The 230686-nt window shown below is 60.1% G+C and carries 206 protein-coding genes and 1 pseudogene (1 of these 207 running past the window's edge); 86 read left to right on the forward strand and 121 right to left on the reverse strand.

Annotated elements, in window-relative coordinates; translation table 11 throughout:
- Together AC07N4_RS09185 and AC07N4_RS09190 are read right to left on the reverse strand one after the other, a co-directional pair.
- Positions 1 to 323 (reverse strand): hypothetical protein (locus tag AC07N4_RS09185; RefSeq protein ID WP_493184123.1); only part of this gene is annotated, 323 nt, incomplete at its 3' end.
- Positions 324 to 629: 306 nt separating this feature from the next.
- A complete protein-coding gene (locus AC07N4_RS09190; protein WP_007954750.1) occupies positions 630 to 839 on the reverse strand; it encodes a cold shock domain-containing protein in 210 nt (69 codons plus the stop codon).
- Between the two features lie 237 nt (positions 840 to 1076).
- Here AC07N4_RS09190 and plsB point away from each other — a divergent pair, with 237 nt between their 5' ends.
- From plsB to AC07N4_RS09205, 3 genes are read left to right on the forward strand one after another with little or no spacing between them, the layout of a single operon-like run.
- Positions 1077 to 3581: a glycerol-3-phosphate 1-O-acyltransferase PlsB gene (plsB, locus tag AC07N4_RS09195; protein ID WP_493065352.1), complete on the forward strand. Its 2505-nt coding sequence runs from the start codon at positions 1077 to 1079 to the stop codon at positions 3579 to 3581.
- 51 nt (positions 3582 to 3632) lie between these two features.
- Positions 3633 to 4031 carry a YbaY family lipoprotein gene (locus tag AC07N4_RS09200; protein WP_096819642.1) on the forward strand — a complete coding sequence of 133 codons (399 nt, stop codon included), beginning with the start codon at positions 3633 to 3635 and terminating at the stop codon, positions 4029 to 4031.
- A gap of 23 nt (positions 4032 to 4054) precedes the next feature.
- The gene (locus AC07N4_RS09205; RefSeq protein WP_096819643.1) at positions 4055 to 4744 is read left to right on the forward strand and encodes a DUF4197 domain-containing protein; all 690 of its coding nucleotides are present in this window, start codon (positions 4055 to 4057) and stop codon (positions 4742 to 4744) included.
- On the opposite strand, the gene AC07N4_RS09210 is transcribed toward AC07N4_RS09205, so the two are convergent.
- The 3 genes from AC07N4_RS09210 to AC07N4_RS09220 form a co-directional block, all read right to left on the reverse strand.
- Positions 4741 to 6132: a Fic family protein gene (locus AC07N4_RS09210; RefSeq protein WP_493065351.1), complete on the reverse strand. Its 1392-nt coding sequence runs from the start codon at positions 6130 to 6132 to the stop codon at positions 4741 to 4743. The two genes, AC07N4_RS09205 and AC07N4_RS09210, sit on opposite strands and share 4 nt — an antisense overlap.
- Positions 6133 to 6619: 487 nt before the next feature.
- Positions 6620 to 9688, reverse strand: a complete 3069-nt coding sequence (locus AC07N4_RS09215; protein ID WP_102621436.1) for an efflux RND transporter permease subunit — start codon at positions 9686 to 9688, stop codon at positions 6620 to 6622.
- 6 nt (positions 9689 to 9694) lie between these two features.
- On the reverse strand, positions 9695 to 10795 hold the full coding sequence (locus AC07N4_RS09220) for an efflux RND transporter periplasmic adaptor subunit (RefSeq protein ID WP_096819646.1): 1101 nt from the start codon (positions 10793 to 10795) through the stop codon (positions 9695 to 9697).
- 94 nt (positions 10796 to 10889) lie between these two features.
- On the opposite strand from AC07N4_RS09220, the gene AC07N4_RS09225 reads away from it, so the two are divergent.
- Complete coding sequence (locus tag AC07N4_RS09225; protein WP_085729787.1) at positions 10890 to 11525, forward strand: TetR/AcrR family transcriptional regulator; 636 nt, start codon at positions 10890 to 10892, stop codon at positions 11523 to 11525.
- Positions 11526 to 11570: 45 nt separating this feature from the next.
- Here the strand turns inward: AC07N4_RS09225 and AC07N4_RS09230 are convergent, their stop codons facing one another.
- Entirely contained in the window at positions 11571 to 12353 is a 783-nt protein-coding gene (locus AC07N4_RS09230) for a class I SAM-dependent methyltransferase (protein WP_425220359.1), read from the reverse strand.
- A gap of 93 nt (positions 12354 to 12446) precedes the next feature.
- Between AC07N4_RS09230 and AC07N4_RS09235 the strand changes: the two genes are divergently transcribed.
- The gene (locus tag AC07N4_RS09235) at positions 12447 to 13061 is read left to right on the forward strand and encodes an energy transducer TonB (protein WP_102621439.1); all 615 of its coding nucleotides are present in this window, start codon (positions 12447 to 12449) and stop codon (positions 13059 to 13061) included.
- A gap of 12 nt (positions 13062 to 13073) precedes the next feature.
- Here AC07N4_RS09235 and AC07N4_RS09240 read toward each other — a convergent pair whose 3' ends face one another.
- The 6 genes from AC07N4_RS09240 to ppc all read right to left on the reverse strand — a co-directional run bounded on the left by AC07N4_RS09240 (position 13074) and on the right by ppc (position 19633).
- Positions 13074 to 13910, reverse strand: coding sequence for an isocitrate lyase/PEP mutase family protein (locus AC07N4_RS09240; protein WP_493065350.1), 837 nt, complete (start codon positions 13908 to 13910; stop codon positions 13074 to 13076).
- Positions 13911 to 13943: 33 nt separating this feature from the next.
- Entirely contained in the window at positions 13944 to 14804 is an 861-nt protein-coding gene (locus AC07N4_RS09245) for a DUF72 domain-containing protein (protein ID WP_102621441.1), read from the reverse strand.
- Positions 14804 to 15112 (reverse strand): hypothetical protein, encoded by a 309-nt coding sequence (locus tag AC07N4_RS09250; RefSeq protein ID WP_102621442.1) that lies wholly within the window; start codon positions 15110 to 15112, stop codon positions 14804 to 14806. The genes AC07N4_RS09245 and AC07N4_RS09250 overlap by 1 nt, the downstream gene beginning before the upstream one ends.
- Before the next feature lie 173 nt (positions 15113 to 15285).
- Positions 15286 to 15960 carry a tRNA (adenosine(37)-N6)-threonylcarbamoyltransferase complex dimerization subunit type 1 TsaB gene (gene tsaB / locus AC07N4_RS09255; RefSeq protein ID WP_096819652.1) on the reverse strand — a complete coding sequence of 225 codons (675 nt, stop codon included), beginning with the start codon at positions 15958 to 15960 and terminating at the stop codon, positions 15286 to 15288.
- A 94-nt stretch (positions 15961 to 16054) separates the two neighbouring features.
- Positions 16055 to 16702 carry an adenylate kinase gene (gene adk / locus AC07N4_RS09260; protein WP_096819653.1) on the reverse strand — a complete coding sequence of 216 codons (648 nt, stop codon included), beginning with the start codon at positions 16700 to 16702 and terminating at the stop codon, positions 16055 to 16057.
- Positions 16703 to 17002: 300 nt separating this feature from the next.
- Complete coding sequence (ppc, locus tag AC07N4_RS09265; protein WP_493065349.1) at positions 17003 to 19633, reverse strand: phosphoenolpyruvate carboxylase; 2631 nt, start codon at positions 19631 to 19633, stop codon at positions 17003 to 17005.
- 214 nt (positions 19634 to 19847) lie between these two features.
- On the opposite strand from ppc, the gene AC07N4_RS09270 reads away from it, so the two are divergent.
- The 3 genes from AC07N4_RS09270 (at position 19848) to lptF (AC07N4_RS09280) (ending at position 21715) form a co-directional block, all read left to right on the forward strand.
- The gene (locus AC07N4_RS09270; protein WP_096819655.1) at positions 19848 to 20192 is read left to right on the forward strand and encodes a pilin assembly protein; all 345 of its coding nucleotides are present in this window, start codon (positions 19848 to 19850) and stop codon (positions 20190 to 20192) included.
- Between the two features lie 274 nt (positions 20193 to 20466).
- Positions 20467 to 20871: a DUF4398 domain-containing protein gene (locus tag AC07N4_RS09275; RefSeq protein WP_493065348.1), complete on the forward strand. Its 405-nt coding sequence runs from the start codon at positions 20467 to 20469 to the stop codon at positions 20869 to 20871.
- Positions 20872 to 20926: 55 nt separating this feature from the next.
- Positions 20927 to 21715 (forward strand): lipotoxin F family OmpA-related lipoprotein LptF, encoded by a 789-nt coding sequence (lptF, locus tag AC07N4_RS09280; RefSeq protein ID WP_096819657.1) that lies wholly within the window; start codon positions 20927 to 20929, stop codon positions 21713 to 21715.
- Positions 21716 to 21779: 64 nt separating this feature from the next.
- Here the strand turns inward: lptF (AC07N4_RS09280) and AC07N4_RS09285 are convergent, their stop codons facing one another.
- The 14 genes from AC07N4_RS09285 to AC07N4_RS09350 all read right to left on the reverse strand — a co-directional run bounded on the left by AC07N4_RS09285 (position 21780) and on the right by AC07N4_RS09350 (position 37048).
- A complete protein-coding gene (locus tag AC07N4_RS09285; RefSeq protein ID WP_493065347.1) occupies positions 21780 to 22109 on the reverse strand; it encodes a PA3694 family proteiin in 330 nt (109 codons plus the stop codon).
- Positions 22106 to 23020 (reverse strand): alpha/beta hydrolase, encoded by a 915-nt coding sequence (locus AC07N4_RS09290; protein WP_493065346.1) that lies wholly within the window; start codon positions 23018 to 23020, stop codon positions 22106 to 22108. Before AC07N4_RS09290 ends, AC07N4_RS09285 begins: the two co-directional genes overlap by 4 nt.
- Before the next feature lie 58 nt (positions 23021 to 23078).
- A complete protein-coding gene (locus AC07N4_RS09295; protein ID WP_102621445.1) occupies positions 23079 to 24356 on the reverse strand; it encodes a flavohemoglobin expression-modulating QEGLA motif protein in 1278 nt (425 codons plus the stop codon).
- Positions 24357 to 24389: 33 nt separating this feature from the next.
- Positions 24390 to 24944 carry a hypothetical protein gene (locus tag AC07N4_RS09300; protein ID WP_102621446.1) on the reverse strand — a complete coding sequence of 185 codons (555 nt, stop codon included), beginning with the start codon at positions 24942 to 24944 and terminating at the stop codon, positions 24390 to 24392.
- A 46-nt stretch (positions 24945 to 24990) separates the two neighbouring features.
- Complete coding sequence (locus tag AC07N4_RS09305) at positions 24991 to 25695, reverse strand: TetR/AcrR family transcriptional regulator (RefSeq protein WP_096819676.1); 705 nt, start codon at positions 25693 to 25695, stop codon at positions 24991 to 24993.
- 118 nt (positions 25696 to 25813) lie between these two features.
- A complete protein-coding gene (lysS, locus tag AC07N4_RS09310) occupies positions 25814 to 27316 on the reverse strand; it encodes a lysine--tRNA ligase (RefSeq protein WP_096819662.1) in 1503 nt (500 codons plus the stop codon).
- A gap of 69 nt (positions 27317 to 27385) precedes the next feature.
- Positions 27386 to 28481, reverse strand: a protein-coding gene (prfB, locus tag AC07N4_RS09315) for a peptide chain release factor 2 (RefSeq protein ID WP_102621447.1) whose coding sequence is annotated in 2 segments (ribosomal slippage) — positions 27386 to 28408 and positions 28410 to 28481 — 1095 coding nt in all. Because the reading frame shifts where the segments join, the coding sequence is not laid out codon by codon here.
- 106 nt (positions 28482 to 28587) lie between these two features.
- Complete coding sequence (locus AC07N4_RS09320) at positions 28588 to 29589, reverse strand: response regulator (RefSeq protein WP_096819664.1); 1002 nt, start codon at positions 29587 to 29589, stop codon at positions 28588 to 28590.
- 48 nt (positions 29590 to 29637) lie between these two features.
- Entirely contained in the window at positions 29638 to 30648 is a 1011-nt protein-coding gene (locus AC07N4_RS09325; protein ID WP_096819665.1) for a chemotaxis response regulator protein-glutamate methylesterase, read from the reverse strand.
- Complete coding sequence (locus AC07N4_RS09330) at positions 30645 to 32939, reverse strand: hybrid sensor histidine kinase/response regulator (protein WP_493065345.1); 2295 nt, start codon at positions 32937 to 32939, stop codon at positions 30645 to 30647. Before AC07N4_RS09330 ends, AC07N4_RS09325 begins: the two co-directional genes overlap by 4 nt.
- The gene (locus AC07N4_RS09335) at positions 32936 to 33619 is read right to left on the reverse strand and encodes a chemotaxis protein CheW (RefSeq protein ID WP_096819677.1); all 684 of its coding nucleotides are present in this window, start codon (positions 33617 to 33619) and stop codon (positions 32936 to 32938) included. The genes AC07N4_RS09330 and AC07N4_RS09335 overlap by 4 nt, the downstream gene beginning before the upstream one ends.
- Entirely contained in the window at positions 33619 to 34893 is a 1275-nt protein-coding gene (locus AC07N4_RS09340; protein WP_493065344.1) for a CheR family methyltransferase, read from the reverse strand. Before AC07N4_RS09340 ends, AC07N4_RS09335 begins: the two co-directional genes overlap by 1 nt.
- Entirely contained in the window at positions 34890 to 35426 is a 537-nt protein-coding gene (locus tag AC07N4_RS09345; RefSeq protein WP_273539128.1) for a chemotaxis protein CheW, read from the reverse strand. Before AC07N4_RS09345 ends, AC07N4_RS09340 begins: the two co-directional genes overlap by 4 nt.
- Complete coding sequence (locus AC07N4_RS09350; RefSeq protein ID WP_096819669.1) at positions 35426 to 37048, reverse strand: methyl-accepting chemotaxis protein; 1623 nt, start codon at positions 37046 to 37048, stop codon at positions 35426 to 35428. Before AC07N4_RS09350 ends, AC07N4_RS09345 begins: the two co-directional genes overlap by 1 nt.
- Positions 37049 to 37575: 527 nt before the next feature.
- On the opposite strand from AC07N4_RS09350, the gene AC07N4_RS09355 reads away from it, so the two are divergent.
- The 7 genes from AC07N4_RS09355 to AC07N4_RS09385 all read left to right on the forward strand — a co-directional run bounded on the left by AC07N4_RS09355 (position 37576) and on the right by AC07N4_RS09385 (position 48150).
- Positions 37576 to 38091 (forward strand): Hcp family type VI secretion system effector, encoded by a 516-nt coding sequence (locus AC07N4_RS09355; protein WP_007918282.1) that lies wholly within the window; start codon positions 37576 to 37578, stop codon positions 38089 to 38091.
- 130 nt (positions 38092 to 38221) lie between these two features.
- Positions 38222 to 40273, forward strand: coding sequence for a type VI secretion system Vgr family protein (locus AC07N4_RS09360; RefSeq protein ID WP_493065343.1), 2052 nt, complete (start codon positions 38222 to 38224; stop codon positions 40271 to 40273).
- Positions 40270 to 41148, forward strand: coding sequence for a DUF4123 domain-containing protein (locus AC07N4_RS09365; RefSeq protein WP_102619563.1), 879 nt, complete (start codon positions 40270 to 40272; stop codon positions 41146 to 41148). The genes AC07N4_RS09360 and AC07N4_RS09365 overlap by 4 nt, the downstream gene beginning before the upstream one ends.
- Entirely contained in the window at positions 41148 to 44636 is a 3489-nt protein-coding gene (locus AC07N4_RS09370) for a T6SS effector BTH_I2691 family protein (protein WP_493065342.1), read from the forward strand. The genes AC07N4_RS09365 and AC07N4_RS09370 overlap by 1 nt, the downstream gene beginning before the upstream one ends.
- Complete coding sequence (locus AC07N4_RS09375; protein WP_493065341.1) at positions 44633 to 45379, forward strand: hypothetical protein; 747 nt, start codon at positions 44633 to 44635, stop codon at positions 45377 to 45379. Before AC07N4_RS09370 ends, AC07N4_RS09375 begins: the two co-directional genes overlap by 4 nt.
- A 561-nt stretch (positions 45380 to 45940) precedes the next feature.
- Positions 45941 to 46690, forward strand: a complete 750-nt coding sequence (locus AC07N4_RS09380; RefSeq protein ID WP_493065535.1) for a hypothetical protein — start codon at positions 45941 to 45943, stop codon at positions 46688 to 46690.
- Positions 46691 to 47019: 329 nt separating this feature from the next.
- On the forward strand, positions 47020 to 48150 hold the full coding sequence (locus AC07N4_RS09385) for a hypothetical protein (protein ID WP_493065340.1): 1131 nt from the start codon (positions 47020 to 47022) through the stop codon (positions 48148 to 48150).
- Positions 48151 to 48202: 52 nt separating this feature from the next.
- On the opposite strand, the gene AC07N4_RS09390 is transcribed toward AC07N4_RS09385, so the two are convergent.
- The gene (locus AC07N4_RS09390) at positions 48203 to 48925 is read right to left on the reverse strand and encodes a tellurite resistance TerB family protein (protein ID WP_493065339.1); all 723 of its coding nucleotides are present in this window, start codon (positions 48923 to 48925) and stop codon (positions 48203 to 48205) included.
- A gap of 176 nt (positions 48926 to 49101) precedes the next feature.
- On the opposite strand from AC07N4_RS09390, the gene AC07N4_RS09395 reads away from it, so the two are divergent.
- The 10 genes from AC07N4_RS09395 (at position 49102) to AC07N4_RS09440 (ending at position 61572) form a co-directional block, all read left to right on the forward strand.
- Entirely contained in the window at positions 49102 to 50016 is a 915-nt protein-coding gene (locus AC07N4_RS09395) for a LysR family transcriptional regulator (protein ID WP_007954670.1), read from the forward strand.
- 99 nt (positions 50017 to 50115) lie between these two features.
- Positions 50116 to 51603 (forward strand): gamma-aminobutyraldehyde dehydrogenase, encoded by a 1488-nt coding sequence (locus AC07N4_RS09400; RefSeq protein WP_096819316.1) that lies wholly within the window; start codon positions 50116 to 50118, stop codon positions 51601 to 51603.
- Between the two features lie 82 nt (positions 51604 to 51685).
- A complete protein-coding gene (ydcS, locus tag AC07N4_RS09405; RefSeq protein WP_273538119.1) occupies positions 51686 to 52837 on the forward strand; it encodes a putative ABC transporter substrate-binding protein YdcS in 1152 nt (383 codons plus the stop codon).
- Between the two features lie 213 nt (positions 52838 to 53050).
- Positions 53051 to 54088, forward strand: a complete 1038-nt coding sequence (locus tag AC07N4_RS09410) for an ABC transporter ATP-binding protein (protein ID WP_096819314.1) — start codon at positions 53051 to 53053, stop codon at positions 54086 to 54088.
- A gap of 1 nt (position 54089) precedes the next feature.
- Complete coding sequence (locus tag AC07N4_RS09415; RefSeq protein ID WP_493065338.1) at positions 54090 to 55025, forward strand: ABC transporter permease; 936 nt, start codon at positions 54090 to 54092, stop codon at positions 55023 to 55025.
- Positions 55015 to 55824: an ABC transporter permease gene (locus AC07N4_RS09420; RefSeq protein ID WP_085647770.1), complete on the forward strand. Its 810-nt coding sequence runs from the start codon at positions 55015 to 55017 to the stop codon at positions 55822 to 55824. Before AC07N4_RS09415 ends, AC07N4_RS09420 begins: the two co-directional genes overlap by 11 nt.
- Positions 55825 to 55874: 50 nt before the next feature.
- A complete protein-coding gene (locus AC07N4_RS09425) occupies positions 55875 to 57299 on the forward strand; it encodes a gamma-aminobutyraldehyde dehydrogenase (RefSeq protein ID WP_493065337.1) in 1425 nt (474 codons plus the stop codon).
- A gap of 145 nt (positions 57300 to 57444) precedes the next feature.
- Positions 57445 to 58923 carry an APC family permease gene (locus AC07N4_RS09430; RefSeq protein ID WP_493065336.1) on the forward strand — a complete coding sequence of 493 codons (1479 nt, stop codon included), beginning with the start codon at positions 57445 to 57447 and terminating at the stop codon, positions 58921 to 58923.
- Between the two features lie 74 nt (positions 58924 to 58997).
- Positions 58998 to 60242, forward strand: coding sequence for a VWA domain-containing protein (locus tag AC07N4_RS09435; RefSeq protein ID WP_102619553.1), 1245 nt, complete (start codon positions 58998 to 59000; stop codon positions 60240 to 60242).
- A 76-nt stretch (positions 60243 to 60318) separates the two neighbouring features.
- A complete protein-coding gene (locus AC07N4_RS09440) occupies positions 60319 to 61572 on the forward strand; it encodes a TerD family protein (protein WP_493065335.1) in 1254 nt (417 codons plus the stop codon).
- A 51-nt stretch (positions 61573 to 61623) separates the two neighbouring features.
- Here the strand turns inward: AC07N4_RS09440 and AC07N4_RS09445 are convergent, their stop codons facing one another.
- The 17 genes from AC07N4_RS09445 to AC07N4_RS09525 form a co-directional block, all read right to left on the reverse strand.
- On the reverse strand, positions 61624 to 62817 hold the full coding sequence (locus AC07N4_RS09445; RefSeq protein WP_493065334.1) for a DUF4236 domain-containing protein: 1194 nt from the start codon (positions 62815 to 62817) through the stop codon (positions 61624 to 61626).
- Between the two features lie 57 nt (positions 62818 to 62874).
- Positions 62875 to 63813 (reverse strand): lysozyme inhibitor LprI family protein, encoded by a 939-nt coding sequence (locus AC07N4_RS09450; RefSeq protein ID WP_493065333.1) that lies wholly within the window; start codon positions 63811 to 63813, stop codon positions 62875 to 62877.
- An 82-nt stretch (positions 63814 to 63895) separates the two neighbouring features.
- The gene (locus AC07N4_RS09455) at positions 63896 to 64822 is read right to left on the reverse strand and encodes a hypothetical protein (RefSeq protein WP_493065332.1); all 927 of its coding nucleotides are present in this window, start codon (positions 64820 to 64822) and stop codon (positions 63896 to 63898) included.
- A 177-nt stretch (positions 64823 to 64999) separates the two neighbouring features.
- The gene (locus AC07N4_RS09460) at positions 65000 to 65578 is read right to left on the reverse strand and encodes a TerD family protein (protein ID WP_192559876.1); all 579 of its coding nucleotides are present in this window, start codon (positions 65576 to 65578) and stop codon (positions 65000 to 65002) included.
- Positions 65579 to 65655: 77 nt separating this feature from the next.
- A complete protein-coding gene (locus tag AC07N4_RS09465) occupies positions 65656 to 66231 on the reverse strand; it encodes a TerD family protein (RefSeq protein ID WP_096819294.1) in 576 nt (191 codons plus the stop codon).
- A 31-nt stretch (positions 66232 to 66262) separates the two neighbouring features.
- Positions 66263 to 67261 carry a TerC/Alx family metal homeostasis membrane protein gene (locus AC07N4_RS09470; protein ID WP_096819328.1) on the reverse strand — a complete coding sequence of 333 codons (999 nt, stop codon included), beginning with the start codon at positions 67259 to 67261 and terminating at the stop codon, positions 66263 to 66265.
- Positions 67262 to 67306: 45 nt separating this feature from the next.
- Entirely contained in the window at positions 67307 to 67756 is a 450-nt protein-coding gene (locus AC07N4_RS09475; RefSeq protein ID WP_273539525.1) for a tellurite resistance TerB family protein, read from the reverse strand.
- A 46-nt stretch (positions 67757 to 67802) separates the two neighbouring features.
- Complete coding sequence (locus AC07N4_RS09480; RefSeq protein ID WP_096819290.1) at positions 67803 to 68981, reverse strand: TerD family protein; 1179 nt, start codon at positions 68979 to 68981, stop codon at positions 67803 to 67805.
- Entirely contained in the window at positions 68981 to 69565 is a 585-nt protein-coding gene (locus tag AC07N4_RS09485) for a TerD family protein (protein ID WP_493065331.1), read from the reverse strand. The genes AC07N4_RS09480 and AC07N4_RS09485 overlap by 1 nt, the downstream gene beginning before the upstream one ends.
- Before the next feature lie 2 nt (positions 69566 to 69567).
- Positions 69568 to 70281: an HAD family hydrolase gene (locus AC07N4_RS09490; RefSeq protein ID WP_102619546.1), complete on the reverse strand. Its 714-nt coding sequence runs from the start codon at positions 70279 to 70281 to the stop codon at positions 69568 to 69570.
- Positions 70278 to 71228, reverse strand: coding sequence for an HpcH/HpaI aldolase/citrate lyase family protein (locus AC07N4_RS09495; protein WP_102619545.1), 951 nt, complete (start codon positions 71226 to 71228; stop codon positions 70278 to 70280). The genes AC07N4_RS09490 and AC07N4_RS09495 overlap by 4 nt, the downstream gene beginning before the upstream one ends.
- Positions 71228 to 72322: a cysteine protease StiP family protein gene (locus AC07N4_RS09500; RefSeq protein WP_102619544.1), complete on the reverse strand. Its 1095-nt coding sequence runs from the start codon at positions 72320 to 72322 to the stop codon at positions 71228 to 71230. Before AC07N4_RS09500 ends, AC07N4_RS09495 begins: the two co-directional genes overlap by 1 nt.
- Positions 72315 to 73073, reverse strand: coding sequence for an HAD family hydrolase (locus AC07N4_RS09505; protein WP_102619543.1), 759 nt, complete (start codon positions 73071 to 73073; stop codon positions 72315 to 72317). Before AC07N4_RS09505 ends, AC07N4_RS09500 begins: the two co-directional genes overlap by 8 nt.
- On the reverse strand, positions 73063 to 74190 hold the full coding sequence (locus AC07N4_RS09510) for a phosphoribosyltransferase domain-containing protein (RefSeq protein WP_102619542.1): 1128 nt from the start codon (positions 74188 to 74190) through the stop codon (positions 73063 to 73065). Before AC07N4_RS09510 ends, AC07N4_RS09505 begins: the two co-directional genes overlap by 11 nt.
- A 71-nt stretch (positions 74191 to 74261) precedes the next feature.
- Positions 74262 to 75395: a trypsin-like peptidase domain-containing protein gene (locus tag AC07N4_RS09515; protein WP_102619541.1), complete on the reverse strand. Its 1134-nt coding sequence runs from the start codon at positions 75393 to 75395 to the stop codon at positions 74262 to 74264.
- Positions 75396 to 75480: 85 nt separating this feature from the next.
- Positions 75481 to 76476 carry an ATP-grasp domain-containing protein gene (locus AC07N4_RS09520; RefSeq protein WP_192559872.1) on the reverse strand — a complete coding sequence of 332 codons (996 nt, stop codon included), beginning with the start codon at positions 76474 to 76476 and terminating at the stop codon, positions 75481 to 75483.
- A gap of 319 nt (positions 76477 to 76795) precedes the next feature.
- On the reverse strand, positions 76796 to 76978 hold the full coding sequence (locus AC07N4_RS09525) for a hypothetical protein (RefSeq protein ID WP_096819275.1): 183 nt from the start codon (positions 76976 to 76978) through the stop codon (positions 76796 to 76798).
- A gap of 403 nt (positions 76979 to 77381) precedes the next feature.
- Between AC07N4_RS09525 and AC07N4_RS09530 the strand changes: the two genes are divergently transcribed.
- Complete coding sequence (locus AC07N4_RS09530; RefSeq protein WP_096819273.1) at positions 77382 to 79010, forward strand: glucan biosynthesis protein D; 1629 nt, start codon at positions 77382 to 77384, stop codon at positions 79008 to 79010.
- 12 nt (positions 79011 to 79022) lie between these two features.
- On the opposite strand, the gene AC07N4_RS09535 is transcribed toward AC07N4_RS09530, so the two are convergent.
- The 4 genes from AC07N4_RS09535 to AC07N4_RS09550 form a co-directional block, all read right to left on the reverse strand.
- Positions 79023 to 79556: a GNAT family N-acetyltransferase gene (locus AC07N4_RS09535; protein ID WP_493065330.1), complete on the reverse strand. Its 534-nt coding sequence runs from the start codon at positions 79554 to 79556 to the stop codon at positions 79023 to 79025.
- A gap of 91 nt (positions 79557 to 79647) precedes the next feature.
- Complete coding sequence (locus AC07N4_RS09540) at positions 79648 to 80754, reverse strand: NADH:flavin oxidoreductase/NADH oxidase (RefSeq protein WP_102619537.1); 1107 nt, start codon at positions 80752 to 80754, stop codon at positions 79648 to 79650.
- Between the two features lie 231 nt (positions 80755 to 80985).
- Complete coding sequence (recJ, locus tag AC07N4_RS09545; protein ID WP_273540214.1) at positions 80986 to 82695, reverse strand: single-stranded-DNA-specific exonuclease RecJ; 1710 nt, start codon at positions 82693 to 82695, stop codon at positions 80986 to 80988.
- Between the two features lie 54 nt (positions 82696 to 82749).
- Positions 82750 to 83292, reverse strand: a complete 543-nt coding sequence (locus tag AC07N4_RS09550) for a YaeQ family protein (protein WP_096819266.1) — start codon at positions 83290 to 83292, stop codon at positions 82750 to 82752.
- Positions 83293 to 83438: 146 nt separating this feature from the next.
- On the opposite strand from AC07N4_RS09550, the gene AC07N4_RS09555 reads away from it, so the two are divergent.
- Together AC07N4_RS09555 and AC07N4_RS09560 are read left to right on the forward strand one after the other, a co-directional pair.
- Positions 83439 to 84638 carry a CaiB/BaiF CoA transferase family protein gene (locus AC07N4_RS09555; protein WP_096819264.1) on the forward strand — a complete coding sequence of 400 codons (1200 nt, stop codon included), beginning with the start codon at positions 83439 to 83441 and terminating at the stop codon, positions 84636 to 84638.
- On the forward strand, positions 84565 to 85545 hold the full coding sequence (locus AC07N4_RS09560) for a TIGR02285 family protein (protein WP_493065329.1): 981 nt from the start codon (positions 84565 to 84567) through the stop codon (positions 85543 to 85545). The genes AC07N4_RS09555 and AC07N4_RS09560 overlap by 74 nt, the downstream gene beginning before the upstream one ends.
- 173 nt (positions 85546 to 85718) lie before the next feature.
- Here the strand turns inward: AC07N4_RS09560 and AC07N4_RS09565 are convergent, their stop codons facing one another.
- The 13 genes from AC07N4_RS09565 to ffh all read right to left on the reverse strand — a co-directional run bounded on the left by AC07N4_RS09565 (position 85719) and on the right by ffh (position 97008).
- On the reverse strand, positions 85719 to 86000 hold the full coding sequence (locus AC07N4_RS09565) for a DUF3509 domain-containing protein (RefSeq protein ID WP_085729753.1): 282 nt from the start codon (positions 85998 to 86000) through the stop codon (positions 85719 to 85721).
- A gap of 164 nt (positions 86001 to 86164) precedes the next feature.
- On the reverse strand, positions 86165 to 86572 hold the full coding sequence (locus tag AC07N4_RS09570) for a response regulator (RefSeq protein ID WP_273540218.1): 408 nt from the start codon (positions 86570 to 86572) through the stop codon (positions 86165 to 86167).
- Between the two features lie 118 nt (positions 86573 to 86690).
- Positions 86691 to 88064 (reverse strand): transporter substrate-binding domain-containing protein, encoded by a 1374-nt coding sequence (locus AC07N4_RS09575; RefSeq protein WP_493065328.1) that lies wholly within the window; start codon positions 88062 to 88064, stop codon positions 86691 to 86693.
- Positions 88065 to 88183: 119 nt separating this feature from the next.
- A complete protein-coding gene (gene thrC / locus AC07N4_RS09580; RefSeq protein WP_096819256.1) occupies positions 88184 to 89593 on the reverse strand; it encodes a threonine synthase in 1410 nt (469 codons plus the stop codon).
- Positions 89594 to 89659: 66 nt separating this feature from the next.
- Positions 89660 to 90964, reverse strand: a complete 1305-nt coding sequence (locus AC07N4_RS09585; protein WP_018926703.1) for a homoserine dehydrogenase — start codon at positions 90962 to 90964, stop codon at positions 89660 to 89662.
- A 132-nt stretch (positions 90965 to 91096) separates the two neighbouring features.
- Entirely contained in the window at positions 91097 to 91828 is a 732-nt protein-coding gene (gene dsbC, locus AC07N4_RS09590) for a bifunctional protein-disulfide isomerase/oxidoreductase DsbC (protein WP_007954633.1), read from the reverse strand.
- Positions 91829 to 91971: 143 nt separating this feature from the next.
- The gene (xerD, locus tag AC07N4_RS09595) at positions 91972 to 92868 is read right to left on the reverse strand and encodes a site-specific tyrosine recombinase XerD (RefSeq protein ID WP_096819254.1); all 897 of its coding nucleotides are present in this window, start codon (positions 92866 to 92868) and stop codon (positions 91972 to 91974) included.
- A gap of 62 nt (positions 92869 to 92930) precedes the next feature.
- Positions 92931 to 93344, reverse strand: a complete 414-nt coding sequence (locus AC07N4_RS09600) for an acyl-CoA thioesterase (RefSeq protein ID WP_114881518.1) — start codon at positions 93342 to 93344, stop codon at positions 92931 to 92933.
- 91 nt (positions 93345 to 93435) lie between these two features.
- Positions 93436 to 93786, reverse strand: coding sequence for a 50S ribosomal protein L19 (gene rplS / locus AC07N4_RS09605; RefSeq protein WP_003175895.1), 351 nt, complete (start codon positions 93784 to 93786; stop codon positions 93436 to 93438).
- Positions 93787 to 93831: 45 nt separating this feature from the next.
- A complete protein-coding gene (gene trmD, locus AC07N4_RS09610) occupies positions 93832 to 94584 on the reverse strand; it encodes a tRNA (guanosine(37)-N1)-methyltransferase TrmD (protein ID WP_096819250.1) in 753 nt (250 codons plus the stop codon).
- Positions 94585 to 94586: 2 nt separating this feature from the next.
- Positions 94587 to 95123 (reverse strand): ribosome maturation factor RimM, encoded by a 537-nt coding sequence (gene rimM / locus AC07N4_RS09615; RefSeq protein WP_085688896.1) that lies wholly within the window; start codon positions 95121 to 95123, stop codon positions 94587 to 94589.
- Between the two features lie 5 nt (positions 95124 to 95128).
- Positions 95129 to 95380, reverse strand: a complete 252-nt coding sequence (gene rpsP / locus AC07N4_RS09620) for a 30S ribosomal protein S16 (RefSeq protein WP_003185073.1) — start codon at positions 95378 to 95380, stop codon at positions 95129 to 95131.
- A gap of 251 nt (positions 95381 to 95631) precedes the next feature.
- Entirely contained in the window at positions 95632 to 97008 is a 1377-nt protein-coding gene (gene ffh / locus AC07N4_RS09625) for a signal recognition particle protein (RefSeq protein WP_096819246.1), read from the reverse strand.
- Positions 97009 to 97217: 209 nt separating this feature from the next.
- On the opposite strand from ffh, the gene AC07N4_RS09630 reads away from it, so the two are divergent.
- The 3 genes from AC07N4_RS09630 to AC07N4_RS09640 all read left to right on the forward strand — a co-directional run bounded on the left by AC07N4_RS09630 (position 97218) and on the right by AC07N4_RS09640 (position 100836).
- Positions 97218 to 98030, forward strand: a complete 813-nt coding sequence (locus tag AC07N4_RS09630) for a cytochrome C assembly family protein (RefSeq protein ID WP_096819244.1) — start codon at positions 97218 to 97220, stop codon at positions 98028 to 98030.
- Between the two features lie 12 nt (positions 98031 to 98042).
- Complete coding sequence (locus AC07N4_RS09635; RefSeq protein ID WP_102619528.1) at positions 98043 to 99284, forward strand: transporter associated domain-containing protein; 1242 nt, start codon at positions 98043 to 98045, stop codon at positions 99282 to 99284.
- 235 nt (positions 99285 to 99519) lie between these two features.
- A complete protein-coding gene (locus AC07N4_RS09640) occupies positions 99520 to 100836 on the forward strand; it encodes an MFS transporter (protein WP_102619526.1) in 1317 nt (438 codons plus the stop codon).
- Positions 100837 to 100882: 46 nt separating this feature from the next.
- Here AC07N4_RS09640 and purT read toward each other — a convergent pair whose 3' ends face one another.
- The 5 genes from purT to AC07N4_RS09665 all read right to left on the reverse strand — a co-directional run bounded on the left by purT (position 100883) and on the right by AC07N4_RS09665 (position 104080).
- A complete protein-coding gene (purT, locus tag AC07N4_RS09645) occupies positions 100883 to 102064 on the reverse strand; it encodes a formate-dependent phosphoribosylglycinamide formyltransferase (protein WP_102619525.1) in 1182 nt (393 codons plus the stop codon).
- Positions 102065 to 102164: 100 nt separating this feature from the next.
- Positions 102165 to 102632, reverse strand: a complete 468-nt coding sequence (locus AC07N4_RS09650) for a preQ0 transporter (RefSeq protein WP_096819236.1) — start codon at positions 102630 to 102632, stop codon at positions 102165 to 102167.
- A gap of 64 nt (positions 102633 to 102696) precedes the next feature.
- The gene (locus tag AC07N4_RS09655) at positions 102697 to 102912 is read right to left on the reverse strand and encodes a DUF1289 domain-containing protein (protein WP_493065327.1); all 216 of its coding nucleotides are present in this window, start codon (positions 102910 to 102912) and stop codon (positions 102697 to 102699) included.
- A complete protein-coding gene (locus tag AC07N4_RS09660; RefSeq protein WP_493065326.1) occupies positions 102909 to 103433 on the reverse strand; it encodes a gamma carbonic anhydrase family protein in 525 nt (174 codons plus the stop codon). The genes AC07N4_RS09655 and AC07N4_RS09660 overlap by 4 nt, the downstream gene beginning before the upstream one ends.
- Positions 103434 to 103480: 47 nt before the next feature.
- A complete protein-coding gene (locus tag AC07N4_RS09665; protein WP_085711654.1) occupies positions 103481 to 104080 on the reverse strand; it encodes a CoA pyrophosphatase in 600 nt (199 codons plus the stop codon).
- 147 nt (positions 104081 to 104227) lie between these two features.
- Between AC07N4_RS09665 and AC07N4_RS09670 the strand changes: the two genes are divergently transcribed.
- The 7 genes from AC07N4_RS09670 (at position 104228) to nagE (ending at position 112887) form a co-directional block, all read left to right on the forward strand.
- Entirely contained in the window at positions 104228 to 104779 is a 552-nt protein-coding gene (locus tag AC07N4_RS09670) for an NUDIX hydrolase (RefSeq protein WP_096819233.1), read from the forward strand.
- Between the two features lie 103 nt (positions 104780 to 104882).
- A complete protein-coding gene (locus AC07N4_RS09675) occupies positions 104883 to 105398 on the forward strand; it encodes a L,D-transpeptidase family protein (protein ID WP_096819231.1) in 516 nt (171 codons plus the stop codon).
- Positions 105399 to 105727: 329 nt separating this feature from the next.
- Complete coding sequence (locus AC07N4_RS09680; protein ID WP_007954613.1) at positions 105728 to 106459, forward strand: GntR family transcriptional regulator; 732 nt, start codon at positions 105728 to 105730, stop codon at positions 106457 to 106459.
- Between the two features lie 30 nt (positions 106460 to 106489).
- Complete coding sequence (gene nagA, locus AC07N4_RS09685) at positions 106490 to 107596, forward strand: N-acetylglucosamine-6-phosphate deacetylase (RefSeq protein WP_493065325.1); 1107 nt, start codon at positions 106490 to 106492, stop codon at positions 107594 to 107596.
- Positions 107577 to 108599 (forward strand): SIS domain-containing protein, encoded by a 1023-nt coding sequence (locus AC07N4_RS09690; RefSeq protein WP_096819227.1) that lies wholly within the window; start codon positions 107577 to 107579, stop codon positions 108597 to 108599. The genes nagA and AC07N4_RS09690 overlap by 20 nt, the downstream gene beginning before the upstream one ends.
- 35 nt (positions 108600 to 108634) lie before the next feature.
- The gene (gene ptsP / locus AC07N4_RS09695) at positions 108635 to 111148 is read left to right on the forward strand and encodes a phosphoenolpyruvate--protein phosphotransferase (protein ID WP_493065324.1); all 2514 of its coding nucleotides are present in this window, start codon (positions 108635 to 108637) and stop codon (positions 111146 to 111148) included.
- A gap of 23 nt (positions 111149 to 111171) precedes the next feature.
- Positions 111172 to 112887: an N-acetylglucosamine-specific PTS transporter subunit IIBC gene (gene nagE, locus AC07N4_RS09700; RefSeq protein ID WP_493065323.1), complete on the forward strand. Its 1716-nt coding sequence runs from the start codon at positions 111172 to 111174 to the stop codon at positions 112885 to 112887.
- 581 nt (positions 112888 to 113468) lie between these two features.
- Here the strand turns inward: nagE and AC07N4_RS09705 are convergent.
- The gene (locus AC07N4_RS09705) at positions 113469 to 113780 is read right to left on the reverse strand and encodes an NGG1p interacting factor NIF3 (RefSeq protein WP_493065322.1); all 312 of its coding nucleotides are present in this window, start codon (positions 113778 to 113780) and stop codon (positions 113469 to 113471) included.
- Positions 113781 to 113785: 5 nt separating this feature from the next.
- Positions 113786 to 117682 (reverse strand): phosphoribosylformylglycinamidine synthase, encoded by a 3897-nt coding sequence (purL, locus tag AC07N4_RS09710; protein ID WP_493065321.1) that lies wholly within the window; start codon positions 117680 to 117682, stop codon positions 113786 to 113788.
- Positions 117683 to 117967: 285 nt separating this feature from the next.
- Between purL and mltF the strand changes: the two genes are divergently transcribed.
- Positions 117968 to 119428 carry a membrane-bound lytic murein transglycosylase MltF gene (mltF, locus tag AC07N4_RS09715; RefSeq protein ID WP_096819217.1) on the forward strand — a complete coding sequence of 487 codons (1461 nt, stop codon included), beginning with the start codon at positions 117968 to 117970 and terminating at the stop codon, positions 119426 to 119428.
- 43 nt (positions 119429 to 119471) lie between these two features.
- On the opposite strand, the gene pdxJ is transcribed toward mltF, so the two are convergent.
- The 8 genes from pdxJ to lptF (AC07N4_RS09755) form a co-directional block, all read right to left on the reverse strand.
- Positions 119472 to 120215 (reverse strand): pyridoxine 5'-phosphate synthase, encoded by a 744-nt coding sequence (gene pdxJ / locus AC07N4_RS09720; RefSeq protein WP_007957371.1) that lies wholly within the window; start codon positions 120213 to 120215, stop codon positions 119472 to 119474.
- A gap of 205 nt (positions 120216 to 120420) precedes the next feature.
- Entirely contained in the window at positions 120421 to 121107 is a 687-nt protein-coding gene (recO, locus tag AC07N4_RS09725) for a DNA repair protein RecO (protein WP_085729730.1), read from the reverse strand.
- Between the two features lie 163 nt (positions 121108 to 121270).
- Complete coding sequence (gene era / locus AC07N4_RS09730) at positions 121271 to 122173, reverse strand: GTPase Era (RefSeq protein ID WP_003221935.1); 903 nt, start codon at positions 122171 to 122173, stop codon at positions 121271 to 121273.
- Positions 122166 to 122855: a ribonuclease III gene (rnc, locus tag AC07N4_RS09735; RefSeq protein WP_096819215.1), complete on the reverse strand. Its 690-nt coding sequence runs from the start codon at positions 122853 to 122855 to the stop codon at positions 122166 to 122168. Before rnc ends, era begins: the two co-directional genes overlap by 8 nt.
- Before the next feature lie 182 nt (positions 122856 to 123037).
- Positions 123038 to 123892 (reverse strand): signal peptidase I, encoded by an 855-nt coding sequence (gene lepB, locus AC07N4_RS09740; RefSeq protein WP_096819213.1) that lies wholly within the window; start codon positions 123890 to 123892, stop codon positions 123038 to 123040.
- A 9-nt stretch (positions 123893 to 123901) separates the two neighbouring features.
- Positions 123902 to 125698, reverse strand: a complete 1797-nt coding sequence (gene lepA / locus AC07N4_RS09745) for a translation elongation factor 4 (RefSeq protein ID WP_085608162.1) — start codon at positions 125696 to 125698, stop codon at positions 123902 to 123904.
- Positions 125699 to 125870: 172 nt separating this feature from the next.
- Positions 125871 to 126932 (reverse strand): LPS export ABC transporter permease LptG, encoded by a 1062-nt coding sequence (gene lptG, locus AC07N4_RS09750; protein WP_096819211.1) that lies wholly within the window; start codon positions 126930 to 126932, stop codon positions 125871 to 125873.
- Positions 126925 to 128046 (reverse strand): LPS export ABC transporter permease LptF, encoded by a 1122-nt coding sequence (lptF, locus tag AC07N4_RS09755; RefSeq protein ID WP_096819209.1) that lies wholly within the window; start codon positions 128044 to 128046, stop codon positions 126925 to 126927. The genes lptG and lptF (AC07N4_RS09755) overlap by 8 nt, the downstream gene beginning before the upstream one ends.
- 308 nt (positions 128047 to 128354) lie before the next feature.
- Here lptF (AC07N4_RS09755) and AC07N4_RS09760 point away from each other — a divergent pair, with 308 nt between their 5' ends.
- The 5 genes from AC07N4_RS09760 to rlmF all read left to right on the forward strand — a co-directional run bounded on the left by AC07N4_RS09760 (position 128355) and on the right by rlmF (position 134873).
- Positions 128355 to 129845 (forward strand): leucyl aminopeptidase, encoded by a 1491-nt coding sequence (locus tag AC07N4_RS09760; protein ID WP_096819207.1) that lies wholly within the window; start codon positions 128355 to 128357, stop codon positions 129843 to 129845.
- Between the two features lie 60 nt (positions 129846 to 129905).
- Positions 129906 to 130334, forward strand: a complete 429-nt coding sequence (locus tag AC07N4_RS09765) for a DNA polymerase III subunit chi (protein ID WP_096819206.1) — start codon at positions 129906 to 129908, stop codon at positions 130332 to 130334.
- A gap of 8 nt (positions 130335 to 130342) precedes the next feature.
- On the forward strand, positions 130343 to 130738 hold the full coding sequence (locus AC07N4_RS09770) for a DNA polymerase III subunit chi (protein ID WP_192559852.1): 396 nt from the start codon (positions 130343 to 130345) through the stop codon (positions 130736 to 130738).
- A gap of 134 nt (positions 130739 to 130872) precedes the next feature.
- The gene (locus AC07N4_RS09775) at positions 130873 to 133719 is read left to right on the forward strand and encodes a valine--tRNA ligase (protein WP_096819202.1); all 2847 of its coding nucleotides are present in this window, start codon (positions 130873 to 130875) and stop codon (positions 133717 to 133719) included.
- 131 nt (positions 133720 to 133850) lie between these two features.
- Positions 133851 to 134873 carry a 23S rRNA (adenine(1618)-N(6))-methyltransferase RlmF gene (gene rlmF, locus AC07N4_RS09780; protein ID WP_102619516.1) on the forward strand — a complete coding sequence of 341 codons (1023 nt, stop codon included), beginning with the start codon at positions 133851 to 133853 and terminating at the stop codon, positions 134871 to 134873.
- A gap of 123 nt (positions 134874 to 134996) precedes the next feature.
- Here the strand turns inward: rlmF and AC07N4_RS09785 are convergent, their stop codons facing one another.
- The gene (locus tag AC07N4_RS09785; protein ID WP_003221909.1) at positions 134997 to 135278 is read right to left on the reverse strand and encodes an HU family DNA-binding protein; all 282 of its coding nucleotides are present in this window, start codon (positions 135276 to 135278) and stop codon (positions 134997 to 134999) included.
- A 396-nt stretch (positions 135279 to 135674) separates the two neighbouring features.
- Between AC07N4_RS09785 and yejK the strand changes: the two genes are divergently transcribed.
- Positions 135675 to 136679 (forward strand): nucleoid-associated protein YejK, encoded by a 1005-nt coding sequence (gene yejK, locus AC07N4_RS09790; protein ID WP_007957356.1) that lies wholly within the window; start codon positions 135675 to 135677, stop codon positions 136677 to 136679.
- Positions 136679 to 137029, forward strand: a complete 351-nt coding sequence (locus AC07N4_RS09795) for a glutaredoxin family protein (RefSeq protein WP_273541209.1) — start codon at positions 136679 to 136681, stop codon at positions 137027 to 137029. Before yejK ends, AC07N4_RS09795 begins: the two co-directional genes overlap by 1 nt.
- Before the next feature lie 31 nt (positions 137030 to 137060).
- Here the strand turns inward: AC07N4_RS09795 and AC07N4_RS09800 are convergent, their stop codons facing one another.
- The 5 genes from AC07N4_RS09800 to AC07N4_RS09820 all read right to left on the reverse strand — a co-directional run bounded on the left by AC07N4_RS09800 (position 137061) and on the right by AC07N4_RS09820 (position 141615).
- A complete protein-coding gene (locus AC07N4_RS09800; RefSeq protein ID WP_493065320.1) occupies positions 137061 to 137996 on the reverse strand; it encodes a glutathione S-transferase family protein in 936 nt (311 codons plus the stop codon).
- A 749-nt stretch (positions 137997 to 138745) separates the two neighbouring features.
- On the reverse strand, positions 138746 to 139048 hold the full coding sequence (locus AC07N4_RS09805; RefSeq protein ID WP_493065319.1) for a GIY-YIG nuclease family protein: 303 nt from the start codon (positions 139046 to 139048) through the stop codon (positions 138746 to 138748).
- A 39-nt stretch (positions 139049 to 139087) separates the two neighbouring features.
- Positions 139088 to 139561, reverse strand: coding sequence for a nuclear transport factor 2 family protein (locus AC07N4_RS09810; RefSeq protein WP_085608154.1), 474 nt, complete (start codon positions 139559 to 139561; stop codon positions 139088 to 139090).
- Positions 139562 to 139661: 100 nt separating this feature from the next.
- On the reverse strand, positions 139662 to 140966 hold the full coding sequence (locus AC07N4_RS09815; protein ID WP_493065318.1) for a CynX/NimT family MFS transporter: 1305 nt from the start codon (positions 140964 to 140966) through the stop codon (positions 139662 to 139664).
- Positions 140956 to 141615, reverse strand: coding sequence for a FadR/GntR family transcriptional regulator (locus AC07N4_RS09820; RefSeq protein ID WP_096819192.1), 660 nt, complete (start codon positions 141613 to 141615; stop codon positions 140956 to 140958). The genes AC07N4_RS09815 and AC07N4_RS09820 overlap by 11 nt, the downstream gene beginning before the upstream one ends.
- Positions 141616 to 141781: 166 nt before the next feature.
- Here AC07N4_RS09820 and AC07N4_RS09825 point away from each other — a divergent pair, with 166 nt between their 5' ends.
- On the forward strand, positions 141782 to 142090 hold the full coding sequence (locus tag AC07N4_RS09825; protein WP_085711681.1) for a type II toxin-antitoxin system MqsR family toxin: 309 nt from the start codon (positions 141782 to 141784) through the stop codon (positions 142088 to 142090).
- On the forward strand, positions 142087 to 142575 hold the full coding sequence (locus AC07N4_RS09830) for a type II toxin-antitoxin system MqsA family antitoxin (protein WP_085711682.1): 489 nt from the start codon (positions 142087 to 142089) through the stop codon (positions 142573 to 142575). The genes AC07N4_RS09825 and AC07N4_RS09830 overlap by 4 nt, the downstream gene beginning before the upstream one ends.
- A 52-nt stretch (positions 142576 to 142627) precedes the next feature.
- Here the strand turns inward: AC07N4_RS09830 and AC07N4_RS09835 are convergent, their stop codons facing one another.
- From AC07N4_RS09835 to AC07N4_RS09850, 4 genes are all read right to left on the reverse strand, one after another.
- A complete protein-coding gene (locus tag AC07N4_RS09835) occupies positions 142628 to 143392 on the reverse strand; it encodes an amino acid ABC transporter ATP-binding protein (protein ID WP_008080191.1) in 765 nt (254 codons plus the stop codon).
- An 11-nt stretch (positions 143393 to 143403) separates the two neighbouring features.
- Positions 143404 to 144501, reverse strand: coding sequence for an amino acid ABC transporter permease (locus tag AC07N4_RS09840; RefSeq protein ID WP_096819186.1), 1098 nt, complete (start codon positions 144499 to 144501; stop codon positions 143404 to 143406).
- 10 nt (positions 144502 to 144511) lie between these two features.
- Positions 144512 to 145693 carry an amino acid ABC transporter permease gene (locus AC07N4_RS09845; protein ID WP_102619510.1) on the reverse strand — a complete coding sequence of 394 codons (1182 nt, stop codon included), beginning with the start codon at positions 145691 to 145693 and terminating at the stop codon, positions 144512 to 144514.
- A gap of 65 nt (positions 145694 to 145758) precedes the next feature.
- Entirely contained in the window at positions 145759 to 146790 is a 1032-nt protein-coding gene (locus AC07N4_RS09850) for an amino acid ABC transporter substrate-binding protein (RefSeq protein ID WP_096819182.1), read from the reverse strand.
- Positions 146791 to 147257: 467 nt separating this feature from the next.
- On the opposite strand from AC07N4_RS09850, the gene AC07N4_RS09855 reads away from it, so the two are divergent.
- From AC07N4_RS09855 to AC07N4_RS09875, 5 genes are all read left to right on the forward strand, one after another.
- Complete coding sequence (locus AC07N4_RS09855; RefSeq protein ID WP_192559848.1) at positions 147258 to 147914, forward strand: alpha/beta hydrolase; 657 nt, start codon at positions 147258 to 147260, stop codon at positions 147912 to 147914.
- Between the two features lie 110 nt (positions 147915 to 148024).
- Positions 148025 to 149503 (forward strand): ATP-dependent RNA helicase RhlB, encoded by a 1479-nt coding sequence (rhlB, locus tag AC07N4_RS09860; RefSeq protein ID WP_096819178.1) that lies wholly within the window; start codon positions 148025 to 148027, stop codon positions 149501 to 149503.
- A gap of 124 nt (positions 149504 to 149627) precedes the next feature.
- Positions 149628 to 150572: an ornithine cyclodeaminase family protein gene (locus tag AC07N4_RS09865; RefSeq protein WP_493065317.1), complete on the forward strand. Its 945-nt coding sequence runs from the start codon at positions 149628 to 149630 to the stop codon at positions 150570 to 150572.
- A 14-nt stretch (positions 150573 to 150586) separates the two neighbouring features.
- Positions 150587 to 151714: an NAD(P)/FAD-dependent oxidoreductase gene (locus AC07N4_RS09870; protein ID WP_493065316.1), complete on the forward strand. Its 1128-nt coding sequence runs from the start codon at positions 150587 to 150589 to the stop codon at positions 151712 to 151714.
- 91 nt (positions 151715 to 151805) lie between these two features.
- Positions 151806 to 152447: a helix-turn-helix transcriptional regulator gene (locus AC07N4_RS09875; protein ID WP_249485390.1), complete on the forward strand. Its 642-nt coding sequence runs from the start codon at positions 151806 to 151808 to the stop codon at positions 152445 to 152447.
- A 37-nt stretch (positions 152448 to 152484) separates the two neighbouring features.
- On the opposite strand, the gene AC07N4_RS09880 is transcribed toward AC07N4_RS09875, so the two are convergent.
- The 6 genes from AC07N4_RS09880 to AC07N4_RS09905 form a co-directional block, all read right to left on the reverse strand.
- Complete coding sequence (locus tag AC07N4_RS09880) at positions 152485 to 153261, reverse strand: ABC transporter substrate-binding protein (RefSeq protein WP_102619505.1); 777 nt, start codon at positions 153259 to 153261, stop codon at positions 152485 to 152487.
- Positions 153262 to 153443: 182 nt separating this feature from the next.
- Positions 153444 to 153896, reverse strand: coding sequence for a molybdopterin synthase catalytic subunit MoaE (gene moaE, locus AC07N4_RS09885; RefSeq protein ID WP_085711692.1), 453 nt, complete (start codon positions 153894 to 153896; stop codon positions 153444 to 153446).
- A gap of 3 nt (positions 153897 to 153899) precedes the next feature.
- Positions 153900 to 154142 carry a molybdopterin converting factor subunit 1 gene (moaD, locus tag AC07N4_RS09890; RefSeq protein WP_096819168.1) on the reverse strand — a complete coding sequence of 81 codons (243 nt, stop codon included), beginning with the start codon at positions 154140 to 154142 and terminating at the stop codon, positions 153900 to 153902.
- Positions 154139 to 154612 (reverse strand): cyclic pyranopterin monophosphate synthase MoaC, encoded by a 474-nt coding sequence (moaC, locus tag AC07N4_RS09895; protein WP_007957321.1) that lies wholly within the window; start codon positions 154610 to 154612, stop codon positions 154139 to 154141. Before moaC ends, moaD begins: the two co-directional genes overlap by 4 nt.
- A gap of 102 nt (positions 154613 to 154714) precedes the next feature.
- On the reverse strand, positions 154715 to 156109 hold the full coding sequence (locus AC07N4_RS09900) for a PhoH family protein (protein ID WP_096819166.1): 1395 nt from the start codon (positions 156107 to 156109) through the stop codon (positions 154715 to 154717).
- Between the two features lie 349 nt (positions 156110 to 156458).
- Positions 156459 to 157583 carry a polysaccharide deacetylase family protein gene (locus tag AC07N4_RS09905; protein WP_493065315.1) on the reverse strand — a complete coding sequence of 375 codons (1125 nt, stop codon included), beginning with the start codon at positions 157581 to 157583 and terminating at the stop codon, positions 156459 to 156461.
- 139 nt (positions 157584 to 157722) lie between these two features.
- Between AC07N4_RS09905 and yaaA the strand changes: the two genes are divergently transcribed.
- From yaaA to AC07N4_RS09980, 15 genes are all read left to right on the forward strand, one after another.
- On the forward strand, positions 157723 to 158502 hold the full coding sequence (gene yaaA / locus AC07N4_RS09910; RefSeq protein ID WP_493065314.1) for a peroxide stress protein YaaA: 780 nt from the start codon (positions 157723 to 157725) through the stop codon (positions 158500 to 158502).
- An 810-nt stretch (positions 158503 to 159312) separates the two neighbouring features.
- A complete protein-coding gene (locus AC07N4_RS09915; protein ID WP_096819160.1) occupies positions 159313 to 160629 on the forward strand; it encodes a nucleotide sugar dehydrogenase in 1317 nt (438 codons plus the stop codon).
- Positions 160630 to 160712: 83 nt separating this feature from the next.
- On the forward strand, positions 160713 to 162194 hold the full coding sequence (gene alg8, locus AC07N4_RS09920; RefSeq protein WP_493065313.1) for a mannuronan synthase: 1482 nt from the start codon (positions 160713 to 160715) through the stop codon (positions 162192 to 162194).
- Between the two features lie 35 nt (positions 162195 to 162229).
- The gene (locus AC07N4_RS09925; protein WP_102619501.1) at positions 162230 to 163399 is read left to right on the forward strand and encodes an alginate biosynthesis protein Alg44; all 1170 of its coding nucleotides are present in this window, start codon (positions 162230 to 162232) and stop codon (positions 163397 to 163399) included.
- Positions 163400 to 163408: 9 nt separating this feature from the next.
- Positions 163409 to 164821 (forward strand): alginate biosynthesis TPR repeat lipoprotein AlgK, encoded by a 1413-nt coding sequence (algK, locus tag AC07N4_RS09930; RefSeq protein WP_273536116.1) that lies wholly within the window; start codon positions 163409 to 163411, stop codon positions 164819 to 164821.
- On the forward strand, positions 164818 to 166299 hold the full coding sequence (locus tag AC07N4_RS09935; protein ID WP_493065312.1) for an alginate export family protein: 1482 nt from the start codon (positions 164818 to 164820) through the stop codon (positions 166297 to 166299). Before algK ends, AC07N4_RS09935 begins: the two co-directional genes overlap by 4 nt.
- A 26-nt stretch (positions 166300 to 166325) precedes the next feature.
- Complete coding sequence (algG, locus tag AC07N4_RS09940) at positions 166326 to 167912, forward strand: mannuronan 5-epimerase AlgG (protein ID WP_192559838.1); 1587 nt, start codon at positions 166326 to 166328, stop codon at positions 167910 to 167912.
- 10 nt (positions 167913 to 167922) lie between these two features.
- Positions 167923 to 169383, forward strand: a complete 1461-nt coding sequence (locus AC07N4_RS09945) for an alginate O-acetyltransferase (RefSeq protein WP_273536120.1) — start codon at positions 167923 to 167925, stop codon at positions 169381 to 169383.
- Positions 169384 to 169391: 8 nt separating this feature from the next.
- Positions 169392 to 170516 carry a mannuronate-specific alginate lyase gene (locus AC07N4_RS09950; protein WP_273536122.1) on the forward strand — a complete coding sequence of 375 codons (1125 nt, stop codon included), beginning with the start codon at positions 169392 to 169394 and terminating at the stop codon, positions 170514 to 170516.
- 87 nt (positions 170517 to 170603) lie between these two features.
- On the forward strand, positions 170604 to 172169 hold the full coding sequence (locus tag AC07N4_RS09955; protein ID WP_493065311.1) for an MBOAT family O-acyltransferase: 1566 nt from the start codon (positions 170604 to 170606) through the stop codon (positions 172167 to 172169).
- 10 nt (positions 172170 to 172179) lie between these two features.
- Complete coding sequence (locus AC07N4_RS09960; protein WP_248738254.1) at positions 172180 to 173355, forward strand: alginate O-acetyltransferase; 1176 nt, start codon at positions 172180 to 172182, stop codon at positions 173353 to 173355.
- A gap of 14 nt (positions 173356 to 173369) precedes the next feature.
- Entirely contained in the window at positions 173370 to 174026 is a 657-nt protein-coding gene (locus AC07N4_RS09965) for an alginate O-acetyltransferase AlgF (protein ID WP_493065310.1), read from the forward strand.
- A 106-nt stretch (positions 174027 to 174132) separates the two neighbouring features.
- A complete protein-coding gene (locus tag AC07N4_RS09970) occupies positions 174133 to 175584 on the forward strand; it encodes a mannose-1-phosphate guanylyltransferase/mannose-6-phosphate isomerase (RefSeq protein ID WP_096819141.1) in 1452 nt (483 codons plus the stop codon).
- Between the two features lie 136 nt (positions 175585 to 175720).
- Complete coding sequence (locus tag AC07N4_RS09975) at positions 175721 to 176185, forward strand: multidrug transporter (protein WP_096819139.1); 465 nt, start codon at positions 175721 to 175723, stop codon at positions 176183 to 176185.
- 35 nt (positions 176186 to 176220) lie between these two features.
- Positions 176221 to 177045 carry an SDR family oxidoreductase gene (locus AC07N4_RS09980; protein WP_493065309.1) on the forward strand — a complete coding sequence of 275 codons (825 nt, stop codon included), beginning with the start codon at positions 176221 to 176223 and terminating at the stop codon, positions 177043 to 177045.
- A 7-nt stretch (positions 177046 to 177052) separates the two neighbouring features.
- Here AC07N4_RS09980 and AC07N4_RS09985 read toward each other — a convergent pair whose 3' ends face one another.
- A complete protein-coding gene (locus AC07N4_RS09985; protein ID WP_493065308.1) occupies positions 177053 to 177934 on the reverse strand; it encodes a LysR family transcriptional regulator in 882 nt (293 codons plus the stop codon).
- A gap of 109 nt (positions 177935 to 178043) precedes the next feature.
- On the opposite strand from AC07N4_RS09985, the gene AC07N4_RS09990 reads away from it, so the two are divergent.
- Together AC07N4_RS09990 and AC07N4_RS09995 are read left to right on the forward strand one after the other, a co-directional pair.
- Positions 178044 to 179414 carry an MFS transporter gene (locus tag AC07N4_RS09990; RefSeq protein ID WP_493065307.1) on the forward strand — a complete coding sequence of 457 codons (1371 nt, stop codon included), beginning with the start codon at positions 178044 to 178046 and terminating at the stop codon, positions 179412 to 179414.
- On the forward strand, positions 179411 to 179809 hold the full coding sequence (locus tag AC07N4_RS09995; RefSeq protein WP_493065306.1) for a DUF4440 domain-containing protein: 399 nt from the start codon (positions 179411 to 179413) through the stop codon (positions 179807 to 179809). The genes AC07N4_RS09990 and AC07N4_RS09995 overlap by 4 nt, the downstream gene beginning before the upstream one ends.
- 45 nt (positions 179810 to 179854) lie before the next feature.
- Here the strand turns inward: AC07N4_RS09995 and AC07N4_RS10000 are convergent, their stop codons facing one another.
- Genes AC07N4_RS10000 through AC07N4_RS10015 form a run of 4 tightly spaced genes read right to left on the reverse strand, consistent with a single transcriptional unit; the run spans position 179855 to position 184640 of the window.
- On the reverse strand, positions 179855 to 180718 hold the full coding sequence (locus AC07N4_RS10000) for an efflux RND transporter periplasmic adaptor subunit (protein ID WP_096819130.1): 864 nt from the start codon (positions 180716 to 180718) through the stop codon (positions 179855 to 179857).
- A 17-nt stretch (positions 180719 to 180735) separates the two neighbouring features.
- A complete protein-coding gene (locus tag AC07N4_RS10005) occupies positions 180736 to 180936 on the reverse strand; it encodes a DUF1656 domain-containing protein (RefSeq protein WP_003221811.1) in 201 nt (66 codons plus the stop codon).
- Positions 180926 to 183118, reverse strand: a complete 2193-nt coding sequence (locus AC07N4_RS10010) for an FUSC family protein (protein WP_096819128.1) — start codon at positions 183116 to 183118, stop codon at positions 180926 to 180928. The genes AC07N4_RS10005 and AC07N4_RS10010 overlap by 11 nt, the downstream gene beginning before the upstream one ends.
- 10 nt (positions 183119 to 183128) lie before the next feature.
- A complete protein-coding gene (locus tag AC07N4_RS10015) occupies positions 183129 to 184640 on the reverse strand; it encodes an efflux transporter outer membrane subunit (RefSeq protein WP_192559828.1) in 1512 nt (503 codons plus the stop codon).
- Between the two features lie 182 nt (positions 184641 to 184822).
- Between AC07N4_RS10015 and AC07N4_RS10020 the strand changes: the two genes are divergently transcribed.
- The 4 genes from AC07N4_RS10020 (at position 184823) to AC07N4_RS10035 (ending at position 188129) form a co-directional block, all read left to right on the forward strand.
- Positions 184823 to 185791 (forward strand): LysR family transcriptional regulator, encoded by a 969-nt coding sequence (locus AC07N4_RS10020; RefSeq protein ID WP_085711718.1) that lies wholly within the window; start codon positions 184823 to 184825, stop codon positions 185789 to 185791.
- Positions 185792 to 185933: 142 nt separating this feature from the next.
- Positions 185934 to 186389, forward strand: coding sequence for a hypothetical protein (locus AC07N4_RS10025; RefSeq protein ID WP_493065305.1), 456 nt, complete (start codon positions 185934 to 185936; stop codon positions 186387 to 186389).
- Between the two features lie 117 nt (positions 186390 to 186506).
- On the forward strand, positions 186507 to 187481 hold the full coding sequence (locus tag AC07N4_RS10030) for a 2-hydroxyacid dehydrogenase (protein ID WP_493065304.1): 975 nt from the start codon (positions 186507 to 186509) through the stop codon (positions 187479 to 187481).
- Positions 187482 to 187619: 138 nt separating this feature from the next.
- On the forward strand, positions 187620 to 188129 hold the full coding sequence (locus AC07N4_RS10035) for a DUF2165 family protein (RefSeq protein WP_102619484.1): 510 nt from the start codon (positions 187620 to 187622) through the stop codon (positions 188127 to 188129).
- Positions 188130 to 188149: 20 nt separating this feature from the next.
- On the opposite strand, the gene AC07N4_RS10040 is transcribed toward AC07N4_RS10035, so the two are convergent.
- Positions 188150 to 189052, reverse strand: a complete 903-nt coding sequence (locus AC07N4_RS10040) for a DMT family transporter (RefSeq protein WP_102619483.1) — start codon at positions 189050 to 189052, stop codon at positions 188150 to 188152.
- Positions 189053 to 189191: 139 nt separating this feature from the next.
- On the opposite strand from AC07N4_RS10040, the gene AC07N4_RS10045 reads away from it, so the two are divergent.
- Positions 189192 to 190067 carry an AraC family transcriptional regulator gene (locus AC07N4_RS10045; protein ID WP_127796967.1) on the forward strand — a complete coding sequence of 292 codons (876 nt, stop codon included), beginning with the start codon at positions 189192 to 189194 and terminating at the stop codon, positions 190065 to 190067.
- Here the strand turns inward: AC07N4_RS10045 and AC07N4_RS10050 are convergent, their stop codons facing one another.
- The 6 genes from AC07N4_RS10050 to AC07N4_RS10075 all read right to left on the reverse strand — a co-directional run bounded on the left by AC07N4_RS10050 (position 190068) and on the right by AC07N4_RS10075 (position 196370).
- Positions 190068 to 192497, reverse strand: coding sequence for a TonB-dependent siderophore receptor (locus AC07N4_RS10050; protein ID WP_493065303.1), 2430 nt, complete (start codon positions 192495 to 192497; stop codon positions 190068 to 190070).
- Between the two features lie 104 nt (positions 192498 to 192601).
- The gene (locus tag AC07N4_RS10055) at positions 192602 to 193591 is read right to left on the reverse strand and encodes a FecR family protein (protein ID WP_493065302.1); all 990 of its coding nucleotides are present in this window, start codon (positions 193589 to 193591) and stop codon (positions 192602 to 192604) included.
- Positions 193588 to 194154, reverse strand: coding sequence for an RNA polymerase sigma factor (locus AC07N4_RS10060; protein WP_096819110.1), 567 nt, complete (start codon positions 194152 to 194154; stop codon positions 193588 to 193590). The genes AC07N4_RS10055 and AC07N4_RS10060 overlap by 4 nt, the downstream gene beginning before the upstream one ends.
- Before the next feature lie 4 nt (positions 194155 to 194158).
- A complete protein-coding gene (locus tag AC07N4_RS10065; protein ID WP_493065301.1) occupies positions 194159 to 194482 on the reverse strand; it encodes a DUF3325 domain-containing protein in 324 nt (107 codons plus the stop codon).
- A complete protein-coding gene (locus tag AC07N4_RS10070; RefSeq protein ID WP_493065300.1) occupies positions 194482 to 196068 on the reverse strand; it encodes a PepSY-associated TM helix domain-containing protein in 1587 nt (528 codons plus the stop codon). The genes AC07N4_RS10065 and AC07N4_RS10070 overlap by 1 nt, the downstream gene beginning before the upstream one ends.
- Positions 196065 to 196370, reverse strand: a complete 306-nt coding sequence (locus AC07N4_RS10075) for a DUF3649 domain-containing protein (protein WP_096819105.1) — start codon at positions 196368 to 196370, stop codon at positions 196065 to 196067. Before AC07N4_RS10075 ends, AC07N4_RS10070 begins: the two co-directional genes overlap by 4 nt.
- Before the next feature lie 175 nt (positions 196371 to 196545).
- On the opposite strand from AC07N4_RS10075, the gene AC07N4_RS10080 reads away from it, so the two are divergent.
- The 3 genes from AC07N4_RS10080 (at position 196546) to fecA (ending at position 200385) form a co-directional block, all read left to right on the forward strand.
- Positions 196546 to 197034 carry a sigma-70 family RNA polymerase sigma factor gene (locus AC07N4_RS10080; protein WP_493065534.1) on the forward strand — a complete coding sequence of 163 codons (489 nt, stop codon included), beginning with the start codon at positions 196546 to 196548 and terminating at the stop codon, positions 197032 to 197034.
- Positions 197031 to 197960 carry a DUF4880 domain-containing protein gene (locus AC07N4_RS10085; protein ID WP_493065299.1) on the forward strand — a complete coding sequence of 310 codons (930 nt, stop codon included), beginning with the start codon at positions 197031 to 197033 and terminating at the stop codon, positions 197958 to 197960. Before AC07N4_RS10080 ends, AC07N4_RS10085 begins: the two co-directional genes overlap by 4 nt.
- A gap of 91 nt (positions 197961 to 198051) precedes the next feature.
- Positions 198052 to 200385 carry a TonB-dependent Fe(3+) dicitrate receptor FecA gene (gene fecA / locus AC07N4_RS10090; protein ID WP_493065298.1) on the forward strand — a complete coding sequence of 778 codons (2334 nt, stop codon included), beginning with the start codon at positions 198052 to 198054 and terminating at the stop codon, positions 200383 to 200385.
- 133 nt (positions 200386 to 200518) lie between these two features.
- Here the strand turns inward: fecA and AC07N4_RS10095 are convergent, their stop codons facing one another.
- Positions 200519 to 200926, reverse strand: coding sequence for an HPF/RaiA family ribosome-associated protein (locus tag AC07N4_RS10095; protein ID WP_096819094.1), 408 nt, complete (start codon positions 200924 to 200926; stop codon positions 200519 to 200521).
- A gap of 200 nt (positions 200927 to 201126) precedes the next feature.
- Positions 201127 to 202074: a LysR substrate-binding domain-containing protein gene (locus AC07N4_RS10100; protein ID WP_102619474.1), complete on the reverse strand. Its 948-nt coding sequence runs from the start codon at positions 202072 to 202074 to the stop codon at positions 201127 to 201129.
- A gap of 135 nt (positions 202075 to 202209) precedes the next feature.
- Between AC07N4_RS10100 and AC07N4_RS10105 the strand changes: the two genes are divergently transcribed.
- The 3 genes from AC07N4_RS10105 to AC07N4_RS10115 all read left to right on the forward strand — a co-directional run bounded on the left by AC07N4_RS10105 (position 202210) and on the right by AC07N4_RS10115 (position 205468).
- Entirely contained in the window at positions 202210 to 203586 is a 1377-nt protein-coding gene (locus AC07N4_RS10105) for an L-serine ammonia-lyase (protein ID WP_493065297.1), read from the forward strand.
- A gap of 63 nt (positions 203587 to 203649) precedes the next feature.
- Complete coding sequence (locus tag AC07N4_RS10110) at positions 203650 to 204951, forward strand: HAAAP family serine/threonine permease (protein ID WP_493065296.1); 1302 nt, start codon at positions 203650 to 203652, stop codon at positions 204949 to 204951.
- A gap of 199 nt (positions 204952 to 205150) precedes the next feature.
- Positions 205151 to 205468, forward strand: coding sequence for a DUF3509 domain-containing protein (locus AC07N4_RS10115; RefSeq protein ID WP_085729667.1), 318 nt, complete (start codon positions 205151 to 205153; stop codon positions 205466 to 205468).
- Here the strand turns inward: AC07N4_RS10115 and AC07N4_RS10120 are convergent.
- Positions 205465 to 205965: a phosphate-starvation-inducible protein PsiE gene (locus AC07N4_RS10120; protein WP_003221775.1), complete on the reverse strand. Its 501-nt coding sequence runs from the start codon at positions 205963 to 205965 to the stop codon at positions 205465 to 205467. The two genes, AC07N4_RS10115 and AC07N4_RS10120, sit on opposite strands and share 4 nt — an antisense overlap.
- A gap of 294 nt (positions 205966 to 206259) precedes the next feature.
- On the opposite strand from AC07N4_RS10120, the pseudogene AC07N4_RS10125 reads away from it, so the two are divergent.
- Positions 206260 to 206514 (forward strand): annotated as a pseudogene (locus AC07N4_RS10125) (YebG family protein); the annotation flags it as partial.
- Positions 206515 to 206684: 170 nt separating this feature from the next.
- On the opposite strand, the gene AC07N4_RS10130 reads toward AC07N4_RS10125, so the two are convergent.
- Positions 206685 to 207704 carry a Glu/Leu/Phe/Val dehydrogenase family protein gene (locus AC07N4_RS10130; protein ID WP_096819082.1) on the reverse strand — a complete coding sequence of 340 codons (1020 nt, stop codon included), beginning with the start codon at positions 207702 to 207704 and terminating at the stop codon, positions 206685 to 206687.
- Positions 207705 to 207888: 184 nt separating this feature from the next.
- Here AC07N4_RS10130 and AC07N4_RS10135 point away from each other — a divergent pair, with 184 nt between their 5' ends.
- Complete coding sequence (locus tag AC07N4_RS10135) at positions 207889 to 208692, forward strand: SirB1 family protein (RefSeq protein ID WP_493065295.1); 804 nt, start codon at positions 207889 to 207891, stop codon at positions 208690 to 208692.
- Here the strand turns inward: AC07N4_RS10135 and AC07N4_RS10140 are convergent.
- From AC07N4_RS10140 to hmgA, 4 genes are all read right to left on the reverse strand, one after another.
- Entirely contained in the window at positions 208616 to 210013 is a 1398-nt protein-coding gene (locus AC07N4_RS10140) for an MFS transporter (RefSeq protein ID WP_493065294.1), read from the reverse strand. The two genes, AC07N4_RS10135 and AC07N4_RS10140, sit on opposite strands and share 77 nt — an antisense overlap.
- Before the next feature lie 80 nt (positions 210014 to 210093).
- Positions 210094 to 210732, reverse strand: a complete 639-nt coding sequence (gene maiA / locus AC07N4_RS10145; protein ID WP_102619468.1) for a maleylacetoacetate isomerase — start codon at positions 210730 to 210732, stop codon at positions 210094 to 210096.
- A 12-nt stretch (positions 210733 to 210744) separates the two neighbouring features.
- Complete coding sequence (fahA, locus tag AC07N4_RS10150) at positions 210745 to 212049, reverse strand: fumarylacetoacetase (RefSeq protein ID WP_493065293.1); 1305 nt, start codon at positions 212047 to 212049, stop codon at positions 210745 to 210747.
- 3 nt (positions 212050 to 212052) lie between these two features.
- The gene (gene hmgA / locus AC07N4_RS10155; protein ID WP_064593461.1) at positions 212053 to 213348 is read right to left on the reverse strand and encodes a homogentisate 1,2-dioxygenase; all 1296 of its coding nucleotides are present in this window, start codon (positions 213346 to 213348) and stop codon (positions 212053 to 212055) included.
- Positions 213349 to 213511: 163 nt separating this feature from the next.
- Here hmgA and AC07N4_RS10160 point away from each other — a divergent pair, with 163 nt between their 5' ends.
- Entirely contained in the window at positions 213512 to 214297 is a 786-nt protein-coding gene (locus tag AC07N4_RS10160; protein ID WP_192563567.1) for an IclR family transcriptional regulator, read from the forward strand.
- Positions 214298 to 214320: 23 nt separating this feature from the next.
- Here the strand turns inward: AC07N4_RS10160 and AC07N4_RS10165 are convergent, their stop codons facing one another.
- The 4 genes from AC07N4_RS10165 to AC07N4_RS10180 form a co-directional block, all read right to left on the reverse strand.
- Positions 214321 to 217752, reverse strand: a complete 3432-nt coding sequence (locus AC07N4_RS10165) for a dermonecrotic toxin domain-containing protein (protein WP_493065292.1) — start codon at positions 217750 to 217752, stop codon at positions 214321 to 214323.
- Positions 217753 to 217893: 141 nt separating this feature from the next.
- A complete protein-coding gene (locus AC07N4_RS10170) occupies positions 217894 to 220446 on the reverse strand; it encodes a helix-turn-helix transcriptional regulator (RefSeq protein ID WP_493065291.1) in 2553 nt (850 codons plus the stop codon).
- Positions 220447 to 220586: 140 nt separating this feature from the next.
- On the reverse strand, positions 220587 to 221954 hold the full coding sequence (locus tag AC07N4_RS10175; protein WP_425220356.1) for a DUF1329 domain-containing protein: 1368 nt from the start codon (positions 221952 to 221954) through the stop codon (positions 220587 to 220589).
- A gap of 23 nt (positions 221955 to 221977) precedes the next feature.
- Positions 221978 to 223771 carry a DUF1302 domain-containing protein gene (locus tag AC07N4_RS10180; protein ID WP_096819067.1) on the reverse strand — a complete coding sequence of 598 codons (1794 nt, stop codon included), beginning with the start codon at positions 223769 to 223771 and terminating at the stop codon, positions 221978 to 221980.
- A gap of 695 nt (positions 223772 to 224466) precedes the next feature.
- Between AC07N4_RS10180 and AC07N4_RS10185 the strand changes: the two genes are divergently transcribed.
- Positions 224467 to 226668: a pyocin-S2/colicin E7-DNase domain-containing protein gene (locus tag AC07N4_RS10185; RefSeq protein WP_493065290.1), complete on the forward strand. Its 2202-nt coding sequence runs from the start codon at positions 224467 to 224469 to the stop codon at positions 226666 to 226668.
- Entirely contained in the window at positions 226652 to 226915 is a 264-nt protein-coding gene (locus AC07N4_RS10190; protein ID WP_041475141.1) for a bacteriocin immunity protein, read from the forward strand. Before AC07N4_RS10185 ends, AC07N4_RS10190 begins: the two co-directional genes overlap by 17 nt.
- Positions 226916 to 226963: 48 nt before the next feature.
- Here AC07N4_RS10190 and AC07N4_RS10195 read toward each other — a convergent pair whose 3' ends face one another.
- The 5 genes from AC07N4_RS10195 to AC07N4_RS10215 all read right to left on the reverse strand — a co-directional run.
- A complete protein-coding gene (locus tag AC07N4_RS10195) occupies positions 226964 to 227875 on the reverse strand; it encodes an SDR family oxidoreductase (RefSeq protein WP_102619459.1) in 912 nt (303 codons plus the stop codon).
- 152 nt (positions 227876 to 228027) lie between these two features.
- A complete protein-coding gene (locus AC07N4_RS10200) occupies positions 228028 to 228930 on the reverse strand; it encodes an alpha/beta fold hydrolase (protein WP_493065289.1) in 903 nt (300 codons plus the stop codon).
- On the reverse strand, positions 228930 to 229712 hold the full coding sequence (locus AC07N4_RS10205) for a class II aldolase/adducin family protein (RefSeq protein ID WP_192559803.1): 783 nt from the start codon (positions 229710 to 229712) through the stop codon (positions 228930 to 228932). Before AC07N4_RS10205 ends, AC07N4_RS10200 begins: the two co-directional genes overlap by 1 nt.
- 131 nt (positions 229713 to 229843) lie before the next feature.
- Entirely contained in the window at positions 229844 to 230530 is a 687-nt protein-coding gene (locus AC07N4_RS10210) for an LrgB family protein (RefSeq protein WP_192559802.1), read from the reverse strand.
- A protein-coding gene (locus AC07N4_RS10215; RefSeq protein WP_273537012.1) for a CidA/LrgA family protein crosses the window boundary here: on the reverse strand, positions 230520 to 230686 show its end. The gene runs 220 nt beyond the window's last position; the window shows 167 of its 387 coding nt (coding positions 221-387); its start codon lies off the right edge, out of view; it ends in the stop codon at positions 230520 to 230522. Before AC07N4_RS10215 ends, AC07N4_RS10210 begins: the two co-directional genes overlap by 11 nt.

Genomic DNA, 230686 nt, shown 5'->3' on the forward strand with positions numbered 1-230686 from the left:
ATCAGACTGCCGACACCGCCAACCTTGTAGGTGTACGTCAGGGTGACTGTGCGCCCCTTGTTTTCGGTGATCCATGCCTTGGACAACTTGAACGTCAGAACACCTACCGTGGAGACCGCCTGAATGGGCGCGTCACGCAATGCCACACCTGTCAGCCGAATGCCGACGGTGTCTTTCACCGCCAGGCTTGGATAGCTGACTTGCACGTTGGCTTCAGCGCCGAGCGTATCGGCGTTCAGCTCGCCGGCCGGTGCTTCGACTACTTGAAACAGTGCTGGCTGAGCAGCCGACACACCTTGGAAACTGTCCGACGGTACGGCCAAGGTATTCATTCGCCCCGAAGATGTGCTGGAACTTTTGTCTGCAGGGGGAGCGTTCGCTGTGCAACCGACAAGGCTCAGCATTAGGGCATATGCAATCGTTTTCAACATGACCGTACCCTCTCCAATGACAGCGATTCCCGGAGCTCAATCGGGCCGGGGCTGATATCAGAGAAGCTAGGGCTGGAGCAAGAAACCGTCTACTGTCATAACTGACAGGTGTTTATTCATCCAGTAGCACTTGTGGCAATTGAAAAAAGACCGTCCGCAGGCTTGAGCAGTGAACGGACGATCTTTCTGTCTTGAAGATCAGAGGCCTACAACATCCTCGGCCTGCAAGCCCTTCTGCCCTTCCACCACCGCGTATTCAACCTGCTGACCCTCGGTCAGCGAACGGTGGCCTTCGCCGCGGATCGCGCGGTAGTGCACGAACACGTCCACCCCGTCTTCGCGCTGAATGAAGCCGTAGCCCTTGGCGTCGTTGAACCACTTCACGTTGCCGGTTTCACGTGTTGCCATCTGTTCATACTCCTTTTTTATTATTGAACAGGCTTTTCGCAGGAAAGCCTTTGCGGAACGTCAGCCTGCGTCCGACGTCCATAAAAGGGCCCCGGCGACAGAGCGCCGAGTATATGACAGGCGACAAAACTCTCAACAGGAGATTACTTCGCCGCTTTTTTGCCGATTTTCGAGTAATCCGGCAAACTGTCGACCGCCCGAGCAAACGCTCGGTTTATCCACTCATGCAGAAGCCGTATGACCCGTTCCCCGTTCCGCCGTCTTGTGTTTGGCACCTTGCGCCGACTGTTGTATCTCTGGGTTCGCTCCGAGACGATCAACCAGTCGTCGTTCACCCTCAACCTCGACCGCAGTCGTCCGGTGTTCTACGTCCTGCAAAACCCATCGCTGACCGATCTGGCGGTGGTCGACACCGAATGCACCAAGGCCGGTTTGCCGCGCCCGGTGCTGCCGGTGTCAGTCGGAAATCTGCTGGAGCCGGCGGCGTTCTTCTACCTGACGCCGGACCCGGACTGGCTCGGCCGCCAGGACAAGCGCGGTGCGCCGCCGACCCTGACCCGACTGGTCAGCGCCCTGAGCCAGAATGCCGCCGAAGACGCGCAGATCATTCCGGTCAGTGTATTTTGGGGCCAGTCGCCGGACAGCGAGAACAGCCCGTGGAAATTGCTGTTCGCCGACAGCTGGGCCGTCACCGGACGTCTGCGTCGCCTGCTGAGCATCATGATTCTGGGCCGCAAGACCCGCGTGCAATTCTCCGCACCGATCCATCTGCGCGAACTGATCGAACACAACAAAGGCCACGAGCGCACCGTGCGCATGGCCCAGCGAATCCTGCGGGTGCACTTTCGCAATCTCAAGGCTGCGGTGATCGGCCCGGACATTTCCCACCGCCGCAACCTCGTCAAAGGCCTGCTCAACCAGCCACTGGTCAAGCAAGCGATCCTCGACGAAGCCGAACGCGAAAACATCTCCCCGGAAAAAGCCAAGGCCCAGGCCCTGCGCTACGGCAACGAGATCGCCTCGGACTACACCTACACCGCGATCCGTTTTCTGGAAGTGGTGCTGAGCTGGTTCTGGAACAAGATCTACGACGGGATCAAGGTCAACCACATCGAAGGCGTACAGAAGGCCGCCCAGGGTCACGAAGTGATCTACGTGCCGTGCCATCGCAGCCACATCGACTATCTGCTGCTGTCGTACTTGCTGTTTCGCAACGGCCTGACCCCGCCGCACATTGCCGCCGGGATCAACCTCAACATGCCGGTGATCGGCAGTCTGCTGCGCCGTGGCGGTGCGTTCTTCATGCGCCGCACGTTCAAGGGCAACCCGCTGTACACCTCGGTGTTCAACGAATACCTGCACACCCTGTTCACCAAAGGTTTCCCGGTCGAATACTTCGTCGAGGGCGGTCGCTCGCGTACCGGGCGCATGCTGCAACCGAAAACCGGGATGCTGGCGATCACCATGCGCAGCTTCCTGCGTTCGTCGCGGATGCCGATCGTGTTCGTGCCGGTGTACATCGGTTACGAGCGTGTACTTGAAGGTCGTACCTACCTCGGCGAACTGCGCGGTGCGAGCAAGAAGAAAGAGTCGATCTTCGACATCTTCAAAGTCATCGGCGCGCTCAAGCAGCGCTTCGGCCAGGTGGCGGTGAACTTCGGCGAACCGATCAAGCTCGCGGAATTCCTCGACAGCGAACAACCGGGCTGGCGTCAGCAGGAACTCGGCCCGCAGTACAAACCCGCGTGGCTCAACGAAACCACCAATCGCCTCGGCGAGAAAGTCGCGCAGCATCTGAACGAAGCGGCGGCGATCAACCCGGTGAATCTGGTGGCGCTGGCGCTGCTGTCGACCACCCGGCTGGCGCTCGACGATCGGGCCATGGCGCGGGTGCTGGATCTGTACCTGGCGCTGCTGCGCAAAGTCCCGTACTCGCCGCATACCACGTTGCCGGAGGGCGATGGCCGGGCGCTGATCGAACACGTGAAGGACATGGACCTGCTGTCCGAGCAGAACGATGCGCTGGGCAAGATTCTGTATCTGGACGAACAGAACGCCGTCCTGATGACTTACTACCGCAACAACGTGCTGCACATCTTCGCCCTGCCGGCGCTGCTGGCGAGCTTCTTCCAGAGTGCATCGCGCATGAGCCGCGAACAGATCCTGCGCTACACCCGCGCGCTGTATCCGTACCTGCAATCGGAGCTGTTCATCCGTTGGACCCTGGACGAACTGGATGCTGTGATCGATCAGTGGCTGGAAGCGTTCGTCGAACAAGGCCTGCTGCGCTTCGAAAAAGACGTGTACCTGCGTCCGGCGCCAAGCTCGCGGCATTTCGTGCTGCTGACCCTGCTGTCGAAGAGCATCGCCCAGACCCTGCAACGCTTCTACATGACCGTGTCGTTGCTGCTCAACGCAGGCCAGAACACCATCAGCGCCGAAGAGCTGGAAGACCTGTGCACGGTCATGGCCCAACGCCTGTCGATCCTGCATGGCCTGAACGCACCGGAGTTCTTCGACAAGAGCCTGTTCCGCCACTTCATCCAGACCATGCTCGACCTCGACGTGTTGCGTCGCGACGAAGCAGGCAAATTGAGCTATCACGAACTGCTCGGCGAACTGGCCGAAGGCGCAGCCAAACGGGTATTGCCGGCGGAGATTCGTTTGTCGATTCGTCAGGTGGCGTTGCATCGCAGTGAAGATGCAGCCGATCAGCCCGCCGCCCCTGCGCAGAGCGACTAAATTCCTACAGGCGCCAGGCTTCTTCTGGCGCCGTCGATACGGAGATTTCCGATGAAAAAACTATCCCTGCTGGCCGCCGCCACTTTGCTCAGCGCCTGCCAATCGACCTCGCCAGCCGGCAAAGCCAGCCTCGACGGCGAAGTGTTCTACCTGCAACGCATCGCCCTGCCACCGAGCGCAACCTTGAGCGTAAGCCTGCAGGACGTCTCGCTGGCCGATGCTCCGGCGGTAGTGCTCGACGAACAGAAAGGCCCGGTCAAAGGCCAGGTGCCACTGCCATTCCACTTGAGCTACGATCCGGCCCAGGTCAAACCCGGCCACCGCTATTCGGTCAGCGCACGCATCGAAGTCAACGGCGAGCTGATGTTCATCACCACCGAAAACCATGCCGTGCAGCTTGATGGCAAGGATCCGCAGCCGCTGAAGATCCGCGTCGACGCCGCCCGCTAATTCTTTTGAACAAGGAAGCTTTCATGCTCCGTCCAACCCTTCGCTTCGCCGGCCTGTGCGCGGGCCTGATGATCTCCGCCAACGCTATGGCCCTGTCACTGAGCGACCTGTCGCAAGGCGACGCCACCGGCGGCCTCAAGGACGCCCTGACCCAAGGTGCGCAACTCGCCGTCAAACAACTCGGCACGCCGGGCGGCTTCAGCAATAACCCGGACGTGAAAATCGAGCTGCCGGGCAAACTCGGCAAAGTCGCCGGCAAGATGAAAGCGTTCGGCATGGGCGCCCAGGTCGATGAACTGGAAACCGCCATGAACAAGGCCGCGGAAACCGCCGTGACCCAGGCCCAGCCGATCCTGGTCGATGCCGTGAAGAAAATGAGCGTAGCCGACGCCAAAGGCATCCTCAGCGGTGGCAACGACTCCGCGACGCAGTACCTGGACAAATCCAGCCGCGAGCAGATCCGCGCCAAGTTCCTGCCGATCGTCAAACAGGCGACCGACAAAGTCGGCGTAGCGCAGAAATACAACGCCTTCGCCGGCCAGGCTGCAACGTTGGGCGTAGTGGATGCAAAAAGCGCCAATGTCGAAAACTACGTCACCGAACAGGCACTGAACGGCCTGTTCGAAATGATCGGCAAACAGGAAGAAACCATTCGCAAGAACCCGGCCGCTGCGGCGACGAGTCTGGCGAAGAAGGTGTTTGGCAGCCTCTAGGCCGACGCTGCACGGGAGCGAGACAACTCGCTCCCGTCCTTTAACTCTCTGGCTGGACTGCGTAAAAAGAACACCCACTCGCTGCCCATTTTCCTTTTCTCGAAGACCTGCAACTCGACCAGCCCATTCAGGGCTGACATCGACGTGCTGCAAGAACAGCCCAAGTGCTCCCCCACGTTGCTCGCCGTAAATTCCTTCGCCACTCCACTCTTGGCCACCTGATACAGCGCCCGCTGCTTTTGCGTCAGCCGCTCGAAAAAACCCGACGCCATCAGCCACCGCTCAAAGTCTTCCGTGTACGCCAGGCTTTTGCGGTAGACATCCGTGAAGCGACTGACTGCACGCTGAATCACCGAACACTGAAACTCGATGAAATACGTCAGATCCAGTTCGTCGGCCTCGCTGTGCAAATACGACCGCCCGTACTTCACCGGTGCGTTGCGCAGCAAAGGACTGATCGCAATGTAGCGAAATGCCGAAAACTCGTGCTTGAACATGAACCAGTAGAACAGCGCCCTCGCGACCCGTCCGTTGCCATCGCGAAACGGATGTTCGTAGCCCAGAGAAAAATGCAGCGTGATCGCCTTGATCAACGGGTGCAGGTAGTCCCTTTCTTGAGGTGAACCGAGTGGCTGATTGATCCAGCGTACAAGCCTCTGCAAACGCATCACCAGCCCGACAGCCGGCGGCGGTGTATGCACCGTGTTGCCCTCGCCATCCTGTACCACCACTTCATCGTTCGTCCTGAAAAAACCGGGACTGTATTGCGCGTCATCGATCCCCTCGACGCCCACCCGATGCATTGCCGCGATCAAGTCGACGCTCAAGGGTTGGTAACGGTTTTCCCAGGCGAAATTCATCATCCTGTAATTGCCCATGACCATGCGCTCATCCGGTGTGCGCGGCTGCCGTTGATACTTGAGCATGTCCTTGGCAACTCGCGTGGTCGTGGCCGCACCTTCCAACTGGCTGCTGGCGATCACTTCGTCTTCGATCAGATCATTGAGCAAATAACTGAAATGCGACCGTTCGCCGATCTGCCCGGTCATGCACTCCAGCGAAGCGGAAGTCATCTGCAGATCGACGGCCGAAAGGGTTTTCCGTGCCGAGGGTGTCAGCAAATACTTGCCCCACTGCGGCGGCTCGCCCAACGGCAGGAGATTGACGTACTGCGCAGCCCTCGCCCTCTTCACCAACGCCCAACACAAACGAGCATCCAGCCCCGGCGCCCAGCGATAGCGCAAATCCTCAAAAGGCAAATAACGCCCCCGATCATCAAGAGGCTTGAGCAGCGCCAGATAATCCACCAGATGCTGCTTGTGAGGCGCCCGCGCCAACAAATCGAATACCGGATCGGACCGTCCTTTCAATACCGGCGGCTTCTTCACAAAAAACCTCTCGATCACTCATAAAAACAGAGGATCGAGTACAACACCCCAGACCGGACGGCCTCAATATCAGAGAATTCTGAAAAAACTGTAGGAGACCCCACCGCATGCGGCGCAGCCGCCCCACTCAACACAATGAGCGTTAGCTCGAGTACCGCTTTTGACGTGCCGGCCCCATCGGCAGGCTGAGTGGAGGGGTTTATCCGGGGGGAGGCGCGAAGCGCCGTTCGACGAAGTCGAATACATCGAGAGGAGGTGCAGCGAAGCAAACCGGAGGCGATGCCCCCGGATGAATCCCGGAACGAAGGAACACCGAGCCAAAGCGAGGTGCCGAACGCCGGGGCCCAGCCTTTTGCTTACTTTTTGGCGTTTGAAAAAGTGAGCCGCTGTAAGAGCGGAACCGCCAGCGGCAGCACCCGAAGAAACGGATATTCACAAAGAACACCCAGAGCATGGCCGGCCCAAAGGCCGCCAAGCTCAAACAAAATCAAACCTCCTTACGCACCCGGAACCAAGCCGCATACAACGCCGGCAAAAACAAAAGCGTCAGAGCCGTCGCCACAATCAACCCCCCCATGATCGCCACCGCCATCGGCCCGAAAAACACACTGCGCGACAACGGAATCATCGCCAGCACCGCCGCCAGCGCCGTCAACACAATCGGCCGAAACCGGCGCACCGTGGCCTCGATAATCGCCTGCCAAGGCCTGAGCCCCGCCGCGATATCCTGCTCGATCTGATCCACCAGAATCACCGAGTTGCGCATGATCATCCCCGACAACGCAATCGTCCCGAGCATCGCCACAAACCCGAACGGCTGACGGAACACCAACAGAAACAGCGTCACCCCGATCAACCCCAGCGGCGCCGTCAGAAACACCATCGCCGTACGCGAGAAACTGCGCAGTTGCACCATCAGCAACGTCAGCACCACGACAATGAACATCGGCACACCGGCATTCACCGACTTCTGCCCGCGCTCGGAATCCTCCACGGTGCCGCCGACATCCAGCAAATAACCGTCAGGCAATTCAGCGCGAATCGGATCGAGGGTCGGCATGATCTGTTTGACCAGCGACGCCGGCTGCTCCTTGCCGTAAATGTCCGCACGCACGGTCACGGTCGGCAGCCGGTTGCGGTGCCAGATGATGCCTTCCTCGAAGCCATATTCCAGCGTGGCAATCTGCGACAGCGCAACGCTGCGACCGTTGTCGGTCGGCACTGCCAGACTCGGCAGCAGCGACAGTTCGGTGCGCTCGTGCACGGTGCCGCGCAGGAGGATTTCAATCAATTCGTTGTCTTCGCGGTACTGGCTGACGCTGGAACCGGTCAGCGAACTCTGGAGGAATTTCGCCAGATTCGCCGTGCTCACACCCAGTGCCCGGGCGCGATCCTGATCAATGTTCAGGTACACGACCTTACTCGGCTCTTCCCAGTCCAGATGCACGTTCACCACATGCGGATTCTCGCGAACCTTGGCCGCGACTTTCCGGGCCAGGGCCCGGACTTCTTCGATGTGCTCGCCGGTGACACGGAACTGCACCGGATAACCGACCGGCGGGCCGTTTTCCAGCCGCGTGACCCGCGAGCGCAGGGCCGGGAATTGCTCGTTCAAGGTATCGATCAGCCACGTACGCAGCGCCTCACGCTCCTCGATGGTTTTCGCCAGCACGACGAACTGGGCGAAGCTCGCCGCTGGCAGTTGTTGATCCAGCGGCAGGTAGAAACGCGGCGATCCGGTGCCGACGTAGGCCACGTAATTGTCGATGCCGGCGTGATCCTTGAGCATCGCTTCCAGTCGCTTGACCTCGGCGGTGGTGTTGGCCAGCGAAGCGCCTTCGGCCAGTTTCAGATCAACCATTAGCTCCAGCCGGTTGGAGGCCGGGAAGAACTGCTGCGGGACGAACTTGAACAGCATCACCGAGGCGACGAACAGCCCCACCGTCAGCACGATCACCGTTTTGCGCCGACGCACGCACCATTCCACCAGCCGTCGTACCCGCTGGTAAAACGGTGTGGCATAAGGGTCCGGATGTCCGTCCCCCGAACCGTGTTTGGCGGCGTGAATTTTCGCCAGATCCGGCAGGAGTTTTTCCCCGAGGTACGGCACAAACATCACCGCCGCCACCCATGAAGCGAGCAACGCGATGGTGACAACCTGGAAGATCGAGCGGGTGTATTCACCGGTGCCGGACTGCGCGGTGGCAATCGGCAGGAAGCCTGCGGCGGTGATCAGCGTACCGGTGAGCATCGGGAATGCAGTGCTGGTCCAGGCGTAACTGGCCGCCTTGATCCGGTCGAAGCCCTGCTCCATTTTGATTGCCATCATTTCCACGGCAATGATCGCGTCGTCCACCAGCAAGCCCAGCGCCAGCACCAGCGCGCCGAGGGAAATCTTGTGCAGGCCGATACCGAGGTAATACATGCAGGCGAACGTCATCGCCAGCACCAGCGGAATGGTCAGCGCCACCACCATGCCGGTGCGCACGCCGAGGGAGAAGAAGCTCACCAGCAACACGATGGCCAGCGCTTCAACCAACACCTGGACGAACTCACCGACGCCACTTTTCACCGCCGCCGGCTGATCGGACACCTTGCGCAACTGCATGCCGGCCGGCAGGTTTTTCTGGATGCGGGAGAATTCGACTTCCAGGGCCTTGCCCAGCACCAGAATGTCGCCGCCGTCCTTCATCGCCACCGCAAGCCCGATCGCGTCTTCGCCCATGAAGCGCATGCGCGGTGCCGGCGGATCGTTGAAACCGCGCCGCACATCGGCGACATCGGAGATACGGAACGTACGATCACCGACGCGGATCGGGAAGTTTCTGATCTCGTCGACTGTCTGAAAATTCCCCGAAACCCGAAGCTGCAACCGCTCGCTGCCGGTCTCGAAGAACCCGGCGGTGGACACTGCGTTCTGCTCTTCAAGCGCCTGCTGAACGGCTGCCAGCGGCAGGCCGAGCGTGGCGAGTTTGACGTTGGACAGCTCGACCCAGATCTTCTCGTCCTGCAGCCCGAGCAGATCGACCTTGCCCACATCCTTGACCCGCTGCAGCTGGATCTGGATGCGGTCTGCATAATCCTTGAGCACGGCGTAGTCGAAACCGTCGCCGGTCAGCGCATAGATATTGCCGAACGTGGTGCCGAACTCATCGTTGAAAAAGGGGCCCTGAATCCCCGGCGGGAGGGTCTGGCGGATGTCGCTGACCTTCTTGCGCACCTGATACCAGAGGTCCGGAATTTCCACCGAATGCATCGAGTCGCGGGCAATGAACGTGACCTGGGATTCGCCGGGACGGGAGAACGAGACAATGCGTTCGTACTCGCCGGTTTCCATCAGTTTCTTTTCGATGCGCTCGGTGACCTGACGCGAGACTTCCTGTGCCGTGGCGCCCGGCCAGCGGGTCTGGATGACCATGGCCTTGAAGGTGAACGGCGGGTCTTCGCTCTGCCCCAGCTTGGTGTAGGACAAGGCGCCGACGATGGCCAGCAGAAGCATCAGGAACAGTACGATCTGGCGATTACGCAGCGCCCATTCGGAAAGGTTGAAGCGCATCGGGCCTTACTCCTTGTCCGCCAGATTGACCACACGGTTGGAGCGATCCACGGGACGCACCTGCTGCCCTTCCAGCAGCACATGCACGCCGGCGGCCACTACCCAGTCGCTGGCGTTGAGGCCTTCGAGCACCGGCACGGTTTTCTCACCGAACGGACCGATGCGCACGGGCGTCTTTTTCAAGGTGTTGTTGGCGCTGACGACCCAGACATAGGTCGCGCCGTTTTCGGCGGTCAGGGCCGATAGCGGCACCGACAGCGGGATTACGTCGGCGGTCTGCACGAATACCCGGGCGCTCTGGCCGAGTTCTGCCGGGACTTTGCCGGCGGTGAATGAAATGCGCGCGGCGAAGGTGCGGGATTTCGGATCGGCGGCCGGTGACAGCTCGCGGATCTGCCCGGCGAAGCGCTGGTTCTGTTGAGTCCACAGCTCCACCGACACTGGCTGGCCGACCTTGAAGCGACCGAAGCTCTGTTCCGGCAGGCTGATCAGTACTTCACGCTCACCATCGGTGGCGAGGGTGAAAACGGTCTGCCCGGCGGCGACCACTTGTCCGACTTCTACCGAGCGTTTAGCGACCACGCCATCCTGTGGCGCACGCAGCACGGCGTAACTGGCCTGATTGGTCGAGACGTTGAATTCGGCTTTGATCTGTTTGAGGCGGGCTTCGCCGGAGCGGTAGAGGTTTTCGGCATTGTCGTAGGCCGAGCGGCTGACCATCTGCCGTTCCATCAGAGTCTTGTAGCGGTCACGCTCGGCGCGCACCAGATTCAGATTGGCTTCGGCGGCGGTGACCTGGGCGCGGGTGGCTTCCAGTTGCAGGCGCACGTCCTGCGGATCGAGTTCAGCCAGCGGCTGATCGGCCTTCACGCGCTGGCCTTCCTCGACCAGTCGTCGGCTGACTTTGCCGCCGATACGGAACGCCAGATCCGGTTCATACCGGGCACGAACCTCGCCCGGATAACTTTCCATCGCCTGCGCCGAAGGCTCTGGCTGCACCACCATGGCCGGTCGCACGCTGACTTGCGTCACCTCTTCCTTGCCACATGCCGACAATAAGAACGCCAGAGTGACTGGCACCGCAAAGGACAACGCATGGCGGAACATGGTGAAGGACCTTTCGCTAAGGAGGCTTGGAATAATTATACTGACCGGTATGTTATTAATAGCAAACTCACCAGTCCAGTATTAAAAGCGAAGAATGTCGAACAATCTTTCAGCTCCAAATGGCCCCGGCCGCCCGAAGGATCCGGCCAAGCGCCAGGCGATTCTCGAAGCGGCGAAAATCCTGTTCCTGAGTCACGGCTATGCCAACACCAGCATGGACGCGGTGGCCGCCGAGGCTGGCGTGTCGAAGCTGACGGTCTACAGCCATTTCAATGACAAGGAAACGCTGTTTTCTGCCGCCGTCGTCGCCAAATGCGAGGAGCAATTACCGCCGCTGTTCTTCGAATTGCCGGACGGCATCGCGGTGGAAAATGTGTTGCTGAACATTGCCAGAGGCTTTCATCACCTAATCAACAGCGACGAGTCGGTGAACCTGCATCGCCTGATCATGGCGCTGGGCAGTCAGGATCCGAAGCTGTCGCTGATCTTCTTCGAGGCCGGTCCCCAGCGCATGGTGCAAGGCATGGAGCGCTTACTGCGGCGGATTCATGAAACCGGCGTGCTGAGCATCGACAACCCGCACAACGCCGCCGAGCACTTCTTCTGCCTGATCAAGGGCGCGGGGAATTTCCGGCTGCTGTACGGCTGCGGTGAACCACTGACGGGCGAGGCGGCGGAAAGCCATGTACAGGAAGTGGTCGAGCTGTTCATGCGGGCCTATCGACCCTGAAAACAAAAATCCCACGCCATGCGTGGGATTTTTTTATGCGGCGACTCAGGCCTTGAGCGCTTTCTTCGGGTAGATGTCGTAGCGACTGGACTTGCCGTCCAGCGCATGACTCGGCTTCGGCCCTTCGATGCACGGCGCCTTGCGCGGGCGCTTGACCACTACCCGGTGTGTGGCCAGCGCCAACGCCGCTTCCAGCAGGGCCGGTGCATCCGGATCATCGCCCACCAGCGGGCGGAACAGGCGCATTTCCTTCTTCACCAGTGCGGTTTTCTCACGGTGCGGGAACATCGGGTCAAGGTAGATCACCTGCGGCGGCTCGCCCTCCCAGTTGCGCATCACGTCGATGGAGTTGCCCTTGAGCAGCGTCATCCGCGCCACGATCGGCGCCACGTCGAAATCTTCCGCCGCGCGGGCCAGGCCATCCTCCAGCAAGGCGCCGATCAGCGGCTGGCGCTCGATCAGGCTCATCTCGCAGCCCAGGCTCGCCAGCACGAACGCATCTTTCCCGAGCCCCGCCGTGGCATCCAGCACCCGCGGACGCACACCCTGGGCGATGCCGACCGCCTTGGCGATCATCTGACCGCTGCCGCCGCCGTACAACCGACGATGGGCCGCGCCACCCTCGACGAAGTCGACCCGCACCGGCCCCGGCGCATCCGGCCCCAGCTGTTGCAGTTGCAAACCCTGCTCGCCGACCTGCAAGGCGAACTCGCCGTCAGCCACCTGCAACGGCAGGTTCAGGCGCTCGGCCCACTGCTCGGCCTGCGCTTCGAACGTCGGGCCGAGGGCTTCGACATGGATGCGGCAGGCCGCGGGTTGCTCAATCATGGAAAACACGCTCAAAAAAGTTAAGGATCGGCAAAAACCGCCGATAACCCAATCAACGCGCATTTTGCCAGAGCTGAGCGTCAACCGAAAAAAATGTCAGGCATTCTTCCCACATCGATTGGCTACATCTCGCCCCATGGCGATTTCAGCCGTCAAAACACTCAAGCACTGAGCGGCGTCAGTCACCTGTGGCAGGATTTCTTTGCCCAGGCGATGGCCGAGCAGTCGAGTGATGTGGTGCCCGCCTGCGGCACATTCCCACCGGTTGATCTCGATAGCCCTGAAGAACCAACCGTCGGCAGTGAACTGCACGCCCACATCATCGACCAGCGCGAATGCAACGTGGTGGAAACCCCGGTTCGCCCGCCTGAGCCGCTGTTCCTGCCGATTGCCGAAATCGACATGACACTGGCCGAGCCGTACCCTCCGTTCCCGCCAGAAGCCATCAAGACTCAGCAAAAGCAGCAGGATTTCGACAGCAGCTGGGTTCGTCCGGTCGTGATCAACAACGGCCAGCCGATTCCGGAACCGGGCCCTGCCCCGCAGAAAAAGCCGTTGTACCTGCCGATTGCCGAGTTCGATCTGGATCTGCTGCAGCCTTACCCGCCGTTCCCGCCGGAAGAAATCGTCGAACAGCAGAAAGCCCTGGACTTCGATAACGGCTGGGTGCGCCCGATCGTTCAGCAGAACCTGCGCATCGCCGCCTGATCCCGCCCCGCCTCAACCCTTGAAGAATTGATTGGCCTTGGCGTACGGCATCGAACGCGAAGTGAAGCCGAACGTGCCCGATTGCTGGATTTCCTCGGCAGCCCGGAAGAACTCGCCAAACGCCGCCAGAGCCAGCGCCGAGCCGGTGCTGATCCGCTTCACACCCATTTCTTCCAGCTGCTGCACGGTCAGTTTCAGGCCACCGGACATCAACACGTTGACCGGTTTCGGCGCGACTGCGCGCACCACCGCCAGGACCTCTTCAGCCGTCCTCAGACCCGGAGCGTAGAGCACGTCGGCGCCAGCCTCGGCAAAGGCCTGCAAACGGCGAATGGTGTCGTTGATGTCCGGATTGCCGTGCAGGTAGTTTTCCGCGCGGGCCGTCAGGGTGAAGGGAAACGGCAGCGTGCGCACCGCTGCGACGGCGGCTTCTATCCGCGCCACCGCGTGTTCGAAGCAGTAGATCGGAGCATCCGGACGGCCAGTGGCATCCTCGATCGAGCCACCCACTGCACCCGCTTCGGCTGCGCGCAACAGGCTTTGCGCGGACTCGGCTGGAGCGTCAGCGAAACCGTTTTCCAGGTCCACCGCCACCGGCAGATCCGTGGCTGCGGCAATTGCCCGAACATTGTCCAGAGTCTGTTCGAGCCCCAAAGCGCCATCGGGTTTGCCCTGGGAAAACGCATAACCGGCACTGGTGGTCGCCAACGCCTGGTAGCCCAGACTGGCCAGCATCTTCGTCGAACCTGCGTCCCACGGATTGGGAATCACGAAAATCCCGGGACGTTCATGCAGGGCTTTGAAGGCTTCGGCTTTACGGGCTTGTTCTTTGCGGGCTTGGGCGTCCATCGGCAGGCTCCTGGGCAGGAAAAAGAATCCGCCTCAGAGCAGGCCAAGTTGCTCGGCAGCGGGCTCTCTGTATAGCTCAGGCAGGGACGGCAGGCCAGGCAAACGTTGCATCAGTTGTGCATGGAAACGTTGCGCTAGCTTCGCCGCCAGAAGGTTGTCGGCGGTGTGCAGGAAGATATACGGCGTGCGCCCTTCTTCGATCCATTCGGCGATTTTCGCCACCCACGGCACCAGGAACGGATCATTGGCTTCAAGCTCGGGATGGCCGATGAAGCGCACCTGCGGAAACTGGGTGAACGCTGCCGGACGGGTTGGCACCCGGGGCTTTTTCGATTGGGCGTGGATCACCGAAGACTCGGTGGACAGACAACTGAACAACGCGCGCGGATCGAGGCAGATGCGCTCCACACCGCGATCCAGCAGCAGACGATTGAGCAGGCGTTCGCTTTCGCCCTTGGCGAAGAACTGTTCGTGCCGCACTTCCACCGCCAATGGCCGATCAAACGCGTCGATGAAGGCTGCGAGCTCTGGCAGACGTTGCGGAGTGAAGCTCTTCGACAGTTGCAGCCACAGCGGCGACACACGCTCGCCGAGAGGGCTGAGTAACTGGATAAAGGTTTCGGCGGCGGTCAGTTGATCGCGCAGATCGCCGCTATGGCTGATGTCGCCGGGGAATTTTGCGGTGAAGCGAAAGTGCTCGGGCATGACCTCCACCCAACGCTGCACGGTAGCCGGCGAGGGGCTGGCATAGAAGGTCGTGTTGCCTTCCACGGCGTTGAACACTTGCGAATAGAGACCGAGGAAATCAGAGGTCTTGGCGTCTACCGGATACAGATACTCGCGCCAGGCGTTTTCACTCCAGGACGGGCAACCGAGGTAGTAAGGCAGATCCATCAGATGTACAGGTCGAGGCCCAGCACGTCTGCGTCCCAATCGACAAAACCGGCGGTGCTCAGGTAGCTGGCCAAGGCCATGGCCACGCTTTTCTTCATCGCACGGTGATAAATCATGTCTTGTTGGCGGGCGGGCAGATTGCTCAGGCGTTGCGCAGCGTTTTTGGCAGCACGGGCGGCCAGTTGCGCCTCGGTGGGGAATTCCAGCTCGCCGTCGATATCCTCGACGGACTCATCCAGCGCCGGATTGCCTTTGCGAGGCTTGCGCTTGATGGGGTAGGACTGAGTGGAAACGCCGTCTATACGCATAAAGTCATGCTCGGTATCGATGATGGCAATTTAGCGGCACCTGACCGACTTAGCAAATCGCCGAGTGATAACTAGAACACATAAAAGACAAAAGGTTTAAAGCGGGGCGTTGGAAACTGACGATTGGCAGGAACTGGCGGGACCCTGTGGCGGATGCCACAGGGTGATTGTCTTCAGCGGGCTTTCGGGGTGGCCACTTTATCGCGCAGGTAAACCGGCTGGGCGTCGTCTGCCGGGATCGACTCACCGCGCGCCCAGGCGAAGCGGGCCAGCGTCAGCAGGTCTTCGGCATGGGGCAGCATGCCCGCGTCGGAACCGCTCAGATTGACCGCGATGCGCTCGCCGTAGCCCCAACCGGTGCCGGCACCGAACCAGTCGCCAGTCGCATCGTCCGGCAGCGCGGCGACTTCCGGCGGCAACACCGCTTCGGTGCCGACCAGACGCATCTCCCCGGCCGTCTCGCGATAGCAGCCCCAATACACTTCATCCATGCGCGCATCGATGGCCGCCGCGACCTGGCTCACGCCGTGTTCGCGATAAGCACGTTGCGCCAGCACCGCCAGATTCGACACCGGCAACACAGGGCGATCCAGGGCAAAGGCCAGGCCTTGCACCACGCCGATGGCGATGCGCACACCAGTGAAAGCGCCCGGGCCACGACCGAAGGCGATAGCGTCCACGGCTTGCAGCGTGGTGCCAGCGTCGGCCAGCAGTTGCTGGATCATCGGCAGCAGTTTCTGCGCGTGCAGGCGCGGGATCACCTCGTAATGGCTCGTGACCTTGCCGTCATGCAGCAAGGCAACGGAGCAAGCTTCAGTCGCGGTGTCCAGGGCCAGCAAGGTGCTCATCGATGTGTCCGTAAATCAGGTGGGGAAAAAGTGCGCCAGTATAAACAACTACGGCCCGCAAGCGGGCCGTGGATGATGCAGCGGATCAGGTTTTTCAGCTCAGCGCTTCAAGAACCTTGGCGGTGATCGCTTCAACCGAACCGACACCCGGGATGTGGCTGTACTTTGGCTTGCCGTTGGCAGCCGACAGCTTCTGGTAGAAATCCACCAGCGGCTTGGTCTGCGAGTGGTAGACCGACAGGCGATGACGCACGGTTTCTTCGGTGTCGTCCTTGCGCTGCACCAGCTCTTCACCGGTGATGTCGTCTTTACCGGCAATTTTCGGCGGGTTGTAGACGATGTGGTACACGCGACCGCTGGCCTCGTGAACGCGACGGCCAGCGATACGCTGAACGATTTCTTCGTCTTCAACAGCGATTTCAACCACGGCATCCAGCTCGACACCGGCAGTCACCAGCGCTTCAGCCTGAGGAATGGTGCGCGGGAAACCGTCGAACAGGAAACCGTTGGCGCAGTCAGCCTGAGCGATGCGGTCCTTGACCAGTGCGATGATCAGGTCATCCGACACCAGGCCGCCGGCATCCATGATGCTCTTGGCTTGAACGCCCAGCGGAGTGCCGGCCTTGACCGCAGCACGCAGCATGTCGCCGGTGGAGATTTGCGGGATGCCGAATTTCTCGGTGATGAACTTAGCCTGAGTACCTTTACCGGCCCCGGGAGCTCCCAGCAGAATGACGCGCATTAGATGTGCTCCTCAATTTTTTTATAAAAAGCTTTTGCAAAACAACGGATTCGCCTCATGGGGCGAAATCCTGGAAATAGGGTCGTGACCGCCCAAACGGCCAGAGGCTGACCAAGATACACAGCAGGCTGCGCCCACACAAGACGCCAAAAGTCGGAGAAACCGGCGCCTGCCGCGACCTTGCGACGCGGTTCCCCAAGTCGCAACCCCATCATTAACTGTCGCCTGACCGCATTTTCCCCACGATCGATAAACGGCACCCGACGCTTGCCCCGGGTGCCCCGCCCCACGCAGAAAACCTTAGCCGGTATTTCGCAAACCGGCGGCAATCCCCGCCACAGACACCAGCAACGCCTGTTCCACCGGGCTGCCCTGCTCGACATTCTGCTGCCGCGAACGCGCCAGCAGTTCGGCCTGCAACAGATGCAGCGGGTCGAGATAGGTGTTGCGCAGCCGGATGAATTCGAGGGTGTCCGGGCTATGTGCCAGCAGTTGCGACTGACCGGTCAGGCCGAGGACCACGGAACATGCCTGCGACAATAGGTCGCGTAAGTGCACACCCAAAGGTAACAAGTCCGACTCAACCAGTCGCTCGTCGTAGGACAGCGCAATGTCGGCGTCAGCCTTGGCCAGCACCATCTCCAGCATGTCGATGCGGGTGCGGAAAAACGGCCACTGCTCGCGCATCTGCCCCAGCAATTCGCCTTCGCCACGCGCCAGCGCCTTGCTCAACGCGGTTTCCCAGCCGAGCCAGGCCGGCAGCATCAGGCGGGTCTGGGTCCAGCCGAAGATCCACGGAATCGCCCGCAGGCTTTCAATGCCACCGGCGCGGCGCTTGGCCGGACGGCTACCCAAAGGCAAACGGCCCAATTCCTGTTCAGGCGTGGACTGACGGAAGTACTCGACGAACTGCGGATTTTCCCGCACCACAGCACGATAGGCGCTGACACCGTCGGCGGCCAATTCATCCATCAGATGACGCCACTCCGGCGTCGGAGGCGGTGGTGGCAGCAGGGTCGCTTCGAGCACGGCAGCCAGATAGAGATTGAGGTTTTGTTCGGCGATGTCAGGCAGGCCGAATTTGAATCGAATCATTTCCCCCTGCTCGGTGGTGCGGAAACGCCCGGCCACCGAACCCGGCGGCTGCGACAGGATCGCCGCGTGAGCCGGACCGCCGCCACGGCCCACGGTGCCACCGCGACCGTGGAACAGCAGCAGTTCGACTTGCTGCTCGCGGCAGATTTCCACCAGCCGTTCCTGCGCCCGATATTGCGCCCAGGCCGCCGCGGTGGTGCCGGCATCCTTGGCCGAGTCGGAATAGCCGATCATCACTTCCTGCGGGCCTTGCAGGCGCGCGCGATAACCCGGCAGCAGCAACAGGCGCTCGATCACCGGGCCGGCGTTGTCGAGGTCGGCGAGGGTTTCGAACAGCGGCACCACGCGCATTGGCCGCAGTACGCCAGACTCTTTGAGCAGCAGTTGCACCGCCAATACATCGGAGGCAGCGCCGGCCATGGAGATCACGTAGGAGCCCAGCGAAGCGCCCGGCGCGGCAGCGATTTCCTTGCAGGTGGCGAGCACTTCGGCAGTGTCCGCCGAGGGTTTGAAATGCGCCGGCAGCAACGGCCGACGATTTTGCAGTTCGCGGGTCAGGAAGCTGATGCGTTGTTCTTCGTCCCAGTCTTCATAGCGACCGAGGCCGAGGTAATCGGTGATTTCGGTCATGGCCGCGCTGTGTCGCGACGAATCCTGACGCACATCGAGGCGCACCAGGAACAGGCCGAAGGTCACGGCCCTGCGCAAACAATCGAGCAACGGCCCGTCGGCGATCACACCCATGCCGCACTCGTGCAGCGAGTGGTAGCACAGCTCCAGCGGATCGAGCAGGTCGCGGTTGTTGTGCAGCACATCCGCCGGGGCCGGAGTGTTCGCCGCCAGCGATGCATGAGCCCAGTTGCGCGTGGCGCGCAGGCGTTCACGCAATTGCTTGAGCACGGCGCGATAGGGTTCGGCGCTGTCGCCGGCCTTGGCCTTGAGCGATTCGCTGGCCTGTTGCATCGACAGTTCAGCCGCCAGGTGATCGACATCGCGCAAATACAAATCTGCTGCCATCCAGCGCGCCAGCAACAGTACTTCGCGGGTCACGGCAGCGGTCACGTTCGGGTTGCCGTCACGGTCGCCGCCCATCCACGAAGCGAAGCGGATCGGCGCAGCCTCCAGCGGCAAACGCAGGCCCGTGGCGGCGAACAGTGCCTGATCGGCCTTGCGCATATGGTTGGGAATCGCCTGCCACAGCGAGTGCTCGATCACTGCAAAACCCCATTTGGCCTCGTCCACCGGGGTCGGCCGGGTGCGGCGGATTTCTTCGGTGTGCCAGGCTTCGGCGATCAAACGTTGCAGGGTGTTCTGGATCTGCTCGCGTTCGGCGCTGGTCAGGTCGCGGTGATCCTGGGCCGCCAGTTGCGCGGCGATCGCGTCGTACTTCTGGATCAGCGTGCGCCGGGCCACTTCGGTCGGGTGCGCGGTCAGCACCAGTTCGATTTCCAGTCGCGACAACTGTCGGGCAAGGGAGTCGGCGCTGTGCCCTTCTTCAAGTAAACGGGCGAGCAATTCCGGCAGCACGCGGGACTCGAACGGTGCGGCCTGCGACTCTTCGCGGCGATGGATGAGCTGGTACTGCTCGGCGATGTTCGCCAGGTTGAGAAACTGGTTGAACGCCCGCGCCACCGGGAGCAATTCGTCTTCGCTCAACTGATTGAGGCTGGCGCTGAGCTCCGCATCCATCGAGCCGCGTCGGTCAGCCTTGGCGCCCTTGCGAATCTGCTCGATCTTGTCGAGAAACGCCTCGCCGTACTGGTCACGAATGGTGTTGCCCAACAGCTCACCGAGCAGGTGAACGTCTTCGCGCAAGCGTGCATCAATATCGGTCATCAGCATCTCTCCAGCAGTAATCGGTGACGGATCGCAAGTGAGTGGATGAACAGAGAGTGCCGCTCTGGGACGCTTCTTACAAGCAGACGACGAAGGGACTTTAAACCTTGAGGCTTGAAGCTAGTCTCAACAGTAAGCCCCACAACGGCTTGCCGCCGGCTGACGGCGGACACTCACCCAGACCTGCCACGAGCAGGTGCGACATGAGGTCATTATGAAAATCCGTGAACTCGCCCAGCATTGGGAAGAAACCGCCAAGGGTCGTCTGACCGAGACCGGCTACACGATTCATCTGGATGTGGAAGCGGCCGCACGGCTGGCCGCGATCGCCGAGATGTACCCCAAACGCCACGCCGAAGAACTGCTCGGCGAGCTGATCGGCGCCGCCCTCGAAGAGTTCGAAGCGAGCCTGCCGTATGTGAAAGGTTCGACCGTGGTCGCGACCGATGAGGAAGGTGATCCGCTGTATGAAGACGTCGGCCCGACGCCGCGTTTTCTCGCGTTGTCGCGGCGTCATCTGCACGATTTATCGGCCGCCGTCGGTAAGCAGAAACACTGATTTTTCCTGCCTCTCCTCTCCCTTGAACAGCCCTGTCCCCGAGCCTGAAAAGGCCCGGGGATACCGCTGCGCACGTCCAAAGTTCCCGGTTTAGAGCCTTGTCCATTCGGTCAGAATATTTTTTGGCGATGAGCCATCTTTTCTGAACTTTTAAAAAAAGCCTTCGGTCGGAACAGGTAACCACGCCTGGAACGAGCGTTTCAAAACGCACTTGCACATGACGGTTGCGGCTCCGCTACCAGGATGGATTTCGAAGCTTTCAAGGAGTTAACCAATGGAGTTGAAGACCATGAAGACCCAAACCTCGTTCTCCCACCTGCGCGGTCTGAAACTGGCCGCTCTCGCCATCGGCACCAGCTTCGTGCTGGCCGGTTGCGCCGGCAATCCACCGACCGAGCAGTACGCCGTCACCCAATCGGCGGTCAACAGCGCGGTCAGTGCCGGTGGTACCGAATTCGCCGCCGTGGAAATGAAGCAGGCACAGGACAAGCTCAAACAAGCCGAAATCGCCATGCACGACAAGAAGTATGACGAGGCTCGCAAGCTGTCCGAGCAAGCCGAGTGGGACGCTCGCGTAGCAGAACGCAAAGCTCAGGCGGCGAAAGCTGAACTCGCTGTGAAGGATGCCCAGAAAGGTGTTCAGGAACTGCGTCAGGAAAGTCAGCGCACCGTGCAATAAGCGCGCATCCCGACTGCAAGGCTGAATCTCTTACCGATAGAAAGGACGAACGATTATGCGTAAACAACTGATGATCCCCGCTCTGCTGGCCGCAAGTGTTGCCCTGGCTGCCTGCTCGACGCCGCCGAACCCGAACCTGGAACAGGCGCGCACCAACTACGCCGGTCTGCAGGCCAACCCGCAGGCGAGCAAAGTGGCCGCACTGGAAACCAAGGACGCCAGCGATTACCTGGACAAGGCTGACAAGGCCTATCTGGACAAGGAAAACGCGGCCAAGGTTGACCAACTGGCCTACCTGACCAACCAGCGCGTGGAAGTGGCCAAGCAGACCATCGCCCTGCGCACCGCTGAAAACAACCTGAAGAACGCCTCCGCCCAACGTGCCCAGGCACGTCTGGATGCCCGCGATCAACAGATCAAGCAGTTGCAGGACAGCCTCAACGCCAAGCAGACCGATCGCGGTACGCTGGTGACCTTCGGTGACGTGCTGTTCGCCACCAACAAGGCTGACCTGAAATCCAGCGGCCTGGTGAACATCAACAAACTGGCGCAATTCCTTCAGGAAAACCCTGATCGCAAAGTGATCGTCGAGGGCTACACCGACAGCACTGGCGCGGCGAACTACAACCAGTCGCTGTCCGAGCGTCGTGCGACTTCGGTGCAGGTGGCGCTGATCAAAATGGGCGTCGATCCGTCGCGCATCGTGGTGCAGGGTTATGGCAAGGAATACCCGGTGGCGGATAACGGCAGCGTCTCGGGCCGTGCGATGAACCGTCGGGTGGAAGTGACCATTTCCAACGACAACCAGCCGGTGATTCCGCGTTCGGCTGTCAGCTCGAACTAAGCGTCAAGCGGTAACGAAAAAGCCCCGCCTGAATGATCAGGCGGGGCTTTTGTTTGCCGCAGGCTTACTCTTCCAGCTCCTGCGGGGTCTCCTGGCCCATGCAGCGCACAGCCTTTTTCTGGCCGTTGATCAGCACCCCGGTCAGGCCTTTCTGTTCGGTGTCGAACAGCACCAGCACGCCATCGATGCATTGCGCCACTTGCGGCGCCGGGTCCAGGGAGACTTTGTAGTCTTCGCCGGGAATGGTCTTGAGCATGGTGAATTCGTTGAGCAGCAACGCATCCTCGGGTTTGGCGAAGTGCAGGTAGCCGTAGTACCACAGGGCACCAACAGTGCCGAGGATGCTGCAGATACCGGTGATGATCAGCGGGATGGCGTTACGTTCTTCACTCATTGCGGACTCTCTGGTGGTTCAGCTTCAGAATTCTGGGGAGGCGGATAATTCGGGACTTCGCCGAGGCGGCGCAGGCCGTTGAAGTGCTCGGGATCGTCGAGGTAGCGCAGCATCACCTGGCGCCACACCGGGTCGCCGAAGGTCTGCACATGGCCACCTCGGGTCAGTTGCAGCACGCGAGGCGGCGGCGCAGCTTGATACAGACGGATGCCGTTGGAAAGGGGCACCAGCGGATCGTCAAGGCTGTGGAAGATCAGTTTCGGCACGCCGTTGAGTTGCGGCATCGCGTTGATCGCGCTGTCACCGTCCGGCACCAGCCACGACAGCGGCACCTGGAACGGCCAAGTCATCCATGAGGTGCTGAGGGCGTACTGGCCGACGCTGCGATAACTGGCGGGCACGCCGTCGAGCACCAGCGCCTTGAGCTGTTTTTGTCTTTCCGGATGTTGCACCAGCCAATGCACGGCCATCGAGCCACCGAGGCTCTGGCCCAGCAACACCAGCGGTTTGCCTTGAACTTCCGGCGCCTTGTCCAGCCAGGCGAACGCGGCGTCGATGTCCTGATAGATCGCCGGCAGGCTCGGCTCGCCCTCGGACAAGCCGTAACCGCGATAGTCCACCAGCAGCACTTGATAGCCGTTTTTCGGCAACCACCAGCTCCCGCCCAGGTGCATCGGCAGGTTGCCGCCGTTGCCGTGCAGGTGCAGGACCGTGCCCTTGACCTCGACACCGGGTTTGGCCGGCAGCCACCAGGCGTTCAGCTTGAGGCCGTCGGCGGTGGTCAGGGTGACGGTGCGGTATTCGAGTTTGGCCTTTTCCGGCGTGAAGATCTGACCCGGCTCGGGGTAGAACAGCAAAGAGCTGCAACCGCCGAGGGTCAGGAGCAGGCAGAAGATGCCGAGGATTCTCATCCGTTGAAACCTCGCGAAATTCGGGTTCCCACGCAGCGCGTGGGAACGTTCAAGGGGGCTACAGGATGTTCGAGTAATCGGCCTCGATCCGGTCCAGGCTCAAGTGATTGAGGAAGTTGGAGAAGCACATCCACGCCGACAACGCGTTCATGTCGCGGAACTGGTCCGGCAGATACTTCGGCGGTACCACCAGGCCTTCGTCCACCAGCTGACGCAGGGTTCGCATGTCCTCAAGGGTTGTCTTGCCGCAGAACAACAGCGGGATCTGCTCAAGCTTGCCCTTGCGCACGGCCAACTGAATGTAGTTGTAAACCATGATGAAGCCCTTGAGGTAGGACAAGTCTTTGGTGAATGGCAGACCGGTCGGCGTCGATCCCCGGAAAACCCGACTGGCATTGCCATAGCTTTCGGCCATTTCAAAGCCCTGCTCACGGAAGAACTCGAAGATCTGCAGGAAGTCCGCGCCCTCCTCGACCATATGAATGGCGCGGGTGCGGTTGGTTAGTTTGCGCAAACGGCTCGGGTAGGAGGCGAACGTGATGATTTCCATCAGGATCGCCAGGCCTTCCTGAGTCACGGTCGACGAGGGTGGGCCCTTGGACAGGAAGGTGCAGATCGGCTGGTTCAGACCGTTGAGCGTGGTGCCGACGTGCACCAGGCCTTCGTGGACTTCCAGCGCGCGCACGTCGCGGTCGTTGAACATCGCGTCGGTGCGGATCTTGATGTAGTCGGCGCCCGCCGCCGCGTCGGCGACGATCCCGTCGGACTCGAACACGCGGATGGTTTCCTCGGCCTCGCCGAACACCTTGTTCAGGCGGGTTTGCAGCAGGTGCACGGCATCCTTGGCGGTGAGGATCTTCGGTTCGTCCTTCAGGTCGCCACGGCCGTCGATGTTGTTCAGGTAGTCCGACATCATCAGGCCAAGGTCGGCCAGGGTCGGGTCACCGGCGTGGAACGCATCGGACGCAGCGCCGTACAGTTCCTGGGAAATCAGGCCGAAATCCTCGGTGCCGCGCGCTTCGAGCATGCGCACCACCATCCGGTATTCCTTGCACATGCGGCGCATGATCTGGCCGACCGGGTTGAACTGGCCGAGCTGGCGAGTGATGTCGCGCTCGATGTTCTGGAATTCCAGCTTCACCTTGCTCGAATCGAAAGACAGCGGCCGGTTGAGGTAGTAGTCGCGATCCACCGCCGGCAATTCCTTGCCCTTGGCCTTGAGAAAACCCTTGCGGATGTTCTCGTCCCACTTGACTGCGTCAAGGACGCGAATCGGCGTCTGCGCCAGCACAATGCGATCGGACAGCGTGCGTATCGTCTGCTGGTAATCGTCCACCCGAAACTCCTGTAGAAAACATGACGAACTGAATTATTTGGCCTTGGCCTGATGCTGATAGCGCGCCGCTTCGACGAAAACGTCGGAATTGGCCGGGTCGTCGAGGTAAGCAAAGACCTTTTCGAGAGTGCTGTCGACTTGCACGCCCTCGCCGTCATCGGTCTGGAAGCCCTGGCCGTCGAGGCTTTTCTGCGCGATGGCCTGGTTGATCTGTTCGAGATCGAGGTTGTAGATCACCAGTTCGTGCTTATCGGTGAGTTCGAAACCGGCGATGGTGAAGTGCCCGCCATACTGCGCCGGCACCTTCGCCGACAGATACCAGCGGTTGCCATGGCGCGACACGGTGAACGGATAGGCTTCGCGCTCGCGCGGTCTGGACTTGAAGTACGCGACCGCCTGATAGCGGTCGTTGCCCAGGCGCGTCAGTTCCAGATTCATCGGTTCGCCCCAGGCGTTGGTGCTCGACCATTGGCCGAGCAGGCCCTTGGGCGCCGGCTCACTGGCGGGCAGCGGCTCCTTGAAGGTCACCAGACAACCGCTGAGCAGCAGGAACGACAGCGCGATCAACGCGCCACGCCAGGCTTTCATTCAACACTCCCTATGAACCGAACTCGCCACCGGACCTGTGGGAGCGTTACATCGACGCCAGCACCAGGTGCATATAGCGGGTCAGAATGCCGAGCATGTCCTCTTCGGCCAAAGGCTCGGCGTCGTTGAGCAGGCCCTGATATTCCATCCGTCCGATAATCGCCGTCAACACCTTGGCATCCTGCTGCGGCTCGCGTGAGCCCAGCACCTGGAACAACTGGCAGGTGCCCTGCAACAGAATCTGCTGGTGGGAGCGCACCAATACCGCCAGACGCGGGTTGAGCAGCGCTTCCTGACGAAAAGCCTGTTCGGCCATCAAGTGCTCGCGGCGATTGACCAGTTGCCGGTGCACGTAGTCAGCCATCAACCGGGCGATATCGTCCGCCAGCTGCGAGCGCGACTCCGGGCTGCCGTCGCCGCTGACCACCATTTCGCGCAGCAGGCCTTCGTTGTTGATCCACAACTTGGCCATGTAGGCCGCGCTGCGTTCAACGTATTGGGCGAAGGTATCGGTGAGCAGGTCATCGATGTCCTTGAAGTAATAGGTGGTCGCCGACAACGGCACACCGGCTTCGGCCGCCACCGCACGGTGGCGCACGGCACGCACGCCGTCGCGCACGACAATGCGCATCGCCGCGTCGAGAATGTCCTGCCGACGCTGCTCGCTGCCCTGTCGGCTGGCCTTGCGGCCCTGGTACTGAACACTTTCAGCGACCGCAGTGGCGATTCCCGCTGCACCCTCTTGAGCCATTGCACCGATCACGACAGGCATACCTCTGTTGTTTTCTTCAAAATTAACCATTTGATACGTTTGTACCAGACAGGCAATAAAAAGCCGCCCATTTCAGGCGGCTTTTTTATTGAAACACTTACGCTTGTGGCCGCATGTGCGGGAACAGGATCACGTCGCGGATCGACGGGGAGTTGGTCAGCAACATCACCAGACGGTCGATACCGATACCTTCACCGGCCGTTGGCGGCATGCCGTACTCCAGCGCGCGAACGAAGTCGGCGTCGTAGTGCATGGCTTCGTCGTCGCCGGCGTCCTTGTCGGCCACCTGCGCCATGAAGCGCTCGGCCTGGTCTTCCGCGTCGTTCAACTCGGAGTAGGCGTTGGCGATTTCACGGCCGCCGATGAACAGCTCGAAGCGGTCGGTGACGTTCGGGTTGTCATCGTTGCGACGGGCCAGCGGCGACACTTCGAACGGGTACTGAGTGATGAAGTGCGGCTGCTCCAGCTTGTGCTCGACCAGTTCTTCGAAAATCATCACCTGCAGCTTGCCCAGACCTTCGAAGCCCAGCACCTTGGCACCGGCCTTCTTGGCGATGGCGCGAGCCTTGTCGATGTCGTTCAGGTCATCGGCGGTCAGCTCGGGGTTGTACTTGAGGATCGAGTCGAACACCGACAGGCGCACGAACGGCTCGCCGAAGTGGAACACCTTGTCGCCGTACGGCACGTCGGTGCTGCCCAGAACCAGCTGCGCCAGTTCACGGAACAGTTCTTCGGTCAGGTCCATGTTGTCTTCGTAGTCGGCGTAAGCCTGGTAGAACTCCAACATGGTGAATTCAGGGTTGTGACGAGTCGAAACGCCTTCGTTACGGAAGTTGCGGTTGATCTCGAACACTTTTTCGAAGCCACCAACCACCAGACGCTTGAGGTACAGCTCTGGGGCGATACGCAGGAACATTTCCATGTCCAGCGCGTTGTGGTGGGTTTCGAACGGCTTGGCCGCGGCGCCGCCAGGGATGGTCTGCAGCATCGGCGTTTCGACTTCGAGGAAGTCGCGCTTCATCAGGAAGCTGCGGATGTGCGCGATCACTTGCGAACGCACGCGGAAGGTCTGACGCACGTCTTCGTTGACGATCAGGTCAACGTAGCGCTGACGGTAGCGCTGTTCGGTGTCGGTCAGGCCGTGGTGCTTGTCCGGCAGCGGGCGCAGGGATTTGGTCAGCAGGCGCACGCTGGTCATCTCGACGTACAGGTCGCCCTTGCCGGAACGGGCCAGGGTGCCTTCGGCGGCGATGATGTCGCCCATGTCCCAGGTTTTCACCGCGGCCAGGGTGTCTTCGGACAGGGTCTTGCGGTTGACGTAGACCTGGATGCGACCGGTCATGTCCTGGATCACCATGAACGAGCCACGGTTGAGCATGATGCGACCCGCAACCTTGACCGGGATCGCAGCCTCTGCCAGCTCTTCCTTGGTCTTGTCCGCGTACTGTTTCTGCAGTGCTTCGCAGTAGTTTTCGCGGCGGAAGTCGTTCGGGAAGGCATTGCCCTTGGCGCGCTCGGCAGCAAGCTTTTCCTTGCGCAGGGCGATCAGGGAGTTTTCTTCCTGTTGCAGGGCTTGCGGATCGAGTTGTTGGTCGCTCATGTCTTTAAATATTCCATCACAGGTTCGTTGCCCCCGCCGATGGCGGGGGACTTGAGGTCGGGTGAAAGCTTACAGCCCCGATTTCAGGCTGGCTTCCAGGTATTCGTCGATGTCGCCGTCGAGCACCTTGTCGCAGTCGCTGCGTTCGATGTTGGTGCGCAGATCCTTGATCCGCGACGCATCGAGCACGTACGAACGGATCTGGTGACCCCAGCCGATATCCGACTTGGTGTCTTCCAGCGCCTGGGACGCCGCGTTGCGCTTCTGCATTTCCTGCTCGTACAACTTGGCCCGCAGCATTTTCATGGCGGTGTCCTTGTTGGCGTGCTGGGAACGTTCGTTCTGGCAGCTGACCACGGTGTTGGTCGGTACGTGGGTGATACGTACGGCCGAGTCGGTGGTGTTTACGTGCTGACCACCGGCACCGGAGGAACGATAGGTGTCGATCCGCAGGTCTGCCGGGTTGATTTCGATTTCCACCTTGTCGTCGATCTCTGGCGAGACGAACACCGCGGAGAACGAGGTGTGGCGACGGTTGCCGGAGTCGAACGGGCTCTTGCGCACCAGACGGTGCACGCCGATCTCGGTCCGCAGCCAGCCAAAGGCGTATTCGCCCTTGATGTGCACGGTAGCGCCCTTGATCCCGGCGACTTCACCGGCCGACAGCTCCATGATGGTCGCGTCGAAACCGCGTTTGTCGGCCCAGCGCAGGTACATGCGCAGCAGGATGTTGGCCCAGTCCTGGGCTTCGGTGCCGCCGGAACCGGCCTGGATGTCCAGGTAGGCGTTGTTCGGGTCCATCTCGTGGCTGAACATACGGCGGAATTCGAGCTTGGACAGGGACTCTTCCAGACCTTGAAGGACTTCGACGACGTCGTTGACCGCGCCCTCGTCGTTCTCTTCAACGGCCATGTCCAGCAGCTCGCGGCAATCGGCCAGGCCACCGTTCAGTTCGTCGAGGGTGTCGACGATCTGCGCCAGCGCAGCGCGCTCGCGGCCCAGTTCCTGGGCGTATTCAGGTTTGTTCCAGACTGCAGGATCTTCAAGCTCGCGATTGACTTCGATCAGACGCTCATGCTTTTGATCGTAGTCAAAGATACCCCCGAATAGTTTCGGAGCGCTCGGACAGGTCCTTGATGGTGTTCAGGATCGGGTTGATTTCCATGACGGGCAGCACTCGTTGGCGAACTTTTGAAAGCCGGCGAGTATAACGTAATCAAGCTGTCACGGCAGCCCGTCTGGCGGCTCTTGAGGCGAATGAACCCGATGGTTCATTCGATCCTCACCTGATTGCGCCCATTGTTCTTCGCCAGATACAAACCACGGTCCGCCGCCGAGATCAGCAACCGGCAGTCGCTGCCCGCCTCCGGCACCATCGTCGCCAGGCCGATGCTGATGGTCAGACTCGACCCTTCGACCGGAGCATTGTGCGGAATCTTCAGTGCCGCCACGGTCTGGCGCAGCTTCTCCGCCACCAGTCGCGCCCCGCCCGGCGAGGTGTTGGGCAGCACCAGCGCAAACTCTTCACCGCCATAACGCGCCGGCAGGTCGGACGGCCGGGCGCTGGCCTCGCGGATCGCCGTGGCGACCTTGCGCAGGGCTTCGTCGCCTTCGACGTGGCCGAACGTGTCGTTGTAAGACTTGAAGTAGTCGACGTCGATCATCAGCAGCGACAACTGACTCTGGTCACGCAGCGAGCGGCGCCATTCCAGTTCCAGGTATTCGTCGAAGTGCCGGCGGTTGGACAGCCCGGTCAGGCCGTCGGAGTTCATCAGCCGCTGCAAGACGAGGTTGGTGTCGAGCAATTGCTGCTGGCTGACCCGCAACGCGCGATAGGCCGCGTCCCGTTGCAGCAGGGTCATGTAGGAGCGCGAGTGATAACGGATGCGCGCCACCAGTTCGATGTTGTCCGGCAGCTTCACCAGGTAATCGTTGGCCCCGGCCGAAAACGCCGCGCTCTTGATCAGCGGGTCTTCCTTGGTCGACAGGACGATGATCGGAATGTCCTTGGTCGCCGGGTGATTGCGGTATTCGCGCACCAGGCTCAGGCCATCGAGGCCGGGCATCACCAGATCCTGCAGGATCACCGTCGGTTTGATCCGCACCGCGTGAGCCACGGCCTGATGCGGGTCGGAGCAGAAGTGGAAGTCGATGTTCTCTTCATTCGACAGCCCACGGCGCACGGCTTCGCCGATCATCGCCTGATCGTCCACCAACAACACCATGGCGGCGTTCTCGTCGGTTTTGATGTCATCGATCTGTAAGTCATTCATGGGCGGTCACCTGAGTGCTGCGGGGGCCAGGATTGCGGATGGACGTGTTCATTTGGGGAAAATCTCCAGCAATCGTGGCGCTATCTTTTCCAGTGGACGGATTTCTACGGCTGCATCAATGGCCGCGGCGGCCTTGGGCATGCCGTACACCGCACTGCTTTGCTGATCCTGCGCGATGGTCAGGTAACCCTGTTGGCGCATGAGCTTAAGCCCTTGCGCCCCGTCGCGTCCCATCCCGGTCAATAAAACCCCTACTGCGTCACCGTTCCAGTAGTTGGCGACGCTTTCGAAAAACACGTCGATCGAGGGGCGGTAGATTTCGTTGACCGGCTCGGCGGTGTAAGCCAGCGTGCCGTTCTTGAGTAATCGGATGTGATGATTGGTACCGGCCAGCAACACCGCGCCGGCCTGCGGTGGCTCGCCTTCCCGGGCCAGGCGCACGTCCAGGCCGCTGGCGCTGGCCAGCCATTCGGCCATGCCGGCGGCGAACACCTGATCGACATGCTGCACCAGCACGATGGCCGCGGAAAAGTTGCGCGGCAGGCCTTTGAGCAAAACCTCCAGCGCCGCCGGCCCACCGGCTGACGATCCGATCGCCACCAGCCGCTGGCACGACCCGGAACTGCGCGGTGTCGTCTGGGCCGGGCGGGCGCGAGCGGTTTTCTCGCCGATCAGCCAGCCGATATTCAGAATCTTGCGCAACAGCGGCGCCGCCGCCTGCTGGGCGTTGCCGGCGCCAAGAGCCGGGGTGTCGACCACGTCCAGCGCGCCGTGGCCCATGGCTTCGAACACCCGGTGCACGTTCTGCTGGCGGTCAACGGTAACGATGACAATCGCGCACGGACTCTCGGCCATGATGCGCCGGGTGGCTTCGACGCCATCCATCACCGGCATGATCAAATCCATCAGGATCAGGTCCGGGGTGTTTTCCGCGCACAGCCGCACCGCTTCGGCGCCATTGCTGGCGACCCACACCACCTGATGCGCAGGCTCGAAGGCCAGCGCCCGGCGCAGGGCCTCCACCGCCAAAGGCATGTCGTTGACGATTGCGATTTTCATGCCCGCGCTCCTCCGATGAGCTCAACCACCGCGTCGAGCAGGGCGTCGTCATGAAAACTGGCCTTGGCTAAATAATAGTCGGCTCCGGCGTCCAGTCCACGGCGCCGGTCTTCCTCGCGATCCTTGTAGGACACCACCATCACCGGCAGCGATTGCAGACGGTTGTCGCGGCGCAACAGCGAGACCAATTCGATGCCGTCCATGCGCGGCATGTCGATGTCGGTGATCAACAGGTCAAAGTCCTCGGAGCGCAGGGCGTTCCAGCCGTCCATGCCGTCCACCGCAACGGCCACGTCATAGCCGCGATTGAGCAGCAGTTTGCGTTGCAACTCGCGCACGGTCAGCGAATCGTCGACCACCAGAATCCGTTTGCGCGCCGCTTCTGCGGCCTGATGGCCGTGGCGGGCAATGCGCTCCAGACGCCCGGTGTTGAGCAGTTTGTCCACCGAACGCAGCATGTCTTCGACATCGACGATCAGCACCACCGAGCCGTCGTCGAGCAAGGCCCCGGCGGAAATGTCCTGCACCTTGCCCAGTCGCTCGTCCAGCGGCAGCACCACCAGCGTGCGCTCGCCGATGAAACGCTCGACCGCCACACCATAGATCGCGTCGCGCTCGCGGATCACCACGACTTTCAGGGTATCGCCGCTGTTCTGGCTGGCCGGACGCTGCAATAACTGACTGGCCGCAACGAGCCCGACATGGCGGCCCTCGTGCCAGAAATGCTGGCGCCCTTCGACCTGCACGATGTCGTCCGGTGCCAGGTCGCACATGCGCTCGATGTGGGCCAGCGGGAAGGCGTAGGCCTCATCGCCGACCTCCACCACCAGACTGCGCACCACCGACAGGGTCAGCGGCACCTCGAGATGGAAGCGGCTGCCCTCGCCTGCCGTCTGTTCCAGCACCACCGCGCCACGCAGCTGGCGGACCATGTGCTGAACGGCATCGAGGCCGACGCCACGCCCGGAGACTTCGGTGACCTTGTCCCGCAGGCTGAAGCCCGGCAGGAACAGGAAGGTCAGCAGTTCTTCTTCGCTCAACTGGGCGGCGGTTTCTGCCGGCGACAACTGGCGTTCGACAATGCTGCGGCGGACCTTTTCCAGGTCCACGCCGTTGCCATCATCGCTCAGTTCCAGTACCAGCAAACCGGCCTGGTGTGAGGCGCGCAAACGGATCAGACCTTCCTCAGGCTTGCCTTTGAGCAGGCGTTCTTCCGGCGTTTCGATGCCGTGATCGACCGCGTTGCGCAGCAGGTGCGTCAACGGTGCTTCGAGCTTTTCCAACACATCGCGGTCGACCTGGGTTTTCTCGCCTTCAATCTCCAGTCGCACCTGTTTGCCGAGACTGCGACCGAGGTCGCGCACCATCCGCACCTGACCGGACAGCACATCGGCGAACGGCCGCATGCGGCAGGCCAGCGCGGTGTCGTAGAGCACTTGCGCGCGCTGGCTCGCTTGCCAGGCAAACTCGTCGAGCTCGGCGTTTTTTTCTGCCAGCAACTGCTGGGATTCGGCGAGCAAACGCCGCGCGTCCTCCAGCGCTTCCTGGGCCTCAAGGCTCAGGGCATGCTCCTTGAGATGCACATTGAGACTTTCCAGCGCCCGCAGACCGTTGTTCTGCATGCGCTTGAGGCGTTGCATCGTGGCCAGATGCGGCTTCAGACGCTGGGTTTCCACCAGGGATTTGCTCGACAGATCGAGCAGGCTGTTCAGGCGCTCGGCGGTAACCCGCAGAACCCGCTCGCCGCCTTCGGTGGTGCGCTTGCTCTTGCGCGGTGCTGGTTCCGGCTCGGCAGTTTCGACGGGGATGTCAACCGGCGTCGGCTCAACTACTGGAGGTGGCTGAAGCTGCAACTCGGCCATCGGCGGCGCGCTCGGAGCGGCGGGTACCACTGCCGGCGCAGCCGGATCGAGCAAACTGCCCATCAACGCCACGTATGCCTCGATGTCCGCCGGTTGCGGGCCGTTGGCCGGCGTGGCGATGCGCATCAGCAAGTCGGTGCCCTGCAACAACGCGTCGATGTGTTCCGGGCGCAGGAACAGCCGCCCTTCCTGCGCACTGACCAGACAATCTTCCATTACGTGGGCGACGCTGACGCCGCTGTCGATGCCGACAATCCGCGCCGCACCTTTCAACGAATGCGCCGCCCGCATGCACGACTCGAGCTGATCGGCCTGGGTCGGATTGCGTTCCAGCGCCAGCAGCCCGGCGCTGAGCACCAGGGTCTGGGCTTCGGCTTCGAGGCTGAACAGCTCCAGCAGGGAGGCGTCGCGCATTTGCTCGGGGGTCATGTGAGGCTCCGGGTCACGGCGGACAGCAGCTGTTCTTCATCCAGCCAACGCAGGCTTCGACCTTTGAAAGGCAACACGCCTCGGGTGTATTTCGCACTGGCCTGCGCCCCGGAACGCGACGCGGCATCGAGGATTCGCTCGTCGATGGCGTGAATCCCGTCGACTTCGTCCACCGGCACCACCACCGGCCCGCCCTGGGCCGCGATGATCAGCATGCGCGGCATGATCCGTGCGCCCGTCGCCGGGGCGGCGTTGCTGTCGAGGTCGAGCAGTTCGACCAGCGACAGGCACGCCACCAGCGCACCGCGCACGTTCGCCACGCCGAGCAAGGCCCGGGAGCGCTGATGCGGCAGAGAGTGAATCGCCTGCAACGGCGCGACCTCCACCAGACTGCGGGTGGCCAGGCCGAGCCATTCTTCGCCGAGGCGGAACATCAGCAGCGAACGGGTTTTCAGCTCGGTCTCAACCTGGATCGCCACCGGATCGCGTTCGTCCTGCTGCAGCGCATAGCGGTCGAGCAGGCGCGTGGCGGCGGCGGAATACACCGAGCAATTGCGGCAGTGAATGTGTTCTTCCAGCAGCGGGCAGGACTTGTCGCCGTGGATGCCGATGCGATTCCAGCAATCGTCGATGGCCCGGGCGTCTTCGTGGGTGACGTTCAAGGTGTCGGACGGGATCATCATTTACGCTCACTATCGGCGGTGCGGCCGCTGCGGGCGGCGCGCTCCTGCAATCGTCTGGCACCGGCCGTGTCGCCCTGGGCCTGCAGCAACCCGGCCAGGTGCATCAAGGCTTCGGCGTGTTGCGGCTCGAGGTACAAAGCCTTGCGGTAAAAACCCTGGGCTTCGAGAGCACTGCCGGCAACATCGCTGAGCAGGCCAAGCCAGTAAAACACCTGGGCCACCGGCTCATGGCTGCGCAAATACTGTTCGCACGCAGCGCGGGCTTCGGCGCTTTTGCCTTCGTTGGCCAGGGCAGCGATGTTGGCCAGCAGGGTCGTGGCGTCGGGATTCGGGCTTTTGACGGTGGCGGGCAACGGTGTCACCGCGGCAAACGGCCGGTCGCGCACGGGCGGCGGAGGCGCGCTGCGCACCGGCTGGCGCACGGGCAACGGTGTCGGGATGGCGACCGGCATTGGCAATGGTTCGGGTTGCGGGTCGCTGTGGCGACTGAACGCGAAAGACTGCGGAATCCCGATCGAGCGCATGCCCAGCCGTCCGAGCAGGCTGCCCTCAGCCGGGCCGATAAACAGTACGCCATCCACATGGGTCAGGCGCTTGAGTACGGCGAACACCTGTTGCTGGGTCGGTTGATCGAAATAGATCAGCAGGTTGCGACAGAACACGAAATCGAACGGTGGCTCGCTGGCCAACAGCGTCGGATCCAGCACATTGCCGACCTGCAAACGCACCTGTTCGCGCACGTATTCATTCAGGCGATAGCCTTCGTCCTCCGGCATGAAATGCCGTTCGCGGAACGCCAGTTCCTGGCCGCGAAACGAGTTCTTGCCGTACAGCGCCCGTTGCGCCTTGTCCACCGACAAGGGGCTGACATCCATGCCATCGACCTTGAACTGATGGGGTTTGAGGCCCGCGTCGAGCAATGCCATGGCAATCGAATAAGGTTCTTCACCAGTGGAGCACGGCAGGCTGAGAATGCGCAGCGCACGCATGTTGTTCAGCTCGGCCAGGCGTTTGCGCGCCAGTTTTCCCAAGGTGGCGAAGGATTCCGGGTAACGGAAAAACCAGGTCTCGGGGACGATCACCGCCTCGATCAGCGCTTGCTGTTCGTCCCGTGAACCTTGCAGCGTTTGCCAATATTCATCGGCCGTGACCATCTGCGACAGGATGATGCGCTGGCGCACCGCCCGCTCGATGATCGCCGGCCCGACCGAGGCGACGTCGAGACCGATGCGTTCCTTGAGGAAATCGAAGAAGCGCTGGTCGCTGCTCATGGCTGCTCCTCAAGCCGCGCCGGGTCCAACGGCGGCGTCGGGAACAACAGCGGGCGCACCGTCTCGTCCAACAGATCATTGACCCGCACCCATTGCACCAGTCCGCGAGCGTCTTCGCGCACCGGGCCCAGGTACGGCGCCTGACGATTGTCGAGGCCGTACGGCTGGAAATCATCCGGGTTGCAACGCAGGGTGTCGGTGGCCTGCTCGAGGATCAAGCCGAGCCATTGCGAGGGTTGCGAATCATCCGTGCGGTAATGCACCAACACCAGCCGCGTGCTGGTGCGCGCTTCGGCGGGGTGACCGAACGTCAGGGCGCTGAGGTCGATTACCGGCACCACCGAACCGCGATAGGCAAACACCCCCGCCACCCAATGCGGCGCCCGGGCAATCGGCTTCAACGGCAGGCGCGGCAACACTTCCGCCACTTCCGTGGCACGCAGGGCGTAGCGTTCGCTGCCGATGCGAAACAGCAGGAACAACGCCTGCTTCGCTACCGGTGCAGCGCTGCGTTTGGCGGTGATTTCGCTCATCAGACTTTGAATCGCGAAACGCCGCTGCGCAGGCCCACGGCCACCTGGCTCAGTTCGTCGATGGCGAAACTGGCCTGACGCAACGACTCGACGGTCTGGCTGCTGGCATCACCCAGTTGCACCAGCGCATGGTTGATCTGCTCGGCGCCCGTGGCCTGGGCCTGCATGCCTTCGTTGACCATCAACACCCGCGGCGCCAGCGCCTGCACCTGATGGATGATCTGCGACAGCTGCTCGCCCACCTGCTGGACCTCGGACATGCCGCGACGCACTTCCTCGGAGAACTTGTCCATGCCCATCACCCCGGCCGACACCGCCGACTGGATCTCGCGAACCATCTGTTCGATGTCATAAGTAGCGACAGCCGTCTGATCCGCCAGACGCCGCACTTCGGTGGCGACCACGGCGAAACCGCGACCGTACTCACCGGCCTTCTCCGCTTCGATCGCGGCGTTCAGGGACAACAGGTTGGTCTGGTCGGCGACCTTGACGATGGTGACAACTACCTGATTGATGTTGCCGGCCTTCTCGTTGAGGATCGCCAGTTTGGCGTTCACCAAGTCCGCAGCGCCCATCACCGAGTGCATGGTGTCTTCCATGCGCGCCAGGCCTTGTTGGCCGGAACCGGCGAGTACCGAGGCCTGATCGGCGGCGGTGGACACTTCGGTCATGGTGCGCACGAGGTCACGGGAGGTCGCCGCGATCTCGCGAGACGTCGCGCCGATTTCGGTCGTGGTGGCAGCGGTTTCGGTGGCGGTCGCCTGTTGTTGCTTGGAGGTGGCGGCGATCTCTGTCACCGACGTGGTGACCTGCACCGACGAGCGCTGGGCCTGGGACACCAGCGAGGTGAGCTCGGTCATCATGTCGTTGAAGCCGGTTTCCACGGCGCCGAACTCATCCTTGCGCTCAAGGTTCAAGCGGCTGCTCAGGTCGCCGGTACGCATGACTTCGAGGATCTGCACGATGCGGTTCATCGGCGCCATGATCGCGCGCATCAGCAACAGACCGCAGAAACCGGCAGCCAGCACGGCCACCAGCAACGAGACAAACATGCTGACCTTGGCTGCCGCCACCGCGTCGTCGATGTTGGCCATGGCCTGGTCGGCGACTTTCTTGTTCTCGCCGATGATGTCGTTGAGCTTCATGCGGCCGCCAACCCAGGCCGGGGTCAGCTTCTCGTTGAACAGCTTGACCGCATCGGCTTCCAGATTGCGCTTGTGCAGATCCAGCACGGCGTCCTGGATCTTCATGTAGTTGTCGTGATCCTTTTCAAACGCGGCGAACTCGATCCGGTCCTCGTCGGTGGTCACGGTGTTGCGGTAGTTGGCCATCTGCTCCTGGAGACGTTTCTCGAAGGACTGATAGTCCGCCGCGTCTTCACTGCTAACGCCCTGCCCTTCTTTCAGCCCCAGCAACTCCTGGGTCTGCAGGTAACTGTCGACCCACGCGCCGCGGATCATCGAGCTGTAATAGACGCCGGGAATCGCGTCGTCACGGACGCTGTTTTCACTGGCTTCGATCTTCAGCAGCCGAGAATACGAGACGACCACCATCAGCAACATGATGGCGATAATCACCGCAAAGCTCGCCAAAATGCGTTGGCGCAACGTCCAGTTCTTCACAGTCAGTCCTCGGGGCCAGATCGAAATTGCGGGGGAGTATAGCTGAGGGCGGTGTTTCATTTATAAGACGGTTTGCCGCGCTCAAGCCTACCGGTGTTAAACGGGGTGGGCTCTGGATAGGGACTTTCAAGCAATCGGAGGGCGGCGTGCCAGTGACGCAATGGCAAAAAGGGGCGATGGATTGGCCATTTCGGTTTTAGATGATCTGGCGACATAGTAGCCATGTGCCATGGTGCGCAACTTCTTGCGCACTTGATTCGCAAAATCGCCGCCCGATATCGCTACAGCCCCCGAGTACCGTCGCCTGTAGCCGAGTGCGCAACTTCTTGCGCAGTACTGCGCAAGAAGTTGCGCACTTTTGGCCTTAATTTGGCATGAAACATCTTGAAACATGCACTTAACAGCAGTTTCGCCCCCGTATCACGGAGACTTTGGCAAAGCTGGCACGGTCCTTGATATAGCTTTGGCACCCACCGGGCGATTTCGCCTCCCGGGCACCCTAACTTTATCCGCAAGGAGAGCATCCCATGGCAACACCAGCGTACATGTCGGTTACCGGCGAAAAACAAGGCCTGATCACTGCCGGCGCCTTCACCGCCGACTCCGTTGGCAACACCTATCAGGAAGGCCACGAAGACCAGGTTATGGTTCAGGCTTTCACCCACGACGTGATCATCCCGCGTGACCCACAATCCGGTCAGCCAACCGGTCAGCGCGTTCACAAGCCAGTTGTGATCACCAAGGTCTACGACAAGGCTTCGCCTCTGCTGCAAGCGGCTCTGACCTCCGGCGAGCGCATGAGCGAAATCGTTATCCAGTGGTACCGCACTTCGGCTCAAGGCACCCAAGAGCACTACTACACCACCAAACTGGAAGACGCGATCATCGTCGCCATCAACAACAAAATGCACAACTGCCAGGATCCAGGCAATTCGCACTTCACTCACCTGGAAGAAGTGCAGTTCACCTACCGCAAAATCACCTGGACCCACGAAGTATCCGGTACTTCGGGTTCCGATGACTGGCGTGCTCCAGTCGTTTAATTACGGCTGATCGTTTCAAGCATCGGCCAGCTCTGCTGGTCGATGTTGTTTACGCCCTCCAGAATTTCGCGTGCGTTGATCCGCCTGGCGGTCATCGACGAACGCCGCTGTACAGCACGAGGAACAAGGGATGTTCGCGCCGGCCAATGAAACTCACTTTGCCCTGACCATCGAAGGTCTTTCCAACGACTTTCAGGTGTTTACCCTCACCGGTCGGGAAGCCATCAGCCAACCTTTTGTGTTCGAGGTGGAGCTGGTCAGTGAGCAGCCGTCGCTGGACCTCGAAACCCTGCTGCACAAACCGGCCTTTCTGCAGCTGTCGCCCGACGGCAGCGGCATCCACGGCCTGATCTACCGCGCCGCGCAAGGCGATTCCGGCAAGCGCCTGACGCGTTACTCCGTGACCCTGCGCCCGCAACTGGCGTACCTGGCGCACCGGATCAACCAGCGGATCTTCCAGAACCTCAGCGTGCCGAAAATCATCGGCAAGGTCCTCGAAGAACATGGCATCCAGGGCAACGCCTATGCGTTCCAGACCGGTTCGATCTACCCCGAGCGCATCTACTGCGTGCAGTACGACGAATCGGACCTGCATTTCATCCAGCGCCTGTGCGAAGAAGAAGGCATTCACTACCACTTCCAGCACAGCGCCACGGCGCACAAACTGGTGTTCGGCGACGACCAGACGGTGTTCCACAAACTGGCGCCGGTGGCCTATCAGCAGGACTCCGGCATGGTCGCCAGCGACCCGGTGATCAAGCGCTTCGACCTGCGCCTGGAAACCCGTACCAGCCGCACCACCCGCCGCGATTACGACTTCGAAAAACCGCGCATCACCCTCGAAAGCGAAAACCGTGGCGACGCCCTGCCCGACCTCGAGGACTACGATTACCCGGGCCGTTTCGTCGACCGCGAGCGCGGCAAGCACCTGGCCAAACGCGCCCTCGAACGCCATCGCAGCGACTTCCAGCTCGCCGAAGGCAAGAGCGACCAGCCGCTGCTGGTCAGCGGCCATTTCCTCGCGCTGAAAGAACACCCGAAGGCCAAGTGGAACGACCTGTGGCTGCTCACCGAAGTCCATCACGAAGGCAAGCAGCCGCAAGTGCTGGAAGAATCGGTGACCAGCGACACCACCGCGCTGAAAGACGATTTCCATCAGGGCTACCGCAACCGCTTCCAGGCGACCCCGTGGGACGTGCCGAACCGCCCGCCCCTGCGCCACCCGAAACCGCGCATCCTCGGCAGCCAGAGCGCCGTGGTCACCGGCCCGAAAGGCCAGGAAATCCACTGCGACGAATACGGCCGCGTCAAAGTCCAGTTCCACTGGGATCGTGAAGGCCAGGCCAACGACAAGACCAGCTGCTGGTTGCGCGTCTCCAGCGCCTGGGCCGGCGCCCAGTACGGCGGCATCGCCATTCCACGCATCGGCATGGAAGTGCTGGTCACCTTCCTCGAAGGCGACCCCGACCAGCCGCTGATCAGCGGCTGCCTGTACCACAAGGAAAACACCGTCCCGTACGCCCTGCCGGCGAACAAGACGCGCACCACTTTCAAGACCCTGAGCTCGATGGGCGGCGGTGGCTTCAACGAACTGCGCATCGAAGACAAGAAAGGCCAGGAACAGATCTTCCTCCACGCCCAGCGCGACTGGGACGAAAACATCGAACACGACCAGAAAATCCGCGTCGGCAACGAACGCCACGACGTCGTGGAAAAGAACAGCTACACGGAATTCAAGGCCGAAGAACACCACACCGTCTACGAAGACCGCAAAGTCGAAGCACGGGCCAACGACCACCTGACCGTGGGCGTGAACCAGCACATCAAGATCGGCACCGGACAATTCATCGACGCGGGGCAGGAAATTCACCTGAGCAGCGGGATGAAAGTGGTGCTGGAGGCTGGGGCTGAACTGACGTTGGTCGGCGGTGGCAGCTTCATCAAGATCGATGGCGGCGGTGTGACCATGAGTGGGCCGGCGATCAACATCAACTCCGGCGGTGGACCGGGGAGCGGGACCGGTGCGGCGCCGTTGATGCCGGGGCCGTTGAAGCAGGCGGATACGGATAAGGCCGGGAAGTTGTTGGTGCCGGCGCAGCGGCAGGCGTTGATGCGGGGCACTCCACGTTGTGAGATTTGCGAGAGGGCTGCCAAGGAAGCTGCAAAGGAAGCCGCCAAGTGAATAACGCGTCCAAAGCCAATTTCTTGTTGATCGACGGCGTCCTGCGCCCCAACGCGATTGCCAGCCTTTACCAGCTTGGCGAGCCGCTGGAAATTGAACCGCTGTACCTGGGAACGCGTTGGGCGGAGTTGATGGATCTGGGGCCAATATTGGTGAAGCCCTCAAGTTCAACGAGCATGATTAGCCAGACGTATCAGAATGCTAACCATCAAATAGACGCCAGCCTGCTATACAGTTCTGCCCCAATGAGTGTTGTTGCGGACCACTTGAGACGGTATATCGCACCTTCCGATGTGTTGGGTGGCAACGGAATGCTTCGCTTCGCCGACCCACTAGTCACACGATATTGGCTAGGCAGTTATAAGGGTGAACACCTGAATGTGATACTTGGCCCGATCGAATCATGGTCGATACCTGAACGACCGCATTCGTGGGAAGCAAACCCAGCTGTTCAATGGTTAAATTTTCTTCGGACCTCTGCTCCACTGGCGTGGCAAGACAGCTACGCCCAATTGGGGCAAACACAACTGGATGCACTTGGACACGCGGCGCGCTGGCAATTCATGGAGCGACTGCACGAAAATTTTGAGCAATACCATCCTCGGCACCTCGCTACCCTGAAATTGAGCAGTCGCACCCAGTGGTTTGATGAACGACTGGATGAAGCTCAAGCTTGGGGACTGTCAAGTGAACGTAGTCTCGCTATCTGGGTGGAATACAGCCTGCGATGGGGGGCAGGATTCACTGAGCACGTGAATGAGCCTTATCAGAACTGGTTGGCCCGCACCCCGGAGGCCTCCAGGCTCGCTCCAGAAATCCGTATCCAGAAGATGGACAACGATTGCCTGGACATCGAAATCAACAAGGAAGTGTGATGACTCAGCCCGCGACTGACGCCCAACTGAAACAGGCCAACCGAAACCAGAATTTCACCAACACGACCATGGGATCGGGACAGTGCGCACTGATGGCTGGTGAAGTCGCCATTTTCCCGGTGCGCTACGCGGTGGATGAGTCCCCCAAAAAAGGCAGCGCCCAAGGTCCGAATCCGCTACCTAAAGACTGGTCAGACAAACCGGCTGAACTCAAGACCCGCAGCTACACCCTTCGCCAACTGCGCGATGGCTGGCTGTATGTATGGGACAGCGTTGATAAGACCTTCCACGAGTACCAGGTCAAAGGCGAACAATTCACCCGTCATAAGTGGACTGACAGCCAACTAAACCAGGATGTGCGCAACAACCCTGGCGAAACACATTCATACCTGCTCTATCCCCGCCGTAATCAGTTGCGTATTGCCTATTCTCCAGTCCAATGGACTTGGCGCATGTGCGAACTGATGCGAAATAGCAAGACGGAACAGACCCAATGGATGCGAAAAGTCGATCTGGCGGGCTTCTGCAAGAGCGCAAAAGTAGGCCATGGCGGTCCGATTGCCGAATTAGGTAAAAGCGTTTCGGACATCCTCGTCGCTGGCAAAAGTGCTCCCACTTTTACTAGTACCCTTTTGCCAACAAGAGCACCAGAGACCGGTGGTCCGTTTAAACCGGCATTTGAAGAAGCTTTGGTTCGCGGTAAAGTTCCCGAGCAGGACACCGCCTTGTTTATCGCTTTGGATGATCCACTGGCGATTGTTGATGACTTAAACATGAACCTTATCGGGCGATTGATGGAGCAGAGTCAATTTGAACAACTGCACCAACATGACCTTCAGAGTGCCTTTGCAGTACAAAATTTATGTGGATTCGACGCAGAAACGTTTATTCCATCAACAATCAAAGACCCGATTCAGCGTCAAGCTTATACTGATGACCTTTACAAACTTTTAAAAAATCATGAGCAGATTCAACATGGCAAGGATTTAGTCGACGGCGCTTTCGAAGGTCTGGTTGAGACGGGAGCGGCACCAAATAACAATGCAGCTGAATCCGTATTCAAAGCCAAATGGAAAAATCTACCTAATCGTGAAAAATGGAAAAGAGCACTTGACGAGTGGAACTCCAAACGCTACTGGCGAGAAGATGTACGTTTTGACGAAGTACTAAAGTACATCAGTAAAACCACCATCGAAGCGCTAAAACTACAAAATCATTGTAGAAATAGCGAAGAAGATTTGATTGTTTGGCTCGACAAACTCAGCCCTAATGCGGAGGCCATTTATCATGACACCTGCAATGAAAAACAATCCAGTAAGCTGTTAGAAATCGCACACGCAGTTTACACATCACTTGGCAACGGTGAAAAAGGGCAAAAATGGCTCTGTAAACAAGCCAAGGAGCCAAGCAAGCTTTTTGGTACAGCGTTATTCAACTTCCATCCCGAATTATCTTCGGCCATCAGAAAAGTTTCCAAAAACTTCAGCACAACCGGAAAACTAGATGATAGTGGAGAGCAAGGGGATGGTAGCTCACCTAGCCTTGACCCAACAACTTCTGGGGATGCAACCAACGTAGCAACTCGAACAGGTGAACTCAAAGCGATACTTGATCTTGATGCTGTAAAGAATAGTAAAACTTATAGCGCAATGAGCAGTTCAGCAAAACAGGCCATGGCGACACTTATCAAAGTTGCTAACAACAGTGCAAAAGATGCTTGGCATGGGCTGGCCAGCTTTTTACTACCCGCATTGCAGGGGGAGACCACAATGGCCCTGGTGGCAAGCCAGGCTTTGTTTTCCACCGAGATTTCCAGTAACACGCAACTCACTTACGTCCCAACATACAAAAATGAGAACCGCACCTGGCAGCAGAGTGCTAGCACTATTAGTAAACAGTTAAAAGCACAACAAGGTGTGCTAAACAGACCTGGCACCCATTATGACAAACGTTCGGCAGCAATATCGGTAGAAAAACTTACGAAGGAACTGGATGAACTTATTCTAACCCAACCCAATAAAATGGTAGCAAAGGTCAATGGTAGCACTCGTCTATCAGCGGGCATTCCAAAAATTCAGGGATGGTTGTCAGATTTAGGACAAGCCGAATTAAAATCACAGTTACGGCTAAAAACCAACGGCAGTAGCGAGTATTTAAATCGAAGCAAAGCATGGGTGAATCAGAATTTAGGCAATTCCCTACCTGTATTGCTCGTCGGGTTAAATCTGTGGAATTTTGCCAATAGTGTCAAACAGGCAAAAAGTGACGGTATTCTCACCAAAGATGAATTACGGACAATCGGGTCGAACGCCGCATATGCTGCGAACGCAATTGTCGGACTTTGGGTAGGTCCGGCATGGAGTCGAGCTTCCGGATTGTCAGCAGAAATAGGTCAAAAAACCCGTAGTTTGGCTCAAGCCTCTCAGAAAACTTGGCTGAGAGAAGCTAAAAATGCTGGCTTGGCAAAGGATGCGGCGAAACAGGCAGCCGCTAATGAGTTCGCGACGCTGTCGAGAGGCTTGATTCGACGCACAATGACATGGGCGGCTCTAGGCGCAATCGCTACCGGCCTTGAGGCTTGGCAATTGTCATCTGAAATCGGTAATGCAACGAGCAAGGAAGAGAAGGCACTACTTTCAATAAAACTCGGTATTGTGACAGGAATGTCGGTGCTGGCAGTGACACAAACAGTGGGTATTTATCTAGGTCATTGGTTTGCGTTTTCTTGGGCAATGTCATCACCAATCATTGTGCTAATTGCCGTACTAGGCGTAGCGTATTTAATGATCAGCATGGCGGCTAATCGCTTCAAAAGGGAAGGTCTTCGCCTTTGGCTATACAACTGTACCTGGGGGCGTAGCACCAAGTCCGAATGGATCGGAGATGAAGGTCAGCCAAAACAGATGACCGCGTTGGCAGAGATACTTCAACGACCCACAGTCATAGGCCGTGCGCTGTATTATGGTGGTGGTAGTACTCCGAGAAAATGGCTGGGCTTTTGGGTTCAATTTCAACTGCCCAACTCACTGGGTGGAAAAAAAGCTACGCTGCAACCTGGCATGATCGAACAACATATATTCTCAAAAGATACGCTAAAAACGGTTGATACTGGTTTTTACAAAAAACTACTTAATGGCTGTTGGATTGACCCGAAACAACTGGGGGTACTGCCCGCCGCCCCTGGAGACAGCCAAAAGACTCCGGCAGATTTTATATACAGTAAATCTGACACCATCCGGATCTGGCAAGTATGGATCGACACCAGTATAGATAGCCCCGTACTCGAAATGGAGGTTCTATACCCTTCAGGAGTACTCCAGCGCGAAGGCGGCCGCGGTTACGTGTTCCGTCTTGATTTACAGAGGACAACAAGTGAAGGCGACAGAAAAAACAACGTGCTCAATGGTGAACTAAGCGAAGACAGCGTACTCAAGAAAAAAAGCACACAATCATTGACACTACTAGTCCCGGACAGCCAACGAGAATGAACCAATTCATTTCAAAAGAAACCCAAGAACTTCCGACACAACTCGCATGGACATTCGCCAACGAGCCAGAATTTACAACCTGGACAATTAAAGCTAGAAACTACAATACGACTGTGGCCAACTATATGTTTGCCTTTATGCTATGCATAGCGTTTGGTGCCTCCGCGTTCCTATACTCTGCTTACAGCGAAATCCAACAACCTTGGCGAGTCCTTTTTTGCTTGTCTTTCTTCGTACTGATATCGCTTTCAATTTCAAGCATGACCCATCAACGCATAAATTTCGCATATCGCCTCACCACTTCTGGCATAGAGTATTGTGAATGGAAGAACATACCCTCCTGGATAAATAACTCTCTTAAATGGCTCGCAGGCCTTACTGCAATTATTTTTATTTATCTAGCGACTATTAATGTAGCTTTTTTAATAGGTGCCATCGCAGGCCCCGGCTCCTTGGTGCTCATATATTTCTCACTACTCAATTCAAAAAAATATCAACAACTACAGACTGAATACCACCATCACTTCTTAAACTGGAAAGAGATAAAAAAAGTCACCATAGCAACGAACAGAAAGCTTATTGAACTACACTACAGCATAAAAAAACAAAACTCAAACCACCTCACGATCGGGAGTCTTTACATATTTTTCACCAACCAAAAAAAGGAATTAATCACAACCACAATCAAAAAAAATCTTCCAGAAGCCTCCTTCGAAACAGAAAAGGTAGAAGTGTATAATTAACATACAACAACCAAACACAAACACAAACACAAACACAAACACAAACACAAACACAATGACAGGCTGCCTTTTATAAACAAACCTATCACTATTCTATTTCTTTGGCGACAACAGCTTCAGTAAAAGACACTCATACGTTTGAGACTACGAGACTAAGACTCAACCCTTTGCGAATAACCATCCTCCAACCTCGAATCAATCCTTAAGCGCCAAAAGGGACAGTTTTGAATGACACTTATTTAATATAGTTAGCGTACCCATTTTTTTCTGACATCTGTCCTTGCTGACCGACGTGATTTACAAAGTTGACGATTTAAAAAGGTGACAGATTTATTTTATAGAATAATAAATCTGTCACCTTTTTTGTCCAAAGCTGCCACTGCCCAAAGTCCGGATCTTTCAACCAGCCAAGGCCGAATTTGCATTGAAAATCTCCGGCGAGCGAATTCCTGACCTCGCCGGGGATGGAGCAAGCGCTACATAAAGAAAAAATGACAGATTTAATATCTAAAAAATAGATCTGTCACCTTTTTTCTATTGAGATAACCAATGAACGCCACCATGTTAAATTTTGAAAAGCCACCAGCACTGCCTCCGCAGCTACATTGGGAGCATGAAAAAGAACCAGCATTATTGGAATGGACAATCCGAGCAAGAAACTACAACACTTTTGTTGCCAATTTAATGTTTTTTGCCTGCCTAATCGCCATAACAGCAGCTTCATTTTTTATATATCAAAGCATGGACGATGATCCTGTTTTCAGTGCAACATTGACCTCTCTATTTTTCATTACAGTGGGCATTTCATTAATATCAATCACCCATCAAAAAATGAATTTCGCTTACCGTCTTACCCGGTCAGGGATAGAATATTGCAAGTGGAAGGACCTCCCCAAATATACTTTCACATTTCCCAAATGGTTCTCCGGAATAACAGCAATCGCTTTCATTCTGCTGGCCGTTATTGATCCTGCTTTTTTGATAGGTGCCCTGATAGGACCGGTCGGCATGGGCTTGACTTACCTCCTGTTGATCAACTCGAAAAACTACCAAGAAATGCACACCCAACATCACCACTACGCATACAGATGGGAAGACATCACCCAACTGGCTATCGCTACAAACAGAGAAGTCGTAGATTTAAAGTACAGCGTCATTCAAGACGGCGACAACCATAAAACGAACTGGAACCTGAACATTTTCTGCGGCAACAAACAAAAAAAAACTGTAGCCAACCTGATTAAACCCTACTTATCCAAAGACGTGCCCTTCATCACCGCCAAGGTCGATGTACCGCTAAGCACTGATTGACAAAAATGCAAGCAAAACGACAAGAAAACCACAAACAATGGAATTAAAAAAACACGACCCCTTCAGAAAAACCATTAAAAAATCATAAAAAGGTGACAGATTTATTTTATAGAATAATAAATTTGTCACCTTTTTAGTACAGAAAAGCCTTAAACCTTTCTACTCAAGAAAAATCTCATAACACAGAGCCAACTTTAGCAAGTCAGAATATCAACTTCTAAAAGTTACAGAACAAGTGAAATATTTGTTTCTAAAAATAGATCAGCTACCTTTTCCTCTGCACGCACCTCTGCTCCCCTTGGAGCCTCTGATGCTGGAATCTGCTACGCATGTCTGAAGCCCTTGTATCGGAGCCGTTCGATCCGAAAAAAACGAAACGCTACCGTGCCGGAGATATCGAGCACTTTCCCTTGGGCAGCACGACCTATCTGGCACCTTTGCCGTTGCCCACTGACTCAACGCCACACAGCCCTCACGTGAGTGATCTCAACGATACGTATCTGGATTTCGGTGGCGGCAAGCCTCAAGTGTTCTCCTGGCAAATGACACTGGGTGGGCCATTTACTGCTGCGCTCTTTATTGTTTTGGGTATTCCGCTGCTGGTCGGACTCATCGTTGCGACGAGCGGTTACGCATCGAAGGACGCTTTGGAGTTCAGCTCGGATCTTTTTATTGCTACTCGAGAGCCCGCCATCTGGATGTTTCTCTCCGGCCTGGGCATCGGTCTCACCGTGTGGTTTTACAACCACAGAAAATATACCAAAGTCATACCGACCCGTTTCAACCGCCAGCGCCGGGAAGTCTGCTTCATGCCAACGGGCGCCGAGGCGCCGGTCTTCGTCCCTTGGGAATCCCTTTGCGCCTGGGTCGTCCAGGCACAAGGCGCCAGCCAATACGGGGTACGTCGCCAGTACGGCATGGGTATGGGTTTTGACCATCAAGGACAATGGGTCAGTGTTGAATTCAGGTGCGGTGGGATGCCATTGGCGATTGCCCACTGGGAAGCCGTTCGCGCGTATATGGAATACGAAGTCCACGACCTCAAAAGCATTCAAGACCCCATGGATTTGCAAGGCCCCGATGATCCGCCCCACGAAGGCATGCACACCTTGCGCAATGCCCGAGCGCGTCTGCATCGCCGTATACGTGAAAAGGAAGTCGGTTGGATTTACGCCTTTTTCTGGTATCTCTACCACGCTATGACGTTCTGGACCTTGCCCAACCTTCTTGTCGAATGGGAAGTACGTCGAATCGCAAAAGTCGGGCGTAGAGCATTGCCTGATGCCATGCGCTCCTGGTCCGAGCCGCTGCCTGAAGAACAATGGGCAAAGCCTAGCGAAGACCTTATCCGTTTGAGCGAGGAAGTTCGAGCGCTCAAGCGGCGCACACCCCAACGAGCCATTACGGAGATCTTTGCCCTGGTTTATCTGAATAAGGGAAGTGGCAAGAAACGTGCGTAGTCATGCCACTCAAGACAACAGGGCTGCACTGATGCAGCCTTGACTCAATAACTTAGAGGGTCGCCACCCTCACCTGCCTCTCCAACTCCACCTTCAACCCCGGCTCCAGCTTCAACTGCTTCGCCAGCTCATCCAGATACGCCTTCTCCATAAAGTTCTCCTCATCCACCATCATCACGCTCGCCACGTACATCTCGGCGGCCATCTCCGGCGTGCTCGCCGCGCGGGCGACGTCGGTAGGGTCGAGGGGTTTGTTGAGTTCGGCGTGGAGCCAGTGTTTGAGTTCCTGGTCGTTGTCGAGCCTGGTGAATTCGCCTTCGATCAGTTGGCGTTCGCGGTCGTCGATGTGGCCGTCGGCCTTGGCTGCGGCGACCAGGGCTTTGAGGATGGCCTGGCTGTGTTGTTCGACTTGCGCCGGTGGCAGGCGATCCAGGGTTTGCGGTTCGTTCTGCGGGGCGGTGCCTTTTTGCGCGTTCCAGTTGCCGTAGGCTTTGTAGGCGATCACGCCCAGTGCGGCGAGGCCGCCGTAAATGGCGACTTTACCGCCAACCTTGCGGGCCTTTTTACTGCCCAGCAGCAGGCCCATGGCGCCGGCCGCCAGGGCACCGCCGCCTGCGCCTGACAGCAAACCGCCAAGTGCGCCATGACTGGAGGATCCGCCAAGCAAGCTGCCCAAACCACCGGCCGCCGGTTTGTTCTGTGCCCCGCCCGCCTTGTTCTGCAGCAGATCCTGGCCGGACTTGAGGAGTTGATCGAGCAATCCACGGGTGTTCATGTTCCGCCTCCAAACAGGGGTTATCCGGATCAATAAGGCCCTCAGCCTAGTTCGAAAGTGCCCGTCGTTTGGGTGCGAGTGTGCTTCCAGATGTTGCCTGGCTCACCGCAGTCCTTCGCGAAAATAGATATACACTCGAGGCAATCTATAAAAACCGCCCACCGGGTAATCCTTCCATGATGACCTTGCGTCAGATCCGCCATTTCATCGCCGTGGCCGAGACCGGCTCGATCTCCGCCGCCGCGCAAACCGCGTTCATTTCCCAATCGACCCTGACCCTGGCCATCCAGCAACTGGAGGAAGAAATCGGCGTCAGCCTGTTCAATCGCCACGCAAAGGGCATGACGCTGACGCATCAGGGACACCAGTTCCTGCGTCAGGCGCACCTGATTCTGGCGACCGTGGACAACGCCAAACGCAGCCTGCAACAAAGCACCGATCAGGTCGCCGGACAGTTAATCGTCGGCGTGACCAGTCTGGTGGCCGGTTATTACCTGGCGGATTTGCTCACTCGTTTCCAGCGTGCGTACCCCAACGTCGAGATCCGGGTGATGGAGGACGAGCGGCCATACATCGAGCATCTGCTGGTCAGCGGCGAGATCGATGTCGGGGTGTTGATCCTCTCCAACCTCGAAGACCGCCACGCCTTGCAGACGGAAGTGCTGACCCATTCACCGCACCGTTTGTGGCTGCCGGCCCAGCATCCGCTGCTGGAACACGACAGCATCAACCTCGCCGACGTCGCCCGGGAGCCCTTGATTCAACTGAACGTCGACGAGATGGATCGCAACGCCCAACGCCTGTGGCGCGGTGCCGGGCTGCAACCGAAGATCACCCTCAGAACCGCGTCCACAGAGGCGGTGCGAAGTCTGGTCGCAGCGGGCCTGGGTGTGTCGATCCAGCCCGACATGACCTACCGCCCATGGTCATTGGAAGGCGACATCATCGAAGCCCGACCGATTGCCGACCTCAACCAGACCCTCGACGTCGGTCTGGCCTGGCGCCGTGGCACCGCACGCCCTGCGCTGGTCGACCCGTTCCTGACTGTGGCCCGCGAACAGCCCCACGGCGGACGCAAGCCATCTATTTAATCGAATGCCACCTTCAGTATTTAGAATTTGTCGACCCCGGAGCCGCGCACTAGTCTTGCTGCATCTATAAGACGGTCGGCTCCCGGAACAGGGAGCAACATGGCCATACAAGAAAAGAGATCACGGAAAATGGCTGGCGCGCAGACCCACATGCACACCGCGTTGCTGATCGACGGCGAACTGGTCGCCGGGCAAGGATTTGTCGAACCGATCCTCAACCCGGCCACCGGTGAAGTCCTGACACAGATCGCCGAAGCCAGCACCGAGCAAGTCGAAGCCGCCATCCTCGCCGCCCACCGCGCCTTTGCCGAGTGGTCACGCACGACTCCGCAACAACGCTCCAACTTGCTGCTGGAAATCGCCAGCGCCGTCGAAAAACACGCCGATCACCTCGCCCGCCTCGAAGCCCTGAACTGCGGCAAGCCGCTGCATCTGGCGCGGCAGGACGATTTGACCGCCACGGTCGATGTGTTTCGCTTTTTCGCTGGCGCCGTGCGCTGCCAGACCGGCCAGCTCAGCGGCGAATACGTGCCGGGCTACACCAGCATGGTGCGCCGCGATCCGATTGGCGTCGTCGCTTCGATTGCGCCGTGGAACTACCCGATCATGATGGCCGCGTGGAAGATCGCCCCGGCCCTCGCCGCCGGCAATACGCTGGTGTTCAAGCCGTCCGAGCACACGCCGCTGTCGATTCTGGCGCTGGCTCCGGCACTGGCCGAGATTCTGCCACGCGGGGTGATCAATATCGTCTGCGGTGGCGGCGAAGGCGTTGGCAGTCACCTGGTCGGTCATCCGAAAGTGCGCATGGTGTCGCTGACCGGCGATATCGTCACCGGCCAGAAAATCCTCCAAGCCGCCGCCAAAACCCTGAAACGCACCCACCTCGAACTCGGCGGCAAGGCCCCGGTGATCGTTTGCAACGATGCGGATCTCAAAGCTGTGGTCGAAGGCGTGCGCACTTACGGCTATTACAACGCCGGGCAGGATTGCACGGCGGCTTGCCGGATCTACGCCCAGGCCGGGATTCACGACAAATTGGTCGCCGAACTCGGCGCGGCGGTCAGCAGCCTGCGCTTCGCCGGCAAACGCGACGCCGACAACGAGATCGGCCCGCTGATCAGCACCCGTCAGCGCGACCGTGTGGCCAGTTTCGTCGAGCGCGCCCTCGGTCAGCCGCACATCGAACGAGTGACCGGTGCGGCAGTGCATTCCGGCGCCGGGTTCTTCTATCAGCCAACCCTGCTGGCGGGTTGCAAACAGAGCGATGAAATCGTCCAGCGCGAAGTGTTCGGCCCGGTGGTGACCGTGACCCGCTTCGACGAACTGGCGCAAGCGGTGGATTGGGCCAACGACTCGGAATACGGCCTCGCTTCGTCGGTGTGGACGCAGAACCTTGATAAAGCAATGCAGGTCGCCGCACGCCTGCAATACGGCTGCACCTGGATCAACAGCCATTTCATGCTGGTCAGCGAAATGCCCCACGGCGGGCTGAAACGCTCCGGCTACGGCAAAGACTTATCCAGCGATTCGCTACAGGACTACAGCGTGGTGCGGCACATCATGGCCCGCCACGGCCAGCATCTCTGACTACGCTAATAACAAGCCGACCACGGCATGCTTCACCGCGTTCACAACTGCCCCGACCATAATTTAAAGAAGAGGGTTCACCATGTTCGTGCACAAGACCGCACTGCTCAGTGCAATCACCACGGCCCTGCTGGCCAGCGCCAGCCTGCAGGCCGCCGAGCCGCTGAAAGCCGTCGGCGCCGGCGAAGGCCAGCTGGATATCGTCGCCTGGCCCGGTTACATCGAACGCGGTGAAAGCGACAAGGCCTACGACTGGGTGACCGGTTTCGAGAAAGAAACCGGCTGCAAGGTGAACGTGAAAACCGCTGCCACCTCCGACGAAATGGTCAGCCTGATGGCCAAGGGCGGTTACGACCTGGTGACCGCGTCGGGCGATGCATCGCTGCGGTTGATCGTCGGCAAGCGTGTGCAACCGATCAACACTGCGTTGATCCCGAACTGGAAAACCCTCGACCCACGCCTGAAAGACGCGCCGTGGTATGTGGTCAACAAGGAAACCTACGGCACCCCGTACCAGTGGGGCCCGAACGTGCTGATGTACAACTCCAACGTGTTCAAGACCGCGCCGACCAGCTGGAACGTGGTATTCGCCGAACAGAATCTGCCTGACGGCAAGTCGAACAAGGGCCGTGTGCAAGCCTACGACGGCCCGATCTACATCGCCGACGCGGCGCTCTACCTGAAATCCACCAAGCCTGAGCTGGGGATCAAGGATCCGTACCAGCTCACCGAAGATCAGTACAAAGCTGTGCTCGAACTGTTGCGCGCCCAGCAGAAGCTGATCCACCGCTACTGGCACGACACCACCGTGCAGATGAGCGATTTCAAGAACGAAGGCGTGGTCGCGTCCAGCGCCTGGCCGTATCAGGTCAACGGCCTGATCAACGACAAGCAACCGATCGCTTCGACCGTGCCGAAAGAAGGCGCCACCGGTTGGGCCGATACCACCATGCTGCACGCCGAGGCCAAGCACCCGAACTGCGCCTACAAGTGGATGGACTGGTCGCTGCAGCCGAAAGTCCAGGGTGATGTGGCGGCATGGTTCGGTTCGTTGCCGGCGGTTCCGGCGGCGTGTCAAGGCAGTGAGTTGCTCGGGGCCGAGGGTTGCAAGACCAACGGGTTTGATCAGTTCGACAAGATCGCTTTCTGGAAAACGCCGCAGGCTGAGGGTGGGAAGTTTGTGCCGTATAGCCGGTGGACGCAGGACTACATTGCGATTATGGGCGGTAGGTAATCGCCCACACACCGATCGTTCCCACGTCGAGGCGTCGATCCGTCTGCGTGGGAATGCATCACCGGACGCTCCGCGTCCATTCGCATGAGCTGACGCAGAGCATCACGGGCTGCATTCCCACGCAGAGCGTGGGAACGATCAATTCGAACACTGTTTTTCAGAAGTCCAGGCAGGGCCGCTGCGATGGCCCTCGCCTTTTTGGAGCACCGCACCATGACGCTTGCAGTCCAGTTCACCAACGTTTCCCGGCAGTTCGGCGAAGTGAAAGCCGTTGACCGGGTTTCCATCGATATCCAGGACGGCGAGTTCTTTTCCATGCTCGGCCCCTCCGGTTCGGGCAAGACCACGTGCCTGCGCCTGATCGCCGGGTTCGAACAACCGAGCGCTGGCTCGATCCGCATTCACGGCGCCGAAGCCGCCGGTTTGCCGCCCTATCAACGCGACGTCAACACGGTGTTTCAGGATTACGCGCTGTTCCCACACATGAACGTGCTGGACAACGTGGCCTACGGTTTGAAAGTCAAAGGCGTGAACAAGAACGAGCGCCACAAGCGCGCCGAAGAAGCGTTGGACATGGTCGCCCTCGGCGGCTACGGCGCCCGCAAACCGGTGCAGTTGTCCGGCGGCCAGCGCCAGCGTGTCGCCCTCGCCCGCGCCTTGGTCAATCGCCCGCGAGTGCTGTTGCTCGACGAACCGTTGGGCGCCCTCGACCTGAAGCTGCGCGAACAGATGCAGAGCGAACTGAAGAAGCTGCAACGCCAGCTCGGCATCACGTTCATCTTCGTCACTCACGACCAGACTGAAGCACTGTCGATGTCCGACCGTGTGGCCGTGTTCAACAAGGGTCGCATCGAGCAGGTCGACACCCCGCGCAATCTGTACATGAAACCCACCACGACGTTCGTCGCCGAATTCGTCGGTACCTCGAACGTGATTCGCGGCGATCTGGCGCGCCAGCTCAGCGGTCATCCGCAGCCGTTTTCGATCCGCCCTGAACACGTGCGTTTCGCCGAAGGCCCGCTGGCCAGTCATGAAATCGAAGTCAGCGGCCTGCTCCATGACATCCAGTATCAGGGCAGCGCCACGCGCTATGAACTGACCCTGGAAAACGGCCAGACCCTGAGCATCAGCCACGCCAACAATCAGTGGATCGACAGCAGCGCGCAACACCAGACCGGTCAGCGCATCAGCGCACGCTGGGCGCGGGAAGCGATGATTCCACTGCACGACACCGTTGCGAGCGGGGTGTGACATGACCGCCCTCGTCCTCCCTCAATCGGCGCCGTTGCGCAGGTTTTCCAACCTGCTCTATCGCAAGCCGAACCTCTATCTGTCGATGCTGCTGGTGCCGCCGCTGCTGTGGTTCGGCGCGATCTATCTGGGGTCGCTGCTGGTGCTGCTGTGGCAAGGTTTCTACACCTTCGACGACTTCACCATGGCGGTCACGCCGGACCTGACCCTGGCCAACTTCGCCGCGCTGTTTCAGCCGTCGAACTTCGACATCATCCTGCGCACCCTGAGCATGGCCGTCGTGGTGTCGGTCGCCAGCGCCATCGTCGCGTTTCCGATTGCCTACTACATGGCGCGCTACACCACCGGCAAGACCAAGGCGTTTTTCTACATCGCGGTGATGATGCCGATGTGGGCCAGTTACATCGTCAAGGCCTACGCCTGGACGCTGCTGCTGGCCAAGGGCGGTGTCGCGCAGTGGTTCGTTCAGCACCTGGGGCTGGAACCGGTTCTGCAGTTCATTCTGGGGATCCCCGGGGTGGGCGGCAGCACCTTGTCGACCTCGCACCTGGGCCGGTTCATGGTGTTCGTCTACATCTGGCTGCCGTTCATGATCCTGCCGATCCAGGCTTCGCTGGAACGCTTGCCGCCATCGCTGCTGCAAGCCTCCGCCGACCTCGGGGCGAAGCCACGTCAGACCTTTATGCAAGTGATCCTGCCGCTGTCAGTGCCGGGCATTGCCGCCGGTTCGATCTTCACGTTTTCGCTGACCTTGGGCGACTTCATCGTGCCGCAACTGGTGGGCCCGCCGGGCTACTTCGTCGGCAGCATGGTCTACGCGCAACAAGGTGCAATCGGCAACATGCCAATGGCTGCTGCATTCACGCTGGTGCCGATCGTGCTGATCGCCATTTACCTGTCCATCGTCAAACGACTGGGGGCCTTCGATGCACTCTGAAAAGGCCTCAATTGGCTTAAAAATCGCAGCCTGGGGCGGGCTGGTGTTTCTGCACTTCCCGATCCTGATCATCTTCCTTTACGCCTTCAACACTGAAGACGCAGCGTTCAGTTTTCCACCCAAAGGCTTCACGCTGCACTGGTTCAGCGTGGCGTTTTCCCGGCCGGACGTGCTGGAAGCGATCAAGCTGTCGTTGCAGATCGCAGCCATTGCCACGCTGATCGCGATGGTGCTTGGCACCCTCGCTTCGGCGGCGTTGTACCGCCGGGACTTCTTTGGCAAACAGGGCATTTCGCTGATGCTGATCCTGCCGATTGCGTTGCCGGGGATCATCACCGGGATTGCGCTGCTGGCGACCTTCAAGACACTGGGGATCGAGCCGGGGATGTTCACCATCATCGTCGGCCACGCGACCTTCTGTGTGGTGATCGTCTACAACAACGTCATCGCCCGTTTGCGCCGCACCTCCCACAGCCTGATCGAGGCGTCGATGGATCTCGGTGCCGACGGCTGGCAGACCTTCCGCTACATCATCCTGCCGAACCTCGGCTCGGCGTTGCTCGCCGGCGGCATGCTCGCGTTTGCGCTGTCGTTCGACGAAATCATCGTCACCACCTTCACCGCCGGCCACGAACGCACCTTGCCGCTGTGGTTGCTCAATCAACTGAGCCGCCCACGGGACGTGCCGGTGACCAACGTCGTGGCGATGCTGGTGATGCTGGTGACCATGCTGCCGATCCTCGGCGCCTACTACCTGACCCGGGGTGGCGAGAGCGTGGCCGGCAGCGGCGGCAAATGATTTCCCTGACCTTTCCCACCCTGAATTTGCAGTAGAAAGAGGACAACAACATGCAAACCAAACTCTTGATCAACGGCCAACTGGTCAACGGCGAAGGCCCGGCGCAACCGGTACTCAATCCGGCGCGCGGTGAAGTGCTGGTGGAAATCAACGAGGCCAGCGAAGCCCAGGTCGATGCCGCCGTGCGCGCCGCCGACAGTGCCTTCGCCGAATGGTCGCAGACCACGCCGAAAGACCGTTCGCTGTTGCTGCTCAAACTCGCCGACGCCATCGAAGCCCACGGCGAAGAACTGGCAAAACTGGAATCGGACAACTGCGGCAAACCCTACAGCGCTGCGCTGAACGACGAGATCCCGGCGATAGCCGACGTGTTCCGTTTCTTCGCCGGCGCCAGCCGTTGCATGAGCGGTTCGGCCGGCGGCGAATACCTGCCCGGTCACACCTCGATGATCCGCCGCGACCCGGTGGGCGTGATCGCCTCCATTGCGCCGTGGAACTACCCGTTGATGATGGTCGCCTGGAAAATCGCCCCGGCCCTCGCCGCCGGTAATACCGTGGTGCTCAAGCCGTCGGAACAAACCCCGCTGACCGCGTTGCGTCTGGCCGAACTGGCGTCGGATATTTTCCCGGCCGGTGTGCTCAATCTGGTGTTTGGTCGTGGGCCGAGCGTGGGCAGTCCGCTGGTGACCCATCCGAAAGTGCGCATGGTGTCGCTGACCGGCTCCATCGCCACCGGCTCGAACATCATTTCCAGCACCGCCGACAGCGTCAAACGCATGCACATGGAACTGGGCGGCAAGGCCCCGGTGATCATCTTCGACGATGCCGACATTGATGCTGCGGTCGAAGGTATTCGCACGTTCGGCTTCTACAACGCCGGCCAGGATTGCACTGCCGCGTGCCGGATCTACGCCCAGCAAGGCATCTACGACAAGTTCGTCGAGAAGCTCGGCGCAGCGGTCAGCAGCATCAAGTACGGCTTGCAGGATGATCCGTCGACCGAACTCGGGCCGCTGATCACCGCCCAGCATCGCGACCGCGTGGCCGGGTTTGTCGAACGCGCCGTGGCGCAACCGCACATTCGCTTGATCACCGGTGGCAAGGCTGTGGACGGCAACGGTTTCTTCTTCGAGCCGACCGTGCTGGCCGATGCACAGCAGGACGACGAGATCGTCCGTCGCGAAGTGTTCGGGCCGGTGGTGTCGGTGACCAAATTCACCGATGAAGCCCAGGCGCTGGAATGGGCCAACGATTCGGACTACGGCCTCGCTTCCTCTGTGTGGACGGCGGATGTAGGGCGCGCCCATCGCCTGTCCGCCCGTTTGCAGTACGGCTGCACCTGGGTGAATACGCACTTCATGCTTGTCAGCGAAATGCCTCATGGCGGTCAGAAACTATCCGGCTACGGCAAGGACATGTCCATGTACGGGCTAGAGGACTACACCACGGTTCGGCATGTGATGTTCAAACACTAAAAGCATTCCCCCGGTTTCAAGGCAGAAACCGGTCATCCGCATCACCAGGCATTCAAAACAATAACTACCGATCCGGGCGGCGCTCACCAGGCCCCGCCACGGTTTCGGCCATCCGAAATCTGCCGATTTCACGGAGCAAACACACATGAGTGCATCACCCGATCTCTCAGCCGCCGTTGCCGACAGCGATGCCGAACAACTGCGCCAACTGGGCTACACCTCCAACTTCAACCGCAGCATGAGCCTGTGGGAAAACTTCGCGCTGGGCTTCACTTATCTGTCACCGGTCGTAGGGGTTTATACCCTGTTCGGCCTGTGCCTGGCCGCTGGCGGGCCGCCGATGTTCTGGGCCTATTTGCTGGTCGGTTGCGGTCAATTGCTGGTGTGCCTGATCTTCGGCGAAGTGGTGTCGCAGTTCCCGATTTCCGGTGGTGTTTATCCTTGGGCGCGGCGTCTGGTGGGCAAGAAATGGGCGTGGATGGTCGGCTGGATCTACTCCATCGCCCTGTGCGTGACCATCGCCGCCGTTGCGGTCGGCGCCGGCCCGTACCTCGCCGCCATGCTGGGGTTTGAGCCGAGCAACAACACCAACATCGTCATCGCCCTGGTGCTGACGCTGTTCGCCACGCTGGTGAACCTCAGCGGCACCAAGGTGCTGGCGCGGATCGCCATGTTCGGCTTCCTCTGTGAACTGGTGGGTGCGGTGATCGTCGGCGTGTACCTGCTGATTTTCGAGCGCCACCAACCGATCAGCGTGCTGTTCAACACTTTCGACATCAGTGTCGATGGCTCCTATCTTCCGGCGTTTCTCACCGCGTCGCTGGCGGGGATGTTCCTCTACTACGGCTTCGAGGCCTGCGGCGACGTGGCCGAAGAAACCCCGAACCCGAGCAAGAAAATCCCGGTGGCCATGCGCATGACCATCTACATCGGCGGCATCGCTGCGATGTTCGCTTGCCTGGCGCTGATCCTCGCCGTGCCGGACATGCAAGCGGTGATCAACGGCACCGACAAGGACCCGGTCACCACCATCCTCAACAACGCCTTCGGCCCGGTCGGTTCGAAAGTGGTGATGGGCGTGGTGATGATTTCCTTCATCTCCTGCGTCATCAGCCTGCAAGCGGCGGCGAGTCGTCTGCTGTACTCCTACGCTCGCGATGAAATGGTCATCGGTAGCCGACTGCTGAAAAAGATTTCTCCTACGACCCAAGTGCCGGTTGCTGCGCTGTTCGTGTCCGGCGTCCTGCCCGGCCTGATCATCGCCCTCGGATTCTTCCTGCAAGACGCCGTGGCCACCATCGTCAGCTTCGCCGCCATCGGCATCTACCTCGCGTTCCAGATGATCGTCCTCGCCGCCCTGTACGCCCGCAGCAAAGGCTGGAAACCGAGCGGCAAATTCACCCTCGGCGCCAGGGGCTGGCCGGTGAACATCGGCGCGCTGGTGTACGGCGTCGGCGCAATCATCAACATGGCCTGGCCACGCACGCCGGATGCGGCGTGGTACATCAATTACGCGATGGTGCTGAGCACGGCGATCGTGATTGGTCTGGGGTTGATTTACATGTGGATTGGCAAGCCGTATGACCACGGCAAAGCGCCGGCGGGAGACGCCTGGTCAATTTGATTTCGCAGTGCTTTTCGGCGAGATTACCCGTCGCGTCGAAAGGCACCGAATTCAAAATTTCAAGGAAGTCACACATGCAGATCAGCCAAGGGCAACGGTTGCCGTTATCAAAGATTCTTCAAGGACGCGCACTGACGCTCTCGATCAGGATCGACGCCGCGCAAGTGATCGACTTCGTCTGCTTCGGCGTCGATGCGCAAGGCAAGCTTTCGGATGACCGCTACATGGTCTTTTTCAATCAACCGAGTACGCCCTGCGCCAGCATCAGGATCACCGATGGCGGCCGCTTCGCCATCAACCTCGATTCGCTCCCGGCATCGATCGAGCGTCTGGTGTTCACAGCCTCAATCGACGGCGCTGGCGCGATGAAGGACATTCGCGCCAGCAGCTTCGAAGTGCTCAGCCCGGTCGGCGAGACGCTTGCAACTTGCCCGTTCTCGGGGGCCGATTTCACTGGCGAGAAGGCGATCATGGTCGCCGATCTGTATCGCAAGGACGGTGAGTGGCGCATCGCGGCCAACCTGCAAGGTTATGCCGAAGGTCTGGATGCGCTGGTTCGACATTTTGGTGGTGAAATTGCTGAAGAAGCCCCACCGGCGCCGATATCAGCGAAGGTCTCTCTGGAGAAACGCGTCGGCGATGCTGCCCCGCAATTGGTCAGCCTGGCCAAGAAAGCGCAAGTCAGCCTGGAGAAAGCCAACCTCACTGAAACCAAAGCCCGCGTGGTGTTGGTGCTCGACGCAACCGGCTCGATGAACGGCCAGTATTCCCGTGGCCGGGTGCAGGAAGTGCTCAACCGGGTCATCCCGCTGGCCGTATCGTTCGATGAAGACGGCGAACTGGAATGCTGGGCATTCGCCGAGAAACCACTGCAACTCTCCCCCGTCACGCTCAGCAACTATGAGCGTTTCATCGACACCGACAGCCAAGGCTGGAAGAAATGGAATGTCGGCGGTCGCTTCAACGATGAACCGCGAGTCATCGAAAAAGTATTGGCATCGTTTCAGCAGTCCGATGAGCAGACGCCGATGTTCGTGATTTTCATCAGTGACGGCGGCGTGTCGAAAAACCGCGAAATTACCAAACTGATGGTAGACGCTGCCAAGCAGGGGATTTTCTGGCAGTTCGTCGGCATCGGCGGCTCCAACTACGGCATCCTGGAAAAGCTCGACACCCTGAGTGGACGTGTGGTCGACAACTGCGGCTTCTTCGCACTGGATGACTTGCACGACATCAGCGAAGAACAGCTGTACGACAAGTTGATGGCTGAATTCCCCTCCTGGCTCAAGGAAGCCAAAGCCAAAAACATCATTCGCTGATCGACGAAACGCTCAACACCTCAGGCACATCGCAAACGCGGTGTACTGCACGTTATCCACGGAATAGGGATCTCAATTGAATCAGTCACTCAAGCCCGGTGAAAACACCAATCTCAGCCTCGCCCAAGGGCGGGTCGTGGTTACGCACGCGGCAGGCGCCAATCTGGACGTCAATCTGACCGCGTTTCTGCTTAGCGACACCGGCAAGGTGCTGGATGACAGCGGCATGGTGTTCTTCAACGTTCCTGAACATCCGTCCGGCGCAGCTACGTTTGCAGCGCCGGTGGTTCAGGGAAGTGTGATCAGTCACAGCATCAGTTTCGATCTGGCGCGCCTGCCGGCCAACATCACGAAAGTTGCCATCACCCTGACGCAAGACGGCAGTGCCGGCGGGTTTGAAGCGGTCAAGGACCTGCGAGCCACGGTGATTGCCGGTGCTCAAGTACTGGAATTGGCTCCCGAGCCTTTCGCCAAAGAAACCGGGATCATCGTCCTCGATTTGTACGTGCGCAATGGCCAGTTCAAGGCGCGTTCGGTATGGCAGGGTTTCGCTTCGGGTTTGGCGGGGCTGTGTGGTTTGTATGGTGTTGAAGTCGAAGAAGAAGCGCCACCTCCGCCACCGGCCAAAGCCGTCAGCATGCAAAAGTCGCTGATTACCCTCGACAAGGTCGGCAGCAGCCACAAGGTTTCGCTGGAAAAAGGCCCGTCCGCACCAAAAGTCATTCGCGTCAGTGCCACTTGGGTGGATAACGGTGACGACTGCGACAACGACGACCTCGATCTGCGCATCGGCATCCTGCGCCCTGATGGGCGGATGTCGATCATCCAGGCACCGGACAAACGTGGCGAGTTCGATCTCGATCCTTACGTGTTCCACACCGGCGATGTAATGAGCGCGAGCGCCGGCGAACCGGCGGTGGAGACCGTCGACATCAACCCGGCGATCTCGCAGCTCATGGGCGGTAAAGTGGCGCTGGTGTGCAGCGTGTACTCAGCGGTCGATAATGGTGCGGTGTCGGTGGCCTCGCTGAAACCGAAAATGCGCATGGAATACGGCAACCAGGTCGTCGAGTGCGCTTTCGAATTCCCCGAAGATCATGATGATGAGGATGAGGACTACAGCGACATGATCTACACCTATGTGATCGGTCTGATCGAAATCGACCAAGAGCACATCGTGCTCAGCCCGTCCGGCGCCACCTCCGAGTCTTGCAGCGAAGCCACGCCGTGGCTGACCCGCACCGGCGAAAAGCTCAAGCTCACAATGGATGGCCCCGAAGTGTTCAAGGGCGAGCCACTGCAAAACAGCGGTTCGAAACGCTACGTTTGAGCCAGCCACTCTGACTGCCCGCGCTGCAACTTTGCTCCGCGGGCATCACACTCAGTCCAGCACCGAGAGCTCCATTGGCAGCACCGGCGTAAAACGAGCTGAACGATCAAGCTTGACCCGTGCGCCGTACGCGTTGAGCGTGGCCGCCGGGTCAATTGCTTCCAACTGATCGAAGTCCAGTGAGTCCCACTGCGATCGTGTTACCAATGCGGAGATCACATAATGTTCTTCGCTCACACCGTTCGCGGCGTTATTACGCTGGATGTAGCCAGACGCCAATACCTTGTCGATCCCCGGTAGCAAAGCAAACACTTCGCCAATTACCCGAAACAGCGAGCCATGGCACAGCGCAACAAAGTCACGCCGCACCTGTGCATCTGTGCGGTTCTTGAATGTCAGCTTGCCATTGCCCCGCGCCTCCGCAACGCGCCGTGGCACGTCCCCCTCATCCGGTAGATCCACATCAAGTGCGACGCCGGTGACGTCCTGCGAGAACGCGTAAGTGACCTGAGTTTCCTTCGGCCAGGCAATTCCGCTCAACACGTAATTCAATGCCTTCTCCATCTGGGCACTAAAGCCGCGCGCGGCGAGCCGAAAGGTTTTTTCAATCTCGCCGCGCTCAAATTCGTGGGCATCCCGAGTCGCCTGCCAACGATTCAGATCCTCAACATATTGCCGCTGCGCTGCGTCCGCATCACGCGCCATCTTGCCGCTGCGCAGCAACATTCGGTCCATCAGGCCTGGGGCTTTCTGCGCTGGTTGCTGCGGCTCCTCGATGGCAAACGGCGCGGGGATCAGCGGCATCGACCCAGGGCGCGGCGTGCTCAGGTGCACACCGAGGCAGTCTTCAAGATCGCGATTGATTTTTTCCGCGGCTTTCTCCAGTAACGCCTGAATTGAGTCCGCACGCTCCGACTTCACACGCTTGATGATTGCGGGGGACAACTCGTTGTCATCCATGTCGGTAATCAGCAGCAAACCCTGGTCGCTGACCTTGACCTTCAACTGGCCAGCGTAATCGCCGGCGTTGCCAGTAGCCTGGGGATCAGCGGCACGCGACGGCCGATCAATGCGCTCGCGACAGGACAAGCCGGTACCGGGTAAACCGGCATTCAAGAAAGTGCCGTTGCGCGCCATGGTGAGACTCAGGCCGCGCGGACCAATCGAGGTGCTGACGCCCGAACCGCTGATGTTGAGGCGAACGCCGGGAATGATCGTAATGCGTTTGGAGAAACGAAACCCCATGAACAGCTCCTTGATCCTGAAAAGCCGGGACATCTATCCCGGCCAGCGCTCTGCAGTTCAGGTTCGGCCGGCGATGTAGTCGTCGATCGAAGAGAACTGCCGGTTACGACACATCCAGCCAGAAAGGAAAACGAACGCCGTCGTTGCAAATACCGCCCATCCCCGGCGGCGACGTGCGTCTTGCCGGGTACGCGCACCGCCACACAGCAGCAACGCCATCATCAGGAAATAAAAGGTCAGCAAGGCGATTTTGGCAAACAGCGAGAGCAGGAAAAACAGTGACACGCCATTGCTGCGGTAGGTTTGAATGATCACTTGCAGCGACATCAGGCCTGCCAGCACGCAAGCGGCAATCAGCGCGTAATTCTTCGGAATCTCCAGCCAGACGCTAAATACAAAATAAGACCCGATACCCAGAATCGGCGTGATGCTGGTGAAAAGCGCATCGGTGTAGTCCTGATAGATCGTCATCGAGCCACGTCGGTGTAGCCAGATGCAGATCAGCAACAACACCGCCATGCAGAACAGGGCGATCTTCAGATACAGAACGGCCCGATGATTATCCTGCGCGTTACTGTTTGCCGGGACAGGACTTGCCACCGCTGGTACTTGAGCAGTCGCAGCAGGTACACGCGGTTCAGCACGTTTGATATCGCTGGTGGGTGCCGGTCTGGCGGACTGCGGTATCGCGCCGGAGAGTTGATTGAGTCGCTGCGACATTGATGTGCTCAGGCAACTGTCGGTTACGCAGTTATCGCGCAAGCGCAGCCATTCACGTTGCTCGATACGAACCTGATTACGGTTAGCCGCAGAATCCAGCGCACGCACGTATTGCGAGTTCAGCTGTTCATCGAGAAGACTCAGTGCAGTATCGGCACAAATGGATTTTTCCGCGAAGCTCACCGCTTTGGCGCAGTCGAAACTGGTGGCATGGGAGTGCAATGAAATAAATGCGAGCACCAGAGCAATACTGATGCTTATGCTTGAGCGAAACATGATCGAGTCCTTTCTTGTTGTTTGTACTGCCCGACCAAGGGTCTCTGAACTACACCTGAGTCGGGGGGAGAATGCGCTCGCCTCAAGTACCAGGTGATTGCAGGAAGGTAGTGCCGTTCCATGTGAATTTTTGCGTGCTTTCGACACTTGGACAGCAGTTGGCATCGTCCGGGCCGACGCTGAGCATTTTCACTGCGAGGGTTTGCGGCGCGATGACTTCAACGCTTTGCACACCTGATCCCACGACCAGTTTTGCGCGGTGAATCCAGCCCTGAGGTGTCGCGTAAAACGTCGCCAGCGACTGGAAGTAGCCATTGCCACCCCCCTGCCCTTCAAGGGTGTAAAGCACCACCGCGTCGTTGGTTCCGTCACCGTTCAGATCGGTCAAAATGATTTGTCGGGCGTCCTTGTACTCATCACCGCCGTCCTGTGCGATTTCGCTGGCGATTTCACGGTCAATCGCAGCTTCGAGCAACGCGGTGACAGCAGCAACATCAGGCGCTGCCGGCGGAGTCTCTACAGGAGCTGCAGCGACAGGTTGTTCGGTGATTGCCTGGCGTTGCGCGACCGGATTGGAATCGCTGATCTTCTTCAGTACGGCAGCCTTGAGTGCCAGCATGTCCGATTCGAGAAATAGCTGGTTTCGCGTATCGCCGAACGGCTGAGCGTCGCCCAGTACCCAGCGAGCGAAGATTCCCGGACGTTTCTTTTCCTGGCGATCGACCAGGTCGTCGATCACTTCGTTGGCCGCTTTGGCAAAGCGTTCATAGCTATCCTGGCCAACGGCTTTGATCAACGTATCCTTCTCGCGCGCCACGTTTCTGCGAGCCAGTTCGAGCATGATGATGTTGGTGTCGACCAATTTGCTTTCGCATTCGTTGGTGTAGTTGCCGAAGCAATTCTGCCGGTATTCCTGAACAGCATTATTGGCTTTGAAGTCGTCGTAAGCGCCACAGCCTGACAAGGCTGCCAATACACCAACTGCCATGACCCCGCGAAGCAGTCCCATTGAAAAAATCCTTATCAGTGCCTCATCCTGCTGAACTGCCCGTTTGATCCGAGGCAGTCGCGCTTGGCGAAATGGTTGTACATAAGTTCAATAACCAGCGAATTGCTGGTTCGTGGAAATTCTGCAGACAAGAAAAAGCCCCCGGCAAACGCCGGGGGCTCTCGCAACCCTTTCGGGTTAGCCGATGTTTACGCCGTGCTCTTTAGCCAACGGCGCCAGTCCGCCAGCGAAGCCCTGGCCGATGGCCTTGAACTTGAACTCTTCGCCGTTGCGATACAGCTCGCCGAAGATCATCGCGGTTTCGGTCGAAGCGTCTTCGCTCAGGTCGAAGCGTGCCAGCTCTTTACCGTCAGCTTTGTTGACGACGCGGATGTAGGCGTTTTGCACTTGGCCGAAGCTCTGCTTGCGCGCGTCCGAATCGTGGATGGTTACAGCGAATACCAGCTTCTTCACTGCTTGCGCCAGGCCGGTCAGTTTGACGGTGACTTGTTCGTCATCGCCATCGCCTGCACCCGACTTGTTGTCGCCCATGTGCTCGACCGAGCCATCAGCAGACTTTTTGTTGTTGTAGAAAATGAAGCTGTTGTCGTCGAGCACTTTGCCGGATTCGCCAACGATGAATATCGAAGCGTCGAGGTCGAATTCGGTGCCGTCGGTGACGCGTGGGTCCCAGCCCAGGCCAACGATAACTTCAGACAGGCCTGGAGCTTCTTTGGACAGGCTGACATTGCCACCCTTGCTCAGTGATACCGCCATGTTCAAATTCCTCTTGGTTGTGGTGAGTCAGGCCCTGAATTCAGGGCCTTGCAAATCAATTGGCAAGATGCCGAACCTTAGAAGTTCAGACCGAAAGAGTTGGCAACAGCCTTCAGGCCGCCAGCGTAACCCTGGCCAACAGCGCGGAATTTCCACTCGCCACCGTTGCGATACAGCTCAGCGAAAATCATCGCGGTTTCGGTGGAAGCGTCTTCAGCCAGGTCATAGCGAACGACTTCGGCGCTGGATACTTCGTTGACCACACGAATGAACGATCCACCGACCTGGCCAAAGCTTTGTTTGCGGGCTTCGGCGTCATGGATGGTTACGACAAACACGACTTTTTCGACGTCGGCCGGAACACGGCTCAGGTCAACTTTCAGCACTTCGTCGTCGCCGTCGCCAGCGCCGGTACGGTTGTCACCCGTGTGCTCAACCGAACCGTCCGCACTCTTCAACTGGTTGTAGAAAATGAAATCTGCGTCGCTGCGAACCTTGCCGCTGGCGCCTACCAGAAACGCGCTGGCGTCCAGGTCAAATTCCGCGCCGTCGGTAGCGCGCGGGTCCCAGCCCAGGCCAACCAGAATCCTGGTCAGGCTCGGGTCGGTTTTGGTAAGGGACAGGTTGCCACCTTTTTGAAGTGTCAAAGCCATCGGTACATCTCCTTGTGGTTGATGCTGCTACTCAATTGTTTTCGGTTTGGGTTTCTTCCTGACCCGGCAAGATCAGGCTCGCCACTACGCCGATTGCCAGGACCACCATGACAATCAACAAGCTGGTATTCGCGTCAATGGTGTAGCCGTGGTGGAACATGTGGTCGGTGGCGTTCAGGCCAAGTTTCACTGCGATGAAGAACAACAGTGCAATCACCGATTTTTCCAGATGGACCAGGTAGCGTTTCAGCGCTTCGAGCACGAAGTACATGGTTCGCAGGCCAAGAATCGCGAACAGCATCGCCGAGTAGACGATCAGCGGTTCACGGCTGACAGCGATCACTGCCGGCACCGAGTCGAACGCGAAAAGGATATCGGACACTTCCGCGACCACCAGGCACAGGAACAGCGGCGTGGCGAACAGCGTGCCTTTGGCGGCCAGGGTCATGCCCTGGTTTTCCGGTTTCTGCAGCTCACCTTCGAGCACCTTGCGGGTCACGAAGAAATTGTGGCCGTACAGTTTTGGCCACACCGGGAACAGCTTCTGCGCGAAGCGATACGCCATGTGCTTGGAGTAGTCTTCTTCCTCGTCATCGTCCCCGCCGGCGCGCAACATCATCACGGCCGTCCACGCAACGATCACCGCGAAGACAATTTCCACCCACGGCCCGAAAGCCAGCAGGCCGGTGCCGATCGCGACGAACACGCCACGGAACACGATGGCGCCGATGATGCCCCAGTACAGAACGCGGTGACGCAGGCCATCCGGCACCTTGAACCAGGCGAAGATCGCCATGAAGACAAACAGGTTGTCGACACTCAGGACTTTTTCCAGCGCATAACCGGTGACGAACAGACTGGCCACTTCAGGGCCGTGCTGCACGTACAGGAAACCTGCGAACGCCAGCGAAATCGCGATCCAGAATATCGACCAGATCGAGGCCTTCATCAGCGAAATAGGCTTGCCTCCACGGTGCGTGACCATGTCCAGCAGCAGGGCGCCAAGCGCCAGCCCTACAAACACCGCCATGGTCAGCGGGGGAAATCCGATTTGCGTTTCCACAGGTACCGCTCCTTAAAGATCAAAATCAGCCGGGTTCAGACCCAGCTCGGCGCAGATCAAACGGCACGCCGCTTTTTCCTTGTCATCGAACGTGCCGTCCGATGCGCCGATGGAACAGGCAACACGCACCAACAGGCGAGCAGCACCCGGGTCGCTCTTGATCTTGCCGATGACTTTCAGTGCTTCCGCCTGACCGATCTGGAAGTCGAACTCGAACTTCTCGCAATGCGCCGAGAAGGACTTGATCACGTCTGCCGTGTTGAACACTTTCAATTCAGGCGAGATATTGATGAAGCCGATCATCTTCTGCTTTTCCGCCGAAGAGATATCGCCATCCGCTGCGGAGACGATGGCGCAGCTGGCCGTCATCGCTTCCATGAACTTCTGGTTCTTGAATTTACCGACTTCAGTTGTCAGTTTGTCGCGAGCCGCCGTCGCGTTTTCTTTAAGCCATGCGAGCATGTCAAATCTCCTTAAGGGGCGGGACCGGGAGGCCCCGCCATCCGTATTATTTCGAGCCGGCGCGCCAGCTCATGCCCCAGCCATAAGCCTTGTCGACTGCCGAATGACCACGATGGAAGTCGACGCGGCGCGAAACCTTCACCGCCCCGTCAACGTTCTCGAGCATGGCAATCGCACACATGCCTTCGCGGCCACCTTCTTCATTGAGGCGAACCTCGATGTCCGGCTGGCCGGGGATGTAGATGGTCACGATGCCGTCAGTCTCTTTCCAGTTCGGCGCGCCTTCGTAGATGAAGGCGAAGATCAGAATGCGTTTGACCTCGCCCCACTTCGCGCCGTTGATGTGCATCCACTCGCCACCGGCAACCGAGCCGGTGCGATCATCGCCCTTGAGCTGGATGTACGGCGCGCCACTCAGGCTGCCGAAGCAGTTGCCCAAGGCCTGCACCACGCCCTTTTCGCCGTCCTGCAGTTCGTACAGGCAGCCAACGTCAAGGTCGACGGATTTGTTGCGGCTGAAGAAGCCACCGCCGCTGCCCTTGTTCCAGTTCAGGTTGACCTTGATTTCGCCGAAACCGCTGGCGGTTTTCTCCAGGCTGATCGACGAGCGAGTCTTGTCGAGCGTGATCTTGCTCAGACTGATCGTCGATTTCGCGGGCGCAGGCACCGGTGCCGGGGCTGGTGCAGGCGGAACGGGCGCAGGCGTCGGTGCAGCGGACGGAGCCGCGATTTCAACACCAAAATGCTTGGCCAGGGGCTCCAGACCGCCGTTGAAACCTTGCGCGACACAGCGGAATTTCCACTCACCCTGGCGACGATAAAACTCGCCAAGGATCAACGCAGTTTCCTTCATCCCGGCAGTTGGCAACTGAGCCTCGATGCCGCCCGAGACTGCCACGGACAAGTGCGAGACGCGCTCGAAACTGGCCTTGTTCTCATGGATCGTCGCCGACAGCGCGACTTTCTCGACCGCCGTTTCAAGACGACTCAGATCGACAGTGAATACCGCACGCCCGGCTGTCGCCTCGGTCATCTGCAACACACCGCCGAGCACACTGCTCTGGCCATAGAAGCACATGTCGCCATCGCCACGGACTTTACCCGAAGCGTTCAGGACGAAAGCCGACACATCAATGTCGACGCCCGGAATTGGCGTGTAGTTGATATCCACGCGAAGCTGGCCGCAGGCAACCGGCGCATTACCACCAGGTACGAGAGCGGCCATCAGCTCAGCGCCTGCACGGCCAGATTGACCAGGTCGTCAGCGGTTCGCCCACGAGTGGTTTCGCCGATGGCCTTGAATTCCCAATCGGAACCTTGGCGCGACAGGCTCGCCATCACGATGCCGGTATGACCGCCCTTCTCGGACAGGTTGAAACGCGCCAGTTCCGATTTGTTGCTGGCATTGACGATGCGGCAGTAGGCTTTTTCGACTTTGTCGAAGTTCTGCCCGGTGAAGCTGTTCACGGTGAAGATCAGATGCTTGACGGCGGCCGGCAGACGCGACAGATCAACGTGGATAGTTTCGTCATCACCATCGCCTTCACCGGTACGGTTGTCGCCAGAGTGCTGAATCGAACCGTCCTGCGACTTCAACTGACGGAACCAGACCAGGTCGATCACTTGCAGATTTTCGTCGAGCAGGATGCACGAAGCGTCCAGATCGATCTCTCCGCCGCTGCCCATCAGCTTGCCGAGAAAACCTGCTTTCACCGGGTCCCAACCCAGGCCAAGGCTGATGCGGGTCAACGCGCTGCCGGCCGTTTTTTCCAGAGAAATGCTTTGCTGTTTGCTCAGGGTAAGTGCCATCGTTACGCTCCTTGTTGATCGTCAGTGTTCACGTCGCGATCAGGTCTGATCGCGCTTTTTGCTGTCCGCAGACGTCCACGACGCCATGCCGGATGAAAGTGTCGCCAGTGCGCGTCTTGCGCCGCAGCGAGCAATTCGTGATCGCCACGGGTATCGCCCCAGGCTTTGAGGCGGTATTCAGTCAGCGGCCCATAGACCGCCTCCAGCCGCAGCACCTTGTTCTCGCAGCGGCAGTTGTTGCCGGATATACGTCCGGTCAATTTGCCGTCGATCACTTCAAGTTCGGTGCCGATCAGCTTGATACCCAAGCGATCCGCGAAGGGTTGCAGCACCAGCGCAGGCGACGCCGAGCACAGGGTCACCTGCGAACCGGCGGCGATCTCGCTGGCAATCGCCATCAAGCCTGTCGGGCGCATCAGCCTGGTCCAGAAAGCTGCGCAGTACTTCGCTGCCTGCTGGCTCACCCACTCCGCGTCCACGCCGCTGAGAAAGCGGCTGATCAACTGCGCCTTGAGTTCGTCGCGGCTCATGCGTCGGGCGAGGAATCGAATGCTCGGCAGCGCGAGTGTCAGCACACGCCGGGCGAACTCACGTTTGCCGAAGGCAAACTTCAAGAACGGTACAAAACTGTCATGGCGGGTCAGTGTGCCGTCGAAGTCAAAGACGCAGAGCACCTTTTTCCCCGGCTGGTCAGGGCCGGTATTTGCCTGAATCATCGAATGGCCTCGGCTAGTCGAATGGGTGCTTCACCGTGGGCGGCATCGGTTTGGCGCACGCCATGCCATTCGGCGCGCTCAAGAATCTTCATCGCCCATTGGTAATGGGTCGCCGGCTCACACATCACATCGTTGTGCTTGAACACGGCCGGGGCCACGTCGCTGACGATCAACTTCGCACTGTTCAGGTCTTCGAGGCTGACTCGCAGCGCATCCTGAATGATGCTGATCTGGCTCGGGTGAATCGCGGTCTTGCCCACCAGACCGTGGGCGATGTCCAGTTCCAGCTCTTCACACAGCAGATTCGGCGTGGCGAGTTGTTCGAACACCGGCGCGGTCAGTGCAAAACCTTGCGACCCCATCACCCCGGCCAACATCGGAATCACGTAACCCATCGGCGTGTTGTACAGCGTGGTCGCCGGGTTACGCCGCAAGCCGAGGCTGCCCATCAGATCATTACCGCCAATACGCAGGGCGATGATCCGGTGATTCAGATTGGCCTTGAGCGCCTGGCCCAACTCGAGCATCGCCACCGGACTGAACACCTCGACAGTTTCCAGAGTCGGCATCAGGAACAGCTCAGGACTGGTCACCGCCCGCTCCCAGGCGTCGAGGTTGCGCAGCGTCAGTTTCGGCACAACGAAGCCGTCGACGTGCTTCATCAACGGCCAGTCATTGAGTACCGCCGCCATCGCCGAATCACGCGGACGCACGAACAGCACCGGCCCCTCGGCAGGCCGCCCGCCGCGCTCATCTATTGCCGACAACAGGCAATGCAAGTTGCTCAACGCGGTGCTGACATCGATCTCGGCAACCGCGTCTTCGAGGCATACCACCAGCGAACGCAGTTCCGGCAGCTTGGTGGCGAACACCACATCCAGCAGATCGGCGCGCGTGGCCGGCATGTACAGCGTGGCACCCAAGGCGTAAGGAGAAAGCTTCTTCATCAGCTCACGCTCCGAATGATGGTCACGGCTCGGTACGGGCCGAGTGCGGCGCCGACTTCTTCGACGCAAACGCCAGCGCCTTCGGTGAGGTGCATCAGTAATTGCACATCACTGTCGTTGCGATCTCGCACCAGCACATGATCCGGCACCCGGCGTAGCACCGCGCGAGTGGCCTCGGCGATGCCCGGTTTGACCCGGTTCAGATTGCTGATATCGAAACGTGCAGCCAGCGACTCCACGACTTGCGTGGCGGCGGCTTGCAGCTTGGCACGCGTGTTGGCCGTCCACGGCACCGCAGCAGGCACCGGGCCCAGGGTTTTGCGCTGCTGCTCGATGTGCTCGATGAACTCGCGCGTCACATCGTGTTCAGTCAGGTGGTCGTAGACCACGCAGCCATGCAGCCCGCCATCAGCCGGCCAGATCGAACGCGACACCAGACCCGAGACGGTCGCGCCAAGGATGCCCGACGGAATCACCCAGTCTTCCGCCGAGGCCGCCAGCCAGGCTCGCCCGCAAGGGTCGGCCAGCACCACCAGACGCGGCTCCTCAGGGAATCGAGCATCGCCTTTGAGGCTGCGCTGAATTTCACCGGAGATCGCACCTTTGCCAGTCCAGCCGTCGACGAACACGATGTTTTGCGCGCCGTGGGCCTGAATGATCGCCTCAAGACCGATGAGGTCTATGCCGCGATCCCGCACGATGCTGATGCCGTAATGATGTGTCTCGCGGCCCATGTCGATCAGCGCCCGACGCAGCAGCACACCCAGCGGCAACCCGGCGCGGACAAACGACACCAGAACAATCGATGGGCCTGTGCAAGCGCCATTCAACGCCAGCGCCAGTGCCTGAACGTCGCTGGCCATGCGCACGCCATTCTGCGCGAGCGCTCTCTCGTACAGCGCTTTGTGCACAGGTGTCGGCGCGCTCTCGAAGCTGATCATCTCCGAGTAGTGCTTCTGCTGCGTCTGAATCAGCCGCTCTTTCTCTACGACGTCGGTCACCTCCATCTGCACCGGCTGGAGCAGGAAGTGCACGTCGTCCTGCAAATAGCTGCCGCTACCAACAGTCTTGAGGTCAGCGATGGACTCAGTCATTGAGCGCATGCCCCACAAACCTCGCCAGTTGGCTGCCGGACGGGGTTGCCCACAGGTGGCAGGCATCCATGAAACCGAGGTCGGTAATGCTGTCGCCGAAGCCCAGCACGGGTCGTTCACCGTTGACTTCACGGTCACGGCGCAACAGTTCCTCAACGGCCACGCGCTTCGACAGACCGGCGGGCAAAAAGGCCAGATTGTTGCTGTTGCCGTGGACGTGCATTCCCTCCAGCAAGCCGCGCGCCTGGACTTCAGCCAGCACGGTTTGCAGGACTTCGTCGTTGGATTCGTTGTGCTTGGTCACCACGTAGTGGCGCAGGTTTTCTTCTTCAACTACCCAGCCGCGCAGCGAAATGCCCAGCGCCTTGCCAATGGCCAGGGTCGCAGCGCTCAGATCGGGGAGCCGGTGTTGAAAGTCTGCCAGGACGACAGTCATGTGCGCCTGCCATTGCTCATCGATCTTGCCGTCGGCGCCGAGAATCACCCCGCCGTGCGAGCACACGGCGCCCTTGTCGAAAGGCAGTTTGACTCGGCTGAAAGCTTCGACACTGCGCGCAGTCACAGGCACGACGTCGGTCGAGGACAACAGCCACTCCACCAGAGTTTTCTGCACCGGGTTCATGTACCCGTTCGGTTGGCCTTCAATGTCAAAGGTCGCAGGATGGCGTGGCGTGCCTTCAGGCATTTTGCGCGCGGTCTGGAACAGCGTGTCATCAAGGTCGACCAAGGCCAGCGGACGATTACTGAGCATCGACAATCACCTCGGCGTTCAGGGCGGCAACCAGTTCGGCAGATACCGCCTGCGTCGGTGTTTCCGAGCAGATCAGCACGCGATCAAACTCCCCCGGGCGCACGTTGTAGAGAAAGTTCGGAATGCCCAGACCGTAATTGTCCGAGAACGACAATGCGTGACCGATGGCATGGCCCAGCGCGATCGGCGAACGGCTGGTCGAGCTGAAGTGCACGTCGGCACCGGCACGCTCCAGACGTTCGGCGAGCAGGAACGGACGCCAGACAAACTCGCTGGTGCCGACCACCAGCACTCGCTCGCCAGCCTTGATTTGCAGATCGGGGGCCAAGGTGTCTTCGACCTTGCGCACACCGAGCCGGCCCCAGTCGTTGTGTGCCGACAACGGCCACTCACCGGCGGCGACGGTGCCGACGGCCGGCATCTCCGGCAGCGGCGCTTCGAGGTCTTGATGGAAATCGTAGGAGCCTTGCAGTAACGAGACTTGATGAGCGGACTCGCCAATGGTGTTGCGCACCGCGTTGCTCGACCAGTCGGTCAGCACGCAGGTCACGACACGTTCGACCTGGGTCAGACCCGAGTCGACCAAGGCGCGGTGCAAATTGATGAAGGTCTTGCCGGTGGAGGCTTCATCGTCTACCAGCACCAGCGAGCGCGCATTCAACATCATTTCGCGCACATCGGGATCGACCGGCAAGTGGATCAAATGGGCACTGGCGTGGCTGTGTTCTTCTTCGAAACGAGTGAACAGTTCGGTGCCGGTCGGGTGCCGTGTGCTGACCATGTACACCGTGTCAGGCCGGGTCGCGCTGAACGCGCGGTGCACGCCAGCACCGAGGCCAACGGCGGTCTCGGCCATGCCGATCACCAGCACCGGGCCGGGCAGATCCGCAGGGATCTGCGCCGCGAGGCTTGCGAAACTGCTATTCATTGCCGAGGGGCGTACCGGGATATGGCGGCCAAGCACTTTGGACACGAACAGGAACGCACGCTTGGGATTACGGCGCTCGGCAAAGCCGAACAAAGCGTTCGGAGCGATGAGTGAATCATCTACTTTGACATCGAGTCGCCCGCGCATCAGTTGCGCACTGAGCGTTTGTGTAGCTGCGTTACTTTCCATGAGCAAAAATTCCTAAATGGCGCTGGGGGATTAACCGCGCGCCGGTACCAAATGTTTCAAATCAAGAGAAGTCAGAAATTTCGCGCTTCGACACGCCACATTGAAGCCTGGGCTTCACGCGCCAGTTCCGCTGTTGTGAAAGATTTGCCGACAGGGATCTTGCTGGCCTCGACGCGACAAGCGTCAAGGAATGAGAGGAGCAATGGCGCCTTGACCGCAAAATTCATGTTTTGCGCATCCGGCAGAGTTGAGGTCACCAGACCGACCACCGCACCCGAGGAGTCAAAGAGAGGGCTGCCACTGGAACCGGGCTGAATCGGGGCAGTGAACTGCAGCAGGCTCGAATCATTGTGCAGGCCAAACAGACCCGACACACCACCCTGCGTCACTTGCACGCCGCCGCCAGCGAACCCCGCAAGCGGGAATCCCAACGCCACAACGTTGTCGCCGAGGTCGCAGCCAAAACCTTCCTTGAACGCCACCGGTTTCAGCGGTGGGCAATCCAGCACTCGCAACAAAACGATGTCGTTGCGCCGATCGACCACAACGGGTTCGACACGGTAACGTCCTTCGAAGGAGGAGATATGAATTTCCTGCATGTCCTCGATGACGTGAGCACAGGTCAGGATGTGATTTCTCGAAACGGCAAAACCGGTGCCGGTCGCACTGCCGCGTCCGGATTCGGAAGGACTTGAGCGTCCCTTGGGATGGGCATCGTTGATATCGAGGCCGATTCGCCGGCCAAAAGCCGCCAGGCCATAAGCTGAACCTTCAGCCAGAGCCCGGAACTTCCATTGCTGATTGCGCGTGTAAAACTCGCCGATGATGATCGCCGATTCGCCGTTATCACGCAGATCGAGACTGTAATCGAGCTGGCCATCAACCTGAAAACGCAGGGTCTTCAGATCACTGACCGGACCAGCAGCAGAGAAGGTATAGACGATGATCAGCACGCGATCGCTGCCTGACGGCAGTTCTGCCAGGTTCATCGCACAGCCGACCTTTTCCTGATCACCTTTCCACTCCATCCAGCCATGGGAGGTCTGGAACAGGGCGGGATCACCTGTAGGGCGGCGTTTCTCGTCAACCGGCAATATAGCGACTGCTGCATAGTCCCCGAAAGCCGAGGACTTACCGCATTCAAGAGTCCATTCACTCTGTGCGCTCGATATTACGGCATTTGCGCCAGGCGCCAGCACCATCATTCCCTGATCTCTCCTTGACTGCTAACGACCAGCTGCTTCACATGCAGCGCGGCAAATTGTAGCAAAAATAGATGTCGCTTTAATATCAGGATGCCACAGCCGCCACGGTCACGCCCTTGACCCGGACGTTCGCCCTCCAGACGGTCGCAGGCTCCGGCAAGCCCAACCGTCGAGCCGCGAAAATGCCCGGCAGGTTGGTCCCGGTCGCCCGGGTGTAACCGATGCCACCCGAGTATCGCGGGTTGATTTCCAGCAAATGCGGCTGGCCATCAGCGTCGTCGCGGGTCTGCACATTGACGATTCCGTCACAACCGAAATGCTCGGCAGCCTTGAGTGCCAACTCGACAGCCGGGCCCTCACGCTCGAAGGTCTGATGTACACCCGCCTTTCGACGACTGACGAACGCAACCGGACGGCCAGCTTCGCAGACCATGTCCACCGAACATTCGCTGCCGGCCATGTACGGCATCATCAGCATCGGTGCCGGAGCTTCGGCTTCACAGTAAGCACGCATATAAGTTTCAAAATTGGCTTCACGCGCATCCGGGTTGGCAAAACAGCGAAACGGATCGGTATCCGCCTTGAATCGCCAGAAACCCTGGCCATAAATACCGACCGCAGGCTTGACGCACACTTCGCCACTGGCGGAGAGGGTTTTGTAAGCAGCGAACATTTCTTCGGCATTCAATGCTGTGATCGCCGGGACACAAGCCAGGCCGACACGCTCTGCTTCGGCGGTGAATCGGCTCTTGTCGTCGACCATGTCGAAGGTCGCCATCGACGTACCGCCAGTCACCAATTCAAGACCCGCCTGTTCAAAGCGCGCCCGTTCGATCTCGAAAACATTACCGACGCGTCCAGCCAGAATCAGTTTGATGTTGTGCGCTACTGCAGTGGCGATGACCCAGTCGATACGCTCTTCATTGCCACTTGGCTCCGTAAAACTGACGTCGGCAAGCGACGTGATTTCAGGGCGATCCTGACGATGAGAGGCGAAGATTTTTACATCCGCCGGAAGTGCCTCGCGCGCGCCGATGATGACGTCACGCTGACTCGATTGCCCTTCTAGAAACCAGATCATTTGATACTCGCTGATTGATGCGCCCGCGCAATAGTAACTGGATGAATATCAACTGATGGCAGATTTGGGTCATCGGGCCGCAAAGTCGGCGCGCGAAGGCCTTGGGAAGTAGATTTGTTTTCGAGTTTTTACATGGGGGGTTGAATCAATTCGGGAGTTCACTCTTGATATTCTGCTGGCGAGCCAAACGGAGCGTCCACCAGCAATACATTTCCGCATGTGAAAATTACCGGGCTTCCCCGCCGGGGCAATGCTCACCTGGCCGAAAAACACACAAAAAAGGGGCAGACTCAACGCCTGCCCCTTATGCATTACACCCTCAAAACCGTGAAACGCTGTGCATCGCATCCACCAGATAGCGCATCGCAATCCGGTCACTTTCCGACAGTTCTCGGTAGCGCTCGACCAATTTGCGCTCTTCAGAGTTGAGCCGCTTCCTGCGTCTGCCTCCCAGGCACGGAAAGATTCCCAACATTTCGGTAATGCATTGCACCTTTGCCATGGACGATGTCCTTTTCCATTACTTCAGAATTTTTTTGAAACCGCCTCGCCCTGCTCCTGCAAGCAGCGATTTGAGCCCTGCCGGTCGGGTGGGTCGAGACCGGCCATACCCATAGAATAGAAATTAAATCGGCGCTGAAAAGCTGTTTTTAGAGTAATTAGTCGAAATAAGCAGTTATGCCCTGTAAATCAGAAAAGGCTGTGGGATAAGTAACCGTAACGTCTTGTTTCATTGAGAGGCTGTCGCCGTGCTATCAATGAATTTTGCAAAATCAGCGAACGGATTAAGCTAGCGGGCATCTGTTACTAGTCCGTAGCGTTTGGCCGAAGGCTTGTCCGAACCGTAATTTCTGATCCAGTACGTGCCAGGAACGGCGCGGGATTGTCCACGACAGGTTGTATCTATGCACCGCAGGAATTTGCTCAAAGCGTCCATGGCCATTGCGGCTTACACCGGCCTTTCCGCCTCCGGCCTGCTTGCCGCACGCGCCTGGGCCGCCTCTGGCGGTGCCGCCGACGGTGAAGCCCAGGCCTTCGACTTTGAAACGCTGAAGCGTCAGGCCAAGCAATTGGCCGGCAATGCCTATCAGGACACCAAACAGGTGCTGCCGCCGACGTTGGCGACCATGACCCCGCAGAACTTCAACGCGATCCGCTACGACGGCGAGCATTCGCTGTGGAAGGAGAACAAGGGTCAGCTCGATGTGCAGTTTTTCCACGTCGGCATGGGTTTCCGCCAGCCGGTGCGCATGTACAGCGTCGATCCCAAGACCCGCACGGCCCGCGAGGTGCATTTCCGCCCTCAGCTTTTCAACTATGAAAACACGTCGGTCGACACCCAGCAGCTCAAGGGCGATCTGGGTTTTGCCGGCTTTAAGCTGTTCAAGGCGCCGGAGCTGGATCGGCATGACGTGGTGTCGTTTCTCGGCGCCAGCTACTTCCGCGCGGTGGACGCCACTGGCCAATATGGCCTCTCCGCCCGTGGCCTGGCCATCGACACCTACGCCAAGAAGCGCGAAGAATTCCCCGACTTCACCAAGTTCTGGTTCGAGACCCCGGATCAGAACGCGACCCGCTTCGTGGTCTACGCCCTGCTCGACTCGCCGAGCGCGACCGGTGCCTATCGCTTCGACATCGATTGCCAGGCCGAGCGCGTGGTGATGGAAGTCGATGCCCACGTCAACGCCCGCACCGCCATCGAACAATTGGGCATCGCACCGATGACCAGCATGTTCAGTTGTGGCACCCACGAGCGCCGGATGTGCGACACCATCCATCCGCAAATCCATGACTCGGATCGTCTGGCCATGTGGCGTGGCAACGGCGAGTGGATCTGCCGTCCGTTGAACAACCCGGCGACCCTGCAATTCAACGCCTTCGCCGACACCGATCCGAAAGGTTTCGGCCTGGTACAGACCGACCACGAATTCGCCAACTACCAGGACACCGTCGACTGGTACAGCAAGCGCCCGAGCCTGTGGGTAGAGCCTACAACTGCATGGGGCGAAGGCTCTATCGATCTGCTGGAAATCCCTACGACCGGTGAAACCCTCGACAACATCGTTGCGTTCTGGACGCCGAAAAAACCGGTGGCCGCCGGCGATTCGCTGAACTACGGCTACAAGCTCTACTGGAGCGCCTTGCCTCCAGTCGGCACACCGCTGGCGCGGGTGCATGCGACCCGTTCCGGCATGGGTGGATTCGTCGAAGGCTGGGCACCAGGCGAGCATTACCCGCCGGTCTGGGCCCGTCGTTTTGCCGTGGACTTTACCGGTGGCGGTCTGGATCGCCTGCCGCAGGGCACCGGGATCGAACCGGTGGTCACCTGCTCCAACGGCAAGGTGCAGGACTTCAGCGTGCTGGTGCTGGATGACATCAAGGGTTACCGGATCCTGTTCGACTGGTACCCGACCAATGACAGCGTTGAGCCGGTGGAACTGCGTCTGTTCATCCGCACCAACGACCGCACGCTGAGCGAGACCTGGTTGTACCAGTACTTCCCGCCGGCGCCGGACAAGCGCAAGTACCCTTGATGGCATGAGCCGTCAGGCCAACGGGCAGTACAAGTGGATATCGTGGGGTTCCAGATCAAACAGTTCGGGATCCGGTTGTTCCAGCAACCGGCAACCCTGGCGCTGATAGAACTCCACGGTATTACGCGACTCGGTCGCCGAGACGTACAACGCTTCGGCGCCGATCTCCCGGCCATGGGCGCAGGCCAGGGCAAACAATCGCCCGCCCAGCCCCTGCCCACGCCAGGCGCGGCTGATGTGCAGGAACTTCAACTGCCGCATCTTCAGGCCCTGATTGTGAATAACCCGGTTATCCACAACCACTGCCGCCACCAGTGTCTCTTCATCAAAAATCCCGTGTAGCCACCCGCCGCTGCGCCAGCACTTCTCCAATACCCGCGCATTCTCCTCCGCTTCGCCTTCGGGCCATCCGCGCATGTCGAAATGCGCCGGATACAGAATCAGCCCACCGTTTTCCACGCGATAACACGCTTCGACCCGTTCACTGCGGTCGATCTGCGCCAGCAGCGGCAAGTCGAGTTCGGTCAGCTCTCGTTCGATCAACATTGCGATCCATTCCTTTGCAATTCAGGACGGCAGACAAGAAAAAACCCGCCGGTTCAATGGCGGGTTTTATAGGCTTTGTGACAGGTCGGAATCAATCCCGCAGATCAGACTCGTGAATCGGCTGATCCCGATGGGTCGCACGTTGATATTGCGCCGGCCACACCGCTTTGCGTCCGCCCAGATCATCGTCGGCGTGCAGCGGCCAGTACGGATCGCGCAGCAGCTCACGGGCGAGAAAGATGATGTCGGCCTGACAGGTCCGCAGGATGTGCTCGGCTTGCGCAGGCTCGGTAATCATTCCCACGGTGCCGGTGGCGATGCCTGACTCCTTGCGCACCCTTTCCGCGAAGCGGGTCTGATAACCCGGCCCCACCGGAATCTCCGCGTTCGCTGCGGTGCCACCCGACGATACGTCGATAAGATCCGCACCGAGGGTTTTCAGGCGTCGCGCCAGCTCCACGGTTTCATCGGGGTTCCAGCCGTCCTCGACCCAATCGGTGGCCGACAGACGGACGAACACCGGCAGTTCTTCCGGCCAGACGGCACGTACCGCCTCGGTCACTTGCAGCACCAGACGAATGCGGTTATCGAACGAACCGCCATACTGATCGCGACGCTGGTTGCTGAGCGGCGAGAGGAACTGGTGCAACAGATAACCATGCGCCGCATGCACCTCGACCACGCTGAAACCGGCTGCGAGCGCACGCTTGGCTGCGGCCACGAAATCCTGGATGACCTGCGCGATCTGCCCTTCATCAAGCTGTTTGGGTTGGGTATGTTGCGGGTCAAAGGCAATCGGTGAGGGCCCGACCGGGGTCCAGCCGCCGTCATCCGGTTTGACGCTGCCATGCTTGCCGATCCACGGCCTATGGGTGCTGGCCTTGCGTCCGGCGTGGGCCAGTTGAATGCCGGCCACTGCCCCCTGCGCGTTGATGAAACGGGTGATGCGTTGCAGCGGTGCGATCTGTTCGTCGTTCCACAGGCCCAGGTCTTCGGCGGTGATCCGCCCGTCGGCCGTGATCGCCGTGGCTTCGGTAAATACCAGGCCCGCGCCCCCCACTGCACGGCTGCCGAGATGCACCAGATGCCAGTCGTTGGCCAGGCCATCGACACTTGAGTACTGGCACATTGGCGATACGGCGATGCGGTTGGGCAGGGTCAGTTGGCGAAGGGTAAAGGGTTCAAGCAGCAGACTCATGGGGCACCTCTCAAATCAGTGGGCAGGCTCCAGGGTTCTGTTTGAAAAGTCGACGAGTGACAGGAAAAAGGTACAGCACCCGCCCCCGCGGGCAAAAAATTCGACAAGACGTCACAAGGCCAATCAAGCAGTGCTTAGAGCCTAGTCGACATCCGGGGATGAGGGAGGGTTCAGAAATGAAACAGCACAATTGAAAACGCCTGCGCCCCTTCAGAAAGGGGCGCAAAGCCCTTAGCGCGGTTCGATGTGAGCAATCATCAGTTGCACGGTTTCATTGCCGCGAAACTCGTTGAGATCGAGCTTATAGGCCAGCTCGACCCATTTGATTGTCGGGTTCGGCCAGATATCGCGGTCAATGCCAAACGCGATGCCATCCAGTTTCACCGAACCGCATTCGCTCTTCAGCACCACTTTCAGGTGCCGCTCGCCGACCACCCGCTGCTCGACCAACTGGAACACGCCATGAAACAGCGGCTCCGGGAAATGCTGGCCCCAAGGCCCGGCATGACGCAGGGCACGAGCCAGTTCCAGATGAAACTCTTCAACAGCCAGGGTGCCGTCCGACAGCAGGCGCCCGGTCAGATCTTCTTCGCGAAGCTGCCTGCGCACTTCGGCGTCGAATGCCTCGGCGAACAACGGAAAATTCTCCTGCGGTAAGGTCAGGCCAGCTGCCATCGCGTGGCCACCGTACTTGCTGATCAGGTCCGGATGCTGCGCTGCCACCACGCTCAACGCATCGCGAATATGAAAGCCCTGGACCGAGCGCCCCGAGCCCTTGAGCAAACCGTCGCCAGCATCGGCGAAGGCGATGGTCGGGCGGAAATAACGCTCTTTCATCCGCGAGGCCAGAATGCCGATGACACCCTGGTGCCATTCCGGATCGAACAGGCAAAGGCCGAACGGCATAGACTCGACCGGCAAGTCCTTGAGCTGTGCCAGCGCTTCACGCTGCATGCCTTGCTCGATGGATTTGCGATCCTGGTTCATGCCGTCCAGTTGCGCCGCCATTTCCCGGGCCAGTTCTGCATTCTGGGTCAGCAGGCACTCAATCCCGAGGCTCATGTCATCCAGACGCCCCGCCGCGTTCAGGCGCGGGCCGACGATGAAACCGAGATCGGTAGAGGTAATGCGCGAAGCCTCGCGCTTGGCCACTTCAAGGATCGCCTTGATCCCCGGCCGCGCACGTCCGGCGCGAATTCGTTCCAGGCCCTGGTGCACCAGAATCCGGTTGTTGGCATCCAGCGGCACCACGTCGGCGACGCTGCCCAGCGCCACCAGATCCAGCAGTTCGCCGATGTTCGGTTGTGGCTTGCTCTCGTACCAGCCGAGGCTGCGCAGGCGTGCACGCAAGGCCATCAACACGTAGAAAATCACCCCGACCCCGGCCAGCGCCTTGCTCGGGAACTCGCAACCGGGCTGGTTCGGATTGACCAGCGCATCGGCTTGCGGCAGTTCATCGCCGGGCAAGTGGTGGTCGGTGATCAAGACCTTCAAACCGTGACGCTTCGCTGCCGCCACACCTTCGACGCTGGAAATACCGTTGTCGACGGTGATCAACAGTTGCGGCTCGCGGGTCATCGCGACTTCGACGATTTCCGGGGTCAGGCCGTAGCCGTATTCGAAGCGGTTCGGCACCAGATAATCGACATGTGCCGCGCCCAGCAGGCGCAGGCCAAGCACGCCCACGGTGCTGGCCGTCGCGCCGTCGGCGTCGAAGTCGCCGACGATCAGGATCCGCTGACGCTGCTCCAGCGCCGTCACCAGCAGATCCACCGCCGCATCGATCCCTTTGAGTTGCTGGAACGGAATCAGCCGCGCCAGGCTTTTGTCCAGCTCCGCCTCGGACTGCACGCCCCGCGCCGCGTACAGGCGGGTCAGCAACGGTGGCAGATCACCGAGAAACGGCAGAGTGGCGGGCAACGGGCGAGGATCGATACGCATGGGGTGACAGGAGCTTCTCTTGGGTACGTGGGATTTTTCGGGAGCGCTGCGGACTTAGCCGCGCTCGCCTTGCAGCCAGCTGAGCTGAACTTCGTGCTGACCACGGTCGTCGGTGACGAAGATCGTGCCTTCGCTGATCATCACGTCCCACTTGATGACGCGGGGCATGTCCTTGGCCAGGGTTTCCAGCACTTCCTGCGGGACAGCAGCGATGTTGACGTTCTTCAGGTTCTTGATCGCCGGGATCACCTTGCCTTCCCAGACGCGCAGGCTGCCGTAGGCCAGCAGGCTGGTGCGCTCGGTGCGACGGGAGCACCAGGTCAGGCGATCCGCATCCGGCTGGCCGACTTCGATCCAGTGCAGGACGCGATCATCCAGGCTCTTTTCCCACAGCGCAGGTTCATCCACGTCCGACAGACCACGACCGAACGACAGGTGCTCGTTGTACCAGAGCGCGTAGGCCAGCAGGCGCACGGTCATGCGCTCTTCGGTTTCCGAAGGGTGGCGGGCGATGGTCTGCTTCACGTTCTCGTAGACGCTGCGGTCGAGATCGGTGAGGTTCAGTTCGAATTTGTAGGTGGTGGACGGCTGGGCCATGAACGGGCTTCTTGATACGAGGAAAGTCGGCAAGTCTAACCGATGCGGTAGGCAATCCACGAATTGATGGCGATCAACCTTGCGCGACTGACAGCCGGCTATGTTAAAACGCTGTATCCGTTCAGCCTTGTCCTACAGGATCTCGCATGCCGTTCGCCAACAAACCGCTCAGCGGTCTGAAAGTCATCGAATTGGGTACATTGATTGCCGGGCCGTTTGCCTCGCGCATTTGCGGCGAGTTCGGTGCTGAAGTGATCAAGATCGAATCGCCGGACGGCGGTGATCCGCTGCGCAAGTGGCGCAAGCTGTATGAAGGTACTTCGTTGTGGTGGTTCGTCCAGGCACGCAACAAAAAGTCCCTGACGCTGAACCTGAAACACCCCGACGGCCTCGCGATCCTGAAAAAACTGCTGGGTGAAGCCGACATCCTGATCGAAAACTTCCGCCCCGGCGTCCTGGAAAAACTCGGCCTGAGCTGGGAAACCCTGCACGCACTGAATCCGAAACTGGTCATGGTGCGCCTTTCAGGCTTCGGCCAGACAGGGCCGATGAAGGATCAGCCAGGTTTCGGTGCGGTCGGCGAATCCATGGGCGGCCTGCGCTACATCACCGGTTTCGAAGACCGCCCGCCGGTGCGTACCGGAATTTCCATCGGCGATTCGATTGCCGCCCTGTGGGGTGTGATCGGCGCGTTGATGGCCCTGCGTCATCGCGAGGTCAACGGCGGGCTTGGCCAGGTCGTTGATGTGGCGCTCTACGAAGCGATCTTCGCCATGATGGAAAGCATGGTGCCGGAGTTCGATGTGTTCGGGTTCATTCGTGAACGCACCGGTAACATCATGCCGGGCATCACGCCGTCGTCGATCCACACCAGCGCCGACGGCAAACATGTGCAGATCGGCGCCAACGGCGATGCGATCTTCAAGCGCTTCATGCTGATCATCGGCCGTGAAGATCTGGCCAATGACCCGGCGCTGGCCAGCAATGACGGGCGCGACACCCGCCGTGACGAGTTGTACGGAGTGATCGATCGCTGGGTCAATTCGCTGCCGCTGCAAACCGTGCTGGACCTGCTGAACCAGGCCGAAGTCCCGGCCAGCCGGATCTTCAGCGCCGAAGACATGTTCAACGATCCGCAGTACCTGGCCCGGGAAATGTTCCTGCAGGCCAAACTGCCGGACGGCAAACCCTTCAAGATGCCGGGCATCGTGCCGAAACTCTCTGATACACCCGGCACGTCCGAATGGGTCGGACCACAGCTCGGTGAACACAATGCGCAGGTACTCCACGATCTTGGCTACGACGAGAAGCAGATCGCCCGGCTGCGCGAAGACGGAGCCATCTGAGCTGAAGCGCCGACCGGCCTCAGCCTCCAACCGCGCCCACCACTGGTGGACGTGGCGGCTGTTCGGCCTGCTTTTTCTGCTGGTGCTGCCAGCCTGGGCGCAGGCGAAGCCGACGCTGATCTGGCTGCTGCGCGACCTGCCACCGCTGACCATTTTCGAAGGCCCGAAAAAGGGCCAGGGCGTCATCGATCAACTGATGCCGATGCTGATTGCCGGCATGCCGCAATACGAACACACCTTGATGCGGGTCAACCGCGCCCGCGGCATCCAGATGCTCCATGAACACCCGTTCGCCTGTGATCCTTCGCTGATCTGGAACAAGGAGCGCGCGCAATGGATCGCGTTCTCCATCCCGGCATTTCGGGCGGTCAGCAATGGCCTGGTGGTTCGTCAGAAAGATCGCGAAGTGCTGGCGCCGTTCATTTCCGACGGTGAAGTCGATCTGTCCGCATTCCTGGCCAACAGCGACAGAAAAGTCGGCGTGGTGGCCGAGCGCAGTTATGGCGAATACATCGACGGCCTGCTCCGACAGGCACCGGGCGGCGCGCTGACACCGCATTACGGGAATGACGCGTTAAGCAGTCTGCTGTCGATGCAGCGGCTCGGGCGATTGCAGGTGGTGCTGGGTTACTGGCCGGAAATCCGTTATCAGGCGCGTCAGGCACAGATCGCTGAAGACGAGCTGGAGTTCTTCCCAATCCGCGGGTCAGGCAAGTACATTTCGGGCCACGTCGGCTGCACCGACACCACTCAGGGCCGGCAGGCGATCAGCGAAATCGATCAACTGTTGCGCACCCTGCCCCACGAACATCTCGACCAGCTCTACGCCGACTGGCTGGACCCTGAAAGGCGTCAGGACTATCTGGAGCAGGCGCGGATTTTCTTCCAGCAGCAGGCCACGCAGTAAATCCCGGACAAAAGAAACCCCGAGAAGTGGGGAGACGACTCGGGGTTAAACGTGGTCTTTATCAAAGACCCGTAGCAGCAAGCGACAAGCACCGGAGCACAATGCTTGATCCTGCTGCTATGGGGTCTGACTGACCCGGGTGCAGGAAGGTTCCCACAAAAGACAAATCAGTTTCAGAGACCCGGGTGCTTGTCGCGGGCAGCGTTGCGCAACGCTGCAATCACACACGGCTCCAGCCGACCTTCGGCGATCAGGATGTCGCGATGCAAGCCATCGACCACATCCGTCAGTTGGCGCTTGTCGCTCAATTGCGCCCGATTGAATTCGCGTTCCACCATGATGGCACCACTGCCGTTCTTCAGTGTCACCAGGCATTCACCCTGCAGACCGCGAGGGGTCAGCGTCACCTGATACGGGCTCAGAGCCTCACCGAGCAATAGACTGATACTTTCCATCTCGATCTCCACTCAATAGTCCGAAAACACAGTGCCTGGGGCGTGTCCACAGTAAATGACCACCGGCCCGAGAAGAAAGTTCTGCATGTCGGCGGCCTCTCCCGGAGCGTCACCTGCCTGACGGAGCATGCAGGGTGAAGATGACAGAAAAATAACCAATGGCTTCAGACTGTGACCGGACGTCGGGGCGACGACAGATAGCTGTCGAGCAGATTGCGCATCAGCACGGCCGAAACCGGTGTGTGCAGGCGTCCCAGGAGCTTCATCCCTTCATCGCCGAGCAAAGGTTCCAGGTCGGCCTGTACGCTGGGCGCCACCACCCCCAACAGAATCAGCGCCCGCGCCTCTTGCCGGGCCACCAGATGCCTGATCAGCGCCACCCCCTCGCCACCCTTGAGTTGCGGATTGCAGATGGCGATATCGACAGTCCCGCGGCGTACCAGCGAACGCTTTGCCGCGCCCAGCGAAGGCGCGGTCAACACGTCATAGATACCGATGGCGTTGAGCATCTGGTGCAACGCCATCAACTGGAACGGGTTGGGTTCGAGAAGCAGGATTTTGAGCGAGCGCATTGGACGACCTCTGGAACGACAATCGCGGTTTCTCGCCGCAGTGGTTTGTCACTCTAGGGCAGTCGTCCTAAGCCTCCCATCAGAAAAGTAGCCACGCTTTATAGGACATTTCCCAACTTCACTGCGGACAACGACACCCGCTCTCGGTCCGCCGCTGGGTGATATCCGTCCAGCCACCCAATAAACCGCGCAGTTTTCCATCGACACCGTAAAAAGGCACCGTCCATTGATAGATGTGCCGGGAGCCACTCCTGAACAACAACTGTCGTTTGCTGAAGCGCGTCTTGCGTGTGCGCAGTTGCACCATGAACTCGTCATGCAGCATCAGTGAGGTGGCGGGCGGAAGCGCATCGAATTCATACAGCGTCCGTCCTTGCACTTGCTCGAAACGGACGCCCAGTGCTTCTTCATAGCTGCGGTTGCACATGATCAACCGTCCCTGCAGATCACGCACGAACACGGGGTCGGGCATCGCATCGATCAGTGCATGCTGAAAGGCCAGTTGATCGCCCAAGCCCTTTTCGGCTTCCCGGCGCTGTTTTATCTCGGTAGCAAGCCGACGATTCCAAAACAGCGAAAGCAGGCCCAATACCCCGAGCGCCCCCATCGCCCAGCATCCCCACTTGATCAGCTGCGCCCCGAACGACGGTGCCGGTGCAGGTGAAATACCGTCCAGCCACTTCACGCGCATGGCCCGCAACTCGGCGGCCGAAAAAGCACCGAGGGCCTTGTTGAGAATGCTAAGCAACTCAGGCAGGCCTTTGCGTACCGCCAGATGATCCGCCTCCCACTTGCCCTCGACCAGACCACCGACCTTGAGCAAGCCTGATGGAAACAGCTGCGCACCGATCTCGTTTTCAATCGTGGCGTAAGCCTCGCCACTCTCCACCAGCGCCCGGGCCTCGGCGTAGGTCTTGACCGAACGTATCTCGATCAAAGGGTGATCGCGTCGGATACAGTCCTCCAGCGCATGCCTGGCCGGCAACACCAGGACCCGTTTCTCCAGCTCTTCAAGCGACTGCACCGCCGGCAAACCTGCCCGCCCGACGAACACCCACCCCGCTCCCCCGAAGGCATGGCTGAAATCGAGGAACTGCCTGCGCTCCTCGTTCATGGCCAGTGTCGTACTGATGTCGGCGACGCCGCTTTCCAGGCGTTCCAGCATGTGGTTGGTGGAGAACGATTCCTGATGCACGAACTGCAAACCGGTCATGGCGCTGATGTGCTTGAGCACATCGTTGTTCAAGCCACTCCACTGACCGTGTTCGTCCTGAAACAGATACAACGGATATTGCACCGAGGCGACTGTCACCCTGGGGTTTTCACGAATCCACTGTCGCTCTTGCGCGTCCAGCTCGATGGGCTGGATATTCAACTCCATCCCTTCTGAATGCATCGTCAGATGAGCTGCCTCGGTCAATTGCAGAAACCCCGACAGCCCCAACAAAAACAACCAGCTCAGCGCTGGCCTCAATCCTGAATAAAACCGCATTGCCACATCCTTCGTCATCGACTCGCCCGTCCTTCGTGGGCGAAACCCGAGCAGTGTGGCATGCAAAAACAAGAAAGCCCGTCAGGAGACGGGCTTCAAAATGTGACAGCTTTCAGGGCTTAAAGCGGCTTGCCGCGATTGCCATGCTGGCTGACAAAGGCCTGCACGGCTTTCAGCTCGTTTGCCAAAACTGTGCAGCGCTCTTCTCTCTCAAACAAATCAGAAAGATGTGCAGGTAGTTCGAGAGCTTTTCCTACACCGGCTTTTTCCACGGCATCCGGGAATTTGACCGGATGCGCCGTGCCCAGGATCACCATCGGGATATCCAGGCTGCGACGGCATTCGCGTGCAGCTTTCACACCGATGGCCGTGTGCGGATCGAGCACCTCACCGGTCTGTTCGAAGACTTCGGCGATGGTTTCGCAGGTTTGCGCATCGTCCACGGCCAGCGAGTCGAACAGTTTGCGCGCCTCGGTCCAGCGTTCCTGTTCAACGCTGAAACCACCGCCCTGCTTGAACGAATCCATCAGTCCGGCAATCGCCGCGCCGTTGCGACCGTGCAGGTCGAACAGCAGGCGTTCGAAGTTCGACGAGACCATGATGTCCATCGACGGCGACAGGGTGGCGTGCAGGGTTTCCTTGACGTACTGGTTGCCGCTCATGAAGCGGTGCAGGATGTCGTTGCGGTTGGTGGCGACGATCAACTGGTTGATCGGCAGACCCATGTTGCGCGCCAGGTAACCGGCGAAGATGTCGCCGAAGTTGCCGGTCGGCACCGAGAACGACACCGAACGTGCCGGGCCGCCCAATTGCAGCGCTGCGTGGAAGTAGTAAACGATCTGGGCCATGATCCGCGCCCAGTTGATCGAGTTCACCGCCACCAGACGCGTGCCCTTGAGGAAGCTCTGGTCGGCGAAGCTTGCCTTGACCATTTCCTGGCAGTCGTCGAAGTTGCCTTCGATGGCGATGTTGTGGATGTTCTCACCGAGGATGGTGGTCATCTGCCGACGCTGCACTTCGGACACACGGTTGTGCGGGTGCAGGATGAAGATGTCGACGTTTTCGCAATGCTTGCAACCTTCGATGGCAGCCGAACCGGTATCACCGGAAGTTGCGCCGACGATCACCACGCGCTCGCCGCGCTTTTCCAGCACGTAGTCGAGCAAACGACCGAGCAGTTGCAGGGCGAAATCCTTGAACGCCAGGGTCGGGCCGTGGAACAGCTCCAGCACCCATTCGTTGCCGTTCAGCTGACGAAGCGGAGCCACGGCGTTGTGCGAGAACACACCGTAGGTTTCTTCGAGGATCTTTTTGAAATCGGCGTCCGGAATGCTGCCGGTCACGAACGGGCGCATCACCCGGAAGGCCAGCTCGTGATACGGCAGGCCGGCCCAGGAAGCGATTTCTTCCTGGGTGAAACGTGGCAGGTTTTCCGGGACGTACAGACCGCCGTCGGTGGCGAGACCGGCCAGCAGGACGTCTTCGAAATTCAGGGCCGGTGCCTGGCCGCGGGTACTGATGTAACGCATGACTGACTCCAATGGACAGTGTTCGCAACACAGGGCCCGCAGGCGGGCCCTGTGAAGGAGATCAACTTAGTTCAAGTGCTCGACGCGGATCCGCACAACCGGACCGACCACGCCCGCCAGGGCTTCGAGGGCGGCGATCGCATCGTTGATGTGCTGTTCCAGCACGCGGTGGGTCAGCAAGATCATCGGCACCAGGCCGTCGTGCTCCTCGACTTCCTTCTGCATGATCGACTCGATGTTGATGCCGCGCTCCGACAGGATGCTCGCCACCTGAGCGAGCACGCCCGGATGGTCCTTGGCCTGGATGCGCAGGTAGTAGGCGCTTTCGCAGGCTTCGATCGGCAGGATCGGATGGGCCGACAGCGAGTCCGGCTGGAAGGCCAGGTGCGGCACGCGGTTTTCCGGGTCGGAGGTCATGGCGCGAACCACGTCCACCAGATCCGCGATCACCGACGAAGCGGTCGGCTCCATGCCGGCGCCAGCGCCGTAGAACAGGGTCGAACCGGCAGCGTCACCGTTGACCATCACCGCGTTCATCACGCCGTTGACGTTGGCGATAAGGCGATCGGCCGGGATCAGCGTTGGGTGTACGCGCAGCTCGATACCCGCGGCGGTGCTGCGTGCCACGCCCAGGTGCTTGATGCGGTAGCCCAGCGCTTCGGCGTAGTTCACGTCGGCGGTGGTCAGCTTGGTGATGCCTTCGGTGTAAGCCTTGTCGAACTGCAGCGGAATACCGAACGCGATCGAAGCCAGGATCGTCAGCTTGTGCGCCGCGTCGATGCCTTCGACGTCGAACGTCGGATCGGCTTCGGCGTAGCCCAGCGCTTGCGCCTCGGCCAGCACGTCTTCGAAGGTGCGACCCTTCTCGCGCATTTCGGTGAGGATGAAGTTGCCGGTGCCGTTGATGATCCCGGCGACCCAGTTGATGCGGTTGGCGGACAGGCCTTCACGGATCGCCTTGATCACCGGAATGCCACCGGCTACCGCCGCTTCGAATGCCACGATCACGCCTTTCTCGCGCGCCTTGGCGAAAATTTCATTACCGTGAACGGCAATCAGAGCCTTGTTCGCGGTGACCACATGCTTGCCATTCTCGATGGCCTTGAGTACCAGCTCGCGGGCAACGGTGTAGCCGCCCATCAGCTCTATGACGATGTCGATCTCAGGGTTCGTGGCCACTTCGAAGACATCGTTGGTAATCGCAATACCGGTCGTCTGGAACTGAGGCTTTGGCGTGCGCATGGCAATTTGTGCCACTTCGATTCCACGCCCGGCACGACGAGCAATTTCCTCGGCGTTGCGCTGAAGTACGTTGAAGGTACCGCCACCGACGGTCCCTAACCCACAGATGCCTACTTTGACCGGTTTCACTGTGAACTCCCCATAAAACGGCCGACGCGAGGCCGGCCGTGAAAACAACCGCGCAATCGCGGCTCTCTATTGATGGCCCGGCCATGTTGCCGCCGGACCACGCTCGTCAGCGCCTGAGCGTGACGATGCGAATTACTTCGCGCCCAGCGCCAGTTTGGCGACTTGTGGCGCAGGCTGGTAGCCCGGAATGACTTGTCCGTCAGCCAATACGATGGCCGGTGTGCCGTTCACGCCGATCGACTGACCGAGGGCGAACTGCTTGGAAACCGGGTTCTCGCACTTGGCAGCCTTGATTTCCTTGCCATCGACCATCTTGTCCATGGCCGCTTTCTTGTCTTTCGAGCACCACACGGCTTGCAGTTGCTCGTCACCCGGCGACCCCAGGCCCTGGCGCGGGAACGCCACGTAACGCACTTCGATGCCGCGCTTGTTCAGCTCCGGCACTTCGGCGTGCAGCTTGTGGCAGTACGGGCAAGTGGTGTCGGTGAAAACGGTGATGTGCGACTTGGTTTCGCCCACGGCCGGGTAAACCACGGTCTCGGCCACCGGGATCGCATTGATCAGTTTGGAAATGCCCAGGCGCTCGGTCTTCTCGGTCAGGTTGACCGGTTTGCCGTCCTTGAGCTGGAACATGTAGCCCTGAACGATGTACTGGCCGTCGGCGCTGGCGTAGAGCACGCGGCTGCCCTTGAGCTTGACTTCGTACAGGCCCGGCAGCGGGCTGGCGGTGATGGTGTCCACCGGCACGTCGAGCTGGAGGTTTTCCAGGCTCTGGCGGATGGCTTTGTCGGCCGCATCATCGGCGACGGCAAAGGTGCTGACCAACGCAATGGCTGCGGCGGCGAAAATCTGGGTCAGACGCATGAGAACTCCTGAAGGCGGACAAATGGAACGTTCAGAACGCCCGTGCCGGAACACCGGGTCATAACCGTCCATCGTGCAAACCGGCAAAGCCTACCACATAAGGTTCGCGTGACCGAATGCGCCTGTCGCAAGACAGACTGCGCTCAGCCTCGAGGGTGATGCTTGGCATGCAGATCCTGCAACCGTGCCCGGGCGACGTGAGTGTAGATCTGCGTGGTCGACAGGTCGCTGTGGCCCAACAACATCTGCACCACCCGCAAGTCGGCGCCATGGTTGAGCAGGTGCGTGGCGAAAGCGTGACGCAGCGTATGGGGCGACAGCGATTTGCCGATGCCGGCGACCTTGGCCTGATGCTTGATGCGGTGCCAGAAGGTCTGGCGAGTCATCTGCTCGCCGCGCTGACTGGGAAACAGCACATCGCTGGGGCGTCCGCCCAGCAGCTCGCCGCGACCATCGCGCAGGTAGCGCTCGACCCAGACAATCGCTTCCTCGCCCATCGGTACAAGGCGCTCTTTACTGCCCTTGCCCATTACCCTCAATACGCCCTGACGCAGGTTGACCTGCTCCAGGGTCAGACTGATCAGCTCGGTTACCCGCAAGCCGCAGGCGTAAAGGACTTCAAGCATGGCGCGGTCACGCTGGCCGATGGCTTCGCTCAAGTCTGGCGCCCTCAGCAACGCTTCAACGTCGGCTTCTGACAGGGATTTGGGCAACGGCCGACCGAGTTGCGGCATGTCGACGCGCAAGGTCGGATCGACCGAGATCAGTTTTTCCCGCAACAGGTAGCGATAAAAGCCACGTACACCCGAGAGGAATCGCGCGGTAGAACGGGGTTTGTAGTTCTGTTCCAGGCGCCAGGCCAGGTGATCGAGGATCAATTCACGACCGGCGTTGATCAGCTCGAGATTTTTCTCCTGCAACCAGCCGTTGAACAGTGCGAGATCACTGCGATAGGCGTCGCGGGTGTTGTCGGAAAGACCTTTTTCCAACCATAGGGCGTCGAGAAACTGGTCAATCAGCGGGTGGTCGATGGCGGGCATAAAAGCTCAGGCAAGGCAGAGATGGCGGACAGTCTTTCATAGCCCGCCCGTACACGGAACCTTCAGGCGGCAAAACCAGGCAGAACCGGTACCGGACGCTTGTCGTCGTCAATCGCAACGAAGCTGAACTGCCCGTGAATCGCCTTTTCGCGCCCGTCGCAGCTCATGCTTTCAACGAACACTTCCACCTCGACCTTGAGGCTGGTGTTGCCGACCTTGATCACCCGCCCGACCAGTTCGACGATGGAACCTGCCGGGATCGCGTGGTTGAAATCGATTCGGTCGGTCGACACGGTCACCAAAGGCAAACGGCAAAACCGCGTGGCGGTGATGAAGGAAACTTCGTCCATCCAGGCAAGCGCCGTGCCGCCGAACAGCGTGTTGTGATGGTTGGTGGTCGGCGGGAAAACCGCCTTGGTCACGCGGGTCACCGAGAGTTCGGTGCGGCGTTCGATTTCTTGCTCACGAGATGTCATGGATACGGCCTGAAGCAATAGTGCTGTGGATAAATTGCGGACAACAAAAAAGCAGCCCGTAGGCTGCTTTTTTCTGCATCGGAAGCTGGACTTAAGCCAGTTTTTCCTTGATGCGAGCTGCTTTACCCGACAGGTCGCGCAGGTAGTACAGCTTGGCTTTACGTACGTCACCGCGACGTTTAACAGCCATGCTGTCGATCTGCGGGGAGTAGGTCTGGAAAGTACGTTCTACGCCAACACCGTTGGAGATTTTACGAACGGTGAACGCACTGTTCACGCCGCGGTTACGCTTGGCGATTACAACGCCTTCGAACGCTTGCAGACGGGAACGATCGCCTTCCTTCACTTTCACCTGAACGACAATGGTGTCGCCCGGGGCAAAGGTAGGGATTTCTTTGGTCATCTGCTCTGCTTCGAGTGCAAGGATGATTTTGTTGGTCATGCTGTGCTCCTAAGGTAAATCGTCGGATTTACCATCGATACGTTGTTAACTATCGTCCCGCTCGCGGATGTATTCCTCGAGCAGCTTCTTCTCTTCTCCAGAAAGCGAGCGGCTTTCCAGAAGATCGGCGCGTCGTTCATAGGTCCGACCAAGGGACTGCTGTAAACGCCAACGCCGGATGTGCGCGTGGTTGCCACTCAGCAACACGTCGGGTACACGCTGATCCGCATACACCTCAGGTCGGGTGTAGTGCGGGCAATCCAGCAGACCATCCGTAAAGGAATCTTCCTCGGCGGAGTCCGCATGCCCTAAAGCTCCAGGCAGCAGTCGTGTAACCGCATCGATCAGGACCATGGCCGGCAGCTCGCCGCCAGACAATACATAGTCGCCAATCGACCACTCTTCATCGACATGAGCTTCAATAAAACGCTCGTCAATGCCTTCATAGCGACCGGCAATCAGGATCAGTGCATCCGATTTCGCCAGTTCGCGTACCGCCGACTGAGTCAGTTGACGGCCTTGGGGGGACAGGTAAATCACCTTCGCCGCCTCCCCGGCTGCTGCCTTGGCCTGAACCAGAGCATCTTCCAGGGGCTTGATCTTCATCACCATGCCCGGACCACCGCCAAACGGGCGATCGTCCACAGTGTGATGCCGATCCGTCGTGTAATCCCGCGGATTCCAACAGGTCAGCTGCAAGAGCCCCTGTTTGACCGCACGACTGGTGATGCCGTAGTCGCCAATGGCGGAAAACATCTCGGGAAACAAACTGATCACTTCTACGCGCAAGTTAGCCACGCTTAGAAGTCCGCGTCCCAATCCACCTTCATCTCGCCCGCTGCGAGGTCGACGGCCAACACGCATTGCTCCGTATAGGGCAACAGGCGTTCGCGATCATCCAGGCTGCCAGCGCAAGGCTTGACTACCATTACATCATTGGCGCCGGTTTCCAGAAGATGATCGATTTTCCCGAGCAATTGCCCAAGTGTGTCGATGACCTTCAGACCTTCCAGCTGGTACCAGTAGTACTCGCCTTCGGTCAATTCAGCGAACAGGTTGCGCGGCACGCAGATCTCATAACCGGCCAGAAGACGAGCTTCTTCACGATCATCAAGACCCTTGAGCTTTGCGACCAGGAACTTGTCGCTCCCGCGTCCACTGACCAGCTCGACCTGTTTGACATTGCCTTCGCGCTTGAGCGTCCAGGTTTTGTACTGCAACAGGTTTTCAGTCGGATCAGTAAAGGAATAAACCTTCACTTCGCCGCGAACGCCGTGAACAGAATAAATTTTGCCAATAACGATCAAATCATCGGCAACAGCAGGCGTCGCGTTCATATTGCTCAGGCCGCAGCCTTAGCCGATTCCTTCAACAACTGAGCAACGCGCTCAGAAGGTTGTGCACCAACGCTCAGCCAGTAGGCAACGCGCTCTTGGTTCACGGACAGACGGATTTCCTGACCACGGGCAACAGGGTTGAAGAAACCAACCTGTTCTTTGTGGGAACCGTCACGCGGGTTGCGGGAGTCGGTTACGGTCAGGTGGTAAAACGGGCGCTTTTTGGAGCCGCCAAGGGCAAGACGGATTGTTAGCATGTGAACATCGTTCCTGTAGTCGGTGCTGCAAATCTAAATGCACAGCGGGCATGGGTGCCCGAAAGGCCGCATATTCTAAGGAATATCCGGACTTTTGCAAATGACTTTTTCCGGCGCCTATGGCAGGCCGTGCAGATTTGCATATAGGGCCGTCGTTTAAAACGGCCGGTCAGCTCCCGCCGAGTGCGGGTTTGCTGTTGATCCCGCATCCTTGCGGGGTCTGCGCCGGTGCGACGACCGGCGCGGATTCTTTACATTTTCGGCATGCCGCCGCCGGGCAACATACCGCCCATGCCGCGCATCATTTTCGCCATTCCGCCCTTGGCGGAGAATTTCTTCATCATCTTCTGCATCTGCTTGTGCTGCTTGATCAAGCGACCGATGTCCTGCACCTGAGTGCCGGAACCCATGGCGATCCGGCGCTTGCGCGAACCGCTGATCAGCTCAGGGTCGCGGCGCTCGGCCGGGGTCATGGAGTTGATGATGGCTTCCATCTGTTTGAATTGCTTCTCTGCGGCGTTCTGGGCATTGCCCATCTGCGACAGGTTCACACCACCGATACTCGGCAGTTTGTCCATGAGGCCGCCGAGACCGCCCATGTTCTTCATCTGTTGCAACTGATCGCGGAAGTCTTCGAGGTCGAAGCCCTTGCCCTTCTTCAGTTTCTTGGCCAGTTTGTCGGCCTTGTCCTTGTCGAGGGTCGCTTCAGCCTGTTCGATCAGGCTGAGCACGTCGCCCATGCCGAGGATCCGCGAAGCGATACGCTCCGGGTGGAACGGCTCGAGGGCTTCGGTCTTCTCGCCCATACCGATGAACTTGATCGGCTTGCCGGTGATGGCACGAACGGACAGCGCGGCACCGCCACGGGCATCACCGTCGACCTTGGTCAGGATCACACCGGTCAGCGGCAGAGCGTCGCCGAAGGCCTTGGCCGTGTTGGCGGCGTCCTGACCGGTCATGGCGTCGACCACGAACAGGGTTTCGACCGGGTTGATCGCGGCGTGCAGCGCCTTGATCTCGCCCATCATCTCTTCGTCGATGTGCAGACGACCGGCGGTATCGACGATGACCACGTCGATGAATTTCAGTTTTGCTTCTTTAATAGCCGCGTTGGCGATGTCGACCGGCTTCTGGCTCAGGTCGGACGGGAAGAACGTCACGCCGATGTCGTTGGCCAGGGTTTCCAGCTGTTTAATAGCCGCAGGACGATAGACGTCCGCCGACACGACCATGACCGACTTCTTCTTGCGCTCTTTAAGGAAGCGCGCCAGCTTGCCGGCGGTAGTGGTTTTACCGGCACCCTGCAGACCGGCCATCAATACGACGGCTGGCGGCACGGCACTCAGGTTCAAATCTTCGTTGGCCGCGCCCATCAGGCTTTCGAGCTCGGCCTGGACGATCTTCACGAACGCCTGGCCCGGCGTCAGACTGCGCGACACTTCGGTGCCGACAGCGCGCTCCTTGACCGAATTGACGAAGTCCTTGACCACCGGCAGGGCGACGTCGGCTTCGAGCAACGCCATGCGCACTTCGCGCAGGGTGTCTTTGATGTTGTCTTCGGTCAGCTTCGCCTTGCCAGTGACATGGCGCAGCGTCTGCGAGAGACGGTCGGTTAAGTTTTCAAACATTGCGCGATCCTTTCAGGCCCTGTGTAGACCGGGATAATGGCGGCCCAGACCGGAATCAACATGTGCTCGGCGAGCCTGCGGCGTGGGCAGGTCGCGGATTATAGCGAAGACTGCGTCTGGCGGACACCTCGCTGTCAGCTTGCCGGTCTTTCGTGCCATGGCGGTTCTATGCCAAACTCAGCGCCTTTCGGGCTTGCCTAACAGGATTTATGCTCCCCTTGTCACCGAGTTTGCTGACCACCCTCGCCGCCGCCCTTCTATATGCCGCTGCGACCCTCTATCAGGGCACCCGCCTGGCCACTGGCGCCAAGGCCAACAAGCGCCTGCTGGTCACGCTCGGCGTGCTCGCCGTGCTGGCCCACAGTGCCAGCCTGCTGACTCACCTGCTGACGCCGATCGGTCTGGGCCTGGACTTCTTCAGCGCTTCGAGCCTGATTGCCGCGGCAGTCATTGCCCTGACCCTGCTGGCCTGTTCGCGGATCCCGGTGGAAAACCTGCTGGTCCTGCTGTTCCCGCTGGGTGCGATCACCGTGTTGCTGGCGCAGTTCGCACCCACCGGCACCGTGCAGATCATCGACGAAGAGCCGGGCATCCTCGCGCATATCCTGCTGTCGATCCTCGCCTACGGCATGTTCACCATCGCAGTGTTCCAGGCGTTGTTGCTGCTGGTGCAGGATCACCAGCTCAAGAACAAGCACCCGTCCGGGCTGATCAAGAACTTCCCGCCGCTGCAAACCATGGAAAGCCTGCTGTTCGGCTTCCTCTGGGCCGGCTGGACGCTGCTGTCGCTGTCGCTGATTTCCGGCTGGCTGTTCGTCGAAAACCTGTTTGCCCAGCACCTGGTGCACAAGACCCTGCTGGCCTGCCTGGCCTGGGTCGTGTTCAGCGTGCTGTTGTGGGGCCGCAACCGCCTGGGCTGGCGCGGCCACAAAGCGATCCGCTGGACCCTCGCCGGTTTCTGCCTGCTGATGTTGGCGTATTTCGGCAGCAAACTGGTCCGTGAATACATCCTGCACATCTGACGGGCGGCATAAATGGACGGTTTGCCCATAGGGCCGATGCTCGCGGTTTTTGTCCTGCTGATTCTCTGGTCGGGGTTGTTTACCGCCATCGAAGTCGCGCAACAGCATCTGCTGGCGCAACGCACCGCGTCGCGCGCCAGTGACAAGCCACTGGCAAAACTCAGCTTCCCGCTCGACAGCCTGATCCTGTGCAACACCCTGTGCCGCGCCCTCGCCGTGGTGCTTGCCACGCTACTGGCGATTTTCCTCTGTGAAGAGAACGGTCCCTGGGCAGCCTGCCTGGGCGCCAGCGCCGTATTGCTGGTATTTGCCGACTATTTCCCGCGCACCCTCGCCCAACGTTATCCGGACGCCGTGCTGTCATTCGGCAATTCGTTGCTGGCTGTTCCGCTGAAAGTGATCTATCCGCTCGCATGGCTGCTGAGCAGCATCAGTGGTTTGCTGTTGCGTCCGCTGGTGCGCAAGCCTCAGGTCGTGCAGCAGAGCGATGACGACGTCCCCGCCGATCGCCATGACGACCCGGATCACTCGTCTCGCCCGCACCCGGTTTCCGGCATCCATGCGCTGGACAACATCACGGTCAACGACATCCTGGTGCCTCGCAGTGACGTCGACGGCATCAATCTTGATGACCCGATCGAAGAAATCATCGAGCAATTGCGCCACAACAAGCGCACGCGCCTGCCGGTTTTCCACAGCGACATCAACCAGGTCGAGGCCGTCCTCAACACCCGGCAGATCCGCCACTTGCTGGACAATCACGCCCTGACCCGCGAAGCGCTCCTCGCCGCCAGCTACGAGCCGTATTTCGTCCCGGAAAGCACGCCTCTGCAACTGCAGCTGCTGAACTTCCACAAGCAGCAGCGGCGCCTGGGCATGGTGGTGGACGAGTACGGCGAAGTGTTGGGGATCGTCACCCTGGAAGACATTCTCGAAGAAATCGTTGGCGAATTCGAAAGCGAGCACAGCCTCGACAACCCGCATATTCATCCGCAGGCCGATGGTCGCATGGTGATCGACGGCGCCGCCTCGATCCGCGAGCTGAACAAATGCCTGGGCTGGCACCTGCCCAGCGACGGCCCCCGGACTCTCAACGGTCTGGTGACAGAAGCTCTGGAAACCATCCCGGAAAGCGCGGTCTGCCTGAAGATCGGGCGCTATCGCCTGGAGATCCTCGAAACCGAGGAGAACCGCGTAAGCAAAGTGCTCATCTGGCACACCAGCTCGGCACCGGCACTCACACCCGTCCGCTAGCTCGCCCCTTGTTCAATCGTTAGCCACCTTCCTATAATCGGGGCGCTTACCCAAGCCCCGCCGAACCGCGTGCTTACCCCGCACCCGACTGGTTCCGGCCGGTTCATCGCCGCTTTCCGCATCACACCGACGACTGTTCCTACTCGAAACAGCGCTCGTGCCTCATCCCACATCCCTGGGTGTTCGACCATAATAATTCGCTCCAACGGAGCTCATGACTGTCAGGGATCACCGCATGACGACCAGTACCGCTTACAGCGACACCGCGCCTGCCCAACCGACCAACTCCGCCACCCGCGTGGCTACCGCGAGTTTCATCGGCACGGCCATCGAGTTCTACGATTTTTACGTCTACGCCACTGCTGCTGCACTGGTGATCGGGCCGGTATTCTTTCCGCAGACATCCGGCACAGCGCAGATGCTCTCGGCATTCCTCACTTTCGGTATCGCGTTCCTCGCCCGCCCGCTGGGTTCGGCACTGTTCGGCCACTTCGGCGACCGTATCGGACGCAAATCAACACTGGTGGCTTCCCTGCTGCTGATGGGTGTCTGCACCACGCTGATCGGCGTGCTGCCGGGTTACGACAGCATCGGGGCGTGGGCGCCGATCCTGTTGTGTGTGCTGCGCTTCGGCCAGGGCCTGGGATTGGGTGGCGAATGGGGCGGCGCGGCGCTGCTGGCGACCGAAAACGCTCCAAAGGGCAAGCGAGCCTGGTTCGGCATGTTCCCGCAGCTGGGCCCTTCGATCGGTTTTCTGGCGGCCAACGGCCTGTTCCTGACCTTGGCCATGACGCTCAATGACGAACAATTTCGCAGTTGGGGCTGGCGGATTCCGTTCCTGCTCAGCGCGGTGCTGGTGATGGTCGGGCTGTATGTGCGCCTCAAACTTCACGAAACGCCAGTGTTCGCCAACGCCATCGCCCGTCAGGAGCGGGTTAAAGTGCCGCTGGTCGAGCTGTTCAGCCAATACTGGGCACCGACGCTGCTGGGTGCCGCCGCCATGGTGGTGTGCTACGCGCTGTTCTACATCTCGACGGTGTTTTCCCTGAGCTATGGCGTGTCGACGCTGGGCTACAGCCGCGAGACATTCCTCGGGCTGCTGTGCTTCGCTGTGCTGTTCATGGCGGCCGCCACGCCGTTGTCAGCCTGGGCAAGCGATCGCTACGGGCGCAAACCGGTGCTGATCGTCGGTGGTGTGCTGGCGATTCTTTCCGGATTTCTGATGGAGCCGTTGCTGACTCAGGGCTCGACCTGGGGCGTGGCGCTGTTCCTGTGCATCGAGCTGTTCCTGATGGGTGTGACGTTCGCCCCGATGGGCGCGCTGCTGCCGGAACTGTTTCCGACGCACGTCCGCTATACCGGCGCATCGGCGGCCTACAACCTCGGCGGGATTGTCGGGGCCTCGGCGGCACCGTTCTTCGCGCAGAAACTGGTGGCGATGGGTGGTTTGAGTTATGTCGGCGGGTATGTGTCTGCGGCCGCGGTGCTCAGCTTGATCGCTGTGCTGTGCCTGAAGGAAACGCGCCATAACGACCTGAATCAGGTGTCATAAGCGCAATGATCGCTCCCGCACGGGCGGGAGCGATCAGATAGCGAGATTACAGCTCTACAACGACCGCCTGAGAAGCACGGGTCGCCTTGGCACGAGCGGCCTCGATCGACTCGTCACGCGCCAGGGCCACGCCCATGCGACGCTGGCCATTGACCTCAGGCTTGCCGAACAGACGCAGCGCGGTATCCGGCTCGCTCAGTGCAGCGCCGAGGTTGGCGAATGCGGTCTGGGTCGACTGACCTTCCACCAGAATCACCGCCGAAGCCGATGGCCCGAACTGACGGATCAGCGGCACCGGCAGGCCGAGAATCGCGCGGGCGTGCAGGGCGAACTGCGACAGGTCCTGGGAAATCAGGGTCACCAGACCGGTGTCGTGCGGGCGCGGCGACACTTCGCTGAACCACACCTGATCGCCCTTGATGAACAATTCGACGCCAAACAGGCCACGACCACCCAAGGCTTCAGTTACCGCTTTGGCAACGCGCTCGGATTCAGCCAGTGCAATCGGGCTCATGGCCTGTGGCTGCCAGGATTCCTGGTAGTCGCCTTTCTCCTGACGGTGGCCGACCGGCGCACAGAACGTGGTGCCGCCGATATGACGAACGGTCAGCAGGGTGATTTCGTAGTCGAAATCGATGAAACCTTCGATGATCACCCGACCTTTGCCAGCGCGACCGCCCTCTTGCGCGTAATCCCAGGCTTTCTGCACGTCATCGACGCTGCGCAGCAGGCTCTGGCCCTTGCCCGACGAACTCATCACCGGTTTGACGACGCACGGGAAACCCAGGTCCTCAACGGCTTTGCTGTAGTCCTCGAAGGTATCGGCGAAGTGGTACGGCGAGGTCGGCAGATCCAGCTCTTCGGCGGCCAGACGACGGATGCCTTCGCGGTTCATGGTCAGTTGAGCGGCGCGAGCAGTCGGGATCACGGTGAAACCTTCAGCTTCCAGCTCGACCAGGGTAGCGGTGGCGATGGCTTCGATTTCCGGCACGATGAAGTGCGGCTTCTCGGCTTCGATCACCGCACGCAGGGCTGCGCCATCAAGCATGTTGATCACGTGGCTGCGATGAGCAACCTGCATGGCCGGCGCATTGGCGTAACGGTCAACGGCGATCACTTCAACGCCCAGGCGTTGCAGCTCGATCACCACTTCCTTGCCCAACTCACCACAGCCACACAGCAATACGCGGGTCGCGGTCGGCGACAATGGAGTTCCGATACGGGTCATCTCAGGTCCTCAAAGAAGCGGATCATCGAGGAAAGCAACGCCAGACGCGCTTTCCATGGGGAGAAAGCGCGGCATTTTACATGAACCTGAGGGTTTGGCTTCAGCCGGCGACAGCCTGTTTACGCTCGCGCCAGGCCATGATCAGCCAGACGGCGGTGACACCGGCGAACTTCGAGGCCAGAGCAGTGATGATCACCGGTGGCGTCAGCAGGTCGATCATGCCGAAAAAGATGAAGGTATCGAGGGGAATGCTCAGCGCCGAACTGATCCACAGGCGGTCACGCAACGGCCGCTTGGTGACGGTGAACACCAGCCAGTCGATGCACTCGGACACCGCGAACGCCGTGGCGCTGGCCAGCGCAATCGATGGATCGGAGGTGACATAGGACAGCACCAGCGCCGCCAGCATCGCCGCAATCGCACCGTGGCCGAACCGGATCTGCACCATGTCGCGCAACACGAACACCAGCCCGCCCCAGGCTGACCAGATGATGTCCAGGTGCGGCGCGGTGGAGAAGGCGAAGTTGATCAGCACGACGCTGCTGATGTAGGCGATGAGGAAAATCATGGGCGTGACCTGTCAATTTGGCGCACAGGTTACTTCAGCCCTTCGAGGACGCCAATCAAATCGGCTATTGCCCAGGCGTTTTGCCGATCATCCAGACCAGCCCACTAGACTTCGCCCGCTCATGACACAACCCCAGCACCGCCCGCCGCTCGTCGTTGGTCATCCGGCTCCAGCGGGTGATTTCCTCGACCGTGCGCTGGCAACCGGTGCAAATGTCGTCGTCATCCAACGCGCAAATATTCACGCAGGGCGAGGCCACCGGCCGCTCAATCGTATTCATTCTTCCTGCTCGACCAGATCGCGCACATAGCGCTGCGAGTTATGTACATAGTGGGCGGCGCTGGCTTCGAGCATCTTCTTCTGTTGTTCGGTCAACTCACGCACCACTTTGCCCGGCGAGCCCATCACCAGCGAACCGTCGGGAATTTCCTTGCCTTCGCCAATCAGCGAATTGGCGCCAATGATGCAGTTTTTGCCGATCTTCGCGCCGTTGAGGATGACCGCGTTGATGCCGATCAGGCTGTAGTCGCCGACCGTGCAGCCGTGAAGCATGGCGTTGTGGCCGATGGTCACGCCAGTGCCGATGGTCAGCGGATAGCCCATGTCGGTGTGCATCACGGTGCCGTCCTGCACGTTGCTGTTCTTGCCGATCAGGATCAGTTCGTTGTCGCCGCGCAACACGGCGTTGAACCAGACGTTGGCGCCCTCTTCCAGTCTGACCTTGCCCACCAGCACGGCATTGGGGGCGACCCAGCTCTGCGGATGGGTCTCGACACGGGCGTCGCCCAGGCGGTATTTCATCTTGTTTTCCTCAGGGCTCACGTTGGCTGGCCATTCGAACGATGGCTTCAGGTGTTGATAAAGCTTTTAGGCGGTCGATGCAGGCTGATTTTGGCGTCATAGAGCAGGTTGATCAACTCGACGATCATGATCGCCGTCAGCCCCCAGATCTTGTATTCGCCATAACGATAGCTCGGCACGTACCAACTGCGACCCTGATAGTCGATGCGGTGGGTGTGTTCGCGCGGGTCCTTGCGGAAGAATTCCAGCGGCACACTGAACACCGCAGCGATCTCGGCATCATTGGCCTGGTATTCGACGAAATCGGGAATCACCCCGACATACGGTGTGACCTTGATGCCATGCAGGGAGATCAACGGGCTGAGCGGACCGATCACTTCGACCAGGCCGGGCGGCAGGCCGATTTCTTCTTCGGCTTCACGCAGCGCGGTAAAGATCAGGTCCGGATCCTCCGGATCCCGTCGACCGCCGGGAAAGGCGACTTCGCCACCGTGGGTCGAGAGCCCGCTGGCGCGCAAGGTCAGGACAAGCTCGGGTTCGTCACTGCGAGTAATCGGCACCAGGACGGCGGCCTCGGGGAAACGCGTGTCGGTCTCCAGCGTGCGCGGCGTGTGATTGCTTACCCGGTGCAGTAGCTCGTCCAGCATAAGTGTTCTCGATCTGTGCCTTGCCCTGCATCATGCACCAATCAATGCGACCGCCCAAGCCCCGGACAAGGGTCATGTCGCGAAACGACAACTTGCCGACTGACACCGCTGCACGCCAAGATAGGCGCAGCATTCAGGAACCCCAGCATGAAATTTTGCAGCCAGTGCGGCAACCCGGTGACCCAGCGCATTCCCGAAGGCGACTCGCGGCTGCGATTTGTCTGCGACAGCTGTCAGACCATTCACTACCAGAACCCCAATATCGTGGCCGGATGCGTGGCGACCTGGGGCAGCAAAGTCCTGCTCTGCCGCCGTGCCATCGAGCCGCGTCTCGGTTACTGGACGCTGCCCGCCGGTTTCATGGAGAACGGCGAGACCATCGAGCAGGCCGCCATCCGCGAAACCGCCGAGGAAGCCTGCGCCCGGGTGCGTAACCTGAGCATCTACACCCTGATCGACGTGCCGCATATCAGCCAGGTGCATGTGTTCTTTCGCGCAGAGCTGGCGGACCTGGATTTTTCCGCCGGCCCCGAGAGCCTCGAAGTGCAACTGTTCGACGAAGCGCAGATTCCGTGGGACGAGCTGGCTTTCCGCACGGTGGGCCGTACCTTAGAATGCTTCTTCGCTGACCGCCGCGCCGAGACTTACCCGGTGCGCTCGGAATCGATCCCGCCGCTCGCTCAACCGGCCATCACTTGATTTCAGCGCCAGCCGGCCGATAACCCGCGTGCGCAGCCCGCGACAGCGCCTGCATAAGATCTATAAATAAATTATCTGCATCACCTTCTGGGGAATCGTTTCAATGCGCTGGTTGCTTGCCCTGTTTTGCCTGTCGTTCGTCACCGTCTCCCAAGCGTCGTTCGTGACCACCGTGACGCCTTCGAACACCCCGCTCATCGAAAAAATACTGGTGCTCAAGTCGGCTCATCAACTGCAGTTGATCGCCGATGGCAAGCCGCTCAAGAGCTATCGCATTTCCCTGGGCAAGGGCGCGAAAAAAGGCCCGAAACTGATTGAAGGCGACAAACGCACACCTGAAGGTTTCTATTGGATCGACTGGCGCAAGACCAGCGACAAATTCAACCTGTCGATGCACATCTCCTACCCGAACATCAGCGACTCCGCCCGCGCCCGGCGCGAAGGCGTCGAGCCTGGCGGCATGATCATGATCCACGGCACGCCGGATTCCGAAGACAACCCGGAAAACCTGTTCCACACCCTGGACTGGACCGACGGCTGCATCGCCATGCGCAACGTCGACATGCGCGAAGTCTGGAACCTGGTGCCAGACGGCACGATGATCGAAATCCGCCCCTGATTCTGTCACCAGGGCGCCTGCTCTCTCCGGGCCGCGAAGCGGCCCTTCCCTCTGACCATTGGTCGCCCGCAAAAAATAAATTCAAAAGATCGCAGCCTGCGGCAACGTCTGAACGGTGATACCACTTTCACCCGCCAGAACTGCCGCAGACTGCGATCTTTTGCATTCCAGAGCCCACCTCTAATACCACTTGAAACCACCCACCCTGAAACACCCGACTCCAAAGGACTACAGGCCTTTCCGCTGCGTTGACATGGTATGCAAGTGGTATTAGTTTTCGCCGAAACAGCGAGCGACAACAATCCAATATCAGCTCCGGAAATGCCTGCATGAATGATCTACACGCCCTGCGCCCTGACGACTCCCAGCCGACGCCGCTGTACCTGCAACTGGCGCGCAACCTGGAAGCAGCGATCCATGCCGGCCAGTGGAAAGCCGAACAGGCGATGCCGTCGGAGCGCAATCTCAGCGAAATGCTGGGGATTTCTCGGGTTACCGCCCGCAAGGCGCTGGAAGTCCTGCTCGATCAAGGATTGATCCGCCGCCTGCAAGGTTCCGGCACCTTCATCACCCCACGCCTTGAACAACCGCTGTCGCGCCTGTCGGGTTTCAGCGAAATGCTCCGTCTCAAGGGCTTCGTGCCCAGCTCGCAATGGCTCGAGCGGGAAATCACCCTGCCAACCCACGAAGAACTGATCCGCCTCGGCCTGTCGCCGAACGACAAGGTCGCGCGCATGAAACGCCTGCGCAAAGCCGACGACACGGTGATGGCCATCGAGATGAGCACCCTGCCCGCCTCGATCATGCCCAAGCCACAGGTGGTGGGCGATTCGCTCTACGAACACCTCGACAGCATCGGCAAACCGATCGTGCGCGCCTTGCAGCACATCCAGGCGATCAACGCCTCGGACGAGTTTGCCGCGCTGGTCGGCATCGCCCCCGGCACCGCGATGCTGCTGATGACCCGGGTCGGCTACCTGGAAGACAACACGCCGATCGAAGTCACCGACACCTATTGCCGCAACGACTACTACGACTTTGTTGCAGAGCTTCGCCGCTGATCAGCAGCCAGGCCAAACGAGAGAAGCGAAATGTCCGAAGACAACATCCTTACCGCTGACGGCTGGATTTGCGGCCGGCTGATCCACGAACACGGCAGAGTCGTGTCCATCGAAGGCGTGCCTTGCGATCCGGCGGACAACGACCTGCCTTATCTGCTGCCGGGCTTCATCGATCTGCACGTCCACGGCGGTGGCGGCAAGGACATCATGGAAGGCACCAGCGCCTTCGAGACCATCACCAAGACCCACGTGCGTTTCGGCACCACCTCGCTGCTGGCCACCACGATGACCGCGCCGAGTGCCGAGATCTCCAGCGTGCTCAAGGATGTCGGCGAATTCTGCGAGCAGCGTCCGAAAGGTGCCGCCCGGGTCCTCGGTGTTCACCTCGAAGGTCCGTACATCAATCCCGGCAAACTCGGCGCGCAACCGAACTTTGCCCACACCGCGCTGATGGCCGAAGTCGAAGAGTATCTGGCACTCGCGCCGATCCGGGTGATCACCATCGCCCCGGAAATCGCCGGCCACGACGGCTTGATTCGTGAACTGAGCCGCCGTGGCATCCGCATGCAGATCGGCCACACCCTCGGCAGTTACGAGGAAGGTGTCGCCGCCCTCGAAGCCGGCGCCACCAGTTTCACGCACTTATACAACGCCATGAGCCCGCTGCATCACCGCGAACCGGGCATCGTCGGCGCCGCCCTCGCCCACGCCAAATTCGCCGAGTTGATCCCGGACTTGCTGCACGTGCACCCCGGTGCGATCCGCGTGGCCCTGCGCTCGATTCCTTGCCTGTATTGCGTCACCGATTCGACCGCCGCCGCCGGCATGCCCGACGGCGAGTACAAGCTCGGCAGCCACACCGTCACCAAATGCCTGGGCGGCGTGCGCCTGCCGGACGGCACGCTGGCCGGCAGCACCCTGACCATGGATCAGGCTTTGCGCAATCTGGTGAAGATCGGTCTGCCGATCGCCGAGGCCTCGCAACGTCTTTCGCAATTCCCCGCCGACTACCTCGGCATCACCGAACGCGGGCGCCTGCAACCGGGCGCCTGGGCCGACTGCGTGCGGCTGGATCGCTCACTTACACTGACCGCCGTCATGGTCGAAGGAGAAGACATTGACTTCAAAAATGCTTGAGGAGGCGCTGTCCTCGTTCGAGGCCGTGCAAGCCCAACTGCAACAGCTCGATGGCTCGATGATCGAGATCGCCGGGCGCCTGCGCCGTCAGCCGCCGCAAGTGGCGATGACCGTCGCCCGTGGCAGTTCCGATCATGCGGCGAGCTACTTCGCCTACCTGACCATGCAGCAACTGGGCATTCCGGTGGCGTCGCTGCCGATGTCGGTGGTGACCATGCAGCAGGCGCCGTTGAAGGTCAGCGGTCAGGTCGCGTTCGCGTTTTCCCAGTCGGGCCAGAGCCCGGATCTGGTCAACAGCCTGCGTCTGCTGCGCAAGCGCGGCGCACTGAGCGTGTCGATGGTCAACGCCGCCGACTCGCCGCTGGAGGCCGCGTGCGAATTCAGCCTGCCGCTGCTGGCCGGCACCGAAAGCAGCGTCGCCGCGACCAAGAGCTTCATTGCCACCCTCAGTGCCAGCGCCCGTCTGATCGCGCACTGGAAAGAGGACAGCGAATTGCTGGAAGCACACAACGCCTTGCCCGAAGGCTTGCGCGACGCCGCGCAACAGGACTGGAGCCTGGCCATCGACGCCCTGCGCGATTGCGAACGCCTGATGGTAATCGGCCGTGGTGCCGGTTTCGCCATCGCCCAGGAAGCCGCGCTGAAATTCAAGGAAACCTCGGCGATCCAGGCCGAAGCCTTCAGCAGCGCCGAAGTCCGTCATGGCCCGATGGCCCTGATCGACGAACACTATCCGCTGCTGGTGTTCGCCCCGCGCGGTGCCGAACAGGCCGGTCTGCTGAGCCTGGCGGCCGAAATGCGCCAACGCGGCGCCCGCGTGCTGCTGGCCGCACCGGATGACGTGAGCGAACGCGACCTGACCTTGAGCCGCGCGGAGCATCCGGCGCTCGACCCGATCCTGGCGATCCAGAGTTTCTACGTGATGGCGGCCGGTCTGGCTGTGGCCCGTGGCATGGACCCGGATCAGCCGCGACACCTGAGCAAAGTCACTCGTACGCACTGAGTCCGAACCGAACGTTTTCCTGATGAGACCGAGCCATGCACAACAACAATAAAGAGCTGACTTTAAGCGCCCCGCTCAGCGGCCCGGTGCTCACGCTCGCCAAAGTTCCGGACGCGGTGTTCGCCAGCGGCGCGATGGGCGACGGCATTGCCATCGATCCGCTGAACGACACCTTGTATTCGCCCTGCGCCGGGGTGGTGATCCACGTTGCCCGCACCGGCCACGCGCTGACCGTGCGTGCCGACAACGGCGCGGAAATCCTCCTGCACCTGGGACTCGACACGGTCGAGTTGCAGGGCGAAGGTTTCTCGATGCTGGTCAAGGAAGGCACTCGGGTCAGCAGTGGCCAGCCGTTGCTGCGCTATGACCTGGACAAGGTCGGCCGCCAGTGCAAAAGCCTGGTCAGCCTGCTGATCCTGACCAACAGCCAGGACTTTCAGGCGCGTCCCATCACCCTGAAAACGGTGAAGGTTGGCGAACCGCTGCTGCACATAGTTGCTCGTCACAGCACGGCGGCGAATGCAGAAGAAACCGGCGGCCCTGAAGTTCACGGTCACGTGCGGGTCGCCCATCGCGGTGGCCTGCATGCACGCCCGGCCGCGTTGATCCGCCAGACGGCGCAGGGTTTCAAGAGCCAGTCACAGCTGCATTTCGCCGGCAAGTCGGCGCCGTGCAACAGCCTCATCGGCTTGATGGGCCTGGCGATTGGCGAGCAGGACGAAGTGCAAGTCAGCTGCCAGGGCTCCGATGCTCAAGCGGCGCTGCAAGCCTTGCTCACGGCCTTGGCCACCGCTCTGCCCGACGATCATCACGCCACAGCACCGGTTGCTTCTGCCCCACGCAATCGCCCGGCCGAGGCCGGCGTGTTGCACGGTGTGTGCGCCGCACCGGGTCTGGTGGGCGGGCCGCTGTTTCGCTTGAACGCGATCAGCCTGCCGGCGGACGCTGGCAATCATCAGCCCGAGCAACAATTGCAGATCCTCGACGCAGCATTGAATCAGGTTCGCAGCGAAATCAACGGCACCCTCGCCCAGGCGAAAAAACAGCGTAATGCCGACGAAGAAGCGATCTTCGCCGCGCATCTGGCATTGCTGGAAGACCCAGCACTACTAGATGCCGCGCAGCAATCGATCGAAACCGGCATCGCGGCGACTCACGCCTGGAGCCAATCCATCGATGTGCAATGCGAGGTGCTGCAAAACACCGGCAGCGCACTGCTGGCCGAGCGTGCCAACGATCTGCGCGACTTGAAACAACGGGTGCTGCGTGCCCTGCTCGGCGAAGCCTGGCATTACGACGTGCCGGCCGGCGCCATCGTCGCCGCTCACGAACTGACGCCTTCGGACTTGCTGCAACTGAGCGCGCAAGGTGTCGCCGGGTTGTGCATGGCCGAAGGGGGCGCAACTTCCCACGTGGCCATTCTGGCCCGGGGCAAAGGCCTGCCGTGCATGGTCGCACTGGGCTCGGCGCTACTGGATCAAGCGCAAGGTCAATCTGTGGTCCTCGACGCCGACGGCGGGCGCCTCGAACTGACGCCAAATGGCGAAAGACTGGCCGAAGTCCGGCAAGCCCAGATCGACCGCCAACAACGTCGCGAAGCCCAGCGAGCCCAAGCCCATCTGCCGGCGGAAACCCGCAACGGCGTGGCCATCGAAGTGGTCGCCAACGTCGCCTCCAGCCATGAAGCAGCGGACGCGTTTGCCAATGGCGCCGATGGCGTCGGCCTGTTGCGCACCGAGTTCCTGTTCGTCGATCGCCACACCGCGCCGGACGTCGAAGAACAGCGCACCGCCTACCAAGCGGTGATCGATGCCATGGGCGACAAGTCGGTGATCATCCGCACCATCGACGTCGGCGGCGACAAACAACTCGATTACCTGCCGCTGCCAGTGGAAGCCAACCCGGTTTTGGGTCTGCGCGGTATTCGTCTGGCTCAGGCCCGCCCGGAAATCCTCGATCAGCAACTGCGCGCCCTGCTGCAAGTCAGCCCGTTGCAGCGCTGCCGGATCCTGCTGCCGATGGTCACCGAAGTCGACGAACTGCTGCACATCCGCCAACGGGTCGATGCGCTGTGCCTGGAACTGGGCATCAGCCTACGTCCGGAAATCGGCGTGATGATCGAAGTCCCAGCCGCTGCATTGCAGGCCGAACAACTGGCCGAACACGCCGACTTCCTGTCCATTGGCACCAACGACCTGTCGCAATACACCCTGGCCATGGACCGCGACCACGCCGGCCTCGCCGCACGGGTCGATGCCTTGCACCCGGCACTGCTGCGCCTGATCGCCATGACCTGCGAAGGCGCGGCGGTGCATAAACGTTGGGTCGGCGTGTGCGGCGCCCTGGCTTCCGATCCGCTGGCGACGCCGGTGTTGATCGGCCTGGGCGTGACCGAACTGTCGGTGAGCCCGGTGCAAATTGGTGAAATCAAGGATCGCGTGCGCCAGGTGCACGAAGCCGAATGCCAACGCCTCGCCCGGGACTTGCTCAAGCTGAGCAGCGCCGCCGCGGTGCGTCATGCCTGTCATCAACATTGGCCTCTGCGCTAACAAAAACAACAAGGACAAACGCCATGTACCAACTCTTCATCGAAGGCCTGCAACGCCTCGGCCGAGCGCTGATGCTGCCGATCGCGATCCTGCCGATCGCCGGCCTGCTGCTGCGCCTGGGCGACACCGACCTCTTGAACATCGCGATCATCCACGACGCCGGGCAGGTGATCTTCGCCAACCTGGCGATGATCTTCGCCATCGGCATCGCGGTCGGTTTCGCCAAGGACAACAACGGCACCGCTGGCCTCGCCGGGGTGATCGGTTACCTGGTGATGATCTCCACGCTGAAGGTGCTCGACGCCAGTATCAACATGGGCATGCTCGCCGGGATCGTCAGTGGCCTGATGGCCGGTGCGCTGTACAACCGCTTCAAGGACATCAAGTTGCCGGAGTATCTGGCATTCTTCGGCGGCCGGCGTTTCGTACCGATCGTCACCGGTTTTGCGGCGGTGGGTCTGGGCGTGGTATTCGGCTACATCTGGCCGCCGATCCAGCACGGCATCAACAGCTTCGGCAGCCTGATGATGGAAAGCGGCAGCTTCGGCGCCTTCGTCTTCGGCGTGTTCAACCGCCTGCTGATCGTCACCGGCCTGCACCACATCCTCAACAACATGGCGTGGTTCGTGTTCGGCAACTTCACCGACCCGACCACCGGTGCCCTCGTCACCGGCGACCTGTCGCGTTACTTCGCTGGCGATCCGAAGGGCGGCCAGTTCATGACCGGCATGTTCCCGATGATGATCTTCGGCCTGCCCGCCGCGTGCCTGGCGATGTACCGCAACGCCCTGCCGGAGCGACGCAAGGTGATGGGCGGGATCTTCCTGTCGATGGCGCTGACTTCGTTCCTGACCGGCGTCACCGAACCAATCGAATTCGCCTTCATGTTCCTCGCACCGCTGCTGTATCTGGTGCATGCGTTGCTGACCGGGCTGTCGATGGCAATCACCAACGCGCTGAACATCCATCTGGGCTTCACCTTCTCCGGTGGCTTCATCGACATGGTGCTCGGCTGGGGCAAGTCCACCAATGGCTGGCTGGTGATCCCGGTGGGCCTGGCCTATGCGGTCATCTATTACGCGGTGTTTGATTTCTGTATCCGTCGCTTCAACCTGAAGACGCCGGGGCGTGAAGACGTTGCCACCGCCGACAAAGCGGTTCTGACCGAAAACGAACGCGCCGGGGCTTACATCAAGGCACTCGGTGGTGCAGAGAATCTGGTCACGGTTGGCGCGTGCACTACGCGGTTGCGACTGGAAATGGTCGACCGCAACAAAGCTTCGGATGCGGATTTGAAAGCGCTGGGCGCGATGGCCGTTGTGCGTCCGGGCAAGGGCGGGAGTTTGCAGGTGGTTGTAGGGCCGATGGCCGACAGCATTGCTGATGAGATTCGCTTGGCGATGCCCGCGTTGGGGCGTGCTTTGGTGACGGCGCCTGTCGCAATCATCGAAACCAGTGAGCCCGTAACGGTCGCCACACCGCTGGCACAGCAATGGCTGGCAGCCCTGGGCGGCAGCGACAACGTGCTGCAACTTGATTGCATCGCCATGAGCCGTATTCGCCTGCAACTGGCCGATGGCAAGGTGCTGTCGGAAAGCCGATTGAAAGAGCTCGGATGTTTGGGTGTGAGCGCGCTGGAAGATGGTGTTTGGCACTTGCTGGTGGGCGAGCGGGCGCAAAGCTTGAGTGCGGCGTTGGAGGGGTTGGTTAATCGGAGTGAGGTGAGTGCGAAGGTTTAGGGCGACCAGTGAATCGCTGGGTGGGGGGGTGATTTGACGCATCTTTATTGGACTCCGAATCCAGCCCTCCCCCTAACCCTCTCCCGGAGGGAGAGGGGACTGATCGCAGTGTTTATACGAACTACACCGACCTGGAATATCGAGGCGAACTCAGATCTTAAAACACCAAAAAACAGCTTCTCACCACTCAAAACGATGAGCGTTAGCTCGAGTACCGCTTTTGACGTGCCGGCCCCATCGGAAGGCTGAGTGGAGGGATTTATCCGGGGGTGGGAGCGCAGCGACCGTTCGACGAAGTCGAACACATCGAGAGGAGGTGCAGCGAAGCAAACCGTAGGCGATGCCCCCGGATGAATCCCGTAACGAAGGAACCCCGAGCCCCAGCGAGGGGCCGTACGCCGGGGCCCAGCGTTTTGCTTACTTTTGGGCGTCTGCAAAAGTGAGTCGCTGTAAGAGCGAAACCGTCAGCGGCAGCACCCGAAGCAACGGATATTCACTCAATCTCAAACCCCAAAAACCAAAAACCAAAAAACCCGCTGAAATCACTCTCAGCGGGTTTTCTGTTCAAACGGCAAGGAAGATCAAAAATCCTCCAACCGCCAAACCTCATAAGCCGGCGTCTCGTAAGGATGGCTAGCCTTCAAAGCCCCCACCACCCCACGAATCAACTCATCGCCAACAACAAGCTCAACCTTCCACTCCTCGACCCGCTCAACCTGCCCCGCCTGACCAATGAACGGCTGACTGCCATCCAGAGGTCGAAACTGGCCCAGACCAAGCACCTGCCAAGCACAGTGGTCATAGTCACCAATCCGCCCGCCACCGGCAGCGAATACAGCGTCCTTGACCACCTCGACATGACTGTCGGGAACAAAAAACGCGAGCTTGTACACAGCGCTTAGTTCACCCACACACGAGCGTTACGGAACATACGCATCCAAGGAGCGTCTTCGTTCCACTCTTCCGAACGCCACGAGTTCTGCACGGCGCGGAACACACGCTCCGGGTGCGGCATCATGATCGTTACGCGACCGTCGCGGCTGGTGAGGCCGGTGATCCCGCGCGGCGAACCGTTCGGGTTGGCCGGGTAGGCTTCGGTGACCTTGCCGTGGTTGTCGACGAAACGCATCGCCACGCAACCGGACAGATCGGCTTCGAGCAGTGCCTCTTCGCTTTCGAATTCGGCATGACCTTCACCGTGAGCGATGGCGATCGGCATGCGCGAACCGGCCATGCCCTGCAGGAAGATCGAGTTCGATTCCTGAACCTGAACCATCGCCACGCGCGCTTCGAACTGCTCGGAGCGGTTGCGCACGAAGTGCGGCCAGAACTCGCTGCCCGGGATCAGTTCGTGGAGGTTGGACATCATCTGGCAACCGTTGCACACGCCGAGGGTGAAGCTGTCGTTACGCTCGAAGAAGCCCTGGAACGCATCGCGGGCACGGCTGTTGAACAGTGCGGACTTGGCCCAGCCTTCACCGGCGCCGAGTACGTCGCCGTAGGAGAAACCACCGCAGGCCACCAGACCTTTGAACTCGTTCAGGTCGACACGGCCGGCCAGAATGTCGCTCATGTGCACGTCGATCGCGTTGAAACCGGCGCGGTCGAACGCCGCCGCCATTTCCACCTGACCGTTGACGCCCTGCTCACGCAGCACGGCAACCTGTGGGCGAATGCCTTTCTTGATGTAAGGCGCGGCGATGTCCTGGTTGACGTCGTAGCTCAGCTTGACGCTCAGGCCCGGATTGTCCTCTTCCAGCAGGACGTCGAATTCCTGCTGGGCGCAGTCGGCGTTGTCGCGCAGACGCTGGATCTGATAGCTGGTCTCGGCCCACTGACGTTGCAGCAGACGACGCTGACCTTCGAACACGGTGTCACCGTTGAAGGTGATGTTGATCTGGCCGTTGTTGATCGGCTGACCGATCACCGAAACGCAATCGCCCAGACCGGCCGCGCTGAATTGCGCGAGGATGTCCGGCGTGGCGTCCTGGCGAACCTGGATCACGGCACCCAGTTCTTCGTTGAACAGGATGGCGGCGATTTCAGCGGAGCTCTCGGCAACGCTGTCCAGGTTCAGGCTCAGACCGCAGTGGCCGGCGAAGGCCATTTCCACCACGGAAGTCAGCAGACCACCGTCGGAACGGTCGTGGTAAGCCAGCAGGTGACCGTCGGCGTTGAGGCCCTGGATCACTGCGAAGAAGGCTTTCAGGTCTTCGGCGTCGTCGACGTCCGGAGCCTGCTTGCCGAGCTTGCCGTGAACCTGAGCGAGGATCGAGGCGCCCATGCGGTTCTGGCCACGACCGAGGTCGATCAGGATCAGATCGGTGGTGCCTTTGTCCATGCGCAGTTCCGGGGTCAGGGTCTGACGGATGTCAGCCACTGGCGCGAAACCGGTCACGATCAGGGACATCGGCGAGGTGACGGTCTTGTCTTCGCCGTTGTCGTTCCAGCGGGTGGCCATGGACATCGAGTCCTTGCCCACCGGGATGGTGATGCCCAGCTCAGGGCACAGTTCCATACCCACCGCTTTCACGGTGTCGTACAGACGCGCGTCTTCGCCCGGGTGGCCGGCAGCGGACATCCAGTTCGCCGACAGTTTGATGTCGGAGAGCTTGTTGATGCGCGAGGCGGCAATGTTGGTCAGGGTTTCACCGATGGCCATGCGGCCCGACGCCGGAGCGTCCAGCAGCGCCAGCGGAGTACGCTCGCCCATTGCCATCGCTTCACCGGTGTAGACGTCGAAACTGGTGGCGGTGACGGCCACGTCGGCCACCGGAACCTGCCATGGGCCGACCATTTGGTCACGGGCCACGAGGCCGGTGATGGTGCGGTCGCCGATGGTGATCAGGAAGCTTTTGCTCGCCACAGCCGGGTGGTGCAGAACGCATTCGATGCTTTCGCTGATGTCGAGGTTCGACGGATCGAAGTCATCGCCCAGCTCGGCTTCGCGAACCACCGAACGGTGCATGCGCGGTGCCTTGCCCAGCAACACTTCCAGTGGCATGTCCACCGGGTTGTTGCCGAAGTGGCTGTCGGTCACGGTCAATTGAGGCTCGGCGGTGGCTTCACCGACAACGGCGAACGGGCAACGCTCACGTTCACAGATGGCCTTGAAGCGCTCGAAGTCGGCCGGGCCGACTGCCAGAACGTAACGTTCCTGGGATTCGTTGGACCAGATTTCGTGCGGGGCCATGCCCGGCTCGTCGTTTGGAATGTTGCGCAGTTCGAAACGGCCACCGCGGTCGCCGTCGTTGACCAGTTCCGGGAAGGCGTTGGACAGACCGCCCGCACCCACGTCGTGGATGAAGCTGATCGGGTTCTTGTCACCCAGCTGCCAGCAACGGTCGATGACTTCCTGGCAGCGACGTTCCATTTCAGGGTTTTCGCGCTGAACCGATGCGAAGTCCAGATCCGCCGAGCTGGTGCCGGTCGCCATTGAGGACGCTGCACCGCCACCCAGACCGATCAGCATCGCCGGACCGCCGAGAACGATCAGCTTCGAGCCGACCAGAATCTCGCCTTTCTTGACGTGCTCTTCACGGATGTTGCCCATGCCGCCAGCCAGCATGATCGGCTTGTGGTAACCGCGAACTTCGTCACCGTGCGGGGTGGTGATCGATTGTTCGAAGGTACGGAAGTAACCGGTCAGGGCCGGACGACCGAATTCGTTGTTGAACGCAGCGCCGCCCAGCGGGCCTTCGATCATGATGTCCAGCGCGGTAACGATGCGCTCAGGCTTGCCGTACGGTACTTCCCACGGCTGTTCGAAGCCCGGGATCTGCAGGTTCGACACGGTGAAACCGGTCAGGCCGGCCTTCGGCTTGGCGCCACGGCCGGTCGCGCCTTCGTCGCGGATCTCGCCACCGGAACCGGTAGATGCGCCCGGGAACGGTGCGATCGCGGTCGGGTGGTTGTGGGTTTCAACCTTCATCAGGATGTGCACCGGCTCCTGCACCGCGCCGTACTGGCGGGTTTCCGGATCCGGGAAGAAGCGGCCGGCGACGTTGCCGACGATCACCGAAGCGTTGTCCTTATAAGCGGACAGCACGCCTTCGCTGTGCATCTGATAGGTGTTCTTGATCATGCCGAACAGGCTTTTTTCCTGGCTCTCGCCGTCAATATCCCAACTGGCGTTGAAGATCTTGTGGCGGCAGTGCTCGGAGTTGGCCTGGGCGAACATCATCAGTTCGATGTCGTGCGGGTTGCGCTTGAGACCGTTGAAGGCGTTGACCAGGTAATCGATCTCGTCTTCGGCCAGGGCCAGGCCCAGCTCGACGTTGGCCTTTTCCAGCGCGGCGCGACCACCGCCGAGGATATCGATGGCGGTCAGCGGCTTCGGTTCGGCGTGGCTGAACAGACCGGCGGCCTGCTCGAGGTTGGCCAGAACGATCTGCGTCATGCGGTCATGCAGTACATCGGCAATCTGCTGTGCTTCGGCTTCGCTGAACTGACCGGCCACGTAGAACGCGATGCCGCGCTCCAGGCGCTGGATCTTGCTCAGGCCGCAGTTGCGGGCGATGTCGCTGGCCTTGCTCGACCATGGCGAGATGGTGCCGAAACGCGGCAACACCAGGAACAGACGACCGGTCGGCTCTTGAACCGGAACGCTTGGACCGTACTTCAGAAGGCGCGCAAGCACCTGCTGTTCGTCGCCGGTCAGGACGCCGGTGACTTCGGCGAAGTGAGCGAATTCAGCATACAAGCCACTGACAGCCGAAACCTTCTGGCTCAGTTGCTCAAGGAGTTTGCTGTGGCGAAAGGCAGAAAGGGCAGGAGCGCCGCGCAGGATCAACATCTTCGGGACAGCCTCGGGAAGGGGTGTGCTTTGAGGCCGTGCATTCTAGCCTAAACCGCCCTCAACATCACCCGAAACGCTACGCACGGTTGCACCCGGATGTCGAGTGGTGTTCCTGCCTCGAAGGTCAAATTTATCGGGTGTTGGAACGCGGGTTATTTTTTCTGTCACAAAATGCCTTTCGGGCCCATTCCTGCGGGGTTTCGAGCGGTTTTGTGATCCCTAGCAGACAAGCCCTCGACTGTCGAGATATGGCGCCCGTTGTCCTTTGCGTATACTGCGCACATGTTTTCCCCAACGGCTTTGCGTCCGCGGTACGCCAAATGGCTGATCGCAACCGGACTCTTCCTGATGCTCAGTGGCTGTGTTGATAAACCCAACACCCTCGAGCGCGTAAAGGAGGATGGTGTGCTGCGGGTGATCACCCGTAACAGCCCCGCCACCTACTTTCAGGATCGCAGCGGCGAAACCGGCTTCGAATACGAGCTGGTGAAGCGCTTCGCCGACGATTTGGGGGTGGAGCTGAAGATCGAGACCGCCGACAACCTCGACGACCTGTTCGACCAGGTCGGCAAACCCAACGGTCCGGTACTGGCCGCCGCCGGCCTGGTCAGCAGCGATCAGCGCAAGAAGCAGGTTCGGTTCTCCCACGCCTATCTCGAAGTCACCCCGCAGATCATCTATCGCAACGGTCAGTCCCGCCCGACCGACGCCAGTGAACTGGTCGGCAAGAAGATCATGGTGCTCAAGGGCAGCACCCACGCCGAGCAACTCGCCGAGCTGAAACAGAAATATCCCGGGATCGAATACGAAGAATCCGACGCCGTTGAAGTAGTCGACCTGCTGCGCATGGTCGATGAAGGCCAGATCGACCTGACCCTGGTCGACTCCAACGAAGTGGCGATGAACCAGGTGTACTTCACCAACATCCGCGTGGCCTTCGACCTCGGCGATGCGCGCAGCCAGAGCTGGGCAGTGGCCGCCGGTGAAGACAACAGCCTGCTCAACGAGATCAACAGTTATCTGGACAAGGTGCAGAAGAACGGCACCCTGCAACGCCTGAAAGACCGCTACTACGGCCACGTCGACGTCCTCGGCTACATGGGCGCCACCACCTTCGCCCAGCATTTGCAGCAGCGGTTGCCCAAATACGAACAGCACTTCAAGACTTACGCCAAGAAAGAGAAAGTCGACTGGCGCCTGCTCGCGGCCATCGGTTATCAGGAATCGCTGTGGCAACCGGCCGTCACCTCGAAGACCGGCGTGCGCGGCCTGATGATGCTGACCCAGAACACCGCCCAGGCCATGGGCGTGTCCAACCGCCTCGATCCGAAGCAGAGCATCATGGGCGGCGCGAAGTACCTGGCTTACATGAAGGATCAACTCGACGACTCGATCCAGGAGCCGGATCGTACGTGGTTTGCACTGGCCGCCTACAACGTTGGCAGCGGCCACCTGGATGACGCGCGCAAACTGGCGTCCCGGGAAGGCCTGAACCCGGACAAGTGGCTGGATGTGAAGAAGATGCTGCCGCGCCTGTCGCAGAAGCAGTGGTACAGCAAGACCCGCTATGGCTACGCCCGTGGCGGCGAACCGGTGCATTTCGTGGCCAACATCCGTCGCTACTACGACATCCTGACCTGGGTGACCCAGCCGCAACTCGAGGGCGATCAGGTCGCCGAAGGCAATCTGCATGTGCCGGGGATCGACAAATCCAAGCCGGCGCAGGAAAACCCGCCGCTCTGATAAATACTGTGGGAGCGAGCTCCCACAGGATCTGTGTTGATGCTTAGGCCTTTGCAGCCGCCAGGATCAGCGCCTTCATCTCCGACACTGCCGACTTGAAGCCGACGAACAACGCATGCGCCACCAGCGCATGACCAATGTTCAGTTCGTTGATGCCCTTGATCGCCGCCACAGCTTCAACGTTGTGGTAGTGCAGACCGTGACCGGCATTGACGATCAGGCCCTGGGCCAGACCGAATGCCACGCCGTCCGCCACACGCTTGAGCTCTTCAGCCACTTCGGTCGGTGTTTCGGCATCGGCGTAGCGCCCGGTGTGCAGCTCGATGGCCGGTGCGCCGACTCGTTTCGAGGCAGCGATCTGCCGCTCGTCAGCGTCGATGAACAGCGACACTTCGCTGCCGATCTTCGACAGACGCTCCACCGCTGCCCTGATGCGCTCTTCCTGCCCCGCCACGTCCAGACCGCCTTCGGTGGTCAGTTCCTGACGCGTCTCCGGCACCAGACAGATGTGGGCCGGACGGATGCGCTCGGCGAACGCCATCATTTCTTCGGTGACGCCCATTTCGAAGTTCATGCGGGTTTGCAGCACATCCTTGAGCAACAGTACGTCGCGCTCCTGAATGTGGCGACGGTCCTCGCGCAGGTGCACGGTGATGCCGTCGGCGCCCGCCTCTTCCGCGTCCAGCGCGGCCTTGACCGGATCCGGATAGCGCGTGCCCCGAGCCTGACGCAGGGTGGCGACGTGGTCAATGTTCACGCCAAGAAGAATGCGATTGCTGGTGGTCACGGATGCGCTCCTGAATGGAAAGATTCGGCGCACAGCATACACGGTGAAGGGTCTGTTGACGTCTGGGCGCGGCGGCGACGGGATGCTCACTGAGCACAGGGCAAGGCGCGAGGAACGAAGTTTGGTTTCCCCAAATGAGTTCCGAGCAACGCAGCCCTGGGCGCAGTGAGCGCCCGTCGTGCCGTGCCCAGACGTCAACAGACCCTTAGGGCTTGCGAAACAGCTCGCGACTGACCAAGGGACGACCGCCAAGATGAACTGCAAGTGCCTGACGCATCAAGCGTTTGGCAGCGGACAATGCGCCGGGCGCAGACCAGTCCGCTTCGGCCATGGCCAGCAGCTCGGTGCCGTTGAACAGACCGGGTTGCAGCAGGTAGACCCGCTCAAGTCCGGCATCCACCTGCAAGCGATAGAGGCCGTCCGGAGCGATGGGTTCGTCATTGATGTCGGTGTTCAGGGAAAAGCCGTAACCGAGGTCGTCAAGCAGGCGCCATTCGAAGGAACGCAGCAACGGTTCCAGTGGCCGGCCTTCAGCCAAGGCCAGCAAGGTGGCCGCGTAATGATCGAACACCGCGGGGTGCGGGTCTTCGGCTGGCAGCAGGCGGATCAGCAACTCGTTGAGATAGAGGCCGCTGAACAGTGCCTCGCCGACCATCCACGTCGCATTGCCGGCACTTTCCATTCGCCCGACATTCTTCAACTCACCCTTGCCACGGAATTCCACTTCCAGCGGCACGAACGGACGCGCCAGCGTCCCGGCCTTGCCCCGCGCGCTGCGCAACACCGCCCGCAGCCGACCTTGCGGCGTGAGGAAGTCCACCAACGCGCTGGTTTCGCGATAGGCGCGGGAGTGCAGGACGTAGGCGGGTTGGGCGGGAGGCGTTTGAGACATGGATTTCTCGTTGAGGGAAACGCGGTTTTACTCATCACCCAAAACCAATGTGGGAGCGAGCTTGCTCGCGAAAGCGGTGCAACAATCAACATCAATGCTGAATGTTACATCGTCTTCGCGAGCACGCTCGCTCCCACAATGGATCGATGTAATGCCAGACGCTTTACAGGTCGCCGTAACCCAGCGAACGCAGCGCACGTTCGTCGTCGGACCAGCCGCCCTTAACCTTCACCCACAGGTTGAGCATGATCTTGGAGTCGAACAGCAGCTCCATGTCCTTGCGCGCTTCGGTGCCGATGCGCTTGATGCGCTCGCCCTTGTCGCCAATGATGATTTTCTTCTGGCCGTCACGCTCGACGAGGATCAGCGCGTGGATGTGCAGAGTCTTGCCCTGTTGCTTGAACTCTTCGATTTCCACGGTGATCTGGTACGGCAGCTCGGCGCCCATCTGGCGCATGATTTTCTCGCGCACCAGTTCGGCGGCGAGGAAACGGCTGCTGCGGTCGGTGATCTGGTCTTCCGGGAAGAAGTGATCGTTCTCCGGCAGATGGTCAGCGATGACCTTTTCCAGTGCATCGAGGTTATGCCCGTGCTGCGCCGAGATCGGAATGATCTGCGCATTCGGCAGCTGCTCCTGCAACCAGGACAGGTGCGGCATCAGCTCGGCCTTGTCCTCGATGCGGTCGGTCTTGTTCAGCGCGACGATCAGCGGGCCGGTCACGTATTGCACACGCTCCAGCACCATCTGGTCTTCTTCGGTCCACTTGGTGCGGTCGACCACGAAGATCACCACGTCGACGTCTTTCAACGCCGCCGAAGCGGTCTTGTTCATGTAACGGTTCAGGGCCTTTTCGCCACCCTTGTGCATACCCGGGGTGTCGACGTAGATCGCCTGCACGTCGCCCTCGGTCTTGATCCCGAGCATGTTGTGGCGAGTGGTCTGCGGCTTGCGCGAAGTGATCGCGAGCTTCTGGCCGAGGATGTGGTTCAGCAGCGTGGACTTGCCCACGTTGGGACGGCCGACGATGGCAACATAGCCACAGCGAGTTGCGTTTGTATCAGTCATTGCCATTCTCCACACCCAGGGCAATCAGTGCTGCGGCGGCCGCTACCTGTTCGGCAATGCGACGGCTCACGCCCTGACCCCGGCTTTTTTCATTCAATAGGACAACTTCGCACTCGACGAAGAACGTACGGCAGTGCGGCTCACCCTGGATATCCACCACTTCATAGCGTGGCAGGTCGCAACCGCGCGATTGCAGGAATTCCTGCAGGCGGGTCTTGGGATCCTTGTTGGTGTCGACCAGCGTCAGACCCTCGAACTCGCCGGCCAGCCAGGCCAGAACGCGCTCGCGGGCGACTTCCATGCCGGCGTCGAGGTAGATCGCGCCGATCAGCGCTTCGAGGGCATCGGCCAGAATCGATTCGCGACGGAAACCACCGCTTTTCAGCTCACCGGAACCCAGGCGCAGGTATTCGCCCAGATCGAAACCACGGGCCAATACCGCCAGGGTCTCACCTTTCACCAGACGTGCACGCAAACGCGACAACTGGCCTTCGCGGGCCAGCGGGAAGCGGTCGAAGAGTGCCTCGCCGGCGACGAAGTTGAGGATCGCATCGCCGAGGAATTCCAGACGCTCGTTGTTGCGTCCGGCAAAGCTGCGGTGCGTGAGGGCCAGGACCATCAGTTCCTGGTCCTTGAAGGTGTAACCGAGCTGACGCTCGAGACGGCTTAGAGAAACGCTCACGGTTTACCCACGCTGAGTTCGTGGCTGGATTCCACTGCCATCGCCGGGATACGGCGCAGGCCTGGGACAATTAACGCTGTGTTCAAAAATGACGTCCTGAATATCGTGGCTTCATGCCCCGGAGCCGGTTGTGCCGACGCCAGAAATGCATTCGGCGCTGTGGTCAACAGCGCCGTGATTGTTTACTTGATCAGGCCGACCCGCGAGAAATTCGGCAGGTGGCTGAGTTTCGGTTCCGGCCAGCTCATCCAGACCGCGAAGGCCTTGCCGACGATGTTCTGGTCGGGAACCATGCCCAGCAGATCCTTGGGAATGTTCGGATCATCCCAGTAGCGACTGTCGTTCGAGTTGTCGCGGTTGTCGCCCATCATGAAGTAGTGCCCGGCCGGCACGGTCCAGGTATGGTCCGGCGTGGCGCGGTAGCGGCTCATTTCCTTGCGGATCAGGTGCTCGGCGGCGCCGAGTTTTTCCTTGTAGAGCTCAGCGCTGCCAAGGGTGCCCGGTTCGGAACCGACCAGTTGCTCGGCAATCGACTCGCCATTGACGAACAGACGCTTGTCGGCGGTGTAACGCACCGTGTCACCCGGCAGACCCACCACACGCTTGATGTAGTTGACGTTCGGGTCGCTCGGGTAGCGGAACACCATCACATCGCCGCGTTGCGGATCACCGACTTCGATGACTTTCTTGTCGATCACCGGCAGGCGGATCCCGTAAGAAAACTTGTTCACCAGAATGAAGTCGCCAACGTCCAGGGTCGGCTTCATCGAACCGGACGGAATCTGGAACGGCTCCACCAGGAACGAACGCAGCACCAGCACGATGAACAGCACCGGAAAGAACGACTTGCCGTATTCGACCAGCAGCGGTTCCTTGTTCAGCTTCTCGACCACCACCACGTCAGGCTGGCTGACGCTGCCCTGATAGGAAGTGATGGCGGCGCGCCGACGCGGTGCCAGGATCAACAGATCGAGCAACGCCAACAGGCCGCAGACGAACACGGCGATAACCAGCAACAGCGGGAAATTTAGTGACATAGGACCTGACTATTCCAACCTGAGCACGGCAAGGAAGGCTTCTTGTGGAATTTCCACGTTGCCGACCTGCTTCATGCGTTTCTTACCGGCCTTTTGCTTCTCGAGCAGTTTCTTCTTACGGCTGACGTCACCGCCGTAGCATTTGGCCAATACGTTCTTTCTGAGCGCCTTGACGGTTGTCCGGGCGACGATCTGACCGCCAATGGCAGCCTGGATGGCCACGTCGAACATCTGACGAGGAATCAGTTCTTTCATCTTCTCGGTCAACTGGCGACCTTTGAAGTGCGAATTGTCACGGTGCACGATCAGCGCCAGGGCGTCGACCTTGTCACCGTTGATCAGCACGTCCAGCTTCACCAGATTAGCCGATTGGTAACGATCGAAATGGTAATCCAGCGAAGCATAGCCGCGGCTGGTGGATTTCAGACGGTCGAAGAAGTCCAGGACCACTTCGTTCATCGGCAGGTCGTAGGTCACCTGGACCTGGTTGCCGAGGAACAGCATGTCGACCTGCACACCGCGTTTTTCGATGCACAGGGTGATGACGTTGCCCAGGTGCTCCTGCGGTACCAGGATGTTGGCACGCACGATTGGCTCGCGCATGTCTTCGATCGCGGACACGTCCGGCAGCTTCGACGGGTTGTCGACGTAAATCGTTTCACCGGTTTTCAGCACCAGTTCGAAGATTACGGTCGGTGCCGTGGTGATCAGGTCCAGGTCGTATTCGCGCTCCAGGCGCTCCTGGATGATCTCCATGTGCAGCATGCCGAGGAAGCCGCAACGGAAGCCGAAGCCCAGGGCGTCGGAGCTTTCCGGGGTGTACTGCAGCGACGAGTCGTTCAGGGTCAGTTTCTGCAGCGCTTCGCGGAAGTCCTCGAAGTCGTCGGAGCTGACCGGGAACAGACCGGCGTAAACCTGTGGCTGAATGCGTTTGAAACCCGGCAGTACCGGAACATCCGGCGTCGAGCTCAAGGTCAGGGTGTCACCGACCGGTGCACCGTGAATGTCCTTGATGCTGGCGATGATGAAGCCCACTTCGCCGGCCTTCAGGTCAGCGGTGGCGGTGTGTTTCGGGTTGAAAACACCGACGCTGTCGACCAGGTGGACCTTGCCGGTGGATTTCACCAGGATCTTGTCGCCCTTCTTCACGCGGCCATGACGCACGCGCACCAGGGAGACAACGCCCAGGTAGTTGTCGAACCAGGAGTCGATGATCAACGCTTGCAGCGGATCTTCGATGTTGCCGGTCGGCGCAGGAATGGTCGCGACCAGACGCTCGAGCACTTCGTCGACACCCAGGCCGGTCTTGGCGCTGCAGGTGACAGCGTCGGTGGCGTCGATGCCGATGATCTTCTCGATCTCGTCCTTGACGCGGTCGGGCTCGGCCTGCGGCAGGTCGATCTTGTTCAGTACCGGCATGACCTCGAGGCCCTGCTCGATGGCGGTGTAGCAGTTGGCCACGGACTGGGCTTCAACACCCTGACCCGCGTCGACCACCAGCAAGGCACCTTCACACGCGGCCAGGGAACGGCTGACTTCGTAGGTGAAGTCGACGTGGCCCGGGGTGTCAATGAAGTTCAGCTGGTAGGTGACGCCGTCTTTGGCTTTGTAATAGAGGGTAACGCTGTGGGCCTTGATGGTGATCCCGCGTTCGCGCTCCAGATCCATGGAATCCAGTACCTGGGCTTCCATTTCACGCTCGGCCAGGCCACCGCACATCTGGATGAAACGGTCAGCCAGCGTCGACTTGCCATGGTCAATGTGGGCGATGATGGAGAAATTGCGGATATGACTCAAATCACTCACGGATCAACACTCAAAAAGGCTGCAGGCTTGGCCCGCCGAAAAATAGCCGGGAATTGTACCTGATACACGGCGCAAGCGTCACGTTCGCCTGTCACCCGGATTGCATGCAAAAACGCCCCGGTCTTGCGACCGGGGCGTTTTCAAGGCTGGAGCAAGGGTGAAACCTTGTTCATCAACCGGCTCGACGCAGCAACCAGACACCCGCCAGGGCACAGACGCCTGCCGGCACCAGCACTGCGAACAGCGGCGAGAAGCCGAATACCAGACTGGACGGACCGAGCAGATCCTGGACGATGCGGAAGGTGAACCCCACCAGCACACCGGTAAACACCCGCTGACCGAGGGTTACCGAGCGCAGCGGGCCGAAAATGAAGGAGATCGCCATCAGCACCAGCGCGGCAGTCACCAGCGGCTGCAACACCTTGACCCAAAAGGCCAGCCAGTAACGGCCGTTGCTCAGACCTTGATCGGCCAGGTAGTGGATGTAACCCCACAGCCCGGTAATCGACAGCGCTTCCGGCGCCATGACCACGGTGTTCAGCAGTTGCGGGCTGATGGACACATCCCAGTCTTCGGTCGGTTTGTTGACGACTTCGGTGCTGCGCTCATGGAACAGCGTGGTGGTCACGTCGGTAAGCTGCCAGCGAGTGCCATCGAACTCGGCGCGCTTGGCGAAGCTCGAGCTCAGCAGGTGGCGTTCCTTGTCGAAGTGATAGCGGGTCACACCATACAACAGGCCATCGGGTTGCACGGCGTTGATATGGATGAATTCCTCACCCTGACGGTGCCACATACCGTGCTTGGCGCTTTGCGCGTCGCCACTGCCTTGAGCCAGCGAACGATTGGCCTGAGCCATGCTCTCGGTAGCCGGCGCAACGTACTCGCCGATCAGCACGCCGGCCAGCATCAGCACCAGCATCGGCTTCATGACCGCCCAGACGATGCGCCCGATGGACACACCCGCCGCACGCATCACCGTCAGCTCACTGCTGCTCGCCAGGCTGCCGAGGCCGATCAGACAGCCGATCAGTGCTGCCATCGGCAACATGTCATAGAGCCGGCGCGGTGCGGTCAGCAGTACAAAGCTCAGCACATCAGCCAGAGTGTAGGTATCGCTGACGTCGCTCATCTCGTCGATGAAGGCAAACAATGTCGCCAGTCCCAGGATGATCGCCAGCACGGCGATGATCGCCATGAACACGCTGCTGCCGATGTAGCGGTCGAGTTTAACCACGAGCCACCTCCAGCGCAGCGCTGCGACGGCTGGCCATTTTCAGGCGCAGCGGTTCCCAGTACAGCAGGCCGATGCCGATGACCAGGAAGATCCCGTGTACCCACCACAGACCCAGGCTCGCCGGGATCTTGCCTTTTTCGAGGGCGCCGCGAGCGGCAATCAGGATGGTCAGGTAAGCCATATAAAGAAGAATCGCCGGCAGCAACTTGAGGAAGCGCCCCTGGCGCGGATTGACCCGCGACAGCGGCACCGCCATCAGAGTCACGATAAATACCAGCAGCGGCAGCGACAGGCGCCATTGCAGTTCGGTCTTGGCGCGGATGTCATCACTGGCCATCAGGGTCGACGTCGGCATGGCGTCACGGTCGGTGACTTCCTCGCTGACATCGGGCTTGGGCAGCAGAACACCGTAGGTTTCGTAGTGGATAGCGCGGTAGTTGGCCAGTCCCGGACTGCCGTCGTAGCGGTAGCCGTTGTGCAGGATCAGGTAACGGTTGCCATCAGGACGGACTTCCTGCCGGCCTTTCTCGGCCACCAGCACGGAAATCCCGCGATCCGCCTGGTTGGCACCGAGGTTTTTCTGCGAGATGAACACGCTGCCCAGATTGACCCGGTCGTCGCTCAGGTTTTCGGTGTAGGTCACCCGCGTGCCATCGCGCAACGCCTGGAAGCGACCCGGCTCAAGGGTGTCGAATTCGGTCAGGGCGTCCTGCTTGTTCAGCAGCAGCTGGAACTGGTTGGCACCTTGCGGGGCCAGACTCAGGCTCAGCCATGCCACCACCAGTGCCACCAGCGTGGCCGGGAACAGGGTCATGCGGAACAGGCGCTGCTGGCTCATGCCAGTGGCGGACAGCACGGTCATTTCGCTTTCCAGATACAGCCGGCCGTACGCCAGAAGGATCCCGAGGAACAGGCCCAGCGGCAGGATCAACTGCATGAAGCCCGGCAGACGGTAGCCCATGATCAGGAACAGCGATCCCGGATCGAGCTGGCCCGCAGCGGCCTGGGCAAGGTATTTGATGAAGCGACCGCTCATGATGATGACCAGCAGCACGGCACTCACCGCACTCAGGGTCAACAGGACTTCGCGGGACAGATAACGGAAGACGATCAAACCAGACACTCCAGGGTTGTCAGGCTAAGGCGGCCAAACAAGCAAACGTATCGACAGGCCCGCCAGGCAGAGCCGTCGAAAAAAGATGCGGCATTATCCTGTGATTGAGCGCGCCTGTCACTGCGCACACTCACGCAAGCGTGCAATCGGTTGAAGATCGTTCCGAGGAGGGTTGTCAGGCGCAGGGAGCGAGGTTCAAACTGCGGCCCTTGTCGCAGGCGCTGGCCTGCGCCTTTTCTCTCTATAAGCAGGCGACTGCGGACACCGCCGAACGCCTGCGTGTTGACCATTCATTCAGGGATCCGGACATGGAACTGGTTGTAAAAAGCGTTAGCCCAGAAACGTTGAAAACCGCCACCCTGGTGGTTGCCGTCGGTGAAGGCCGCAAACTCGGCGTCGCCGCCAAGCAGGTCGACGAACTGAGCGGCGGCGCCATCAGCGCTGTCCTCAAGCGTGGCGATCTGGCCGGCAAAGTCGGTCAGAGCCTGTTGCTGCACAGCCTGCCGAACCTGAAAGCCGAACGCGTGCTGCTGGTCGGCGTGGGCAAGGATGAAGAACTGGGCGACCGCCCGTTCCGCAAGATCGTTGCCGGCATCCTCAACACCCTCAAGGGCCTGGGTGGCAGCGATGCCGTGCTGGCGCTGGATGAAATCATCGTCAAGGGCCGTGACAGCTACGGCAAGACTCGCCTGTTGGCCGAAACCCTGGTCGACGGCGAATACACCTTCGACCAGTTCAAGAGCCAGAAAGCCGAGCCGCGCGCTCTGAAGAAAATCACCCTGCTGACCATCAAGGCCGCTCAAGCCGAAGTGCAACGCGCCGTGAATCACGCCACCGCGATCGCCAACGGCATGGCGTTCACCCGCAACCTGGGCAACCTGCCGCCGAACATCTGCCACCCGACCTTCCTCGGCGAGCAAGCCAAGGACCTGGGCAAAGAGTTCAAGGATCTGAAAGTCGAAGTGCTCGACGAGAAGAAAATCAAATCCCTGGGCATGGGTTCGTTCTACGCCGTCGGTCAGGGCAGCGCCCAGCCGCCGCGCCTGATCGTCATGCAATACAACGGCGGCAAGAAATCCGAGAAGCCGTACGCACTGGTCGGTAAAGGCATCACCTTCGACACCGGCGGCATCAGCCTGAAACCGGGCGCCGGCATGGACGAAATGAAGTACGACATGGGCGGCGCCGCCAGCGTGTTCGGTACCCTGCGCGCCGTGCTGGAACTGAAGCTGCCGATCAACCTGGTGTGCATCCTGGCCTGCGCCGAGAACATGCCGAGCGGCACTGCTTCGCGTCCGGGCGACATCGTCACCACCATGAGCGGCCAGACCGTGGAAATCCTCAACACCGACGCCGAAGGCCGTCTGGTGCTGTGCGACGCACTGACCTACTCCGAGCGCTTCAAGCCGCAAGCGGTGATCGACATCGCCACCCTGACCGGTGCCTGCGTGGTTGCCCTGGGTGCGCACACCTCCGGCCTGCTGGGCAATAACGACGAACTGATCGGCCAACTGCTGAGCGCCGGCAAGGCTGCTGACGACCGCGCCTGGCAACTGCCGCTGTTCGATGAGTACCAGGAGCAACTGGACAGCCCGTTCGCCGACATCGCCAACATTGGCGGGCCGAAGGCCGGCACCATCACCGCCGCGTGCTTCCTGTCGCGCTTCACCAAGAACCTGAACTGGGCGCACCTGGACATCGCGGGCACCGCGTGGACCAGCGGCGGCAAGGACAAGGGCGCCACCGGCCGTCCGGTTCCACTGCTGACCCAGTACCTGCTGGATCGCGCCAAAGCCTGAAACCGATGACTGCGAGCGGCGTCTCTTAAGAGGGACGCCGCTTTCAGCTCAGGAACCGCAATGACCAAAGTCGACTTCTACATCCTGCCCAGTGCCGATCCTTCGGCGCGTCTGGATTTTGCCTGCAAGCTCACCGAGAAAGCCTGGCGCATGGGCCACCGCATCTACCTGCATTGCAGCGATGCCGCCCAACGCGAAGACCTCGATGCGCGACTTTGGGCGTTCAAGGGCGAAACCTTCGTGCCCCATGGCCCGGCCGAGAGCGAACCGGAAGGTTTGATCGTGCTTGGATTGGGCGATGACTGCGGCCAGCATCAGGACTTGCTCGTCAACCTCGACCTGAAGGTCCCGGCCTTCGCCAACAAGTTCGCCCGAGTGGCGGAAGTGGTGGTGGAAGATCCGGCGATCCGTGCGGCTGCGCGGGAGAGTTTCCGTTTCTATCGGGAACAGGGCTATCCTCTGCAAGACCACCGTTTACAGCGACTCTGAGTACGCCGATGGACACTCCAAAACCGCTGCAAAAACCCGCGCACTTGCTGGATGACCTCGAGTCGATCCGCCAGTTGCTGGGCGATGACAACCTGCAACCGCCGCTTTTGACCGATACGGTCGATGATGGTGAACAGGAACAGATTCCGATGCTGTTCGACTCGGTCGCCACTGAGCCACCCGCCGTCGAACCGCCACCCGCTACCGTCGCGAAACCCGCCACCGCGCCCGTCGCACCTGTGGACAAAGGCCCCGACGCGCTGCTGCACCTGGACAGCGAACTGCGCGCCGCTGCGCAACTGATCATGCAAGACGTGATCGATGACTTCGCCCCGCACATCGAAACCGAAATCAAACGTCGCCTCGAGGCACGGATGGAACGGCTTCTGAGCCAGTACGAATAATCGACGGTGGGAGCCGTCGCACGGTTGCTCCCACTTTTAGATCCCCACCCGGCCCGCCCCGCTCGCCCTGCGCCCCATGCCCCGCTATACTTCCCGGCTTTTCCTGAATAAATGCCAATAGGGTCCCGCCGCGCATGGATAAGACCTACCAGCCGCACGCCATTGAAACTTCCTGGTACAACACCTGGGAGTCCGAGAATTACTTCGCCCCGCAAGGCGCGGGCGACTCCTACACCATCATGATCCCGCCGCCGAACGTCACCGGCAGCCTGCACATGGGTCACGGTTTCAACAACGCGATCATGGACGCCCTGATCCGTTTCCGCCGCATGCAGGGTCGCAACACCCTGTGGCAACCGGGCACCGACCACGCCGGTATCGCCACGCAGATGCTGGTGGAGCGTCAACTCGAAGCCCAGGGCCAGAATCGCCACGATCTGGGCCGCGAAAAATTCCTCGAGAAAGTCTGGGAGTGGAAGGAACAGTCCGGCGGCAACATCAGCCGTCAGATTCGCCGCCTCGGCTCGTCCGTGGACTGGAGCCGCGAGCGCTTCACCATGGACGACGGCCTCTCGGAAGCCGTTAAAGAAGCGTTCGTGCGCCTGCACGAAGACGGTCTGATCTATCGCGGCAAGCGCCTGGTCAACTGGGACACCAAGCTGCACACAGCGATTTCCGACCTCGAAGTGGAAAACCACGACGAGAAAGGTTTCCTGTGGAACCTGAAATACCCGCTGGCCGACGGTGCGAAAACCGCTGAAGGCAACGATTTCCTGATCGTCGCGACCACCCGTCCGGAAACCATGCTCGGCGACTCCGCCGTCGCGGTGAACCCGAACGACGAGCGCTACAAAGCCCTGATCGGCAAATTCGTCGAGCTGCCGCTGGTCGGCCGCCGCATTCCGATCATCGCCGACGATTACTGCGACCCTGAATTCGGCACCGGCTGCGTGAAAATCACCCCGGCCCACGATTTCAACGACTACGAAGTCGGCAAGCGCCACAACCTGCCGCTGCTGAACATCTTCGACAAGAACGCCAACGTGCTGCCGGCAGCACAGGTGTTCAACCTCGACGGCACGCTGAACGACAGCATCGACGGCAAGATTCCGGCCGAGTACGCCGGTCTCGAGCGTTTCGAAGCGCGCAAGCAGATCGTGGCTGCGTTCGACGCCGCCGGCCTGCTGGTCAGCGTCGACGACCACAACCTGAAAGTGCCGAAAGGCGACCGCTCCGGCACCGTCATCGAGCCGTGGCTGACCGACCAGTGGTACGTGTCCACCAAGCCGCTGGCCGAGCCTGCGATTGCTGCCGTTGAAGACGGCCGTATCCAGTTCGTGCCGAAGCAGTACGAAAACATGTACTTCTCGTGGATGCGCGACATCCAGGACTGGTGCATCAGCCGTCAGCTGTGGTGGGGCCACCGGATTCCGGCCTGGTACGACGAGTCGGGCAAGGTCTACGTCGGCCGTGACGAAGCCGAAGTACGTGCCAAGCACAACCTCGGCCCGGACGTTGCGCTGCAACAGGACAACGACGTTCTCGACACCTGGTTCAGTTCGGGCCTGTGGACCTTCTCCACCCTGGGCTGGCCGGAAAAGACCGAGTTCCTGAAGAAATTCCACTCCACCGACGTTCTGGTCACCGGTTTCGACATCATTTTCTTCTGGGTCGCCCGGATGATCATGCTGACCATGCACCTGATCAAGAACGAGGACGGCACGCCGCAGGTTCCGTTCAAGACCGTTTACGTGCACGGTCTGGTGCGTGATGGCCAGGGCCAGAAGATGTCCAAGTCCAAGGGCAACGTTCTGGACCCGCTGGACATCATCGACGGTATCGAGCTCGAAACCCTGGTGCAGAAGCGCACCTCCGGTCTGATGCAGCCAAAACTGGCGAAGAAGATCGAGAAGCAGACCCGCGACGAGTTCGCCGACGGCATCGCCAGCTACGGCACCGACGCCCTGCGCTTCACGTTCTGCTCGCTGGCGTCCACCGGTCGCGACATCAAGTTCGACATGGGCCGCGTCGAAGGCTATCGCAACTTCTGCAACAAGATCTGGAACGCTGCGCGCTATGTTTTGGACAAGGGCGAAGACTGCGGCCAGAACGGCGAAGCCTACGAGCTGTCGCTGGCGGATCGCTGGATCATCTCGCAACTGCAACGCACCGAAGCCGAAGTGACCCGCCAACTGGATCAGTTCCGTTTCGACCTGGCGGCACAAGCGCTGTACGAGTTCATCTGGAACCAGTACTGCGACTGGTACCTGGAACTGTCCAAGCCTGTGCTGTGGGACGAAAACGCGCCGGTCGAGCGTCAGCGCGGCACTCGCCGCACGCTGGTTCGCGTACTGGAAGTGGCGCTGCGCCTGGCGCATCCGTTCATGCCGTTCATCACTGAAGAAATCTGGCAGCGCATCGCGCCGCTGGCCGGCATTCAGGGCAAGACGATCATGCTGCAAGCCTGGCCGGTGGCCAACGAAGAGCGCATCGATCCGGCAGCCGAAGACGACATCGAATGGCTCAAGGGCCTGATGCTCGGCACGCGGAACATCCGTGGCGAAATGAACATCGGCCCGGGCAAACCGCTGCCGATCTACCTGAAAAACGTCACCGCTGAAGACCAGCGCCGCCTGACCGAGAACGAAGCGCTGCTGAAGAAGCTGGCGCGTCTGGAATCGATCACCGTACTGGCGGCCGGCGAAGAAGCGCCACTGTCCGCCACCGCACTGGTTGGCGAGATGGAAGTGCTGGTGCCGATGGCCGGTCTGATCGACAAGAACGCCGAACTGGCGCGTCTGGACAAGGAAATCCTGCGTCTGCAGGGCGAAGTCCAGCGTGTCGGCGGCAAGCTGTCCAACGCCGGTTTCGTTGACAAGGCTCCGGCCGAAGTCATCGAGAAGGAACGCGCCAAGCTGGCCGAGGCCGAACAAGCCCTGGGCAAACTGGCCGAGCAGCACGCGCGGATTGCCAGCCTGTAACGGCAAATCGCACTGAAAAAGGGAGGCCGTGCGGCCTCCCTTTTTTGTGCCTGGCACTTTTCCGGCCTACAACCCGGTTCCCTGTGGGACAATAGCCGCCACTTTCAGCCATACCCGAATCGACCACGCCCATGAACGCCCCCCGCACACCTCGCCCCGCGCGCAAGAAGCCTGACTCCGCTACCCCGGCCAAGCCCGTGGAGCCGCGCAAAGAGGCCAGCCTGCACCCGCGCAATCGCCATCAGGGTCGTTACGACTTCCCGGCGTTGATCAAAACTACGCCGGAGCTGGCGAAGTTCGTGATCACCAACCCGTACGGCAAGGAAAGCATCGACTTCGCCAGCCCCGACGCGGTGCGTGTGTTCAACCGGGCGTTGCTCAAGTCGTTCTACGGCATCCAGCATTGGGACATCCCGGCCGATTACCTTTGCCCGCCAGTACCGGGTCGTGCCGATTACGTGCACTTTCTGGCTGATCTGCTGGCCAGCAACAACGACGGCGTGGTTCCGCGCGGCGCCATCGTCAACGTGCTGGACATCGGCATGGGTGCCAACTGCGTGTATCCGCTGATCGGTAACAGCGAATACCGCTGGCACTTCCTGGGCTCGGAAATCGACCCGACGGCCGTGGCTGCCGCAACAGCCATCGTCCAGTCCAACGATCTGAACAAGGTCATCAAGCTGCGCCAGCAAGAGAACCGCAAGCACATCCTGATCGGCCTGCTGGAACCTGGCGAACGTTTTGACCTGACCATGTGCAACCCGCCGTTCCACGCCTCGATGGACGAAGCGACCAAAGGCAGCGAGCGTAAATGGCGAGCCCTGGGCAAGGCCGACCCGAAACGCAAACTGCCGGTGCTGAACTTCGGCGGCCAGTCGGCCGAACTGTGGTGTGAAGGCGGCGAAGCGCGCTTCGTGACGCAACTGATCGCCGAAAGTGCGAACTTTGCGCACAAGGTATTGTGGTTCAGCACCCTGGTTTCGAAAGCCTCGAACCTGCCTGCCATCGAAACCGCGCTGAAAAAGGTCGGCGCGCTGGAAAGCCAGGTAGTGGAAATGTCCCAGGGCCAGAAGCAGAGCCGCTTCGTCGCCTGGACCTTCCAGACCAAGTCCGAGCAGCAGATCTGGCGTCGCGAACGCTGGGTTCGCAAGTAATACGTTTCAACTGGGGCGGCGCTTGATCGCAAAGCAGCCGCCACTTCTGCTGAAACACAATCGGCAGGCACAAAAAAACCGTGCCCGGATCACTCCGGCGCACGGTTTTTTTATCGCTGCGTCTTACTTGTTCACAGCGTCGGTCAGGCCTTTGGCCACAACCAGCTTGATCACTTTCTTGGCAGGGATTTCGATGGCAGCGCCAGTCGATGGGTTACGGCCAGTGCGGGCAGGACGCTCGGTCACTTTCAGCTTGCCGATACCTGGCAAGGTGATTTCGCCGCCGTTTTCCAGCTGATCAGCAACGATTTGGCCCAGTTGGTCCAGAGCGTTACGCGCGGTGGTTTTCGGCGCGTCGATAGCTTCAGCGATGTCGGCGATCAGTTGGTCTTTAGTAAGAGCCATGTAGTGTTCCTTCCCTATCAAATTCATATGGATTGCAGAGTGCAGTGTCAGCCATCGAGCCCGATCTTCTGGATCTGGCACCCTCGGCGATAACCACGACGAGTCGGGGTTATAGATGCCGAAATCAGGGTTTGGTTCGACCTGACAAATGCTGAATGCACGCTTAACGCAGTGACTACGCGTAAGACCGGGCAAAACTAGCACAGAGACAAGGAAATATCCGCCTCTAGCTAGCCAAATGGTCAGGTTTATTGCGCTAAATCGGTAAATAAATGCATAAGCGCCACCCCATGACCCCGAATTGCCCTTCAGCCCGCGCCAAAACCAGTGGTTGCGGTACACTGGGCGCTTTTTCGGGGGAGCCCGCCCTCCTCCCTTCCACTTGCCGAGAAGCCCATGCCGATCCGTCATTGCATCGTCCACCTGATCGACAAAAAACCCGATGGCACGCCCGCCGTTCTGCACGCCCGTGACTCTGAACTGGCCGAATCCGCCGCCATCGAGAACATGCTCGCCGACCTCAACGAGAGCTATAACGCCAAACAGGGCAAAGCCTGGGGGTTGTTTCATCCGGAGTCCGGTGCGTTTCCGTTCAGCGGCTGGCTGAAGGAATACATGGAAGGCGGCAAGGACTTCACCGCGTTCAGCAAAGTCGCGGTCGAGCATCTGCAAAAGCTGATGGAAGAGTCGAACCTCTCCGTCGGCGGCCACGTACTATTCGCCCACTACCAGCAAGGCATGACCGATTACCTGGCCATCGCCCTGCTGCACCACAGTGAAGGCGTGGCCGTGACCGATCAACTGGACGTGACCCCGTCGCGCCACCTCGACCTCGGTCAACTGCACCTGGCGGCGCGGATCAACGTCTCCGAGTGGCAGAACAACAAGCAGTCCAAGCAGTACATTTCGTTCATCAAGGGCAAGAACGGCAAGAAGGTCTCGGAATACTTCCGCGACTTCATCGGCTGCCAGGAAGGCGTCGACGGCCCGGGCGAGACCCGTACGCTGCTCAAGGCTTTCAGCGACTTCGTCGAGAGCGAAGACCTGCCGGAAGATTCCGCCCGCGAGAAGACCAAGACCCTGGTCGACTACGCCAGCAGCCAGGCCAAGCTCGGCGAGCCGATGGGCCTGGAAGAACTCTCGGAGCTGATCGACGAAGAACGCCCGAAGGCCTTCTACGACCACATCCGCAACAAGGATTACGGCCTGTCGCCGGAGATCCCGGCGGATAAGCGCACGCTCAACCAGTTCCGGCGCTTCACCGGCCGCGCCGAAGGCCTGTCGATCAGCTTCGAGGCGCACCTGCTGGGCTCGAAGATCGAATACGACGAAGAAGCCGGCACGCTGGTCATCAAAGGCCTGCCAACCTCGCTCACCGATCAGCTGAAGCGCCGCAACTGATGCTGGGCAATGTGCTGAAAAAGGTCGCACTGGTTCTGCTGGTGGTCGTGGTCTATCAGAACTGGGGCAAGATCGAGCGGGTGTTCAACCCGTCGCAGATGGCGTCCGAGCAGGTCCGCGCCAACGCCAAAGTCGTGCTGTACACCACGGACTGGTGCGGCTACTGCAAGCAGACCAAGCGCTTTCTCGATCAGAAAGGGATTGCGTTCCAGGAATTCGATATCGAGAAGGACGCCGAGGCGCGCAAGGCGTACGAAGCGCTGGGCGGGCGCGGGATTCCGCTGATCGACGTCAATGGCACGTTGATTCGCGGGTTTGATCCGGACGAAATTCTTGCTGCACTGAAATGAACGAGGGAGCCATTGAGCTCCCTCATTTGTTTCAGCGTTTCTCGATACGGAAACCGAAACGCGGGAAGTGCACATGCACCACACCACCGCGTTCATCTTCACGGCGCAGGATCAGCTCTTCACGACCGGCAAATACCAGTTCCCCGGCGACCGGATCAACGCCGTAATCAGTAGCCGCGATCACGACCTGCTGACCCGCTGCAAATCCGTTCGGATCGACAAACTGCTCATCAGGCAAAGTCGCCGGCATCAAATGGCGAGCAACCTCCAGCGCTTCTTCGGAACTCATGGCGCTGGCTGCACCGTGACCGAAGCCCAGCACCCGCCCGAGCCACGCGGACACTGCAGGGTAGTCATCCACCAGCGGTGCGGTGACGTGCGTAGCCTTGAGGAACCACAGCGGATGCGCCATGGCGAAGTCGGCAATCGATGGCTCGCCGAACAGGAAGTCTCCGTCCTCGCGCTGCAACTGCTGCTCCAGGCGCGCCATGATGGTCGGCCATTGATGTTTGGCCTGCTCGGCCGACAGTCTGGTCGCGCTGCCACCGCTGAACAGCCCGGCACGATCGGCCAGAAACGCCTTGATCGCTTCCGGCGGCAACTTGCCGAAACGCACCGCCACCGACTCTGGCTGAAACACCAGGCTCACCGCATGCTGGAACACCACCGAATCGGCCCAGGCAGCGAAACTGGCGGCGATCATTTCCTGACCTTCCGGGAAGAACGAAGGCTGGGCCTTCTCCTGCTCGAGGCGGCGGGCGATCAACGCGGTGTCGCAATAGATGTCGGCGCCGATCTGCAGCACCGGGGTCTTGCGGTAGCCGCCGGTCAGGGCAGTCAGGTCAGGTTTCGGCATCACCGGCGAGATGTGCACCGAACGCCAGGACAAACCCTTGAAACCCAACAGCAGCCGGGCCTTTTCGGCGAATGGAGAGGTCGGGTAATGATGCAGAATCAACTCGGACATGCTCGGCTCCGCCGCACAGAAAGTGAATCAGCAGCTTAGCGCGCAATTCGTTGGCGGCCTACGGATCCGGCTGATGGGAACCGATCAGTCAGGTTGATAAGACGACCGAAAACTCCAGGATGAAAAAACCGCCTCAGCCGAAACCGAGACGGTTGTTCTCACATCGACAATCCTTACATCAGGTCATCGAAGTGATCTCGCAGGAACTCGTAAAAGCGAAACGCTTTGAACGACCTCCATACGAGGCTCAGAGTACGTAGCAAAAGCTTCATACGTTTTGGCCTCCGGTTGGGGGCCAAACCTCCAGCGCGCTTACCGGACCACGTACGCCTTCGGAAGACACGTCAATATCTCCTGTGAGGCGGCCGGTTGTGATACCCCCTGAAAAATCATTCCGGCACGGGAGCAACTCCGTGTCAGAGGGCATGAAACCGTTACGCCGATCGGCCAGACCTCAATGGTTGCACTGCCATGTGAGCGGACGGATCGTAACCGGGTTTCTGAACCTTCGCTTAAACAAATAAACTCAAAATTGAGTTTATTGGGTAGGCGTGCCTTCAGGCTTGCTCAGTGACGCAAAGAGGAATATTCTCCGCCTACGTCAATGTCTCCTGTGAGATCAGTAAACCCGGCCGCAAACCGAGGTTTACAGAAAAAACCGCCCCGCAAAGGCGGTTTTTTTTCGCCTGTCGTTTGTCTGAGGACACCGCTTCAACGTGCAGTGATTTCTACCGCTCGCAAACACCTGATCAATCAGGCCGATAAGACGCCACCAGGCATTCTTTCGCACTCTTCCTGAGCTTCTTGATCAACCGTTCCTGGCGCAATGCATCGCCCTTGTCGCGGCACAGCTCGCTGTAAACCAGCGCCATCGCCGGGCTTGAAAGAAAGAACCGCGCGCCCTTGCCGCTCTGATGCTTGGCAAAGCGACGCACGGGATCATCGCTGATCCCGCAGTACAGCGAACCATTGGCGGCGCGCACGAGGTAGACGAACCAGGATTTGCTCACTGGAACGTCGGCTTCGAGAGGATTTTCGCTGAGGCTGGTCACGGGAAAATAAAGGCGCGTGAGGAACAGGCTGCGATCTTATCAGCGACTCGCCTGAAATGCCTTCAGCCCTTTCAGCGCCTGGGCGCGGACTGCGTTGCGCACCAGTGGCGTCCAGCCCAGTAGCAGGCCTTTGAAACCCAAAGCCTGACGGGACCAGCGCCACAGATCAAAGTGGTCGTGATGTTCGCAGATCTTGCCGTCGCGAAAGACGAAGCGTGCCTGGATGTCGTTGATCACGATGTTGCCGGTCTGACTGAACAGGTAAGTCGCCACCCAGTGGGCGCCGCCGCTGCGCTCGTCGGCGCGGACGTTATCGAAAGTCAGGGAGAAGTCCTTGGCCCGAGTGGTGAGCATGCGCCACATGTCGCCGGCATCGCGGCCGCGCAGTTCGCCGAAGGCCGGATCGCTGAACACCACGTCGTCGGTGTAGCAGGCGGCCATGGCCTCGGCGTCGAGGCGTTGGAAAGCCTGATAGAAACGGGTGATCAACGCGCTGTGGGCTTCTTCACTCATGGGCAATCTCCAGGAAAGGTACAGATTGCCAGCACGATAATCCGCAAACGCCCGAAACACTATCGGCATTCGCATTCCGAATACCGACAGTGTGTGCGCGTCAGACCTTTTCGCTTTCGACCTGCACGTAAAGCGCGCGCCCGGCACCGAGGCCGGCAAGGATCGCACCCGCACCGACGATGCCGAAGATCCAGCCCACGGCGTTCCAGCCGCCGGTCCAGTCATGCACCACGCCGACCGCGAACGGCCCCATGGACGCGAGGGTGTAGCCAAAACCCTGGGACATGCTCGACAGGTTCGCCGCGACATGGGAATCGCGCGAGCGCAGCACGATCAGGGTCAACGCCAGACTGAACGTACCGCCCTGCCCCAGGCCCAGCAGGATCGCCCAGCCCCACAGCCCTTCGATCGGCGCATACAGGCAACCGAACAGCCCGCCGAGGGTCAGTGCCATCACCACCACGATCGCCAGTCGCTGATCCTTGCCGCGCGTGGCCAGCCACGGAGCTGCCAGGGAACTGGCAAGCTGGATGATCACCGAACCGGACAGCACCAGACCGGCCTGGGTCGGCGTCAGCCCGCGTCCAATCAGAATCGACGGCAACCAGCCAAACACAATGTAGGCCAGCGACGATTGCAGGCCCATGTACAAGGTCACCTGCCAGGCGAGCGGATCACGCAGCAAGCCGCGCACCCGGTAGGCGACATTGTGTGCACCATGCTTCTGACCGATTTGCGGCAGCCAGAACACCGCAGCAACCAGCGCCGGAATCACCCAGAAGCCGAGGCCCATGGCCCAGCTGTGATCGAAGTGTTCGCTCAACGGTACGCTCGAACCCGCCGCCATCGCCGCGCCCAGGCACAGGGCCATAGTGTAGACACCGGTCATGGTGCCGGCGTGCTTGGCGAAGTCGCGTTTGACGATACCGGGCAGCAAGACGCCGATGATGCCGATACTCGCGCCACCCAGCACGCTGCCGGCGAACAGACCGATTTCACCGAAGTTGCTGCGCAGGATGATGCCGCCGGCCAGTGTCAGAAGAATCCCCAGCACCACCCGCTCGGCACCGAAACGTCGCGCCAGCACCGGAGCCAAAGGGGCGAACAGACCGAGGCACAACACCGGCAACGTCGTCAGCAACCCCGCCTGAGCGGCGGACAAGCCAAGGCTTTTCGACACGTCACTGAGCAGCGGCGCCATGCTCGACAGCGCCGGGCGCAGGTTCAGCGCCACCAGAATCAGGCCCAACAGCAACAGCCATGGGCGACGTACCAGCGGATGACTTTGCTGCACCTGCTCGTCGTCGGCCTCGGCATCGATCAGCAACTCCTCCAGTTCGGCGGTGCGCTTCGGGGCGTTGACGGCTTCAGGGCGGGACATGGTTTTCTCGGTTTCAGGGTTCATTGATCAATTGCCTCGACAGGGCTTTGGCCCGTTCCGGATCCCGCTGTTCGACGGCTTCGAACAGGGCGATGTGCAAATCGAAGACTTCCTGTCGACGAGGGACGATGTTCAGGGTCTGGCGCAATTGCGCGCCGACAATGCTGGAAAAATAGCGATACAGCTCGCTGAGCGTCGGGTTGTGCGCGGCGTCCACCAGGCGGCGGTGAAACACCAGGTCACAGGCGATGTAGCTGTCGAGATCGCCGTGATAGTGGCTGCCGGCAACGCCAAGCGCCTCGCGCAGGCCCGCCAGATCCTCATCGGTGCGGCGCAACGCCGCCAGACCGATGGCTTCGACTTCAAGGATGTGCCGGGTTTCCCGAGCCTGATCCAGTGAGCACTTGGACAGCGCCTTGAGCGTGTCCATCGGATCGACCACCGCCCGCAGATAACTGCCATCGCCCTGACGGATCTCGATCAATCCGGAAAACGCCAGCACCCGCATCGCCTCGCGCACGGTGTTACGGCTGATACCGAGTTCGGCGCACAGCTCGGGCTCGGTCGGCAAGCGCTGACCGACCTGCCAAGTGCCGTCGGTGATGCGCTGTCGCAATAGATCCAGGGCCTGATCGACCAGGGATCGCTTAATGAGTGGAGAAATGTCTGACATAGGATTCGCCCTTTCATCCAATCATGGGATGAATTTTCTGACATGTTAGTCAGCTCCGTGTAGGACGGCAACCACCTAGGTTGATCAGGAGGCAAATGAAGCGGGATTTTCGATTGGTCAAAATTACCCTTTAAGGGTAATTTCAAGGATAGGGTTTTGGTTTCTTATGGAAAAGAACACACCCCATTACGACTTGGTGGTGATCAAGGCTGAGGTCAGGCGACTTGGCAAAAAAGCCTTCACCAGGTCTTCGGCAAAATCCGGTGAGAAGCTCGGCTTTAGCTTCAGAGAGATGCAAGAGATCGTTTTCGAGTTACAGAACAGGATGTTGTACAAATCCATGACCACTTATGACGATCATCGAGTCTGGCAGGACGTGTATCACATCACTTCACAAGATCAGGAGATTTACATCAAGGTGACCTACCGCCCAGGCGGCCCACCGGTAATTTCCTTCAAGGAGAAAAACCCATGAAAACCCAGCAATGTGTCAGCTGCGGTGCACGTGAGGGAATGAGGCATTTCGAGGGTCGCGCCGAAACCTTGAGTGTCAAAGGCATGGAGCGCCGTGTAGATAATCTTTCTGGCTGGGAGTGCCAGAAGTGCGGTGAGGTTGAGTGGGACTTCGACACTGACAGCGCAGAACGTTTTGGGGAAGCAGGGGATGAACTGGTATTCGCTGCCAGGCAAATGATCGGTGACGAGATGAGGCGTATCCGTCGAAAATTGCACCTTACGCAAAAAGAGACGGTGCAATTATTGTCGGGTGGTGGACATAACGCTTTCTCTCGCTACGAGCGCGGCGAAATATTGCCGCCCAAAGCACTGATACTGCTGATGCGACTGTTGGATCGTTACCCGTACTTGCTGACCGATGCAAAGTCTCTCGGTGAAGGGGCAGACTTGAGAGGCTTCACGCACACCGTCCACAAAGAACACGAAACCCTCACCGTGTCCTGATCCCCAAAAAACAAACCCGGCACAAGGCCGGGTTTGTTTGACCCATCTGATATCAATGCAGAATCTGACTCAGGAACAACTTGGTCCGCTCATTCTGCGGATTGTCGAAGAAGTCGTTCGGTGCCGCCTGCTCGACGATTTCGCCTTTGTCCATGAAGATCACGCGGTTGGCCACGGTGCGGGCGAAGCCCATTTCGTGGGTCACGCAGAGCATCGTCATGCCGTCTTCGGCCAGGCCGATCATGGTGTCCAGAACTTCTTTCACCATCTCCGGGTCGAGCGCCGAGGTCGGTTCGTCGAACAGCATGATTTTCGGTTTCATGCACAGCGCGCGAGCAATCGCCACACGCTGTTGCTGACCGCCGGACAGTTGCCCGGGGAACTTGTGCGCCTGCTCCGGAATGCGTACGCGTTCCAGATAATGCATGGCGATTTCCTCGGCCTTGCGCTTGGGCATCTTGCGCACCCACATCGGCGCCAGGGTGCAGTTCTGCAGAATGGTCAGGTGCGGGAACAGGTTGAAGTGCTGGAACACCATGCCGACTTCACGACGGATCGCTTCGATCTGCTTGAGGTCGTTGGTCAGCTCCACGCCATCGACCACGATGCGGCCCTGCTGGTGTTCTTCCAGACGGTTCAGGCAGCGGATGGTGGTGGACTTGCCGGAACCCGACGGGCCGCACAGCACGATACGCTCGCCTTGCTTGACGTTGAGGTTGATGTCTTTCAGCACGTGGAACTGGCCGTACCACTTGTTCACGCCCTGCATCTGAATGATGCCTTCAGGGCCCACTGGCTTTTTGATTGCTTCGCTCATCGAAAAAACTCCTAACGCTTGTGGCCAGTGTCGAGCTTGCGTTCCAGATGCATGGAATAGCGCGACATACCAAAACAGAAAATCCAGAACACCAGGGCGGCGAACACGTAGCCTTCGGTGGCCATGCCCAGCCATTTCGGATCGGCAGCGGCTTGTTTGACGCTGTTGAGCAGGTCAAAGAGGCCGATGATGATCACAAGGCTGGTGTCCTTGAACAGCGCGATGAAGGTGTTGACGATGCCGGGAATCACCAGCTTCAGGGCTTGCGGCAGAATCACCAGGCCCATGGCGCGCCAGTAACCGAGGCCCATCGCGGCAGCGGCTTCGTACTGACCTTTGGGGATCGCTTGCAGACCGCCGCGCACCACTTCGGCGACGTAGGCCGACTGGAACAGGATCACGCCGATCAGCGCCCGCAGCAGCTTGTCGAAGTTCATGCCTTCAGGCAGGAACAGCGGCAGCATCACCGAAGACATGAACAGCACAGTGATCAGCGGCACGCCGCGCCAGAACTCGATGAACGTCACGCAGACCACACGAATGGCCGGCATGTTCGAACGCCGTCCCAGCGCCAGCATGATCCCCAGCGGCAACGCGCCGGCGATGCCGACGGTGGCAATCACCAGGGTCAGCATCAGGCCGCCCCACTGGCTGGTGGCAACGGCGCTCAGGCCGAACACGCCGCCATGCAGCAGGCACCAGGCAACAATCGGATACACCACCAGGAAGCTCAGCCCGTATACCGCTTTACGCGGCACGCGCTTGATGAACAGCGGAGCCACACCGATGACCGCCAGCCACACGGTCAGGTCCACGCGCCAGCGCAGATCCGCCGGATAGTAGCCGTACATGAACTGACCGAAACGTTGCTCGATGAATACCCAGCAAGCGCCCGCCTTGGTGCAGTCGGCGCGGGTAGTGCCGACCCAGTTGGCATCGAAGATCGCCCAGCTGAGCAGTGGCGGAATCACCAGGTAGATCAGGTAGAACGCAAACAGGGTCAGCAGGGTGTTGAGCCAGCTGGAGAACATGTTCGCGCGTATCCACGCCATCGGGCCGAAGACCTTGGCCGGCGGTGGCATGTCGGGTTTGAAAGTATGAGTACTCATGCGCTATTCCTTACCGCTCGATCAGCGCAATGCGCTTGTTGTACCAGTTCATCAGCAGGGAAATGCTGATACTGATCGCCAGGTACACGCTCATGGTGATGGCAATGACTTCGATCGCCTGACCGGTCTGGTTCAGCACGGTGCCGGCGAACAGCGAAACCATTTCCGGGTAACCGATACCGGCCGCCAGCGAGGAGTTCTTCGCCAGGTTCAGGTATTGGCTGGTCAGCGGCGGAATGATCACGCGCAGCGCTTGCGGAATGATCACCTTGCGCAGGGTCGGGCCGTTGCGCAGGCCGAGGGAACGGGCCGCTTCGGTCTGGCCGTGGCTGACCGACTTGATCCCCGAACGCACGATCTCGGCGATGAACGCCGCGGTGTACACGGTCAGGGCCAGGGTCAGGGCCAGCAGTTCCGGGATCAGCACCCAGCCACCGACGAAGTTGAAGCCTTGCAGCTTCGGCATTTCCCAATGCAGCGGCGCGCCGAAGATCAGCGCACACAGCGTCGGGATGACCAGCAGGATCCCCAGGCCGACCCAGAACTTGTGGAACGGCTCGCCGGTTTCCTCGAAGCGCTTGTTGGCCCAGCGGCTCATCAGCACGATGCCGACGATAGCCACCACGACACTGACCACGAACGCCCAGAAGCCGTCGGCCATCTGCGCGGCCGGCATGTTCAGGCCACGGCTGCTGACGAAGAAGGTGTCGCCAAAGTTGTGGCTGTTACGCGGCCCCGGCATGGTCAGGAACACCGCGAAATACCAGAACAGGATTTGCAGCAGCGGCGGAATGTTGCGGAAGACTTCCACATACACGGTCGCCAGCTTGCTGATGATCCAGTTCGGCGACAGCCGCGCCACACCGATGATGAAGCCCAGCAGGGTCGCCAGGATCACGCCGATGAAGGTCACCAGCAAGGTGTTGAGCAGGCCGATCACGAACACGCGGGCATAGCTGTCCGCTTCGGTGTAGGAGATCAGGTGTTGAGCGATGCCGAACCCGGCACTGCGCTCCAGAAAGCTGAACCCGGACGTGATGCCCCGGTGCTGAAGGTTGGTCTGGGTGTTGTCGAACAGATACCAGCCCATGGCGACCACCGCCACAACGGTGATGATCTGGAATAGCCACGCACGCACACGTGGATCGCTGAGGCTGAACCTCTGCTTTGGTGCGCCGATTGAATTTTGCATGAAGTGCCCCGCAAGAAATGGAACAGAACATCACCCGGCGGTTGGCCCGCCGGGTGATAGAACCATTAGCGCACTGGTGGTGCGTACTGAATGCCGCCGTTGTTCCACAGCGCGTTCAGGCCACGGTCGATTTCCAGCGGAGTGCTCTTGCCGAGGTTTTTCTCGAAGATTTCGCCGTAGTTACCCACCTGGGAAACGATTTTCACGACCCAGTCCTTCGGCAGTTTCAGGTCCTTGCCGTACTCGCCGTCGCCACCCAGCAGACGGGCAACGTCCGGGTTCTTGGTGGACTTGGCTTCTTCGAGTACGTTTTTCGAAGTGATGCCGGCTTCTTCAGCGTTCAGCAGCGCGTAGCCAACCCAACGAACGATGGCCAGCCACTCGTCGTCGCCGTTACGCACGACCGGGCCCAGAGGCTCCTTGGAAATGGTTTCCGGCAGAACCACGTAGTCCTTCGGCGAGGCCAGCTTGCTGCGCTGGGCGAACAGTTGGGACTTGTCGGAGGTCAGCACGTCGCAACGACCGGATTCCAGCGACTTGGCGCTTTCATCGGAGGTGTCGAAAGTGATCGGGGTGTACTTCAGGCCGTTGGCGCGGAAGTAGTCGGACACGTTCAGCTCGGTGGTGGTACCGGCTTGAATGCAGATGGTCGCGCCGTCGAGTTCCTTGGCACTTTTCACGCCCAGCTTGTTGTTGGCCAGGAAGCCCACGCCGTCGTAGTAAGTGATGAAGCCAGGGAATTTCAGGCCCATGCCCGCGTCACGGGAGCTGGTCATGGTGGTGTTGCGCGACAGGATGTCGATCTCGCCGGACTGCAGAGCAGTGAAGCGCTCCTTGGCGTTCAACTGACTGAACTTGACCTTGGTCGCATCGCCGAACACGGCAGCGGCCACGGCACGGCAGACGTCGGCGTCGATGCCGAGGATCTTGCCGGTCGAATCCGGTACGGAGAAGCCCGGCAGACCGTCGCTGACGCCACACTGCACGAAACCTTTCTTCTGTACCGCATCCAGGGTTGCACCCGCCTGAGCGAACCCGCTGACGCCGAGGACTGCTGCAGCAGTCACGACCGCCAGAGTGGATTTCAACATCTTCATTCAAACCTCCAGTTTTGCTCTTGTTGTGTCGGAGCTTGAGTCCAGTCGCACCCTTTTGAGGCGTTGTTGACCCGTGTTGGCTTTTTATGGGGTCAACCGACGCAGGACCTTCGCTATGAGTCTAGTAGGAGAAAATCCACATCATGGACAACTCACTTCTCACCAGTCGGCCGAACGGGCTGTAGCCCTTTCACGTTCGCGAAGCCCATTGCGGCCATTGGCGAACATCCATCACCGGATTCTTTGCTATCCCGTCGCCGGGCGTTCACTGATAGTGTTACCGCCAGGCGCGAGATCGATTGCACGACTACCTCATAGCAAAGCCCGTACCACACCGCTCGCTGAAGCGATTGAGCGACAGGTCAATAGCAAAACTTGTAGCCTTGCGACATCTTCTTAACGGATCAACCGGGCGCGCACCCCCATCACGCACTTAATGAGAGCGCCCGCACATTTTTGGAGCAGCCATGACCGAGCCCTTGATTCTTCAGCCTGTTAAGGCAGCCGACGCCTGCGTGATCTGGCTGCACGGCCTCGGCGCCGACCGCTATGACTTTCTGCCGGTGGCCGAGGCCTTGCAGGAAAGCCTGCTGAGCACGCGCTTCGTTTTGCCCCAGGCACCGACCCGCCCGGTGACAATAAATGGCGGTTATGCCATGCCGAGCTGGTACGACATCAAGGCGATGAGCCCGGCTCGTGCCATCGACCGCGATGAGCTGGAAGCGTCCGCCGATCACGTCATCGAATTGATCGAACAACAGCGCGCCAGCGGAATAGACGCTTCGCGGATTTTCCTTGCCGGATTTTCCCAGGGCGGCGCCGTGGTCTATCACACCGCGTTTCTGAAATGGCAGGGGCCGTTGGGTGGCGTGTTGGCGTTGTCGACCTACGCGCCGACGTTCAGCGACGAACTGGAGCTGTCCGCCAGCCAGCAACGGATTCCGGTGCTGGCACTGCACGGCCAGTTCGACAACGTGGTGCAAAACTCGATGGGCCGCACGGCGTATGAGTATCTCAAGGCCCATGGTGTCACCGTGACATGGCAGGAATACCCAATGGAGCACGAAGTGTTACCCGAAGAAATTCGCGACATCGGCGTGTGGCTGAGCGAACGCCTGCGCTGATCGTCCGGGGCTCGATTTTCCAGTGGTCGGGCCCCTTTGATCATCCCACTACGCCGCGCCCGTTTCTTGCATTACACTGGCCGGCGTACATTCCTTAACCAATTGATGAGATGACCGTGCTCAAAGCACTCAAGAAGATGTTCGGAAAAAGCGAGGCTGAGCAGCTCGCGCCAGCTCCCAGTGCGCCGTCGCACGCCCCCGGTCATCGCAGCGATGCCAAACCGGCGGACCGCCAGGCTCCCGTAGCCACACCGAAACGCGAACCGGCACCCGCTGCTGTTTCCGCTCCCGCTCCAGAAAGCGCCCGCAGCGAAACACCCAAACCGGCCAAACCACGCCGCGAACCGAAGCCCAAGGCCCCGGTCATTCCCTGGAAACTCGAAGACTTCGTCGTCGAGCCACAGGAAGGCAAGACCCGTTTCCACGATTTCAAACTCGCCCCGGAACTGATGCACGCCATCCAGGACCTGGGTTTCCCGTATTGCACGCCGATCCAGGCGCAGGTGCTGGGTTTCACCCTCGCCGGCAAAGACGCCATCGGCCGCGCCCAGACCGGTACCGGCAAGACCGCCGCGTTCCTGATCTCGATCATCACCCAGCTGTTGCAGACCCCGCCGCCGAAAGAGCGCTACATGGGCGAGCCACGGGCGCTGATCATCGCGCCGACCCGTGAACTGGTAGTGCAGATCGCCAAGGACGCCGCCGACCTGACCAAGTACACCGGCCTCAACGTCATGACGTTCGTCGGCGGCATGGACTTCGACAAGCAGCTCAAGCACCTCGAAGCCCGCCACTGTGACATCCTCGTCGCCACCCCGGGCCGTCTGCTCGACTTCAACCAGCGTGGCGACGTGCACCTGGACATGGTCGAAGTGATGGTGCTGGACGAAGCCGACCGCATGCTCGACATGGGCTTCATCCCGCAAGTGCGTCAGATCATTCGCCAGACCCCGCCGAAAAGCGAACGCCAGACCCTGCTGTTCTCCGCGACCTTCACCGAAGACGTGATGAACCTCGCCAAGCAGTGGACCACCGACCCTGCCATCGTCGAAATCGAAGTCACCAACGTGGCCAACGAGAACGTCGAACAGCACATCTACGCGGTGGCCGGGGCTGACAAATACAAACTGCTCTTCAACCTGGTCAACGACAACGGCTGGGAGCGGGTCATCGTGTTCGCCAACCGCAAGGATGAAGTGCGGCGCATCGAAGAACGCCTGGTACGCGACGGCATCAACGCCGCGCAACTGTCCGGCGACGTGCCGCAGCACAAGCGGATCAAGACGCTGGAAGGCTTCCGCGAAGGCAAGATCCGCGTACTGGTCGCCACCGATGTGGCCGGTCGCGGCATTCATATCGACGGCATCAGCCACGTGATCAACTTCACCCTGCCGGAAGTCCCGGACGACTACGTGCACCGCATCGGCCGTACCGGTCGGGCCGGTGCCGATGGCGTGTCGATCAGCTTCGCCGGTGAAGACGACTCCTATCAGTTGCCGTCCATCGAAGAAAAACTCGGTCGCAAGATCAGCTGTGAAACGCCACCAACGCATCTGTTGCGGGCGGTTGAGCGCAAGCGCCCACAGTAAGCGACGCCATAAAGAGAAGCGCAGCCGGCAACGGACTGCGCTTTTTTTTCGCCCGGATATTGTTCAATAAAACTAAAAGTCCATAATGGACAAATTAGTTTAGATACAGTCTCCGGAGTCCGACATGTCCAGTACGCCTTACGTGATCGACCAAACCCAGGCCCGTGAGCTTCTGGCCCGGATCGATGTGCCGCAGATCCTGCGCAAGCTGTTCCGCGATCTGGCGGCCGGGCACGCGGTGCAACCGGCGCAGCAACTGGTGGAATTCCCCCAGGGCGCCGGGGACTTCATCAACTATCTGGGCGTGCTGGCCGAAGACGGCGTGTACGGGGTCAAGACCTCGCCGTACATCGTTCGCGAACAGGGCCCGCTGGTGACGGCGTGGACGCTGCTGATGTCGATGCAGACCGGCCAGCCGCTGTTGCTCTGCGATGCCGGCGAACTGACCACCGCACGCACGGCGGCAACCACAGCTGTCGCCGTCGACGCCCTCGCCCCTTTGAAAGCCTCGCGCCTGGCGATCATCGGCAGCGGCAAGGTCGCCCAGGCGCACCTGCATTACGTCAAGACGTTGCGCGAATGGCAGAGCATCCGCGTGTATTCGCCCACGTTGAATGAAGACCCGGCAACCGCCCGCCTGCTGCAAACCCTCGATCCGCGCGTGAGCATCGCTGACAGCCGCGAAGCCGCCATTGCCGACGCAGACGTGATCATGCTCTGCACCTCGTCCGCAGGACCTGTGATCGACCCAGCAACCTTGAACAAACCGGCGCTGATCACCTCGATCAGCACCAACGCACCGCGCGCCCACGAAGTGCCGCCGCAGAGCCTCAACGACATGCAGGTGTTCTGCGACTATCGTCTGACCACACCGGGTTCGGCCGGCGAGATGCTGATCGCCACCGAACAGCATGGCTGGGACAACAGCGCGATCATCGGTGACCTCGCGGATCTGCTCAGCGAGAAAGTGCAGCGTCCGAGTTACGACCGTCACGTGTTCTTCCGCTCCATCGGTCTGGGCCTGGAAGACATCGCCCTGGCCAACGCCGTCTATCAATTGCAGCGCTGACACCGGAGATTTTCATGAGTCATGCAGATTTCATCATCATCGGCGGCGGGATTGCCGGCGCTTCCACCGGTTTCTGGCTGTCGCAACATGGCAAAGTCGTGGTGCTGGAACGCGAATCGCACCCTGCCTATCACTCAACGGGACGTTCGGCCGCGCTGTTCACCGCCGCTTATGGAACCCCGCAGGTTCGGGCGCTGACCCAGGCCAGCCGAGCGTTTTTCGATCACCCGCCCAGCGGCTTCTGTGAACACCCGCTACTGACTCCGCGCGGCGAAATGACTGTGGATTTCACCGGTGACGCCGTCGAACTGAACAATCAATACCTCAGCGCCAAAGCCACGGTGCCGGAGATGCAACTGCTCAGCGCGGAAGAAGCCTGCGTGCGGCTGCCGATCCTGCGCCAGGAAAGGGTCCACGGCGCAATCTACGACCCGACCGCCAGCGACATCGACACCGACGCTCTGCACCAAGGCTATCTGCGTGGTATCCGTCGCAACAATGGGCAAGTCCTGACCGATTGCGAAGTGCTCGGGCTTAGCCGTGATGCCGACGGCGTCTGGCAAGTGCAGACCAACGGCCAGACCTTCAGCGCGCCCATCGTGATCAACGCAGCAGGCGCCTGGGCCGACAAGATCGGTGCCCTGGCCGGCGCCCGGCCGCTGGGCCTGCAACCGAAACGCCGTGCCGCGTTCATCTTTGCCGGCCCCGAAGGCGTGGACATTCACCACTGGCCAATGCTGGTCAGCCTCGACGAATCGTTCTACATGAAGCCCGACGCCGGCATGTTCCTCGGCTCCCCGGCCAACGCCGACCCGGTCGAGCCGCACGACGTGCAGCCGGAAGAACTGGATATCGCCATGGGCATCTACCAGATCGAAGAAGCGACGACCCTGACCATCCGCCGCCCGACGCGCACTTGGGCCGGTCTGCGCAGTTTCGTCGCCGACGGTGATTTGTTGTCCGGGTTCGATCCGCAGGTGCCGGGGCTGTTCTGGGTCGCGGCCCAGGGCGGTTACGGCATCCAGACTTCGCCGGCGATGGGCCAGGCCAGCGCGGCGCTGGTGCGCGGTGAGTCGCTGCCCGAGCACCTCAAGCAGTTCGGTCTGTCCGCCGCCATGCTCTCCCCCGCCCGCCTGGCCTGACCGCCCCCGGATGACGCGCCCAACGGATTGCGGCACACTCGCAACGCCCCCGGACCACGGGGGCGTTGACGTTGCCTGGAGCTCCACAGTTATGACCGCCCCCGAACAATCTCCCGAGCTGAATGACGCCGCGCTGGATAACTTCCACGCCATCGCCGACGCCATCGCCACCCTGTTCTTTCCCCACGCCGAAGTGGTGTTGCATGACCTGCGCACGCAGAAGGTCGACTACATCGCCAACAACCTGTCGAAACGGGTGATCGGCGATGAATCGTCGCTGGAAGACATGCTCAGCGACGACGTCAGCGAACGGAACATCGGCCCGTACGAAAAGCTCAACTGGGACGGTCAGAAGATTCGCAGCCTGAGCACTGTGCTGCGGGACAGCGAAGGGCATCCGCTGGCGGTGCTGTGCATCAACCTGAATATTTCGCTGTTCGAGAACGCCAAGGCTGCGCTGGACCTGTTCCTCTCGCCGAGCAAGCTGATCCCGCAACCGGACTCACTGTTTCGCGATGACTGGCAGGAGCGCATCAACACCTTCCTGCACGCCTGGCTGCGCGAGCGGCAACTGAGCCTGAATCTGCTGACCCGCGACCACAAACGTGAACTGGTACTGGCGCTGCACGCCGAGGGGGCGTTCAAGGGCAAGAGTGCCTCGAACTATGTGGCCAATGTGCTGAACATGGGGCGGGCGACGGTGTACAAACATTTGAAGGAATTGAAGGGCTGAAACCGTGCAGCCTGCGAAGGCTGCACGCTTTTCAACATCAGTCGCCGTAGATGTCCGACTTGAAGTACTTCTCGGAAATCTTCTGATACTCACCACTGGCACGAATGCCGTCGATGGCGGTATTCAACTGGCTGACCAGTTCAGCGTTGCCCTTGCGCACCGCGATCCCGGCGCCCTCGCCCACGTACTTCGGATCCTTCAGTTCCGGCCCGACAAACGCGTAACCCTTGCCGCGCGGCATCGACAGGAAGTCGGTCAGTGGAATGGTGTCGGCGAAAATCGCGTCGAGACGCCCGGCCGCCAGGTCCATGTAGATTTCTTCGTTGTTGCCATAGCGCTTGACGTTGATGCCCTTGGGCTCGAACACCTCGGTGGCGTAGCGATCGGTGGTGGTGGCGCGCTGCACACCGACCGTCTTGCCCTTGAGGCTGGCGTACTGGTCATCGACGTTCGCGCCTTCCTTCATCACCAGCCGCGACGAGGTGAAATAGTACTTGTGGGTGAAGTCCACCGACTTCTTGCGATCTTCGTTGATGGTCATGGACGACAGCGCCATGTCGATTTTCTTCACTTTCAGGGAAGGAATCAGACCGTCGAACTCGCCCTCGACCCACACACACTTGACCTGCATCTGCGCGCACAGGGCGTTGCCGATGTCGTAGTCGAAACCGACGATTTCACCCTGGTCGGTCTTTGAGGCGAAGGGCGGATACGCCGCTTCGATACCGATACGCAGGGTTTTCTCGGCGGCAAACACGCTACTGCACGCCAACAGGCTCAGCGCCAGACCGGTGATGAGGGGGAATTTCTTCATGTTCGTTCTCTCGCGGGTTGTTGTTGGTTTGGCAAGACAGAAGAAAGAGCTGAAACAGGGAAAAGCTTTATTTGTACTTGTAAATCCATACTGGACTTTTACGTACATGCCGTCAATTGGACAAACGCCATCGGCGTCAGCCGATGGTCGGGAGTCGAGGGGAGATTGATTGAGGAGAGGAATTACTGCTTCCAGCGATCCGCCGCCGCATGATCGCTGTCACGACCTTCGACCCAGCGCGGGCCGTCGCTGGTGTTCTCTTTCTTCCAGAACGGCGCGCGGGTTTTCAGGTAATCCATGACGAAGGCGCAGGCGTCGAATGCCGCCTGACGATGGGCACTGGCGGCGCCGACGAACACGATCGGCTCACCCGGCTCCAGCGCGCCGATGCGGTGCAGCACTTCCAGCTTCAACAATGGCCAGCGCTGTTCGGCCTCGACGGCAATCTTGCCCAGGGCCTTTTCGGTCATGCCCGGATAGTGCTCCAGAAACATTCCGGCAACATCGAGGCCATCGTTGAAGTCGCGCACGTAGCCGACAAAACTCACCACCGCGCCGACGCCGACATTGGCCGCGTGCATCGCGTTGACTTCAGCGCCGGGATCGAACGCCGTGGACTGCACACGAATCGCCATGTCTCAGCCTCCGGTCACGGTGGGGAAAAACGCCACTTCGTCGCCATCGACCACCGGTTCGTCGAGCTGACAAAGGTCTTCGTTGCGCGCGCACATCAGGTTCTGTTCGCTCAGCACCTCGGCGCCATCACGCTTGGCGAGCAACGCACGTACATCGTCGACCGTCGCGAAATCGCCCTCGACCTTCACCGAATCCACGCCCAGCGCCTCACGGTAACGGGCAAAAAACTTCACGGTCAGGTTCATGGCTGCTCCGCCTGGAAATGCCCGCTCTTGCCACCGACTTTCTCCAGCAGACGCACGCTTTCGATGGTCATGCCGCGATCCACGGCCTTGCACATGTCGTAGATGGTCAGGGCGGCGACGCTGGCGGCGGTCAGCGCTTCCATCTCGACGCCGGTCTGCCCGGACAGTTTACAGCGAGCCACGATGCGCACGGCGTCGTCACCTTCGGCGCTGAGTTCGACCTTGACGCCGGTCAACATCAGCGGATGGCACAGGGGAATCAGATCACTGGTTTTCTTCGCTGCCTGAATGCCGGCAATGCGCGCCACGGCGAACACGTCGCCCTTGGGATGGCCGCCGCTGACGATCATCTGCAGAGTGTCGGGCAGCATGCGCACCAGCGCTTGGGCCGTCGCCTCGCGGAACGTCACGGCTTTTTCGGTGACGTCGACCATGTTGGCGCGACCTTGGGAATCGAGATGAGTCAGCACGGGATTACTCCTGATCAGGAGCACCGATTGTAAACCTGCGGGTCAAATTTCCGCACATAAAAAACCGGGCGACTTTGCAGTCGCCCGGTTCCTTTGTAAGGGTTACAGATGCGATTCGGCGTATTCGGCCAGAATCGAACGCGGCACCCCTTGCAGGGTGATGTGCACACCGTTGGGGAAGTCTTTGAAACGTTCGGTCAGGTAGGTCAGCCCGGAACTGGTCGCGGACAGGTAAGGGGTGTCGATCTGTGCCAGGTTGCCCAGGCACACCACTTTGGAACCGGCGCCGGCCCGGGTGATGATGGTTTTCATCTGGTGCGGCGTGAGGTTCTGGCATTCGTCGATCAGGATCAGGCTTTGCTGGAAGCTGCGACCGCGAATGTAGTTGAGCGATTTGAACTGCAACGGCACTTTGCTGAGGATGTAGTCGACGCTGCCATGGGTGTTTTCGTCATCCATGTGCAAGGCTTCGAGGTTGTCGGTGATGGCCCCCAGCCAGGGCTCCATTTTTTCCGCTTCGGTGCCGGGCAGGAAGCCGATTTCCTGGTCCAGGCCCTGCACGCTGCGGGTGGCGATGATGCGGCGATAACGCTTGCTGACCATGGTCTGCTCGATCGCAGCGGCCAGCGCCAGGATGGTCTTGCCGGAACCGGCGGCGCCGGACAGGTTGACCAGATGAATGTCAGGGTCGAGCAAGGCGTACAGCGCCAGGCTCTGATAGATGTCACGCGGCTTGAGGCCCCAGGCTTCCTGATGCAGCAGCGGTTCCTGGTGCAGATCGAGAATCAGCAGCCGGTCTTCTTCAATCTCCTTGATCCAGCCGACGAACCCCTGCTCATCGATGATGAACTCGTTGATGTGCACGGCCGGCAGGTTGTCGATCAATTGCACCTGGTGCCAGGTGCGGCCATGGTCCTGACGGGTTTCGACCTTGCTCACGCGGTCCCAGAAGGAGCCGGTCATGTTGTGGTAGCCGTTGGGCAGCAGGGACACGTCGTCGACCAACTGGTCGGTGCTGTAGTCCTCGGCCGCAATCCCGCAGGCGCGCGCCTTGAGGCGCATGTTGATGTCTTTGGTGACCAGCACCACCGGTTTCTTCGGATCGCGGGTGTGCAGATCGATCAACTGGTTGATGATTTTGTTGTCGTTCAGGTGCTCGGGCAGAATCAGGTTCGACTCCGCCTGCTTGCTCATCAGAATTGACAGCAACCCCTTCGGCCCGCTCTTTCCGCGCTGGATCGGCACCCCTTGCTCGACGTCTTCGGGCGAGGCATCGCCCAGCGTCTTGTCGATCAGCCGGATGGCCTGGCGGCATTCGGCGGCCACGCTGTGATGCCCGCTCTTGAGCTTGTCCAGCTCTTCAAGCACGGTCATCGGGATCGCGACGTGGTGTTCTTCGAAATTCAGCAGGGCGTTTGGATCGTGAATCAGTACGTTGGTATCGAGTACATAAAGGATTGGCTGGTTGGAGGAAGGGCTACGTCCGTGATCATCCATACTCGGTCACCTTTGTGGGAGCCATTCGACGCAATACCTGGACGGTGCTGCGCCTCGAAGTGACTGCCGAATCCACCTGCACAGCTTTTGTCGGGATAGCAGGTGAACCGCACACAAAATGGGTCTTGGAAGACGCCACCTGTGTTGCAGGTTTCGGCGGTCTGACTTCGTAATACTCCAAAACCCGTGACAGAAAAAAGCACTTTGACGCTTTTTTGAAGTTTATTTTGCAAAGTGACGAAAAGCCCTTGGCGGACCGCCCCGCCCCCGTTAGAGTCGGAAGTCCGCCTGCATCGAATTTTGCAAAAAATTCACCCCAAGCCCAATGTTTCCGGGCTCTCGCCGCTTGTCAGCGAAAAGCGTCCTGACAGTCTTCCCAGCCGATGCCGCTTTGCGCGGTTTGCGTGATCAGCCACGGCAACGCCGTCTTCACCGCATCCTGCTTCATGTTGAAATTGATCACCCCGTGGCGCCACAACAGCATCAGGGTCAGCACCCGCTGTGCGCTCGGATTGCCCTTGAGCTTGCCAGCACCGTCCTGGGCGTCGATGTCCCACAGCGCCACTTGCAGGCCCTGATTGCGCAAGAAACTGCCGGCATCACTGCGGCGCTGCCCCTCTGGTGGACGGAACAGCGGCACGTAGTTCTCCGGCAGCTTGTTCTTCACCAGATCGCTGCTGCGGCGCACCGAGTCCTGCCAGTCCTGCCAGTGGCTGTGGGAGCGGAACTCCCAGCCCTGCACGCCCACGCAGAGTTTCGAGAATTCCGATTGCAGGTTATTCACCGAGCGATCCGCCAGCCGCGCCTGCACATCCTTGCCGAGCAAAAAGAAGGTGCCGCTCAGACTGGATTTGCGCAGGTAGTCAGCGATCCAGTCGGTATTGTCCGGCTGCAGGTTCGCAGCGCTGTCGAAACTCAACAGGAACAGCCGGTCGTGCATCTCGTCGCCGTTGCGCTCGTAGTCGCCGAAATGATCGACTTCGCTGGTGGTCTGCGGCGACAGCGCCGCCTTGCGCATCAGTTCATCCAGGTACTGCTGATGGAAGATCCGGCTCGGCTCTGCCCATTGGGTGTAATAGCTTTCATCGCTGACCACGAACTTGGTCGCCTGCTCGCGCAGGGTCGGCAGGTCTTCGACGAGGAAGCAGAACGAGGCGTCCTGATCGCAGCTCTGTTGGGCGAAGTTGTAATTGGCGAGCAGCCGCTGCCACAGACGCTCACGCAGGCTGTTGATCGCCTCCAGATTGACCGTGCGCAGTCCCAGACGCTGGGCCAGAGCGGCCTCATCCAGCGACTCGCTGCCCAGCAGGCCCCGGGCGAACATCAGGATTTCTGCCCGCGAGGCGACGTCGAACAGGGTCGGGTTGTCGAGTTTCTCCGGCCAGGTGCTGCGATCGAGCGTGGCAATATCGCCCGGCGCCGCAACGGCCCCGAAGCTCAACAGCCACACCGTGAATAAAAGAACAATGCGCAAAGGGGTGTCTCCATAACAAAACCCGCGCGGCACTATAGCCGATCCGGCTCGCAAACCGCCGATCACCTATGGACCTGATAGCTGGAGTCATCCGCCTCAACCCCCTAGAATCGCCCCCACGATTAAAGGAGACGACTTCATGCTGATGGTGATTTCCCCCGCCAAGACCCTCGATTACGAAACACCGCCGGCGACCCAGCGCTTTACCCAGCCGCAATACCTCGACCATTCCCAGGAGCTGATCCAGCAATTGCGCGAGCTGACACCTGCGCAGATCAGCGAACTGATGCACGTCTCCGACAAGATCGGCGGCCTCAACGCCGCGCGTTTCGGCAGCTGGACACCGGCGTTCACCCCCGAGAATGCCAAACAGGCGCTGCTGGCCTTCAAGGGCGACGTCTACACCGGGCTCGACGCCCAGAGCTTCAGCGAAGCCGATTTCGATTACGCGCAACAGCACCTGCGCATGCTCTCCGGCCTCTACGGCCTGCTGCGCCCGCTCGACCTGATGCAACCTTATCGTCTGGAAATGGGCACCAAACTGGCCAATGCCCGGGGCAAGGATCTGTACGCGTTCTGGGGCACGCGCATCAGCGAATGGCTGAACGAAGCGCTGGCCGACCAGGGCGATGACGTGCTGCTGAACCTGGCCTCCAACGAGTACTTCTCGGCGGTCAAACGCTCAGCCCTGAACGCGCGGATCATCAACACCGAGTTCAAGGACCTGAAGAACGGCCAGTACAAGATCATCAGCTTCTACGCCAAGAAGGCCCGCGGCCTGATGAGTCGCTTCGTGATCCAGGAGCGCATCAACGATTCGGCCGCTCTCAAACAGTTCGATGCTCAGGGTTATCGCTACAGTGCCGAACAGTCGAAACCGGACAATCTGGTGTTTCTGCGCGACCACGCCCCGGAATAAAGCATGCTCATTGCACGACTCTTAATAGTGAGAGTCGTGCAGCTCGCACGACGTCAAAAAAACCTCCTCTCTTTTCGCCGATTTATTGGCGCCATAAAAACATCGCCTCGATTTCTATCTTTTCTTTCACTCGACAGTTGTCATTTTTTTCAGTAGTGGCACGTAAATTTTTTACCGGTAGTGGCACAAAACCATCTAACGCGATTATCTGCCTATCAATAAAGGGCGAAATCGAAAGTGCTATCAATATGAGAGCAGTGCCATCTTTCTCAATATTTCAAGAAATTTCAGATTTGGCGATGGGCGGACCGGAACTATGTCCAAATGCATAGCTCATACCACCGGTAACGATTCTCGCCGAACATGTACGAGATAACTTACGCAGAGATCAAAACCATGTAACCAAGTTGTCACAGCAACTTGCCTGAATGGATAACAACTCTGGACAACTATCGAAGGACAGGAGATACGCACCATCAATATCCCCTACAAGGCCAAGGCCGCGCCCTTATAAACGTGCTCGCCTGAGCACCCAACCGCCCGATCCACAGGCCTGCGCCTGACATCGAGCGCGCAATACGAGATTGCACAAGAGTCCTCTTGCCAGAGGATCAGCTGCATAACAGGGCACGTCACAACAATAAGGCCTGGTTGCGCACATCTTGAGTGCACTTATTTAGACACTCGAAACTTAGTATGCCTGCACACGGCATTGTGGCGCCTGCAAGTCACACTTTCGAGTGCACTAAGACCGCTGAACACCATTAACTCCGGCCCTTTAACGGCCTGATATATACAGAGGTAATTGCGATGCGCATCAGCATATTTGGTTTGGGTTACGTCGGCGCAGTGTGTGCCGGTTGCCTGTCTGCACGGGGCCATGACGTGGTTGGCGTCGATGTTGCCAAAGACAAGATCGATATGATCAACGCGGGCAAATCCCCCATTGTCGAACCGGGCCTGGGCGAGTTGCTGGCGCAAGGGATCGAGACCGGTCGTCTGCGCGGTACGACCAACTTCGCCGAGGCGATTCGTGACACCGATTTGTCGATGATTTGCGTCGGCACGCCGAGCAAGAAGAACGGCGACCTGGAACTGAACTACATCGAAGCGGTGTGCCGCGAGATCGGTTTTGTCCTGCGTGAAAAATCCACCCGCCACACCATCGTCGTGCGCAGCACCGTGCTGCCGGGCACCGTGGCCAACGTGGTGATCCCGATCCTCGAAGACTGCTCCGGCAAGAAAGCCGGTGTTGATTTCGGTGTAGCCGTGAACCCTGAGTTCCTGCGTGAATCCACCGCGATCGCCGACTACGACCTGCCACCGATGACCGTCATCGGCGAGTTCGACAAGGCTTCGGGCGACGTTCTGCAATCGCTGTACGAAGAACTCGACGCCCCGATCATCCGCAAGGACATCGCCGTCGCCGAGATGATCAAGTACACCTGCAACGTCTGGCACGCGACCAAAGTGACCTTCGCCAACGAGATCGGCAACATCGCCAAAGCGGTGGGCGTCGATGGCCGCGAAGTGATGGACGTGGTCTGCCAGGACAAGACCCTCAACCTGTCCCAGTACTACATGCGCCCGGGCTTCGCCTTCGGCGGTTCGTGCCTGCCGAAAGACGTGCGCGCCCTAACCTACCGCGCCGGTTCCCTGGACGTCGAAGCGCCGCTGCTCAACTCGCTGATGCGCAGCAACGAATCGCAAGTGCAGAACGCCTTCGACATCGTTGAAAGCCACGACAAACGCAAAGTCGCCCTGCTCGGCCTGAGCTTCAAGGCCGGCACCGATGACCTGCGCGAAAGTCCGCTGGTGGAACTGGCCGAAATGCTGATCGGCAAGGGTTACGACTTGAGCATCTACGACAGCAACGTCCAGTACGCCCGTGTCCACGGCGCGAACAAGGATTACATCGAGTCGAAGATCCCCCACGTGTCGTCCCTGCTCAATGCGGACTTCGATTCGGTGATCGACAACTCCGACGTGATCATCCTCGGCAACCGCGACGAGAAGTTCCGCGCGCTGGCCCAGCAGGCCCCGCACGGCAAACAGGTCATCGACCTGGTCGGCTTCATGGCCAAGGCCACCGATGCCGGCACCCGCACCGAAGGCATCTGCTGGTAACGCAGCAGCAAGCCCCGAGCTTCAAGCCGCACGCCGTGAATCGGCAGGCGGCTTGAAGCCCCCATCACCTTCGGATGACGGTCATGTCCAAGCTCAAACATTTTTTTCTGCAATCCGCCGGCTGGCTTTTGTTTCTGAGCCTGCTGATGGGCCTGGCCCTGATGCTGCCCACGTCCACGTTCGACTCCGAGTCGAAGGACTTCATTTTCCTGATTGGCGCCGTGGGTATCTGGCGCTACTCGATGGGTGCCACGCACTTTGTGCGCGGCATGATTTTTCTCTACATCGTCTACCCGCACATGCGCCGCAAAGTGCGCAAGCTGGGTAAAGCGGCGGACCCGTCGCATGTGTTTCTGATGGTCACCAGTTTTCGCATCGACGCGTTGACCACCGCGCAGGTCTACAGCTCGGTGATCCGCGAAGCCATCGACTGCGAACTGCCGACCACCGTGGTCTGCTCCATCGTCGAAATGTCCGATGAGCTGCTGGTCAAGGCGCTGTGGGCGCGAATGAATCCGCCAGAGCGGGTGAAGCTCGACTTCGTGCGCATTCCCGGCACCGGCAAGCGCGACGGCCTGGCTTATGGTTTCCGTGCGATCTCCCGTCACCTGCCGGACGACCGTGCCGTGGTCGCCGTGATCGACGGCGACACCGTGCTCGGCGAAGGCACCGTGCGCAAGACCGTGCCGTGGTTCCAACTGTTCGGCAACGTCGGCGGCCTGACCACCAACGAATTTTGCGAAGTGCGCGGCGGCTACATCATGAGCGAGTGGCACAAACTGCGCTTCGCCCAGCGCCACATCAACATGTGCTCGATGGCCCTGTCCAAGCGCGTGCTGACCATGACCGGCCGGATGTCGGTGTTCCGCGCCACCGTGGTCACCAACCCGGAATTTATCGCCGACGTTGAAAGCGACTCACTGCAACACTGGCGTCTGGGCCGTTTCAAGTTCTTGACTGGCGACGACAAGTCGAGCTGGTTCAGCCTGATGCGTCTGGGCTACGACACCTTCTACGTGCCGGATGCCGCGATCAACACCGTTGAACATCCGCCGGAAAAGAGCTTCATCAAGGCCAGTCGCAAACTGATGTTCCGCTGGTACGGCAACAACCTGCGGCAGAACTCCCGGGCTCTGGGCCTGGGCGTGAAACGCCTCGGCGCCTTCACCTCGGTGGTGCTGTTCGACCAGCGCGTGTCGATGTGGACCTCGCTGCTCGGACTGACCGTGGCAATCATCGCCAGCTTCAAATACGGCGGCGCGTTCATCCTCGCGTACCTGCTGTGGATCGGCATCACCCGCCTGATTCTGACGCTGCTGCTGTCCTGCTCCGGCCACCGCATCGGCCCGGCGTACCCGGTGATTCTCTATTACAACCAGATCGTCGGTGCGCTGGTGAAGATCTACGTGTTCTTCCGCCTCGACCAACAATCCTGGACTCGCCAGCCCACTTCCCTGACCCGTGACCTCGCCAGCTTTCAACGTTGGTTCAACACCTGGTCGTCTCGGACCATGACCTTCTCCGCCGGCAGCATTTTCGTCGCCGTGCTGCTGATGATGGTCTGACCCGCCCCTCTTGAATTAACAAGGAAATCGCCCCTATGAATACCGCCGTCAACGCCAACGTAGTGCATGAATCCGAAGCCCAGCGTCAGCACGCCCGGGTGAAAATCCCGGCTAAGCTGCGGTTCTTCGGTCCCGACCGGACACCGGTCGAAGCACGGGTCATCGACCTGTCTGCCGGTGGTCTGGCGTTCAATGCCGGTCAGTTGCCGCTGACGATTGGCGAGGTGCGCAAGGCGCGCCTGCAATTCGTCATCGACAACCTCGGCATCGCCATGGACGTTGAACTGCAAGTGCGCTCCTACGACCGCCAGACCGGTCGCGCCGGCTGCCAGTTCCAGAACCTCGAACCGCAGGACATCTCGACCCTGCGCCACCTGATCACTTCGCACTTGGCCGGCGACATCGTCAGCATCGGCGAAGTGCTGGCAACCCTGCAGCGCGACAACTTCACCAAGGCGCGCAAGGTCAAGGACGGCGGCCACGGCATGACCCCGTTCGGGCGCCTGAAAGCCGTGACCTTCAGCGCCGGCATTTTCGCGATCGGCCTCGTGGCAGCGGGTTTCGTCTTCAAATCGGTGTACAGCATGTATTTCGTCAGCCACGCACAGGCCGGTCTGGTCAGCGTGCCGGGCATGAACATCACCATGCCGCGCGACGGCACCGTACAGAGCCTGGTGAAATCCGACGGCGTCGCCGCCAAAGGCGCACCGCTGGCGACGTTCAGCACCAGCATGCTCGACGTGCTCAAGGGCCATCTGGACGAGGATCAACTGCAACCGGCCAAGGTTGAAGAACTGTTCGGCAAGCAAATGACCGGCACGCTCACCTCCCCTTGCGATTGCACCGTGGCCCAGCAACTGGTGGCTGACGGTCAATACGCGAGCAAAGGTGATGTGATCTTCTCGCTGGTGCCGCGCAACACCCAGGCCACCGTCGATGCGCGCTTCTCCTATCGCCAGTTCGGCGACGTGCGCCCGGGCACCCCAGTGAGCTTCCAGATCGCCGGCGAAGACAAGACCCGCACCGGCAAGATCGTCAGCAGCACCAGCCTGAAAAGCGCCGACCTGTCCTCCGACATCCGTGTGCAGATCCAGCCTGACGAGCCGCTGGACAGCAGCTTCGCCGGCCGCCCGGTGGAAGTGAACAGCGACCGTGGTCCGAACCTGAACTGGCTGATCGACAAAGCCATGGCTGCCGGTCTTTAAGTCGAGGACATGCCTATGACGAGCCCTATCAGAATCCCGCCGGCCCCGCTGAGCCTGGCCATGGCCATGGCAATCGCCCTGGCCGGTTGCGCCGGCCTGCCCGACCAGCGTCTGGCCAACGAAGCGCTCAAGCGCGGTGACACCGCGACCGCCGCGCAGAACTACCGTGCACTGGCCGACCTGGGTTACAGCGAAGCTCAGGTCGGGTTGGCCGACATTCAGGTCGACAGCCGTGACCCCGCGCAGATCAAACAGGCTGAGGCGACCTACCGCGCAGCGGCCGATGTTTCGCCGCGTGCCCAGGCCCGTCTCGGTCGCTTGCTGGTGGCCAAGCCCGGCGCCACCGAGGCCGAGCATCAGGAAGCCGAAACCCTGCTGAAGAAAGCCGCCGCCAACGGCGAAGGCAACACGCTGATCCCGCTGGCGATGCTGTACCTGCAATACCCGCACAGCTTCCCGAACATCAACGCCCAGCAGCAGATCGACCAGTGGCGCAAATCCGGCTACCCGGAAGCCGGCCTGGCGCAGGTGCTGCTGTATCGCACCCAGGGTACTTACGACCAGCATCTGGATGAGGTGGAAAAGATCTGCAAGGCCGCGCTCAACACCACCGACATCTGCTACGTCGAACTGGCCACGGTCTATCAGAAACGTGGCGCGCCGGAGCAACAGGCCGAGCTGATCAAACAACTGCAGGCTGCTCACAGCCGTGGCAGCGTCAGCGCCCAGCGCGTGGATTCCGTTGCCCGTGTGCTCGCCGATTCGACCCTGGGCAAGACCGACGAAAAAACCGCACAGTCGCTGCTCGAGCCGATCGCTCCGGGCTACCCGGCGTCGTGGGTCACCCTTGCGCAATTGCTCTACGACTTCCCGGAACTCGGCGACACCGACCAGATGATGAAGTACCTGGACAACGGCCGCGCCGCCGACCAGCCGCGCGCCGAACTGTTGCTGGGCAAGCTCTACTACGAAGGCAAACTGGTGCCTGCCGACGCCAAAGTCGCCGAGGAACATTTCCAGAAAGCCGTCGGCCGCGAAGTCGCCGCCGATTACTACCTCGGCCAGATCTACCGCCGTGGCTACCTCGGCAAGGTCTATCCGCAGAAGGCCCTCGACCATCTGCTGACCGCTGCGCGCAACGGCCAGAACAGTGCCGACTTCGCCATCGCCCAGCTGTTCTCCCAAGGCAAGGGCACCAAACCCGACCCACTCAACGCCTACGTATTCAGCCAGTTGGCCAAGGCGCAGAACACCCCGCAAGCCGATGAGCTGGCGACCACCCTCGCGGCGCAATTGCCGCCCGAGCGCCTGGCCGAAGCCCAGCGTCTGTTGCAGCAGGAACAGGCCAGCCGAGGCGCCCTGAACCAGAACACGCTGCAACTGCACGCCCTGCAAGAAGAAGACGGCGAGGAAAAATTATGAAGCTGAATCCATTCGTGAAGGCCGGCCTTGGCCTTTCGTTCGCGCTGATCTGGTCTTGCCCGACACTGGCCGCGATCACTGAAACCAAGAACTTCGGCCTCGAAGTGAAAATCACCGGCCAATCCGAAGACGACCGCGACCTTGGCACTGCCAAGGGTGGCGACGTCAACGGCGTCGGTCTCGATTTGCGTCCGTGGGTCTATGGCGAAAGCGGCGCGTGGAGCGCCTATGCCATGGGTCAGGCGGTCGCTTCCAGCGACATCATCGAAACCGACACCCTGCAACAGTCCGACGGTGCCGAAAACACCGACAGCGGTGATCGCAAGACCAAGAAAAACTACCTGGCGATGCGCGAGTTCTGGGTCGGCTACAGCGGCTTCACGCCCTACCCCGGCGAGATCCTCAAGTTCGGTCGCCAGCGCCTGCGCAACGACGACGGCCAGTGGCGCGACACCAACATCGAAGCGCTGAACTGGACCTTCGACACCACCCTGCTGCGCGCCAACGCCGGTGTTGCCGAACGCTTCAGCGAATACCGCACCGACCTCAAAGAGCTGGCGCCGAAAGACAAGGACCGCCTGCACGCTTACGCCGACGCCTCCTACCAGTGGACGCCGGGCAACTGGGTCGGCATCCGTGGTCACCACACCCATGATGACGGCAAGCTCGATTACGCCGAACCGGGTGTGCCCCGCGACACCCTCGACAAAACCCAGAACGGCGACATCAGCTGGCTCGGCCTGACCGCCGACAGCGACGCGTACAACTGGCGCAACACCAATACGGTCAACTACTGGGGCAGCATCACCGGCATGAGCGGCGACCGCGACACGGTCAACCCGCTGAACGCCGATGGCAACCGCCCGGCACAAGCCAAGCGCAGCGAAGACATCAACGGCTGGGCCACCGACATCGGCGTGCGTCTGCGCCTCGATCCGCAGTGGCAAGTCGGTGCGGCGTATGCCCGCGCCAGCGCCGATTACGAACAGAACGGCCTGGAAAGCAACCGCTCGAACTACACCGGCACTCGCTCGCGGGTTCACCGTTTCGGCGAAGCCTTCCGGGGCGAAATGAACAACATGCAGACCGTCACGCTGTTCGGTTCGTGGATGCTCAACGACCAGTACGACGCCAGTCTGATCTACCACAAGTTCTGGCGTGTGGACGGCAACAAACCGGTGGGCAGCAACGGCATCAACGCCGTGGAAAACAACACCGACGACGTCACCGGCGCGATCCTTTCCAGCACTTCCCTGCCACTGGACGATGGCAAGAAAGACCTCGGCCAGGAAATGGATCTGGTGGTCACCAAGTACTTCAAGCAAGGCCTGCTGCCGGCAGCGCTGAGCCAGTCGATCGACGAGCCTTCGGCCCTGGTGCGGTTCCGTGGCGGCGTGTTCAAGCCGGGTGATGCCTATGGCAGCCAGGTCGATTCGTACATGCACCGCGCGTTCATCGACGTGATCTGGCGCTTCTGATGCAAACCGCGAAGGGAGTGCCCGACATGAACAACCCAAGGAAAGGCTCGCTCAGCCTGTTGGCCGGCGCGATGCTGCTGGCCTCGGCCGGGGCCTTCGCCAACGTGGAGCCGGTTGCCCCTCAACAAGGCAAACCTGTGACCACGGCGAAAGAGCTGCAACAGGCCAAGACCTACACCGTCAGCAGCGCCCCGACCGAAGCGCTGGAACTGGCCAAGCCGAAATTGCCCGACCTCTCCGGTTTCACCGCCGAAGCCGCTGCCGCGAAAATCGTGCGCAGCAAACCGGGCAAGATCAGCGTGCGCCGGATGATGCAGGAAGACGCCCTGAAGGACTTCATCGGCGGCGACAACAAGATGGCCGAATGGGTGGTGCGTCAGCACGGCATCCCGCAGGCGATCTTCGTCGACGACGGCTACCTGAACCTGAAAGAGCTGGCGCAGAAACTGCCCAAGCAGTATTTCAGCGAAACCTCGCCGGGCGTTTACCTGGCCAAGTTGCCGATCGTGGTCGGCCGCAAAGGCATCCTCGAAATCGATGGCCAGACCCAGGAATTGCGCCTGTCCCAGGAGGCCGGTTCGTTCCTGGTCAACGACGGTCAGTTGTTCGTGCGTGATACCAGGATCACTGGCTGGCGCGAGAAGGAAAACGGCCCGGCGACGTTCCGTTCGCCGAAGGAATTCCGCCCGTTCCTGCTGGCCTGGGGTGGCACCGAGACCTATATCGTCAACAGCAAGATGGCCAGCTTCGGCTACGCCAACAGTAAGTCCTACGGCGTGAGTATTTCCCAGTACACGCCGAACATGGCCAAGGTGCTCAAGCGTCCCGAGCCGACCGGCTGGATCGTCGGCTCCGAGTTCTCGGACATGTGGTACGGCTTCTACTGCTACGAGACCCGCGACTTCGTGGTCAAGGGCAACACCTACAAGGACAACATCGTCTACGGCATTGACCCGCACGACCGTTCCCACGGTCTGATCATTGCCGAGAACACGGTGTACGGCACGAAGAAGAAGCACGGGATCATCATTTCCCGTGAGGTGAACGACAGCTTCATCTTCAACAACAAGAGTTTCGACAACCACCTCTCGGGCCTGGTGATCGACCGTAACAGCGTCAACAACATCATTGCCTACAACGAGATCTACAAGAACCACACCGACGGCATCACCCTCTACGAGTCCGCCGACAACCTGCTGTGGGGCAACAAGGTCATCAGCAACAAGCGCCACGGCATCCGCATTCGTAACAGCGTGAACATCCGCCTCTACGAAAACGTCGCCATGGCCAACGGCCTGACCGGCGTCTACGGCCACATCAAGGACCTGACCGACACCGACCGTGACATCAAGCTCGACCCGTTCGACGCTCAGGTTTCGCTGATCGTGGTCGGCGGTGAGCTGGCCGCCAACGGCAGCGGCCCGCTGTCGATCGATTCGCCCTTGAGTGTCGAGCTGTATCGCGTGTCGATGCTGGCGCCGACCAAATCCAGCGGCATCAGCTTCAACGGCATCCTTGGCGAGCGTCAGGATGAAATTCTCGACCTGCTGGTGCGCCAGCAGAAAGCCGTGCTGATCGACCCTGTCGAACGCCAGACCGAAATGCGGGACTGAGGACAATTTTATGCACCCACACCTGATCAAGTTACTCAGCCTGTCGGCCCTGACCGTGGGCATTCTGGCGGCCAGCAATGGTGCGCGCGCCGATGAAACTGCCGGCGCCACACCGCCGAAGTTCAGCGCCGAACCGTGCTGCAACCTGTGCCCGGCGGCGCATGACGCGAAGAACTACACCACCCGTTACCAGCAGAACTTCACCACCCTGGTGCAGGCCCAGGGCGACTGGTTGTTCCGGACCCAGGAAGATTTGCGCACCGAGTTCAACACCACCCCGGCCGGCTACAAGCGCCTGCAACAGCTGCACGATGCGTTCAAGGCCAAAGGTGTCGAACTGGTGATTGTCTACCAGCCCACCCGTGGTCTGGTGAACCGCAACAAGCTCAACCCGCAGGAAAAAGCCGCGTTCGATTACGAGAAAGCGCTGGGCAACTACAAGACCATGCTCGGCCGTTTCGCGCAGATGGGTTACGTGGTGCCGGACCTGTCACCACTGACCAACGAATCGCTGCCCGACACCCTGCCCGCCCACGATTTCTACTTCCGTGGCGACCAGCACTGGACGCCTTACGGTGCGCAGCGCACGGCGAAAATCGTCGCCGAGAAGGTCAAGCAGATCCCGGCCTTCGCCGATATTCCCAAGCGTGAATTCGAAACCAAACGCTCCGGGCGCATGGGCAAGACCGGCACCCTGCACAACATGGCCGGGCAACTGTGCGGCACCAGTTACGCGATCCAGTACATGGACCAGTTCACCACCGAGCCGAAAGGCGAGGCCGGTGACGGCGACCTGTTCGGTGATGCCGGCAACCCGCAGATCACCCTTGTGGGTACTTCGCACAGCGGCAAGAACTACAACTTCGCCGGGTTCCTCGAAGAAGCCATCGGCGCCGACATCCTCAACGTCGCCTTCCCCGGCGGCGGTCTGGAAGGCTCGATGCTGCAGTACCTGGGCAGCGACGAATTCCAGAAGACGCCGCCGAAGATTCTCATCTGGGAATTCTCGCCGCTGTACCGCCTCGACCAGGAAACCATCTACCGCCAGATGATGGCGCTGCTGGATAACGGTTGCGAAGGCAAGGAAACCCAAATGTCCGCCAGCACCACACTCAAGCCCGGCGGCAAACAGGAACTGCTGGTCAACAGCAAGAACCTGAACCTGCAGAACAGCAGCCATCAGGTCGACATCCGCTTCGCCGATCCCTCGGTGAAAACCCTGCAAGCCACCCTCTGGTACATGAACGGTCGCCACGAGGACATCAAGATCGAGAAACCGGAAACCTCCGACACCGACGGTCGTTTCGCCTTTGAGCTGCGCACGGACGAAGACTGGGCCTCGCAAAACCTGCTGGCCGTCGAAGTCCAGGGCCCGGAAGCGGGCACCGCGCCACAGAAAGTCGAAGCGAAAATCTGCAAACGCAACGTATTCCCGGGCGCGGGGCAACAAACCGCTCAGGTCGGGCAATGAGGTCTGCTATGCGAAATCCGAAACTGAAAACTCTGTTAGCGCCGACGCTGCTCGGGCTGGCGATCTTCGCCGGCACCGCGCAGGCTGCCGCACCACTGCGTCCCCCTCAGGGCTACTTTGCACCTGTGGATAAATTCAAGACCGGCGACAAGAGCGAAGGCTGCGATGCGATGCCGGCGCCGTACACCGGGCCGCTGCAATTTCGCAGCAAGTACGAAGGCTCGGACAAGGCCCGCGCGACGCTGAACGTGCAGTCGGAAAAAGCCTTTCGCGATACCACCAAAGACATCACCACGCTGGAGCGCAGCACCGCCAAACGGGTAATGCAGTTCATGCGCGACGGTCGTCCGGAACAGCTCGACTGCACACTGAACTGGCTGGCTACTTGGGCTCGGGCGGATGCATTGATGTCGAAAGACTTCAACCACACCGGCAAGTCGATGCGCAAATGGGCGCTGGGCAGCATGGCCTCTTCGTACATTCGCCTGAAGTTCTCCGACTCGCATCCACTGGCCCAGCATCAACAGGAAGCGCAGTTGATCGAAGCCTGGTTCAGCAAGATGGCCGACCAAGTGGTCAGCGACTGGGACAACCTGCCGCTGGAAAAAACCAACAACCACTCGTACTGGGCCGCCTGGTCGGTGATGGCGACGTCCATCGCCACCAACCGCCGCGACCTGTTCGATTGGGCGGTCAAGGAATACAAGGTCGGCGCCAATCAGATCGACGCCGACGGCTACCTGCCGAACGAACTCAAGCGCCAGCAACGCGCCCTCGCCTATCACAACTACGCCCTGCCGCCGCTGGCGATGATCGCCAGTTTTGCGCAGGTCAACGGTGTCGATCTGCGCCAGGAAAACAATGGCGCGCTGAAACGCCTGGGTGACCGGGTGCTGGCCGGGGTGAAAGATCCCGAGGACTTCGAGAAGAAGAACGGCAAAGAGCAGGACATGACCGATTTGAAAGAGGACATGAAATTCGCCTGGCTTGAGCCGTTCTGCAGCCTCTACACCTGTTCGCCGGATGTGCTGGAGAAGAAGCACGGCATGCAGCCGTTCAAGACCTTCCGCCTCGGCGGCGACCTGACCAAGGTCTACGACCCGTCCCACGAGAAAGGCAACAAGGGCAGTTAGTCGCTGATCGTTTCACCCCTCCAATTCCACGGGGGGTTTGGGGGGGCTTTGGCCCTTGACTGTTGGTTCAAACATGGAGAGATCGGGATGGTATTTTCATCCAACGTGTTCCTGTTTCTGTTCTTGCCGATCTTTCTCGGCTTGTACTACCTGAGCGGGCAACGCTATCGCAATCTGCTGCTGCTGATCGCCAGCTACGTGTTCTACGCGTGGTGGCGGGTGGACTTCCTGGCGCTGTTCGCTGGCGTCACCCTGTGGAACTACTGGATCGGCCTGAAAGTCGGCGCCGCCGGTGTGCGGACCCAACCGGCCCAGCGCTGGCTGCTGCTCGGCGTGGCGGTGGATCTGTGCATCCTCGGCTACTTCAAGTACGCCAACTTCGGCGTCGACAGCATCAACGCGATGATGACGTCGGTCGGTCTTGAGCCGTTCATCCTGACCCACGTACTGCTGCCGATCGGTATCTCGTTCTACATCTTCGAGTCGATCAGCTACATCATCGACGTCTACCGCGGCGACACCCCGGCCACCCGCAACCTGATCGACTTCGCGGCGTTCGTGGCGATCTTCCCGCACCTGATCGCCGGTCCCGTGCTGCGCTTCCGCGACCTGGCCGACCAGTTCAACAACCGCACCCACACCCTCGACAAGTTCTCCGAGGGCTGTACGCGGTTCATGCAGGGTTTCATCAAGAAAGTCTTCATCGCCGACACCCTCGCTGTTGTGGCCGACCATTGCTTCGCCCTGCAAAACCCGACCACGGGCGATGCCTGGCTCGGCGCGCTGGCTTACACCGCGCAGCTGTATTTCGACTTCTCGGGTTACAGCGACATGGCCATCGGCCTGGGCCTGATGATGGGTTTCCGTTTCATGGAAAACTTCAAGCAGCCTTACATCAGCCAGTCGATCACCGAGTTCTGGCGCCGCTGGCACATCAGCCTGTCGACCTGGTTGCGTGACTACCTCTACATCACCCTCGGCGGCAACCGCAAAGGCACGCTGATGACCTATCGCAACCTGTTCCTGACCATGCTGCTCGGTGGTCTGTGGCACGGCGCGAACATCACCTACATCGTCTGGGGTGCGTGGCACGGCATGTGGCTGGCGATCGAGAAAATGCTCGGCCTCAACACCTCGCCGCGCAGCCTCAATCCGATCCGCTGGGCGCTGACCTTCCTGCTGGTGGTCATGGGCTGGGTGATCTTCCGCGCCGAGAACCTGCACGTTGCCGGTCGCATGTACGGTGCGATGTTCAGCTTCGGCGACTGGTCGCTGTCGGAACTCAACCAGGCCAGCCTCACCGGTCTGCAAGTCGCGACTCTGGTGGTGGCTTACGTGACCCTGGCGTTCTTCGGCCTGCGTGATCTGTACACCAATCAGCCTCCAGCCAAGACCAAACCTGTAGTGAACGTCGAAAGCGACGGCCCTGCCGGCGCACAACCGGGTCTGATCAAGGCTGCTCCGGGAGAAAACCCGGCCAGCATCCACGAACCTGGCTACACCGTCGGCGTCGACGCCCAGGTGCAACCGGCGTACTGGACGGCGGACTGGTCGCGCTACGTGATGCGCGGGCTGATCCTGCTGCTGTTCATCGCCTCGATTCTCAAACTCTCGGCGCAAAGCTTCTCGCCGTTCCTTTACTTCCAGTTCTGAGGGATCTGACATGACCCGCTCATTACGCATCTTCTACATCGCGCTGTTTCTGGTGACCCTGCTGGTGCTCGGTCTGTGGTCGGTGCGCAGCTTCTTCGGCTTCAGCACCAATGCCGACGCGACGGTACTCAACGGCCGCTGGACCAAAGCCGTGGAAACCCACTACGACGATGAATTCCCGATCAAGCGTCTGGGCACCAACCTCTGGGCCGCGCTGGATTTCAAACTGTTCAACGAAGGTCGTCCGGGCGTGGTGCTCGGTCGCGATCAGTGGTTGTACAGCGATGAGGAATTCAACCCGATCGTCAACGAAGAGCTGAACCTGCAAGGCAACTACGCGCTGGTCGAAGGCGTGCGCCAGACCCTGAAGGAGAAAGGCGTGAAACTGGTGATGGCGATCGTGCCGGCCAAGGTTCGCCTGTACCCGGAACACCTGGGTGAAGTGAAACCGGCGAGCATCCACGCCAACCTCTATCAGGACTTCCACGCCCGTGTCGCGGCGGACAAAATCCTCGCCCCGGACCTGCTCGGCCCGCTGCAAAAGGCCAAGCAGAACGGTCAGCAAGTGTTCCTGCGCACTGACACCCACTGGACCCCGGAAGGCGCGGAAATCGCCGCCAACACCCTGGCCAAGACCATCGCCGACAAGTTCCCGCTCAGCGGCGAGCCGCAGCGTTTCGTCACCACACCTGCCGAGAAGGTCACGCACAAGGGCGACCTGCGTCTGTTCCTGCCGCTGGATCCGCTGTTCGAAAACCTGATGCCGGCGCAAGAGCCGCTGCAAAAGCGCAACACCGTGGCCGCCGCCGAGCAGCCTGCCGGTGACGATGCGCTGTTCGCCAACAGCGAAGTGCCGGTCGCGCTGATCGGCACCAGCTACAGCGCCAACCCCAACTGGAACTTCGTCGGTGCGCTCAAGCAAGCGCTGCACAGCGACGTCGTCAACTACGCCGAAGATGGCCACGGCCCGATCCTGCCGATGCTCAGCTACCTGAAAAGCGATGACTTCAAGAACAGCCCGCCACAGGTGCTGATCTGGGAGTTTCCCGAACGATATCTGCCTGTGAACAACGAAATCGGCGACGCCGACCCGCAGTGGGTCGCAGAGCTTAAACAAGCCGGCGCGCGCCAACAAAACGTAGCAATCAACACTAAATCCGAGACGCCCGATCGGGCGCAAAACTGAAAGAGAGGTACACCATGACTTTCACTACAACTCCTCGTCGTCTCGCAAAACGCTTCGCACTGGTCGCTGGCCTCAGCGTGCTGTCGGTCCAGGCCTTCGCCGGTGGTGACGCCGCGCTGTACGGCCCGACTGCACCGAAAGGCTCGACCTTCGTGCGCATCTACAACGCCAGCAACGCTGAAGTCAGCGCCACTGTCGGCAGCACCAATCTGAGCGATGTCGCACCACTGGCCAGCAGCGACTTCAGCTTCATGCCGGGCGGCGACTACAGCGCCAAGGTCGGTAGCCAGACCCTGCCGGTGAAACTCGCCGGTGACCACTACTACACCCTGGTCAACAACGCTTCCGGCGCGCCGCAACTGATCGAAGAACCGCCGTTCAAGAACAAGCAGAAATCCCTGGTGCGCGTGCAGAACCTCAGCGACAAGCCGCTGACCCTGAAGACCGCCGACGGCAAGACCGACGTGGTGCCGAACGTGGCCGCCAAGGGCCGTGGCGAGCGTGAAATCAACCCGGTGAAAGTCAGCCTCGCGCTGTACGAAGGCGACAAGAAAGTCGGCGACGTGAAACCGGTTGCGCTGGAACGCGGTGAAGCCGCAGTGCTGTACGTCACCGGCAACGGCAGCAACCTGTCGCCAGTCTGGGTGAAACGCCCGGTATCGACCCGCTAAGCACATGAAACCGGGCAGCCGTCGCTGCCCGGTACGGAATAACAACAAGAGTGAAACGACACAACGTTCGTGGCTCTGACCCAATCGATTTTATGGAGTAAACAATATGATTCCGGTGATCTTGTCAGGTGGTAGCGGCTCACGTCTTTGGCCGCTTTCGCGCAAGCAGTTTCCCAAGCAGTTCCTCGCCCTGACCGGCGAACACACGCTGTTCCAGCAAACCCTCGAGCGTCTGGTGTTCGAAGGCATGGACACCCCGATCGTGGTCTGCAACAAGGATCACCGCTTCATCGTCAACGAGCAGTTGGCCAATCGCAAGCTGGAATGCCAGCGCATCCTGATGGAACCGTTCGGCCGCAACACCGCGCCGGCCGTGGCGCTGACCGCGATGATGCTGGTCAATGAAGGTCGCGACGAACTGATGCTGGTGCTGCCGGCCGACCACGTCCTCGAAGACCAGAAAGCCCTGCAACGTGCGCTGGCCCTGGCCACCGTCGCCGCCGAAAACGGCGAAATGGTGCTGTTCGGCGTACCGGCGACCAAACCGGAAACCGGCTACGGCTACATCAAGTCCACCGGCGACTCGCTGCTGCCGGAAGGCGTGAGCCGTGTTTCGCACTTCGTGGAAAAACCCGACGTCAAACGCGCCACCGAGTACGTCGAGTCCGGTGGTTACTACTGGAACAGCGGCATGTTCCTGTTCCGCGCCAGCCGCTTCCTCGAAGAGCTGAAAAAGCACGATCCGGACATCTACGACACCTGCCTGCTGACCCTCGAGCGCAGCCAGCAGGACGCCGACACCATCACCTTCGACGAAGCCACCTTCGCCTGCTGCCCGGACAACTCCATCGACTATTCCGTGATGGAAAAAACCCAGCGCGCCTGCGTAGTGCCGCTGACCGCCGGCTGGAGCGATGTCGGTTGCTGGTCGTCGCTGTGGGAAGTCAACGAGAAGGACGCCAACGGCAACGTCAGCAAGGGCGATGTGGTGATCCAGGACAGCAAGAACTGCATGATCCACGGCAACGGAAAACTGGTGTCGGTGATCGGTCTGGAAAACATCGTGGTGGTCGAAACCAAGGACGCCATGATGATCGCCCACAAGGACAAGGTTCAGGGCGTCAAGCAGATGGTCAACACCCTCAACGAGCAGGGCCGCAGCGAAACCCAGAACCACTGCGAGGTCTACCGTCCGTGGGGCTCCTACGACTCGGTGGACATGGGCGGACGCTTCCAGGTCAAGCACATCTCGGTCAAACCGGGGGCGTGCCTGTCACTGCAGATGCACCACCACCGCGCCGAACACTGGATCGTGGTCAGCGGTACCGCCGAAGTGACCTGCGACGAGAACGTGTTCCTGCTCTGCGAAAACCAGTCGACCTACATCCCGATCGCCTCGGTCCATCGCCTGCGCAACCCGGGCAAGATCCCGCTGGAAATCATCGAAGTGCAGTCGGGTTCGTACCTGGGCGAAGACGATATCGAGCGCTTCGAAGATATCTACGGTCGCTCCACCCCGATCGAACGCGGCGTGTCGGTGAAAACCATCGCGCAGTGATCGCTCTGTAATTAAAAGCCCCCGCCCGGCCCGCTGCGTCCCCTATCCGCAGTGGGTTGGGCGGGGGCTTTTTTTTTCGCCAACCTCATCCAGGCTTAGGTAGGATGAACCTTCCCTGCCCACGAGGTTTCGCGACATGTTCATCGGCGTCTTGCTGGTCATCACCTGGCTGATCCTGCTGTTGCGCTACCCGGCCAAGGCCTTGCCGGTGTCCATGGCCGCCGCTGTCGGGCTCGGGCTGGTGGCGATGTGGGTGGTGTGGTTGGACAACCGCGAGATCAAGCAACTGGCGCGGCTTGAGTTGCGTATCACGTATGCGCCTGAACAGTGCCCGGCGGATCGCCCGTTGCAGCTGAAGATGAACAACGGCAACGACGTGCCGCTGACCGAACTGCGCTGGCGCATTGCGGCGTACGCGCCGGGCGACACCGTGAATCTGGCCGACAATCAATACGCCGCCCCACGCTATCGCGGCCCCGGCGAACTGCAGGCCGGCGGCAATTGGGAAGACTGCTTGCCGATGCCGCCGCTACGTCCCGGTTATCGCCCGCAAACCCTGGAGTTTCGCGCCGAGCGATTGCAGGGTAGTTTCTCCGACTGATCCCCACTTCCACTCTTTTGCACAAGGAATGCGCCATGCCCGTTGCGTTGATTACCGGTTGTTCCAGCGGCATCGGCCGCGCCCTCGCCGATGCATTCAAGTCGGCCGGTTTTGAGGTCTGGGCCAGTGCGCGCAGGGCTGAAGATGTCACCGCACTCGCCATCGCCGGATTCACCGCCGTGCAGCTCGACGTCAATGACAACGCAGCGCTGGAACAACTCGCCGAGCGTATCAACCAGCAACATGGCGGCCTCGACGTGCTGATCAACAACGCCGGTTACGGCGCCATGGGCCCGCTGCTCGACGGCGGTGTTCCGGCCATGCAGCGCCAGTTCGAAACCAACGTCTTTTCGATTGTCGGCGTGACCCGCGCGCTGTTCCCGGTGCTGCGCCGGGCGAAAGGCCTGGTGGTGAATGTCGGCAGTGTTTCCGGGGTTCTGGTCACACCGTTCGCTGGTGCGTATTGCGCGTCGAAAGCGGCAGTGCATGCGCTGAGCGATGCGTTGCGCATGGAGCTGGCGCCATTCGGGATTCGCGTGATGGAAGTGCAGCCGGGGGCGATTCAATCGAGCTTCGCCAAGAATGCCGGCCATGAGGCCGAACAACTGATCAACGAACAATCGCCGTGGTTTCCCCTGCGCGAAGGCATTCGAGCACGGGCCAAGGCGTCCCAGGACAAACCGACGCCGGCCAGCGAATTTGCCGCCGAGTTGCTCAAGGCTGTGCAGCAGAACAAACCGCCACGGCTGATCCGCATCGGCAATGGCAGCCGGGCGTTGCCGTTGCTGGCGACCTTGCTGCCGAAAGGGTTGCTGGAGTCGACGTTGATGAAGCGCTTCGGGTTACGCGGGCAACTCTGAAATCGAGTCAGCCCCAGCCTTTCATGAAATCAATGAACGCCCGCACCTTCAGCGGCAGGTGCCGGGTGTCCGGGTACAACGCATAAACCCCTTGCTGGGCGAAACGGTAATCCGGCAACAGACGCTGTAATCGCCCGGCGTCGAGGTCTTCCTGAATCAACCATTGCGGCAGAATCGCCACGCCTTGCTCGGTCAGCGCAAAGGCACGCAGGGTCGCCGAGTTGTCGGCAACAATGGCTGTGGTTCCCGGTTTCGGCTGGTAGAGATGCTCGGTGCCGGCCGGGTCGGTGACCGTCATTTCCGGCACTCGCCCATGTCCCAGTGTCGGCATCGACTCCAGCACCGCCAAGGTGTTTACCGGAGTAAAACCCTCGACCAGCCCCGGCGCCGCCACGGCAAACACCTCGAACGTCGACAACTGCACCGCGCGCAGATTGGAGTCGTGCATGCGGCCTAGGCGGATCGCCAGGTCGAACCGTTCGGAGATCAGATCGGCATGGGTCGAGGACGTGGACAAGTGAATATTCAGTTGCGGCTGCTGTTGTCGAAACACTTCCAGCGCCGGCACCACCTGAGCCAGCGCGAACTCCACGGTCGTGGTGATGCGGAGCGTGCCCTTGAGCTGTGAATGCTCCGAACGCGCTTCCTCGATCGCCAACCGCGCTTCGTCCAGGGTGCGCAGACAGCGTCGGTAAAAACGCTCGCCGGCATCGGTCAGGGCCAATTGCCGGGTGTTGCGGGTGAGCAAAGTGACGCCCAACTCTTCTTCCAGCCGCTTGAGATTGAAGCTCACCACCGCCCGCGTCTGTCCCAGCGTATCGGCGGCCGCAGTCAGAGAGCCGGCCTCGACCACAGCTTTGAAAGTATCGAATCGATCCAGGCTGACCATATTCGCTGCGCCCACTGTCAAAATAATTTTGACAAACTAGCAGCCAAACCAGCGTATTTCTATCGCCACAAGCGCCCTACCCTGCACGCCTCATCACAGGGAAGCTGCCATGGCCTATCGCTCGAAAGTCGCGCTGGTGTATCTGTTGGGGTTCGCCCTCGACCTGCTGAACATGTTCGCCGCGAGCATCGCCTACCCGGACATCGCCGCGCAGTTGCACGCCTCGGTGACGCAACTGGCGTGGATCACCAATGCCTACATGCTCGGACTGACGCTGATCATTCCGATGAGCGTTTGGCTGGCGGCAAAGGTTGGCGAGCGGCGGCTGATCCTTGGTTCGTTGCTGGTGTTCGGGATCGCCTCCGGGCTCATCGCTCAGGCCAGTTCGATTGAAAGCCTGATCGGCTGGCGACTGCTACAAGGGCTGGGTGGCGGATTGTTGCTGCCGGTCGGTCAGGCGCTGGCCTATCGAGAGTTTCCAGCGACTCAGCGCGCGCACTTCACGGGTGTGGTTTTGCTGGTGGCGCTAATGGTGCCGGCCCTGTCGCCGGCGGCGGGCGGTTTGATCGTTGAGGTGTTGTCGTGGCGCTGGATTTTCTACCTGAACCTGCCGGTGGCGCTTTTTGCTTTCGGTCTGGGCCTGCTCTGGTTGAAAGCGGATCAGGCAACGAGTGAACGCCCGACACTGGACGTACGTGGCCTGCTGCTGGCGGTGTCGGCCCTGAGTCTGTTGTTGATTGCCGTCAGCCTGGCGAGTGAACCCGAAACCCGTCACCTCGCAGGCGGTGTGTTGTTGCTCAGCGCCGTGACCCTGTGGATCTACCTGCGCGATGGCTGGGGCAAACCAGGTGCCGTCCTGGATCTGCAACTGACCAGAAACCCGTCCCTGCGCCTGGCAATGCTGATCTACCTGTTTGTGCCCGGCATCTTCACCGGCACCAACATGATTGCCGTGTTGTACCTGCATGACCTCGGTTTCGGTGCAGCACACACCGGGGCGCTGATGCTGTCCTGGGCGGCGGCTTCGGGCGTGGCGATCATGCTTGGCAAACGCCGTTTCAACCGGACCGGTCCCAAGCCATTGCTGATCGCCGGCATGCTGTTGCAATGCCTTGGCATCGTCGTGCTGATGCAGATCGACCAGCCCGCCAGCGGCCCGTTGATCCTCGCTTACGCCTTGATGGGGCTGGGCGGCAGTCTTTGCAGCGTCACCGCGCAGACCCTGGCATTTGTCGGCATCACGCCAGAGAAAATGGGCCACTCCAGCGCCCTGTGGAACATCAATCGCCAGCTCGGTTTCTGCCTCGGCGCGGCGCTGCTCAGTTCATTGTTGGGCGCGTTGGGCGCCAACGGTTTCAAATACTGCTTTCTCGCCGCCGCGTTGCTGACGCTGTTGCCGATGGCCGCCGTGCTGCGATTCGACTCATCGAACGTGCTCGCCCTTTTGCACTCACCTCACCTTCAGGAAAAATCCACATGACTGACTACACCGACTACTTTGACGAAGTGATCCAGGCTCACGAGGCCATCGAACGATGGTTTGCGGTGGAGGAAGAAGAAGCTGCGCTGGAACGATTGCTGACGCGTTTTTCGCCACGGTTCTCCATGGTGACGCCGTTGGGGCGTGTGCTGGACTTCGAGGCGTTACGTGCACTGTTTCAAATGGCAGGCGGGAAGAAGAGCGGGTTCAGGATCGAGCTCGGCGAGCTTCAAGGGATTGCCTTGCATGAACACGGCGCGACCGTGAGTTATCGCGAGCAGCAAAGCGATGCGAACGGCTTGCACACGGATCTGCGTTCAACCGTGGTGTTTGAAAAAACCGAATCCGGGCGGGTGATCTGGCGGCATCTGCACGAGACGTTTTGCCAGGGCTGACAACGAGCCAATCCGGCGAGGGAGCATGCTCCCTCGCCACAAGGGTTACTCGACAGCGTCCTGCTTCACCACCACGGTGCAGGTAATCCCCGCCGCCAGCAGCACACCTTCCGGCACCTCATCGATATGAATCCGCACCGGCACCCGTTGCGCCAGACGCACCCAGTTGAAGGTCGGGTTCACATCGGCGATCAGCTCGCGGCTTTCGGGGTTGTCGCGGTCGTAAATGCCGCGAGAAATGCTCTCCACGTGGCCCTTGAGAACTTCGCCGCTCATCAGTTGCATGTCGGCTTTGTCACCGACGCGCACGTGGGGCAGCTTGGTTTCTTCGAAGAAGCCGTAGACCCAGAACGAGTTCATGTCGACCACGGCCATTTTCGCTTCGCCGATGCGCGCATAGTCGCCGCGATGCACATTGAGGTTGGTCACGTAGCCGTCCACCGCCGCCCGCACTTCGGTGCGTTTGAGGTTGAGTTCAGCCGCTTCAAGTTGCGCCTGGGCCTGTTGGTAATCGGCCAGTGCCGAGTCGGCGATGTTGCTGGCGTCGTCGCGGTTTTCCTTGGAAATCACCAAGGCGTCCATATCGGCGCGGCGGTGGGCGTTGACCCTGCGCATCTCCCACGTGGCCTTGCGCGAAGCCACCAGCGACTGCGCCTGCTTCACCGCGAGGCGGTAGTGCTCGGGGTCGATCTGCATCAGCAGATCACCCTTCTTCACCAATTGGTTGTCGCGCACTGGCACGTCGACCACTTCACCGGTGACGTCGGCAGCGACGTTGATGATATCGGCGCGCACCCGACCGTCGCGGGTCCACGGGGTGTTCATGTAGTGCTCCCACAACGTGCGGCCGATCCACAGCGCCAGGGCCAACACCAGCAGGGTCGCGAGCAGGCTGAAAAACTTTTTCATCGGGACAATTCTCAGACTCAACGGTAAACAGTCAGCGCCATCGCGCCGAACAGACAGGTAAACAGGCTCAGGCGCAGCAGCGCCGGGTGCCAGAAGAAGCGGTACAGATCAAACCCCGAGAGGAACCGGTCCAGCGCCCAGGCCAGTGCTGCGGCGACAAAAAACATCAGGGTCATGGTCGGCATGTACACGCCGTGGAAGGCGATTTCACGAGGCATGGGCAAGTCCTTCGGGCTTGGCGATGGCGTAGGCAGCGAGTGGCGATTGCGGGTCGAGCAGCGAGGTGCGGATGAAGTGCAGGTAGCTTTTCACCCGACGCAGCGCCGAGGTATCGAAGTGCGGCGCGAACGGCTCATCGGTGGCGGCGACACGGCTGATCGCGTGATCGACCGCAACCAATGCGCGTTCCAGATTGCTCGAGTTCGGTTGCAGGAACAGCCGCACCAGCGAACGCCCCATGACCCGGATTGCCTGACGCCACGGCTGGGATTCGGCATACGCCGGGTGCACCGGCAGGATCGCCTGTTCCTTGCGCAACTCAATGATCGCGTGACCGACTTCCAGCACCACGAACATCCAGCGCAGCAGGTTTTTCTGCACCAGTGGCTGACCGGCTGCCAGACCGTAAGCCTGATGCATCAAATCGCGGGTTCGGCTTTCGAAACTCGACGCCAGGCCCTTGAGTTTGCCGCTGATCGCGTACACCACTTGCCCGCGCAGGTCCTGCTCCAGGCGGCGCCACAACCAGCGGCTGTTCGGCGGCAGAATGATCGCGCCCGCTGCCGCGCAGACCAGCATGCCCATGACCATGGCGATGTAGTCGTTGATGAAGGTATAGGGGTTGTAGATCGTCAGGTTGTCCGGCACCGAACCGGTGCTGAAAAAGATCAGCAGACCGAGGCCGACACCGGCGTATTGCGGCCGCGACGCGAGGAACGAACCGAGCACGATCACCGGCGCGAGCATCACGCACAGCAGCGGAAAACCGTCGATCCACGGGAAGATGAAAAACATCTCGACGAAGCCGATCAACGCCCCGAGGAACGTGCCGCACGCCATCTGGAACGCCATGCGTTTCGGGTTCGGTGTCGCCGCCGACAAGCCCACGGTGGCAGCGGCAATCAGGGTCATGGTCGCACCGCTCGGCCACGCCGTGGCGACCCAGTAACTGCCGAGCACGACCAGGATGAACGTGGCACGAATCCCCGAAGCCGCCGCCGCCCACCAACTGGTCTGCGGGGTAAACGGCTCGTCCCAGCGCTCACGTTCGTGGCTGTGATCGGCCAGCGAGGCGTGGGTCTGTGCATAACTGTGCAGGTCATCGACGAAGCGATAGAGCAGCTCATACGCGGTGTGGAAATCCAGTTGCTCGGCGTCGCTCGGCTCGCTCTCCTGGAAGATCGCCCGCAGGCTGCGCACCCGCGCCGGCAAGCCTTCCTTGTACGCCGTCAGCGCCAGCACCAGGCGCGCCGCATCCGGGCTGGTCAGGGCGCGGCCGCTGAAGCCGTCGAGCACTTCGGCCAGATCCTGCAGGCCCGGTTTGATCGCCGCTTCCACATGATCGGCACCGTTGCGGCGCAGGCGTTCAAGCAACTGGTGCAAGGCGTTGAAACGGGTGGTGATGCCCATGAACTCGCTGTTCAGGCGACTGAGCCGACCGTTACGTCGACGCATGTGCGGGTCTTCGAACACGGTCACGCTGCGCAGCCCTTCCAGGCCCACCGCTTCGGCGATGAAGCGTACGTTACTGGCCTCGAACGACTCCGGTTTGCTGCGCCCGCGCAGGCCATCAGTGACGAACAGAGCGAACACACCGAAGCGCTGATACAAGGCGTTGCGCATCGCGGCGCTGGCGGTTTGCGGCAGGATCGCGGCGCTGACCAGCGTCGAGCAGAGAATCCCCAGCGAGATTTCCAGCACTCGCCACACCGCCGCCATGAACGCACCGTCAGGATGGGCGAGCGCCGGCAGGCCGACCATCGCGGCGGTGTACCCGGCCAACACAAAACCGTAGGCGCGGAAGTTGCGGCAACGGGCGGCGCCGGCCGAGCAGATGCCGACCCAGATCGCCAGCGAACCGAGGAACAGTTCGGTGTTCTGGGCGAACAGTGAAATCAGCGTGACCATCATCGCCGACCCGGCCAGGGTGCCGAGGAAGCGATAGAAACTCTTGGCGAACACCTGACCGCTCTGCGGCTGCATGACGATGAACACGGTGATCATCGCCGTGCGCGGTTGCGGCAGTTCCAGGCGCATAGCCAGCCACAGGGTCAGGAATGCGGCGATCAACACCTTGAAGATGTAGACCCAGGTCACGCCGTCGCTGCGCGCCCAGTCAAAGAAACCCCGGCGCCATTCCAGGGAGTAGAGCCAGCGCAAAGGTGCGGGCAAGGGAGTCATTGAATCTTGCTCAGTGGTCGAGGGCTTGAAGAAGGGCCGGGGTTTTCGGTGCGGCGGTCTGCTCGGCGGTCGGTACGTCTTTACCCGCGCCAAGACCACCACCCAATGCTGTCACCAGTTCCGCGTGGGCACTCAACCGCGCCGCCTGCACCTGCTGCTGAACCTGTTGCTGTTTGAACAACAGGGTCTGGGCGTTGAGCACGTTGAGATAGTCGGTGAGCCCGCGCTGATAGGCGATCATCGCGATGTCGTAGGTCTTCTGCGCCGTGGCCACGGACTCGGCGGCGAACGTCTGCTGTTTGTCCATCGACTCGCGGCGGATCAACTGGTCGGAGATGTTCTTCAGCGCATTGACCAGGGTCTGGTTGTAATGCGCGATGGCGATGTCATAACCCGCCGAGGCTTCACCCAGTTCAGCGCGCAGTCGCCCGCCGTCGAAGATCGGCAGCGAGATCGCAGGCCCGACGTTGTAGTTGAGCTTCTTGCCGGTCAGGAACTCCAGCGCCCCGCCGCCGGTGGCCATGTAGCCGAGGCTGCCGACCAGATCGACGTTGGGGTAGAACCCGGCATGCGCGACCTCAATCCCGCGCGCCTGCGCCGCCACTTGCCAGCGACTGGCGACCACGTCCGGACGCTGACCGAGCAATTCGGCGGGCAATGCCGACGGCAACTTCAGCGCCGCGCCGAGGGACAGGGTCGGACGCTGCAATTGCGCGCCGGCGCCTGGGCCTTTGCCGGCCAGTGCCGCGATCTGGTTGCGGCTCAGGGCGATTTCTTCGTCCAGCGCATCCAGTTGCCGATGGGTTTCCGGCAGCGGCGTTTCGGCCTGGCTGACTTCGAAATGCGTGCCGATCCCGCCGTTCAGGCGTTTCTGCGCCAGCTCGAGAATCTGCTGTTGCTGCTTGAGCGTCGCCGCGACGATGTCGCGCTGGGCGTAATGCAGCGAGAGCTCGATGTAGGCGCGCACGATGTTGTTCTGCAACTCGAGCTGCGCCTGCCGCGCCTCGGCAGCGCTCATATGCGCCAGATCGACGGCCCGCTCGGTGCTGTTGCTTTCACGGCCCCAGAGGTCGAGGGCGTAACTGAAACCCAGCGCGGCGTTGTTGTCCCAGGTGGTGCTGTTAGCCAGCTCACCGGGGCCGTAGAACTGGTCGGTCGGCCAGTTGTGACGCTTGAGGGTCGACTCGCCATTGATCTGCAACGACTCGGCGGCTTCGGCAGCGCCGGCCATCGACCTGGCCTGACGCACTCGCGCGGCGGCCATGGCCAGGGTCGGGCTGCCTTGCACGGCAAGGTCGATCCAGCGATTGAGTTGCGGGTCACCGTAGGCTTGCCACCATTGGGCGGTGGGCCAGTTTGCGTCACGGGCGGCGTGGGCGATGGCTTCGTCGGTGGCCAGTTCATTGGCCTCCAGTGCCTTGCCCTGCGGGGCAATGCCTCCGGTTCCGATGCAGCCGCTGAGACCTAACGTAAAAGCCAGAACACTGAGCGGCAAAAGCGCTCTGTTGATGCGACGCGGCACTGCTGCGAATTCCTGAGGTGGGGGATGTTTCGAGGTGGGCGCAATTCTAGGGGGGCGCCCTTACGGCGATAAGCTGGGATTCCTGTGAATCTTTGTTACCGTTAACGAGATAATCCCTTGGTCGGGGGTCTCAGCCCCTGAAACTTCGTGTCACAATTTGCCATCTCCCTTGAGAGCACCCCATGGACACTTTGCAAAACATGCGCGCCTTCAGTTGTGTGGCCGAAGCGGGCAGCTTCACCGCCGCCGCCGTGCAACTCGACACCACCACCGCCAACGTCTCGCGCGCGGTCTCCAACCTTGAGGCCCATCTGCAAACCCGCCTGCTCAACCGCACGACCCGGCGCATCGCGCTCACAGAAGCCGGTAAACGCTACCTGCTGCGCTGCGAGCAGATCCTCGCCTACGTCGAAGAGGCCGAAGCCGAAGCCAGCGAAGCCCACGCCCGCCCGGCCGGACAACTGAAAGTGCACACCATGACCGGTATCGGCCAGCACTTCGTGATCGACGCCATCGCCCGCTACCGCAAGACCCACCCGGACGTGACCTTCGACCTGACCATGGCCAACCGCGTGCCGGACCTGCTCGACGAAGGCTATGACGTGTCCATCGTCCTCGCCCGCGAACTGCCGGATTCGGGTTTCGTCTCGCAACGCCTGGGCATCACCTACAGCATCGTCTGCGCCTCCCCGGCCTACGTGAAAGCCAACGGCTGCGCACAAAAACCCAGCGACCTGCTGAACCACGCCTGCCTGCGCCTGGTGAGCCCGGTGATCCCTCTGGAAAAATGGGCCTTTGACGGCCCGGAAGGCCAGGAAATGGTCACCATCAATAGCTCGCCCTTTCTGGTGAACTCCGCCGACGCGATGAAAACCGCGATCACCAGCGGGATGGGGGTCGGTGTGTTGCCGGTGTATGCCGCGATTGAAGGCTTGCGCAACGGTTCGCTGGTACGGGTGATGCCGAACTACCGCTCACAGGAACTGAACCTGTATGCGATCTACCCCTCGCGGCAGTACCTGGATGCGAAGATCAAGACCTGGGTTGAATATCTGCGTGGTTCGTTGCCGGAGATTCTGGCAGGGCATCAGGCGGAATTGGCCGCTTATGAGATGAGCGGGAGTCTGGCGGGGGTGCGGGTGGCCAACTGATTAATGGCCACGCGACTTGAAACGGACAGCTCGGATATAGCAATCCGTTCTAAAAAACTGTCATTTATGACAGTGGTCGAAAAACTCCTTCGAATTGAAACTCTGTGACGTCATTTAACAGTTCATTCGAAGGAGCACTACCATGTTCGCTGATATCAAAACAGTTGCAGACGTTGGCACACTTGACGCCAAAATCCATGGTTTCAAGTTTCCCGATTTCGAAGGTCGTGTCACGTTCTTTTACAACGGCGGTTCCATTGGAATCTATGTGATTTCCAAACAGCAACTCAGCGATACGAAATGGAATGAAATCAGCTTCGTACTCTCTTCGAATATCCAGACTAAACGCTATGAGCTGCCCAACGCTGCCGTTCCTATCGCCCCTAACTTTCGAGAAGTGTGGATTGATGAGCACGGTGAAACGCATAGCAGGAACTACGTGACTGACCAGGCCTCAGGACATTTCACTGTCCAAAATTTGGATATCAAGACAGGTGAATTCAAAGCAGAGTTCAACGTCGGCATTCTGGATGAAGGCAAACGCCACCAGGCAATTGGCAAAATCAATGTCACTGGATGGAGTGAGGTAAAAAATTAATACCGCAATCGCTGCGCCTTGCTGCCGCCCTAAGGGGTAGGCAGCGAGGCACTCGCATAACCCTCGACAAGAATGTTAGCTTGCTTGGCATCCAGCCGCCCGACGAGCTCTCCTTCAATGAAAAAAACAGTCCTGGCCTTCAGCCGCATCACCCCGCCCATGATCGAACGCCTGCAACAGGACTTCGACGTCATCGTCCCCAACCCGAAAAACGGCGACATCAACGCCCAGTTCAACGAAGCCCTGCCCCACGCCCACGGCCTGATTGGCGTCGGTCGCAAACTCGGCAAGGCCCAACTGGAAAACGCCGCGAAACTTGAAGTGGTCTCCAGCGTCTCCGTCGGCTACGACAACTACGACCTTGCCTACTTCAACGAGCGCGGGATCATGCTCACCAACACCCCGGACGTCCTCACCGAAAGCACCGCTGACCTTGCCTTCGCCCTGATCATGAGCAGTGCCCGCCGCGTCGCCGAACTGGACGCCTGGACCAAGGCCGGCCAATGGCAGGCCAGCGTCGGCGCACCACTGTTCGGGTGCGACGTACACGGCAAGACCCTGGGCATCGTCGGCATGGGCAACATCGGCGCCGCCGTCGCTCGACGTGGACGCTTCGGCTTCAACATGCCGATTATCTACAGCGGCAACAGCCGCAAGACCGAACTGGAACAGGAACTCGGAGCGCAGTTCCGCAGCCTTGACCAACTGCTGGCCGAAGCGGATTTCGTCTGCCTGGTGGTGCCGCTCAGCGACAAGACCCGCCACTTGATCAGCCATCGCGAACTGGCATTGATGAGGCCGGGCGCAATTCTGGTGAACATCTCCCGCGGCCCGGTGGTCGATGAACCGGCACTGATCGAAGCCCTGCAGAACAACCGCATTCGCGGCGCCGGCCTCGACGTCTACGAGAAGGAACCGCTGGCCGAATCGCCGCTGTTCCAGTTGAAAAACGCAGTGACCTTGCCGCACATCGGTTCGGCCACGAATGAAACCCGCGAAGCCATGGCCAACCGCGCACTGGCCAATCTGCGCAGCGCCCTGCTCGGTGAGCGGCCGCAGGACCTGGTCAATCCGCAGGTCTGGCGCGGTTAAAAAGGATCGGGCAAGTGTTGTATCGCACTTGCCCGATCTTTTATCCGGCGCACATAACTTGCAATTGAACCGAACAACGAAACAGGCACTGCCGCTATAGACTCTCCAAAAGTTAAAACTTTATGGAGAGCACCCACTTTGAAAAACCTGACCACCGATCAACTTGTCCGCCACAGCAAAGTCATACTCATGGCTTACATCAGCATCTTCGGCCTTTTCGTGATGTACAGCAACTTCACCGACTACCCGTCAAACTATGAATATGTCGGGCACATCCTCAGTATGGACACCACTCAGATCAACGAAAACATACGCTATCGGGCAATTACCTCACCCATGCTGCACCATCGAATTTACTGGCTGATCATTACCCTGGAAGTGATTTATACCGTTTGCTGCCTGCTGGGCACTTATCACCTCTTTCGGAAAATCAACGAATCAGCGGAAGCCTTCCATGAGGCGAAGAAACTTTCGATCATTGGTTTATTGATCGCCATGTTCGTTTATTACGTCGGTCTGCAAACCATCGGTGTTGAATGGTTCGATATGGACACTTCACAAACATGGAATGCCAAGGACTGGGCCCGACACATTGTCGATTTCATATTTCCGTTATTGATATACATCGTTATAAAAGTGGAGCGCTGAACATTCAGCGCTCGTGTGCATCAGGCCAGTTTGCCTTGAGTCGGCAGTATCGGTGCACGGGGTTTGCGAAACACCAGCACGTTGCCCAGCATGACCAGCACCAACCCCGCCAACGCCGGCGCCGTCCATTGATACCCTTCGGCAAACGCCGAAACGTTCAACGCCACCACCGGGAACAGCACTGTGCAATACGCGGCGCGTTCCGGACCCATGCGACCCACGAGGGTCAGGTACGCGGTGAAACCGATCACCGAACCGGGGATGACCAGGTACAGCAGCGCGCCGATGTAGCGCGACGTCCACTCCATCTCGAACGGAATGCCTTTGACCAGGCACCACACCGACAGCATCGCGGCACCGTAAGCCATGCCCCAGGCATTGGTGGTCAGCGGCTTGAGGCCGGCCTTCTGTTGCAGGCTCGACAACATGTTGCCCGCCGAAAAACACAATGTGCCGCAGAGTGCCAGGCCAAGACCGAGCAAGGTTTGCGGACTGGCGTGATGCCCGGCCAGCTCCGGCCAGAACAACAGGCCCAGACCGCCCAGCCCCAGCGCCCCGCCCATCAGCACATTGCGCGCGATGCGTTGACCGAAGAACACCCGCGCATTCAGCGCGTTCCACAACGTTGCGGTAGAAAACACCACCGCCACCAGACCGCTGGGAATCCACTGGCTAGCAGTCAGGAAGCACATGAAGTTGACGCAGAACAGACACAAGCCCTGCGCCACACAAATCAAATGACCGCGCCGGTTCATCGGTTGCAGCCGCCGGCTGAGCAGCAACAGCGCGAACAACACCAACGCGGCGAGACCGAAGCGATAGACGATCGACACCGGAATCGCCACCACGCCCAGTTGCCACTTCAGCGCAATCCAGGTGGTGCCCCAGATCAGCACGGTCAACAAATACAACGACAGGTTCATGGCAGACACTCCTCGATTGGGTTTCAGTGTCCGCCCGTCCCCGCTGCCCGCGCTTGCATAAACTTGCGCTTTTGTCGGGACACAGGCTGGCAGCGCGAAATCTACGGAGTAGGATGCAAGGCGTTGAAGAGAACCGATCATGGCCGCCATCGATACCCTGCAAGTCTTCCAAGCCCTCAACAATTCGCCCAATGCACGCCTTGTGCACAGCGCCGAGTTGGGTGACGGCCTGTCTGCAGCTTTGTGGACCAATCACCACGACGCCCAGGAATACGAAGCGCCAAGCCATCACACCCTCTCCTGCTACATCGCTGGCGGCACCGGCACCTTCCGCCGTGGCGAACCCGGCCACAAGGGCGGCCCGGACAAGCTGTGCATCCTGCCGGCCGATCACGAATCAGGTTGGGTCATCAACGGTGATATTCGCCTGGCTCACCTGTACTTCAGCGCCGAACAATTTGCCCTGGGTTGCGTCACGCTGCTGGATCGCGAGCCCCGGGAAATGCAGCTGCGCGAACAGACCTTTCTCGAAGACCCGCAACAGGCCCGACGGTTTCGCCAGTTGCTGACCCTGAACTGGGACGAACCCGGTGAGCGTTTGCTGACCAGCAGCCTGGCTCACGAATTGATCAGCCATACTCTGCTGAGTCAGGTCGGCGTACGTCAGGGTTTGCGCCTCAAGGGTGGACTGGCGCCGCATCAACGTCGGCAACTGGTGGAATTCATCGACAGCCAACTGGCCGAGCCGATCAGCCTCGGGCAACTGGCGGGGTTGTGTGCGCTGTCGGAATACCACTTTGCGCGGATGTTCCGGGTGAGCTTCGGCTTGCCGCCGCATCAGTATGTGCTGGCGCGGCGTTTGAGCCGGGCGCGGGAGTTGTTGCGGGGGACGGCGTTGCCGTTGGGGGAGATTGCCCTGGCGTGCGGATTTGCCAGTGCCAGCCACTTCACCAACCGCTTTCGCCAGGTGCTGGGTGGAACGCCCGGCGAGTATCGCCAGGCGTTTTTGCGCTGATCAGAACTCCAGCGTGCTCGACAACGAAATCTGCCGCGAGTCGCCCATCGACACGAAGAACCGGCTCGCCGCCGAGGTGTAGTAAGTGCGGTCGAACAGGTTCTTCACGTTGAGCTGGAACTTGACCTTCTGCCCTTCAACCTTGGTGTCGTAAGTGGCAAACGCATCGGCCACGGTGTAGCTCGGCAGATCGAAATCATTCACCGCGTTACCCGCTCGTTCACCGACATACCGCGCACCGGCACCGACCCGAAGTTGATCGCCGCCGATCACGCTTCCGAAGTCGTAGACCGCCGACAGCGAGCCGGTATTCTTCGCCACGTTTTGCAGCTTGTTGCCTTTGTAGTCCGGATCTTCCGTGACCTCGGCGTCGGTGTAGGCGTAGCTGCCGATCATGCTCCAGCGGTCGCTGAGCTGGCCGGTCAGGTCCATTTCCAGGCCACGGGAACGCACTTCACCGGCGGCGCTGTAGATCGTGGTCGGGCCTTCGGCGTTGGCCACCAGCACGTTGCGTTTCTTGATGTCGAACAAAGCGATGTTGCCGGTGACACGCCCCGGAATGTCAAGGCGTGCGCCCAGTTCCCAGGATTTGGCTTCTTCCGGCGCGATGCTACCGTCGAGCACGGTGCTGCTGCCGCTCAGCGGGGCGATGGTCGAGTTCGGTTTGAACGATTCGGTGTAGCTGCCGTAGAACGACAACGCGTCGGTGTAGCGATACACCAGGCCTGCACGCGGCACCCACTTCTGGCCGTTGCTGTCGGTGTTGGCCTTGAATGGCACGCCTTTGCCGGCGTACTGGTCGTATTCCTGGAAGCGCCCGCCGGCCACCAGAATCCACTGGTCGTTGAGGTGAATCGAGTCCTGCAGGAACACCGAATCACTGCGCAGCAGATCGGTCTGCGCACTGTCCGCCGGGCTGACAGTGGTGCCGGCGACTTCGCGGCCGTAGACCGGATTGACGTAGCTGAAGGTGCTCAGGCTTTTCTGACGGATCAGGTCGGCGCGGTAGATCTTGCGGTACTCGTCATCGACGCCGAACACCAGGTCATGCTGCATGCCCAGTACGTTGACCTTGCCTTCGAGGCTGGCGGTGGTGAAACGGTCGGTGCTGATTGCGCCCTGGGTGCCGTCCATGCTGCGGGTCAGCGTGCCTTTCTTGGTGTCGATCGCGGTCACGCGGACCTGGCTGGCGTCGTAGGTTTCGCGGTTCCAGCTGTAGCCGAAATGGGCTTTCCAGTCGTCGTTGAGTTCGTGGTCGGCCTCGAAGTGATAGAGGTCCGAGCGCCCTTCCATGTCGTTGAATTTCTCGTCGAGACGTTCGTTGCGCGAGATGTCCAGCGGATGGTTGGTGCGTGGATCGATCAGCGTGCCACGGTCGAACGGCGTCAGGAATTCCCGATGCTCATAGGCAAACAACAGCTTGGTGCGCTCACCGTACCAGGCCAGCGACGGCGCGATCAGGCTTTCACGGTGGGTACCGAAATTGCGCCAGTAATCTTCGTCTTCGTGATCGAGCACCATGCGATAGGCCAGTCCGGAATCACCCAACGCACCGGTGCTGTCGAACGAGCCACCGCTGCCGTTCTTGCCATCGCCGTAGGTCGAACCGCGCAGGGTCAGGGCGTTGTACTGGGTCAGTTCGGGCTTTTTGCTGACCATGTTGACCACGCCGCCCGGGTCCTGAATCCCGTACAACAGCGAGGCCGGGCCCTTGAGCACTTCGACGCGATCCACGGTCGCGTTCATGCCACGGCCCTGCACCACCGGCATGCCGTCGCGCATGATCGAGCCGTTGCGGTTGTCACCGAAGCCACGGGTCATCACCGAATCCTGGGTGCTGCCCAGCGTGTTGCCCTGGGTGATACCGCTGACGTTGGCCAGTGCATCATCGAGGTTGCGCGGCGCCTGGTCGCGAATGACCTGGGCCGGGATCACGTTGACGGTCTGCGGAATTTCCTGGAGCGAGGCCGAGGAACGCATCACCGAACTGGTTTCCGGTGGCTGGTAACTCATCGGTTGATCCATAACCGAGGTGATGTTGGTCGCACCGAGGTTCAACGCACCTGCGGTCGGTTGCGGTTCGAGTGCCAGGGTATGGCTGTCGGTGCGGCGGAAGGTCAGGCCGGATCCGGTGAGCAGACGTTGCAACGCCTGTTCCGCGCTCATCTGCCCGTTGACCGCTGGGGCGTTGAGGCCGTACGGCGCTTCAACGGTGTAGACCACGCTCTGGCCGGTCACGCGACTGAAGTCGCTCAAGGCTTGCGGCAGCGGTTTGGCGGCCAGGGAAAAACTGAACTGTTTCTGTGGCTGGCTGCTGTTGCTTTCGGCGGCCTGCGCCACGCTCATCGGCAACAACGCCAACGCCGCAAAACTCAGCGCCGAGGCACCGAACCACTGTTTGACCGAACCCGATTTTGCCCTGGACTTCATTGCTCATGACCTGTGTAGAACCGCAACGGATGCGAATGACTCGCAGTTTCAGTCACTACACGGATGGCGTCGGGATTTACCTCACCACAAATTTGAAAATATTTTCAGCGCAGGATAATCAGCTTGCCCAGCACCTGATGCTGCTCGAATCCCAGAACCCCCTGCAGCGAATTCAGCACGGCTTGCGGATCCTTGCTCGGAAAGCTTCCGCTGACCTTGCGCGCGCCCAATTCGTCATTGAGTAACACGATCCGTCCCGGGTAATAACGCCGCAGATCCTGCACCACATCGGCCAGTGTCGACTTGTAGTAAGTGAGCCAGCCCTGACGCCAGGCCAGTTGCGCTTCGCTGTCCACGGCGTGCAGTTTTTCCGCGATGCCTTTGCCAAATGCCACTTGCTGGCCGGCGGTGAGAATCTGCTGCTCGGCATCCCGCGCCGCCGTCACGCCAACGCGCCCGGACAACACGGTGACTTGTGCGCCATGCGGTTGCAGGCGCACTTCGAACTGCGTGCCGAGCACACGAGCCTGGCCCTTTTCGGCCTCGACCACGAACGGCTCGCCGGTGTGGGTCACGCTGAAAAAACCGGCGCCTCGACGCACCTGGACATGCCGCTCGCCATGACTGAAATCCACGGCGATGGCGCTGTCGGCATCCAGCGTGACTTGCGACTGATCGGCCAAGGTCACGGTGCGGATTTCGCCGGGTGCCGAAACATAGTCGGCGCCCAGATCATCGACCCAACGCTGCGGCTGCCAACCGGTGCCGAGGCTGATCATCAACAACATGCAGGCCGCCATTGCCAGCGCTCCGGCCCAATGCCGGACCTGCGGACGGCGCGGTCGGTCCATCGCATTCAGATAGCCCTGCAACGCAAACGACTCTTCATCGGCCAGAGTGCGGGCCGGCCCTTCGCTCAATTCCCAAATGACTTGCGCCTGGGCGTATGCCTCGGCGTGAGCCGGATCGGCACGCAGCCATTGACTGAAGGTCAGTTGATCACCGGTGCTGGGGCGGTCGTGCAACAGGCTCAGCCAGGCAAAAGCCGCCTGCTCCTGAGCGGGCGTCGGGGTGACGCGGTCGGTGTGATTCACGGTGCTTTCCCTGGCAGGCGTGGCGCGGGTTCGCGCAGGCTGGCCTTGCAGGCCTCGAGGGCGCGCATCATATGTTTTTCCACGGCGCTTTGGGACAGGCCCATGGCCTTGGCGATCTCGGCGTACTTGCGCCCGTGGATACGATTGAGCAAAAAGATCTGCCGCGTGCGCTCGGGCAATGCGCGCAACGCCGCTTCGACGTGGCGCAGATCGTTGCCTGCTTCGAGTGCGGCTTGCGGCTCGCTGGCGCTGCTGTCCGGCTCATCCGGTTGCCAGCCTTCATTGACCCGCACCCGCGTGCCTTCGCTGCGCAAATGGTCGATGGCGATGTTGCCTGCACAGCGCAGCAGGTAGGTGCTGAGCTCTTCGACTTGTACCAACGGCCGGCGCCAGAAACGCAGGAACAGATCCTGCACCAGGTCCGCTGCCGTCGCCCGGCAACCGACGCGACGGTTCACCAGCGCTTCCATTTGCGGGCGCTGCGAGAGGAACACCTGAAGAAAATGCGCACGCGCGCCGCTCGGTTCGTCGTCGCGGGACTCCGGGGGATGACCGATCAGCATTGCATCACCACGCCCATGCGGCGACCGGCGTCGCCAACAGGCTCAACACCGTCAGCGCCAATGCCAGTTTCGGTCGATAGGGCATCAGCAGCACCAGCAACAATACGCTGATCATCAACACGGCGAACCAGTCGACCAGACCGAAACCCCAGCCGTTGGCAGCCACGGCGGCCCAGAGTGAAAGGCACAGCAGCAACCAACCGGCGAGCTTCAGACTTTTTGCGCGTCGGTTTGAAGGCTTATGACCCAGCAGCTCATCGTGATGTCGCGGCATCGACAGACACAGCGCAGTAAATCCGGCGTAACACAGCAACAGTGCCAGCAGCATCAGTGCGTCCCCTGCTCAAGCGTGATCGGCCGGGGCATTTCGCGAGGTGTCTTTTTCACGCGGACGGTGTGGCCGGCACGCTGCATTTTCCAGGCGGCCCACCCCAGGAACAGACCGGTGCCGAGGCAGGTCAGGTCGAAACCGGCCAAGGCCCAGTCACCCTGGACCAGCGTGACGCCGAGGTGATGCGCAGTGGTCAATGCGTTGAGCAACGGCACCGTGGTGAACAGCAGCGCTGCCAGTGTCAATTGTTCGACCCAGGCTTTGCGACCCGGTCGGAGCAAGGCATGCACCAGGCTCAAAGCCCAAGCGATGAAGAACGCGTTCACTTCCCACTTGGCCCGGCCGTCGAGACTCAGTGGCAACAGACGGTTGGCCCAGAAGAACGCCGCCACCGCACTGACCAGCCCGGCCATGCTGGCGATGTTAAGCACTTCGACCAGCCGCAACTCGAACGACATGACCCCGGTCTTGGCATGTTTGAGCTGACGTTTGCCAAGCCAGATCACCAGTCCGGTGCCGATCATTGCCGTGCCGGCCAAGCCGCAAATGAAATACAGCCAACGCAGCACCGGGCCGGCGAAATGGCCGATGTGCAGACCATAGAAACTGCCGGCAATCGTCATCGGCAGCGGTTTGGCCGGGGTCGCACCGAGGATTTGTCCGGTCACGCCATTGAAGGCCACGTCGCTGCCGTATTCGTAGGTGATCTTGTCGGAGCTGGCACGCGACACCTGCACCGAGGCATTGGCGTCGCCGGGATTATTCACCGTCACCCGCGCGGCATGTCCGCCGCCCCAGTGCTCACTTGCACGTGCCAGCAGCGGTGCCATCGGCGGCAACATGGTGGGTATGCCTGCGCGCTCCGGGGCCGGCGTTTCGGGAAACACTTCATCGTAAAACGCACTGCGATCGCTGCCGTAGGACGCCAAAAGGCTCGCCGGCATAACCATCGCCATGAAGATCACCAGGCTGCTGTAGGTGATCATCAAGTGAAAAGGCAGCACCAGCACACCCACCGCATTGTGCCCGTCGAGCCAGGTGCGCTGGCCTTTGCGCGGGCGGAAGGTGAAGAAGTCCTTGAAGATTTTCTTGTGGGTGATGATCCCGGTAATCAGTGCGATGAACATCACCATCGCCGCGCTGGTCGCCAGCCAGCGGCCCCACGGATAAGGCATTTGCAGCTGGAAGTGGAAGCGGTAGAAGAATTCGCCGCCGAAGCTTTTGCGCACGGGCACTTCGGCACCGGTCCGGGCGTCGAGGATTTTTTCGGTGAATCGACCGCGCTGGCCGGGTTTGGCCGGGGCTTGCCAACCGACAGAGATCCCGGGCTCGCGCGCATCGGGAAGCGTGATCTGCCAGCTCGGCGCATCGGGCGCGCGCTGTTGCAGATAGGTTTGCGCCAGCGTCAGGCTCGCTTCAGCATCGAGCGGGCGCGACGGGATTTCCGGCTGCATCCAGTGATTGGTCTCGTCCTTGAAATAGGCCAGCGTCCCGGTCAGGAAAATCGCGAACAGCAGCCAGCCGAAGACCAGCCCGGTCCAGGTGTGCAGCCAGGCCATCGCCTGCCGGAAACCCTCTTTCATGCGTAACCCAGACCCCGAGCGGCGCCGGAAATCGTCGCCAGAATCACGCTCGGCACCAGCAAACCGACCCACGCCGCCCAGGCACTACGGCAGGCGAAGCACCAGAGCACGGCCACCAGATACACGAGGAACGAAACCGTCATGCCGGTGATGACCGCTTCGGCGCGGTTCAGCGGCAACCACAGAGTCAGCGTGACACTGGCCAGCGCCGCGACCAGATAGCCGCCAAACACTGCCGCGAGCACCCGCGAAGTGACGGCCAGACGATAGGACATGGGGAGTGTGGCGAGTTTGGCTTTCATGTTTCGACCCTGAAACGGTTAACGCCCGGCCAACAGGCCGAGACGACAGGCATGCAATATTAATGATAAATATTCTCATACGCAAAAGAGTCTGATTGCCGGCATGCATTCGCGGCCCTACAATGCGAACCATTCTTGTTCTCTAACGCATCCGTATGCGCCCGGAGTGATGCCGTTGTCGTCCGCCCATCCCGTCGAATCGCTGTATCAGGCCCACCACAGCTGGCTCACTGGCTGGCTGCGGCGCAAACTCGGCTGCCCGGACAGCGCCGCCGATCTGGCCCAGGACACGTTCATTCGGGTGCTGACCGCACGAGAACCGCCGGTCATCATCGAGCCTCGGGCGTTCCTCACCACGCTGGCCAAGCGTGTGTTGTTCAACCATTACCGCCGCCAGGACCTGGAACGCGCCTACCTCGACACCCTCGCGCAGATGCCAGAAATGGTGACGCCTTCGGAAGAAGAGAAAGCGATCATCCTGCAAACCCTGATGGAGCTGGATCAGTTGCTCGATGGCCTGCCGCGCGCCGTCAAACGCGCATTTCTGCTGGCGCAGGTCGATGGCCTGACCTATCCGCAGATCGCCGCCGAACTGGGTATCTCCGTGGCCACGGTCAAACGTCATCTGAACAAGGCAGCGATGCGCTGCTACTTTGCTCTGTGAATCCGCCGATGGATTTTTCCGCGCAGGTTGCCGAGCAGGCGGTGCACTGGCTGCTGGAAATGCAGCAGGGCCCGCTGAATCCGCGCCAGCAACAAGCCTGGCAACAGTGGATCGACGCTCACAGCGAACATCGCCGCGCCTGGGAACACATTCAGCGGGTCAATTCGCGGTTGCGGGGTTTGTCATCGCCACTGGCCCATGCCGCGTTAAACGCGCCAAAGTCCGGCAGTCGGCGTCAGGCTCTCAAATTGTTGCTGCTTCTCGGCGCCGGTTCGGCAGTCACCTGGGGGATGCGCGAGCACAATCCGTTGCCGTCGCTGCTGGCCGATTACCGCAGCCCGGTCGGTCAGCGGCGCAAGATATCGCTCGGCGCGGGTGGCCAGTTGCAGCTCAACACAGCGAGTGCGGCGGATGTCCGGGGAGATGGACTGATCCGTCTGCTCGAAGGCGAAATGCTGCTGACCGCCACTCAATCCTTCGAAGTGCAAACCGCGCAAGGCGTGCTGAAAACTCAAGGTGCGCGGATCAACGTGCGGCAGTTTGCCGACCGCACGCAGGTTGCGCTGTTTGAAGGTCGGGTCGAATTGAACGCACAAGGTCGCGCGCCGATGCTGCTGCCGGTCGCCCGGCAATTGAGTTTCAGCGCCACCTCCATCAGCGAAGCAAAACCGCTGGACGCCAACAGCGGCGCCTGGGCCGACGGCATGCTCGTGGCCGCCCACATGCGCCTGGGCGACTTCCTCGACGAACTCGGTCGCTACCGTCGCGGGCAGCTCAATTGCGATGCAAAAGTCGCCGACTTGCTGATCTCCGGGACTTATCCACTGGACGACAGCGAGCGGATTCTCGATCTGCTGGAAATCAGCCTGCCGGTAAAAGTGAGGCGCTTTACCCGTTACTGGGTGACGGTCGAAGCCAAGGTTTGATCAACCGTAAAAATAAATGAGCCGTTTTTCAGATCTGGCGTGACAGAGAAGGAAAGCCCCCCTTGATTCAACCTTCTCAGGACCGTCCTCCATGCACCCCACCCGCCTCACGCCGTTGGCCCGAACCCTGCGCAATCTCGTCCTCGGCGCCAGCCTGAGCTTCAGCGCCATGCCCCATGCGCTGGCTGCCGACACCAAGGCTTACCACATCGCTCCGTCGTCGCTGGAAAACGCCCTCAACCAGTTCGGCCGTGAAGCCGGGGTGCTGATTTCCTTTGGCTCGCAGGTCACCAGCGGTGTGCAAAGCCGTGGGCTGGAAGGCAGCTACACAGCGGAACAAGGTCTGAACGCGCTGCTCGAAGGCACCGGCCTGCAAGCCCGCGCCGAGGGCGGCAATGCCTTCAGCCTGCAACCGTCGAATGACAGCGCATTGGAGTTGGATACTTCGAAAGTGGTCGGCGACTGGCTCGGTGAAGCCGCACAGGTCAACGTCTTCGAACATCCCGGCGCCCGTGACGTGATCCGCCGCGAAGAGTTCGAACGCCAGGGCGCGACCCAGGCCCGCGATGTGCTCAATCGCATTCCCGGGGTCAACGCCCCGGAAAACAACGGCACCGGCAGCCACGACATGGCGCTGAACTTCGGCATTCGCGGCCTCAACCCGCGCCTGGCCGCACGTTCGACGGTGTTGATGGACGGCATCCCGGTGCCATTCGCGCCTTACGGCCAACCACAGTTGTCGTTCGCACCGATCAGCATGGGCAACATGGACGCGGTGGACGTCGTGCGAGGCGGCGGCGCCGTACGTTACGGCCCGCAGAACGTCGGCGGCGTGGTCAACTTCGTGACCCGGGCGATTCCTGACGAGCCGACCGTCAAGGGCGGTTTCCAGACCGAAACCAGTCCTTCGTCGAGCCATGACGGCTTCAAGACCAGCGCCAACCTGCTGGCCGGCGGCACCAATGCCAACGGCCTGGGCGGCGCGCTGCTGTACTCCGGCACTCGCGGCGGCGACTGGCGCGAACACAGCGACACCGAAATCGACGACCTGATCCTCAAGGGCAAATACCAGCTCGACGAATCCAACAGCTTCAACGCCATGGCCCAGTATTACGAAGGCAAGGCTGACATGCCCGGCGGCCTGAACGTCGCCGACTACGATGCCGATCCGTATCAGTCGACCCGACCGAAAGACCAGTTCTGGGGCCGTCGCACGATGTTCAATTTCGGCTACCGCTATCAGGAAGATCGTCGCGAATTCACCGCCAACACCTTCTTCACCAAGACCCTGCGCAGCGGTTATCTGGATCAGGGCACATTCCTGTCGCTGTCGCCGCGCGAATACTGGGTTCGCGGTCTGGAAACCCGTTTCGCTCAAGGTTTCGACCTCGGCTCGACCAGCCATGAAGTTGGCGTCGGCTATCGCTACATCAATGAGGCCGGCCACGAGTTGCGCTATCGCACCCCGATCGCCAGCAACGAATACCCGACCACCAACAGCCGCAACGACCGCGACACCCGTGGCGGTACCGAAGCCAATGCGTTCTTCGTCGATGACCGCATCGACATCGGCAAGTGGACGATCACCCCGGGCGTGCGCTACGAGATGATCGAGTCGCAGCAGACCAACAACCTGACCAACGTCAAATACAAGGGTGACTACAACACCGCGCTGCCGGCGTTGAACGTGCTGTACCACCTGACCGACACCTGGAACCTGTACGCCAACACCGAAGGCTCCTTCGGCAGCGTGCAATACAGCCAGATGCCCAACCGCGTGAGCAGCGGTGAAGTGAAACCGGAGAAGGCTCGCACCTGGGAACTCGGCACCCGTTACGACAACGGCGCCCTGCGAGCGGAAATCGGCGCATTCCTGATCAACTTCGACAACCAGTACGAAAGCAATCAGACCAACGATTCGGTGATCGCCCGTGGCGAAACCCGCCATCAGGGCATCGAGACCAGCGTCAATTACGCGCTGGATGACTTGAGCCCGGTACTGGCTGGTTTCGACGTGTACGCCACTTACGCCTATGTCGACGCGACCATCCGCGAAGACGGTCCGAACAAGGGTAATCGTGTGCCGTTCTCCTCGAAACACAAAGGCACGATCGGCGTCGGTTACACCGAAGGGCCGTGGAAGCTGAACCTGGACAGCAGCTTCCAGAGCGACCAGTTCGCCGACAACGCCAACACCTCGAAAGAAAGCGCCGATGGCAGCACCGGCAAGATCCCGGGCTACATGCTGTTCAGCAGCCGCGCCGGTTATGACTTCGGCCCGCAGTTGTCGGACCTGAACGTGGCGGTGGGGGTGAAGAACATCTTCAACACCCAGTACTTCACCCGTTCGTTCGATGACAACAACAAGGGCAAATACGTGGGTGAGCCGCGCACCGTGTATGTGCAGACTTCCGTTGCCTTCTGAGATCTACATGCATCCAGCCCTCTCCCGAAGGGAGAGGGGGTTCATATCTGATCCACTCACAAAACCCACCAGAAACGAAACGGGCCTGCAATTGCAGGCCCGTTCTCATTGGGTGACTTATAAAATCAGCGTATCAACTGTTGATCGCTGCCTGTTCGTTTTCCAGAAATTCTTCCTCCAGCAGCGCGTCATTCGCCTTGCTGGTAAATGGCACCACTGCGGCTCGCGGTTTGCCCCGCAGTTTGCCAAACAGGTGCTCCAGCGCGTGCTCCAGTTTTTCGGCTGCACCATCGATCGCCTGTTCCAGCGAATCGGCTTTGTGGGTGACGGAAATCGGTTGATGGCCTTTTGGCCGCGCTTCCAGTTGGCAGCGCAAATCATGGGGACCCGGTTTGTCACCGTTCTCGTCGCTCAGATGGACTTCGACACGGGTCAGGTCTTCCTCATAACGGTCGAGCGTGCTCTCAATTGTGGTTCGTACCCACTCCTCCAGTCGTTTGCTGCTTTGAATATGGTTGTCGCTGTTGACTTGGATTTGCATAGTTCATCCCTTATTTCAGCTAGCTCGCAAGAGGCCTTGAACAGGATTTCGTGACCTCTTGATTACAACAATCGGCCCGTGTGACGAACATTTCAACCCCTGAAAAAAGATAAATATTCATACGCAAAAAAAGCCGGACAACCGAGTGAAGCGCTGGTAAGGTCGGGAGTTGGGTCGCCTCACTCCCCTGCAAAATTTGCTCACAATTGGCCATCACCCAACGGGTGCAGGCTACGAAAAATCCCCGCCTCTTCCACCAGCCAGTCATGCACCGCCCGCACGCCCGGATGGCTCAGCGCCCCTGGTGCGTAGAGCAAGACATAGCGCTTGTGATTGGGCACCGAAATCCCGAACGGCACGATCAACGTCCCCCGCTCCAGTTCGTCGTTGAGCAGCGTGCGCCGGGCAATCGCCACACCCATGCCGGCAATCGCCGCTTCGATGGTCAAGTGATTGCGATTGAACGTGTGCCCGCGCCGTACGTCGGCGCCATCGAATCCGATGGCATTGAGATAAAACTCCCACTCCGCGTATTCATAACTGCCGCGCCAGGCCGTGATGTCGTGCAGCAGCGGGAAGTGCACCAGATCCGCCGGCCCGTGCAGCGGCGGCCGTCCGCGCAACAGGCTCGGCGCGCACACTGGGAAAATCTGCTCGTCGAGCAAGGCTGTGGATAACAATCCCGGATAACTGCCGTCGTTCAAGTCGATGGCCAGGTCGAAATCCCCTTCATGCAACGGCACGCTGCTGTCCTCGGCCACCAGCCGCAACTGGATATCCGGGTAACGCTGTTGCAGGCGCGGCAGGCGCGGGGTCAGCCATTTGCTGAGGAACGATGGAATCGAACGCACCCGCAGAATCCCGCTGATCATCCCCGCATCCAGACGACGCAGCTCAGCATCGATGCTGCCATAAGCCTCGTTGACCGTGATCGCCAGTCGCTGTCCCTCAGCACTCAGCTCCACGCCCCGTGCGCGACGGTGAAACAGGCGAAAACCCAGACGCTCTTCCAGCTGTCGGATTTGCTGACTCACCGCCCCCGGTGTGATGTGCAACTCCTCGGCACAACGGGTGAATGACAGGTGCCGCGCGGCACAGGAAAACACCTGCAGCCAGACGTAAGTCTGGGCATGCAATTGACGACTCATGGTTTAGTCCTGCTAAAGGCTTACTTAGGAAGTTTCGTTAGTCACGTTGAAGCGAGGTAGGCAGTATCGCCGACATTGCGCTTGTCCTACAAAAAATGGCAGCGATTCCTACTCCATTGCTTGTAAGGGTTTAGCATGGCTATCAGTGTTTTCGATCTATTCAAAGTCGGCATCGGTCCGTCCAGTTCCCACACCGTCGGCCCGATGCGCGCCGCCGCGACCTTCGCCCAAGCCCTGATCGACCAGCATTTGCTGAACGATGTGCAGCGGGTGGAAATCCGTTTGTACGGCTCGCTTTCGGCCACTGGCGTCGGTCACGCCACTGACCGTGCAACGGTCATGGGCCTGATGGGCGAATGGCCGGACAGCATCGATCCGTCGACCATCGAACCGCGCATCCAGCAACTGCGCGAGACCGGCCAACTGTCCCTCGCAGGTACACGCTCGATTGCCTTCAACTGGCAAGACGATCTCCTGCTGCTGGACGAGAGCCTGCCCTACCACCCCAACGCCATGTCGCTGACAGCCTTCGGTGCATCCGGGCAACTGTTCGAGCAGACGTACTACTCAGTGGGTGGCGGTTTCATCATCGAAGCGGCCGAAGCCGAATCCGGTGTAGCGCCGACCGGCGACGTGGTGTTGCCGTACGACTTTTCCAGCGCTGCGGAACTGCTGTCGCTGTGCAACAAACACAACCTGCGTGTTTCCGAACTGATGATGGCCAACGAACGGGCCTGGCGCAGCGATGCCGAAATCCGTCAGGGCCTGCTGCATATCTGGTCGGTGATGCGCGAATGCGTCGAGCAAGGTCTGCGTCACGAAGGCGTGCTGCCTGGTGGTCTGAATGTTCCGCGTCGTGCGGCGAAATTGCACCGCAGCCTGCTGGAAATCGGCAAACCGAACGTCATCAGTTCGACCCTGTCGGCGATGGAGTGGGTCAACCTGTTCGCCCTCGCCGTCAACGAAGAAAACGCCGCCGGCGGGCGCATGGTCACCGCGCCGACCAACGGTGCCGCCGGGATCATTCCGGCCGTCCTGCACTACTACATGAAATTCAATCCGGATGCGTCCGACGATGACGTGGTCGCGTTCTTTCTGGGCGCGGCAGCGGTCGGCATCCTGTGCAAGAAAAATGCCTCGATCTCCGGTGCCGAAGTCGGCTGCCAGGGTGAAGTCGGCTCTGCCTGCGCCATGGCCGCTGCTGGTCTCGCCGACGTGCTCGGCGCTACCCCGGAGCAACTGGAAAACGCCGCCGAAATCGGCCTGGAGCACAACCTCGGCCTGACCTGCGACCCGGTCGGCGGACTCGTGCAGGTGCCGTGCATCGAGCGCAACGCCATCGCTGCGGTGAAGGCGATCAACGCCACACAAATGGCCCTGCGCGGTGACGGCAAACACTTCATTTCCCTCGACCGGGTGATCCGCACCATGCGCGATACCGGCGCCGACATGCATGACAAATACAAAGAGACTTCACGAGGCGGCCTGGCCGTGAGCTGGGTGGAGTGCTGAGGAGCGCTCCCTGACCGCCTGTAACACGTGAGCCCGAGCAAGAATAATAACGAGGCAAAAACGATGACCGATGTACGCACACCTGCTGCCGAAAACCCCGCTGTAGACCGCACACGCAATAGCGAAATCGCCCACAAGGGCTGGAGCAAATTCGACACCACCTGGATGCTTGGCCTGTACGGCACGGCCATCGGTGCCGGCACTTTGTTCCTGCCGATCAACGCCGGTGTCGGCGGTTTCTGGCCGTTGCTGATCCTGGCGGTGCTGGCGTTCCCGATGACCTTCTTCGCGCACCGGGGCCTGACCCGCTTCGTGCTGTCGGGCCGCTCCGGTGACATCACCGAAGTGGTGGAAGAACACTTCGGCGTCGGTGCCGGCAAACTGATCACGCTGCTGTATTTCTTCGCGATCTTCCCGATCCTGCTGGTGTACAGCGTGGCGCTGACCAACACCCTGAGCAGCTTCCTCGAACACCAGTTGCACATCGCCCCGCCGCCGCGCGCGGTGCTGTCGCTGGCGTTGATCCTCGGTTTGATGGCCATCGTGCGTTGCGGTCAGAGCGTGATCGTCAAAGCCATGAGCGTGCTGGTGTATCCGTTCGTCGCCGCGTTGCTGCTGCTCGGCATCAGCCTGATTCCGAACTGGAACGGCGCGTTCTTCGCCAGCGCCCAGGAAGCGATGCCGATGTCGGTGTTCTTCAAGACCCTGTGGCTGGCGATCCCGGTGATGGTGTTCTCGTTCAACCATTCGCCGATCATTTCCGCGTTCGCCGTCGAGCAAAAACAACGCTACGGCGACCAGGCCGAACGCAAGAGCAGCGGCATCCTCGCGATGGCCCACGGCATGATGGTGGTGACCGTGATGTTCTTCTGCTTCAGCTGCGTGCTGGCACTGTCGCCGGCTGATCTGGCAGCGGCCAAGGCGCAGAACATTTCGATCCTGTCGTACCTGGCCAACCACTTCCAGACGCCGGTCATCGCTTACGCCGCGCCGCTGATTGCGCTGGTGGCGATCACCAAATCCTTCCTCGGCCACTACATCGGCGCCAGCGAAGGCTTCCAGGGCATGATCGTCAAAAGCCTGCGCGGCCGTGGCCGGGTGATGTCGGCGAGCTGGCTGAACCGTGCGACTGCGTTGTTCATGATCCTCAGCTGCTGGGCCGTGGCGACCTTCAACCCGAGCATCCTCGGCATGATCGAAACCCTCGGAGGGCCGGTGATTGCCTGCCTGTTGTTCCTGATGCCGATGTACGCGATCCGCCGCGTGCCAGCCTTGCGCCAGTATTCGGGCCAGGTGTCGAACGTGTTCGTGGTGCTGATCGGCCTGATTGCACTGTCAGCGATCATCTACTCGGTTCTGCCCTGAAACGGGCCGCAAACGAAGAAGGCGAGCCATGAGCTCGCCTTCTTTTTGGCCGGTTTCATTGTTCGACAAAATTCCCGGCATGTCCCTTGCTACATCCCTGGAGGAGACAGGACCACGGAATGGCCGACGGTCAGGTTTGGCGAACCAACCCGATCAAGGCCGGTCAACAACTGCACGTTCAATCAGGCGGTGACGCATCATGGACAATCCTTTTCAGATCATTACCGATGCCTTCGCGCCGGACTATCAGATCAACCTGAGCATTCAGGGCCTCGACGGCAGCATCATGCTGACCCTTTCCAACAGCGGCCGGATCGTCGCCAAACGGATGATCAGCGCCGAACAGCGCAATGACCCAAAACGCCTGAAACGACTGGTGCAAAGCATCCAGTTCGGCATCGCCATCGAACAGGGCCACAGCGCCATGGCGATCCTGGAAGCCATGACCCGCGGCGACGGGCTCACCCCGCCACCGCGCCAGATCAAGGGCCAGCATCGGCCATCGATCGGTCTTTAGAGCTCGCCCTTCTCGATCTCGGGGTGCTCACCGGAGCCCGCACCGAGCTTGCGTTGCGGCTTCTCGATTTTCACCGAAGGGAATTGCGACGAGGCGTAACGCACCACCAGGATCGAGAACGCCAGCAGCAGAATCCCGCCGCACAGGTAAATGATGCCCATGTCCGGCGGGTTGTGGTGCGAGACGTTGGAAATCAGCAGGCGTGTCAGTGCGGTGATCGCCACATAGATCAGGAAGCGCACCGGCATGTGGTTGGTCTTGAAGTAAATCCCGACCATCGCCCCCAGTTCCAGATAGATGAACAGCAACAGAATGTCATCGATCTTGATGTGCCCTTCCTCGAGCATCCCGAGAAATTCCATCACTGCCGCCCAGGCGGTCACCGCGCCAATGGCGAACAGCGCCAGGTAGTGGAAGGTCTCGACGAACAGGTTGCCCAGAGACTCGGCCAGTTGGTGCACGTTTTGCCGCAGTTTCTCGGCCCAGTTGATTTTCACGATGAAGGTTCCTTAGCCCGGTTCGAGCGGATGTTGCACGCTTGGATGTGACGGTTATTGCGCACGCACACGGATGCATGCAGAAAAGAGGCCACGCCATCATGGCGAGGCGCCGCGAAACCCGCGCCGTGGCGTTTGGTCGCACCTGCGCGGCGCCATCGGCCTGACAAAATCCGAATCCGGTCTACATTAAAAAGCCACTACCCAAAGCGCAGGGATTCGCTTATCCTTTTCGCTGTATATAGATACAGTAGTCGCAAAGACAACTTAATGTGAAGGCATGTGAGGTGGTGAATGGCCGTCGAAGTGGTATACCGCAGCAGCCGAGATCTGGAGCGCTTGTTCATGGATAAAGCCGAAGCTGACCGTCATGACAAAATGCTCGAACTGGCCGAGTTGCTGGCCGAAGTGCTGGAAAAAGCCGTTCCATCGTTGAGCGAGCAGCAAGTGGAAGAAGTCGGGATCTTCATGGCGAAGAACCGCGATGTGTTCGCCCGAGCGTTCAAGAGCCAGCCTGATGCCCTGTCGGAGCTGATCAACGCACCGGCCGAACCGGTTGTGGCGACTGAGACGGCAGACGCGGCTGAGCCGGCAGAAGCCCCAGCCAAACCCGCCAAAGCGGCGAAGGCTGCAAAGTAATCGACACTTGAATTGAAGCCTCTGAATTGAATAGCCCCTGAGTTGAACGACTCAGGGGCTTTTTCATGTCCGGAAAAACCTCAGCGGTACAACACCTTCTCCGCCAACTCGTCCGCCACCCGCGCGGGTGAACGCTTTTCTGCCTGGGCGTGAGCAAACACTTCCGTCAGCCGCGAACTGATCTTCGACAGGTGCGCGGTGATGGTCGTCAACTCTTCGCCACGGTGCTTGAGGGAAACGTAGATCAAGCCACCGGCATTGATCACGTAATCCGGCGCATACAGGATGCCGCGCCGTTCCAGTTGATCGGCCACATCCAGATGCGTCAGTTGATTGTTGGCCGACCCTGCCACCGCCGAACAGCGCAACTGGGTGACGGTGTGGCTGTTGAGCACACCGCCCAGGCCGCACGGCGCAAGAATGTCACACGGCGTGCTGAGCAATGCGTCGTTGGCGATCGGGTGGGCGTTGAGCTGCTCCATCGCCAGTTGCACCTTGCCGTGGTCGATGTCGCTGACCAGCAGTTCGGCGCCAGCGGCGTGCAGTTGTTCGGCCAGGGCGTAACCGACATTGCCCAGCCCCTGAATCGCCACGCGCAAGCCTTCGAGGTTGTCGCTGCCCAGCCGCGCCATGGCCGTGGCGCGTATTCCGGTGAACACACCCATCGCGGCATGTGGCGCAGGGTCGCCGGCCGAGGTGGTGCTGGTGACGTGCTGGGTCTGCTGGGCGATGCAATCCATGTCCGCCACCGAGGTGCCGCTGTCGATGGCAGTGATGTAGCGGCCGTCGAGCTGATTGATGCAACGGCCGAAGGCTTCGAACAACGCAGCGCGGTTTTCCACATGGGCCGGGCGCACGATCACGGCCACACCACCACCCTGGGCCAGACCGGCCAGCGCGGCTTTGTAGCTCATGCCCTGGGCCAGGCGTATGGCGTCCTCGACAGCGGATTCGTCGTTCGGGTAGGCAAGATAACGACACCCGCCCAGGGCGGGCCCGAGGCGACTGTTATGGATGGCAATGACCGCCTTCAATCCGGAGACCGGATCAACGCTAAGGTGCAGCGATTCCAGGCGAGTGCTTTGCATGAGAGCGAACATCGGCAGGCCCCCGAATCACTTCTGGTAGACGCCAGTATAGGCTTGCGCCCAAAAATTGCTGAAGCGCACGGGAATAAGGCCCGACAGCGACCAATGCGTTGCGGCATAACCCGGTGGCAGAGCGGCGCGGCACTGGACGAATGACAGAGACGGGGCTAAAACGAGGCATTCCCCGGAGATTTTGATGAGTCCGCGCCAACGTTTTTTCGACTGTCTGCACAGTTCACCGCCCGCGCTGTTCGAGGCGGCGTTGTGGATGGCTGCCGAGCATGACAAACACGTCGACCCCGAAGCGCTATTGCAGGATTTCAAGGAACTGCAACAGCGCGTCAGTTCCGGTTTGCCACTGTTGCCGGTCAGCGAACTGGCGCAGCCGCTCCTGCGGCGGATGACCGATCTGGGTTTTGCACAGGATGATTTTGCGCCGTTGCGTCCCCAAGCCGCGATGGTCAACAAGGTGTTGCAGACCCGGCGCGGCCAACCGTTGGCCCTGGCGCTGATCGCGCTGGAACTGGCCCGTGGACTGGAGATCCCGCTGGTCGGTGTGAACTTCCCCGGGCATTTCCTGTTGAAGGTGCCCGGGGCTGATCACTTGCTCGATCCGTGCGGTGGGCGGCGCCTGTACCCGAACGATTGCCGCGAACTGCTGCATCGCCAATACGGCCACCAGATGCAACTCAACGCCGACCACCTGCTGGCCGCCACACCGCTACAGATGCTTCAACGCCTGTCGCGCAACCTGCGCCAGTTGCACCTGACCCACGATGACTTCATCGCCGCGCTGATCGATGCCGAACGCGTACTCGAAATGGGCGATGCCAGCGCCGCCGACTACCTGGCCCGGGCCAGCCTGTACCAGCGTCTCGACTGCCCGAACGCCGAGCGCTTCGATCTTGAGCACGCGCTGCTGCTCAGTGACGACCCGATTCAGCGGCTTCGCCTGACTGAACGACTGGGGCATCTGCCGCCCAATTCGGTGGTGCACTGACTGACGCCCCTGAAGGCGAACGCACCTGAATGATCAACAACGCCGCAATCACTGCCGGAATCGCGCAGAAGAAGAAAATCTGCTCCACCGGAATGTGCATCGCCAGCAACAGGCTGCCGAACAGCGGCCCGAGAATCGAGCCGAAACGCCCCACTCCCAACGCCCAACCGGTGCCGGTGGCGCGCACGTGCGCCGGATAGAAATTGCTGGCAAACGCATTGAGCGTCAGTTGCCCGCCGATGATGCAGAAGCCCGCCGCAAACACACAGGCCACCAGATAGCGCGGGTTGTCGTGATTCAGGCCCAGCAGGATCGTGCACACCGCCGCGCCGGCCAGCACACCGGACAGCAACCGCACCTTGCGCTTCAGACGATCAGCGAACCACGCCATGCAGATGGCGCCCAAGGTGCCGGCGAACAGGAACATCGACGTCACCAGATTCGCTTCATTGAGTTTCAGGCCACTTTCCAGCAGCAGCGACGGCAGCCAGCTGATCATGAAATACAGCAGGATCAGGCTGACGAAAAACGTCGCCCAGATCAGCAAGGTCGGGCGTGCGTAACCATTGCGGAACAGTTCCACCACCGTCAGTTTGCTGCCCTGCTCGCGTTCGTTCTGCTCGACCGACGCAGCGGGCGGTTGCCAGTCCGGCAGCATCCGCGCGGTAACCTTGCGCAGCCGCGCATACGGTGGCGCATCGCGCAGCAGGCGCGGCAGTGACTCGGGCAGCATCCACCAGAGGAACGGAAACAGCAGCAACGGCGTAACGCCGCCGGCGAGGAACACCGCTTGCCAGCCGAACCGGTCGATGAACCCGGCCGCGACAAAACCACCCGCCGCCCCGCCGAAGGAAAAACCGCAGGCCGCCAGCGTCACCATCAACGTACGCAGCCGTGGCGGGGAGTATTCCGACATCAACGCCATGGCGCTGGGCATTGCGCCGCCCATGCCGATGCCGCAGATGAAGCGCGCGATCATCAAGGTATTCAGGGAATCGGCGAACACCATCAGCACGGTGAGGCTGGCGTAGATCAGTACACAGGCGAGCAGAATCCGCCGTACGCCGAAACGGTCGGCCAGCGGCGTCACGGCGAGCGAGCCTAGAGTCAGGCCCAACAGGTTGGCGCTGAACACCGGGCCAAACGCCGATTTCTCCAGGCCCCAGTCCTGCGCCAGCGCCGGCACCACATAGCCGAGCACCTGGGCGTCATAGCCGTCGGTGACCAGCAACAAGGCGAGAAGAATCAGGAGCAACCACTGAAATCGGGACACAGGACGGGCGTCGAGTGCCGCCCGGAAGCTGGCAATCTGGTTATGCATCGCAAGGTACCTGTTTTGTTTTTATGTTTTTTGCGGGTAACCGGAATGGCTCCCGTGCGCTGCACGGGAGCCATCAAATGCTACTTCGGCGTGTCCGGCTGATTCGCCGGATGCGCCGCAATGAACGCAGGATGTTCAGCGGCCAACGCGGCCACCCGACGGATCCGTGGATACGCCTCAAGCGAAACGTTGAAACGCTCGGCCGCGTACAATTGCGGGATGAGGTACACGTCTGCCACGCACGGCCACTCGCCGAAACAGAAGCCGCTGTCGCCGATCAACTGCTCCACCGTCGCCAGCCCCTGACCGATCCAGTGAGCGATCCACTCGTTGACCTGCGGCTCGTCATGACCCAGACCGCGCAGGCGATTGAGCACGCTGACGTTGTGCAGCGGATGCACGTCGCAGCCGATCACCGCCGCCACGCCGCGCACTTGTGCACGGGCAACGAGGTCCTCGGGCAGCAGCGGCACCTGTGGATAACGTTCCTCCAGGTACTCGATGATGGCCGGCGACTGAATCAGCAACTTGCCGTCATCGGTACGCAGCGCCGGCACCCGGCCCTGGGGATTGATCGCCAGGTACGCCGGTTGCCGATGTTCACCGCCGGGCGGCGCGATCAAATTGACTGGCAACGCCTGATAGTCGAGGCCCTTGAGTGCCAGCGCGATCCGTACCCGGTAGGACGAAGTGGAACGGTAATAGGTATAGAGATCCATGAGCCGCTCCTGTCAGCGCGCCGCCAGCACAGTGCCACGGCATTCGCCGAAACCGATCGAGGCAAAACCTTCGCGGGCGCAACGAGCGCGCAGGATGATTTCGTCGCCATCTTCAAGGAATTTGCGCACCTCACCGGAAGCCAGCTCGATTGGCTTTTTGCCACCCTCGGTGATTTCCAGCAGGCTGCCGAACTGGCTGTTTTCAGGCCCGGACAAAGTGCCCGAACCGAACAGGTCACCGGCCTGCAACTGGCAGCCGTTGACGCTGTGGTGCGCGACCATTTGCGCGACGGTCCAGTACATGTAGCGGGTGTTGCTCAGAGTCAGGCGATGGGCCGGCAGGTTCTGCTCGCGCATTTTCTCGGTGAGCAGCAGCACTTCCAGCTCGATATCGAAACCACCGCCATCCTGATCGCGCTTGTCGAACAGGTACGGCAATGGCTGCGGATCACCTGCCGGGCGCGCCGGTTGCGCGATGCGGAATGGCGCCAGCGCTTCGGCGGTCACCACCCATGGCGAGACGCTGGTGATGAAGCTTTTGGAGAGGAACGGGCCGAGCGGCTGGTATTCCCAGGCCTGGATGTCACGGGCCGACCAGTCGTTGAGCAGGCAGAAACCGGCAATGTGTTCAGCGGCATCGCCGATGGCGATCGACTCGCCCATCTCGTTGCCCTGACCGATCCAGATCCCCAGCTCCAGCTCATAGTCCAGCCGCGCACACGGGCCGAAGGTCGGCTCGGTCGCACCGGCCGGCAGGGTCTGGCCTTTCGGGCGACGCACGTCGGTGCCGGAAGCACGCACGGTGGACGCACGACCGTGGTAGCCGATCGGCACGTGTTTGTAGTTCGGCAGCAACGGGTTGTCCGGACGGAACAGCTTGCCGACGTTCTGCGCATGCTCGATGCCGACGTAGAAGTCGGTGTAGTCACTGATGCGCGCCGGCAAATGCATCTGGCAATCGGCGGCCAGCGGCAGCAGTTTTGCGCCCTGGGCTTCAATATTGCCGCGATGGGTGCTGCCTTCGCTGAACAGTTCCAGCAGACGTTCGCGCAGGGCAACGCGAGCGTCGCGGCCGAGTTCGAAGAATGCGTTCAACTGGCCGCCGTGTATGGCTTCGACTGCACTGCGCGCGACGCCGTCGAACAACCCGGCCTCCAGCGCCACTTGCAGATCGAAGATGTGTTCGCCAATCGCAGCGCCCGCGCGCGGCGCCGAGCCGTTGAGGCTGAACACGCCCAGCGGCAGGTTCTGCAACGGGAAATCGGTGTGGCCGTTGGCCGAAGCGACCCAACTGCGGGTGATGGAATTCTGAGTCATGGGTTATCTCCGGGTCGGGTCGAACGTGGCGGGCAGCGTGGCCCAGCAGGCGTCGTAAGTGGATTGCAGTTGCGGACAGTCGAGGGCAAAGCGGCTTGGGCGCAGCACCTGGCTGGTCTCGAACATGAAAGCCATGGTGTTGTCGATCTTGGCCGGTTTCAGGTCCGCGTTGATGGCTTTGGTGCAGGTCTCGCCGTCCGGGCCGTGGGCGCTCATGCAGCTGTGCAGCGACGCGCCGCCAGGCACGAAACCTTCGGCCTTGGCGTCGTATTCGCCCTGGATCAGGCCCATGAACTCGTTCATCAGGTTGCGGTGGAACCACGGTGGACGGAAGGTGTTCTCGGCCACCATCCAGCGTGGCGGGAAGATCACGAAGTCGAGGTTGGCCAGACCGTGGACACTGGTCGGCGACGTGAGCACGGTGAAGATCGACGGGTCCGGGTGATCGAAACTGACGGTGCCGATGGTGTTGAAACGGCGCAGGTCATATTTGTACGGCACGTTGTTGCCGTGCCAGGCGACCACGTTCAGCGGCGAGTGATTGAGTTCGGTGCCCCACAACTGGCCGAGGAATTTCTGCACCAGGGTGGTCGGTTGTTGCAGGTTTTCGTAGGCGGCGACCGGTGTCAGGAAGTCCCGTGGATTGGCCAGGCCGTTGCTGCCGATCGGCCCCAGATCCGGCAGGCGCAGCGGCGCGCCATGGTTCTCGGCGACGTAACCGCGCGCCTGCGGGTCGAGCAGTTCGACGCGGAATTTCAGGCCCCGTGGCAACACGGCGATTTCCAGCGGCGCCACTTCCAGCACACCCAGCTCGGTTGCGATGCGCAGACGCCCCAGTTGCGGCACCAGCAGCAGCTCGCCGTCGGCGTTGAAGAACACACGTTCCATCGAACGGTTGGCGCAGTAGTGATAAATGCTGATGCCGGCCGGTTTCTCGGCAGCGGAATTGGCCGCCATGCTCACCAGACCGTCGATGAAATCGGTCGGTTCGGCCGGGATCTCCAGCGGGTTCCAGCGCAGGCGATTGGGGGTCACTTCACCCAACGGGCCGCCCGCCAGTTGCCGCTCCAGTTTGACGAATGCCGGGTGATTGGCCGACGGCTGGATCCGGTACATCCAGGTACGCCGCGCTTCGCTGCGGGTCATGGTGAACGCAGTGCCGGAGAACAGTTCGGTGTAGAGACCGTACGGGGCTTTCTGCGGGGAGTTCTGGCCGACGGGCAGTGCGCCGGGCAACGCTTCGGAGCTGAATTCGTTGCCGAAACCGGACTGGTAAGCCAGGGCTGAATCGAGGTTCATGGAGCCTCCTGAACAGGGAGTCGGCATGGCCGGACGCTCTGGATCAGAGGTCTTGGCACGCCGGGGTTATTTTTATCGTAATTCAATTACGCATAACGTAATTTGCTCGCTATCCAGCGTCAAGCTATAAAGACGCCCATTCGTTCCGGGACACGGCAGCACCATGGAAAAAACCAGCGACAGCAACGGCAAACAGAAAGTCCGCTCCGCCGAAGTCGGCACCGACATCCTCAAGGCCCTGGCCGAGTTGTCGCCCTCCACTTCGCTGTCGCGCCTGGCCGAACATGTGCAGATGCCGGCGAGCAAGGTTCACCGTTATCTGCAGGCCTTGATCGCCAGCGGTTTCGCCGAACAGAACACCGCCACCAATCATTACGGTCTCGGCCGTGAAGCGCTGCGCGTGGGCCTGGCCGCACTCAACAGTATGGACGTGCTGAAAGTCGCCGCCCTGCCGCTGGCCGAACTGCGCGACGAACTCAACGAAACCTGTTTCCTCGCGGTGTGGGGCAATCAGGGCGCAACCGTTGTGCACATCGAACCGGCGGTGCGCGCGGTGACGGTCGTGACGCAACTGGGCTCGGTGTTGCCGCTGCTCAGTTCATCCACCGGTCTGGTGTTCAGCACCTACCTGCCGCACCGGGAAACCGACGAGTTGCGCGAACAGGAAATCGCCAGTGGCGGCCATCCGCTGGCGGACGAAAAAGCCTATGCGGCGTTGTGCGAACAGATCCGTGAACGCGGTCTGCATCATGTGCACGGTTTGCTGATGCCCGGCGTCGATGCCCTGTCGGCACCGGTGTTCAACGCCCTCGGGCAGATCGCGGCAGTGTTGACCATCGTCGGCCCGACCTCGCTGTTCCACGCCGACGAAAACGGCCCGGCGGCGCAGCGGTTGCTGGCGGCGACACGGGCCGTGAGTTGGCGGATGGGCCATGAGCCTCAAGCCTGAACGCTTGAGGCTCGTTCGCCTTATCAGTGCACTGTGGTCTGACTACTGCGGCTCTGATTATCCTTCATCAATTGCTCGATGATTTCGACCAGACGCTTTTCTCCCAGCGTCTGCCCCGTGGCCTGGGACATCCAGCCCACCACAGTTCTGGCATCCTTGCCCAGGTCAAACAAGGTCTTTTGAGCAGGCGTAACCTTGACCGGCTTGCCGGCTGCGGCTGCTTTTCCGAGACTCACCAGTCCGATCAGCGCGGATTTTCCATGATCAAGGGCGGCAGAGTAATTACCCCGCTCATACGCTCTCGCACCGTCGTAAAGGCTCTTGAACACCTCCACGGCGGTGACGGCTATGCCGATCGGAGGAATCACCAGACTGATGATGTTGGCGGCAAAAATCACGTTGTCATAAACCAGACCGGCTATCACCTCATTCAGACTTGTGGTCCGTGCGTCGATGTCGCTGAGAATGCGATAGATCCTGTCGTCATGAAGCATAGAGAAGCCCAGCATCCGCACAGCGCCTTCCGGTTGAGGGGGGGCGACGGTGTTGACCGTGGCAACCAGATTGTCGAAGTAATCATTCACAACCTTGCGATCATCAATCTTCACTCGCGCCATGTAGTAATCGCGGAACGGCCCGTAGCGGAAACGAATGGAACCGACAAACTCGTCGACCGAGCGGAAAGCCACATCGTCAGGCGCGTTGGGCGTGTAAAGATAGTCAAGAAATTTCCCATAAATGGACATCCGGAAAATATAGACTCCTTCGACAATTCGACGGCTCTGCAGGCGGAACTTGTAGATCCCCTCGTTTGTATTCGATGGAAAAGGAGAAGCGTCATTGCCTGCGGTCTCACTCAGGTTGTCGACCAGGCGTTGAATCCCTTTGAAAACGTCCGTAGAAAGCTGCCCGGAGAAATACTGATGACAGGCGTCGTAGTGCATCTCACAGCGGACTTTCGTGGCATGCACCGCCCGCTTGAACTCATAGCCCGGGTGATTGCGATCCAGGTAATCGCTTTGTAAAAACCGGGTGTAGTGGTCCCCGGGACGCAAGGTTTTCGACCAACTGGAAAGATCCCTGATATCCAGTTTTTCAATCGACGGATGCCCACCCGTCACGTAGAACTTCGGATTCTCATCAATCGACCGGCCAGGCGTCGCCGGGACTTCAAAGTGGCGGCCCTCAATCAGGACAGTGGTCAGATCCAGATGGAAATCGTCGGTCTGAATCATGATTTTGTCGGGATCGACCTGAACCCTCTGACCACGTGACAACAACACTTCTTCAATTCGCTGCTTGATCAGATCACGGGAAAACTGCTCGAAAGTCGGATAGCCGTTCTCCCGGGAATCCACCATCGACAATGCTTTCAGTTCAGTACTGAGGCGGGCGTATCTTTGCCGCGCCAGTGATCCGGCAGAGAAGTAGGCAGCCGGCGCCAACACTCGGACACGAGCGGCCTCACCCGCGTAAGCCACTTCACTATGACTGAACAACGGCTCACCGGCATTCAACGCCATGAGTCCCGGCACCAAATCCAATTCATACATGTAGTGTAACGGCGTAGTTCCTCCCCCCCTCAATACACCGACAGCAGCCAGATCGTCAGGCGGGATCAACGATTCGGCATAAGCACGATTATCGGAAAGCATGGACTCCATCCAACGATTGAACTGGTAGATGTCGGCGAACTTCACATAGTCGAATTGGCCGTGGGGCATCTTCATCAGTGCATAACGAGTTGTTGCTGTGCGCGGCATGAACAGCAGCACGTTTTGCAATACCACTGGCCGGTATTTCAGTTTCACTCCCCGTATTTCCACGGAGGGATCACCTTTCAAGGTGCGTTGGATCAACGCAACGTCTGTGGCATTGAAACGTGCAGAGTGTTGGGCAACGAACAGCGCGAACTCCGCCTGACTACGCAGATAGTTGAAATAAGCCTCACGAAACTCCTGCGGAGTACTGGAAGGCAGGGACCTGCTGAACTCCACACGCAGATCCCGATTGGCCAACCAACCTTCCAGTTTGGCAACGGTCAACCCGCTGTCCGCCGGAGCGCCTTCGATACGCAGGGTCGCGCGGTTGCCAGCATCATGCAGGCCGATAACCATGAACTCGGTTAACGTGCGAATATCTTCCTGCTGGATCGTACGTCCGCCGACTTCTATCCGGTACAGGCTATGGACCTTGATTGCATCCGGGTCAGGCCGCATTCCCAAAGCGCTGTCACACCAGCGACCGAAGTGCTCTACGGCATAGTCGTGTAGCGAAAACAGCCGATCGGATACTTGGGCATATTCGAACTCATATCCCTCTTTCGAAGTTTCAAGGGATTCGTAGGTATCGCGTATCGCCTCACCGGCCGACTTTAACCAGTCTGGCCACTCCAGGCGTTTGACCAGTATGCGCAACGCCCTGATCCGCTGGTACAGGTCAGAGTGCATCGGAAAAACCTGATGAATATTCTCCAGCTCGCGGACAAATCCCTCTTTGCGTGGCTCACCGGATCTGATGCGCGCAGCAAATTGTGCCTCCTGATCCCTGAGTCGGCTGCCCACACAGTGCGAGAACACGCTGACCGACAATGCCGGATACCTGATTGCATCAGGAGCAACTGCCAGCCGGCTGCACATTGCTGCATGCAGGTCGGCACTGCTGGAGAAGTATTCGAAACCGTTGTCCGGCGTGTAAAGGAACCAGCCGTAAGCGTCGCCGGACAACTTGATTTCGGAAGTTGTGATGCTCGAATAGGGCATGACAAAACCGGATACCAGATCCCGCTCAATGCCAGACGCCTGACGGAGACTGATTTTGTAGGCCCCGGATAACTTCGCCTTCAGCAACTCGTTAGCGCGCAGAGCCTGGAAGCTTTTAAGCGAACCCGCCACTTCCGTCAGGGCCAACTCGGCCTGCAATGCTTCGGAAAAGGCAACTTCCAACAATGCCTTTTGAGTTGTCGATTCCCCGGATTCGCTGCGGGCCGGACTGTTCCAGTACTGACGGAGTGCACTCGCCTGATCAGTTGCCACCTGCTGCAACGCCTGAATCAAAACATCCTCGACATCTGAAATCTTGACATTTCCGACTCTCAAGCGCGCATCTGTTGTATCCGGGCGCGAATAGACAAAATCAAGACCAAGTACATAAGACGTATAAGCACCGCGCCCCAGACAATCAAAAAAAACATCAAGTATCGAACCGGACGGCCTGTTCAAAATCTCATACGGATCATCACCGGAATTAATATATAGACGTTCTACATCAATAGACTTTCCCAGTCGTTCGAATCGTTCCGAGAGTCTTTTCCGCAAGATATCCCTCAAGGACGGAGAACGTTCCAGCACCGCTCTCAATTCATCCCCCGCACGCTGTACGTTCTCCAGCGCTACCTGACCATCCGCATTTTTCAGAACGGCGTCGGCCGTTGAACTTTTGAACATCACACCCATTGGATACATCCTGTAAATTCGTCTATGTGGAAATAGCCTCATGCCACTTCCTTACAGGACCAACGATTACTCATCTGATTTAAAATCTAAAGACGCTGCTTATTTCAACATATCTATACAGCAACACCCAGCCTTAATTACTCAACATAAATTTAGCAACTTCGCCCTGGCCACTGCTTGAGTCCGGCGTTCAACGCCTAATTTCCCATGTATGCGTCGCACATGAGTTTTAACTGTATGCAATGAAATGAACAACTTCTCGGAAATTTGCTGATTGGAATCACCGAAGGCAATCAACTCCAGGACTTTAAGTTCTCGCTGACTGAGGGGATTGAGCGGCGTACTTTGTTCTTCCACAGGTACCGCTGTTTCAACAGCGCGCCAGTGCAAGGGAATCTCCGCGCACCGGGCGTAGAGCTCGGCCAACATTTGCTGCAGGTTGCAACGCTTGATGATCTGGCAGCCCTGTTCGAAGAACTTTCTGGCTTGGGCCGGCTCGCCGAGAACCAGCGCCACTTCGGTCAGTGTCAACAGCAACTCGGCCTCCAGCCTGGTCAGCCCGAGAGCCTGAGCCGACGCCAGCAAGGCACCCAACCGGATCAGAGGCGTTTGCATCTGATCCAATCGGGTCTCGGCCAGAACCAGCAAACATTCGATGCGTGGAATCAGCTCAAGCGTCGCCGGCGGTGCCTGCCGTGCATGTGGGCCACGATAATGTCTGAGCACCCGGCTCAATGCCTCGTGAGCCAGTTCGGGGCGTCCTTGTTGCAACCAGAATTCGCTGCTGACCTGCAACAGCACACCGCGATAGACCGTGTCCGGAATCTGTCGCTGTTGCATCAACCGTTCGGCGTCCCGCAGTCGCATGAAGGCTTGAGCGTAATCGCCCTGATTGGCGGCCAGTTGCGCCTGACCGAGAAATCCGTAAAGCACTCGCTTGTCAAAGCTGCACAGGCAGTCGTCGAGCCCTTGCTGGAAAAATTCGGCCGCCGGGCCTGGTTGCCCCATGCTCAATGCCAGCCGCCCCCGGCGCAGGGCGATCCGCCCCAGCAGCGGCGTCGGTCGCTCGACGGACGAACCAAGCATTTCGCAAAGGCCGGACAGCAGTTCTTCGGCTCTGGCCGATGCCCCTCGTTGCTCCAGCAGCTGGGCATGATCAAGCTCCAGCAACGCTTCGAACAACAGAGAACCCTCAGCCCGGGCCAGGCACAGTGCTTCACGATTGATCGAATGAGCCAACTCCAGATCACCGCACAGCAACGCCTGCTGAGTGCGGCCCGATAGACAAAGCAGGCGTGCCGTCCAGGCCTGCGGCGACAGATCGTTCAAGGCTTGCTCGAAGTGATCGCGTGCTTCCTCCATCCGTCCTTGCAGATGCGACAGCCAGCCTTGCTGAGCCTGCCAGCGGGCGATCAATTGCCGTTGCTGGTCAGCCGACGGTGGCGGCAAAAAGCGCGAAAGTTGCCCGATGCAATCTGCAGCCTGCGCAAATCGCCCGGCGAACAGCAACGCCGCCGTGATCAAACCGACCAATTGCGCAGAGCTCAGCAGCAGTTCTTCACCGCGTTGCTCATAAAGACGCAGCAACAGCACAACCGTCTGCTCCTCGAACAGATGCTCGAAAGTGAAGTGCTGCAACAGGCTCACCGCAACCTCGTACTCTTCGGCCAGCAACGCCTGCTCGAACGCACATTTCCAATGCTGTCCGGCAGCAAACCACTGACAGGCCCGGCGATGCCAGGAACGTCCGGCAGGCCAGGGTTCGTCGCGCATCAAACGCGACAGCGGGGCACACACCTGCAACCAGTCCGGCGCCCCTTGCCAGGGCTCGATAAAACACCCGAGGGTTTGCAGACTGCGCATCCATTGCGCCCCGTCGCCAGCACCGAACAGATGGTCGCAAAGGCCGGCATTGAACCGCGGCAAATGCGCCAGCACCCGCCAGGCCTCGGCCAGTTCCGGGCTCAAACCACTGAACAGTTCGTGTTGCAGGTAGTCCAGCAAGGTGTCCATGCGTTGCTGCGGCAAGGTCTTTTGCGACCAGTCGCATTTTTGCATCAACAGCATCCGCACCCCGGCACACCAGCCGCCGCTGCGCTGGAAGATGCGTCCGGCCACACTATCGGCCTGGGCGGGAGGCAAATGACGCAACACTTGTGCAATCTCGTCCCGGGTCAGCGCCAACGCCGTGCCTTCACATTCGTACAAGGCATCGTCGAGCAGCAGGCGCGGCCAGTTGCAGGTTGGGCGCCGTCGCGTGCCGATCCACCACGTCACGGCCGGACTGCTGATCGCCAGCATCCGGTCGAGCAACGCATCCAGCGCCGGCTCCGGGTATCGGCAGTAATCGTCGATCAGCACCCAGGTCACCGTAGACCGTCGCGCCAGTTCATACAGCAGTGACGCTTCGTCCGAGGTTGTCAGCCCCATTGCTTGCGCGAGTCGTTCGCAAAATTCGCCAGCGCTCAAGGATGCACCGGCCAGCGGCAACCAACAGACGGTGCAATTGACGGGCGCTTGCAGCAGGCATTCGGTGAGCAGCGCGGTTTTGCCGCTGCCGGCCGGCGCGCAAATCAGTTTGACCCGTGCCGTCGACTCAAGCAGTGCATCGCAAAGTCGCGGACGTGGCAGGTGATGGGAAGAAAGTCTCGGAAAAAAATCTGCTCGATCCAGACGGGGTGTCATGGCGGTCATCGGGTGCGCCTTTTTATCGTTGTGCGTTCACCCTAGCCCTCTCCCCGATGCTTGTTGACGAGTATTCAGTACGCTGATTGCTGCCCATAAAAAAAGGCGACCAACCGGTCGCCTTTTGTCTCGCGAGTGTATCGCTCCCCTTACCGGACGCCCTCGGCGCGCAGGGCCGAAGGTGTGAAGTCGGCCGCCTTGGCTTCGAAGCCGAATTCGAAGCTGTGCTTCTCCTCGTTCTTCATGCCCAGGGCAATGTAGCGACCGGCGATGATGTCGTAGAGCGCTTCCAGGGTGTAGGCCTGGGCCTGGTGATCGTAGTAGTACTGGGCATGACCTTCGGCCACCCGCCACAACTGTCCGCGACCGTCGTAGTGATCGGCCAGCGCCACTTGCCAACTGTCCTCGTCGATGTACATGTGGCGCTTGGCGTAGATATGCCGCTCACTCGGTTTGACCGTGCCGATCACTTCCCAGACCCGGTGCAGTTCGTAACGGGTCAGGTCCTGATTGATGTGCCCGGCCTTGACGATGTCGTCGTACTTGAGCTTCGGCGAATCGAGTTTGTAGCTGTTGTACGGAATGTACATTTCCTTCTTGCCAACCAGTTTCCAGTCGTAACGATCCGGCGCGCCGGAGAACATGTCGAAGTTGTCCGACGTACGCAGGCCATCGGCGGCAGTACCCGGGCCGTCGTAGGCGACTTGCGGCGCACGGCGAACCCGGCGCTGACCGGCGTTGTAGATCCACGCCAGACGCGGTTCTTTCACCTGGTCGAGGGTTTCGTGCACCAGCAATACGTTGCCGGCCAGACGCGCCGGGGCAGTCACGGACTGCTTGAAGAAGGTCAGCACGTTGGCCGCCTGCTCCGGATCCAGTTCCTTCATCAACTGCGGTACGGCGATCTCTTCCTCGAAGCGGATCGGTGTGTAGCTGCCGTTGGTCTGCGGGGTCACCTGGGTGATGATCCGGCGCAGGTTGCCACCGTGGTAACGGGTGATGTGGTTCCACAGCACCTCGACACCGTTCTTCGGAATCGGGAAGGCGTAGTAGCGATTGCCGGTGAAATTGGCCAGGCCGTTGCCGTCGTTGATCGAGGTCACGTTCAGTGCGCTGCGCTTGGCCGACTCGTAGATTTCCGGCGGCACGGCGACGGTGCGGTGGGTCGGGTAGACCGGAATTTTGTAGGTGTCGGGATAGCGTTTGAACATCGCCACCTGGCCTTCGGAAAGCTTGGCCTTGTACTGGTCGACGTTGGCCGCGGTGATGGTGAACAGTGGTTTTTCGCTGGCGAACGGGTCGGCGAGAAAACCTTTGCTGTCCACCGCCCCGGCGTTTTTCGGGATGCCACCGGTCCAGGCCGGAATCGAGCCATCGGCGTTACCCGCCTTTTCGGCGCCCAGCGGCGTCAGGCTGGTGCCGAGTTTCTCGGCCTCTTGCGGCGACACCGCCGCGATCACGTTGGCGGCCAGCAGACTCAAGGCCAGGACACCGCATTGCAGAATCATCTTGCGCATTGATTTCATCCTTCTCGGGCAGATCAGAAGTTCACGCCGAAGCTCAGGGCCACGAAGTCACGGTCGGTGAGGACGTTGTAATCGCCGCCGAAAAAATCGGTGTAACTAAGGCTCGCGGTGTAGGTGTTGCGGTAGTCGGCATCGACCCCGACGCTGATTGCCTTGGCGCCTTCGTTGAACAGCCCGTTGGGGCCGTAACCGGAGACGTCGTGGGACCAGGACAGGTTAGGCTTGAGGTTGATCCCGCCGATCACGTTGGCGTAGTCGAGGATGGCCCGGGCGCGATAGCCCCAGGAGGTCGACGTGACGAACCCGCCGGTGTCACCACCGAAACCGTACTGGCCGTACACCGAATCGCGGCCGTAACGCAGCTTGCTGCGCGACTCCAGACCACCGACCCGGACCACCGCCGCCTCACCGACCACGGTCAGGCGTTCGGCGCCCAGCACCTGATCGAAGAAGTGCGTGAGGGTGCTCTGCAGTTGCGTCACTTCCTTGCGCCGATAACCCTTGTTGTCGGCGCCCGGCGAGGTGGTCAACGGGGATGCCGCGCCGCCAGCGATCGGGTTGAGCAGCGCCAGCGTCAGGTCGTTGGTGTTGACCTGCACCGGGGCGTTGGGGCGGTAGCTGAGCTCGCCGGTCCACGCAGTGCCAGTGGGCAATGTGGTGGCGAAACTCGCGCCATACAGACGGATGTCTTCCGGGTATTCGAGGTAATACTGACCGCGTCCGAGCATCACGCTTTGCGCCAGCCCGGAACCGCTGCCGGGGGCCAGGCGATTGGCGGTGCTGACCATCCCCGGCAGCGCCGCCAGAGTCGACAGGCCCGCCGTGGTGGTGCCCACCGTGGGCGTACGGCTGTGGTAGTTGAGGAAATAGAGGCCATATTCGGTATCGTCGCCGAGCCAGCGCAGCGCCGTACCCCACTGCCCGGAATCCCGTGCATCGCGATCACCGCCACGGGGCACGACGACGCCTTCGCGCGTGACTTCAATGGGTTGTCCGAAAGCGGCGGCCACCGGTGCCAGCGGGGCGATCGCCGGATTGGCGACGGTGTAACCATGGTTGCAACCATCCGCCGCGACGTCGACACCGAAGAAGGTGCCGCAGTTGTCGAGAACGGTCTGGTCCCACTCCAGTTGATAGAAGCCTTCGACCGAGAGCTTGTCCGTCAGGCTTTGCGAGCCGAACAGCATGTTCACCGGAATCAGGCCTTCCTTGATCTCCGCGCCGGGCCGGCGGAACGCCGAAACGTCGATCGGGTTGATGCTGTTGATCGAGTTGCCGATGAAGGTACTTTCGCCCCAGCTCACCACCTGCTTGCCGGCACGCACGGTGCCCGGCAGATCGGCGATGGAATAGTTGTGATAGACGAACGCATCAAGAATCTGCCCGCCGGAAGACTTGGCGCCTTCCTTGCGGCCCTTGTCGCTGATGGGCTTGAACTCGCGGTCTTCGTCCTTGAGTTCGAAGTCGTACCAGTACTTGCCACGTACGAACACACCGGTGTCGCCGTACTTCAACTCAAGGTCGTGGATGCCCTTGAAGATCTTGGAAAAGGTCTCGCCCTTCTTGAAGTTCAAGCGCCCGTCATCACCGGTCGAAGACTGGCCCGTACCGCCATTGACCGTGCCGACCAGTGACTTGTCCGCATCGCGCATGCCCCAGCTCGCGCCGACCGACAGCGATGAGTCGAACGTGCCTTCGATTTCGCCGATGTTGAAATCGATCGCATGGGCCTGGGCACAGCAACCCAAGGCGACCGCAGCCGCCAGCGCCTGCGGTTTGAAGATGGCGCGCATTGTTGTTTTTGTCATGCGTCTTCCCCGGTGAGTGACAGAAGGCCCCACCCTACTGCCGCCACACGGGGACGATAAGCGCACCAAGGAGGTATTCGCGCTGTCGCCCGAAAGGATGAATCCCCGCCTGGAACGGGGCTTGCCGCGAGGCATGGGCAAGCTGGATAACCCATGATCAATTCAACGGATGATGCCCACCTCAAGACGCAGCACTGTTACATGCCCCGTAACAGTGCATGTCCGGAATCGCTATTTTTCCTTTGGCTTCAAGCCCTTATTCTGAGCGGGCTTTCACGGCAGACCGCCACGAAGCACAAAGCCCGCGACCGAGTCGTCGGCAACCGATTTCTGATGGACCGAAGCGTTTTTCGCTCCATCGCCCCCGTGTTCACTGACGTTGATTTGTAGCTCCTTGATCCAACGTCTTACCTTGGCCGCTGCGTTTGCAGCGGCCTTTTTTATGGGCGATGGTTTATCGCGCCGAGTCAGCAATCAGTCACTCCCCCCGCCACTGTCAGATGCTTCCTGAATCCTTTTCGGAAACTTCCTTATTGAAATAACGAACAACTTCTATTCGTTATTTATCACCGAATTTTCTGCCGCACTCTTCTGTAACTGCCTACAGGACTCTCGGACCCGCACCCGAGGTTTCACCTGTAACTTCTAATGGCAGAACAACTCATCACTTTTAAACAGCGCACATTCAAAAGGATATGAATATGCAAAGGCCTCCAGCATGGGAGCTGACCGAGCCTGTCCACACGACAGCACCAGCGCCTCCCGGCTACAACCCGTTACCGGCAACGACATTCGATGTCAGCAGCAGCGGCGCCTTTCAAAGGCCGCCTGCCTTTGCGGGCAACGTACATATCGTGAAAGGCACCGCTCAAGTTCTGGATCAGGAGTTTCAGGCCAGAGCCAGTCAACTTGCACAAACCCTCGAACATGAACTTGCCGCCGCCAGACTTGAAGTTTCAACTCACCCACTGCCGCCCGCCGAGGCAATCATTCGCGAGCTCGGTGTTCGCAATACGCTGATGGCGCGCAAGACTGCCGAGTTTCATCGCCAGACCGCCTTGGGCAACACGTTTTATGGCAGCGATCCCCTGAACCGGCCGTTGAACGATTTCACCGCGCGAGCGCGAACGATGGAGCGCCCTCTCAAGCCTGATGGCATTGCCTTTCAGACCTGGTCGTTCTCATACCGGGCCGCTCACGAAGCGAGGCTGTTGTCGCAATCGTTGCAGTTGCTCAACCAGCAGCAAGTCAATGTGCTCAACTGGCTGGCGACCGTTCAGGCCAACGATCAAGCACGAATCGCTGCAGAGCAACAAGCGCAGAGAGCTGCTGCCGAACTGGCGCGGATCAATGAACAAGCTCGACTTGAAGCGCTGGCACAAGCTGCACGCGTAGTGGCCGAGCGAGAGCGCGTTGCCGCCGAACAACACCGTCAGCAAGCACTCGCAGAGGCGGCACGGCAGCAAAAGGAACAAGAGGAAATCCAGGCTCGTGAAGAGGCGCGCCTTGCAGCGCTGGCTGAAGCACAACGGCTCGCCGCTGAGCAGGCGCAAATCGCCGCCGACGCTGCCGCGCAACAGATTGCTGCCGAACAGGCACGTCTGCAAGCGCAAGCCGATGCTCAGCGCCGCAATGAAGAGCGCCGGCTGCTGGCTGAAAAAACACGGCAGGAAAAACAACAGAAAGCGCTGCGAAAGGCACAGAAAAGACGCCGTAAAAAAGCGCGCAAGAACGCCAGGGAACAAGCCCGAAGGCAAGCAGAAAACGCCCTGAGCGGACAATCTGCCGTCTTTGCCAATGCCGGATCGATGGCCGCATTCGGCCCGACCTTTACCGGGCCGCTCGGTGTTTTTGGCAACAACCCGGCAACCACGCTGGCACTCAGAACGTCGCTGCGAACGGCGGTGTCCCTGGCGCTGGCGGCCATCTCCACAGCGGCTGCACCAGTGATCGTCGGATTCGCCGCTTTGCTCGCTCCTTCGGAACTTGGGAACGGCGACCTGTTTGCTGCAAGTGTCCCGCTATCAGAACTTGCGCCTGATTTGGACACCGACCTGTACGAACTGGCGACGACCGGCGGTGAAGTCGATCTGCCGGTCAGGCTTGGCTCCAGAACGTCAGGTAACAGAGTCGAAGTTGTCGTCGTCAGCACCGATGGCGTGACAGTCCCCAGCAAAGTGCCGGTGGTACTCGCACGCTTTGACGTACAGAAAAACACTTACATTTCCACTGCTAATGCAAGCGACTCCAAAGGCCCTGTCGTCACTTGGACGCCGTTGGTAAAACCGCTGAATCCTTCGACAGATTTGCCAGTCGCCGACACAGACTTGCCGAACTACGAAGGCGCCGATGTCACGCCTGACAGCGGACGGATCGATCCATTTCCTCAGCTTGATCAGTACGGGTTTGATGGATGGGTTACGGTTTTCCCGATCGACTCTGGAATACCGCCGATTTTCACGATGTTTCGGGATCGGCGGCAGGATCCCGGTATCGCCAGTGGGATAGGGCAAACGGTTTCAGGCAATTGGTTGGGAACAGCTGCGACGCAGCAAGGTGCGCCGATTCCGACGCAAATTGCGGATAAGCTCAGAGGTAGGGAGTTTTCGAGTTTCAGGGCATTTCGCAAGGCGTTTTGGAAGGCGGTAGGGAATGATCAAGCGTTGTTTGAACAATTCACCCCTTTCAGTAAATTTGACATAAAAAAGGGCCTCTCACCAACAGCTCCCAGGTCAGAACAAGTGGGTGGAAAAACAAAACTGGATATACATCATGTCGTACCTATCGCTGAAGGTGGTTCGGTTTACGATCTAGACAATCTTCGTGTATTAACTCCAAAACGACACATTGAAACCCATTCCGAAATGAGAAAACCAAAAAATGAAATTCAAGAATAAATTTGAGGAATATACGGAAGCCGAATATGTAGCACTTATTAATCGGCTGGTCGAAGGTGATTACTCATCAGAAAAAGAGCATGACGCTATCGTCGACAACATTGTAAAAACCTCGGAGCACCCAAATGGAACGGACGTTCTTTACTACCCGGAAGAGGGTACGGACGACAGTCCGGCAGGAGTTTTAGAAACCATCAAGGCTTGGCGCGCTGCCAACGGAAAACCCGGATTTAAAAACGAAGAATAGAAAGCAAACAACGAGCAGGCAACTCATGCCTGCTCGTCTCTCTATGTATTACAACGAATACTTCTGCAAATTCGCCATCATTTCCTTCAGCGCCTCGATATTGTCCTTCGGATGCGCCGCCCCTTCGAAATCACAGATCTGCTGCCAGTGCGCCGCCACCTCTTCCGGTGAGAACCCCACGCGCGGATCGAAACCGGCGCCCAGGCTGCGCTCCCAGCGCACCTTGCCCATCCAGCCGCCGCCGACTTCGAACAGGCCCGAGGTTTCCTGGCATTGCTCGCTGGCCAGGTACACCACCAGCGGGCTGACCAGTTCCGGTTTGAGTTGTTCGAACACTTGCGGCGGGATCAGGCCTTCGGTCATGCGCGTGCCGCCGGTGGGGGCGATGGCGTTGACCAGGATGTTGTTCTTGCGACCTTCGATGGCCAGCGTACGGGTCAGGCCGTAAAGACCGAGTTTGGCCATGCCGTAGTTGGACTGGCCGAAATTGCCGTAAATGCCCGAGGTCGACGCGGTGAAGATCACCCGGCCGTAGTTCTGCTCGCGCAGGTGCGGCCATGCGGCGCGGGTCACCTTGTAGGCGCCTTCGACGTGGACGCGATAGACCAGATCCCAGTCGGCGTCCTCCATCTTGTGGAAGGTCTTGTCGCGCAGGATCCCGGCGTTGTTGACCACCACGTCGACGCGGCCGAACACATCGAGGGCGTTCTGCACCAGTTTGTCGCCGTCGGTGACCGAGTCATGGTTGGCTTCGGCGATGCCGCCGGCCTCGCGGATTTCCGCCACCACGCGGTCGGCGGCCGAGGCGTTGGCGCCTTCGCCCTGGGTCGAGCCGCCGAGGTCGTTGACCAGCACTTTGGCGCCCTGTTTGGCGAACAGCAAAGCATGTGCGCGTCCCAGGCCACCGCCGGCTCCGGTGACGATCACGACTTTATCTTCGAAACGCACAGACTCATTCATCGAGGCAACTCCAGCAGGCCTGAGGGACAGTGTCCCTGAGTGTCAGGCACAGAGCGTGCGGTCACAACGAACACGGCTGAGGCTGAATGGTGCGCGATAAGGCTGGGGGATGATGAAACCGTGCAGAGGCGCAAAGCGCCTCCGCCCTGCGATCAGGAACACGCCACCTTGCGCGGCGGCAACACGAAGTGATCGCGAAATTCGAGGTAGTGCTTGAGCACCTGCACCGGCGCTTCGCTTTGCGGGTAATGACCGATGCCCGGCAACAGCACGGTGTCCGCGTCGGGTATCAGCTCGCGATAACGCTCGACCATGTGCGCACCGGAAATCGGATCGACTGCGCCATCGATCACCCGCAACGGCACCTCGCCGCGCTGCATCGCCGCGACCCAACGATCACGCTGCACCCGGCGTTCGGGGATGTAGGTGATCAGTTTGTGCATGATTCGCGGCCCGCGATTGCACTCGATCAGGCTCCAGAAATCATCCATTTCACTTTCACTGGGCCGGGTGTCCGGGCCGAAGATCTGATGGAAACTCTTCACCAGTGCATCGCGGGTAAACGCGCGTCCGATCATCCAGCCCAACGGGCTGAGCAACAGTTTTTGCGTCAACAATGGCCGATGGGTTTCCGGAAACAGACCACCGTTGAGGAACACGCAACTGGCGACTTCGATCAGGTCATCGTAATGCCGGGCCAGCAGTTCCTGGGCAACGCTGTCGCCATAGTCGTGAGCCAGAATGTGCACTGGTTGCTCGACCTGCAGATGAGCCAGCAAGGCCTGTTGCAGGTCGGCCTGCTCCAGCAGGCTGTAGGTGTGACTCAGCGGTTTGGCAGAGTCGCCGAAGCCGAGCATGTCGCAGGCAATCACCCGGTAGCGCTGGGACAGTGGCTGCCACAGGTAATGCCAGTCCCAACTGGCCGTCGGAAAACCGTGGATCAGCAGCAGCGGTTCGCCCTGCCCGGCCGTCCAGTAGCGGATCGGCTGGCCACGGAAGACAAACGTCTGGCTGCGTTTGCGCCAGGCACTCAGAGGAATCTCGGCGAGAGGCATTACAGTTTATACCCCGGGTCTTGTTTATCGAGTTTGCGCAGCAGTGCCGGCCAGGCCAGTGCGCCGCCCATCCCTTGAGCACTTTTGGTGACGCCAGCGATCATCGCCTTGGCGCCTGCCAGAATCTGCGGTTCGATGGCGATCAGTTCGGCACCGCCGGTTTGCGCCATGACCTGGATGTCACAGGCACGCTGAAAGGTGAACATCATCAGGAACGTGTCGGCGATGGTGCCGCCGCAGGTCAGCAAGCCGTGGTTGTGCAGCATCAGGAAATTGTTTTCGCCGAGGTCAGCCTGCAACCGGGCCTTCTCTTCGTGATTGAGCGCCACGCCTTCATAAGCATGAAAGGCCAGGCTCGACAGCACGAACAACGATTGCTGACTGATCGGCAACACGCCCTGTTTCTGCGCCGACACCGCAACGCCGGAAGCGGTGTGGGTATGCAGCACGCAGGCCACGTCATGCCGCACTTCGTGGACGGCACTGTGAATGGTGTAACCGGCGGGGTTGATCTCGTAAGGGCTGTCCATGAGCTTGTTGCCGGCCTGGTCGACCTTCACCAGACTGGACGCAGTGATCTCATGGAACATCAGGCCGAACGGGTTGATCAGGAAGTCTTCGGTGCCCGGCACCTTGGCCGAGATGTGGGTGAAGATCAGATCGTCCCAGCCATGCAGGGCGACCAGTCGATAACAGGCGGCGAGATCGATTCGGGTCTGCCACTCCGCGGCACTGACCTGGTCTTTGACATTCAAGGAAGAAGGGACGGGGGCTACGCTCACTGTATGCACCTCTGTTTTTGTTTTTTTCGGCAGGTGTCAGCAGTCTAGTCAGCCCCGGGGGATCGCGTAGTTGCATTGGCAGCCAGCTTGATGACTGAACGAGTCAGCCACGCCAGCCGCTTGGATCCATGTCAAAGCAACGACGCCAACAAAGGCGCGGCGAACAGATTGAGCAGCCCGGTGAGCACCATGACCAGCCCCGCCACCGAACCTTCTTCGCCCCCCACTTCATGGGCGCGACTGACGCCCGCACCATGAGCGCCCACGCCAAACAGGGCGCCGCGCGCCAGGGCACTACGCAGCGGCAGCCACTTGAGCAGCACCCCGCCCAGCATCGCGCCGAACACCCCGGTGAACATCACGAACACCGCCGTCAGTTCGGGCACACCACCCAGATCCTGCGCCAGCGGCATGGCAAACGGCGTGGTGATCGAGCGCGGCACCAGTGACAGCGTTACCGAACTGTCCAGCGCCAAGGCCCTGGCCAGGCCAAACGAAGTCGCAATCGACGCCGTACTGCCGGCGAGCATGCCCAGCAGCAACGCCGACCAGTGACGCACCAGCAGACGCCGCTGTTGCCAGATCGGCACCGCAAACGCGACGGTGACCGGGCCGAGCACCAGCATCAGCCAATGGGTGTTGCTGGAGTATTCGGCGTAGGCGGTATGCAGCGGCACGGCGAGGGCCAGCAATAATGCGGGGACCAGAATCAGTGGCGACAGCACGTAGCGACCGGTCCGACGATACAGCCAGCGACTGAACAAGTAGGCCAGCAGCGTGAATGCCAGCCAGAACATCGGCATCAGTTCAAGCTTCATGGGACCGCCTCAGACGCACGGCCAGTTCCACGGTGAACGCCGTCACCAGCATCACCATCAGCGTACTGGCGGCGATCACCAACAGGATTCGCCAGCCGTCGTCACGCAGCAATGCACCGTAATCCAGCAGGCTCATCAAGGCCGGAATGAAGAACA

Source organism: Pseudomonas sp. GW821-FHT09E04 (genome assembly GCF_059416185.1).

Excerpts from the sequence above, each read along its gene's own strand:
- AC07N4_RS09190 (WP_007954750.1), bottom strand. The coding sequence starts at position 839 with ATGGCAACACGTGAAACCGGCAACGTGAAGTGGTTCAACGACGCCAAG.
- plsB (WP_493065352.1), top strand. The coding sequence starts at position 1,077 with ATGACCCGTTCCCCGTTCCGCCGTCTTGTGTTTGGCACCTTGCGCCGA.
- AC07N4_RS09200 (WP_096819642.1), top strand. The coding sequence starts at position 3,633 with ATGAAAAAACTATCCCTGCTGGCCGCCGCCACTTTGCTCAGCGCCTGC.
- AC07N4_RS09205 (WP_096819643.1), top strand. The coding sequence starts at position 4,055 with ATGCTCCGTCCAACCCTTCGCTTCGCCGGCCTGTGCGCGGGCCTGATG.
- AC07N4_RS09215 (WP_102621436.1), bottom strand. The coding sequence starts at position 9,688 with ATGCGCTTCAACCTTTCCGAATGGGCGCTGCGTAATCGCCAGATCGTA.
- AC07N4_RS09220 (WP_096819646.1), bottom strand. The coding sequence starts at position 10,795 with ATGTTCCGCCATGCGTTGTCCTTTGCGGTGCCAGTCACTCTGGCGTTC.
- AC07N4_RS09225 (WP_085729787.1), top strand. The coding sequence starts at position 10,890 with ATGTCGAACAATCTTTCAGCTCCAAATGGCCCCGGCCGCCCGAAGGAT.
- AC07N4_RS09230 (WP_425220359.1), bottom strand. The coding sequence starts at position 12,353 with ATGATTGAGCAACCCGCGGCCTGCCGCATCCATGTCGAAGCCCTCGGC.
- AC07N4_RS09235 (WP_102621439.1), top strand. The coding sequence starts at position 12,447 with ATGTCAGGCATTCTTCCCACATCGATTGGCTACATCTCGCCCCATGGC.
- AC07N4_RS09240 (WP_493065350.1), bottom strand. The coding sequence starts at position 13,910 with ATGGACGCCCAAGCCCGCAAAGAACAAGCCCGTAAAGCCGAAGCCTTC.
- AC07N4_RS09245 (WP_102621441.1), bottom strand. The coding sequence starts at position 14,804 with ATGGATCTGCCTTACTACCTCGGTTGCCCGTCCTGGAGTGAAAACGCC.
- AC07N4_RS09250 (WP_102621442.1), bottom strand. The coding sequence starts at position 15,112 with ATGCGTATAGACGGCGTTTCCACTCAGTCCTACCCCATCAAGCGCAAG.
- tsaB (WP_096819652.1), bottom strand. The coding sequence starts at position 15,960 with ATGAGCACCTTGCTGGCCCTGGACACCGCGACTGAAGCTTGCTCCGTT.
- adk (WP_096819653.1), bottom strand. The coding sequence starts at position 16,702 with ATGCGCGTCATTCTGCTGGGAGCTCCCGGGGCCGGTAAAGGTACTCAG.
- ppc (WP_493065349.1), bottom strand. The coding sequence starts at position 19,633 with ATGACCGATATTGATGCACGCTTGCGCGAAGACGTTCACCTGCTCGGT.
- AC07N4_RS09270 (WP_096819655.1), top strand. The coding sequence starts at position 19,848 with ATGAAAATCCGTGAACTCGCCCAGCATTGGGAAGAAACCGCCAAGGGT.
- AC07N4_RS09275 (WP_493065348.1), top strand. The coding sequence starts at position 20,467 with ATGGAGTTGAAGACCATGAAGACCCAAACCTCGTTCTCCCACCTGCGC.
- lptF (WP_096819657.1), top strand. The coding sequence starts at position 20,927 with ATGCGTAAACAACTGATGATCCCCGCTCTGCTGGCCGCAAGTGTTGCC.
- AC07N4_RS09285 (WP_493065347.1), bottom strand. The coding sequence starts at position 22,109 with ATGAGTGAAGAACGTAACGCCATCCCGCTGATCATCACCGGTATCTGC.
- AC07N4_RS09290 (WP_493065346.1), bottom strand. The coding sequence starts at position 23,020 with ATGAGAATCCTCGGCATCTTCTGCCTGCTCCTGACCCTCGGCGGTTGC.
- AC07N4_RS09300 (WP_102621446.1), bottom strand. The coding sequence starts at position 24,944 with ATGAAAGCCTGGCGTGGCGCGTTGATCGCGCTGTCGTTCCTGCTGCTC.
- AC07N4_RS09305 (WP_096819676.1), bottom strand. The coding sequence starts at position 25,695 with ATGGCTCAAGAGGGTGCAGCGGGAATCGCCACTGCGGTCGCTGAAAGT.
- lysS (WP_096819662.1), bottom strand. The coding sequence starts at position 27,316 with ATGAGCGACCAACAACTCGATCCGCAAGCCCTGCAACAGGAAGAAAAC.
- AC07N4_RS09320 (WP_096819664.1), bottom strand. The coding sequence starts at position 29,589 with ATGAATGACTTACAGATCGATGACATCAAAACCGACGAGAACGCCGCC.
- AC07N4_RS09325 (WP_096819665.1), bottom strand. The coding sequence starts at position 30,648 with ATGAAAATCGCAATCGTCAACGACATGCCTTTGGCGGTGGAGGCCCTG.
- AC07N4_RS09330 (WP_493065345.1), bottom strand. The coding sequence starts at position 32,939 with ATGACCCCCGAGCAAATGCGCGACGCCTCCCTGCTGGAGCTGTTCAGC.
- AC07N4_RS09335 (WP_096819677.1), bottom strand. The coding sequence starts at position 33,619 with ATGATCCCGTCCGACACCTTGAACGTCACCCACGAAGACGCCCGGGCC.
- AC07N4_RS09340 (WP_493065344.1), bottom strand. The coding sequence starts at position 34,893 with ATGAGCAGCGACCAGCGCTTCTTCGATTTCCTCAAGGAACGCATCGGT.
- AC07N4_RS09345 (WP_273539128.1), bottom strand. The coding sequence starts at position 35,426 with ATGAGCGAAATCACCGCCAAACGCAGCGCTGCACCGGTAGCGAAGCAG.
- AC07N4_RS09355 (WP_007918282.1), top strand. The coding sequence starts at position 37,576 with ATGGCAACACCAGCGTACATGTCGGTTACCGGCGAAAAACAAGGCCTG.
- AC07N4_RS09360 (WP_493065343.1), top strand. The coding sequence starts at position 38,222 with ATGTTCGCGCCGGCCAATGAAACTCACTTTGCCCTGACCATCGAAGGT.
- AC07N4_RS09370 (WP_493065342.1), top strand. The coding sequence starts at position 41,148 with ATGACTCAGCCCGCGACTGACGCCCAACTGAAACAGGCCAACCGAAAC.
- AC07N4_RS09375 (WP_493065341.1), top strand. The coding sequence starts at position 44,633 with ATGAACCAATTCATTTCAAAAGAAACCCAAGAACTTCCGACACAACTC.
- AC07N4_RS09380 (WP_493065535.1), top strand. The coding sequence starts at position 45,941 with ATGTTAAATTTTGAAAAGCCACCAGCACTGCCTCCGCAGCTACATTGG.
- AC07N4_RS09385 (WP_493065340.1), top strand. The coding sequence starts at position 47,020 with ATGTCTGAAGCCCTTGTATCGGAGCCGTTCGATCCGAAAAAAACGAAA.
- AC07N4_RS09390 (WP_493065339.1), bottom strand. The coding sequence starts at position 48,925 with ATGAACACCCGTGGATTGCTCGATCAACTCCTCAAGTCCGGCCAGGAT.
- AC07N4_RS09395 (WP_007954670.1), top strand. The coding sequence starts at position 49,102 with ATGATGACCTTGCGTCAGATCCGCCATTTCATCGCCGTGGCCGAGACC.
- AC07N4_RS09400 (WP_096819316.1), top strand. The coding sequence starts at position 50,116 with ATGGCCATACAAGAAAAGAGATCACGGAAAATGGCTGGCGCGCAGACC.
- ydcS (WP_273538119.1), top strand. The coding sequence starts at position 51,686 with ATGTTCGTGCACAAGACCGCACTGCTCAGTGCAATCACCACGGCCCTG.
- AC07N4_RS09410 (WP_096819314.1), top strand. The coding sequence starts at position 53,051 with ATGACGCTTGCAGTCCAGTTCACCAACGTTTCCCGGCAGTTCGGCGAA.
- AC07N4_RS09415 (WP_493065338.1), top strand. The coding sequence starts at position 54,090 with ATGACCGCCCTCGTCCTCCCTCAATCGGCGCCGTTGCGCAGGTTTTCC.
- AC07N4_RS09420 (WP_085647770.1), top strand. The coding sequence starts at position 55,015 with ATGCACTCTGAAAAGGCCTCAATTGGCTTAAAAATCGCAGCCTGGGGC.
- AC07N4_RS09425 (WP_493065337.1), top strand. The coding sequence starts at position 55,875 with ATGCAAACCAAACTCTTGATCAACGGCCAACTGGTCAACGGCGAAGGC.
- AC07N4_RS09430 (WP_493065336.1), top strand. The coding sequence starts at position 57,445 with ATGAGTGCATCACCCGATCTCTCAGCCGCCGTTGCCGACAGCGATGCC.
- AC07N4_RS09435 (WP_102619553.1), top strand. The coding sequence starts at position 58,998 with ATGCAGATCAGCCAAGGGCAACGGTTGCCGTTATCAAAGATTCTTCAA.
- AC07N4_RS09445 (WP_493065334.1), bottom strand. The coding sequence starts at position 62,817 with ATGGGGTTTCGTTTCTCCAAACGCATTACGATCATTCCCGGCGTTCGC.
- AC07N4_RS09450 (WP_493065333.1), bottom strand. The coding sequence starts at position 63,813 with ATGTTTCGCTCAAGCATAAGCATCAGTATTGCTCTGGTGCTCGCATTT.
- AC07N4_RS09455 (WP_493065332.1), bottom strand. The coding sequence starts at position 64,822 with ATGGGACTGCTTCGCGGGGTCATGGCAGTTGGTGTATTGGCAGCCTTG.
- AC07N4_RS09460 (WP_192559876.1), bottom strand. The coding sequence starts at position 65,578 with ATGGCGGTATCACTGAGCAAGGGTGGCAATGTCAGCCTGTCCAAAGAA.
- AC07N4_RS09465 (WP_096819294.1), bottom strand. The coding sequence starts at position 66,231 with ATGGCTTTGACACTTCAAAAAGGTGGCAACCTGTCCCTTACCAAAACC.
- AC07N4_RS09470 (WP_096819328.1), bottom strand. The coding sequence starts at position 67,261 with ATGGCGGTGTTTGTAGGGCTGGCGCTTGGCGCCCTGCTGCTGGACATG.
- AC07N4_RS09475 (WP_273539525.1), bottom strand. The coding sequence starts at position 67,756 with ATGCTCGCATGGCTTAAAGAAAACGCGACGGCGGCTCGCGACAAACTG.
- AC07N4_RS09480 (WP_096819290.1), bottom strand. The coding sequence starts at position 68,981 with ATGGCCGCTCTCGTACCTGGTGGTAATGCGCCGGTTGCCTGCGGCCAG.
- AC07N4_RS09485 (WP_493065331.1), bottom strand. The coding sequence starts at position 69,565 with ATGGCACTTACCCTGAGCAAACAGCAAAGCATTTCTCTGGAAAAAACG.
- AC07N4_RS09490 (WP_102619546.1), bottom strand. The coding sequence starts at position 70,281 with ATGATTCAGGCAAATACCGGCCCTGACCAGCCGGGGAAAAAGGTGCTC.
- AC07N4_RS09495 (WP_102619545.1), bottom strand. The coding sequence starts at position 71,228 with ATGAAGAAGCTTTCTCCTTACGCCTTGGGTGCCACGCTGTACATGCCG.
- AC07N4_RS09500 (WP_102619544.1), bottom strand. The coding sequence starts at position 72,322 with ATGACTGAGTCCATCGCTGACCTCAAGACTGTTGGTAGCGGCAGCTAT.
- AC07N4_RS09505 (WP_102619543.1), bottom strand. The coding sequence starts at position 73,073 with ATGCTCAGTAATCGTCCGCTGGCCTTGGTCGACCTTGATGACACGCTG.
- AC07N4_RS09510 (WP_102619542.1), bottom strand. The coding sequence starts at position 74,190 with ATGGAAAGTAACGCAGCTACACAAACGCTCAGTGCGCAACTGATGCGC.
- AC07N4_RS09515 (WP_102619541.1), bottom strand. The coding sequence starts at position 75,395 with ATGATGGTGCTGGCGCCTGGCGCAAATGCCGTAATATCGAGCGCACAG.
- AC07N4_RS09520 (WP_192559872.1), bottom strand. The coding sequence starts at position 76,476 with ATGATCTGGTTTCTAGAAGGGCAATCGAGTCAGCGTGACGTCATCATC.
- AC07N4_RS09525 (WP_096819275.1), bottom strand. The coding sequence starts at position 76,978 with ATGGCAAAGGTGCAATGCATTACCGAAATGTTGGGAATCTTTCCGTGC.
- AC07N4_RS09530 (WP_096819273.1), top strand. The coding sequence starts at position 77,382 with ATGCACCGCAGGAATTTGCTCAAAGCGTCCATGGCCATTGCGGCTTAC.
- AC07N4_RS09535 (WP_493065330.1), bottom strand. The coding sequence starts at position 79,556 with ATGTTGATCGAACGAGAGCTGACCGAACTCGACTTGCCGCTGCTGGCG.
- AC07N4_RS09540 (WP_102619537.1), bottom strand. The coding sequence starts at position 80,754 with ATGAGTCTGCTGCTTGAACCCTTTACCCTTCGCCAACTGACCCTGCCC.
- recJ (WP_273540214.1), bottom strand. The coding sequence starts at position 82,695 with ATGCGTATCGATCCTCGCCCGTTGCCCGCCACTCTGCCGTTTCTCGGT.
- AC07N4_RS09550 (WP_096819266.1), bottom strand. The coding sequence starts at position 83,292 with ATGGCCCAGCCGTCCACCACCTACAAATTCGAACTGAACCTCACCGAT.
- AC07N4_RS09555 (WP_096819264.1), top strand. The coding sequence starts at position 83,439 with ATGCCGTTCGCCAACAAACCGCTCAGCGGTCTGAAAGTCATCGAATTG.
- AC07N4_RS09560 (WP_493065329.1), top strand. The coding sequence starts at position 84,565 with ATGCGCAGGTACTCCACGATCTTGGCTACGACGAGAAGCAGATCGCCC.
- AC07N4_RS09565 (WP_085729753.1), bottom strand. The coding sequence starts at position 86,000 with ATGGAAAGTATCAGTCTATTGCTCGGTGAGGCTCTGAGCCCGTATCAG.
- AC07N4_RS09570 (WP_273540218.1), bottom strand. The coding sequence starts at position 86,572 with ATGCGCTCGCTCAAAATCCTGCTTCTCGAACCCAACCCGTTCCAGTTG.
- AC07N4_RS09575 (WP_493065328.1), bottom strand. The coding sequence starts at position 88,064 with ATGCGGTTTTATTCAGGATTGAGGCCAGCGCTGAGCTGGTTGTTTTTG.
- thrC (WP_096819256.1), bottom strand. The coding sequence starts at position 89,593 with ATGCGTTACATCAGTACCCGCGGCCAGGCACCGGCCCTGAATTTCGAA.
- dsbC (WP_007954633.1), bottom strand. The coding sequence starts at position 91,828 with ATGCGTCTGACCCAGATTTTCGCCGCCGCAGCCATTGCGTTGGTCAGC.
- xerD (WP_096819254.1), bottom strand. The coding sequence starts at position 92,868 with ATGCCCGCCATCGACCACCCGCTGATTGACCAGTTTCTCGACGCCCTA.
- AC07N4_RS09600 (WP_114881518.1), bottom strand. The coding sequence starts at position 93,344 with ATGACATCTCGTGAGCAAGAAATCGAACGCCGCACCGAACTCTCGGTG.
- rplS (WP_003175895.1), bottom strand. The coding sequence starts at position 93,786 with ATGACCAACAAAATCATCCTTGCACTCGAAGCAGAGCAGATGACCAAA.
- rimM (WP_085688896.1), bottom strand. The coding sequence starts at position 95,123 with ATGAACGCGACGCCTGCTGTTGCCGATGATTTGATCGTTATTGGCAAA.
- rpsP (WP_003185073.1), bottom strand. The coding sequence starts at position 95,380 with ATGCTAACAATCCGTCTTGCCCTTGGCGGCTCCAAAAAGCGCCCGTTT.
- ffh (WP_096819246.1), bottom strand. The coding sequence starts at position 97,008 with ATGTTTGAAAACTTAACCGACCGTCTCTCGCAGACGCTGCGCCATGTC.
- AC07N4_RS09630 (WP_096819244.1), top strand. The coding sequence starts at position 97,218 with ATGCTCCCCTTGTCACCGAGTTTGCTGACCACCCTCGCCGCCGCCCTT.
- AC07N4_RS09635 (WP_102619528.1), top strand. The coding sequence starts at position 98,043 with ATGGACGGTTTGCCCATAGGGCCGATGCTCGCGGTTTTTGTCCTGCTG.
- AC07N4_RS09640 (WP_102619526.1), top strand. The coding sequence starts at position 99,520 with ATGACGACCAGTACCGCTTACAGCGACACCGCGCCTGCCCAACCGACC.
- purT (WP_102619525.1), bottom strand. The coding sequence starts at position 102,064 with ATGACCCGTATCGGAACTCCATTGTCGCCGACCGCGACCCGCGTATTG.
- AC07N4_RS09650 (WP_096819236.1), bottom strand. The coding sequence starts at position 102,632 with ATGATTTTCCTCATCGCCTACATCAGCAGCGTCGTGCTGATCAACTTC.
- AC07N4_RS09655 (WP_493065327.1), bottom strand. The coding sequence starts at position 102,912 with ATGAATACGATTGAGCGGCCGGTGGCCTCGCCCTGCGTGAATATTTGC.
- AC07N4_RS09660 (WP_493065326.1), bottom strand. The coding sequence starts at position 103,433 with ATGAAATACCGCCTGGGCGACGCCCGTGTCGAGACCCATCCGCAGAGC.
- AC07N4_RS09665 (WP_085711654.1), bottom strand. The coding sequence starts at position 104,080 with ATGCTGGACGAGCTACTGCACCGGGTAAGCAATCACACGCCGCGCACG.
- AC07N4_RS09670 (WP_096819233.1), top strand. The coding sequence starts at position 104,228 with ATGAAATTTTGCAGCCAGTGCGGCAACCCGGTGACCCAGCGCATTCCC.
- AC07N4_RS09675 (WP_096819231.1), top strand. The coding sequence starts at position 104,883 with ATGCGCTGGTTGCTTGCCCTGTTTTGCCTGTCGTTCGTCACCGTCTCC.
- AC07N4_RS09680 (WP_007954613.1), top strand. The coding sequence starts at position 105,728 with ATGAATGATCTACACGCCCTGCGCCCTGACGACTCCCAGCCGACGCCG.
- nagA (WP_493065325.1), top strand. The coding sequence starts at position 106,490 with ATGTCCGAAGACAACATCCTTACCGCTGACGGCTGGATTTGCGGCCGG.
- ptsP (WP_493065324.1), top strand. The coding sequence starts at position 108,635 with ATGCACAACAACAATAAAGAGCTGACTTTAAGCGCCCCGCTCAGCGGC.
- nagE (WP_493065323.1), top strand. The coding sequence starts at position 111,172 with ATGTACCAACTCTTCATCGAAGGCCTGCAACGCCTCGGCCGAGCGCTG.
- purL (WP_493065321.1), bottom strand. The coding sequence starts at position 117,682 with ATGTTGATCCTGCGCGGCGCTCCTGCCCTTTCTGCCTTTCGCCACAGC.
- mltF (WP_096819217.1), top strand. The coding sequence starts at position 117,968 with ATGTTTTCCCCAACGGCTTTGCGTCCGCGGTACGCCAAATGGCTGATC.
- recO (WP_085729730.1), bottom strand. The coding sequence starts at position 121,107 with ATGTCTCAAACGCCTCCCGCCCAACCCGCCTACGTCCTGCACTCCCGC.
- era (WP_003221935.1), bottom strand. The coding sequence starts at position 122,173 with ATGACTGATACAAACGCAACTCGCTGTGGCTATGTTGCCATCGTCGGC.
- lepB (WP_096819213.1), bottom strand. The coding sequence starts at position 123,892 with ATGTCACTAAATTTCCCGCTGTTGCTGGTTATCGCCGTGTTCGTCTGC.
- AC07N4_RS09760 (WP_096819207.1), top strand. The coding sequence starts at position 128,355 with ATGGAACTGGTTGTAAAAAGCGTTAGCCCAGAAACGTTGAAAACCGCC.
- AC07N4_RS09765 (WP_096819206.1), top strand. The coding sequence starts at position 129,906 with ATGACCAAAGTCGACTTCTACATCCTGCCCAGTGCCGATCCTTCGGCG.
- AC07N4_RS09770 (WP_192559852.1), top strand. The coding sequence starts at position 130,343 with ATGGACACTCCAAAACCGCTGCAAAAACCCGCGCACTTGCTGGATGAC.
- AC07N4_RS09775 (WP_096819202.1), top strand. The coding sequence starts at position 130,873 with ATGGATAAGACCTACCAGCCGCACGCCATTGAAACTTCCTGGTACAAC.
- rlmF (WP_102619516.1), top strand. The coding sequence starts at position 133,851 with ATGAACGCCCCCCGCACACCTCGCCCCGCGCGCAAGAAGCCTGACTCC.
- AC07N4_RS09785 (WP_003221909.1), bottom strand. The coding sequence starts at position 135,278 with ATGGCTCTTACTAAAGACCAACTGATCGCCGACATCGCTGAAGCTATC.
- yejK (WP_007957356.1), top strand. The coding sequence starts at position 135,675 with ATGCCGATCCGTCATTGCATCGTCCACCTGATCGACAAAAAACCCGAT.
- AC07N4_RS09795 (WP_273541209.1), top strand. The coding sequence starts at position 136,679 with ATGCTGGGCAATGTGCTGAAAAAGGTCGCACTGGTTCTGCTGGTGGTC.
- AC07N4_RS09800 (WP_493065320.1), bottom strand. The coding sequence starts at position 137,996 with ATGTCCGAGTTGATTCTGCATCATTACCCGACCTCTCCATTCGCCGAA.
- AC07N4_RS09810 (WP_085608154.1), bottom strand. The coding sequence starts at position 139,561 with ATGAGTGAAGAAGCCCACAGCGCGTTGATCACCCGTTTCTATCAGGCT.
- AC07N4_RS09815 (WP_493065318.1), bottom strand. The coding sequence starts at position 140,966 with ATGAACCCTGAAACCGAGAAAACCATGTCCCGCCCTGAAGCCGTCAAC.
- AC07N4_RS09820 (WP_096819192.1), bottom strand. The coding sequence starts at position 141,615 with ATGTCAGACATTTCTCCACTCATTAAGCGATCCCTGGTCGATCAGGCC.
- AC07N4_RS09825 (WP_085711681.1), top strand. The coding sequence starts at position 141,782 with ATGGAAAAGAACACACCCCATTACGACTTGGTGGTGATCAAGGCTGAG.
- AC07N4_RS09830 (WP_085711682.1), top strand. The coding sequence starts at position 142,087 with ATGAAAACCCAGCAATGTGTCAGCTGCGGTGCACGTGAGGGAATGAGG.
- AC07N4_RS09835 (WP_008080191.1), bottom strand. The coding sequence starts at position 143,392 with ATGAGCGAAGCAATCAAAAAGCCAGTGGGCCCTGAAGGCATCATTCAG.
- AC07N4_RS09840 (WP_096819186.1), bottom strand. The coding sequence starts at position 144,501 with ATGAGTACTCATACTTTCAAACCCGACATGCCACCGCCGGCCAAGGTC.
- AC07N4_RS09845 (WP_102619510.1), bottom strand. The coding sequence starts at position 145,693 with ATGCAAAATTCAATCGGCGCACCAAAGCAGAGGTTCAGCCTCAGCGAT.
- AC07N4_RS09850 (WP_096819182.1), bottom strand. The coding sequence starts at position 146,790 with ATGAAGATGTTGAAATCCACTCTGGCGGTCGTGACTGCTGCAGCAGTC.
- AC07N4_RS09855 (WP_192559848.1), top strand. The coding sequence starts at position 147,258 with ATGACCGAGCCCTTGATTCTTCAGCCTGTTAAGGCAGCCGACGCCTGC.
- rhlB (WP_096819178.1), top strand. The coding sequence starts at position 148,025 with ATGACCGTGCTCAAAGCACTCAAGAAGATGTTCGGAAAAAGCGAGGCT.
- AC07N4_RS09865 (WP_493065317.1), top strand. The coding sequence starts at position 149,628 with ATGTCCAGTACGCCTTACGTGATCGACCAAACCCAGGCCCGTGAGCTT.
- AC07N4_RS09870 (WP_493065316.1), top strand. The coding sequence starts at position 150,587 with ATGAGTCATGCAGATTTCATCATCATCGGCGGCGGGATTGCCGGCGCT.
- AC07N4_RS09875 (WP_249485390.1), top strand. The coding sequence starts at position 151,806 with ATGACCGCCCCCGAACAATCTCCCGAGCTGAATGACGCCGCGCTGGAT.
- AC07N4_RS09880 (WP_102619505.1), bottom strand. The coding sequence starts at position 153,261 with ATGAAGAAATTCCCCCTCATCACCGGTCTGGCGCTGAGCCTGTTGGCG.
- moaE (WP_085711692.1), bottom strand. The coding sequence starts at position 153,896 with ATGGCGATTCGTGTGCAGTCCACGGCGTTCGATCCCGGCGCTGAAGTC.
- moaD (WP_096819168.1), bottom strand. The coding sequence starts at position 154,142 with ATGAACCTGACCGTGAAGTTTTTTGCCCGTTACCGTGAGGCGCTGGGC.
- AC07N4_RS09900 (WP_096819166.1), bottom strand. The coding sequence starts at position 156,109 with ATGGATGATCACGGACGTAGCCCTTCCTCCAACCAGCCAATCCTTTAT.
- yaaA (WP_493065314.1), top strand. The coding sequence starts at position 157,723 with ATGCTGATGGTGATTTCCCCCGCCAAGACCCTCGATTACGAAACACCG.
- AC07N4_RS09915 (WP_096819160.1), top strand. The coding sequence starts at position 159,313 with ATGCGCATCAGCATATTTGGTTTGGGTTACGTCGGCGCAGTGTGTGCC.
- alg8 (WP_493065313.1), top strand. The coding sequence starts at position 160,713 with ATGTCCAAGCTCAAACATTTTTTTCTGCAATCCGCCGGCTGGCTTTTG.
- AC07N4_RS09925 (WP_102619501.1), top strand. The coding sequence starts at position 162,230 with ATGAATACCGCCGTCAACGCCAACGTAGTGCATGAATCCGAAGCCCAG.
- algK (WP_273536116.1), top strand. The coding sequence starts at position 163,409 with ATGCCTATGACGAGCCCTATCAGAATCCCGCCGGCCCCGCTGAGCCTG.
- AC07N4_RS09935 (WP_493065312.1), top strand. The coding sequence starts at position 164,818 with ATGAAGCTGAATCCATTCGTGAAGGCCGGCCTTGGCCTTTCGTTCGCG.
- algG (WP_192559838.1), top strand. The coding sequence starts at position 166,326 with ATGAACAACCCAAGGAAAGGCTCGCTCAGCCTGTTGGCCGGCGCGATG.
- AC07N4_RS09945 (WP_273536120.1), top strand. The coding sequence starts at position 167,923 with ATGCACCCACACCTGATCAAGTTACTCAGCCTGTCGGCCCTGACCGTG.
- AC07N4_RS09950 (WP_273536122.1), top strand. The coding sequence starts at position 169,392 with ATGCGAAATCCGAAACTGAAAACTCTGTTAGCGCCGACGCTGCTCGGG.
- AC07N4_RS09955 (WP_493065311.1), top strand. The coding sequence starts at position 170,604 with ATGGTATTTTCATCCAACGTGTTCCTGTTTCTGTTCTTGCCGATCTTT.
- AC07N4_RS09960 (WP_248738254.1), top strand. The coding sequence starts at position 172,180 with ATGACCCGCTCATTACGCATCTTCTACATCGCGCTGTTTCTGGTGACC.
- AC07N4_RS09965 (WP_493065310.1), top strand. The coding sequence starts at position 173,370 with ATGACTTTCACTACAACTCCTCGTCGTCTCGCAAAACGCTTCGCACTG.
- AC07N4_RS09970 (WP_096819141.1), top strand. The coding sequence starts at position 174,133 with ATGATTCCGGTGATCTTGTCAGGTGGTAGCGGCTCACGTCTTTGGCCG.
- AC07N4_RS09975 (WP_096819139.1), top strand. The coding sequence starts at position 175,721 with ATGTTCATCGGCGTCTTGCTGGTCATCACCTGGCTGATCCTGCTGTTG.
- AC07N4_RS09980 (WP_493065309.1), top strand. The coding sequence starts at position 176,221 with ATGCCCGTTGCGTTGATTACCGGTTGTTCCAGCGGCATCGGCCGCGCC.
- AC07N4_RS09985 (WP_493065308.1), bottom strand. The coding sequence starts at position 177,934 with ATGGTCAGCCTGGATCGATTCGATACTTTCAAAGCTGTGGTCGAGGCC.
- AC07N4_RS09990 (WP_493065307.1), top strand. The coding sequence starts at position 178,044 with ATGGCCTATCGCTCGAAAGTCGCGCTGGTGTATCTGTTGGGGTTCGCC.
- AC07N4_RS09995 (WP_493065306.1), top strand. The coding sequence starts at position 179,411 with ATGACTGACTACACCGACTACTTTGACGAAGTGATCCAGGCTCACGAG.
- AC07N4_RS10000 (WP_096819130.1), bottom strand. The coding sequence starts at position 180,718 with ATGAAAAAGTTTTTCAGCCTGCTCGCGACCCTGCTGGTGTTGGCCCTG.
- AC07N4_RS10005 (WP_003221811.1), bottom strand. The coding sequence starts at position 180,936 with ATGCCTCGTGAAATCGCCTTCCACGGCGTGTACATGCCGACCATGACC.
- AC07N4_RS10010 (WP_096819128.1), bottom strand. The coding sequence starts at position 183,118 with ATGACTCCCTTGCCCGCACCTTTGCGCTGGCTCTACTCCCTGGAATGG.
- AC07N4_RS10020 (WP_085711718.1), top strand. The coding sequence starts at position 184,823 with ATGGACACTTTGCAAAACATGCGCGCCTTCAGTTGTGTGGCCGAAGCG.
- AC07N4_RS10025 (WP_493065305.1), top strand. The coding sequence starts at position 185,934 with ATGTTCGCTGATATCAAAACAGTTGCAGACGTTGGCACACTTGACGCC.
- AC07N4_RS10030 (WP_493065304.1), top strand. The coding sequence starts at position 186,507 with ATGAAAAAAACAGTCCTGGCCTTCAGCCGCATCACCCCGCCCATGATC.
- AC07N4_RS10040 (WP_102619483.1), bottom strand. The coding sequence starts at position 189,052 with ATGAACCTGTCGTTGTATTTGTTGACCGTGCTGATCTGGGGCACCACC.
- AC07N4_RS10045 (WP_127796967.1), top strand. The coding sequence starts at position 189,192 with ATGGCCGCCATCGATACCCTGCAAGTCTTCCAAGCCCTCAACAATTCG.
- AC07N4_RS10050 (WP_493065303.1), bottom strand. The coding sequence starts at position 192,497 with ATGAAGTCCAGGGCAAAATCGGGTTCGGTCAAACAGTGGTTCGGTGCC.
- AC07N4_RS10060 (WP_096819110.1), bottom strand. The coding sequence starts at position 194,154 with ATGCTGATCGGTCATCCCCCGGAGTCCCGCGACGACGAACCGAGCGGC.
- AC07N4_RS10065 (WP_493065301.1), bottom strand. The coding sequence starts at position 194,482 with ATGCTGCTGGCACTGTTGCTGTGTTACGCCGGATTTACTGCGCTGTGT.
- AC07N4_RS10070 (WP_493065300.1), bottom strand. The coding sequence starts at position 196,068 with ATGAAAGAGGGTTTCCGGCAGGCGATGGCCTGGCTGCACACCTGGACC.
- AC07N4_RS10075 (WP_096819105.1), bottom strand. The coding sequence starts at position 196,370 with ATGAAAGCCAAACTCGCCACACTCCCCATGTCCTATCGTCTGGCCGTC.
- fecA (WP_493065298.1), top strand. The coding sequence starts at position 198,052 with ATGCACCCCACCCGCCTCACGCCGTTGGCCCGAACCCTGCGCAATCTC.
- AC07N4_RS10095 (WP_096819094.1), bottom strand. The coding sequence starts at position 200,926 with ATGCAAATCCAAGTCAACAGCGACAACCATATTCAAAGCAGCAAACGA.
- AC07N4_RS10100 (WP_102619474.1), bottom strand. The coding sequence starts at position 202,074 with ATGAGTCGTCAATTGCATGCCCAGACTTACGTCTGGCTGCAGGTGTTT.
- AC07N4_RS10105 (WP_493065297.1), top strand. The coding sequence starts at position 202,210 with ATGGCTATCAGTGTTTTCGATCTATTCAAAGTCGGCATCGGTCCGTCC.
- AC07N4_RS10110 (WP_493065296.1), top strand. The coding sequence starts at position 203,650 with ATGACCGATGTACGCACACCTGCTGCCGAAAACCCCGCTGTAGACCGC.
- AC07N4_RS10115 (WP_085729667.1), top strand. The coding sequence starts at position 205,151 with ATGGACAATCCTTTTCAGATCATTACCGATGCCTTCGCGCCGGACTAT.
- AC07N4_RS10130 (WP_096819082.1), bottom strand. The coding sequence starts at position 207,704 with ATGTTCGCTCTCATGCAAAGCACTCGCCTGGAATCGCTGCACCTTAGC.
- AC07N4_RS10135 (WP_493065295.1), top strand. The coding sequence starts at position 207,889 with ATGAGTCCGCGCCAACGTTTTTTCGACTGTCTGCACAGTTCACCGCCC.
- AC07N4_RS10140 (WP_493065294.1), bottom strand. The coding sequence starts at position 210,013 with ATGCATAACCAGATTGCCAGCTTCCGGGCGGCACTCGACGCCCGTCCT.
- maiA (WP_102619468.1), bottom strand. The coding sequence starts at position 210,732 with ATGGATCTCTATACCTATTACCGTTCCACTTCGTCCTACCGGGTACGG.
- fahA (WP_493065293.1), bottom strand. The coding sequence starts at position 212,049 with ATGACTCAGAATTCCATCACCCGCAGTTGGGTCGCTTCGGCCAACGGC.
- hmgA (WP_064593461.1), bottom strand. The coding sequence starts at position 213,348 with ATGAACCTCGATTCAGCCCTGGCTTACCAGTCCGGTTTCGGCAACGAA.
- AC07N4_RS10160 (WP_192563567.1), top strand. The coding sequence starts at position 213,512 with ATGGAAAAAACCAGCGACAGCAACGGCAAACAGAAAGTCCGCTCCGCC.
- AC07N4_RS10165 (WP_493065292.1), bottom strand. The coding sequence starts at position 217,752 with ATGGGTGTGATGTTCAAAAGTTCAACGGCCGACGCCGTTCTGAAAAAT.
- AC07N4_RS10170 (WP_493065291.1), bottom strand. The coding sequence starts at position 220,446 with ATGACCGCCATGACACCCCGTCTGGATCGAGCAGATTTTTTTCCGAGA.
- AC07N4_RS10175 (WP_425220356.1), bottom strand. The coding sequence starts at position 221,954 with ATGCGCAAGATGATTCTGCAATGCGGTGTCCTGGCCTTGAGTCTGCTG.
- AC07N4_RS10180 (WP_096819067.1), bottom strand. The coding sequence starts at position 223,771 with ATGACAAAAACAACAATGCGCGCCATCTTCAAACCGCAGGCGCTGGCG.
- AC07N4_RS10185 (WP_493065290.1), top strand. The coding sequence starts at position 224,467 with ATGAATATGCAAAGGCCTCCAGCATGGGAGCTGACCGAGCCTGTCCAC.
- AC07N4_RS10190 (WP_041475141.1), top strand. The coding sequence starts at position 226,652 with ATGAAATTCAAGAATAAATTTGAGGAATATACGGAAGCCGAATATGTA.
- AC07N4_RS10195 (WP_102619459.1), bottom strand. The coding sequence starts at position 227,875 with ATGAATGAGTCTGTGCGTTTCGAAGATAAAGTCGTGATCGTCACCGGA.
- AC07N4_RS10200 (WP_493065289.1), bottom strand. The coding sequence starts at position 228,930 with ATGCCTCTCGCCGAGATTCCTCTGAGTGCCTGGCGCAAACGCAGCCAG.
- AC07N4_RS10210 (WP_192559802.1), bottom strand. The coding sequence starts at position 230,530 with ATGAAGCTTGAACTGATGCCGATGTTCTGGCTGGCATTCACGCTGCTG.